General features: G+C 52.1%; 176 protein-coding genes, 1 rRNA gene, 30 pseudogenes, 1 riboswitch and 1 other annotated feature. Of the genes and pseudogenes, 121 read left to right on the top strand and 86 right to left on the bottom strand.

Features of this window, described 5'->3' with window-relative positions; all coding sequences use genetic code 11:
- A partial coding sequence (locus tag CRI63_RS06625; RefSeq protein ID WP_167852305.1) for an IS3 family transposase occupies positions 1 to 258 on the top strand: 258 nt, incomplete at its 5' end.
- Positions 259 to 462: 204 nt separating this feature from the next.
- Here CRI63_RS06625 and yjjX read toward each other — a convergent pair.
- Positions 463 to 984: an inosine/xanthosine triphosphatase gene (yjjX, locus tag CRI63_RS06620; protein ID WP_135385075.1), complete on the bottom strand. Its 522-nt coding sequence runs from the start codon at positions 982 to 984 to the stop codon at positions 463 to 465.
- A 50-nt stretch (positions 985 to 1,034) separates the two neighbouring features.
- Between yjjX and gpmB the strand changes: the two genes are divergently transcribed.
- Positions 1,035 to 1,682: a 2,3-diphosphoglycerate-dependent phosphoglycerate mutase GpmB gene (gpmB, locus tag CRI63_RS06615; protein ID WP_059216559.1), complete on the top strand. Its 648-nt coding sequence runs from the start codon at positions 1,035 to 1,037 to the stop codon at positions 1,680 to 1,682.
- On the opposite strand, the gene robA is transcribed toward gpmB, so the two are convergent.
- Positions 1,679 to 2,548 carry an MDR efflux pump AcrAB transcriptional activator RobA gene (robA, locus tag CRI63_RS06610; protein WP_130204798.1) on the bottom strand — a complete coding sequence of 290 codons (870 nt, stop codon included), beginning with the start codon at positions 2,546 to 2,548 and terminating at the stop codon, positions 1,679 to 1,681. The two genes, gpmB and robA, sit on opposite strands and share 4 nt — an antisense overlap.
- 211 nt (positions 2,549 to 2,759) lie before the next feature.
- Here robA and creA point away from each other — a divergent pair, with 211 nt between their 5' ends.
- The 4 genes and pseudogenes from creA to creD all read left to right on the top strand — a co-directional run bounded on the left by creA (position 2,760) and on the right by creD (position 6,770).
- On the top strand, positions 2,760 to 3,233 hold the full coding sequence (gene creA, locus CRI63_RS06605) for a protein CreA (protein ID WP_135518896.1): 474 nt from the start codon (positions 2,760 to 2,762) through the stop codon (positions 3,231 to 3,233).
- Positions 3,234 to 3,245: 12 nt separating this feature from the next.
- Positions 3,246 to 3,935 (top strand): two-component system response regulator CreB, encoded by a 690-nt coding sequence (creB, locus tag CRI63_RS06600; protein ID WP_135518894.1) that lies wholly within the window; start codon positions 3,246 to 3,248, stop codon positions 3,933 to 3,935.
- A pseudogene (creC, locus tag CRI63_RS06595) lies at positions 3,935 to 5,360 on the top strand (two-component system sensor histidine kinase CreC). Before creB ends, creC begins: the two are co-directional and overlap by 1 nt.
- A 57-nt stretch (positions 5,361 to 5,417) precedes the next feature.
- A complete protein-coding gene (gene creD / locus CRI63_RS06590) occupies positions 5,418 to 6,770 on the top strand; it encodes a cell envelope integrity protein CreD (protein WP_135518890.1) in 1,353 nt (450 codons plus the stop codon).
- 48 nt (positions 6,771 to 6,818) lie between these two features.
- On the opposite strand, the gene arcA is transcribed toward creD, so the two are convergent.
- Positions 6,819 to 7,535, bottom strand: coding sequence for a two-component system response regulator ArcA (gene arcA / locus CRI63_RS06585; RefSeq protein ID WP_001194358.1), 717 nt, complete (start codon positions 7,533 to 7,535; stop codon positions 6,819 to 6,821).
- Positions 7,536 to 7,630: 95 nt separating this feature from the next.
- On the opposite strand from arcA, the gene yjjY reads away from it, so the two are divergent.
- From yjjY to CRI63_RS06550, 7 genes and pseudogenes are all read left to right on the top strand, one after another.
- Positions 7,631 to 7,771, top strand: coding sequence for a protein YjjY (gene yjjY, locus CRI63_RS06580; RefSeq protein WP_001303782.1), 141 nt, complete (start codon positions 7,631 to 7,633; stop codon positions 7,769 to 7,771).
- A gap of 399 nt (positions 7,772 to 8,170) precedes the next feature.
- Positions 8,171 to 8,857 carry a tRNA/rRNA methyltransferase gene (locus tag CRI63_RS06575; RefSeq protein ID WP_130217510.1) on the top strand — a complete coding sequence of 229 codons (687 nt, stop codon included), beginning with the start codon at positions 8,171 to 8,173 and terminating at the stop codon, positions 8,855 to 8,857.
- A gap of 213 nt (positions 8,858 to 9,070) precedes the next feature.
- Positions 9,071 to 9,136, top strand: coding sequence for a thr operon leader peptide (gene thrL, locus CRI63_RS06570; RefSeq protein WP_001386572.1), 66 nt, complete (start codon positions 9,071 to 9,073; stop codon positions 9,134 to 9,136).
- Positions 9,072 to 9,191, top strand: a sequence feature (Thr leader region). (Overlaps the previous gene by 65 nt.)
- A 26-nt stretch (positions 9,192 to 9,217) precedes the next feature.
- Positions 9,218 to 11,681: pseudogene (thrA, locus tag CRI63_RS06565) on the top strand (bifunctional aspartate kinase/homoserine dehydrogenase I).
- Position 11,682: 1 nt separating this feature from the next.
- Positions 11,683 to 12,615 (top strand): homoserine kinase, encoded by a 933-nt coding sequence (gene thrB / locus CRI63_RS06560; protein WP_135491888.1) that lies wholly within the window; start codon positions 11,683 to 11,685, stop codon positions 12,613 to 12,615.
- A complete protein-coding gene (gene thrC, locus CRI63_RS06555; protein WP_135518888.1) occupies positions 12,616 to 13,902 on the top strand; it encodes a threonine synthase in 1,287 nt (428 codons plus the stop codon).
- Between the two features lie 205 nt (positions 13,903 to 14,107).
- A complete protein-coding gene (locus CRI63_RS06550; protein WP_130217502.1) occupies positions 14,108 to 14,422 on the top strand; it encodes a DUF2502 domain-containing protein in 315 nt (104 codons plus the stop codon).
- Between the two features lie 38 nt (positions 14,423 to 14,460).
- On the opposite strand, the gene yaaA is transcribed toward CRI63_RS06550, so the two are convergent.
- Both yaaA and CRI63_RS06540 read right to left on the bottom strand, forming a co-directional pair.
- Positions 14,461 to 15,237 (bottom strand): peroxide stress protein YaaA, encoded by a 777-nt coding sequence (gene yaaA, locus CRI63_RS06545; RefSeq protein ID WP_130204817.1) that lies wholly within the window; start codon positions 15,235 to 15,237, stop codon positions 14,461 to 14,463.
- Between the two features lie 70 nt (positions 15,238 to 15,307).
- Entirely contained in the window at positions 15,308 to 16,738 is a 1,431-nt protein-coding gene (locus CRI63_RS06540) for a sodium:alanine symporter family protein (RefSeq protein ID WP_135518886.1), read from the bottom strand.
- 279 nt (positions 16,739 to 17,017) lie between these two features.
- Here CRI63_RS06540 and tal point away from each other — a divergent pair.
- Together tal and mog are read left to right on the top strand one after the other, a co-directional pair.
- Positions 17,018 to 17,972 (top strand): annotated as a pseudogene (gene tal / locus CRI63_RS06535) (transaldolase).
- A gap of 114 nt (positions 17,973 to 18,086) precedes the next feature.
- Positions 18,087 to 18,674 (top strand): molybdopterin adenylyltransferase, encoded by a 588-nt coding sequence (mog, locus tag CRI63_RS06530; protein WP_130204821.1) that lies wholly within the window; start codon positions 18,087 to 18,089, stop codon positions 18,672 to 18,674.
- Between the two features lie 205 nt (positions 18,675 to 18,879).
- Here the strand turns inward: mog and satP are convergent, their stop codons facing one another.
- From satP to CRI63_RS06515, 3 genes are all read right to left on the bottom strand, one after another.
- Positions 18,880 to 19,446 (bottom strand): acetate uptake transporter, encoded by a 567-nt coding sequence (gene satP, locus CRI63_RS06525; protein WP_000528538.1) that lies wholly within the window; start codon positions 19,444 to 19,446, stop codon positions 18,880 to 18,882.
- A gap of 148 nt (positions 19,447 to 19,594) precedes the next feature.
- The gene (msyB, locus tag CRI63_RS06520) at positions 19,595 to 20,308 is read right to left on the bottom strand and encodes an acidic protein MsyB (protein ID WP_135518884.1); all 714 of its coding nucleotides are present in this window, start codon (positions 20,306 to 20,308) and stop codon (positions 19,595 to 19,597) included.
- A 25-nt stretch (positions 20,309 to 20,333) separates the two neighbouring features.
- On the bottom strand, positions 20,334 to 20,738 hold the full coding sequence (locus tag CRI63_RS06515; RefSeq protein ID WP_135518882.1) for a DUF2541 family protein: 405 nt from the start codon (positions 20,736 to 20,738) through the stop codon (positions 20,334 to 20,336).
- A 374-nt stretch (positions 20,739 to 21,112) separates the two neighbouring features.
- Between CRI63_RS06515 and dnaK the strand changes: the two genes are divergently transcribed.
- Both dnaK and dnaJ read left to right on the top strand, forming a co-directional pair.
- The gene (gene dnaK / locus CRI63_RS06510) at positions 21,113 to 23,029 is read left to right on the top strand and encodes a molecular chaperone DnaK (protein WP_000516135.1); all 1,917 of its coding nucleotides are present in this window, start codon (positions 21,113 to 21,115) and stop codon (positions 23,027 to 23,029) included.
- A gap of 88 nt (positions 23,030 to 23,117) precedes the next feature.
- The gene (gene dnaJ, locus CRI63_RS06505) at positions 23,118 to 24,248 is read left to right on the top strand and encodes a molecular chaperone DnaJ (protein ID WP_001118464.1); all 1,131 of its coding nucleotides are present in this window, start codon (positions 23,118 to 23,120) and stop codon (positions 24,246 to 24,248) included.
- A 104-nt stretch (positions 24,249 to 24,352) separates the two neighbouring features.
- Here dnaJ and mokC read toward each other — a convergent pair whose 3' ends face one another.
- A complete protein-coding gene (gene mokC / locus CRI63_RS06500) occupies positions 24,353 to 24,505 on the bottom strand; it encodes a type I toxin-antitoxin system toxin MokC (protein ID WP_000809168.1) in 153 nt (50 codons plus the stop codon).
- A gap of 584 nt (positions 24,506 to 25,089) precedes the next feature.
- Here mokC and nhaA point away from each other — a divergent pair.
- On the top strand, positions 25,090 to 26,256 hold the full coding sequence (gene nhaA, locus CRI63_RS06495) for a Na+/H+ antiporter NhaA (RefSeq protein ID WP_000681376.1): 1,167 nt from the start codon (positions 25,090 to 25,092) through the stop codon (positions 26,254 to 26,256).
- Between the two features lie 59 nt (positions 26,257 to 26,315).
- Positions 26,316 to 27,221: a transcriptional activator NhaR gene (gene nhaR / locus CRI63_RS06490; RefSeq protein WP_135486694.1), complete on the top strand. Its 906-nt coding sequence runs from the start codon at positions 26,316 to 26,318 to the stop codon at positions 27,219 to 27,221.
- 93 nt (positions 27,222 to 27,314) lie between these two features.
- Here nhaR and rpsT read toward each other — a convergent pair whose 3' ends face one another.
- Positions 27,315 to 27,578, bottom strand: a complete 264-nt coding sequence (gene rpsT, locus CRI63_RS06485; protein WP_001274019.1) for a 30S ribosomal protein S20 — start codon at positions 27,576 to 27,578, stop codon at positions 27,315 to 27,317.
- A gap of 102 nt (positions 27,579 to 27,680) precedes the next feature.
- On the opposite strand from rpsT, the gene CRI63_RS06480 reads away from it, so the two are divergent.
- From CRI63_RS06480 to caiF, 11 genes and pseudogenes are all read left to right on the top strand, one after another.
- Positions 27,681 to 27,899 (top strand): DUF2575 family protein, encoded by a 219-nt coding sequence (locus CRI63_RS06480; protein ID WP_064525381.1) that lies wholly within the window; start codon positions 27,681 to 27,683, stop codon positions 27,897 to 27,899.
- Between the two features lie 7 nt (positions 27,900 to 27,906).
- Positions 27,907 to 28,849, top strand: a pseudogene (gene ribF, locus CRI63_RS06475) (bifunctional riboflavin kinase/FAD synthetase).
- A 42-nt stretch (positions 28,850 to 28,891) separates the two neighbouring features.
- A complete protein-coding gene (gene ileS, locus CRI63_RS06470) occupies positions 28,892 to 31,708 on the top strand; it encodes an isoleucine--tRNA ligase (RefSeq protein WP_135518880.1) in 2,817 nt (938 codons plus the stop codon).
- Positions 31,708 to 32,202 carry a signal peptidase II gene (lspA, locus tag CRI63_RS06465; RefSeq protein WP_000083381.1) on the top strand — a complete coding sequence of 165 codons (495 nt, stop codon included), beginning with the start codon at positions 31,708 to 31,710 and terminating at the stop codon, positions 32,200 to 32,202. Before ileS ends, lspA begins: the two co-directional genes overlap by 1 nt.
- A gap of 107 nt (positions 32,203 to 32,309) precedes the next feature.
- Positions 32,310 to 32,759, top strand: a complete 450-nt coding sequence (gene fkpB, locus CRI63_RS06460) for an FKBP-type peptidyl-prolyl cis-trans isomerase (RefSeq protein ID WP_000004655.1) — start codon at positions 32,310 to 32,312, stop codon at positions 32,757 to 32,759.
- Position 32,760: 1 nt separating this feature from the next.
- Positions 32,761 to 33,711: a 4-hydroxy-3-methylbut-2-enyl diphosphate reductase gene (gene ispH, locus CRI63_RS06455; RefSeq protein WP_135518878.1), complete on the top strand. Its 951-nt coding sequence runs from the start codon at positions 32,761 to 32,763 to the stop codon at positions 33,709 to 33,711.
- A 65-nt stretch (positions 33,712 to 33,776) separates the two neighbouring features.
- Positions 33,777 to 34,691 (top strand): ribonucleoside hydrolase RihC, encoded by a 915-nt coding sequence (rihC, locus tag CRI63_RS06450; RefSeq protein ID WP_135518876.1) that lies wholly within the window; start codon positions 33,777 to 33,779, stop codon positions 34,689 to 34,691.
- A gap of 166 nt (positions 34,692 to 34,857) precedes the next feature.
- Positions 34,858 to 35,680 (top strand): annotated as a pseudogene (gene dapB, locus CRI63_RS06445) (4-hydroxy-tetrahydrodipicolinate reductase).
- 455 nt (positions 35,681 to 36,135) lie between these two features.
- A complete protein-coding gene (gene carA / locus CRI63_RS06440; protein WP_135518872.1) occupies positions 36,136 to 37,284 on the top strand; it encodes a glutamine-hydrolyzing carbamoyl-phosphate synthase small subunit in 1,149 nt (382 codons plus the stop codon).
- Positions 37,285 to 37,301: 17 nt separating this feature from the next.
- Positions 37,302 to 40,523 (top strand): carbamoyl-phosphate synthase large subunit, encoded by a 3,222-nt coding sequence (carB, locus tag CRI63_RS06435; protein WP_130259612.1) that lies wholly within the window; start codon positions 37,302 to 37,304, stop codon positions 40,521 to 40,523.
- A gap of 260 nt (positions 40,524 to 40,783) precedes the next feature.
- Complete coding sequence (gene caiF, locus CRI63_RS06430; protein ID WP_135518870.1) at positions 40,784 to 41,179, top strand: carnitine metabolism transcriptional regulator CaiF; 396 nt, start codon at positions 40,784 to 40,786, stop codon at positions 41,177 to 41,179.
- Between the two features lie 298 nt (positions 41,180 to 41,477).
- Here caiF and caiE read toward each other — a convergent pair whose 3' ends face one another.
- The 6 genes from caiE to caiT all read right to left on the bottom strand — a co-directional run bounded on the left by caiE (position 41,478) and on the right by caiT (position 48,628).
- The gene (caiE, locus tag CRI63_RS06425) at positions 41,478 to 42,068 is read right to left on the bottom strand and encodes a carnitine operon protein CaiE (RefSeq protein WP_135518868.1); all 591 of its coding nucleotides are present in this window, start codon (positions 42,066 to 42,068) and stop codon (positions 41,478 to 41,480) included.
- A gap of 5 nt (positions 42,069 to 42,073) precedes the next feature.
- Positions 42,074 to 42,859: a crotonobetainyl-CoA hydratase gene (caiD, locus tag CRI63_RS06420; protein WP_135518866.1), complete on the bottom strand. Its 786-nt coding sequence runs from the start codon at positions 42,857 to 42,859 to the stop codon at positions 42,074 to 42,076.
- A 109-nt stretch (positions 42,860 to 42,968) separates the two neighbouring features.
- Entirely contained in the window at positions 42,969 to 44,522 is a 1,554-nt protein-coding gene (gene caiC, locus CRI63_RS06415) for a crotonobetaine/carnitine-CoA ligase (RefSeq protein WP_130257867.1), read from the bottom strand.
- Positions 44,523 to 44,594: 72 nt separating this feature from the next.
- Positions 44,595 to 45,812: an L-carnitine CoA-transferase gene (caiB, locus tag CRI63_RS06410; RefSeq protein WP_130204851.1), complete on the bottom strand. Its 1,218-nt coding sequence runs from the start codon at positions 45,810 to 45,812 to the stop codon at positions 44,595 to 44,597.
- 128 nt (positions 45,813 to 45,940) lie between these two features.
- Positions 45,941 to 47,083, bottom strand: coding sequence for a crotonobetainyl-CoA dehydrogenase (gene caiA / locus CRI63_RS06405; protein WP_130217474.1), 1,143 nt, complete (start codon positions 47,081 to 47,083; stop codon positions 45,941 to 45,943).
- A 30-nt stretch (positions 47,084 to 47,113) separates the two neighbouring features.
- The gene (caiT, locus tag CRI63_RS06400; RefSeq protein ID WP_135518864.1) at positions 47,114 to 48,628 is read right to left on the bottom strand and encodes an L-carnitine/gamma-butyrobetaine antiporter; all 1,515 of its coding nucleotides are present in this window, start codon (positions 48,626 to 48,628) and stop codon (positions 47,114 to 47,116) included.
- A gap of 472 nt (positions 48,629 to 49,100) precedes the next feature.
- Here caiT and CRI63_RS06395 point away from each other — a divergent pair, with 472 nt between their 5' ends.
- From CRI63_RS06395 to folA, 8 genes and pseudogenes are all read left to right on the top strand, one after another.
- Positions 49,101 to 49,871, top strand: a complete 771-nt coding sequence (locus CRI63_RS06395; protein WP_135486687.1) for an electron transfer flavoprotein FixA — start codon at positions 49,101 to 49,103, stop codon at positions 49,869 to 49,871.
- 24 nt (positions 49,872 to 49,895) lie between these two features.
- Positions 49,896 to 50,828 (top strand): annotated as a pseudogene (locus CRI63_RS06390) (electron transfer flavoprotein subunit alpha/FixB family protein); the annotation flags it as partial.
- Positions 50,829 to 50,878: 50 nt separating this feature from the next.
- Positions 50,879 to 52,165, top strand: coding sequence for an FAD-dependent oxidoreductase (locus CRI63_RS06385; protein WP_135518860.1), 1,287 nt, complete (start codon positions 50,879 to 50,881; stop codon positions 52,163 to 52,165).
- Complete coding sequence (fixX, locus tag CRI63_RS06380) at positions 52,162 to 52,449, top strand: ferredoxin-like protein FixX (RefSeq protein ID WP_000203741.1); 288 nt, start codon at positions 52,162 to 52,164, stop codon at positions 52,447 to 52,449. Before CRI63_RS06385 ends, fixX begins: the two co-directional genes overlap by 4 nt.
- Before the next feature lie 58 nt (positions 52,450 to 52,507).
- Positions 52,508 to 53,841 (top strand): annotated as a pseudogene (locus CRI63_RS06375) (MFS transporter).
- A 107-nt stretch (positions 53,842 to 53,948) separates the two neighbouring features.
- Complete coding sequence (gene kefF / locus CRI63_RS06370) at positions 53,949 to 54,479, top strand: glutathione-regulated potassium-efflux system oxidoreductase KefF (RefSeq protein ID WP_000600725.1); 531 nt, start codon at positions 53,949 to 53,951, stop codon at positions 54,477 to 54,479.
- A complete protein-coding gene (kefC, locus tag CRI63_RS06365; RefSeq protein WP_135518858.1) occupies positions 54,472 to 56,334 on the top strand; it encodes a glutathione-regulated potassium-efflux system protein KefC in 1,863 nt (620 codons plus the stop codon). The genes kefF and kefC overlap by 8 nt, the downstream gene beginning before the upstream one ends.
- Positions 56,335 to 56,524: 190 nt before the next feature.
- A complete protein-coding gene (folA, locus tag CRI63_RS06360; protein ID WP_135409456.1) occupies positions 56,525 to 57,004 on the top strand; it encodes a type 3 dihydrofolate reductase in 480 nt (159 codons plus the stop codon).
- A 77-nt stretch (positions 57,005 to 57,081) separates the two neighbouring features.
- Here the strand turns inward: folA and apaH are convergent, their stop codons facing one another.
- From apaH to lptD, 8 genes and pseudogenes are all read right to left on the bottom strand, one after another.
- Positions 57,082 to 57,924, bottom strand: coding sequence for a bis(5'-nucleosyl)-tetraphosphatase (symmetrical) ApaH (apaH, locus tag CRI63_RS06355; protein ID WP_130204871.1), 843 nt, complete (start codon positions 57,922 to 57,924; stop codon positions 57,082 to 57,084).
- A 6-nt stretch (positions 57,925 to 57,930) separates the two neighbouring features.
- A pseudogene (gene apaG, locus CRI63_RS06350) lies at positions 57,931 to 58,309 on the bottom strand (Co2+/Mg2+ efflux protein ApaG).
- Positions 58,310 to 58,311: 2 nt separating this feature from the next.
- Entirely contained in the window at positions 58,312 to 59,133 is an 822-nt protein-coding gene (gene rsmA, locus CRI63_RS06345) for a 16S rRNA (adenine(1518)-N(6)/adenine(1519)-N(6))-dimethyltransferase RsmA (RefSeq protein ID WP_135518856.1), read from the bottom strand.
- Positions 59,130 to 59,714, bottom strand: a complete 585-nt coding sequence (pdxA, locus tag CRI63_RS06340; protein ID WP_346763491.1) for a 4-hydroxythreonine-4-phosphate dehydrogenase PdxA — start codon at positions 59,712 to 59,714, stop codon at positions 59,130 to 59,132. Before pdxA ends, rsmA begins: the two co-directional genes overlap by 4 nt.
- Before the next feature lie 70 nt (positions 59,715 to 59,784).
- Positions 59,785 to 59,829, bottom strand: a pseudogene (locus CRI63_RS24670) (hypothetical protein); the annotation flags it as partial.
- 23 nt (positions 59,830 to 59,852) lie between these two features.
- The gene (locus CRI63_RS24270) at positions 59,853 to 60,119 is read right to left on the bottom strand and encodes a hypothetical protein (RefSeq protein ID WP_240782726.1); all 267 of its coding nucleotides are present in this window, start codon (positions 60,117 to 60,119) and stop codon (positions 59,853 to 59,855) included.
- Positions 60,119 to 61,405, bottom strand: a complete 1,287-nt coding sequence (gene surA, locus CRI63_RS06335) for a peptidylprolyl isomerase SurA (protein WP_135518854.1) — start codon at positions 61,403 to 61,405, stop codon at positions 60,119 to 60,121. Before surA ends, CRI63_RS24270 begins: the two co-directional genes overlap by 1 nt.
- Positions 61,406 to 61,457: 52 nt before the next feature.
- On the bottom strand, positions 61,458 to 63,815 hold the full coding sequence (lptD, locus tag CRI63_RS06330; protein ID WP_135518852.1) for an LPS assembly protein LptD: 2,358 nt from the start codon (positions 63,813 to 63,815) through the stop codon (positions 61,458 to 61,460).
- A gap of 254 nt (positions 63,816 to 64,069) precedes the next feature.
- Between lptD and djlA the strand changes: the two genes are divergently transcribed.
- Positions 64,070 to 64,885, top strand: coding sequence for a co-chaperone DjlA (gene djlA / locus CRI63_RS06325; protein WP_130204881.1), 816 nt, complete (start codon positions 64,070 to 64,072; stop codon positions 64,883 to 64,885).
- A 117-nt stretch (positions 64,886 to 65,002) separates the two neighbouring features.
- On the opposite strand, the gene rluA is transcribed toward djlA, so the two are convergent.
- From rluA to araB, 6 genes are all read right to left on the bottom strand, one after another.
- Complete coding sequence (rluA, locus tag CRI63_RS06320; protein ID WP_000525176.1) at positions 65,003 to 65,662, bottom strand: bifunctional tRNA pseudouridine(32) synthase/23S rRNA pseudouridine(746) synthase RluA; 660 nt, start codon at positions 65,660 to 65,662, stop codon at positions 65,003 to 65,005.
- A gap of 11 nt (positions 65,663 to 65,673) precedes the next feature.
- Entirely contained in the window at positions 65,674 to 68,580 is a 2,907-nt protein-coding gene (rapA, locus tag CRI63_RS06315) for an RNA polymerase-associated protein RapA (RefSeq protein ID WP_130217450.1), read from the bottom strand.
- Positions 68,581 to 68,743: 163 nt separating this feature from the next.
- Positions 68,744 to 71,095 (bottom strand): DNA polymerase II, encoded by a 2,352-nt coding sequence (gene polB, locus CRI63_RS06310; RefSeq protein ID WP_135518850.1) that lies wholly within the window; start codon positions 71,093 to 71,095, stop codon positions 68,744 to 68,746.
- 74 nt (positions 71,096 to 71,169) lie between these two features.
- Positions 71,170 to 71,865 carry an L-ribulose-5-phosphate 4-epimerase gene (gene araD, locus CRI63_RS06305; RefSeq protein ID WP_135518848.1) on the bottom strand — a complete coding sequence of 232 codons (696 nt, stop codon included), beginning with the start codon at positions 71,863 to 71,865 and terminating at the stop codon, positions 71,170 to 71,172.
- 285 nt (positions 71,866 to 72,150) lie between these two features.
- On the bottom strand, positions 72,151 to 73,653 hold the full coding sequence (gene araA / locus CRI63_RS06300; protein ID WP_089579456.1) for an L-arabinose isomerase: 1,503 nt from the start codon (positions 73,651 to 73,653) through the stop codon (positions 72,151 to 72,153).
- A 10-nt stretch (positions 73,654 to 73,663) separates the two neighbouring features.
- Complete coding sequence (gene araB, locus CRI63_RS06295) at positions 73,664 to 75,364, bottom strand: ribulokinase (RefSeq protein WP_135518846.1); 1,701 nt, start codon at positions 75,362 to 75,364, stop codon at positions 73,664 to 73,666.
- Between the two features lie 338 nt (positions 75,365 to 75,702).
- On the opposite strand from araB, the gene araC reads away from it, so the two are divergent.
- Together araC and CRI63_RS06285 are read left to right on the top strand one after the other, a co-directional pair.
- Positions 75,703 to 76,581, top strand: coding sequence for an arabinose operon transcriptional regulator AraC (gene araC / locus CRI63_RS06290; protein ID WP_130217548.1), 879 nt, complete (start codon positions 75,703 to 75,705; stop codon positions 76,579 to 76,581).
- 85 nt (positions 76,582 to 76,666) lie between these two features.
- Positions 76,667 to 77,431, top strand: a complete 765-nt coding sequence (locus tag CRI63_RS06285; RefSeq protein WP_135518844.1) for a DedA family protein — start codon at positions 76,667 to 76,669, stop codon at positions 77,429 to 77,431.
- 86 nt (positions 77,432 to 77,517) lie between these two features.
- On the opposite strand, the gene thiQ is transcribed toward CRI63_RS06285, so the two are convergent.
- The 4 genes from thiQ to sgrR form a co-directional block, all read right to left on the bottom strand.
- Positions 77,518 to 78,216 carry a thiamine ABC transporter ATP-binding protein ThiQ gene (gene thiQ, locus CRI63_RS06280; RefSeq protein ID WP_135518842.1) on the bottom strand — a complete coding sequence of 233 codons (699 nt, stop codon included), beginning with the start codon at positions 78,214 to 78,216 and terminating at the stop codon, positions 77,518 to 77,520.
- Positions 78,200 to 79,810: a thiamine/thiamine pyrophosphate ABC transporter permease ThiP gene (thiP, locus tag CRI63_RS06275; protein ID WP_135518840.1), complete on the bottom strand. Its 1,611-nt coding sequence runs from the start codon at positions 79,808 to 79,810 to the stop codon at positions 78,200 to 78,202. Before thiP ends, thiQ begins: the two co-directional genes overlap by 17 nt.
- On the bottom strand, positions 79,786 to 80,769 hold the full coding sequence (thiB, locus tag CRI63_RS06270; RefSeq protein WP_135518838.1) for a thiamine ABC transporter substrate binding subunit: 984 nt from the start codon (positions 80,767 to 80,769) through the stop codon (positions 79,786 to 79,788). Before thiB ends, thiP begins: the two co-directional genes overlap by 25 nt.
- A gap of 31 nt (positions 80,770 to 80,800) precedes the next feature.
- Positions 80,801 to 80,900, bottom strand: a riboswitch (TPP riboswitch).
- Positions 80,901 to 80,933: 33 nt separating this feature from the next.
- Positions 80,934 to 82,589 (bottom strand): DNA-binding transcriptional regulator SgrR, encoded by a 1,656-nt coding sequence (gene sgrR, locus CRI63_RS06265; protein ID WP_135518836.1) that lies wholly within the window; start codon positions 82,587 to 82,589, stop codon positions 80,934 to 80,936.
- 88 nt (positions 82,590 to 82,677) lie between these two features.
- On the opposite strand from sgrR, the gene sgrT reads away from it, so the two are divergent.
- Positions 82,678 to 82,809 (top strand): glucose uptake inhibitor SgrT, encoded by a 132-nt coding sequence (sgrT, locus tag CRI63_RS06260; protein WP_130257853.1) that lies wholly within the window; start codon positions 82,678 to 82,680, stop codon positions 82,807 to 82,809.
- A gap of 107 nt (positions 82,810 to 82,916) precedes the next feature.
- Here sgrT and leuD read toward each other — a convergent pair whose 3' ends face one another.
- The 5 genes from leuD to leuL all read right to left on the bottom strand — a co-directional run bounded on the left by leuD (position 82,917) and on the right by leuL (position 87,775).
- Entirely contained in the window at positions 82,917 to 83,522 is a 606-nt protein-coding gene (gene leuD, locus CRI63_RS06255) for a 3-isopropylmalate dehydratase small subunit (protein ID WP_135518834.1), read from the bottom strand.
- 10 nt (positions 83,523 to 83,532) lie between these two features.
- Entirely contained in the window at positions 83,533 to 84,933 is a 1,401-nt protein-coding gene (leuC, locus tag CRI63_RS06250) for a 3-isopropylmalate dehydratase large subunit (RefSeq protein ID WP_001140645.1), read from the bottom strand.
- Between the two features lie 2 nt (positions 84,934 to 84,935).
- Positions 84,936 to 86,027 (bottom strand): 3-isopropylmalate dehydrogenase, encoded by a 1,092-nt coding sequence (leuB, locus tag CRI63_RS06245; RefSeq protein ID WP_130204904.1) that lies wholly within the window; start codon positions 86,025 to 86,027, stop codon positions 84,936 to 84,938.
- Positions 86,027 to 87,598, bottom strand: a complete 1,572-nt coding sequence (gene leuA, locus CRI63_RS06240; RefSeq protein WP_135518832.1) for a 2-isopropylmalate synthase — start codon at positions 87,596 to 87,598, stop codon at positions 86,027 to 86,029. The genes leuB and leuA overlap by 1 nt, the downstream gene beginning before the upstream one ends.
- 90 nt (positions 87,599 to 87,688) lie before the next feature.
- Positions 87,689 to 87,775: a leu operon leader peptide gene (gene leuL, locus CRI63_RS06235; protein ID WP_001300467.1), complete on the bottom strand. Its 87-nt coding sequence runs from the start codon at positions 87,773 to 87,775 to the stop codon at positions 87,689 to 87,691.
- Positions 87,776 to 88,435: 660 nt separating this feature from the next.
- Here leuL and leuO point away from each other — a divergent pair.
- The 24 genes and pseudogenes from leuO (at position 88,436) to mutT (ending at position 115,508) form a co-directional block, all read left to right on the top strand.
- A pseudogene (leuO, locus tag CRI63_RS06230) lies at positions 88,436 to 89,379 on the top strand (transcriptional regulator LeuO).
- 317 nt (positions 89,380 to 89,696) lie between these two features.
- A complete protein-coding gene (gene ilvI / locus CRI63_RS06225) occupies positions 89,697 to 91,421 on the top strand; it encodes an acetolactate synthase 3 large subunit (protein ID WP_130204910.1) in 1,725 nt (574 codons plus the stop codon).
- Between the two features lie 2 nt (positions 91,422 to 91,423).
- A complete protein-coding gene (ilvN, locus tag CRI63_RS06220) occupies positions 91,424 to 91,915 on the top strand; it encodes an acetolactate synthase small subunit (RefSeq protein ID WP_001252744.1) in 492 nt (163 codons plus the stop codon).
- Positions 91,916 to 91,926: 11 nt separating this feature from the next.
- Positions 91,927 to 92,013, top strand: a complete 87-nt coding sequence (locus tag CRI63_RS06215; RefSeq protein WP_032160836.1) for a hypothetical protein — start codon at positions 91,927 to 91,929, stop codon at positions 92,011 to 92,013.
- An 81-nt stretch (positions 92,014 to 92,094) separates the two neighbouring features.
- Positions 92,095 to 93,099, top strand: coding sequence for a catabolite repressor/activator (gene cra, locus CRI63_RS06210; RefSeq protein WP_064525210.1), 1,005 nt, complete (start codon positions 92,095 to 92,097; stop codon positions 93,097 to 93,099).
- Positions 93,100 to 93,698: 599 nt separating this feature from the next.
- A complete protein-coding gene (gene mraZ / locus CRI63_RS06205) occupies positions 93,699 to 94,157 on the top strand; it encodes a division/cell wall cluster transcriptional repressor MraZ (RefSeq protein ID WP_064525207.1) in 459 nt (152 codons plus the stop codon).
- 1 nt (position 94,158) lies between these two features.
- Positions 94,159 to 95,100: a 16S rRNA (cytosine(1402)-N(4))-methyltransferase RsmH gene (gene rsmH, locus CRI63_RS06200; RefSeq protein WP_064525204.1), complete on the top strand. Its 942-nt coding sequence runs from the start codon at positions 94,159 to 94,161 to the stop codon at positions 95,098 to 95,100.
- Complete coding sequence (gene ftsL / locus CRI63_RS06195; protein WP_000625658.1) at positions 95,097 to 95,462, top strand: cell division protein FtsL; 366 nt, start codon at positions 95,097 to 95,099, stop codon at positions 95,460 to 95,462. The genes rsmH and ftsL overlap by 4 nt, the downstream gene beginning before the upstream one ends.
- A gap of 15 nt (positions 95,463 to 95,477) precedes the next feature.
- A complete protein-coding gene (gene ftsI, locus CRI63_RS06190) occupies positions 95,478 to 97,244 on the top strand; it encodes a peptidoglycan glycosyltransferase FtsI (protein WP_000642222.1) in 1,767 nt (588 codons plus the stop codon).
- Positions 97,231 to 98,718 (top strand): UDP-N-acetylmuramoyl-L-alanyl-D-glutamate--2,6-diaminopimelate ligase, encoded by a 1,488-nt coding sequence (gene murE, locus CRI63_RS06185; protein WP_135518830.1) that lies wholly within the window; start codon positions 97,231 to 97,233, stop codon positions 98,716 to 98,718. Before ftsI ends, murE begins: the two co-directional genes overlap by 14 nt.
- Complete coding sequence (murF, locus tag CRI63_RS06180) at positions 98,715 to 100,073, top strand: UDP-N-acetylmuramoyl-tripeptide--D-alanyl-D-alanine ligase (protein ID WP_135518828.1); 1,359 nt, start codon at positions 98,715 to 98,717, stop codon at positions 100,071 to 100,073. Before murE ends, murF begins: the two co-directional genes overlap by 4 nt.
- Positions 100,067 to 101,149 carry a phospho-N-acetylmuramoyl-pentapeptide-transferase gene (mraY, locus tag CRI63_RS06175; RefSeq protein WP_135518826.1) on the top strand — a complete coding sequence of 361 codons (1,083 nt, stop codon included), beginning with the start codon at positions 100,067 to 100,069 and terminating at the stop codon, positions 101,147 to 101,149. The genes murF and mraY overlap by 7 nt, the downstream gene beginning before the upstream one ends.
- A 2-nt stretch (positions 101,150 to 101,151) precedes the next feature.
- The gene (gene murD, locus CRI63_RS06170) at positions 101,152 to 102,468 is read left to right on the top strand and encodes a UDP-N-acetylmuramoyl-L-alanine--D-glutamate ligase (RefSeq protein ID WP_130221632.1); all 1,317 of its coding nucleotides are present in this window, start codon (positions 101,152 to 101,154) and stop codon (positions 102,466 to 102,468) included.
- Positions 102,468 to 103,712, top strand: coding sequence for a cell division protein FtsW (gene ftsW / locus CRI63_RS06165; protein WP_130204918.1), 1,245 nt, complete (start codon positions 102,468 to 102,470; stop codon positions 103,710 to 103,712). The genes murD and ftsW overlap by 1 nt, the downstream gene beginning before the upstream one ends.
- On the top strand, positions 103,709 to 104,776 hold the full coding sequence (gene murG / locus CRI63_RS06160) for an undecaprenyldiphospho-muramoylpentapeptide beta-N-acetylglucosaminyltransferase (protein WP_130204920.1): 1,068 nt from the start codon (positions 103,709 to 103,711) through the stop codon (positions 104,774 to 104,776). The genes ftsW and murG overlap by 4 nt, the downstream gene beginning before the upstream one ends.
- A gap of 53 nt (positions 104,777 to 104,829) precedes the next feature.
- Positions 104,830 to 106,305, top strand: a complete 1,476-nt coding sequence (gene murC, locus CRI63_RS06155) for a UDP-N-acetylmuramate--L-alanine ligase (protein WP_135518824.1) — start codon at positions 104,830 to 104,832, stop codon at positions 106,303 to 106,305.
- The gene (ddlB, locus tag CRI63_RS06150; RefSeq protein ID WP_130204924.1) at positions 106,298 to 107,218 is read left to right on the top strand and encodes a D-alanine--D-alanine ligase; all 921 of its coding nucleotides are present in this window, start codon (positions 106,298 to 106,300) and stop codon (positions 107,216 to 107,218) included. Before murC ends, ddlB begins: the two co-directional genes overlap by 8 nt.
- Before the next feature lies 1 nt (position 107,219).
- Positions 107,220 to 108,050: a cell division protein FtsQ gene (gene ftsQ, locus CRI63_RS06145; protein WP_000075731.1), complete on the top strand. Its 831-nt coding sequence runs from the start codon at positions 107,220 to 107,222 to the stop codon at positions 108,048 to 108,050.
- Positions 108,047 to 109,309 (top strand): cell division protein FtsA, encoded by a 1,263-nt coding sequence (gene ftsA, locus CRI63_RS06140; RefSeq protein ID WP_000588474.1) that lies wholly within the window; start codon positions 108,047 to 108,049, stop codon positions 109,307 to 109,309. The genes ftsQ and ftsA overlap by 4 nt, the downstream gene beginning before the upstream one ends.
- Positions 109,310 to 109,369: 60 nt before the next feature.
- Positions 109,370 to 110,521: a cell division protein FtsZ gene (ftsZ, locus tag CRI63_RS06135; RefSeq protein WP_064525175.1), complete on the top strand. Its 1,152-nt coding sequence runs from the start codon at positions 109,370 to 109,372 to the stop codon at positions 110,519 to 110,521.
- 100 nt (positions 110,522 to 110,621) lie between these two features.
- Complete coding sequence (gene lpxC / locus CRI63_RS06130) at positions 110,622 to 111,539, top strand: UDP-3-O-acyl-N-acetylglucosamine deacetylase (protein WP_000595482.1); 918 nt, start codon at positions 110,622 to 110,624, stop codon at positions 111,537 to 111,539.
- Positions 111,540 to 111,769: 230 nt separating this feature from the next.
- The gene (gene secM, locus CRI63_RS06125; RefSeq protein ID WP_130204926.1) at positions 111,770 to 112,282 is read left to right on the top strand and encodes a secA translation cis-regulator SecM; all 513 of its coding nucleotides are present in this window, start codon (positions 111,770 to 111,772) and stop codon (positions 112,280 to 112,282) included.
- Positions 112,283 to 112,343: 61 nt separating this feature from the next.
- On the top strand, positions 112,344 to 115,049 hold the full coding sequence (secA, locus tag CRI63_RS06120; RefSeq protein ID WP_130204928.1) for a preprotein translocase subunit SecA: 2,706 nt from the start codon (positions 112,344 to 112,346) through the stop codon (positions 115,047 to 115,049).
- 59 nt (positions 115,050 to 115,108) lie between these two features.
- Positions 115,109 to 115,508: pseudogene (mutT, locus tag CRI63_RS06115) on the top strand (8-oxo-dGTP diphosphatase MutT).
- Positions 115,509 to 116,049: 541 nt separating this feature from the next.
- Here mutT and yacG read toward each other — a convergent pair.
- From yacG to coaE, 3 genes are read right to left on the bottom strand one after another with little or no spacing between them, the layout of a single operon-like run.
- Positions 116,050 to 116,259 (bottom strand): DNA gyrase inhibitor YacG, encoded by a 210-nt coding sequence (gene yacG / locus CRI63_RS06110; protein WP_135518822.1) that lies wholly within the window; start codon positions 116,257 to 116,259, stop codon positions 116,050 to 116,052.
- A 9-nt stretch (positions 116,260 to 116,268) separates the two neighbouring features.
- Complete coding sequence (zapD, locus tag CRI63_RS06105; RefSeq protein WP_130217398.1) at positions 116,269 to 117,012, bottom strand: cell division protein ZapD; 744 nt, start codon at positions 117,010 to 117,012, stop codon at positions 116,269 to 116,271.
- The gene (gene coaE, locus CRI63_RS06100) at positions 117,012 to 117,632 is read right to left on the bottom strand and encodes a dephospho-CoA kinase (protein WP_130221628.1); all 621 of its coding nucleotides are present in this window, start codon (positions 117,630 to 117,632) and stop codon (positions 117,012 to 117,014) included. The genes zapD and coaE overlap by 1 nt, the downstream gene beginning before the upstream one ends.
- 224 nt (positions 117,633 to 117,856) lie before the next feature.
- Here coaE and guaC point away from each other — a divergent pair, with 224 nt between their 5' ends.
- Entirely contained in the window at positions 117,857 to 118,900 is a 1,044-nt protein-coding gene (guaC, locus tag CRI63_RS06095) for a GMP reductase (protein WP_130204936.1), read from the top strand.
- A 34-nt stretch (positions 118,901 to 118,934) separates the two neighbouring features.
- Here the strand turns inward: guaC and hofC are convergent.
- The 4 genes and pseudogenes from hofC to nadC form a co-directional block, all read right to left on the bottom strand.
- Positions 118,935 to 120,138 (bottom strand): annotated as a pseudogene (gene hofC / locus CRI63_RS06090) (protein transport protein HofC).
- Positions 120,128 to 121,513 carry a type II secretion system protein GspE gene (gene gspE, locus CRI63_RS06085; protein ID WP_135518820.1) on the bottom strand — a complete coding sequence of 462 codons (1,386 nt, stop codon included), beginning with the start codon at positions 121,511 to 121,513 and terminating at the stop codon, positions 120,128 to 120,130. The pseudogene hofC and the gene gspE overlap by 11 nt, the downstream one beginning before the upstream one ends.
- 9 nt (positions 121,514 to 121,522) lie before the next feature.
- On the bottom strand, positions 121,523 to 121,963 hold the full coding sequence (ppdD, locus tag CRI63_RS06080; RefSeq protein WP_130204940.1) for a prepilin peptidase-dependent pilin: 441 nt from the start codon (positions 121,961 to 121,963) through the stop codon (positions 121,523 to 121,525).
- Positions 121,964 to 122,165: 202 nt separating this feature from the next.
- Positions 122,166 to 123,059, bottom strand: a complete 894-nt coding sequence (gene nadC / locus CRI63_RS06075) for a carboxylating nicotinate-nucleotide diphosphorylase (RefSeq protein WP_130204942.1) — start codon at positions 123,057 to 123,059, stop codon at positions 122,166 to 122,168.
- 87 nt (positions 123,060 to 123,146) lie between these two features.
- On the opposite strand from nadC, the gene ampD reads away from it, so the two are divergent.
- Both ampD and ampE read left to right on the top strand, forming a co-directional pair.
- Positions 123,147 to 123,698, top strand: a complete 552-nt coding sequence (ampD, locus tag CRI63_RS06070; RefSeq protein WP_135518818.1) for a 1,6-anhydro-N-acetylmuramyl-L-alanine amidase AmpD — start codon at positions 123,147 to 123,149, stop codon at positions 123,696 to 123,698.
- A pseudogene (gene ampE / locus CRI63_RS06065) lies at positions 123,695 to 124,550 on the top strand (beta-lactamase regulator AmpE). Before ampD ends, ampE begins: the two are co-directional and overlap by 4 nt.
- Positions 124,551 to 124,590: 40 nt before the next feature.
- Here the strand turns inward: ampE and aroP are convergent.
- Positions 124,591 to 125,964, bottom strand: a complete 1,374-nt coding sequence (aroP, locus tag CRI63_RS06060; RefSeq protein WP_165383443.1) for an aromatic amino acid transporter AroP — start codon at positions 125,962 to 125,964, stop codon at positions 124,591 to 124,593.
- 541 nt (positions 125,965 to 126,505) lie between these two features.
- Between aroP and pdhR the strand changes: the two genes are divergently transcribed.
- The 4 genes and pseudogenes from pdhR (at position 126,506) to lpdA (ending at position 133,635) form a co-directional block, all read left to right on the top strand.
- Positions 126,506 to 127,270: a pyruvate dehydrogenase complex transcriptional repressor PdhR gene (gene pdhR, locus CRI63_RS06055; RefSeq protein WP_000331776.1), complete on the top strand. Its 765-nt coding sequence runs from the start codon at positions 126,506 to 126,508 to the stop codon at positions 127,268 to 127,270.
- A 159-nt stretch (positions 127,271 to 127,429) separates the two neighbouring features.
- Positions 127,430 to 130,093, top strand: a complete 2,664-nt coding sequence (gene aceE / locus CRI63_RS06050; protein WP_000003821.1) for a pyruvate dehydrogenase (acetyl-transferring), homodimeric type — start codon at positions 127,430 to 127,432, stop codon at positions 130,091 to 130,093.
- A 14-nt stretch (positions 130,094 to 130,107) separates the two neighbouring features.
- Positions 130,108 to 132,001, top strand: a pseudogene (gene aceF / locus CRI63_RS06045) (pyruvate dehydrogenase complex dihydrolipoyllysine-residue acetyltransferase).
- 209 nt (positions 132,002 to 132,210) lie between these two features.
- Positions 132,211 to 133,635: a dihydrolipoyl dehydrogenase gene (gene lpdA / locus CRI63_RS06040; protein ID WP_130205068.1), complete on the top strand. Its 1,425-nt coding sequence runs from the start codon at positions 132,211 to 132,213 to the stop codon at positions 133,633 to 133,635.
- A gap of 69 nt (positions 133,636 to 133,704) precedes the next feature.
- Here lpdA and CRI63_RS06035 read toward each other — a convergent pair whose 3' ends face one another.
- Positions 133,705 to 135,558, bottom strand: coding sequence for a DUF3300 domain-containing protein (locus CRI63_RS06035; protein WP_135518816.1), 1,854 nt, complete (start codon positions 135,556 to 135,558; stop codon positions 133,705 to 133,707).
- Between the two features lie 354 nt (positions 135,559 to 135,912).
- On the opposite strand from CRI63_RS06035, the gene acnB reads away from it, so the two are divergent.
- Both acnB and yacL read left to right on the top strand, forming a co-directional pair.
- Positions 135,913 to 138,510, top strand: a complete 2,598-nt coding sequence (acnB, locus tag CRI63_RS06030; RefSeq protein ID WP_001303793.1) for a bifunctional aconitate hydratase 2/2-methylisocitrate dehydratase — start codon at positions 135,913 to 135,915, stop codon at positions 138,508 to 138,510.
- A gap of 174 nt (positions 138,511 to 138,684) precedes the next feature.
- Positions 138,685 to 139,047, top strand: coding sequence for a protein YacL (gene yacL / locus CRI63_RS06025; protein ID WP_000384306.1), 363 nt, complete (start codon positions 138,685 to 138,687; stop codon positions 139,045 to 139,047).
- Positions 139,048 to 139,084: 37 nt separating this feature from the next.
- Here yacL and speD read toward each other — a convergent pair whose 3' ends face one another.
- The 3 genes from speD to CRI63_RS06010 form a co-directional block, all read right to left on the bottom strand.
- Entirely contained in the window at positions 139,085 to 139,879 is a 795-nt protein-coding gene (gene speD / locus CRI63_RS06020; RefSeq protein ID WP_000734287.1) for an adenosylmethionine decarboxylase, read from the bottom strand.
- A gap of 15 nt (positions 139,880 to 139,894) precedes the next feature.
- Positions 139,895 to 140,761, bottom strand: coding sequence for a polyamine aminopropyltransferase (gene speE / locus CRI63_RS06015; protein ID WP_135518814.1), 867 nt, complete (start codon positions 140,759 to 140,761; stop codon positions 139,895 to 139,897).
- A gap of 105 nt (positions 140,762 to 140,866) precedes the next feature.
- Positions 140,867 to 141,214, bottom strand: coding sequence for a YacC family pilotin-like protein (locus CRI63_RS06010; RefSeq protein ID WP_001295568.1), 348 nt, complete (start codon positions 141,212 to 141,214; stop codon positions 140,867 to 140,869).
- Between the two features lie 164 nt (positions 141,215 to 141,378).
- On the opposite strand from CRI63_RS06010, the gene cueO reads away from it, so the two are divergent.
- Positions 141,379 to 142,929, top strand: coding sequence for a multicopper oxidase CueO (gene cueO, locus CRI63_RS06005; protein ID WP_135518812.1), 1,551 nt, complete (start codon positions 141,379 to 141,381; stop codon positions 142,927 to 142,929).
- Between the two features lie 201 nt (positions 142,930 to 143,130).
- On the opposite strand, the pseudogene gcd reads toward cueO, so the two are convergent.
- A pseudogene (gene gcd / locus CRI63_RS06000) lies at positions 143,131 to 145,522 on the bottom strand (quinoprotein glucose dehydrogenase).
- 205 nt (positions 145,523 to 145,727) lie between these two features.
- Between gcd and hpt the strand changes: the two are divergent.
- The gene (hpt, locus tag CRI63_RS05995; protein WP_000683335.1) at positions 145,728 to 146,264 is read left to right on the top strand and encodes a hypoxanthine phosphoribosyltransferase; all 537 of its coding nucleotides are present in this window, start codon (positions 145,728 to 145,730) and stop codon (positions 146,262 to 146,264) included.
- Between the two features lie 40 nt (positions 146,265 to 146,304).
- Here the strand turns inward: hpt and can are convergent, their stop codons facing one another.
- Positions 146,305 to 146,967, bottom strand: a complete 663-nt coding sequence (gene can, locus CRI63_RS05990; RefSeq protein ID WP_130204959.1) for a carbonate dehydratase — start codon at positions 146,965 to 146,967, stop codon at positions 146,305 to 146,307.
- 108 nt (positions 146,968 to 147,075) lie between these two features.
- Here can and CRI63_RS05985 point away from each other — a divergent pair, with 108 nt between their 5' ends.
- From CRI63_RS05985 to CRI63_RS05970, 4 genes and pseudogenes are all read left to right on the top strand, one after another.
- Positions 147,076 to 148,002 carry an ABC transporter ATP-binding protein gene (locus CRI63_RS05985; protein ID WP_000150637.1) on the top strand — a complete coding sequence of 309 codons (927 nt, stop codon included), beginning with the start codon at positions 147,076 to 147,078 and terminating at the stop codon, positions 148,000 to 148,002.
- Positions 147,999 to 148,769 (top strand): ABC transporter permease, encoded by a 771-nt coding sequence (locus CRI63_RS05980; protein ID WP_064525104.1) that lies wholly within the window; start codon positions 147,999 to 148,001, stop codon positions 148,767 to 148,769. Before CRI63_RS05985 ends, CRI63_RS05980 begins: the two co-directional genes overlap by 4 nt.
- Positions 148,770 to 148,873: 104 nt before the next feature.
- A pseudogene (locus CRI63_RS05975) lies at positions 148,874 to 149,315 on the top strand (PTS sugar transporter subunit IIA).
- A 56-nt stretch (positions 149,316 to 149,371) separates the two neighbouring features.
- A pseudogene (locus CRI63_RS05970) lies at positions 149,372 to 150,599 on the top strand (polysaccharide deacetylase family protein).
- Positions 150,600 to 150,602: 3 nt separating this feature from the next.
- Here CRI63_RS05970 and panD read toward each other — a convergent pair.
- Positions 150,603 to 150,983: an aspartate 1-decarboxylase gene (gene panD, locus CRI63_RS05965; RefSeq protein ID WP_000621508.1), complete on the bottom strand. Its 381-nt coding sequence runs from the start codon at positions 150,981 to 150,983 to the stop codon at positions 150,603 to 150,605.
- Between the two features lie 273 nt (positions 150,984 to 151,256).
- Here panD and rpnC point away from each other — a divergent pair, with 273 nt between their 5' ends.
- Positions 151,257 to 152,129, top strand: coding sequence for a recombination-promoting nuclease RpnC (gene rpnC / locus CRI63_RS05960; RefSeq protein ID WP_135518810.1), 873 nt, complete (start codon positions 151,257 to 151,259; stop codon positions 152,127 to 152,129).
- Positions 152,130 to 152,197: 68 nt separating this feature from the next.
- Complete coding sequence (locus CRI63_RS05955; RefSeq protein WP_135404091.1) at positions 152,198 to 152,395, top strand: transposase; 198 nt, start codon at positions 152,198 to 152,200, stop codon at positions 152,393 to 152,395.
- 81 nt (positions 152,396 to 152,476) lie between these two features.
- Here the strand turns inward: CRI63_RS05955 and panC are convergent, their stop codons facing one another.
- From panC to thpR, 15 genes and pseudogenes are all read right to left on the bottom strand, one after another.
- Positions 152,477 to 153,328, bottom strand: a complete 852-nt coding sequence (panC, locus tag CRI63_RS05950) for a pantoate--beta-alanine ligase (protein WP_000905368.1) — start codon at positions 153,326 to 153,328, stop codon at positions 152,477 to 152,479.
- Between the two features lie 11 nt (positions 153,329 to 153,339).
- Positions 153,340 to 154,135, bottom strand: a pseudogene (panB, locus tag CRI63_RS05945) (3-methyl-2-oxobutanoate hydroxymethyltransferase).
- A 133-nt stretch (positions 154,136 to 154,268) separates the two neighbouring features.
- On the bottom strand, positions 154,269 to 155,381 hold the full coding sequence (locus CRI63_RS05940) for a fimbrial protein (RefSeq protein WP_135518808.1): 1,113 nt from the start codon (positions 155,379 to 155,381) through the stop codon (positions 154,269 to 154,271).
- 11 nt (positions 155,382 to 155,392) lie between these two features.
- Positions 155,393 to 155,985 (bottom strand): annotated as a pseudogene (locus CRI63_RS05935) (fimbrial-like protein).
- Positions 155,986 to 156,005: 20 nt separating this feature from the next.
- Positions 156,006 to 156,617: a fimbrial protein gene (locus tag CRI63_RS05930; protein WP_135518806.1), complete on the bottom strand. Its 612-nt coding sequence runs from the start codon at positions 156,615 to 156,617 to the stop codon at positions 156,006 to 156,008.
- Positions 156,618 to 156,631: 14 nt separating this feature from the next.
- Entirely contained in the window at positions 156,632 to 157,180 is a 549-nt protein-coding gene (locus CRI63_RS05925; protein WP_135518804.1) for a fimbrial protein, read from the bottom strand.
- A 13-nt stretch (positions 157,181 to 157,193) separates the two neighbouring features.
- Entirely contained in the window at positions 157,194 to 159,794 is a 2,601-nt protein-coding gene (locus CRI63_RS05920; protein WP_135518801.1) for an outer membrane usher protein, read from the bottom strand.
- A gap of 40 nt (positions 159,795 to 159,834) precedes the next feature.
- The gene (locus CRI63_RS05915) at positions 159,835 to 160,560 is read right to left on the bottom strand and encodes a fimbrial chaperone (RefSeq protein ID WP_135518799.1); all 726 of its coding nucleotides are present in this window, start codon (positions 160,558 to 160,560) and stop codon (positions 159,835 to 159,837) included.
- A gap of 86 nt (positions 160,561 to 160,646) precedes the next feature.
- Positions 160,647 to 161,243 (bottom strand): fimbrial protein, encoded by a 597-nt coding sequence (locus CRI63_RS05910; protein ID WP_135518797.1) that lies wholly within the window; start codon positions 161,241 to 161,243, stop codon positions 160,647 to 160,649.
- Positions 161,244 to 161,593: 350 nt separating this feature from the next.
- Positions 161,594 to 162,073 carry a 2-amino-4-hydroxy-6-hydroxymethyldihydropteridine diphosphokinase gene (folK, locus tag CRI63_RS05905; protein WP_135518795.1) on the bottom strand — a complete coding sequence of 160 codons (480 nt, stop codon included), beginning with the start codon at positions 162,071 to 162,073 and terminating at the stop codon, positions 161,594 to 161,596.
- On the bottom strand, positions 162,070 to 163,467 hold the full coding sequence (gene pcnB, locus CRI63_RS05900) for a polynucleotide adenylyltransferase PcnB (protein WP_205712856.1): 1,398 nt from the start codon (positions 163,465 to 163,467) through the stop codon (positions 162,070 to 162,072). Before pcnB ends, folK begins: the two co-directional genes overlap by 4 nt.
- A gap of 59 nt (positions 163,468 to 163,526) precedes the next feature.
- Positions 163,527 to 164,423, bottom strand: coding sequence for a tRNA glutamyl-Q(34) synthetase GluQRS (gluQRS, locus tag CRI63_RS05895; RefSeq protein ID WP_167852304.1), 897 nt, complete (start codon positions 164,421 to 164,423; stop codon positions 163,527 to 163,529).
- A 66-nt stretch (positions 164,424 to 164,489) separates the two neighbouring features.
- Positions 164,490 to 164,945 (bottom strand): RNA polymerase-binding protein DksA, encoded by a 456-nt coding sequence (gene dksA, locus CRI63_RS05890; protein WP_001155227.1) that lies wholly within the window; start codon positions 164,943 to 164,945, stop codon positions 164,490 to 164,492.
- Positions 164,946 to 165,122: 177 nt separating this feature from the next.
- On the bottom strand, positions 165,123 to 165,827 hold the full coding sequence (gene sfsA / locus CRI63_RS05885; protein WP_130204989.1) for a DNA/RNA nuclease SfsA: 705 nt from the start codon (positions 165,825 to 165,827) through the stop codon (positions 165,123 to 165,125).
- Between the two features lie 14 nt (positions 165,828 to 165,841).
- Positions 165,842 to 166,372, bottom strand: coding sequence for an RNA 2',3'-cyclic phosphodiesterase (thpR, locus tag CRI63_RS05880; RefSeq protein ID WP_130204991.1), 531 nt, complete (start codon positions 166,370 to 166,372; stop codon positions 165,842 to 165,844).
- A 73-nt stretch (positions 166,373 to 166,445) separates the two neighbouring features.
- Here thpR and hrpB point away from each other — a divergent pair, with 73 nt between their 5' ends.
- From hrpB to fhuB, 6 genes and pseudogenes are all read left to right on the top strand, one after another.
- A complete protein-coding gene (gene hrpB, locus CRI63_RS05875) occupies positions 166,446 to 168,875 on the top strand; it encodes an ATP-dependent helicase HrpB (protein WP_135518791.1) in 2,430 nt (809 codons plus the stop codon).
- A 162-nt stretch (positions 168,876 to 169,037) separates the two neighbouring features.
- Positions 169,038 to 171,560, top strand: a pseudogene (gene mrcB, locus CRI63_RS05870) (bifunctional glycosyl transferase/transpeptidase).
- A 219-nt stretch (positions 171,561 to 171,779) separates the two neighbouring features.
- Positions 171,780 to 174,023 (top strand): ferrichrome porin FhuA, encoded by a 2,244-nt coding sequence (fhuA, locus tag CRI63_RS05865; protein WP_130221605.1) that lies wholly within the window; start codon positions 171,780 to 171,782, stop codon positions 174,021 to 174,023.
- Positions 174,024 to 174,073: 50 nt separating this feature from the next.
- On the top strand, positions 174,074 to 174,871 hold the full coding sequence (fhuC, locus tag CRI63_RS05860; protein WP_001158929.1) for a Fe3+-hydroxamate ABC transporter ATP-binding protein FhuC: 798 nt from the start codon (positions 174,074 to 174,076) through the stop codon (positions 174,869 to 174,871).
- Positions 174,871 to 175,761 (top strand): Fe(3+)-hydroxamate ABC transporter substrate-binding protein FhuD, encoded by an 891-nt coding sequence (fhuD, locus tag CRI63_RS05855; protein WP_135404103.1) that lies wholly within the window; start codon positions 174,871 to 174,873, stop codon positions 175,759 to 175,761. The genes fhuC and fhuD overlap by 1 nt, the downstream gene beginning before the upstream one ends.
- Positions 175,758 to 177,740 carry a Fe(3+)-hydroxamate ABC transporter permease FhuB gene (fhuB, locus tag CRI63_RS05850; protein WP_135518789.1) on the top strand — a complete coding sequence of 661 codons (1,983 nt, stop codon included), beginning with the start codon at positions 175,758 to 175,760 and terminating at the stop codon, positions 177,738 to 177,740. The genes fhuD and fhuB overlap by 4 nt, the downstream gene beginning before the upstream one ends.
- Before the next feature lie 439 nt (positions 177,741 to 178,179).
- Here the strand turns inward: fhuB and hemL are convergent, their stop codons facing one another.
- On the bottom strand, positions 178,180 to 179,460 hold the full coding sequence (hemL, locus tag CRI63_RS05845; RefSeq protein WP_130205003.1) for a glutamate-1-semialdehyde 2,1-aminomutase: 1,281 nt from the start codon (positions 179,458 to 179,460) through the stop codon (positions 178,180 to 178,182).
- A 162-nt stretch (positions 179,461 to 179,622) separates the two neighbouring features.
- On the opposite strand from hemL, the gene CRI63_RS24265 reads away from it, so the two are divergent.
- Genes CRI63_RS24265 through erpA form a run of 4 tightly spaced genes read left to right on the top strand, consistent with a single transcriptional unit; the run spans position 179,623 to position 181,529 of the window.
- Positions 179,623 to 179,685: a hypothetical protein gene (locus CRI63_RS24265; protein WP_214430084.1), complete on the top strand. Its 63-nt coding sequence runs from the start codon at positions 179,623 to 179,625 to the stop codon at positions 179,683 to 179,685.
- Complete coding sequence (gene clcA, locus CRI63_RS05840) at positions 179,682 to 181,103, top strand: H(+)/Cl(-) exchange transporter ClcA (RefSeq protein WP_130217336.1); 1,422 nt, start codon at positions 179,682 to 179,684, stop codon at positions 181,101 to 181,103. Before CRI63_RS24265 ends, clcA begins: the two co-directional genes overlap by 4 nt.
- Positions 181,104 to 181,126: 23 nt before the next feature.
- Positions 181,127 to 181,192: a small protein YadW gene (yadW, locus tag CRI63_RS05835; protein WP_120795373.1), complete on the top strand. Its 66-nt coding sequence runs from the start codon at positions 181,127 to 181,129 to the stop codon at positions 181,190 to 181,192.
- The gene (gene erpA / locus CRI63_RS05830) at positions 181,185 to 181,529 is read left to right on the top strand and encodes an iron-sulfur cluster insertion protein ErpA (RefSeq protein WP_001295564.1); all 345 of its coding nucleotides are present in this window, start codon (positions 181,185 to 181,187) and stop codon (positions 181,527 to 181,529) included. The genes yadW and erpA overlap by 8 nt, the downstream gene beginning before the upstream one ends.
- Positions 181,530 to 181,575: 46 nt before the next feature.
- Here erpA and CRI63_RS05825 read toward each other — a convergent pair whose 3' ends face one another.
- The 3 genes from CRI63_RS05825 to mtnN are packed head-to-tail and all read right to left on the bottom strand — an operon-like array spanning position 181,576 to position 183,728.
- Positions 181,576 to 182,199: a TRIC cation channel family protein gene (locus tag CRI63_RS05825; RefSeq protein ID WP_064525034.1), complete on the bottom strand. Its 624-nt coding sequence runs from the start codon at positions 182,197 to 182,199 to the stop codon at positions 181,576 to 181,578.
- 37 nt (positions 182,200 to 182,236) lie between these two features.
- Positions 182,237 to 183,037 carry a vitamin B12 ABC transporter substrate-binding protein BtuF gene (gene btuF, locus CRI63_RS05820; protein ID WP_130205008.1) on the bottom strand — a complete coding sequence of 267 codons (801 nt, stop codon included), beginning with the start codon at positions 183,035 to 183,037 and terminating at the stop codon, positions 182,237 to 182,239.
- Positions 183,030 to 183,728: a 5'-methylthioadenosine/S-adenosylhomocysteine nucleosidase gene (mtnN, locus tag CRI63_RS05815; protein WP_064525028.1), complete on the bottom strand. Its 699-nt coding sequence runs from the start codon at positions 183,726 to 183,728 to the stop codon at positions 183,030 to 183,032. Before mtnN ends, btuF begins: the two co-directional genes overlap by 8 nt.
- An 83-nt stretch (positions 183,729 to 183,811) precedes the next feature.
- On the opposite strand from mtnN, the pseudogene dgt reads away from it, so the two are divergent.
- From dgt to cdaR, 3 genes and pseudogenes are all read left to right on the top strand, one after another.
- A pseudogene (gene dgt / locus CRI63_RS05810) lies at positions 183,812 to 185,330 on the top strand (dGTPase).
- Between the two features lie 129 nt (positions 185,331 to 185,459).
- Positions 185,460 to 186,887: a serine endoprotease DegP gene (gene degP, locus CRI63_RS05805; RefSeq protein ID WP_130205012.1), complete on the top strand. Its 1,428-nt coding sequence runs from the start codon at positions 185,460 to 185,462 to the stop codon at positions 186,885 to 186,887.
- A gap of 154 nt (positions 186,888 to 187,041) precedes the next feature.
- Positions 187,042 to 188,199 carry a DNA-binding transcriptional regulator CdaR gene (cdaR, locus tag CRI63_RS05800; protein ID WP_130217332.1) on the top strand — a complete coding sequence of 386 codons (1,158 nt, stop codon included), beginning with the start codon at positions 187,042 to 187,044 and terminating at the stop codon, positions 188,197 to 188,199.
- Positions 188,200 to 188,287: 88 nt separating this feature from the next.
- On the opposite strand, the gene CRI63_RS05795 is transcribed toward cdaR, so the two are convergent.
- The 4 genes from CRI63_RS05795 to map all read right to left on the bottom strand — a co-directional run bounded on the left by CRI63_RS05795 (position 188,288) and on the right by map (position 193,485).
- Complete coding sequence (locus CRI63_RS05795) at positions 188,288 to 188,674, bottom strand: DUF3461 family protein (RefSeq protein ID WP_000272188.1); 387 nt, start codon at positions 188,672 to 188,674, stop codon at positions 188,288 to 188,290.
- Between the two features lie 309 nt (positions 188,675 to 188,983).
- Positions 188,984 to 189,808, bottom strand: a complete 825-nt coding sequence (gene dapD, locus CRI63_RS05790) for a 2,3,4,5-tetrahydropyridine-2,6-dicarboxylate N-succinyltransferase (protein ID WP_001186656.1) — start codon at positions 189,806 to 189,808, stop codon at positions 188,984 to 188,986.
- 30 nt (positions 189,809 to 189,838) lie between these two features.
- Entirely contained in the window at positions 189,839 to 192,511 is a 2,673-nt protein-coding gene (gene glnD, locus CRI63_RS05785) for a bifunctional uridylyltransferase/uridylyl-removing protein GlnD (RefSeq protein WP_135518787.1), read from the bottom strand.
- Positions 192,512 to 192,690: 179 nt separating this feature from the next.
- Entirely contained in the window at positions 192,691 to 193,485 is a 795-nt protein-coding gene (gene map, locus CRI63_RS05780) for a type I methionyl aminopeptidase (RefSeq protein ID WP_001018190.1), read from the bottom strand.
- Between the two features lie 367 nt (positions 193,486 to 193,852).
- Between map and rpsB the strand changes: the two genes are divergently transcribed.
- The 20 genes and pseudogenes from rpsB (at position 193,853) to tilS (ending at position 215,959) form a co-directional block, all read left to right on the top strand.
- Positions 193,853 to 194,578, top strand: a complete 726-nt coding sequence (gene rpsB, locus CRI63_RS05775; RefSeq protein ID WP_000246884.1) for a 30S ribosomal protein S2 — start codon at positions 193,853 to 193,855, stop codon at positions 194,576 to 194,578.
- A 258-nt stretch (positions 194,579 to 194,836) separates the two neighbouring features.
- Entirely contained in the window at positions 194,837 to 195,688 is an 852-nt protein-coding gene (tsf, locus tag CRI63_RS05770; protein WP_000818112.1) for a translation elongation factor Ts, read from the top strand.
- A 146-nt stretch (positions 195,689 to 195,834) separates the two neighbouring features.
- Positions 195,835 to 196,560 carry a UMP kinase gene (gene pyrH / locus CRI63_RS05765; protein ID WP_000224573.1) on the top strand — a complete coding sequence of 242 codons (726 nt, stop codon included), beginning with the start codon at positions 195,835 to 195,837 and terminating at the stop codon, positions 196,558 to 196,560.
- A gap of 291 nt (positions 196,561 to 196,851) precedes the next feature.
- Positions 196,852 to 197,409: a ribosome recycling factor gene (gene frr / locus CRI63_RS05760; protein ID WP_000622419.1), complete on the top strand. Its 558-nt coding sequence runs from the start codon at positions 196,852 to 196,854 to the stop codon at positions 197,407 to 197,409.
- A 92-nt stretch (positions 197,410 to 197,501) separates the two neighbouring features.
- Positions 197,502 to 198,698: a 1-deoxy-D-xylulose-5-phosphate reductoisomerase gene (ispC, locus tag CRI63_RS05755; protein WP_131161218.1), complete on the top strand. Its 1,197-nt coding sequence runs from the start codon at positions 197,502 to 197,504 to the stop codon at positions 198,696 to 198,698.
- A gap of 189 nt (positions 198,699 to 198,887) precedes the next feature.
- Positions 198,888 to 199,647, top strand: a pseudogene (gene ispU, locus CRI63_RS05750) ((2E,6E)-farnesyl-diphosphate-specific ditrans,polycis-undecaprenyl-diphosphate synthase).
- A 12-nt stretch (positions 199,648 to 199,659) separates the two neighbouring features.
- Positions 199,660 to 200,518: pseudogene (cdsA, locus tag CRI63_RS05745) on the top strand (phosphatidate cytidylyltransferase).
- 11 nt (positions 200,519 to 200,529) lie between these two features.
- Positions 200,530 to 201,882, top strand: a complete 1,353-nt coding sequence (gene rseP, locus CRI63_RS05740) for a sigma E protease regulator RseP (RefSeq protein WP_130221599.1) — start codon at positions 200,530 to 200,532, stop codon at positions 201,880 to 201,882.
- Positions 201,883 to 201,911: 29 nt separating this feature from the next.
- Positions 201,912 to 204,344: pseudogene (gene bamA, locus CRI63_RS05735) on the top strand (outer membrane protein assembly factor BamA).
- A gap of 121 nt (positions 204,345 to 204,465) precedes the next feature.
- Positions 204,466 to 204,951 carry a molecular chaperone Skp gene (skp, locus tag CRI63_RS05730; RefSeq protein WP_000758958.1) on the top strand — a complete coding sequence of 162 codons (486 nt, stop codon included), beginning with the start codon at positions 204,466 to 204,468 and terminating at the stop codon, positions 204,949 to 204,951.
- Positions 204,952 to 204,954: 3 nt separating this feature from the next.
- Positions 204,955 to 205,980 carry a UDP-3-O-(3-hydroxymyristoyl)glucosamine N-acyltransferase gene (gene lpxD, locus CRI63_RS05725; protein WP_064524990.1) on the top strand — a complete coding sequence of 342 codons (1,026 nt, stop codon included), beginning with the start codon at positions 204,955 to 204,957 and terminating at the stop codon, positions 205,978 to 205,980.
- A gap of 104 nt (positions 205,981 to 206,084) precedes the next feature.
- Positions 206,085 to 206,540: a 3-hydroxyacyl-ACP dehydratase FabZ gene (gene fabZ / locus CRI63_RS05720; RefSeq protein WP_000210739.1), complete on the top strand. Its 456-nt coding sequence runs from the start codon at positions 206,085 to 206,087 to the stop codon at positions 206,538 to 206,540.
- A 3-nt stretch (positions 206,541 to 206,543) separates the two neighbouring features.
- Positions 206,544 to 207,332: an acyl-ACP--UDP-N-acetylglucosamine O-acyltransferase gene (gene lpxA / locus CRI63_RS05715; RefSeq protein ID WP_135518785.1), complete on the top strand. Its 789-nt coding sequence runs from the start codon at positions 206,544 to 206,546 to the stop codon at positions 207,330 to 207,332.
- Positions 207,332 to 208,480, top strand: a pseudogene (lpxB, locus tag CRI63_RS05710) (lipid-A-disaccharide synthase). The gene lpxA and the pseudogene lpxB overlap by 1 nt, the downstream one beginning before the upstream one ends.
- Entirely contained in the window at positions 208,477 to 209,073 is a 597-nt protein-coding gene (gene rnhB, locus CRI63_RS05705) for a ribonuclease HII (RefSeq protein WP_135404112.1), read from the top strand. Before lpxB ends, rnhB begins: the two are co-directional and overlap by 4 nt.
- A 36-nt stretch (positions 209,074 to 209,109) precedes the next feature.
- Positions 209,110 to 212,591: pseudogene (gene dnaE / locus CRI63_RS05700) on the top strand (DNA polymerase III subunit alpha).
- A gap of 12 nt (positions 212,592 to 212,603) precedes the next feature.
- Positions 212,604 to 213,564: pseudogene (accA, locus tag CRI63_RS05695) on the top strand (acetyl-CoA carboxylase carboxyl transferase subunit alpha).
- 223 nt (positions 213,565 to 213,787) lie between these two features.
- Complete coding sequence (locus tag CRI63_RS05690) at positions 213,788 to 214,042, top strand: DUF4282 domain-containing protein (RefSeq protein ID WP_130205036.1); 255 nt, start codon at positions 213,788 to 213,790, stop codon at positions 214,040 to 214,042.
- A gap of 164 nt (positions 214,043 to 214,206) precedes the next feature.
- Positions 214,207 to 214,596 (top strand): VOC family protein, encoded by a 390-nt coding sequence (locus CRI63_RS05685; RefSeq protein ID WP_135518783.1) that lies wholly within the window; start codon positions 214,207 to 214,209, stop codon positions 214,594 to 214,596.
- Between the two features lie 64 nt (positions 214,597 to 214,660).
- A complete protein-coding gene (tilS, locus tag CRI63_RS05680; RefSeq protein WP_135518781.1) occupies positions 214,661 to 215,959 on the top strand; it encodes a tRNA lysidine(34) synthetase TilS in 1,299 nt (432 codons plus the stop codon).
- 48 nt (positions 215,960 to 216,007) lie between these two features.
- Here the strand turns inward: tilS and rof are convergent, their stop codons facing one another.
- Positions 216,008 to 216,268, bottom strand: a complete 261-nt coding sequence (gene rof / locus CRI63_RS05675) for a Rho-binding antiterminator (RefSeq protein WP_000062312.1) — start codon at positions 216,266 to 216,268, stop codon at positions 216,008 to 216,010.
- A complete protein-coding gene (locus CRI63_RS05670; protein ID WP_000417058.1) occupies positions 216,255 to 216,455 on the bottom strand; it encodes a YaeP family protein in 201 nt (66 codons plus the stop codon). Before CRI63_RS05670 ends, rof begins: the two co-directional genes overlap by 14 nt.
- A 165-nt stretch (positions 216,456 to 216,620) precedes the next feature.
- Between CRI63_RS05670 and CRI63_RS05665 the strand changes: the two genes are divergently transcribed.
- Genes CRI63_RS05665 through nlpE form a run of 3 tightly spaced genes read left to right on the top strand, consistent with a single transcriptional unit; the run spans position 216,621 to position 218,309 of the window.
- Positions 216,621 to 217,166, top strand: a complete 546-nt coding sequence (locus tag CRI63_RS05665; RefSeq protein ID WP_001185283.1) for a YaeQ family protein — start codon at positions 216,621 to 216,623, stop codon at positions 217,164 to 217,166.
- A complete protein-coding gene (gene arfB, locus CRI63_RS05660) occupies positions 217,163 to 217,585 on the top strand; it encodes an alternative ribosome rescue aminoacyl-tRNA hydrolase ArfB (RefSeq protein WP_135486638.1) in 423 nt (140 codons plus the stop codon). Before CRI63_RS05665 ends, arfB begins: the two co-directional genes overlap by 4 nt.
- A gap of 13 nt (positions 217,586 to 217,598) precedes the next feature.
- Positions 217,599 to 218,309: an envelope stress response activation lipoprotein NlpE gene (nlpE, locus tag CRI63_RS05655; RefSeq protein WP_135518779.1), complete on the top strand. Its 711-nt coding sequence runs from the start codon at positions 217,599 to 217,601 to the stop codon at positions 218,307 to 218,309.
- A gap of 155 nt (positions 218,310 to 218,464) precedes the next feature.
- Here the strand turns inward: nlpE and CRI63_RS05650 are convergent.
- The 7 genes and pseudogenes from CRI63_RS05650 to metN all read right to left on the bottom strand — a co-directional run bounded on the left by CRI63_RS05650 (position 218,465) and on the right by metN (position 224,930).
- Positions 218,465 to 219,291: pseudogene (locus CRI63_RS05650) on the bottom strand (YaeF family permuted papain-like enzyme).
- 52 nt (positions 219,292 to 219,343) lie between these two features.
- Positions 219,344 to 221,062, bottom strand: coding sequence for a proline--tRNA ligase (proS, locus tag CRI63_RS05645; protein WP_001260707.1), 1,719 nt, complete (start codon positions 221,060 to 221,062; stop codon positions 219,344 to 219,346).
- Between the two features lie 110 nt (positions 221,063 to 221,172).
- On the bottom strand, positions 221,173 to 221,880 hold the full coding sequence (gene tsaA / locus CRI63_RS05640; protein ID WP_135518777.1) for a tRNA (N6-threonylcarbamoyladenosine(37)-N6)-methyltransferase TrmO: 708 nt from the start codon (positions 221,878 to 221,880) through the stop codon (positions 221,173 to 221,175).
- Complete coding sequence (rcsF, locus tag CRI63_RS05635; RefSeq protein ID WP_135518775.1) at positions 221,877 to 222,281, bottom strand: Rcs stress response system protein RcsF; 405 nt, start codon at positions 222,279 to 222,281, stop codon at positions 221,877 to 221,879. The genes tsaA and rcsF overlap by 4 nt, the downstream gene beginning before the upstream one ends.
- A gap of 118 nt (positions 222,282 to 222,399) precedes the next feature.
- Entirely contained in the window at positions 222,400 to 223,215 is an 816-nt protein-coding gene (metQ, locus tag CRI63_RS05630) for a methionine ABC transporter substrate-binding lipoprotein MetQ (protein ID WP_000874226.1), read from the bottom strand.
- A 39-nt stretch (positions 223,216 to 223,254) separates the two neighbouring features.
- A pseudogene (locus tag CRI63_RS05625) lies at positions 223,255 to 223,906 on the bottom strand (methionine ABC transporter permease MetI).
- Entirely contained in the window at positions 223,899 to 224,930 is a 1,032-nt protein-coding gene (metN, locus tag CRI63_RS05620; protein ID WP_000593990.1) for a methionine ABC transporter ATP-binding protein MetN, read from the bottom strand. The pseudogene CRI63_RS05625 and the gene metN overlap by 8 nt, the downstream one beginning before the upstream one ends.
- Before the next feature lie 212 nt (positions 224,931 to 225,142).
- Here metN and gmhB point away from each other — a divergent pair.
- Together gmhB and CRI63_RS05610 are read left to right on the top strand one after the other, a co-directional pair.
- Positions 225,143 to 225,691 (top strand): annotated as a pseudogene (gmhB, locus tag CRI63_RS05615) (D-glycero-beta-D-manno-heptose 1,7-bisphosphate 7-phosphatase); the annotation flags it as partial.
- 365 nt (positions 225,692 to 226,056) lie between these two features.
- Positions 226,057 to 226,258 (top strand): 16S ribosomal RNA (locus CRI63_RS05610); the annotation flags it as partial.

The raw sequence follows: 226,258 nt of genomic DNA, 5'->3' as shown, positions 1-226,258 counted from the left end.
TATCAGTCTGCCCTGGCAGACAAAGGGTTAGTGCAGAGCATGTCGCGCAAGGGCAACTGCCTTGATAATGCGGTAATGGAGAACTTCTTTGGTCACCTGAAAGAAGAAATGTACTATCGCCGGAACTACAGGAGTGTGGAAGAACTGGAAAATGCCGTTAGCGAATACATAACTTACTGGAATCAAAAAAGAATAAAACTCAGTCTTGGGGGACTCAGCCCGGTAGAATACCGGACTGAGTATCAAAAAGCCGGTTAAATGAAACTGTCCAGGTTTTGGGGTTCAGTTCAGTCAGCGTCGCATCAGGCATTGTGCACCGAATGCCGGATGCGGCGTGAACGCCTTATCCGTCCTACAAATACCAGCAATTTCAATATGTTTGGTAGGTCTGATAAGACGCGGCAGCGTCGCATCAGGCACCGTGCACCGAATGCCGGATGCGGCGTGAACGCCTTATCCGGTTTACAATGACTGATACACGGCATTATGAAACGGACTCAGCGCCAGGATCACCGCCTGGTGATAGACGCTGGCGCGAGTGAGTTTCCCGGCGGTAAACACGCCGATGGCTCCTTCCTTACGACCAATCTCATCAATACCGGTATAACGCGACATCACGGGGCCAAGCGCCTCACCCTCACGCACTTTCTGCAGAATCACCGCAGGTAACGGCAAAGTAGCCGAACGTGCTTCGCCACGTTGGTTGGTGCTTTCAATGACCACCCAACTGAAGGTGCTGTCACCATCAATGCCCGCTTCAATCGCTACCCAAAAATCGGCCTCTGGATGTAAACGGCGGGCATTTTCTACCCGATTTCGTGCGCCAGCGCGCGTTTCCTCACTGCCAAAGGGTTGTTCCGGTACGCCGCTCTCGACGGCAACGGACTCAATGTGGCAGGATCCTTCGCCGAAGATCTCGTGAAATGCCTGCAGAATGGCCTGAATTTTAGCGGGATTGGTGGTCGCACAGACAACATGGTGCATAATCAGGATTACTCAAAAATTAACGTTACAGCAGTATACGGAAAAAAAGCATGTTACAGGTATACCTAGTCCGCCACGGTGAAACGCAGTGGAACGCCGAGCGACGTATTCAGGGTCAGTCTGATAGCCCACTGACTGCCAAAGGTGAGCAACAAGCAATGCAGGTGGCGGCACGTGCCAAAGAGCTTGGAATCACACATATCATCAGTAGCGATTTAGGTCGCACCCGGCGCACGGCGGAAATCATCGCTCAGGCTTGCGGCTGTGACATAATCTTTGATTCCCGCCTGCGTGAATTAAATATGGGCGTGCTGGAAAAAAGACATATCGACTCTCTGACCGAAGAAGAAGAGAACTGGCGTCGCCAACTGGTAAATGGCACTGTCGACGGGCGTATTCCTGAAGGCGAGTCAATGCAGGAACTGAGCGAGCGCGTCAATGCTGCACTGGAATCTTGTCGGGATTTGCCGCAGGGAAGTCGACCGCTACTGGTGAGCCACGGTATCGCGCTGGGATGCCTGGTGAGTACTATTCTGGGCCTACCTGCATGGGCAGAACGCCGCTTACGTCTGCGTAACTGTTCTATTTCGCGCGTGGATTATCAGGAAAGCCTGTGGCTGGCGTCTGGTTGGGTAGTTGAAACAGCAGGGGACATCTCGCATCTGGACGCCCCTGCATTAGACGAGCTGCAGCGTTAACGACGTACTGGAATCAGCAGTTCGCAGCGCAGATTAATTGGGCGATCTCCCGCTTTGGCATCTTCTGCCGGATAGTATCGCTCAATATCCTGACCTTTACGGCGCGTCAGGTTGAGCATCGGCATGCATGTTCCGTATACCGTCAGGATAAATTCTTGTACGCCGGTTCCCAGACCTTCATAGGTAAACATCACATATTCGCCGCCCTGCAACAGCACCGGATGCCCCGTCAGTACATAGCCGTCTGCTTGCTCCTGAGCCAATGCAGTCGTGTAGAACACCTCTTGCTCGTCGTCTTTATCCTGGCTTGGACGCGTTTCATTCAGGCCGTAAAGTACTGGCGGAATAGTCGGCGCATTACCGAGAAAATCGTGCCAGAACTGATAACGCATTTCATGGCGGAAATCAGAGATTTGCTCCAGTGAACAGGAGTAACTCTGAGTTACGCCAATCAGCGGCGTGTCTTCCAGCGTGACAAATTTGTGCTCTGGCATGGTGAATTCACCCAGACGCAGCGGCGGGCGAATACCAAAGGCGCTCCATTCAGGAGAACGGCGGTAAAGTGCGGGAGTCTGGGCAAACTGCTTCTTGAATGCACGAGTAAATGTCTGTTGAGAGTCGAAGCGGTATTGCAGCGCAATATCCAGAATTGGGCGCGCGGTCAGGCGTAGTGCAACCGCCGATTTCGACAAACGACGAGCACGAATATACGCGCCAATAGCATGGCCAGTGACATCTTTAAACATTCTCTGTAAGTGCCACTTGGAATAACCTGCTTTCGCCGCTACATTGTCGAGCGACAGTGGCTGATCCAGATGACCTTCCAACCAGATTAAAAGGTCGCGAATAATGCCGGCCTGATCCATAAAATATCCTCATCCTTTCACAACGAGCACCTGACATCAGGTAATTGGATAATAGCATTTTTTGCTGTTTTAGCATTCAGTGTTTTTTTCTTTAGTAGAGTATGTTTTAGGTCTTGACGGAAATAAAAGTGTTGAGATTTTGTTCTTAATCAATATGTTATTTACCGTGACGAACTAATTGCTCTGTGTAACTTATAAAAATGGTAACAATATGAAATACAAGCATTTGATCCTGTCTTTAAGCCTGATAATGCTGGGGCCATTGGCACATGCGGAAGAAATTGGTTCGGTCGATACCGTATTTAAAATGATCGGCCCGGATCACAAAATTGTCGTAGAAGCCTTTGACGATCCCGATGTGGAAAATGTCACCTGTTATGTGAGTCGGGCAAAAACCGGCGGTATTAAAGGGGGATTGGGCCTGGCGGAAGATACTTCCGATGCGGCTATTTCCTGCCAGCAAGTCGGGCCGATTGAACTGTCAGAGCGCATTAAAAACGGCAAAGCTCAGGGCGAAGTGGTATTCAAAAAACGTACGTCGCTGGTCTTTAAGTCGTTACAGGTCGTACGCTTCTATGACGCCAAACGCAACGCGCTCGCTTACCTGGCCTACTCCGACAAAGTTGTAGATGGGTCGCCGAAAAACGCGATTAGCGCGGTGCCTGTCATGCCGTGGCGGCAATAACAGAGGCGATATATGCAACGGGAAACGGTCTGGTTAGTGGAAGACGAGCAAGGGATAGCCGACACGCTGGTCTACATGTTGCAGCAGGACGGTTTTGCCGTCGAGGTCTTTGAGCGAGGCTTACCGGTGCTGGATAAAGCACGCCATCAGGTTCCCGACGTCATTATTCTCGATGTAGGTCTGCCGGATATCAGCGGCTTTGAATTGTGCCGTCAGTTGCTGGTGATCCATCCGGCGCTACCTGTACTGTTCCTGACAGCCCGTAGTGAAGAGGTGGATCGCCTGCTTGGACTGGAAATTGGCGCTGACGACTACGTGGCTAAACCGTTTTCACCCCGCGAAGTGTGCGCCAGAGTGCGCACCTTACTGCGTCGGGTGAAGAAGTTTTCTACGCCTTCTCCCGTCATCCGTATTGGTCATTTTGAACTGAATGAACCTGCGGCGCAGATCAGCTGGTTTGACACGCCGTTAACGCTAACACGGTATGAGTTTTTGTTGCTGAAAACGTTACTTAAGTCGCCGGGCCGCGTCTGGTCCCGTCAGCAACTGATGGATAGCGTCTGGGAAGATGCGCAGGACACCTACGATCGCACTGTCGATACTCACATTAAAACGCTGCGTGCCAAACTGCGCGCGATTAATCCCGAGCTTTCGCCGATCAATACCCATCGCGGCATGGGATACAGCCTGAGGAGCCTGTAATGCGTATCGGCATGCGGCTGTTGCTGGGGTATTTTTTACTGGTGGCGGTAGCCGCCTGGTTCGTACTGGCTATTTTTGTCAAAGAAGTTAAACCGGGCGTGCGAAGGGCGACGGAAGGGACGTTGATCGATACGGCAACGTTGCTGGCGGAGCTGGCGCGTGCCGATTTGCTCTCTGGTGACCCAACGCATGGGCAGTTGGCGCAGGCATTTAACCAGCTACAAAATCGCCCGTTTCGCGCCAATATCAGCGGCATCAACAAAGTGCGCAACGAATATCATGTCTATATGACTGATGCGCAGGGCAAAGTATTGTTTGATTCGGCCAATAAAGCCGTCGGGCAGGATTATTCCCGCTGGAATGATGTCTGGCTAACGTTGCGTGGTCAGTATGGTGCGCGCAGTACGTTGCAAAATCCTGCCGATCCCGAAAGTTCTGTGATGTATGTTGCCGCACCTATTATGGACGGCACGCGGCTGGTTGGCGTTTTGAGCGTAGGCAAACCGAACGCGGCGATGGCACCGGTGATTAAACGCAGCGAGCGGCGAATTTTATGGGCGAGCGCCATTTTGCTGGGAATTGCGCTGGTAATCGGCGCAGGAATGGTTTGGTGGATCAACCACTCCATTGCCCGACTCACTCGTTATGCTGATTCCGTTACCGACAATAAGCCCGTTCCGCTTCCTGAACTCGGCAGTAGCGAGCTGCGTAAGTTAGCGCAGGCGCTGGAAAGTATGCGCGTGAAACTGGAGGGGAAAAACTATATTGAGCAGTATGTCTACGCGTTAACTCATGAGTTGAAAAGTCCGCTGGCGGCAATTCGTGGCGCGGCGGAAATTTTACGCGAAGGTCCGCCACCGGAAGTGGTAGCCCGTTTTACCGACAATATTCTGACGCAAAACGCGCGAATGCAGGCGCTGGTGGAAACGCTACTACGCCAGGCAAGACTGGAGAATCGCCAGGAGGTCGTTCTTTCTGCGGTTGATGTGGCGGCATTATTTCGCCGCGTCAGTGAAGCGCGCACCGTGCAGTTGGCAGAAAAAAATATCACTCTTAATGTTATGCCCACCGAGGTTAACGTTGCTGCTGAACCGGCGTTACTGGAGCAGGCGCTGGGGAATTTGCTGGATAATGCTATTGATTTTACTCCCGAGAATGGCTGCATAACGCTAAGCGCCGAAGTGGATCAGGAACACGTCACGCTTAATGTGCTGGATACCGGTAGTGGTATTCCTGACTACGCGCTGTCACGTATTTTTGAGCGTTTCTACTCTTTGCCGCGAGCGAAATGGGCAAAAAAGCAGTGGGCTGGGGCTGGCGTTTGTCAGTGAAGTTGCCCGTTTGCTTAATGGCGAAGTCACGTTGCGCAACGTGCCGGAAGGCGGCGTATTGGCCTTGCTTCGACTTCACCGTCACTTCACATGACTTCAAATTCTTCCCACATAGCCTTCATATCCTGTCGCCATTGCAAAGGAGAAGACTATGTTGAAATCCCCCCTGTTCTGGAAAATGACCACCCTGTTTGGTGCAGTATTGCTGTTGTTGATTCCGATAATGCTGATTCGGCAGGTGATTGTCGAACGTGCCGATTACCGTAGCGATGTGGAAGATGCGATTCGCCAAAGTACCAGCGGGCCGCAAAAACTCGTTGGGCCGCTCATCGCTATTCCTGTGACCGAGCTTTATACGGTGCAGGAAGAGGATAAAACCGTGGAGCGGAAACGAAGTTTTATCCATTTTTGGTTACCTGAGTCGTTGATGGTTGATGGTAATCAGAATGTGGAAGAACGCAAGATTGGTATTTATACCGGTCAGGTCTGGCACAGTGATTTAACGCTACAAGCCGATTTCGATGTTTCGCGTCTTAACGAACTCGACGCGTCAAATATCACCTTAGGCAAGCCATTTATTGTGATTAGCGTCGGGGATGCGCGTGGTATTGGTGTGGTGAAAGCGCCTGAAGTTAACGGAACAGCGCTGACCATTGAACCCGGCACCGGGTTAGAGCAAGGCGGGCAGGGCGTGCATATCCCTTTACCCGAAGGGGACTGGCGGAAGCAGAACCTGAAGCTGAATATGGCACTGAATTTAAGCGGTACCGGCGATCTTTCTGTGGTGCCTGCTGGGCGTAATAGCGAAATGACCTTAACCAGCAACTGGCCGCATCCCAGTTTTTTAGGTGATTTTTTGCCTGCGAAACGAGAAATAAGTGCATCCGGTTTTCAGGCGCAATGGCAAAGTAGCTGGTTTGCCAATAATCTCGGTGAGCGTTTTGCTTCAGGCAATGATACCGGCTGGGAAAACTTCCCGGCGTTTAGCGTCGCAGTCACTACGCCTGCCGATCAGTATCAATTAACGGACAGGGCGACTAAGTACGCTATTTTGCTGATTGCGCTGACTTTTATGGCCTTCTTTGTTTTTGAAACGCTCACCGCGCAACGTTTGCACCCGATGCAATATTTGCTGGTGGGGCTGTCATTGGTGATGTTTTATTTGCTCTTGCTGGCGCTTTCTGAACATACCGGTTTTACCGTGGCATGGGTAATTGCCAGCTTGATAGGGGCATTAATGAACGGTATTTACTTGCAGGCGGTATTAAAAGGTTGGCGCAATAGCATGTTGTTTACCCTCGCGCTGTTGTTGCTGGATGGTGTGATGTGGGGACTACTCAACTCTGCCGATAGCGCACTGTTGTTGGGAACCAGTGTGCTGGTGGTGGCGCTGGCCGGCATGATGTTTGTGACGCGGAATATCGACTGGTATGCGTTTTCACTGCCGAAAATGAAAGCCAGTAAAGAAGTCACAACGGACGATGAGTTACGTATCTGGAAATAAAAAAACGGCGCTAAAAAGCGCCGTTTTTTTGGACGGTGGTAAAGCCGATTAATCTTCCAGATCACCGCAGAAGCGATAACCTTCACCGTGAATGGTGGCGATGATTTCCGGCGTATCCGGCGTAGATTCGAAGTGTTTACGAATACGACGGATCGTCACGTCTACAGTACGGTCGTGCGGTTTCAGCTCACGGCCGGTCATTTTCTTCAGCAGTTCAGCACGAGACTGAATTTTGCCTGGGTTTTCACAGAAGTGAAGCATGGCGCGGAACTCGCTGCGCGGCAGTTTGTACTGCTCGCCATCAGGACCGATCAATGAACGGCTGTTGATGTCCAGTTCCCAACCATTGAACTTATAGCTTTCAACGCTACGACGTTCTTCGCTGACTGTACCCAGGTTCATGGTACGGGACAGCAGGTTGCGTGCACGGATGGTCAGTTCACGCGGGTTGAACGGTTTGGTGATGTAGTCATCTGCGCCGATTTCGAGGCCGAGAATTTTATCGACTTCGTTGTCACGGCCAGTCAGAAACATCAACGCAACATTCGCCTGCTCGCGCAGTTCACGCGCTAACAGAAGACCGTTCTTACCCGGCAGATTGATATCCATGATCACCAGGTTGATGTCATATTCAGAGAGGATCTGATGCATTTCCGCGCCATCTGTCGCTTCGAAAACATCATAGCCTTCCGCTTCGAAAATACTTTTCAACGTGTTGCGTGTTACCAACTCGTCTTCAACGATAAGAATGTGCGGGGTCTGCATGTTTGCTACCTAAATTGCCAACTAAATCGAAACAGGAAGTACAAAAGTCCCTGACCTGCCTGATGCATGCTGCAAATTAACATGATCGGCGTAACATGACTAAAGTACGTAATTGCGTTCTTGATGCACTTTCCATCAACGTCAACAACATCATTAGCTTGGTCGTGGGTACTTTCCCTCAGGACCCGACAGTGTCAAAAACGGCTGTCATCCTAACCATTTTAACAGCAACATAACAGGCTAAGACGTGCCGGACACCCAATAAAACTACGCTTCGTTGACATATATCAAGTTCAATTGTAGCACGTTAACAGTTTGATGAAATCATCGTATCTAAATGCTAGCTTTCGTCACATTATTTTAATAATACAACTAGTTGCCTTATACAACTAATAAACGTGGTGAATCCAATTGTCGAGATTTATTTTTTATAAAATTATCCTAAGTAAACAGAAGGATATGTAGCAATTTTTAACAATTACACCGTTAGTATAGTCAAGAAATAGTTTAGCTTTTTTTAAGTTAACTGAAGGGCTTTTTCTGCGACTTACGTTACTAATTTGTAAATTCTCTCCGCGTAATAAGTTGACATTCATCACCCTGTTCGCGGTTATTTGATCAAGAAGAGTGGCAACATGCGTATAACGATCATTCTGGTAGCACCTGCCAGAGCTGAAAATATTGGTGCAGCGGCTCGGGCGATGAAAACAATGGGATTTAGCGAGCTGCGCATTGTCGATAGCCAGGCACACCTGGAACCAGCTACCCGCTGGGTGGCGCATGGTTCTGGTGATATTATTGATAATATTAAAGTTTTTCCAACGCTGGCTGAATCGCTACACGACGTTGATTTTACCGTTGCTACCACTGCGCGCAGTCGGGCGAAATACCATTACTACGCCACGCCAATAGAACTGGTGCCGCTACTGGAGGAAAAATCGACATGGATGAACCATGCGGCGCTGGTCTTTGGTCGCGAAGATTCCGGCTTGACTAACGAAGAGTTGGCGCTTGCTGATGTCCTCACCGGCGTGCCAATGGTGGCGGATTATCCATCACTGAATTTGGGGCAGGCGGTGATGGTCTATTGCTATCAATTAGCAACATTAATACAACAACCGGTGGAATCTGCCGCAACGGCGGACCCATTTCAACTGCAGGCTTTACGTGAACGAGCCATGTCATTGTTAACGACTCTGGCGGTGGCAGATGACACCAAACTGGTCGACTGGTTACAACAACGCATCGGGCTGTTGGAGCAACGAGATACGGCCATGTTGCATCGTTTATTGCATGATATTGAAAAAAATATCACCAAATAAAAAACGACAAGGAAGGGTGTTTTCAGATTTTTATTCTGACTGCAATGGGCAATATGTCTCTGTGTGGATTAAAAAAAGAGCATCTACCAGCACTCTATGAACTGGTAACCTGCCGTGAGCAAATTAAAATTTTATTGACTTAGGTCACTAAATACTTTAACCAATATAGGCATAGCGCACAGACAGATAAAAATTACAGAGTACACAACATCCATGAAACGCATCAGCACCACCATTACCACCACCATCACCATTACCACAGGTAACGGTGCGGGCTGACGCGTACAGGAAACACAGAAAAAAGCCCGCACCTGACAGTGCGGGCTTTTTTTTTCGACCAAAGGTAACGAGGTAACAACCATGCGAGTGTTGAAGTTCGGCGGTACATCAGTGGCAAATGCAGAACGTTTTCTGCGGGTTGCCGATATTCTGGAGAGCAATGCCAGGCAGGGGCAGGTGGCCACCGTCCTCTCTGCCCCCGCCAAAATTACCAACCATCTGGTCGCAATGATTGAAAAAACCATTAGCGGTCAGGATGCTTTACCCAATATCAGCGATGCCGAACGTATTTTTGCCGAACTTCTGACGGGACTCGCCGCCGCCCAACCGGGATTTCCACTGGCGCAATTGAAAGCGTTCGTTGATCAAGAATTTGCCCAAATCAAACATGTCCTGCATGGCATTAGCTTGTTGGGGCAATGCCCGGACAGCATCAACGCCGCGCTGATTTGCCGTGGTGAAAAAATGTCGATCGCCATTATGGCCGGGGTACTGGAAGCGCGTGGTCACAACGTTACCGTTATCGATCCGGTCGAAAAGCTGCTGGCAATCGGTCATTACCTCGAATCTACGGTCGATATTGCTGAGTCCACCCGCCGTATTGCGGCAAGCCGCATTCCGGCTGACCATATGGTGCTGATGGCTGGTTTTACCGCCGGTAATGAAAAAGGTGAGCTGGTGGTGCTGGGACGTAACGGTTCTGACTACTCCGCCGCGGTACTCGCCGCCTGTTTACGCGCCGATTGTTGCGAGATCTGGACGGATGTCGATGGTGTCTATACTTGCGACCCGCGTCAGGTGCCCGATGCGAGGCTGTTGAAGTCGATGTCGTACCAGGAAGCGATGGAGCTTTCCTACTTCGGCGCTAAAGTTCTTCACCCTCGCACCATTACCCCTATCGCTCAGTTCCAGATCCCTTGCCTGATTAAAAATACCGGAAATCCTCAAGCACCAGGTACGCTCATTGGCGCCAGCCGTGATGAAGATGAATTACCGGTCAAGGGCATTTCCAATCTGAATAACATGGCAATGTTCAGCGTTTCTGGTCCGGGGATGAAAGGAATGGTCGGCATGGCGGCGCGCGTCTTTGCGGCAATGTCACGCGCCCGCATTTCAGTGGTGCTGATTACGCAATCATCTTCCGAATACAGTATCAGTTTCTGCGTACCACAAAGCGACTGTGCGCGTGCTGAACGCGCGATGCAGGAAGAGTTCTACCTGGAACTGAAAGAAGGTTTGCTGGAGCCGCTGGCGGTCACTGAACGGCTGGCCATTATTTCGGTGGTGGGCGATGGTATGCGCACCTTGCGTGGGATCTCGGCGAAATTCTTTGCCGCACTGGCCCGCGCCAATATCAACATTGTCGCCATTGCTCAAGGGTCTTCTGAACGCTCAATCTCTGTCGTGGTAAATAACGATGATGCGACCACTGGCGTGCGCGTTACTCATCAGATGCTGTTCAATACCGATCAGGTTATCGAAGTGTTTGTGATTGGCGTCGGTGGCGTTGGCGGCGCGCTGCTGGAGCAACTGAAGCGTCAGCAAAGCTGGCTGAAGAACAAACACATCGATTTACGCGTTTGCGGCGTTGCTAACTCGAAGGCGCTGCTGACTAATGTGCATGGCCTTAACCTGGATAACTGGCAGGAAGAACTGGCGCAAGCCAAAGAGCCGTTCAACCTTGGGCGCTTAATTCGCCTGGTGAAAGAATATCATTTGCTGAATCCGGTGATTGTCGATTGCACTTCCAGCCAGGCGGTGGCGGATCAATATGCCGACTTCCTGCGCGAAGGTTTCCATGTGGTGACCCCGAACAAAAAGGCCAACACCTCGTCGATGGATTACTACCATCAGCTGCGTTACGCGGCGGAAAAATCACGGCGTAAATTCCTTTATGACACCAACGTCGGTGCGGGGTTGCCGGTCATTGAGAACTTGCAAAACCTGCTCAACGCGGGTGATGAATTGATGAAATTCTCTGGCATTCTTTCTGGTTCGCTTTCTTTCATCTTCGGTAAGTTAGACGAAGGGATGAGCTTCTCCGAGGCCACCACGCTGGCAAGAGAAATGGGCTATACCGAACCGGACCCGCGTGATGATCTTTCTGGTATGGATGTGGCGCGCAAGCTGTTGATTCTCGCCCGTGAAACAGGACGATCACTGGAACTGGCGGATATCGAAATCGAATCTGTGCTGCCCGCAGAGTTTAACGCGGAAGGCGATGTTGCGACTTTTTATGGCGAATCTGTCACAGCTCGACGATCTCTTTGCCGCGCGCGTGGCGAAGGCCCGTGATGAAGGAAAAGTTTTGCGCTATGTTGGCAATATTGATGAAGATGGCGTCTGCCGCGTGAAGATTGCTGAAGTGGATGGCAACGATCCGCTGTTCAAAGTGAAAAACGGCGAAAACGCATTGGCCTTCTATAGCCACTATTATCAGCCACTGCCGCTGGTCCTGCGCGGATACGGTGCGGGTAATGACGTTACAGCTGCCGGTGTCTTTGCCGATCTGCTACGCACCCTCTCATGGAAGTTAGGAGTCTAAAATGGTTAAGGTTTATGCTCCGGCTTCCAGTGCCAATATGAGCGTCGGGTTTGATGTGCTCGGGGCGGCGGTGGTGCCTGTTGATGGTTCCTTGCTGGGAGATGTAGTGACGGTTGAGTCAGCAGAGCGCTTCAGTCTCAACAATCTTGGACGGTTTGCAGGCAAGCTACCGTCAGAACCGCAGGAAAATATCGTTTATCAGTGCTGGGAGCGTTTTTGCCAGGAAGTGGGTAAGCAAATTCCAGTGGCGATGACCCTGGAAAAGAATATGCCGATCGGTTCTGGCTTAGGTTCCAGCGCCTGTTCGGTGGTCGCGGCGCTGGTGGCGATGAATGAACACTGCGGTAAGCCGCTCAATGATACCCGCCTGCTGGCCTTGATGGGCGAACTGGAAGGGCGTATCTCCGGCAGCATTCATTACGACAACGTGGCACCGTGCTTTCTTGGCGGCATGCAGTTGATGATCGAAGAAAACGGCATCATCAGCCAGCAGGTACCAGGATTTGATGAGTGGTTATGGGTGTTGGCGTATCCGGGGATTAAAGTCTCGACGGCAGAAGCACGGGCTATTTTACCGGCGCAGTATCGCCGCCAGGATTGCATTGCGCACGGGCGACACCTGGCGGGCTTCATTCACGCCTGCTATTCCCGCCAGCCTGAACTTGCCGCGAAGCTGATGAAAGATGTTATCGCTGAACCCTACCGTGAACGTTTATTGCCAGGCTTCAGGCAAGCACGTCAGGCGGTCGCGGAAATCGGTGCGGTAGCGAGCGGTATCTCCGGCTCGGGGCCGACCTTGTTCGCCCTGTGCGATAAACTGGATACCGCCCAGCGAGTTGCCGACTGGTTAGGTAAGAATTACCTGCAGAATCAGGAAGGTTTTGTTCATATTTGCCGGCTGGATACGGCGGGCGCACGAGTACTGGAAAACTAAATGAAACTCTACAATCTGAAAGATCACAATGAGCAGGTCAGTTTTGCGCAAGCCGTAACGCAGGGATTGGGCAAAAATCAGGGGTTGTTTTTCCCTCATGAGCTACCGGAATTCAGCCTGACCGAAATTGATGAGATGCTGAAACTGGATTTCGTCACTCGCAGCGCGAAGATCCTCTCGGCGTTTATTGGTGATGAGATCCCACAGGAAGTTCTGGAAGAGCGCGTGCGCGCGGCATTTGCTTTCCCGGCTCCGGTCGCCAAAGTTGAAAATGACGTCGGTTGTCTGGAGTTGTTCCACGGGCCAACGCTGGCATTTAAAGATTTCGGCGGTCGCTTTATGGCGCAAATGCTGACTCATATTGCGGGCGATAAGCCAGTGACCATTCTGACTGCGACTTCTGGCGACACCGGAGCGGCGGTGGCTCACGCTTTCTACGGTTTACCGAATGTTAAAGTGGTCATCCTTTACCCGCGCGGCAAAATCAGTCCACTGCAAGAAAAACTGTTCTGTACGCTGGGTGGCAATATTGAAACTGTTGCCATCGACGGCGATTTTGATGCCTGCCAGGCTCTTGTGAAACAGGCGTTCGATGATGAAGAACTGAAAGTGGCGCTGGGGCTGAACTCTGCTAACTCCATTAACATCAGTCGCTTGCTGGCGCAGATTTGCTATTACTTTGAAGCCGTGGCGCAGTTGCCGCAGGAAGCGCGCAACCAGCTGGTTGTTTCAGTTCCAAGCGGAAACTTCGGCGATTTGACGGCAGGATTGCTGGCGAAATCACTCGGTCTGCCGGTGAAGCGTTTTATCGCTGCGACCAACGTGAACGATACAGTGCCGCGGTTCTTGCATGAAGGCCAGTGGTCGCCTAAAGCTACCCAGGCGACATTATCCAATGCGATGGATGTCAGCCAGCCAAACAACTGGCCGCGAGTGGAGGAATTGTTCCGCCGTAAAATCTGGCAACTCAAGGAGCTGGGTTATGCGGCGGTGGATGATGAAACCACCCAGCAGACAATGCGTGAGTTAAAAGCACTGGGCTATACCTCGGAACCGCATGCTGCCGTGGCTTACCGCGCGCTGCGTGACCAGCTTCATCCTGGCGAATATGGCCTGTTCCTCGGCACTGCGCACCCGGCGAAGTTTAAAGAGAGCGTGGAAGTGATTCTTGGTGAAACGCTGGAACTGCCAAAAGAGCTGGCAGAACGTGCTGATTTACCCTTACTTTCACATAGTCTGCCTGCCGATTTTGCCGCGCTGCGCAAGCTGATGATGAATCATAATTAATATCCATTAAATTTCGAAAAAATAGCCGGGCTTGCGTTTATGCAGCTCGGCTTTTTTGTGGAGAAAATATGAGAAAAATCGACAGAAAAAAAGGAGAAATTTTCAATAAATGCGGTAACTTAGGTTGGATAATGACAACGAGGGTTCTTTTACCGTAAGCTCCTTTTATCGGCCCATAACTGGCAATGATAATAAGGAGTCACCTGTGAAAAAGATGCAATCTCTCTTACTCGCATTTTCCCTGATTCTGGTTGCTCCTATGGCAGCGCAGGCTGAGGAAATAATGCTGGTGCCATCAGTAAAGTTACAGATTGGCGATCGTGATTATCGCGGTTTCTACTGGGATGGCGGTTACTGGCGTGACCACGACTGGTGGCACAGAAATTATGAATGGCGAGGCAATCGCTGGCACCCATACGGACTGCAGCCGCACTATAATAATCATCGCGATCATCGTGACGATCATCGTCATGACCACCGGGATGATCATTATCCGGGGCCTGGCAGACATCACCGCTAAATATAAATGCCGGATGACCTCCGGCATTTACCGCAAACTTAACGCAGTTCGTAGCGTTTAAACACCAGTTCGCCATTGCTGGAAGAGGCTTCATCGAAGAAGTAACCTTCACTGTTAAAACCTGTCAGTTGCTCTGGCTTGGTCAGGCGATTTTTAATGATAAACCGACTCATCAGGCCACGCGCTTTTTTAGCATGGAAGCTGATGACCTTAAACTTGCCGTTCTTCTCATCGAGGAATACCGGCTTGATTATCTCGGCATTTAATTTCTTCGGTTTCACTGATTTAAAATACTCATCTGACGCCAGGTTAATCACCACTTGATCGCCTTGTGCTTCGAGCGCTTCGTTTAGCTTGTTGGTGATCACATCCCCCCAGAACTGGTACAGGTCTTTACCCCGCGCATTCTCAAGACGGATCCCCATCTCCAGACGGTATGGCTGCATTAAATCGAGCGGGCGCAGTACGCCGTACAAACCGGAAAGCATACGTAAATGCTGCTGGGCAAAAGCGAAATCTTCTTCACTAAAGGTTTCGGCTTGCAAGCCGGTATAGACATCGCCTTTAAATGCCAGAATTGCCTGCCGGGCATTCTCTGGCGTGAAATCTGGCTGCCAGTCATGAAAGCGGGTAGCGTTGAGATCGGCCAGCTTGTCACTGATTTTCATCAGTTTGCCAATCTGCGGTGCCGTTAGTTTTCGCGCTTCATGAATAAGCTGTTGGGAGTTGTCTAACAGCTCCGGCAGCGTGTAGCGTGTGGTGGCCAAAGGGCTTTGATAATCAAGTGTTTTAGCAGGTGAAATCAGAATCAACATATCCAGTCCTTGCAGGAAATTTACTGCGACTGTAGCAAAAAAAAGTGGATGAGTTGATCGATAGTTGTGATTACTCCTGTGACAAATCATCCCACGCATCAGGGGACAGTTGCTGACTGATATCCGGGTAGCGCAGCGGATCAAACACCGGACGTACGCCGAGTTTACGTTGGCGCAGATAATCGCTGGCAATGATATGCACCACGGGGGAAAGCAGCAAAATCGCTGTCAAATTGGTGATTGCCATGCAGGCCATAATAATATCGGCCAGTTGCCACATCAGAGGAAGGCTCAGTAGGGTACCGCCAATGACCGTAACAAAGATACAGATACGCAGACTCCAGATAGCTTTCCGGTTGTTCAGCCGTAAAAAGAAGAGATTATTTTCGGCATAAATGTAGTTGGCGACGATCGAGCTGAAGGCAAATAGAATCACCACTATCGTGACAAATTCTGCCCCCCAGGAACCCATTAATACACGCATCGCTTTCTGAATGAGTTGGATACCTTCCAGTGGCAAATAGGTGGTGCCGTTACCAGCCAGCAATATCAGCATGGCGCTTGCCGTACAAATCACCATCGTGTCGATAAAGATGCCGATCATCTGGACAATACCTTGCGCTGCCGGATGCGGTGGCCATGATGCCGCCGCCGCTGCTGCGTTCGGTGTTGATCCCATCCCCGCCTCATTGGAAAACATACTGCGCTGAAAACCGTTAGTAATCGCCTGACTCAGGGTATAACCCGCCGCGCCGCCTGCCGCTTCCTGCCAGCCAAAGGCGTTTTCAAAAATAGACCAAATAACGTGTGGAAGTTGCCCGATATTCATTGCGCAAATGACCAGGCTGGTGAGTACCCAGATTAACGCCATAATAGGGACAAACCATTGCATTAGCCGGGCGACGCCATGAATGCCGTGAGTGATCGCCAACAGAGTAAAAATGGCGAGAATGACACCCGTTACTAACGGAGGGAAATCAAATGCAAAACTCATCGCGCGCGCGACAGCATTTGCCTGAACACCGCTGAAAATCAGTCCGTAGGCGATGAGCAAAAAGACGGCGAACAGAACGCCCATCCAGCGCATCCCTAACCCACGCGCCATATACCATGCCGGTCCGCCACGAAACTGCCCATTGACGTCACGTTCTTTATAAAGCTGGGCAAGGGAACATTCGGCAAAAGAGGTCGCCATGCCAATAAATGCGGCAACCCACATCCAGAAAACGGCACCCGGCCCACCTGCGGTGATAGCCAGCGCAACGCCTGCCAGGTTGCCGCTGCCGACACGTGCGGCGAGACTGGTACACAATGATTGAAAAGAAGTTAAACCGCCTCGTTGCGGATGAATGCTATTTTTAAGACTTTTGCCAAACTGACGAATATAGCGAAATTGAACGAACCCAGAACGAAAAGTGAACCAACAGCCTGCGCCGAAGAGCAGGTAGATCATCACTGATCCCCATAGTACGTTGTTAATAAAAGAGAAAAAATCAGGCATTCGTATCCCTCTTGTCGCCGGCGCGCGGTTACATTCCTGTGTAAACGTTACCAATTGATTAAGAATTATATACGATGTGCATTGGTTGATAACGTCTGTGTAGCATACATGAGGTTTTGTTTAAAAATGGCGGGTGATATCAACGCCATGTCAGAAATCCGAAACAGTCTTGCCTGGTGATAACCCTTTTGTCTGCGGTTGCGCTGTCGTTACGTCGTGATATCATCAGGGCAGACCGGTTACATCCCCCTAACAAGCTGTTTAAAGAGAAATACTATCATGACGGACAAATTGACCTCCCTTCGTCAGTACACCACCGTAGTGGCCGACACTGGGGACATCGCGGCAATGAAGCTGTATCAACCGCAGGATGCCACAACCAACCCTTCTCTCATTCTTAACGCAGCGCAAATTCCGGAATACCGTAAGTTGATTGATGATGCTGTCGCCTGGGCGAAACAGCAGAGCAACGATCGCGCGCAGCAGATCGTGGACGCGACCGACAAACTGGCTGTCAATATTGGTCTGGAAATCCTGAAACTGGTTCCGGGCCGTATCTCAACTGAAGTTGATGCGCGTCTCTCCTATGACACCGAAGCGTCAATTGCGAAAGCAAAACGCCTGATTAAGCTCTACAACGATGCAGGTATTAGCAACGATCGTATTCTGATCAAACTGGCTTCTACCTGGCAGGGTATCCGTGCTGCAGAACAGCTGGAAAAAGAAGGTATCAACTGTAACCTGACTCTGCTGTTCTCCTTCGCTCAGGCACGTGCTTGTGCGGAAGCGGGCGTGTTCCTGATTTCTCCGTTTGTTGGCCGTATTCTTGACTGGTACAAAGCCAATACCGATAAGAAAGAGTACGCTCCGGCAGAAGATCCGGGTGTCGTTTCTGTATCTGAAATCTACCAGTACTACAAAGAACACGGTTATGAAACCGTGGTTATGGGCGCAAGCTTCCGTAACATCGGCGAAATTCTGGAACTGGCAGGCTGCGACCGTCTGACCATCGCACCGGCACTGCTGAAAGAGCTGGCTGAGAGCGAAGGGCGCTATCGAACGTAAACTGTCTTACACCGGCGAAGTGAAAGCGCGTCCGGCGCGTATCACTGAGTCCGAGTTCCTGTGGCAGCACAACCAGGATCCAATGGCAGTAGATAAACTGGCGGAAGGTATCCGTAAGTTTGCTGTTGACCAGGAAAAACTGGAAAAAATGATCGGCGACCTGCTGTAATCATTCTTAGCGTGACCGGGAAGTCGGTCACGCTACCTCTTCTGAAGCCTGTCTGTCACTCCCTTCGCAGTGTATCATTCTGTTTAACGAGACTGTTTAAACGGAAAAATCTTGATGAATACTTTACGTATTGGCTTAGTTTCCATCTCTGATCGCGCGTCCAGCGGCGTTTATCAGGATAAAGGCATCCCTGCGCTGGAAGAATGGCTGACATCGGCGCTAACCACGCCGTTTGAACTGGAAACTCGCTTAATCCCCGATGAGCAGGCGATCATTGAGCAAACGTTGTGTGAGCTGGTGGATGAAATGAGTTGCCATCTGGTGCTGACAACCGGCGGTACTGGCCCGGCGCGCCGTGACGTAACGCCCGATGCGACGCTGGCAGTAGCGGACCGCGAGATGCCTGGCTTTGGTGAACAGATGCGCCAGATCAGCCTGCATTTTGTGCCAACTGCGATCCTTTCGCGTCAGGTGGGTGTGATTCGTAAACAGGCACTGATTCTTAATTTACCCGGTCAACCGAAGTCTATTAAAGAGACGCTGGAAGGCGTGAAGGATGCCGAGGGTAAGGTCGTGGTGCACGGTATTTTTGCCAGCGTACCGTACTGCATTCAGTTGCTGGAAGGGCCATATGTTGAAACGGCACCGGAAGTGGTTGCAGCATTCAGACCGAAGAGCGCAAGACGAGAAGTTAGCGAATAAAAAAATCCCCCCAGGCGGGGGGATCAGACTGATGACAAACGCAAAACTGCCTGATGCGCTACGCTTATCAGGCCTACGATCTTCCTGCAATATATTGAATTTGCACGATTTTGTAGGCCTGATAAGGCGTTCACGTCGCTTCCGGCATGAATAAAGCGCACGTTGTCAACAATCTGATATCCCCCGAGCGGGGGATATCAAGCAATTAGTGGGATTCACCAATCGGCAGAACGGTGCGACCAAACTGCTCGTTCAGCACTTCACCCATCGCCAGATAGATTGCGCTGGCACCGCAGATCAGACCAATCCAGCCGGCAAAGTGGATGATCGCGGCGTTGCCGGCAATGTTACCGATCGCCAGCAGGGCAAACAGCACGGTCAGGCTAAAGAAAACGAATTGCAGAACGCGTGCGCCTTTCAGCGTGCCGAAGAACATAAACAGCGTAAACACGCCCCACAGACCCAGGTAGACACCAAGGAACTGCGCATTTGGCGCATCGGTCAGACCCAGTTTCGGCATCAGCAGAATCGCAACCAGCGTCAGCCAGAAAGAACCGTAAGAGGTGAAGGCGGTTAACCCGAAAGTGTTGCCTTTTTTATACTCCAGCAGACCAGCGAAAATTTGCGCGATGCCGCCGTAGAAGATGCCCATGGCAAGAATAATACCGTCCAGAGCGAAATAACCCACGTTGTGCAGGTTAAGTAGAATGGTGGTCATGCCGAAGCCCATCAGGCCCAGCGGTGCCGGATTAGCCAACTTAGTGTTGCCCATAATTCCTCAAAAATCATCATTGAATGAATGGTGAAATAATTTCCCTGAATAACTGTAGTGATTTCAGGGCGCGGCATAATAATCAGCCAATAGAGTAGTGTCCATGATCTTTTGAGGGGAAAATGAAAATTTTCCCCGATGTGAGGGATTAGGCCTGAGTGGCGCTGACAATTCGACGCAGGCAGGCAATTTGCAGGACCGCCGGAATAGTAACGCGATAGGCGCTACCGCTGACAGCTTTAACTCCGTTTAATGCCGCGCCCACCGGGCCTCCTAGCCCCGCGCCGCGCAGCAAACCATGCCCGAGAACGCTCATTGCTGCGTGGGTGCGTAAAATGCGGGTAAGTTGGCTGGAAAGCAGATGCGACACGCCTTTTGCCAATAATTTGTCTTTCATCAGCAGCGGTAATAACTCTTCCAGCTCGTTGACTCTGGCATCGACTGCCTTGAGAAATTCCTGCTTATGTTTCTCGTCCATTTTCTTCCAGGTATTGCGCAGAAATTGCTCCAGTAACTGTTGCTCAATTTCAAACGTAGACATCTCTTTGTCGGCTTTTAGCTTCAGCCGTTTTGAGACGTCGAGCAAAATGGCCCGGTACAGTTTGCCGTGTCCGCGAAGTTTGTTAGCGATACTATCGCCGCCAAAATGCTGTAATTCTCCGGCAATTAGCTGCCAGTTGCGGCGATGTTGCTCGGGATGCCCTTCCATCGATTTGAACAGTTCATTACGCATCAGAACGCTGGAGAGTCGAGTTTTGCCTTTTTCGTTATGGGTGAGCAAACGGGCGAAATTGGTCAGTTGCTCCTCACTACAATGTTGGAGAAAATCCAGATCTGAATCATTCAGGTAATTAACATTCATTTATTGTGGCTTCTCTGTTCAAGCGTTAATCGTCGCCGATAACTTTCAGCGTGGCCATATCGGACGAGTTCACGGTATGACCGGAAAAGGTGATTTTTGACACGCAACGTTTGTTGTCGTTATCGCTGTTAATGTTGATCCAGTTGGTGGTTTGCCCTTCTTTAATTTCGGCGGGAACATTCAGGCTTTGACTGGCGCTACGGGCGGCTTTGAAATAAACCGACGCGCCGCTCAACTGTAAATCGCCGTGGTCGGCGGTGAGTTGGATACGTTTTACGATGCGGCAAACGGGGAGTTTCAGCGCCAGATCGTTGGTTTCGTTACGCGGCATCGCAATGACGCCGAGGATTTTATGGTCGTTAGCTTGCGCCGTGCAGCACAACATAAGGCTAAGTACCAGGCTGGCGGAAATCGTAAAAACGGATTTCATAAAGATTCTCTTAGCGGGGAGCAGTAGGGGATGAATAGCCACTAGTTTACTGCTGACGAAAAGAAGATTCAGGTATGTAATCTTTTCTTTTTATTACAATTTTTTGGTGAATGTCTTGTGTTGAATTCATTCTTTATATGAATGAAAATGCCGTCTGTTTCATGTCTTCTTTGGGCATATCACGAAATTTCTGCGCAAAAGCACAAAAAAATTTTGCATCTCCCCCTTGATGACGTGGGTTACGACCCCATTTAGTAGTCAACCGCAGTGAGTGAGTCTGCAAAAAAATGAAATTGGGCAGTTGAAACCAGACGTTTCGCCCCTATTACAGACTCATACCACATGATGACCGAATATATAGTGGAGACGTTTAGATGGGTAAAATTATTGGTATCGACCTGGGTACTACCAACTCTTGTGTAGCGATTATGGATGGCACCACTCCTCGTGTGCTGGAGAACGCCGAAGGCGATCGCACCACGCCTTCTATCATTGCCTATACCCAGGATGGTGAAACTCTGGTTGGTCAGCCGGCTAAACGTCAGGCAGTGACGAACCCGCAAAACACCCTGTTTGCGATTAAACGCCTGATTGGCCGCCGCTTCCAGGACGAAGAAGTGCAGCGTGATGTTTCCATCATGCCGTTCAAAATTATTGCTGCTGATAACGGCGACGCATGGGTCGAAGTTAAAGGCCAGAAAATGGCACCGCCGCAGATCTCTGCTGAAGTGCTGAAAAAAATGAAGAAAACCGCTGAAGATTACCTGGGTGAACCGGTAACTGAAGCTGTTATCACCGTACCGGCATACTTTAACGATGCTCAGCGTCAGGCAACCAAAGACGCAGGCCGTATCGCTGGTCTGGAAGTAAAACGTATCATCAACGAACCGACCGCAGCTGCGCTGGCTTACGGTCTGGACAAAGGTACTGGTAACCGTACTATCGCGGTTTATGACCTGGGTGGTGGTACTTTCGATATTTCCATTATCGAAATCGACGAAGTTGACGGCGAAAAAACCTTCGAAGTTCTGGCTACCAACGGTGATACCCACCTGGGTGGTGAAGACTTTGACAGCCGCCTGATCAACTACCTGGTTGAAGAATTCAAGAAAGATCAGGGCATTGACCTGCGCAACGACCCGCTGGCAATGCAGCGCCTGAAAGAAGCGGCAGAAAAAGCGAAAATCGAGCTGTCTTCCGCTCAGCAGACCGATGTTAACCTGCCGTACATCACTGCAGATGCGACCGGTCCGAAACACATGAACATCAAAGTGACTCGTGCGAAACTGGAAAGCCTGGTTGAAGATCTGGTAAACCGTTCCATTGAGCCGCTGAAAGTTGCACTGCAGGACGCTGGCCTGTCCGTATCTGATATCGACGACGTTATCCTCGTTGGTGGTCAGACTCGTATGCCAATGGTTCAGAAGAAAGTTGCTGAGTTCTTTGGTAAAGAGCCGCGTAAAGACGTTAACCCGGACGAAGCTGTAGCAATCGGTGCTGCTGTTCAGGGTGGTGTTCTGACTGGTGACGTAAAAGACGTACTGTTGCTGGACGTTACCCCGCTGTCTCTGGGTATTGAAACCATGGGCGGTGTGATGACGACGCTGATCGCGAAAAACACCACTATCCCGACCAAGCACAGCCAGGTGTTCTCTACCGCTGAAGACAACCAGTCTGCGGTAACCATCCATGTGCTGCAGGGTGAACGTAAACGTGCGGCTGATAACAAATCTCTGGGTCAGTTCAACCTGGATGGTATCAACCCGGCACCGCGCGGTATGCCGCAGATCGAAGTTACCTTCGATATCGATGCTGACGGTATCCTGCACGTTTCCGCGAAAGATAAAAACAGCGGTAAAGAGCAGAAGATCACCATCAAGGCGTCTTCTGGTCTGAACGAAGATGAAATCCAGAAAATGGTACGCGACGCAGAAGCTAACGCCGAAGCTGACCGTAAGTTTGAAGAGCTGGTACAGACTCGCAACCAGGGCGACCATCTGCTGCACAGCACCCGTAAGCAGGTTGAAGAAGCAGGCGACAAACTGCCGGCTGACGACAAAACTGCTATCGAGTCTGCGCTGACTGCACTGGAAACTGCTCTGAAAGGTGAAGACAAAGCCGCTATCGAAGCGAAAATGCAGGAACTGGCACAGGTTTCCCAGAAACTGATGGAAATCGCCCAGCAGCAACATGCCCAGCAGCAGACTGCCGGTGCTGATGCTTCTGCAAACAACGCGAAAGATGACGATGTTGTCGACGCCGAGTTTGAAGAAGTCAAAGACAAAAAATAATCGCCCTATAAACGGGTAATTATACTGACACGGGCGAAGGGGAATTTCCTCTCCGCCCGTGCATTCATCTAGGGGCAATTAAAAAAAGATGGCTAAGCAAGATTATTACGAGATTTTAGGCGTTTCCAAAACAGCGGAAGAGCGTGAAATCAAAAAGGCCTACAAACGCCTGGCCATGAAATACCACCCGGACCGTAACCAGGGTGACAAAGAGGCCGAGGCGAAATTTAAAGAGATCAAGGAAGCTTATGAAGTTCTGACCGACTCGCAAAAACGTGCGGCATACGATCAGTATGGTCATGCGGCGTTTGAGCAAGGCGGCATGGGCGGCGGCGGTTTTGGCGGCGGCGCAGACTTCAGCGATATTTTTGGTGACGTTTTCGGCGATATTTTTGGCGGTGGGCGTGGTCGTCAACGTGCGGCGCGCGGTGCTGATTTACGCTATAACATGGAGCTCACCCTCGAAGAAGCTGTACGTGGCGTGACCAAAGAGATCCGCATTCCGACTCTGGAAGAGTGTGATGTTTGCCACGGTAGCGGTGCAAAACCAGGTACGCAGCCGCAGACCTGTCCGACCTGTCATGGTTCTGGTCAGGTGCAGATGCGCCAGGGCTTCTTTGCCGTGCAGCAGACCTGTCCACACTGTCAGGGCCGCGGTACGCTGATCAAAGATCCGTGCAACAAATGTCATGGTCATGGTCGTGTTGAGCGCAGCAAAACGCTGTCCGTTAAAATCCCGGCAGGGGTGGACACCGGGGACCGCATCCGTCTTGCGGGCGAAGGTGAAGCGGGCGAACACGGCGCACCGGCAGGCGATCTGTACGTTCAGGTACAGGTTAAACAGCACCCGATTTTCGAGCGTGAAGGCAACAACCTGTATTGCGAAGTCCCGATCAACTTCGCTATGGCTGCGCTGGGTGGCGAAATCGAAGTGCCGACCCTTGATGGTCGCGTCAAACTGAAAGTGCCTGGCGAAACCCAGACCGGTAAGTTGTTCCGTATGCGCGGTAAAGGCGTCAAGTCTGTCCGCGGCGGTGCGCAAGGTGACTTGCTGTGCCGCGTTGTTGTCGAAACACCGGTAGGCCTGAACGAGAAGCAGAAACAGCTGCTGCAAGAGCTGCAAGAAAGCTTCGGTGGCCCAACCGGCGAGCACAACAGCCCGCGCTCAAAGAGCTTCTTTGATGGCGTGAAGAAGTTTTTCGACGACCTGACTCGCTAACCTCCCCAAACGCCTGCCCGTGGGCAGGCCAGGGTAAAAAATAGGGTGCGTTGAAGATATGCGAGCACCTGTAAAGTGGCGGGGATCGCTCCCCGCCGTTGCTCTTACTCGGATTCGTAAGCCGTGAAAACAGCAACCTCCGTCTGGCCAGTTCGGATGTGAACCTCACAGAGGTCTTTTCTCGTTACCAGCGCCGCCACTACGGCGGTGATACAGATGACGATCAGGGCGACAATCATCGCCTTATGCTGCTTCATTGCTCTCTTCTCCTTGACCTTACGGTCAGTAAGAGGCACTCTACATGTGTTCTGCATATAGGGGGCCTCGGGTTGATGGTAAAATATCACTCGGGGCTTTTCTCTATCTGCCATCCAGCTAATGCCTGAGACAGACAGCCTCAAGCACCCGCCGCTATTATACCGCTCTCTTTAACCCACTCTGTTTTATCGATTCTAATCCTGAAGACGCCTCGCATTTTTATGGCGTAATTTTTTAGGGATTTAATTATTTAGCTTTAATTTATCTCTTTATTGCAATTATTGACGACAAGCTGGATTATTTTTGAAATATTGTCCTAACAAACAATGTCGACTGACAACAAATTAATTATTACTTTTCCGAATTAATCCCTCAGAAATCTTGACCTTAAGCTATGATTATCATGGTTTGAGGTCATCAGCCACCGCTTTCGAGCGCCAAAAACACTTCCTCTGCTGGTGACTTAATCTTCTTTATAGCTCGTAAAAAGCGAATTATTCCTACACTATAATCTGATTTTAACGATGATTCGTGCAGAGTAAAATAGTTAAAACGATCTATTCACCTGAAAGAGAAATAAAAAGTGAAACATCTGCATCGATTCTTTAGCAGTGATGCCTCGGGAGGCATTATTCTCATCATTGCCGCTGTTCTGGCGATGATTATGGCCAATAGCGGCGCAACCAGTGGATGGTATCACGACTTTCTTGAGACGCCGGTTCAGCTCCGGGTAGGTTCTCTTGAAATCAATAAAAACATGCTGTTATGGATAAATGACGCGCTAATGGCGATATTTTTCCTGTTAGTTGGTCTGGAAGTTAAACGCGAGCTGATGCAAGGATCGCTGGCCAGCTTGCGCCAGGCTGCGTTTCCGGTTATTGCCGCAATCGGCGGGATGATTGTCCCGGCATTGCTCTATTTGGCCTTTAACTACGCCGATCCTATCACACGTGAAGGGTGGGCAATCCCGGCTGCGACTGACATTGCCTTTGCCCTTGGTGTGCTGGCGTTATTGGGAAGTCGTGTACCGTTAGCACTGAAGATCTTTCTGATGGCGCTGGCTATTATCGACGATCTTGGAGCCATCATAATCATCGCCTTGTTTTACACTAATGACTTGTCGATGGCCTCTCTTGGCGTTGCAGCTGTAGCAATTGCGGTGCTCGCGGTGCTCAACATTTGTGGTGTTCGCCGTACGGGAGTTTATATTCTGGTCGGCGTGGTGCTGTGGACCGCAGTGTTGAAATCAGGTGTCCACGCAACGCTGGCAGGTGTCATTGTCGGTTTCTTTATTCCATTGAAAGAGAAGCATGGCCGTTCTCCGGCTAAGCGCCTGGAGCATGTATTGCATCCGTGGGTGGCTTATCTGATTTTGCCGCTGTTTGCTTTTGCCAATGCCGGCGTTTCTCTGCAAGGCGTGACGTTGGATGGCCTGACCTCCATCCTGCCATTAGGGATCATCGCCGGTTTGCTGATTGGCAAGCCGTTGGGTATTAGTTTGTTCTGCTGGTTGGCGCTGCGTTTGAAACTGGCCCATTTGCCAGAGGGAACCACTTATCAGCAAATTATGGCGGTTGGGATCTTGTGCGGTATCGGTTTTACTATGTCTATCTTTATCGCCAGCCTGGCTTTTGGTAGCGTAGATCCAGAACTGATTAACTGGGCTAAATTGGGCATTCTGGTTGGCTCAATCTCTTCGGCGGTAATTGGATATAGCTGGTTACGCATTCGTTTACGTCCATCAGTTTGACAGGACGATGTACCGGGGAGCCATAAATGGCTCCCTTTTCATTCTTATCAGGGAGAGAAATGAGCATGTCTCATATCAATTACAACCACTTGTATTACTTCTGGCATGTCTACAAAGAAGGTTCTGTGGTTGGCGCAGCGGAGGCGCTTTATTTAACACCACAAACCATTACCGGGCAGATCCGGGCGCTGGAAGAGCGTCTGCAAGGGAAACTATTTAAGCGTAAAGGACGTGGTCTGGAACCCAGCGAACTGGGGGAACTGGTCTATCGCTACGCCGATAAAATGTTCACATTAAGCCAGGAAATGCTGGATATCGTCAACTATCGCAAAGAGTCCAACTTATTGTTTGATGTTGGTGTGGCAGATGCACTTTCCAAACGCCTGGTCAGCAGTGTTCTGGATGCCGCAGTTGTGGAAGACGAGCAGATCCATCTACGCTGTTTCGAATCGACGCACGAGATGCTTTTAGAGCAGTTGAGTCAGCATAAACTGGATATGATCATCTCTGACTGTCCGATCGATTCCACTCAGCAGGAAGGGCTGTTTTCCATGAAAATTGGCGAGTGTGGTGTCAGTTTCTGGTGCACTAACCCGCTGCCAGAAAAGCCGTTTCCTGCCTGTCTGGAAGAGCGTCGCTTACTTATTCCGGGGCGTCGCTCAATGTTGGGACGCAAGCTATTAAACTGGTTTAACTCTCAGGGCTTAAACGTTGAAATTCTGGGGGAGTTTGATGATGCGGCGTTGATGAAAGCCTTTGGGGCAACGCATAACGCTATTTTCGTTGCACCTTCGCTGTACGCCAATGATTTTTATAATGATAACTCGGTTGTGGAGATAGGGCGAGTTGAGAACGTCATGGAAGAGTACCACGCCATTTTTGCCGAAAGGATGATTCAACACCCTGCGGTACAGCGTATTTGCAATGCCGATTACTCTGCGCTGTTTATGCCTGTCGCGAAATAACCATTTGTACTTTGCAGGCTGCAGTTTGGGCCTGCAGACATAAAAAAACCCGCTTGCGCGGGCTTTTTTTACAAAGCTGACAACAAAAGGCGATTAAGCCAGTTTGTTGATCTGTGCAGTCAGGTTAGCCTTATGACGTGCAGCTTTGTTTTTGTGGATCAGACCTTTAGCAGCCTGACGGTCCACGATCGGTTGCATTTCGTTAAATGCTTTCAGTGCAGCAGCTTTGTCGCCAGCTTCGATAGCTGCGTATACTTTCTTGATGAAAGTACGCATCATAGAGCGACGGCTTGCGTTGTGCTTACGAGCCTTTTCAGACTGAATGGCGCGCTTCTTAGCTGATTTGATATTAGCCAAGGTCCAACTCCCAAATGTGTTCTATATGGACAATTCAAAGGCCGAGGAATATGCCCTTTTAGCCTTCTTTTGTCAATGGATTTGTGCAAATAAGCGCCGTTAATGTGCCGGCGCTCGTTACGTAGTGATGGCGCAGGATTCTACCAGCTTGCGGGGTGTGAATACAGCTTTTCCGCGATAAAAATTGCATCAGGCCGTGAGTTTCTGCCCGTGATTTGCGCCATGGCAATGAAAAGCCACTTCTTTCTGATTTCGGTACTCAATCGCCGGTTAACCTTGACCGCTGTACAAGGTATACTCGGACGATTTTCACTGTTTTGAGCCAGACATGAAGCTGATACGCGGCATACATAATCTCAGCCAGGCCCCGCAAGAAGGGTGTGTGCTGACTATTGGTAATTTCGACGGCGTGCATCGCGGTCATCGCGCGTTGTTACAGGGCTTGCAGGAAGAAGGGCGCAGGCGAAACTTACCGGTGATGGTGATGCTTTTTGAACCTCAACCACTGGAACTGTTTGCTACCGATAAAGCCCCGGCAAGACTGACCCGACTGCGGGAAAAACTGCGCTACCTTGCAGAGTGTGGCGTAGATTACGTGCTGTGCGTGCGTTTCGACAGGCGCTTTGCGGCGCTGACTGCGCAAAACTTTATCAGCGATCTTCTGGTGAAGCATTTGCGGGTAAAATTTCTCGCCGTGGGTGACGATTTCCGCTTTGGCGCTGGTCGTGAAGGCGATTTCTTGTTATTACAGAAAGCTGGCGTGGAATACGGTTTTGACATTACCAGTACGCAAACTTTTTGCGAAGGTGGCGTGCGTATCAGCAGCACCGCTGTGCGTCAGGCACTGGCAGACGATAATCTGGCTCTGGCAGAAAGTTTACTGGGGCACCCGTTTGCCATCTCCGGGCGTGTGGTCCACGGTGATGAATTAGGGCGCACTATAGGTTTCCCGACGGCGAATGTACCGCTACGCCGTCAGGTTTCCCCGGTGAAAGGGGTTTATGCGGTAGAAGTGCTGGGTCTCGGTGAAAAGCCGTTACCCGGCGTGGCAAACATCGGAACACGCCCAACGGTTGCCGGTATTCGCCAGCAGCTGGAAGTGCATTTGTTAGATGTTGCAATGGACCTTTACGGTCGCCATATACAAGTAGTGCTGCGTAAAAAAATAACGCAATGAGCAGCGATTTGCGTCGCTGGACGAACTGAAAGCGCAGATTGCGCGTGATGAATTAACCGCCCGCGAATTTTTTGGGCTAACAAAACCGGCTTAAGCCTGTTATGTAATCAAACCGAAATACGGAACCGAGAATCTGATGAGTGACTATAAATCAACCCTGAATTTGCCGGAAACAGGGTTCCCGATGCGTGGCGATCTCGCCAAGCGCGAACCGGGAATGCTGGCGCGTTGGACTGATGATGATCTGTACGGCATCATCCGTGCGGCTAAAAAAGGCAAAAAAACCTTCATTCTGCATGATGGCCCTCCTTATGCGAATGGCAGCATTCATATTGGTCACTCGGTTAACAAGATTCTGAAAGACATTATCGTGAAGTCCAAAGGGCTTTCCGGTTATGACTCGCCGTATGTGCCTGGCTGGGACTGCCACGGTCTGCCGATCGAGCTGAAAGTAGAGCAAGAATACGGTAAGCCGGGTGAGAAATTCACCGCCGCCGAGTTCCGCGCCAAGTGCCGCGAATACGCGGCGACCCAGGTTGACGGTCAACGCAAAGACTTTATCCGTCTGGGCGTGCTGGGCGACTGGTCGCACCCGTACCTGACCATGGACTTCAAAACTGAAGCCAACATCATCCGCGCGCTGGGCAAAATCATCGGCAACGGTCACCTGCACAAAGGCGCGAAGCCGGTACACTGGTGCGTTGACTGCCGTTCTGCACTGGCAGAAGCGGAAGTTGAGTATTACGACAAAACTTCTCCGTCCATCGACGTCGCTTTCCAGGCGGTCGATCAGGATGCGCTGAAAGCAAAATTTGGTGTCAGCAACGTTAACGGCCCAATCTCGCTGGTGATCTGGACTACCACGCCGTGGACTCTGCCTGCAAACCGCGCAATCTCTATTGCACCGGATTTCGACTATGCGCTGGTGCAGATCGACGGTCAGGCCGTTATTCTGGCGAAAGATCTGGTTGAAAGCGTAATGCAGCGTATCGGCGTGACCGATTACACCATTCTCGGCACGGTAAAAGGTGCGGAGCTTGAACTGCTGCGCTTTACCCATCCGTTTATGGGCTTCGACGTTCCGGCAATCCTCGGCGATCACGTTACCCTGGATGCTGGTACCGGTGCCGTTCACACCGCGCCTGGCCACGGTCCGGACGACTATGTGATTGGCCAGAAATACGGTCTGGAAACCGCTAACCCGGTTGGCCCGGACGGCACTTATCTGCCGGGCACTTACCCGACGCTGGATGGCGTGAACGTCTTCAAAGCGAACGACATCGTCGTTGCGCTGCTGCAGGAAAAAGGCGCGCTGTTGCACGTTGAGAAAATGCAGCACAGCTATCCGTGCTGCTGGCGTCACAAAACGCCGATCATCTTCCGCGCGACGCCGCAGTGGTTCGTCAGCATGGATCAAAAAGGTCTGCGTGCGCAGTCACTGAAAGAGATCAAAGGCGTGCAGTGGATCCCGGACTGGGGCCAGGCACGTATCGAGTCGATGGTTGCTAACCGTCCTGATTGGTGTATCTCCCGTCAGCGCACCTGGGGCGTACCGATGTCACTGTTCGTGCACAAAGACACGGAAGAGCTGCATCCGTGTACCCTCGAACTGATGGAAGAAGTGGCTAAACGCGTTGAAGTTGACGGCATCCAGGCTTGGTGGGATCTCGATGCGAAAGAGATCCTCGGCGACGAAGCTGACCAGTACGTGAAAGTGCCGGATACTCTCGACGTATGGTTTGACTCCGGATCTACCCACTCTTCCGTTGTTGACGTGCGTCCTGAATTTGCCGGTCACGCAGCGGATATGTATCTGGAAGGTTCTGACCAGCACCGTGGTTGGTTCATGTCTTCCCTGATGATCTCCACCGCGATGAAGGGCAAAGCGCCGTATCGTCAGGTACTGACCCACGGCTTTACCGTGGATGGTCAGGGTCGCAAGATGTCTAAATCCATCGGCAACACCGTTTCGCCGCAGGATGTGATGAACAAACTGGGCGCGGATATTCTGCGTCTGTGGGTGGCATCAACTGACTACACCGGTGAAATGGCCGTTTCTGACGAGATCCTGAAACGTGCTGCCGACAGCTATCGTCGTATCCGTAACACCGCACGCTTCCTGCTGGCAAACCTCAATGGTTTCGATCCGGCAAAAGATATGGTGAAACCGGAAGAGATGGTGGTACTGGATCGCTGGGCCGTAGGTTGTGCGAAAGCGGCACAGGAAGACATCCTCAAGGCGTACGAAGCATACGATTTCCACGAAGTGGTACAGCGTCTGATGCGCTTCTGCTCCGTTGAGATGGGATCCTTCTACCTCGATATCATCAAAGACCGTCAGTACACCGCCAAAGCGGACAGCGTGGCGCGTCGTAGCTGCCAGACTGCGCTGTATCACATCGCTGAAGCGCTGGTGCGCTGGATGGCACCAATCCTCTCCTTCACCGCTGATGAAGTGTGGGGCTACCTGCCGGGCGAACGTGAAAAATACGTCTTCACCGGCGAGTGGTACGAAGGCCTGTTTGGTCTGGCAGACAGTGAAGCGATGAACGATGCGTTCTGGGACGAGCTGTTGAAAGTGCGTGGCGAAGTGAACAAAGTCATTGAGCAAGCGCGTGCCGACAAGAAAGTGGGCGGCTCGCTGGAAGCTGCAGTGACGCTGTATGCAGAACCGGAACTGGCGGCGAAACTGACCGCGCTGGGCGATGAATTACGATTTGTCCTGTTGACCTCCGGCGCTACCGTTGCAGACTATAACGACGCACCTGCTGATGCTCAGCAGAGCGAAGTACTCAAAGGGCTGAAAGTCGCGTTGAGTAAAGCCGAAGGTGAGAAGTGCCCACGCTGCTGGCACTACACCCAGGATGTCGGCAAGGTGGCGGAACACGCAGAAATCTGCGGCCGCTGTGTCAGCAACGTCGCCGGTGACGGTGAAAAACGTAAGTTTGCCTGATGAGTCAATCGATCTGTTCAACAGGGCTACGCTGGCTGTGGCTGGTGGTAGTCGTGCTGATTATCGATCTGGGCAGCAAATACCTGATCCTCCAGAACTTTGCTCTGGGGGATACGGTCCCGCTGTTCCCGTCGCTTAATCTGCATTATGCGCGTAACTATGGCGCGGCGTTTAGTTTCCTTGCCGATAGCGGCGGCTGGCAGCGTTGGTTCTTTGCCGGTATAGCGATTGGTATTAGCGTGATCCTGGTGGTGATGATGTATCGCTCGAAGGCCACGCAAAAGCTAAACAATATCGCTTACGCGCTGATTATTGGCGGCGCGCTGGGCAATCTGTTCGACCGCCTGTGGCACGGCTTCGTTGTCGATATGATCGACTTCTACGTCGGCGACTGGCACTTCGCCACCTTCAACCTTGCCGATACTGCCATTTGTGTCGGTGCGGCACTGATTGTGCTGGAAGGTTTTTTGCCTTCTAAAGCGAAAAAACAATAATAAACCCTGCCGGATGCGATGCTGACGCATCTTATCCGGCCTACAGATTGCTGCGAAATCGTAGGCCGCATCCGGCAAAAATCCTCAAAATATAAGAGCAAACCTGCATGTCTGAATCTGTACAGAGCAATAGCGCCGTCCTGGTGCACTTCACGCTAAAACTCGATGATGGCACCACCGCCGAGTCTACCCGCAACAACGGTAAACCGGCGCTGTTCCGCCTGGGCGATGCTTCTCTTTCCGAAGGGCTGGAGCAACACCTGCTGGGGCTGAAAGTGGGCGATAAAACCACCTTCTCGCTGGAGCCTGATGCGGCGTTTGGCGTGCCGTCACCGGACCTGATTCAGTACTTCTCCCGCCGTGAATTTATGGATGCAGGCGAGCCAGAAATTGGCGCAATCATGCTTTTTACCGCAATGGATGGCAGTGAGATGCCTGGTGTGATCCGCGAAATTAACGGCGACTCTATTACCGTTGATTTCAACCATCCGCTGGCCGGGCAGACCGTTCATTTTGATATTGAAGTGCTGGAAATCGATCCGGCACTGGAGGCGTAACATGCAGATCCTGTTGGCCAACCCGCGTGGTTTTTGTGCCGGGGTAGACCGCGCTATCAGCATTGTTGAAAACGCGCTGGCCATTTACGGCGCACCGATATATGTCCGTCACGAAGTGGTGCATAACCGCTACGTGGTCGATAGCCTGCGCGAGCGTGGGGCTATCTTTATTGAGCAGATTAGCGAAGTGCCAGACGGCGCGATCCTGATTTTCTCCGCACACGGTGTTTCTCAGGCGGTACGTAACGAAGCGAAAAGCCGTGATTTGACGGTATTTGACGCCACCTGTCCGCTGGTGACCAAAGTGCATATGGAAGTCGCGCGCGCCAGCCGTCGTGGCGAAGAATCTATTCTCATCGGTCACGCCGGGCACCCGGAAGTGGAAGGGACAATGGGTCAGTACAGCAACCCGGAAGGGGGAATGTATCTGGTCGAATCGCCAGACGATGTGTGGAAACTGACGGTCAAAAACGAAGAGAAACTCTCCTTTATGACCCAGACCACGCTATCGGTGGATGACACGTCTGATGTGATCGACGCGCTGCGTAAACGCTTCCCGAAAATTGTCGGTCCGCGCAAAGATGATATCTGCTATGCCACCACCAACCGTCAGGAAGCGGTACGCGCTCTGGCAGAACAGGCGGAAGTTGTGCTGGTGGTCGGTTCGAAAAACTCCTCCAACTCCAACCGTCTGGCGGAGCTGGCCCAGCGTATGGGCAAACGCGCGTTTTTGATTGACGATGCGAAAGATATCCAGGAAGAATGGGTCAAAGACGTGAAATGCGTCGGTGTGACAGCTGGTGCATCAGCTCCGGATATTCTGGTGCAGAATGTGGTGGCACGTTTGCAACAGCTGGGCGGTGGTGAAGCCATTCCGCTGGAAGGCCGTGAAGAAAACATTGTTTTCGAAGTGCCGAAAGAGCTGCGTGTCGATATTCGTGAAGTCGATTAAGTCATTAGCAGCCTAAGTTATGCGAAAATGCCGGTCTTGTTACCGGCATTTTTTATGGAGAAAACATGCGTTTACCTATCTTCCTCGATACTGACCCCGGCATTGACGATGCCGTCGCCATTGCCGCCGCGATTTTTGCCCCCGAGCTCGACCTGCAACTGATGACCACCGTCGCGGGTAATGTCTCGGTTGAGAAAACTACCCGCAACGCCCTGCAACTGCTGCATTTCTGGAATGCGGAGATTCCGCTCGCCCAGGGAGCCGCTGTGCCGCTGGTACGCGCACCGCGTAATGCAGCTTCTGTGCACGGTGAATCGGGAATGGCTGGCTACGACTTTGTCGAGCACAACAGAAGCCCACTGGACAAACCCGCATTTCTGGCGATTCGTGATGCCCTGCTGCGTGCGCCTGAGCCTGTTACTCTGGTAGCCATCGGCCCGTTAACCAACATTGCGCTGTTACTTTCACAATGCCCGGAATGCAAACCGCATATTCGCCGTCTGGTGATCATGGGTGGTTCTGCCGGTCGCGGCAACTGCACACCAAACGCCGAGTTTAATATCGCTGCCGATCCAGAAGCGGCAGCCTGTGTCTTCCGTAGCGGCATCGAAATCGTCATGTGCGGTCTGGATGTCACCAATCAGGCGGTGTTAACTCCTGATTATCTTGCTACATTGCCGGAGTTGAATCGCACCGGAAAAATGCTTCATGCACTGTTTAGCCACTACCGTAGCGGCAGTATGCAAAGCGGTCTGCGTATGCACGATCTCTGCGCCATTGCCTGGCTGGTGCGCCCGGACTTATTCACTCTCAAGCCGTGTTTTGTGGCGGTAGAAACGCAGGGCGAATTTACCTCAGGTACTACGGTTGTTGATATCGACGGTTGCCTGGGCAAACCAGCCAATGTACAGGTGGCATTGGATCTGAATGTAAAAGGCTTCCAGCAGTGGGTAGCTGAGGTGCTGGCTCTGGTGCCATAACCTGTCACATGTTATCGGCATGCAGTCATTCATCGACTCATGCCTTTCACTGATATCCCTCCCTGTTTATCATTAATTTCTAATTATCTGCGTTTTTGGCTGGCGGCGTAGCGATGCGCTGGTTACTCTGAAAACGGTCTATGCAAATTAACAAAAGAGAATAGCTATGCATGATGCAAACATCCGCGTTGCCATCGCGGGAGCCGGGGGGGCGTATGGGCCGCCAGTTGATTCAGGCGGCGCTGGCATTAGAAGGCGTGCAGCTGGGCGCGGCGCTGGAGCGCGAAGGATCTTCTTTACTGGGCAGCGACGCTGGTGAACTGGCCGGAGTCGGAAAAACAGGCGTTACCGTGCAAAGCAGCCTCGACGCGGTAAAAGATGATTTTGATGTGTTTATCGATTTTACCCGTCCGGAAGGTACGCTGAACCATCTCGCTTTTTGTCGCCAGCATGGCAAAGGGATGGTGATTGGTACAACGGGTTTTGATGACGCAGGCAAACAAGCGATTCGTGACGCTGCTACAGATATTGCGATTGTCTTTGCCGCCAATTTTAGCGTTGGCGTTAACGTCATGCTTAAGCTGTTGGAGAAAGCCGCTCAGGTAATGGGTGACTACACCGATATTGAAATTATCGAAGCACATCATAGACATAAAGTCGATGCGCCGTCAGGCACTGCGCTGGCAATGGGGGAGGCGATTGCCCACGCTCTTGATAAAGACCTGAAAGATTGCGCGGTCTACAGTCGTGAAGGCCATACTGGTGAACGTGTTCCTGGCACCATTGGTTTTGCCACTGTACGTGCGGGTGACATCGTGGGTGAACATACCGCCATGTTCGCCGATATCGGCGAACGTCTGGAGATTACCCATAAGGCGTCCAGCCGCATGACATTTGCTAACGGTGCGGTAAGATCGGCATTGTGGCTAAATGGCAAGGAAAATGGTCTTTTTGATATGCGAGATGTGCTTGATCTCAATAGATTATAACCACATAACATTTGTGTTGATGCAAAAATAACATATCCAATCTATTGATTATAAAGGGCTTTAATTTTTGGCCCTTTTATTTTTCTTGTTTCGTTTATTAATAATTAAAAAATGGCTAAAAATTAAAGTTTAGTTGCCTGTTTTTGTTGTTTTAATGTAAATTTTGACCATCTGGTCCACTTTTTTCTAAGGGTTTTGGTTTTATGCAATTTTCTTGCTGCGCAAGCGTTTTCCAGAACGGGTTAGATGATGTTTTTGCCGCTTAATGCCTGTAAAACATGCATGAGCCACAAAATAATATAAAAAATCCCGCCATTAAGTTGACTTTTAGCGCCCATATCTCCAGAATGCCGCCGTTTGCCAGAAATTCGTCGGTAAGCAGATTTGCATTGATTTACGTCATCATTGTGAATTAATATGCAAATAAAGTGAGTGAATATTCTCTGGAGGGTGTTTTGATTAAGTCAGCGCTATTGGTTCTGGAAGACGGAACCCAGTTTCACGGTCGGGCCATAGGGGCAACAGGTTCGGCGGTTGGGGAAGTCGTTTTCAATACTTCAATGACCGGTTATCAAGAAATCCTCACTGATCCTTCCTATTCTCGTCAAATCGTTACTCTTACTTATCCCCATATTGGCAATGTCGGCACTAATGACGCCGATGAAGAATCCTCTCAGGTACATGCACAAGGTCTGGTGATTCGCGACCTGCCGCTGATTGCCAGCAACTTCCGCAACACCGAAGACCTCTCTTCTTACCTGAAACGCCATAACATCGTGGCGATTGCCGATATCGATACCCGTAAGCTGACGCGTTTACTGCGCGAGAAAGGCGCACAGAATGGCTGCATTATCGCGGGCGATAACCCGGATGCGGCGCTGGCGTTAGAAAAAGCCCGCGCGTTCCCAGGTCTGAACGGCATGGATCTGGCAAAAGAAGTGACCACCGCAGAAGCCTATAGCTGGACACAAGGGAACTGGACGCTGACCGGAGGCCTGCCAGAAGCGAAAAAAGAAGACGAGCTGCCGTTCCACGTTGTGGCTTATGACTTTGGTGCCAAGCGCAACATCCTGCGGATGCTGGTGGACAGAGGCTGTCGCCTGACCATCGTTCCGGCGCAAACTTCTGCGGAAGATGTGCTGAAAATGAATCCAGACGGCATCTTCCTCTCCAACGGTCCTGGCGACCCTGCCCCGTGTGATTACGCCATTACCGCCATCCAGAAATTCCTCGAAACCGACATCCCGGTATTCGGCATCTGCCTCGGTCATCAGCTGCTGGCGCTGGCGAGCGGTGCGAAGACCATCAAAATGAAATTTGGTCACCACGGCGGCAACCATCCGGTTAAAGATGTGGAGAAAAACGTGGTGATGATCACCGCCCAGAACCACGGTTTTGCGGTGGACGAAGCAACATTACCTGCAAACCTGCGTGTCACGCATAAATCCCTGTTCGACGGTACGTTACAGGGGATTCATCGCACCGATAAACCGGCGTTCAGCTTCCAGGGGCACCCTGAAGCCAGCCCTGGTCCGCACGACGCAGCGCCGTTGTTCGACCACTTTATCGAGTTAATTGAGCAGTACCGTAAAACCGCTAAGTAATCAGGAGTAAAAGAGCCATGCCAAAACGTACAGATATAAAAAGTATCCTGATTCTGGGTGCGGGCCCGATTGTTATCGGTCAGGCGTGTGAGTTTGACTACTCTGGCGCGCAAGCATGTAAAGCCCTGCGCGAAGAAGGTTACCGCGTCATTCTGGTGAACTCCAACCCGGCGACCATCATGACCGACCCGGAAATGGCTGATGCGACCTACATCGAGCCGATTCACTGGGAAGTGGTACGTAAGATTATTGAAAAAGAGCGCCCGGATGCGGTGCTGCCAACGATGGGCGGCCAGACGGCGCTGAACTGTGCGCTGGAGCTGGAGCGTCAGGGGGTGCTGGAAGAGTTCGGCGTCACCATGATTGGTGCCACTGCCGATGCGATTGATAAAGCAGAAGACCGCCGTCGTTTCGACGTAGCGATGAAGAAAATCGGTCTGGAAACTGCGCGTTCCGGTATCGCGCACACGATGGAAGAAGCGCTGGCGGTTGCCGCTGACGTGGGCTTCCCGTGCATTATTCGCCCATCCTTCACAATGGGCGGTAGCGGTGGCGGTATCGCTTATAACCGCGAAGAGTTTGAAGAAATTTGCGCCCGCGGTCTGGATCTCTCCCCAACCAAAGAGCTGCTGATTGATGAGTCGCTGATCGGCTGGAAAGAGTACGAGATGGAAGTGGTGCGTGATAAAAACGACAACTGCATCATCGTCTGCTCTATCGAAAACTTTGATGCGATGGGCATCCACACCGGTGACTCCATCACTGTCGCGCCAGCCCAAACGCTGACCGACAAAGAATATCAAATCATGCGTAATGCCTCGATGGCGGTGCTGCGTGAAATCGGCGTTGAAACCGGTGGTTCCAACGTTCAGTTTGCGGTGAACCCGAAAAACGGTCGTCTGATTGTTATCGAAATGAACCCGCGCGTGTCGCGTTCTTCGGCGCTGGCGTCGAAAGCGACCGGCTTCCCGATTGCTAAAGTGGCGGCGAAACTGGCGGTGGGTTACACCCTCGACGAGCTGATGAACGACATCACTGGCGGGCGTACTCCGGCCTCCTTTGAGCCGTCCATCGACTACGTGGTCACCAAAATTCCTCGCTTCAACTTCGAGAAATTCGCTGGTGCGAACGACCGTCTGACCACTCAGATGAAATCGGTTGGCGAAGTGATGGCGATTGGCCGCACGCAGCAGGAATCCCTGCAAAAAGCGCTGCGCGGCCTGGAAGTCGGTGCGACTGGCTTTGACCCGAAAGTGAGCCTGGACGACCCGGAAGCGCTGACCAAAATCCGCCGCGAACTGAAAGATGCTGGCGCAGAGCGTATCTGGTACATCGCCGATGCCTTCCGCGCGGGCCTGTCTGTGGACGGCGTCTTCAACCTGACCAACATTGACCGTTGGTTCCTGGTACAGATTGAAGAACTGGTGCGTCTGGAAGAGAAAGTCGCAGAAGTGGGCATCACTGGCCTGAACGCTGACTTCCTGCGCCAGTTGAAACGTAAAGGCTTTGCCGATGCGCGTCTGGCAAAACTCGCGGGCGTACGCGAAGCGGAAATCCGTAAGCTGCGTGACCAGTATGACCTGCACCCGGTCTACAAGCGCGTGGATACCTGTGCGGCAGAGTTTGCCACCGACACCGCTTACATGTACTCCACTTATGAAGAAGAGTGCGAAGCGAATCCGTCTACCGACCGTGAAAAAATCATGGTGCTTGGCGGCGGCCCGAACCGTATCGGTCAGGGTATCGAATTCGACTACTGCTGCGTACACGCCTCGCTGGCGCTGCGTGAAGACGGTTACGAAACCATTATGGTTAACTGTAACCCGGAAACCGTCTCCACCGACTACGACACTTCCGACCGCCTCTACTTCGAGCCGGTAACTCTGGAAGATGTGCTGGAAATCGTGCGTATTGAGAAGCCAAAAGGCGTTATCGTTCAGTACGGCGGTCAGACCCCGCTGAAACTGGCGCGCGCGCTGGAAGCTGCTGGCGTACCGGTTATTGGTACCAGCCCGGATGCCATCGACCGTGCGGAAGACCGTGAACGCTTCCAGCACGCAGTTGACCGTCTGAAACTGAAGCAACCGGCGAACGCCACCGTTACCGCTATTGAAATGGCGGTTGAGAAGGCAAAAGAGATTGGCTACCCGCTGGTGGTGCGCCCGTCTTACGTTCTCGGCGGTCGGGCGATGGAAATCGTCTATGACGAAGCTGACCTGCGTCGCTACTTCCAGACGGCGGTCAGCGTGTCTAACGATGCGCCAGTGTTGCTGGATCACTTCCTCGATGACGCGGTAGAAGTGGATGTGGACGCCATCTGCGACGGCGAAATGGTGCTGATTGGCGGCATTATGGAGCACATCGAGCAGGCGGGCGTGCACTCCGGTGACTCCGCATGTTCTCTGCCAGCCTACACCTTAAGTCAGGAAATTCAGGATGTGATGCGCCAGCAGGTGCAGAAACTGGCCTTCGAATTGCAGGTGCGCGGCCTGATGAACGTGCAGTTTGCGGTGAAAAACAACGAAGTTTACCTGATTGAAGTTAACCCGCGTGCGGCGCGTACCGTTCCGTTCGTCTCCAAAGCCACCGGCGTGCCGCTGGCAAAAGTGGCGGCGCGCGTGATGGCAGGCAAATCGCTGGCTGAGCAGGGCGTGACTAAAGAAGTCATCCCGCCGTACTACTCGGTGAAAGAAGTGGTGCTGCCGTTCAACAAATTCCCGGGCGTTGACCCGCTGTTAGGGCCAGAAATGCGCTCCACCGGGGAAGTGATGGGCGTGGGTCGCACCTTCGCTGAAGCGTTCGCCAAAGCGCAGCTGGGCAGTAACTCCACCATGAAGAAACAGGGCCGTGCGCTGCTCTCCGTGCGTGAAGGCGACAAAGAACGAGTGGTGGATCTGGCGGCAAAACTGCTGAAACAGGGCTTCGAGCTGGATGCGACCCACGGCACGGCGATTGTGCTGGGCGAAGCAGGCATTAATCCGCGTCTGGTGAACAAGGTGCATGAAGGTCGTCCGCACATTCAGGACCGTATTAAGAATGGCGAATATACCTACATCATCAACACCACCTCAGGTCGTCGTGCGATTGAAGACTCCCGCGTGATCCGTCGCAGTGCGCTGCAATATAAAGTGCATTACGACACCACCCTGAACGGCGGCTTTGCCACCGCGATGGCGCTGAATGCCGATGCGACCGAAAAAGTTATTTCGGTGCAGGAAATGCACGCACAGATCAAATAATAGCGTGTGATGGCGGATATGTACTATTCGCCAATTTGATCGAATAACTAATACGGTTCTCGAAAGAGGACCGTTTTTTTTACCTGTAAGACAAAACTTTGTTGGAATTCATATTTTTGATGGCGTAAGCAGGATTTTGCTCACACTAATCCTTCGTTAGGTTGCATACTATCGATATATCCACAATTTTAATATGGCCTTGTTTAATTGCTGCAAAACGAGTCATAGCCAGTCTTTTAATTTGTGAAACTGGAGTTCGTATGTGTGAAGGATATGTTGAAAAACCACTCTACTTGTTAATCGCCGAATGGATGATGGCTGAAAACCGGTGGGTGATAGCAAGAGAGATCTCTATTCATTTCGATATTGAACACAGCAAGGCGGTTAATACCCTGACTTATATTCTGTCGGAAGTCGCAGAAATAAGCTGCGAAGTTAAGATGATCCCTAATAAGCTGGAAGGTCGGGGATGCCAGTGCCAGCGACTGGTAAAAGTGGTCGATATCGATGAGCAAATTTACGCGCGCCTGCGCAATAACAACCGGGATAAATTAGTCGGCGTAAGAAAGACGCCGCGTATTCCTGCCGTTCCGCTCACGGAACTTAACCGCGAGCAGAAGTGGCAGATGATGTTGTCAAAGAGTATGCGTCGTTAATGTCATTTCGTTGATACCGTGCGACCTGGTCGCCGGATGCGATGCTGGCGCATCTTATCCGGCCTACGGTTGCTTTCCAGCCAGGTCGGATAAGGCGTTTATGCCGCATCCGACAGCTATCGCCGGATGCGATGCTGGCGCATCTTATCCGGCCTACGGTTGCTTTCCAGCCAGGTTGGATAAGGCGTTTATGCCGCATCCGACAGCTATCGCCGGATGCGATGCTGGCGCATCTTATCCGGCCTACGGTTGCTCTCCAGCAGAGTTGGATAAGGCGTTTATGCCGCATCCGACGATGTTACCGTTTCGGCGCCACATCCGTCGTCCCCTGCAAACGGGGGCGATTTTCCTCCATTTGCCTCAACGGCTGCGTTTCATGTAACGATGCATGACAGCGCCCGACAAGATCCTGATATTCTTTGGTATTCAACCGCTTCCAGTGTAACTCGTCGTCACTCACACTGCGTACAGCGCGGGCTGGCGTACCCATCAACAACTGGCGTTTCTCGCCGCTAAAGCCTGCTTTGACAAAGCTCATGGCGGCAACAATGCTCTCTTCGCCAATGACCGCGCCATCCATAATCACGCTGTTCATCCCGACCAATGCATCGCGACCAATCATGCAGCCATGTAGGATCGCTCCGTGCCCGATATGGCCGTTTTCTCCAACGATGGTGTCAGTGTCGCAGTAGCCATGCATAATGCAGCCATCCTGAATATTGGCTCCCGCTTGCACGATCAACCGCCCGTAATCACCACGCAGTGAGGCGAGGGGGCCGATGTAGACTCCGGCCCCCACAATCACATCGCCAATCAAGACAGCACTGGGATGGACAAACGCCGTCGGGTGAACCACCGGAATTAACCTCTCAAAGGCGTAATAGCTCACGGTTGTTAACGTCCTTTCCACACCGGATCGCGCTTCTCGGCAAACGCCTGCGGCCCTTCAAGGGCATCTTCCGAATGCAGAACCGATGGATAGTGTTTCAACACGCCGCTGCGAATATAGCGATACGCTTCTTCCACCGGCATTTCGCTGGTGGTGCGGTAGATCTCTTTCAGCGCCGCGATCGCCAGCGGGGCGCTGTCAACCAGTTGCTGCGCCAGTTCGCGGGCGTTATCCATCAGTTCCGCCTGGCTAACCACGCGGTTGACTACCCCCCAACGCAGCGCCTCTTCTGCGCCCATTCTTCTGCCAGTCATCACCATTTCATTGACGATGGCAGGCGGCAGGATCTTCGGCAGACGCAGAACACCGCCGCTGTCAGGAACGATGCCCAGTTTGGCTTCCGGCAGGGCGAAGCTGGCGTTATCGGCACAAACAATAAAATCTGCCGCCAGCGCCAGTTCGAAACCGCCGCCAAAGGCGTAGCCGTTCACGGCTGCGATAACCGGTTTGTCGAGATTAAAAATTTCGGTTAAGCCCGCAAAACCACCCGGACCAAAGTCAGCATCCGGTGCTTCGCCTTCTGCTGCTGCTTTTAAATCCCAGCCTGCGGAAAAGAATTTCTCTCCGGCACCGGTAATAATGGCGACACGTAATTGCGGATCGTCACGGAAATTTAGAAATACTTCGCCCATTTCAAAGCTGGTTTTCGCATCAATAGCATTCGCTTTTGGTCGATCAAGGGTAATTTCCAGAATTGATCCATTGCGGGTCAGATGTAATGATTCACTCATTCCTTTTCTCCATTTTTGCTTTTTCAGGGACGACAACGGCCCTGCAAAAAAATGCATATTATTGTTGAACGTGATTATTACCAGGCAGAGTAGTACCCTGCTGTAGTGTTTATTTCAGCGCCTTTCTGATTATTTTCCCCGAGCAATTACGCGGCAGATCTTTTCTGATCTCCAGATAAGAGGGCACTTTAAATTTCGCCATATTCTGTTCGCAAAAGCAGAAGAATTCCTCTTCGCTCAATATTTCACCTTCATTCAGCACCACAAACGCTTTGATGGCTTCATCGCGAATCGAATCTTTAATACCAACAACCACGATGTCCTGAATTTTTGGATGGGTGGCGATGATATTTTCCAGCTCCACGCAGGAGACATTCTCGCCACCGCGTTTGATCATATTGCAGCGGCGATCGACGAAATAAAAAAAGCCCTCTTCGTCGCGGTATCCGGTATCGCCAGTATGCAGCCAGCCATCGGCTTCCAGCACTTTCGCAGTGGCTTGCGGGTTGAGAAAATACTCTTTGAAGATGGTTTTCCCAGGTACGCCTTTAATGCAGATTTCACCGATCTCACCTGCCGGGAGCGGACGATTGTGATCGTCGCGAATCTCCGCTTCGTAGCAAAACCCCGCCCGGCCAATCGACGGCCAGCGTCGTTTATCGCCAGGGCGATCGCCGATAATGCCCACAATGGTTTCCGTCATCCCATAAGACGTCAGCAAGCGAACGCCGAAGCGTTCACAAAACGCATCTTTTTCCTGCTCTGACAGGTTGAGATAAAACATCACTTCCCGCAGGCGGTGTTGCCGATCGTTCGCTGAAGGCGGCTGCACCATCAACGTACGAATCATCATCGGAATACATTCGGTAATGGTGGCGCGGTACTTCTGTACCTGTCCCCAGAAGGCGCGGGCGCTGTATTTCTCGACCAGCACAAAGGTGGCTCCGGCAGAAAACGCCGCCATCGCCGCAGTACACTGGCAATCGATATGAAACGCAGGCATTACCGTCAGGTAGACGTCATCGTCACGCAGTGCACACTGCCAGGCGGAGTAATATCCAGCGAAGCGCAGGTTGTAATGGGTAATCACCACACCTTTCGGTCGGGAAGTGGTACCGGAGGTAAAGAGAATTTCCGCCGTATCGTCGGTCGATAGCGGCGGTGCATAGCACAAGGTGGCAGGTTGTTGATTTTTCAGTTGAGTAAACGAACTCACGCCATCATCAGCGGGAAGCGCCACATCTGTCAGGCAAATGTGCCGCAACTGCGTGGCATCTTCCTGCTGAATCTGTTGATACATAGGATAGAATTGCGCACTGGTTACCAGCAGGCACGCCTGGCTATTTTGCAGGATCCACGTGCTTTCTTCGCGCAACAGGCGGGCGTTAATCGGCACCATAATCGCGCCAATTTTTGCCAACCCGAACCAGCAAAAGATAAATTCCGGGCAGTTGTCGAGATGTAGAGCAACCTTGTCGCCTTTGCGAATCCCCAGCGTATAAAACAGGTTTGCCGTGCGGTTAATCTCCTGATTTAACTCAAGATAACTATACCGGTTAACGACTCCGCCGCTGGATTCACAAATCAGCGCCGTTTTGTGACCGTAAACGTCCGCCAGATCGTCCCACATTTGACGTAGATGTTGTCCGCCAATGATATCCATTGCACCTCTATCCATTTTGTTCGTTTGTGATTGGGCGGGCGCTAGTCAGGCAAGCTGACTGGCGCCACGCGTTTAGTCCTCAACTTTGGCCAGACCTTTGCTGACCAACTCCTGAATGTCGTTTTCGCTGTAGCCGATAGTTTTCAAAATGGCAGCCGTGTCCATGCCATGTGATGGCATTCCGCGCCAGATTTGGCCTGGGTTATTTTTGAATTTCGGCATCACGTTCGGCCCTTTGCAGGTGCGACCATCCATCGTTTGCCACTGGGTGATGGATTCACGGGCCACATACTGTGGATTGCTTTCCAGTTCCGGTACGGTCAGCACTTTGGCGCAGGCGATATTCAGTTCAGCAAAGCGTTCTTTAACTTCTGCGATGGTATGTGCCGCCAGCCAGGCATCGAGTTTCTCTTCAACCAGCGGGCCGTAAGGGCATTCGATACGGTGGATAAGCTGGGTGCCTTCCGGGATTTCCGGCGTACCGAGCAGATGCGCGAGGCCAATATCTTTAAAGCATTCTGCAATCTGAGTAATGCCCACCAGTTCCATCACGATGTAGCCGTCGGCGCATTTGTATAGACCGCAACCGGCGTAGTAGGGATCTTTCCCTTTGGTCATGCGCGGGCACATTTCGCCGCCGTTGAAGTAATCCATCATGAAGTACTGGCCCATACGCAGCATCACTTCATACATGGCGATGTCGATGCTTTCGCCTTTACCGGTTTCACGCACTTTATGCAGTGCTGCCAGCGCTGCCGTGGTGGCGGTCAGGCCAGAGAAGTAATCGGCGGTATACGGGAAGGCAGGCATTGGCTGGTCAACATCACCGTTCTGAATCAGGTAACCACTGAAGGCCTGGGCGATGGTGTTATAGGCCGGAAGATTGGTGTACTCCTCGGTGCCGTACTGACCAAAACCGGACAGGTGAGCGATAACCAGTTTCGGGTTGTGCTGCCACAGAACTTCATCGGTAATGCCACGACGGGCAAAGGCCGGACCTTTACTGGCTTCGATGAAGATATCGGTGGTTTCCATTAATTTCAGAAACGCTTCGCGGCCTTCATCTTTGAAAATATTTAACGACAGCGCGTGCAAATTGCGGCGGGAGAGCTGCGGGTAGTTAGGTTGAACGCGAATGGTGTCGGCCCAGGCGACGTTCTCGATCCAGATAACTTCCGCCCCCCATTCTGCGAACATTTGCCCGGCAAACGGTCCGGCGATTTCGATACCGGAGAAGACAACGCGCAATCCGGCCAGCGGCCCGAATTTCGGCATGGGTAGATGATCCATTATTAGCTCCTGAAAAATTTGTGTAGCGCATGACTGCCGGATGCGGCGTAAACGCCTTATCCGGCCGACATTCGTGCTCCCGTAGGCCTGATAAGACGCGACAGCGTCGCATCAAGCAGCGCACGGACTTAGCGGTATTGCTTCAGCACCGCACGACCCAGCGTCAGGATCTGCATTTCGTCAGATCCGCCGGAGACGCGGTCTACACGCAGGTCACGCCAGAAGCGGCTGATGCGGTGGTTGCCCGCAATCCCGACACCGCCCAGCACCTGCATTGCGCTATCCACCACTTCAAATGCCGCATTGGCGCAGAAGTATTTGCACATTGCCGCATCACCAGAGGTGATGGTGCCGTTGTCTGCTTTCCACGCTGCTTCATACAGCATGTTTTTCATGGAGTTTAATTTGATCGCCATGTGGGCGAATTTTTCCTGAATCAACTGGAAACGACCAATCGCCTCGCCAAACTGCACGCGTTGGTTGGCGTAGCGCGCCGCATCTTCAAAGGCGCACATCGCCGTACCGTAGTTGGTCAGGGCTACCAGGAAACGTTCATGGTCGAACTCTTCTTTGACGCGGTTAAAGCCGTTACCTTCCCGACCGAACATGTCTTTCTCGTCCAGTTCCACATCGTCAAAGGTGATTTCACAGCAGCTATCCATACGCAGACCGAGCTTCTCAAGTTTGGTCACTTTGATGCCCGGTTTGCTCATATCGACAAACCATTCGGTGTAGACAGGTTTGTCCGGAGAAGCCCCGTCGCGCGCCATCACCACGATGTACGGGGTGTAGGCGCTGCTGGTAATAAAACACTTACTACCATTAAGATAAATCTTACCATCTCTACGGGTATAAGTCGTTTTCAGGCTACCCACGTCAGAGCCAGCCCCTGGTTCGGTAATCGCTGAGTTCCACATCTGCTTACCGGTACCACGAAACGCCATAATCTTGTCGATCTGCTCTTGTGTGCCTTCACGCAGGATGGTGTTAAACCCGCCTGGCAACTGATACAACACGTAGGTTGGCGCCCCCAAACGACCCAGTTCCATCCACACGGCGGCGAGGGTAACAAACCCCGCATCCAGACCACCGTGCTCTTCCGGGATCAGCAGGCTGTCGATATCCATATCCGCCAGTGCTTTGACAAAACGTTCCGGGTAGACGCTGTCACGGTCGCACTCGGCAAAATAGGCCTCCCAGTTTTCGCTGGCCATCAGTTCGCGGATACCGGCGACAAACAGTTCCTGCTCATCATTTAAATTAAAATCCATCTTTCAACCTCTTGATATTTTGGGGGTTAATTAATCTTTCCAGTTCTGTTTCGCGTCTTTAATAAAGGAGAGCGTCACCATAATGTTGACGAAGAACAGCGGGCATCCTCCGGCGATAATGGCGGTTTGAATCGGTTTCAGGCCGCCGAGCGCCAGCAGAACAATGCCGATAACACCAACCAACACTGACCAGCCGATACGCACCAGCAGTGGCGGTTCTTCACCGTCGCGCACTTCGCGGCAGGTGGACATCGCCAGGGTGTAAGAGCAGGCGTTAATCAGGGTAACGGTGGCAATAAAGCAGAGAATGAAGAAGCCCCACATGGTGGCAGTGCTGAGCGGCAGAGCGGCCCAGGTTTCGATGATGGCGCGCGCCACACCGTACTGTTCGATCAGGTTTGGAATGTTGATGATGTTTTTATCCATCAACAGCAGAGTGTTACTGCCGAGTACGGTCCACAGGATCCAGGTGGATGCTGTCAGCCCCATCACCATACCGAAGCACAGTTCACGCACGGTACGACCACGGGAAATACGCGCCAGGAAGATACTCATCTGGATGGCATAAATTACCCACCATGCCCAGTAGAACACGGTCCAGCCCTGCGGGAAGCCGCCTTTGCCAACGGCATCGGTATAGAACAACATGCGCGGCAGATACATCAGCAACATCCCCACCGAGTCGGTGAAGTAGTTCATGATGAAGCTGGCGCCGCTGACGATGAATACCCAGCCAAGCATCAGGAAACTCAGATAGCTGCGCACATCGCTGGCGATTTTTACCCCTTTTTGCAGACCACAGGCGACGCAGATAGCGTTGAGGATGATCCAGCAGGTAATGATAATAGCGTCCAGTTGCAGGGTATGCGGAATACCAAACAGATACTGCATACACTCGGTCACCAGCGGCGTGGCAAGACCCAGACTGGTGCCCATTGCGAAGATCAACGCCACCAGATAGAAGTTATCGACGATAGTGCCAAACAAGCCTTTGGCATGTTTTTCACCTACCAGCGGCACCAGAGTGGAGCTGGGGCGAATCACATCCATTTTGCGGACAAAGAAGAAGTACGCGAAGGCGACGGAAAGGAAGCTGTAAGTGGCCCACGGTAGCGGTCCCCAGTGGAACAAACTGTAGGCCAGCCCCAGTTCTTTCGCGCCAGTGGAGTTTGGCGCTAAAGCAAATGGCGGCGTGGAGATGTAGTAGTAGATCTCAATCGACCCCCAGAACAGTACGGCGGCAGACGTACAGGAGGCGAACATCATAAAGATCCAACTGGCGGTACTAAATTCTGGTGGTTCGTTACCTAAACGCTTTTTGGCATACGGGCCAAATACCAGCCAGAACCAACCGAAAAGCATCACCACCATATACCATTCAAATGCCCATCCCCATACATTGGTGATGTAACTGAATACAGCATTAATAACGACATTCGCCGCATCCAGATCTCTGACTGTAAGCCAACAAAGTATGCCAACGATTATTAATGGCGGAAAGAACACCTTCGGTTCTATTCCCGTTTTTCTCTTTTCTTTTGTCATGAGTTAATTCCACTGTAAAAATAAATATTTATTTGGCGTTCCCGTTTGTTTTATTTTTGTTAACATTTAATATAATTATTATTAACCTCGTGGACGCGTTAATGGCTAACTCATAATGGGTATTCAATTGGCTGCATTCTGTGATGTAAGCCACAGTTTTTCATCGGGTAAAAACAGAGTGTCTTTGTGTGAATATCCAATATTAATCAATATGATGGGCTTGATTGTGAGTAAAAAAATAGCATCTGACTTTCAATATTGGTGATCCATAAAACAATATTGAAAATTTCTTTTTGCTACGCCATGTTTTCAATATTGGTGAGGGACTTAACAATATTGAAAGTTGGATTTATCTGCGTGTGACATTTTCAATATTGGTGATTAAAGTTTTATTCCCGAATTAAAGGACGTGATATCTGTAATTAACACCACCGATATGAACGACGTTTCCTTCATGATTTCTGGAGATGCAATGAAGATTATTACTTGCTATAAGTGCGTGCCTGATGAACAGGATATTGCGATCAATAATGCTGATGGTTCATTAGATCTCAGCAAAGCCGATGCCAAAATAAGCCAATACGATCTCAACGCTATTGAAGCGGCTTGCCAGCTAAAACAGCAGGCGGCAGAGGCGCAGGTGACGGCCTTAAGTGTGGGCGGTAAAGCCCTGACCAACGCCAAAGGGCGTAAAGATGTGCTATCGCGCGGCCCGGATGAACTGATTGTGGTGATTGATGACCAGTTCGAGCAGGCACTGCCGCAACAAACGGCGAGCGCACTGGCTGCCGCGGCACAGAAAGCTGGCTTTGATTTGATCCTCTGTGGCGATGGTTCTTCCGACCTTTATGCCCAGCAGGTTGGTTTGCTGGTGGGCGAAATCCTCAATATTCCGGCAGTTAACGGTGTCAGCAAAATTATCTCCCTGACGGCAGATACCCTCACCGTTGAGCGCGAACTGGAAGATGAAACAGAAACCTTAAGCATTCCGCTGCCTGCGGTTGTTGCTGTTTCCACTGATATCAACTCCCCACAAATTCCTTCGATGAAAGCCATTCTCGGCGCGGCGAAAAAGCCAGTCCAGGTATGGTCGGCGGCGGATATCGGTTTTAACGCAGAGTCAGCCTGGTCTGAACAACAGGTTGCCGCACCGAAACAGCGCGAGCGTCAGCGCATCGTGATTGAAGGCGACGGCGAAGAACAGATCGCCGCATTTGCTGAAAATCTTCGCAAAGTCATTTAATTACAGGGGATGCTATGAACACGTTTTTCTCAAGTCTGGGTATTCAGCGATACCCCTTCTCGTCTGCCGGAACTGATGAACGGTGCGCAGGCTTTAGCTAATCAAATCAATGCCTTTGTCCTCAATGATGCCGATGGCGTACAGGCAATCCAGCTCGGCGCTAATCATGTCTGGAAATTAAGCGGCAAACCGGACGATCGGATGATCGAAGATTACGCCAGTGTCATGGCTGACACTATTCGCCAGCACGGCGCAGACGGCCTGGTACTGCTGCCAAACACCCGTCGCGGCAAATTACTGGCGGCAAAACTGGGTTATCGCCTTAAAGCGGCGGTGTCTAACGATGCCAGCACCGTCAGCGTACAGGACGGTAAAGCGACAGTGAAACACATGGTTTACGGCGGTCTGGCGATTGGCGAAGAACGCATTGCCACGCCGTATGCGGTGCTGACCATCAGCAGCGGCACGTTCGATGCGGCTCAGTCAGACGCGTCACGCACTGGCGAAACGCACACCGTGGAGTGGCAGGCTCCGGCTGTGGCGATTACCCGCATGGCAACGCAGGCGCGCCAGAGCAACAGCGTCGATCTCGACAAAGCCCGTCTGGTGGTCAGCGTCGGTCGCGGCATTGGCAGCAAAGATAACATTGCGCTGGCAGAACAGCTTTGTAAGGCGATAGGTGCGGAGTTGGCCTGTTCTCGTCCGGTGGCGGAAAACGAAAAATGGATGGAGCACGAACGCTATGTCGGTATCTCCAACCTGATGCTGAAACCTGAATTGTATCTGGCGGTGGGCATCTCCGGGCAGATCCAGCACATGGTTGGCGCTAACGCGTCGCAAACCATTTTCGCCATCAACAAAGATAAAAATGCGCCGATCTTCCAGTACGCGGATTACGGCATTGTTGGCGACGCCGTGAAGATCCTTCCGGCGCTGACCGCAGCTTTAGCGCGTTGATCCACTCTGGCAGGGCTGCATTTCGGCCCTGCCGCTGACAGGGAGCTCTTATGTCCGAAGATATCTTTGACGCCATCATCGTCGGTGCAGGGCTTGCCGGTTCGATTGCCGCACTGGTGCTCGCCTGCGAAGGGGCGCAAGTGTTAGTTATCGAGCGTGGCAATTCCGCAGGTGCCAAGAACGTCACCGGCGGGCGTCTCTATGCCCACAGTCTGGAACACATTATTCCAGGTTTCGCCGAATCCGCCCCCGTAGAACGCCTGATTACCCATGAAAAACTCGCGTTTATGACGGAAAAGTCAGCGATGACCATGGACTACTGCAATGGCGACGAAACCTCGCCATCCCAGCGTTCTTACTCCGTTTTGCGCAGTAAATTTGATGCCTGGCTGATGGAGCAGGCCGAAGACGCGGGCGCGCAGTTAATTACCGGGATCCGCGTCGATAACCTCGTACAGCGCGATGGCAAAGTTGTCGGCGTAGAAGCCGATGGCGATGTGATTGAAGCGAAAACGGTGATCCTTGCTGACGGGGTGAACTCCATCCTTGCCGAAAAGCTGGGGATGGCTAAACGCGTTAAACCGACGGATGTGGCGGTTGGCGTGAAGGAACTGATCGAGTTACCGAAGTCGGTTATCGAAGACCGTTTTCAGTTGCAGGGTAATCAGGGCGCGGCTTGCCTGTTTGCGGGATCACCCACCGATGGCCTGATGGGCGGCGGCTTCCTTTATACCAATGAAAACACTCTGTCGCTGGGGCTGGTTTGTGGTCTGCATCATCTGCATGACGCAAAAAAATCGGTGCCGCAAATGCTGGAAGATTTCAAACAACATCCGGCAGTTGCACCGCTGATCGCGGGCGGCAAGCTGGTGGAATATTCCGCTCACGTAGTGCCGGAAGCAGGTATCAACATGCTGCCGGAGCTGGTCGGTGACGGCGTATTGATTGCCGGTGATGCCGCCGGAATGTGTATGAACCTCGGTTTTACCATTCGCGGTATGGATCTGGCGATTGCCGCCGGGGAAGCCGCAGCAAAAACCGTGCTTTCAGCGATGAAAAGCGACGATTTTAGTAAGCAAAAACTCGCGGAATATCGTCAGCATCTGGAGAGTGGCCCGCTGCGCGATATGCGTATGTACCAGAAACTACCGGCGTTCCTTGATAACCCACGCATGTTTAGCGGCTACCCGGAACTGGCGGTGGGCGTGGCGCGTGACCTGTTCACCATTGACGGCAGCGCGCCGGAACTGATGCGCAAGAAAATCCTCCGCCACGGCAAGAAAGTGGGCTTCATCAATCTAATCAAGGATGGCATGAAAGGAGTGACTGTTTTATGACTTCTCCCGTCAATGTGGACGTCAAACTGGGCGTCAATAAATTCAATGTCGATGAAGAGCATCCGCACATTGTTGTGAAGGCCGATGCCGATAAACAGGCGCTGGAGCTGCTGGTGAAAGCGTGCCCCGCAGGTCTGTACAAGAAGCAGGATGACGGCAGTGTGCGCTTCGATTACGCCGGATGTCTGGAGTGCGGCACCTGTCGCATTCTGGGGCTGGGGTCGGCGCTGGAACAGTGGGAATACCCGCGCGGCACCTTTGGTGTGGAGTTCCGTTACGGTTGATGTCGGTTTGATACGTAACGCCGTACTGACTCTCATTGCAAAAAAACAGGAATAACCCATGCAACCGTCCAGAAACTTTGACGATCTTAAATTTTCCTCTATTCACCGCCGCATTTTGCTGTGGGGAAGCGGTGGTCCGTTTCTGGATGGTTATGTACTGGTAATGATTGGCGTGGCACTGGAGCAACTGACTCCGGCGCTGAAACTGGACGCTGACTGGATTGGCTTGCTGGGCGCGGGAACGCTCGCCGGGCTGTTCGTTGGCACATCGCTGTTTGGCTATATCTCCGATAAAGTCGGACGGCGCAAAATGTTCCTCATTGATATCATCGCCATCGGCGTAATATCGGTGGCGACGATGTTTGTTTCATCCCCCGTCGAACTGTTGGTGATGCGGGTACTCATCGGCATTGTCATCGGTGCAGATTATCCCATCGCCACTTCGATGATCACCGAGTTCTCCAGTACACGTCAGCGGGCGTTTTCCATCAGCTTTATCGCCGCGATGTGGTATGTCGGCGCGACCTGTGCCGATCTGGTCGGCTACTGGCTTTATGATGTGGAAGGTGGTTGGCGCTGGATGCTGGGTAGCGCGGCGATCCCTTGTTTGTTGATTTTGATTGGTCGATTCGAACTGCCTGAATCTCCCCGCTGGTTGTTACGCAAAGGGCGAGTAAAAGAGTGCGAAGAGATGATGATAAAACTGTTTGGCGAACCGGTGGCTTTCGAGGAAGAGCAGCCGCAGCAAACCCGTTTTCGCGATCTGTTTAATCGCCGCCATTTTCCTTTTGTTCTGTTTGTTGCCGCCATCTGGACCTGCCAGGTGATCCCCATGTTCGCTATTTACACCTTTGGCCCGCAAATCGTTGGTTTGTTGGGATTGGGTGTTGGCAAAAAACGCGGCGCTGGGGAATGTGGTGATTAGCCTGTTCTTTATGCTCGGCTGTATTCCGCCGATGCTGTGGCTAAACACTGCTGGACGGCGTCCATTGTTGATTGGCAGCTTTGCCATGATGACGCTGGCGCTGGCGGTTTTGGGGCTGATCCCGGATATGGGGCTCTGGCTGGTGGTCATGGCCTTTGCGGTATATGCCTTTTTCTCTGGTGGGCCGGGTAATTTGCAGTGGCTTTATCCTAATGAACTCTTCCCGACGGATATCCGCGCCTCTGCCGTGGGCGTGATTATGTCCTTAAGCCGTATTGGCACTATTGTATCGACCTGGGCACTGCCGATCTTTATCAATAATTACGGTATCAGTAACACGATGCTAATGGGGGGCGGGTATCTCGCTGTTTGGCTTGTTGATTTCCGTAGCGTTTGCTCCCGAGACGCGTGGAATGTCACTGGCGCAGACCAGCAATATGACGATCCGCAGGCAGCGAGCGGGGTAATTTATTCAGATTTCTCTCTTTTCTGAATCAATATTATTGACTATAAGCCGCGTGAATATATGACTACACTTTGTGGGAAAACAAAGGCGTAAACACGCGGGCTACCTATGATTCTTATAATTTATGCGCATCCGTATCCGCATCATTCCCATGCGAATAAACGGATGCTTGAACAGGCAAGGACGCTGGAAGGCGTCGAAATTCGCTCTCTTTATCAACTCTATCCTGACTTCAATATCGACATTGCCGCCGAGCAGGAGGCGCTGTCTCGCGCCGATCTGATCGTCTGGCAGCACCCGATGCAGTGGTACAGCATTCCACCGCTCCTTAAACTTTGGATCGATAAAGTTTTCTCCCACGGCTGGGCTTACGGTCACGGCGGCACGGCGCTGCATGGCAAACATTTGCTGTGGGCTGTGACGACCGGCGGCGGGGAAAGCCATTTTGAAATTGGTGCGCATCCGGGCTTTGATGTGTTGTCGCAGCCGCTACAGGCGACGGCAATCTACTGCGGGCTGAACTGGCTGCCACCGTTTGCCATGCACTGCACCTTTATTTGTGACGACGAAACCCTCGAAGGGCAGGCGCGTCACTATAAGCAACGTCTGCTGGAATGGCAGGAGGCACATCATGGATAGTCATACGCTGATTCAGGCGCTGATTTATCTCGGTTCGGCGGCGCTGATTGTACCCATTGCGGTACGCCTCGGTCTGGGATCGGTACTTGGCTACCTGATCGCGGGCTGCATTATTGGTCCGTGGGGGCTGCGACTGGTGACCGATGCCGAATCTATCCTGCACTTTGCTGAGATTGGCGTCGTGCTGATGCTGTTTATTATCGGCCTCGAACTCGATCCACAAAGGCTGTGGAAGCTGCGTGCGGCAGTGTTCGGCGGTGGCGCATTGCAGATGGTGATTTGCGGCGGCCTGCTGGGGCTGTTCTGCATGTTACTTGGACTGCGCTGGCAGGTAGCGGAACTGATCGGCATGACGCTGGCGCTCTCCTCTACGGCAATTGCCATGCAGGCGATGAATGAGCGCAATCTGATGATGACGCAGATGGGCCGCAGTGCCTTTGCGGTTCTGCTGTTCCAGGATATCGCGGCGATCCCGCTGGTGGCGATGATCCCGCTACTGGCGGCGAGCAGTGCCTCGACGACGATGGGCGCATTTGCCCTGTCGGCGTTAAAAGTGGCGGGCGCGCTGGTGCTGGTGGTACTGCTGGGGCGCTATGTCACACGTCCGGCGCTGCGTTTTGTTGCTCGCTCTGGCTTGCGGGAAGTGTTTAGTGCCGTGGCTTTATTCCTCGTGTTTGGCTTTGGTTTGCTGCTGGAAGAGGTCGGCTTGTCGATGGCGATGGGCGCGTTTCTGGCGGGCGTACTGCTGGCAAGCTCGGAATATCGTCATGCGCTGGAAAGCGATATCGAACCGTTTAAAGGTTTGCTGCTGGGGCTGTTTTTCATCGGCGTTGGCATGTCGATAGACTTTGGCACGCTGCTTGAAAATCCGTTGCGCATTGTTATTTTGCTGCTCGGTTTCCTCATCATCAAAATCGCCATGCTGTGGCTGATTGCCCGACCGTTGCAGGTGCCAAATAAACAGCGTCGCTGGTTTGCGGTGTTATTAGGGCAGGGCAGTGAGTTTGCCTTTGTGGTATTTGGTGCGGCGCAGATGGCGAATGTGCTGGAGCCAGAGTGGGCGAAATCGCTGACCCTGGCGGTGGCGCTGTCGATGGCGGCAACGCCGATTCTGCTGGTGATCCTCAATCGCCTTGAGCAATCTTCTACTGAAGAAGCGCGTGAAGCCGATGAGATCGACGAAGAACAGCCACGGGTAATCATTGCTGGATTCGGTCGTTTTGGGCAGATAACCGGGCGTTTACTGCTCTCCAGCGGGGTGAAAATGGTGGTGCTCGATCACGACCCGGACCATATCGAAACGCTGCGTAAATTCGGCATGAAAGTGTTTTACGGCGATGCCACGCGGATGGATTTACTGGAATCTGCCGGAGCGGCGAAAGCGGAAGTGCTGATTAACGCCATCGACGATCCGCAAACCAACCTGCAACTGACGGAGATGGTGAAAGAACATTTCCCGCATTTGCAGATTATTGCCCGCGCCCGCGATGTCGACCACTACATTCGTTTGCGCCAGGCAGGCGTTGAAAAGCCGGAGCGTGAAACCTTCGAAGGTGCGCTGAAAACCGGGCGTCTGGCGCTGGAAAGTTTAGGTCTGGGGCCGTATGAAGCGCGAGAACGCGCCGATGTGTTCCGCCGCTTTAATATTGAAATGGTGGAAGAGATGGCAATGGTTGAGAACGATACCAAAGCCCGCGCGGCGGTCTATAAACGCACCAGTGCGATGTTAAGCGAGATCATCACCGAGGACCGGGAACATCTGTCACTCATCCAACGGCATGGCTGGCAGGGAACCGAAGAAGGTAAACATACCGGTAATATGGCGGATGAACCGGAAACGAAACCCTTATCCTAATAAAGAGTGACGTAAATCACGCTTTACAGCTAACTATTTGTTTTTATTTCATTGTAATGCGGCGAGTCCACGAACAGATTATGGACTCGCCAGCAAAATAAAAATTTTCCTCAACATCATCCTCTCGCCAGTCGACGAAGGTTTACGCTTTACGTATAGTGACGACAATTTTTTTTATCGGGAAATTTCAATGATCAGTTTGATTGCGGCGCTAGCGGTAGATCGCGTTATTGGCATGGAAAACGCCATGCCGTGGAATCTGCCTGCCGATCTCGCCTGGTTTAAACGCAACACCTTAAATAAACCTGTGATTATGGGCCGCCATACCTGGGAATCCATCGGTCGCCCGCTACCTGGACGCAAAAATATTGTCATCAGCAGCCAGCCGGGTACGGACGAGCGCGTAACGTGGGTGAAATCGGTGGATGAAGCCATTGCGGCGTGTGGTGACGTACCAGAAATTATGGTGATTGGCGGCGGTCGCGTTTATGAGCAGTTCCTGCCAAAAGCGCAAAAACTGTATCTGACGCATATTGACGCGGAAGTGGAAGGCGACACCCATTTCCCGGATTACGAGCCGGATGACTGGGAATCGGTATTCAGCGAATTCCACGACGCTGATGCGCAGAACTCTCATAGTTATTGCTTTGAGATTCTGGAGCGGCGGTAAGTTTGTATAGAATTTACGGCTAGTGCCGGATGTGACGCCGGTCGCGTCTTATCCGGCCTTCCTGTATCAGGCTGTGTTTAAGACGCCGCCGCTTCGCCCAGATCCTTATGCCGGTTCGACGGCTGGACAAAATACTGCTTATCTTCCCAGCGCAGGCAGGTTAATGTACCACCCCAGCAGCAGCCGGTATCCAGCGCGTAAATACCTTCCGGCGTACCTTTGCCTTCCAGCGATGCCCAGTGACCAAAAGCGATGCTGTACTCTTCAGCGACGGGGCCAGGAATCGCAAACCACGGTTTCAGAGGGGCAGGGGCTTCTTCCGGCGATTCTTTGCTGTACATATCCAGTTGACCGTTTGGAAAGCAAAAGCGCATACGGGTAAAGGCGTTGGTGATAAAACGTAATCGCGCCAGACCACGCAAATCTGGTGACCAGTTGTTCGGCATATCGCCGTACATGGCATCGAGGAAGAAAGGGTAAGAGTCGCTTGACAGTACCGCTTCTACGTCACGTGCGCACTCTTTCGCGGTCGGTAAGTCCCACTGCGGCGTGATCCCCGCGTGGGCCATCACCAGCTTTTTCTCTTCATCGATTTGCAACAAAGGCTGACGACGTAGCCAGTTAAGCAGTTCGTCGGCATCAGGCGCTTCCAGTAGCGGCGTGAGACGATCTTTGGGTTTGTTGCGGCTTATGCCTGAAAATACTGCCAGCAGATGCAGATCGTGATTGCCCAGCACCAGACGTACGCTGTCGCCTAAGGATTTCACATAGCGCAGAACATCAAGCGAACCAGGACCGCGCGCAACCAGATCGCCCGTCAGCCAGAGGGTATCTTTCCCAGGGGTAAATTCCACTTTATGCAGCAATGCGATCAGTTCATCGTAACAGCCATGAACATCGCCAATAAGGTATGTCGCCATAATTTTTTAATGAATGAATATTGGAACGGCGAGTCGGAATACGGGAATGTCGATGATAAAGGGAACGCCGTTCTCATCAATCATTTCGTAGTGACCCTGCATGGTGCCCAGCGGGGTTTCGATAATCGCGCCGCTGGTATACTGGTACTCTTCGCCAGGCGCGATATGCGGTTGGACGCCCACCACACCTTCGCCCTGGACTTCTGTTTCACGGCCATTGCCGTTAGTGATCAGCCAGTAACGCCCCAACAACTGCACTGGCGCTCGCCCCAGGTTGCGTATGGTTACGGTATAAGAAAAAAACGTAACGTTCATTATCAGGTGAAGATTGTGCCTCAATGTAGACGCTTTGAACCTGAATACACACTCGGGGCGAATTGATCATTGTTAACTCTCCTGCAAAGGCGCGTTCTCCGCCAGATAGTTCGCCATCTGGCAATATTGCGCGACAGAGATATTTTCCGCTCGCATCGCCGGGTCGATCCCCATTCCCGTTAACACCTCGACGCTAAACAGGTTGCCGAGGCTGTTACGAATGGTTTTACGACGCTGGTTAAAGGCTTCAGTGGTGATACGACTCAGCACGCGAACATCTTTAACCGGGTGAGGCATCGTCGTGTGCGGAACCAGGCGCACGACGGCGGAATCCACTTTGGGTGGTGGTGTAAAGGCTGATGGCGGCACTTCCAGCACCGGGATCACGTTACAATAGTATTGCGCCATGACGCTTAATCGACCATACGCCTTGCTGTTCGGTCCTGCAACCAGACGATTCACTACCTCTTTTTGCAACATAAAGTGCATGTCGGCAATGGCATCAGTATAGCTAAACAGATGGAACATCAACGGTGTGGAGATGTTATACGGCAGGTTGCCGAAAACACGCAGCGGCTGGCCCATTTTCTCTGCCAGTTCACCGAAGTTGAAGGTCATCGCATCCTGCTGATAAATCGTCAGTTTCGGGCCTAAGAATGGATGCGTTTGCAGGCGCGCTGCCAGATCACGGTCAAGTTCGATGACTGTCAGCTGGTCCAGTCGTTCGCCAACCGGTTCGGTTAAAGCTGCCAGACCGGGGCCGATTTCGACCATTGCCTGGCCCTTTTGCGGGTTAATGGCAGAAACAATACTGTCGATCACGAACTGATCGTTGAGAAAGTTTTGCCCGAAGCGTTTACGGGCTAAATGGCCCTGGTGGACTCGATTATTCATTGGGTATTAACAATCATTTTGATGGCGAGATTAAGCGCCGTAATAAAACTGCCGACATCGGCTTTGCCACGTCCCGCCAGTTCAAGCGCGGTGCCGTGGTCCACTGATGTGCGAATAAAGGGCAGGCCCAGCGTAATGTTCACACCGCGCCCGAAGCCCTGGTATTTTAGCACGGGAAGACCCTGATCGTGGTACATCGCCAGCACGGCGTCGGCGTTGTCGAGATATTTCGGCTGAAACAGGGTATCGGCAGGCAACGGCCCGTTGAGTTTCATTCCCTGCGCCCGCAGTTCGTCGAGAACGGGAATGATGGTGTCTATCTCTTCCGTGCCCATATGACCGCCTTCGCCCGCGTGCGGATTCAGGCCACAGACCAGAATGCGCGGTTCGGCAATACCAAATTTGGTTCGCAAATCGTGATGCAAAATAGCAATCACTTCGTGCAGAAGCGCAGGGGTGATGGCGTCTGCAATATCGCGCAGCGGTAAATGCGTTGTTGCCAGCGCCACGCGAAGTTCTTCGGTTGCCAGCATCATCACCACTTTTTTTCGCCTGCGAGCGTTCTTCAAAAAACTCGGTATGACCGGTAAACGGAATGCCTGCGTCGTTGATAACGCCTTTATGCACCGGACCTGTGATCAGCGCAGCAAATTCACCTTTCAGGCAACCGTCGCACGCGCGTGCCAGCGTCTCCACCACATAATGCCCATTCTCAACTGCTAATTGTCCCGCAGTGCAGGTACACGTAGTGCAATGGGAAGTAGCGTCAGCGTTCCCGCAGATTGCGGTTGCGCAGGGGAGTCGGGGGAATAAGGGCGGAGGTTAAGCGGTAAACCGAGCATCGCTGCCCGGTCGGTAAGGAGAGTGGCATCGGCACAAACAACCAGTTCGACCGGCCACTCTCGTTGTGCAAGCTGGACAACTAAGTCCGGGCCAATCCCGGCGGGTTCGCCGGGAGTGATCACAACACGTTGGGGTTTAACCATTAGTTGCTCAAAATTTTCACATAAGCGCTGGCGCGTTGTTCCTGCATCCAGCTTGCTGCTTCTTCCGAGAACTTACGGTTCATCAGCATGCGGTATGCACGATCTTTCTGCGCCGCATCGGTTTTATCGACATTACGGGTGTCCAGCAGTTCGATTAAATGCCAGCCGAATGAAGAGTGAACCGGTGCACTCATTTGACCTTTGTTCAGGCGGGTCAACGCATCACGGAAGGCTGGATCGAAAATATCTGGCGTAGCCCAACCGAGATCGCCGCCCTGATTTGCAGAGCCAGGATCCTGAGAGAACTCTTTTGCTGCGGCAGCAAATGTGGTTTTACCGCTCTTGATATCCGCAGCAATTTGTTCCAGTTTCACGCGGGCCTGTTCGTCAGTCATGATAGGCGACGGTTTCAGCAGAATATGGCGAGCATGAACTTCGGTCACCGAGATATTTTTGCTTTCGCCGCGCAGGTCGTTAACTTTCAGAATGTGGAAGCCAACGCCGGAACGAATTGGGCCAACAATGTCGCCTTTCTTCGCGGTGCTTAATGCCTGGGCGAAGATCCCCGGCAGCTCCTGAATGCGACCCCAGCCCATTTGGCCGCCGTTCAGCGCTTGCTGATCGGCAGAGTGAGCGATAGCCAGTTTGCCGAAGTCTGCACCGTTACGTGCCTGCTCGACAATGGCTCGCGCCTGAGTTTCCGCCTCATTCACCTGTTCAGAAGACGGGTTTTCCGGCAGCGGGATCAGGATGTGGCTTAAGTTCAGTTCAGTGCTGGCATCATTTTGATTACCGACTTGCTGCGCCAGAGCTTCAACTTCCTGTGGCAGGATAGTGATGCGACGACGCACTTCGTTGTTGCGCACTTCCGAGATAATCATCTCTTTGCGGATCTGATTACGATAGGTGTTGTAGTTCAGACCATCGTAAGCCAGACGGCTGCGCATCTGATCCAGCGTCATGTTGTTCTGTTTGGCAATGTTGGCAATCGCCTGATCAAGCTGCTCATCGGAGATTTTAACCCCCATTTTCTGCCCCATCTGCAGGAGGATTTGATCCATGATCAAACGTTCCATGATTTGGTGGCGCAGCGTAGCGTCATCAGGAAGTTGCTGCCTTGCCTGGGCAGCGTTCATTTTTACCGACTGCATTAATCCATCAACGTCGCTTTCCAGCACGACGCCGTTATTGACGACGGCTGCGACTTTATCGACTACCTGGGGGGCAGCGAAACTGGTATTCGCAATCATGGCGATACCGAGAAGCAGCGTTTTCCAGTTCTTCATACTTTTTCCATTTCAATTAACCGCACTGCGGATTACGTGGTAAATCAACAAATCACAAAGAGTTTTGATACGGCAGAATGTTCGAACGCAGCATCTCTTGCGTACCCAGACCGTAGTTGGAACTCAGGCCACGAAGTTCGATGTTAAAGCCGATTGCGTTGTCATATATCGCATGTTGTTTATCGTTATCCCAACCGTTCAGCTTACGCTCATAACCGACGCGAATCGCATAGCAGCAGGAGCTGTATTGCACACCTAACATTGAGTCGGCTTGTTTGTTCGCATTGGTGTCGTAGTAGTACGCCCCGACAATCGACCAACGATCGGCGATTGGCCAGCTAGCGACTGCACCCACCTGCGAAATGCCATTCTTATACTGCTCGGCAGTGGAATAGTATTTAGGCAGTGTAGCCTGAATATATTCCGGGCTGGCGTAGCGATAGTTCAGCTGTACCAGACGGTCTTCATCCCGACGGTATTCAATGCTGGTGTTACTGGTGGCTACGTTATCCAGACGAGTATCGTACTGAATACCGCCACGCAATCCCCAGCGCTCGGCGATGCGCCAGTAGGTATCGCCTGCCCATACCAGTGAGCCCGTTTTGTCGTCATTCTCCCATGTTATGTTGTCATCGCCGGTGCGAGACTCCGTGAAATAGTAGATTTGACCAACGGAAATATTAAAACGTTCAACGGCTGCATCATCATATACGCGAGTTGTGATACCGGTCGTGACCTGGTTCGCGGAAGCAATACGGTCAAGACCGCCATAAGTCCGGTCCCGGAACAGGCCCGAGTAGTCGGATTGCAGCAATGATGAGTCATAGTTATAGATGTCGCTCTGATCGCGATACGGCACATACAGGTATTGTGCGCGCGGCTCCAGCGTCTGGGTGTAACCCGGCGCCAGCATTTCCATATCACGTTCGAAGACCATTTTGCCGTCAACTTTAAATTGCGGCATTACGCGGTTAACAGAATCTGCCAACTTATTGTTTTGTGGGTTGCTGTTATACCAGTCGAGATTGGTCTGCTGATAATGGGTAGCCAGCAACTTCGCTTCGGTATTGATACTGCCCCAGGTGTTGGATAACGGCAGGTTGATCGTCGGCTCCAGATGAACGCGAGTAGCCTCCGGCATGTTACTGTTTGTATTAACAAAATGCACTGCCTGACCATAAACTCGGGTATCAAACGGGCCGAGATCGTTATGGTAGTAGTTGACGTCTAACTGTGGTTCAGCGGCATAGCTGTTGCCACTGGTATCATCAAAAACCTGGAATTGTTTAGTCGAAAGCGTGGCGTCAAAGTTCTGCACCGCATAGCCCACGCTGAATTTTTGCGTGGCATAACCATCGGTACTGGAACCATATTTATTATCAAAATCATTGAAATAGGTCGGGTCGCTGACTTTGGTGTAGTCGATGTTAAAGCGCCAAACCTGGTCCATCACTCCAGAGTGTTGCCAGTAGAACAACCAACGGCGTGAATTGCTATCTTCTGGATGTTCATCTTCATAGACTTTATCCGAAGGCAGATAGTCCAGTTCCATCAAGCCTGCGCCGGCCTGGGTGAGATAACGGAATTCGTTTTCCCACATAATGTTGCCACGACGATGCATATAATGCGGCGTGATGGTGGCATCCATATTTGGCGCGATGTTCCAGTAATACGGCAGGTAGAACTCAAAGTAGTTGGTGGTGGTGTACTTGGCGTTCGGGATCAAGAAACCAGAACGGCGTTTGTCACCCACCGGCAACTGTAAATAGGGGCTGTAAAAGATCGGAACCGGACCCACTTTAAAACGGGCGTTCCAGATCTCCGCGACTTGTTCTTCGCGGTCATGAATAATTTCGCTACCCACCACGCTCCAGGTATCAGAACCTGGCAGACAGGAGGTAAAAGAACCGTTATCCAGAATGGTGTAGCGGTTTTCGCCACGCTGTTTCATCAGGTCTGCTTTACCGCGCCCCTGACGCCCCACCATCTGATAATCACCTTCCCAGACGTTGGTGTCTTTGGTGTTCAGATTCGTCCAGCCTTTTGGCCCTTTGAGGATCACCTGGTTATCGTCGTAATGGACATTACCGAGCGCATCGACGGTACGTATCGGCTCCGGTTGTCCTGGCGCCTCTTTTTGATGAAGCTGTACTTCATCGGCCTGCAGACGGCTGTTACCCTGCATGATATCCACGCTGCCGCTAAACACGGCGTCATCGGGGTAGTTCCCCTTTGCATGGTCAGCATTAATCGTCACGGGTAGGTCATTGGTATCGCCCTGTACCAGAGGACGGTCATAGCTTGGCACACCCAACATGCACTGTGAGGCGAGGTCGGCTGCCAGTCCCTGTTGACTATAAAGGGCGGTGGCAATCATGGTGGCCAGGAGAGTGGGGATACGTTTTTTCATACGTTGATTTTATTGTTCCATCATCGGTAACGTTGCGCGTGACAAACGGTCAGAGACTAACGTACTCGTCATCTCTACGCTAGTGTTAATCCTGTCCGAATAGCGTCTGTGGTGTTAGGCACGGCATTGAATGACAGGTATGATAATGCAAATTATAGGCGATGTCCCACAATTGACCGTAGCCGGAAAACGGTAAAAGCACCTTTATATTGTGGGAGATAGCGCTGGTTTCCGTAAGTCCATTTGGGGAATATATGCAGTATTGGGGAAAAATCATTGGCGTGGCCGTGGCCTTACTGATGGGCGGCGGCTTTTGGGGCGTAGTGTTAGGCCTGTTAATTGGCCATATGTTTGATAAAGCCCGTAGCCGCAAGATGGCGTGGTTCGCCAACCAGCGCGAGCGTCAGGCGCTGTTTTTTGCCACCACTTTTGAAGTGATGGGGCATTTAACCAAATCCAAAGGTCGCGTTACCGAGGCTGATATTCATATCGCCAGCCAGCTGATGGAGCGAATGAATCTTCATGGTGCTTCCCGTACTGCGGCGCAAAATGCGTTCCGGGTGGGAAAATCAGACAATTACCCACTGCGCGAAAAGATGCGTCAGTTCCGCAGTGTCTGCTTCGGGCGTTTTGATTTAATTCGCATGTTTCTGGAGATCCAGATTCAGGCGGCATTTGCTGATGGTTCGCTGCACCCGAATGAGCGAGCGGTGCTGTATGTCATTGCTGAAGAATTAGGCATCTCCCGCGCCCAGTTTGATCAGTTTCTGCGCATGATGCAGGGCGGTGCACAGTTTGGCGGCGGTTATCAGCAGCAGTCCGGCGGTGGTAACTGGCAGCAAGCGCAGCGTGGCCCGACGCTGGAAGATGCCTGTAATGTGCTGGGCGTGAAGCCAACGGATGAGGCGACCACCATTAAACGCGCCTACCGTAAGCTGATGAGTGAACACCATCCGGATAAGCTGGTGGCGAAAGGTTTGCCGCCTGAGATGATGGAGATGGCGAAGCAAAAAGCGCAGGAAATTCAGCAGGCGTATGAGCTGATTAAGCAGCAGAAAGGATTTAAATAAGTTTCAAAGTGTAGGCCTGATAAGACGCGGCCCGCGTCGCATCAGGCAATCGGCGCAAAATTGCCGGATGCGGCGTGAACGCCTTCTCCGGCCTACCGAACTTCGCCAGCGTGACGATTAAAAATCCGCTGGCGCTTTAAACGTCATACTATTGCCATACGCCGGATGGGTAATCGTCAACATCTCTGCATGTAGCAACAAACGCGGTGCCATTGCTCTCGCTTCTGGTGATGCATAAAAACGATCGCCGAGAATCGGATGACCCAGCGCCAGCATATGCACACGCAACTGATGCGAACGCCCGGTAATCGGTTTTAACACCACTCTTGCCGTGTTATCCGCCGCATACTCCACCACTTCATATTCCGTCTGCGCAGGCTTGCCCGTTTCGTAACAGACTTTCTGTTTCGGGCGGTTTGGCCAGTCGCAAATCAGCGGTAGATCCACCAGACCTTCTGCGGGGGATGGATGCCCCCAGACGCGGGCCACATACTGTTTTTTCGGCTCGCGCTCGCGGAACTGGCGTTTTAACTCCCGCTCCGCGGCTTTGGTCAGCGCCACTACAATCACCCCGCTGGTAGCCATATCCAGACGATGCACCGATTCTGCCTGCGGATAATCACGCTGAATGCGCGTCATCACGCTGTCTTTGTGCTCTTCCAGACGACCCGGCACAGACAACAAACCGCTCGGCTTGTTGACCACCATAATGTGGTCATCCTGATACAGGATAACCAACCAGGGTTCCTGCGGTGGATTGTAGTTTTCCATCCCCATTTTCGGCTCCGTTACTGATGCGTTACAACGATCAAACGCAGGGCATCCAGACGCCAGCCTGCCTGATCCAGGCTTTCCATTACCTGCTGACGGTTGCTCTCAATGGCGGTCAGTTCGTCGTCACGAATGTTCGGGTTCACTGCGCGCAGCGCTTCCAGACGAGACAGCTCGGCAGACAGTTTTTCGTCGGCTTCGTTACGCGCTGCATCAATCAATGCACGGGCAGATTTCTCGATCTGCGCTTCACCCAACTGGAGGATAGCGTGAACATCCTGCTGCACGGCGTTAACCAGTTTGCTGCCGGTGTGACGGTTCACCGCGTTAAGCTGACGGTTAAAGGTTTCAAACTCCACCTGCGCCGCCAGGTTGTTGCCGTTTTTATCCAGCAGCATACGTACCGGTGTCGGCGGCAGGAAGCGGTTAAGCTGCAACTGCTTCGGCGCCTGGGCTTCAACCACGTAAATCAGCTCTACCAATAGTGTACCTACCGGCAATGCTTTGTTTTTCAACAGTGAAATCGTGCTGCTACCAGTATCGCCAGAGAGGATCAGATCCAGACCGTTGCGGATGAGCGGATGCTCCCAGGTAATAAACTGTGCATCTTCACGCGCCAGCGCCACTTCACGGTCGAAGGTGATGGTAATACCGTCTTCCGACAGGCCAGGGAAGTCCGGCACCAGCATATGATCGGACGGCGTCAGCACGATCATGTTGTCGCCGCGATCGTCCTGATTGATACCGATGATATCGAACAGGTTCATGGCGAAGGCGATCAGGTTGGTATCGTCATCCTGCTCTTCAATGCTTTCTGCCAGTGCCTGGGCTTTTTCGCCACCGTTGGAATGGATTTCCAGCAGGCGGTCACGACCCTGTTCCAGCTGTGCTTTCAGCGCTTCATGTTGCTCGCGGCAGTTTTTGATCAGATCGTCAAAGCCTTCGGTTTGATCCGGTGAAGCCAGATAGTTAATCAGATCGTTGTATACGCTATCGTAAATAGTGCGTCCGGTCGGGCAGGTGTGCTCGAATGCATCCAGACCTTCGTGATACCAGCGCACCAGTACTGACTGAGCGGTTTTTTCCAGATATGGCACATGGATCTGAATATCGTGCGCCTGACCGATACGATCCAGACGACCAATACGCTGCTCCAGCAGATCCGGGTTGAACGGCAGATCGAACATTACCATGTGGCTGGCGAACTGGAAGTTACGTCCTTCAGAACCGATTTCCGAGCACAGCAGTACCTGCGCGCCGGTGTCTTCTTCGGCGAACCAGGCGGCAGCGCGGTCACGTTCGATAATCGACATGCCTTCGTGGAACACCGCGGCGCGAATACCTTCACGTTCGCGCAGTACTTGCTCCAGTTGCAGCGCAGTGGCAGCTTTGGCGCAGATCACCAGCACTTTCTGAGAACGATGGCTGGTCAGGTAGCCCATCAGCCATTCAACGCGCGGATCGAAGTTCCACCAGGTGGCGTTATCGCCTTCAAATTCCTGATAAATACGCTCCGGGTAGAGCATATCGCGAGCGCGATCTTCAGCACTTTTGCGTGCGCCCATAATGCCGGAGACTTTAATAGCGGTCTGATACTGCGTCGGCAGCGGCAGCTTAATAGTGTGCAGCTCGCGTTTCGGGAAGCCTTTCACACCGTTACGCGTGTTACGGAACAGCACGCGGCTGGTGCCGTGGCGATCCATCAGCATCGAAACCAGTTCCTGACGGGCGCTCTGGGCATCTTCGCTGTCGCTGTTTGCTGCTTGCAACAGCGGCTCAATATCCTGCTCGCCGATCATCTCGCCAAGCATGTTCAGTTCGTCATTGCTCAGTTTGTTACCTGCCAGCAGCATGGCAACGGCGTCCGCAACCGGACGATAATTTTTCTGCTCTTCAACGAACTGCGCGAAATCGTGGAAACGGTTCGGGTCCAGCAGACGCAGACGGGCGAAGTGGCTTTCCATTCCCAGTTGTTCCGGGGTTGCGGTCAGCAGCAGAACGCCCGGCACGTGCTCTGCCAGTTGTTCAATAGCCTGATATTCACGGCTCGGCGCGTCTTCGCTCCACACCAGGTGATGCGCTTCATCGACCACCAGCAGATCCCACTCGGCTTCACAGAGGTGTTCCAGACGCTGTTTGCTACGACGGGCAAAATCCAGCGAGCAAATCACCAGCTGTTCGGTGTCGAACGGGTTGTAAGCATCGTGCTGAGCTTCGGCATAACGCTCATCATCAAACAGCGCAAAGCGCAGGTTGAAACGGCGCAGCATTTCCACCAGCCACTGATGCTGTAAAGTTTCCGGTACGATAATCAGCACACGTTCAGCAGCGCCAGAGAGCAACTGCTGATGCAGGATCATCCCAGCTTCAATGGTTTTCCCTAAACCCACTTCGTCAGCCAGCAGAACGCGCGGCGCGTGGCGGCGACCAACATCATGAGCGATGTTGAGCTGGTGCGGGATCAGACTGGTACGCTGACCGCGCAGGCCGCTGTACGGCATACGGAACTGTTCGCTGGAATACTTACGCGCGCGATAACGCAGCGCAAAGCGGTCCATACGGTCAATCTGTCCGGCAAACAGACGGTCCTGCGGTTTGCTGAACACCAGTTTGCTATCAAGGAAAACTTCACGCAGGGCCACGCCGGACTCTTCATTATCCAGGCGAGTACCGATATAGGTCAGCAAGCCATTTTCTTCTTTTACTTCTTCGACTTGCATCTGCCAGCCGTCATGGCTGGTAATGGTATCACCAGGGTTGAACATCACGCGGGTCACGGGGGAATCACTGCGTGCGTACAGACGGTTTTCACCAGTAGATGGGAAAAGTAATGTGACAGTTCGCGCATCCACCGCGACAACGGTTCCAAGTCCTAATTCGCTTTCTGTATCGCTGATCCAGCGTTGACCAAGTGTAAAAGGCATATGTGTTTGGCTCTATATCTTTAATTGCAGGCAATAACTACCCGCTACCAGGCTAATGTGGTAGTGGTGTTATTCAGGTCCAGGAATGGAAAGGGCGCTATGGTACTGGATGGCAAGGCATTCGTCACGCATCAAAATGGTATCTGACGAACTCTTTTTTTGCTCAAAATAGCCCAAGTTGCCCGGTCATAAGTGTAGCAAAATTATCCTCAATAAAGGGGAGTATTCCTTCCGCCACTGGCTGAAGCTGGCGGGTCAGATAGTGTTCGTAATCCAGCGGTGAACGTTGATAGTCCAGCGGCTCCGGGCCGTTGGTGGTCCATACGTACTTAATGGTGCCACGGTTCTGGTATTGCAAGGGGCGACCGCGTGTTTGGTTTTCTTCATCGGCAAGGCGTGCAGCGCGTACATGTGGCGGTACATTACGCTGATATTCGCTCAGCGGACGGCGCAGCCGTTTACGGTAAACCAGTTGGGCATCCAGTTCGCCCGCCATCAGTTTGTCGATGGTTTCGCGTACGTATTCCTGATATGGCTCGTTGCGGAAGATGCGCAGGTAAAGTTCCTGCTGAAACTGCTGGGCCAGCGGCGTCCAGTCGGTGCGCACGGTTTCCAGCCCTTTAAACACCATCCGCTGTTTGTCACCCTCCTGAATCAGCCCGGCATAACGCTTTTTACTGCCGGTATCGGCTCCGCGAATGGTTGGCATCAGAAAACGGCAGAAATGGGTTTCATACTCCAGTTCTAATGCGCTGGTCAGCCGTTGTTTTTGCAGCGTTTCCGCCCACCAGGCGTTAACGTGCTGCACCAGTGCACGACCGATTTTCGCCGCCTCTTCTTCCGAATGTGCGCCTTTCAGCCAAACAAACGTTGAGTCGGTATCGCCGTAGATCACGTCGTAGCCCTGCGCTTCAATCAATGCTTTGGTTTGCCGCATGATCTGATGACCACGCATGGTGATCGACGAGGCCAGGCGCGGATCGAAAAAGCGGCAGGCGGTGGTGCCGAGCACGCCATAAAAGGCATTCATAATGATCTTCAGAGCCTGCGACAGCGGCTTGTTGCCCTGACGTTTGGCTTCATCACGCCCGTGCCAGATGTTAGTCACAATCTCTGGCAGGCAATGTTTTTCCCGCGAGAACCAGGCATCGAGAAAACCTTCGGTGCTGTGCTGTGGATCAGGCTGCGCCATGCCTTCCACCAGCCCGACGGGATCAATCAGAAAGGTGCGGATGATCGACGGGTACAGGCTTTTGTAGTCTAGCACCAATACTGAATCATAAAGCCCTGGCCGCGAATCCATCACGTAGCCGCCAGGGCTGGCGTGCGGCGGCACTTCGCCGAGATTAGGCGCGACATAACCAGCGCGGTGCATTCGCGGAAAATAGAGATGACCAAACGCTGCCACCGAACCCCCGTGCCGATCCACCGGCAGGCCGTTCACCGTTGCTCGTTCGAGTAAAAATGGCATGATTTCAGTTTTGTGGAAAATCTGCGTTACCAGTTCGCAATCTTTCAGGTTATAAGTCGCCAGTGCGGGCTTATCTTCGGCGAAACGGCGGTCAATTTCGTCCATCCGATCCCACGGGTTATCGATAGATTTTCCTTCGCCTAATAGCTCCTGAGCGACAGTTTCCAGTGAGAATGAAGAGAAATTCCAGAACGCGGATTTCAGCGCCTCGATACCGTCGATAATTAGCCGACCTTTGGCCTGGGCGAAAAAGACGCCGTCTTTAAAGCCGTGCTCGCGCCACTCCAGCTCGCTGTTATCGCGCCCCAGACGCAGTGGAATACGGTAACGCTCGGCGTGTTTTTGCAGCATTCGCAGATCGAACTGCACCACGTTCCAGCCGATGATCACATCGGGATCGTGATTTGCAAACCAGGCGTTAAGTTTTTCCAGCAGCTGCGGGCGGCTGGCAACGTACTCCAGTTCGAAATCGAGCGTGGAGGCGTCGCCATTCTCTGGCCCCAGCATATAAACGATGCGCTGCCCGCAGCCTTCCAGGCCGATGCAGTACAGCTCACCGTGGCGGGTGGTTTCAATATCAATAGAAACCCACTTGAGCGGCGGACGATAGTCGGGATGCGGTTTCAGGCGAGCATTAACGATAGCGCCATTGCGCATATCTCCCTCGACCCACACTGGAGCGGTGATAAAACGCTCCATCAGATAGCGTTCTGGCGGGCGCACATCAGCCTCGTAGACGGTAACGCCACCTTCACGCAGGCGCTTTTCGTAATTCATCAACTGGCGATGGGCGCGACAGTAAAGGCCATACACCGGCTGACGGTGAAAATCCTTTAACGCCAGCGGTGTCAGACGAAAGCCTTGTTCACCCTGCAAAATATGCTGAGCGCGGAGAACCTGATCGGCGGGAATAAACGCCACGGACTCTTGCGGCGCAAGCGTAACGTGCAACGGCCCGTTGTCCGTTGCCAGCCAGAAAGAAACTTCGGTCCCTTGAGGGGTATCCCGCCAGTGTCGGGTTAAGATAAAACCTGCCTGCGCCACGCTGAAAATCCAATAAAAAACCAGGCTTGAGTATAGCCTGGTTTCGTTTGACTGGCTGTGGTTTTATACAGTCATTACTGCCCGTAATACGCCTTTGCACCATGCTTACGCAGATAGTGCTTATCCAGCAAGGTTTGCTGCATATCAGGGAGCTGCGGGGCCAGCTGGCGGCAGAAAATCCCCATATAAGCGACCTCTTCCAGCACGATAGCGTTATGCACCGCATCTTCGGCGTTTTTACCCCACGCAAACGGACCGTGAGAATGGACCAGAACGCCAGGCATTTGCGCTGCGTCGATACCCTGTTTTTCGAAGGTTTCAACGATCACTTTGCCCGTTTCCCACTCATATTCGCCATTGATTTCGGCGTCGGTCATTTTGCGGGTGCAGGGAATGGTGCCGTAGAAATAGTCGGCGTGGGTGGTGCCGGTAGCCGGAATTGACTGACCCGCCTGCGCCCAGATGGTGGCATGGCGGGAGTGGGTGTGAACAATGCCGCCAATGGACGGAAATGCCTGATAGAGCAGTCGGTGAGTTGGCGTGTCGGAGGAGGGCTTTTTCGTACCTTCAACCACTTCACCGGTTTCGATGCTGACCACGACCATATCGTCGGCGGTCATGATGCTGTAATCGACGCCGGAAGGTTTGATCACAAAGACGCCGCGCTCGCGATCAACGGCGCTGACGTTGCCCCAGGTCAGAGTGACCAGGTTGTGTTTTGGGAGCGCCAGGTTGGCTTCTAAAACCTGGCGTTTGAGATCTTCTAACATGTTGACTCCTTCGTGCCGGATGCGCTGTTGCTTATCCGGTCTACAAAATCGCAGCGCGTAGGTCAGATAAGACGCGCCAGCGTCGCATCAGGCGCTGAATGCCGGATGCGCTTTGCTTATCCGGCCTACAAAATCGCAGCGTGTAGGTCTGGTAAGACGCGTCAGCGTCGCATCAGGCGCTGAATGCCGGATGCGCTTTGCTTATCCGGTCTACAAAATCGCAGCGTGTAGGCCTGATAAGACGCGTCAGCGTCGCATCAGGCGTTACATACCTGATGCGGCTACTTAGCGACGAAATCCGTAATACACTTCGTTCCAGCGCAGCGCGTCTTTAAACGCTGGCAGGCGGGTATCGTTATCAATCACCGTGATTTCAATGTCGTGCATCTCGGCGAACTGGCGCATATCGTTGAGGGTCAGCGCATGGCTGAAGACGGTATGGTGCGCGCCACCGGCAAGGATCCACGCTTCGGAAGCGGTCGGCAGATCCGGTTGCGCTTTCCACAGCGCGTTCGCCACCGGCAGTTTCGGCAGGGAGTGCGGTGTTTTCACCGTGTCGATGCAGTTAACCAACAGACGATAACGATCGCCGAGATCAATCAGGCTGGCGACAATCGCCGGACCGGTTTGGGTATTGAAGATCAGGCGGGCAGGATCGTCCTTACCACCAATACCGAGATGCTGAACGTCGAGGATCGGTTTCTCTTCCACAGCGATCGACGGACAGACTTCCAGCATATGGGAGCCGAGCACCAGGTCATTACCTTTCTCGAAGTGATAGGTGTAGTCCTCCATAAAGGAGGTGCCGCCCTGCAGACCGGTTGACATCACCTTCATGATGCGAAGCAGGGCGGCAGTTTTCCAGTCGCCTTCGCCCGCAAAGCCGTAACCCTGCTGCATCAGACGCTGTACGGCCAGACCAGGAAGCTGTTTCAGACCGTGCAAATCTTCAAAGGTGGTGGTGAACGCGTGGAAGCCACCTTGTTCCAGGAAACGCTTCATCCCCAGCTCAATACGCGCCGCTTCCAGCACGTTCTGTCGTTTTTCGCCGTGGATTTGAGTGGCAGGCGTCATGGTGTAGCAGCTTTCGTACTCATCGACCAGCGCGTTAACATCGCCGTCGCTGATGGAGTTTACTACCTGCACCAGATCGCCAACCGCCCAGGTATTGACGGAGAAACCGAACTTGATCTGTGCGGCAACTTTATCGCCGTCAGTGACCGCCACTTCACGCATGTTATCGCCAAAACGGCAGACTTTCAGATGACGGGTATCCTGTTTAGATACCGCCTGACGCATCCAGGAGCCGATACGCTCATGTGCTTGTTTATCCTGCCAGTGACCGGTAACGACGGCATGTTGCTGACGCATACGCGCGCCGATGAAACCGAACTCGCGACCGCCGTGTGCAGTCTGGTTCAGGTTCATAAAGTCCATGTCGATGCTGTCCCACGGCAGCGCCGCGTTGAACTGGGTGTGGAATTGCAGCAACGGTTTGTTGAGCATGGTCAGGCCGTTGATCCACATTTTGGCCGGGGAGAAGGTGTGCAGCCACACCACCAGACCCGCGCAACGATCGTCGTAATTGGCATCGCGGCAAATTGCGGTGATTTCGTCCGGCGTGGTACCCAGCGGTTTCAGCACCAGTTTGCAGGGCAGTTTCGCTTCCGTATTCAGCGCATTAACGACGTGCTCGGCATGTTGGGTGACCTGACGCAGGGTTTCCGGGCCATACAAATGCTGGCTGCCAATTACAAACCACACTTCATAATTATCAAAAATCGTCATTGTCGTGTCCTTATAGAGTCGGAACGGCCTGGGCAGCCTGTGCCAGGGCGGAAGTTGGAAGATAGTGTTGTTCGGCGCTTACCGCCCACTGCTGATAGCGGCGATAAAGCTGTTCAAAGCGTTGTGCCTGTTCGCTGCACGGTTGCAGGGTTTTCTCTACCGCACTGGCCATTTTTTGTTGTGCTGTTGGGATGTCGGCATGCACTTTCGCGGCGACGGCAGCAAAAATCGCCGCACCGAGCGCACAGCATTGGTCAGAGGCAACAATTTGCAGCGGGCGATTCAGTACGTCGCAGCAGGCTTGCATAATCACCTGGTTTTTCCGCGCGATGCCGCCCAGCGCCATCACGTTGTTTACGGCGATCCCCTGGTTGGTGAAGCACTCCTGAATTGCGCGCGCGCCAAAAGCGGTAGCGGCAATTAAACCGCCGAACAGTAGTGGAGCGTCGGTAGCGAGGTTCAGGTCGGTAATCACCCCTTTCAGACGTTGGTTAGCGTTTGGCGTGCGACGACCGTTAAACCAGTCGAGTACTACTGGCAGGTGATCCAGAGACGGGTTTTGAGCCCATGCTTCGGTCAGCGCCGGAAGCAGTTGTTTCTGGCTGGCTTTGATTTGCTCTTTCAGTTCCGGATGCTGGGCGGCAAGCTGTTCCAGCGGCCAGCCGAGTACGCGACCAAACCAGGCGTAGATATCACCAAACGCCGACTGACCTGCTTCCAGACCGATAAATCCAGGAACAACGCTGCCATCAACCTGACCGCAAATGCCTTTAACTGCCCGCTCGCCAACGCTCTGTTTGTCGGCAATCAGAATGTCGCAGGTGGAAGTACCGATAACTTTTACCAGTGCGTTAGGCTGTGCGCCTGCGCCGACTGCGCCCATATGGCAGTCAAACGCGCCGCCGGAAATCACCACGCTTTCAGGCAGGCCGAGACGCTGCGCCCATTCCGGGCATAAGGTGCCCACCGGAATATCGGCAGTCCAGGTGTCAGTGAACAGCGGGGAAGGTAAATGACGGTTGAGGATCGGGTCCAGCTCATCAAAGAAACTGGCTGGCGGTAAACCGCCCCAGCTTTCGTGCCACAGAGATTTATGCCCGGCGCTACAGCGTCCGCGGCGAATATCCTGCGGGCGTGTGGTGCCGGAGAGCAGGGCGGGTACCCAGTCGCACAGTTCAATCCACGATGCGGCAGATTGCGCCACGGCGCTATCCTGGCGAGTCACATGCAGGATTTTTGCCCAGAACCATTCGCTGGAATAAATACCGCCAATATAGCGAGAGTAGTCAGTTTTGCCCGGTGTATGACACAAGCGGGTGATCTCTTCCGCTTCTTCAACCGCCGTGTGGTCTTTCCACAAAACGAACATCGCGTTCGGGTTTTCGGCAAACTCCGGGCGTAGCGCCAGCACGTTGCCGTCGGCGTCGATTGGCGCAGGTGTGGAGCCGGTACTGTCAACGCCAATGCCGACCACGTCAGCGCGTTGTTCGGCGCTAAGCGCGGCCAGCACGGTTTTCAGCACCACTTCCATTGACTCAATGTAGTCACGCGGATGATGACGGAACTGGTTATTTGGGGCGTCACAAAATTGCCCTTCCTGCCAACGGGGATACCACTCTACGCTGGTGGCGATCTCTTCACCGGTGGCGCATTCCACCGCCAAAGCTCGCACAGAATCACTGCCAAAATCGAGGCCAATTGCAATCGCCATCGTTTCACTCCATCCAAAAAAACGGGTATGGAGAAACAGTAGAGAGTTGCGAAAAAAAGCGTCAGGCAGGATCCGCTAATCTTATGGATAAAAATGCTATGGCATAGCAAAGTGTGACGCCGTGCAAATAATCAATGTGGACTTTTCTGCCGTGATTATAGACACTTTTGTTACGCGTTTTTGTCATGGCTTTTGCCCCCCTTTGTTACAAAATGCTTTTCACAAGCGGGGTTGCCGGTTGGATTAGCGAGAAGAGCCAGTAAAAGACGCAGTGACGACAATGTCTGATGCAATATGGACAATTGGTTTCTTCTCTGAATGGCGGGAGTATGAAAAGTATGGCTGAAGCGCAAAATGATCCCTTGCTGCCGGGTTACTCGTTCAACGCCCATCTGGTGGCGGGTTTAACGCCGATTGAGGCCAACGGTTATCTCGATTTTTTTATCGACCGACCGCTGGGAATGAAAGGCTATATTCTCAATCTCACCATTCGCGGACAGGGCATAGTGAAAAACCAGGGGCGAGAATTTGTCTGCCGGCCAGGCGATATTTTGCTATTCCCGCCGGGAGAAATTCATCACTACGGTCGTCATCCGGAGGCCCGCGAATGGTATCACCAGTGGGTTTACTTTCGCCCCCGCGCTTACTGGCACGAATGGCTTAACTGGCCGTCGATATTTGCCAATACCGGTTTCTTTCGCCCGAACGAAGCGCATCAGCCGCATTTCAGCGATTTGTTCGGGCAAATTATCAATGCCGGACAAGGGGAAGGGCGCTATTCGGAGTTGCTGGCGATAAATCTTCTTGAGCAATTGTTACTGCGGCGCATGGAAGTCATTAATGAGTCGCTACATCCGCCAATGGATAATCGGGTACGCGAGGCTTGTCAGTACATCAGCGATCACCTTGCGGACAGCAATTTTGATATTGCCAGTGTCGCACAGCATGTTTGTCTGTCTCCGTCGCGTCTGTCGCATCTGTTCCGCCAGCAATTAGGGATTAGCGTCTTAAGCTGGCGCGAGGATCAACGCATCAGTCAGGCGAAGCTGCTATTGAGCACGACTCGTATGCCTATCGCCACCGTCGGACGCAATGTTGGCTTTGACGATCAGCTCTATTTCTCGCGGGTATTTAAAAAATGTACAGGCGCCAGCCCGAGCGAGTTCCGTGCCGGTTGTGAAGAAAAAGTGAATGATGTAGCTCTCAGGTTGTCATAATTGGTAACGAATCAGACGATTGACGGCTTGACGGAGTAGCATTGGGTTTGCAGAATCCCTGCTTCGTCCATTTGACAGGCACATTATGCAAGCATTGCTGGAACACTTTATTACCCAATCCACTGTGTATTCATTGATGGCGGTGGTGTTGGTGGCCTTTCTGGAGTCACTGGCGCTGGTCGGTTTGATTCTGCCCGGTACGGTGCTGATGGCGGGGCTGGGGGCGCTGATAGGTAGCGGCGAGTTAAGTTTCTGGCACGCCTGGCTGGCGGGGATTGTTGGCTGCCTGATGGGCGACTGGATCTCCTTCTGGCTGGGCTGGCGGTTTAAAAAGCCGTTGCATCGCTGGTCATTTCTGAAGAAAAACAAAGCGCTACTCGATAAAACCGAGCATGCGCTGCATCAGCACAGCATGTTTACCATTCTGGTCGGGCGCTTTGTCGGGCCGACGCGCCCGCTAGTGCCAATGGTGGCGGGGATGCTGGATCTCCCGGTGGCAAAATTTATCACGCCAAATATTATCGGCTGCCTGTTATGGCCACCGTTTTACTTCCTGCCGGGGATTCTGGCGGGCGCGGCGATCGATATTCCTGCCGGAATGCAGAGTGGCGAGTTTAAATGGTTGCTGCTGGCGACGGCGGTGTTTTTGTGGGGTGGCGGTTGGTTGTGCTGGCGATTATGGCGCAGCGGCAAGGTAACCGATCGTTTAAGTCATTATTTGTCGCGTGGTCATTTGCTGTGGCTGGCACCGTTGATTTCTGCCATTGGCGTGGTGGCTCTGGTGGTGTTAATTCGCCATCCGTTGATGCCGATGTATATCGATATATTGCGTAAAGTGGTTGGGGTTTAGGGCATAGTCTTGTGCGGGGCGACTGATGCGGACAAAACGCACCCGTAGGTCGGATAAGGCGTTCACGCCGCATCCGACAGTGCATACTAACCCGTAATCCCCAATAGTGCCGAAGCACTCGCCTTACCGCTCAACAATTCATCGGTCTTACCCTGCCAGGCGATACGCCCGTCGGCGACCACCACCGAGCGCGTGGCGATCCGCGCCGCATCTTCCACACTGTGCGACACCATCAATAACGTCATTTTTTGCTGCTGGCAGCTCGTACTCACCAGCGTCAGCATCTCCTGGCGTAGCGCCGGGTCGAGCGCGGAGAACGGCTCATCGAGCAATAAAATCGGTTGTTCGCGCACCAGGCAACGCGCTAATGCCACGCGTTGTCGCTGACCGCCAGAAAGCTCGCCCGGTAACCGCGCCATTAAATTATCAATTCCCATCTGACGGGCAATAGCGTGCATTTTCTCCTGCTGTGCCACATTTAGTTTCAAGCCCGGATTAAGCCCCAGCCCGATGTTCTGCGCGACCGTCAGGTGACTGAACAGGTTGTTCTCCTGAAACAGCATCGATACCGGACGGCGTGACGGCGGCGTCGTGGTGTGATCAACGCCGTCGATAGTCAGCGAACCGCTGGCTGGCGTCAGAAAACCGGCGATCAAATTCAGTAGGGTACTTTTACCCGCGCCGCTTGGCCCGAGGATCGCCACCTGCTCGCCGCGCTCCACCGTTAAGCTAAAACGCATCGGCAAATGGTGGTAAAGCCAGGTGATATCAGTCAGTTTTAACATTTCGCCCCGGTAGTTTTTCAATCACGGTAAACAGCAGAAAACAGAGCAGCAGCAGAATTAACGCGGTGACCGCGCCGTCCTGGCTGCGATAGGAGCCAATTTGCTGGTAGAGATAAAACGGCAGGGTGCGGAAATCATCGTTACCGAACAACGCCACCACGCCAAAATCACCAATCGACAACACGCAGGCAAAGGCCAGCGCCTGCGCCAGCGGACGTTTCAGAGCGCGCAGCTCCACCACTTTTAAGCGCGACCAGCCTTCAATGCCCAGCGACTGACACAACATGCTGTAGCGGGCGGTGATATCGCGCATTGGGTTTTCCAGCACCTTCAGCGCGTAAGGGATCGCCATTAACGCATTGGTGAAAATCACAATGCCGTCAGCAGATTGTGGCAGGCCAATGGTGTTGTTAAGCAGCAAAAAGAAGCCGGTAGCCAGCACAATCCCCGGCATGGCGAGGATCAACATGCCGCTCATCTCCAGCGCCTGACCCGCCGGCATTTTTTGTCGCGCCCGCAGTTCGCGACTGCTCCATAGCAGCATCATGGTCAGCACTACGCACAATACGCCTGCCGCCAGTGCAATATGCAACGAGGTCCACAGCGCCTGCCACAGCACCGGTTGTGCCAGCACTTCCGGCAACTGGCGATTTACTCCATCGACGATCACCGCCAGTAACGGTGGCAGCAACAGCAGCAGCGCCAGCACGATCAACACAGTGTCGCAAATGCGGCTATGCAGACGCTCGTCCGGGTCGCGCCAGCCTTGCAGCAGCGTGGTGCCAGGCGCAATGGCCTTACTTAATCGCTGACTCAGCAGCACCAGACCGAGACAGCACACCATCTGGATCAGCGCCAGCATCGCCGCGCGGGCAGGATCGTAGTCGTAACTCAGCGCCTGATAGATTGCCAGCTCGATAGTCGTCGCTTGCGGACCGCCCCCCAGCGATAGCACGGTGGCGAAGCTGGCGAAACAGAGCATAAAGATAAGCGCAGCAACCGGCGGGATTTGTCGCCGTAACCACGGCCATTCGACGAAGCGGAAAAAATGCCAGCCGCGCATCCCAAGCTGGGCGGCAAGTTGACGTTGTTCGCCGGGAATGTTTTCCAGCGCCTGGAGTAATAAGCGGCTCGCCATCGGCAGATTAAAAAATACATGCGCCAGCAAAATGCCTTGCAGGCCGTAGGGCGAAAATGTCCACTCCAGACCAAGCGATTGCCAGAGCGATGCCAGCCAGCCCTGGCGACCATAGACGCTAAGAATGCCGAAAACGGCGACCAGCACCGGGAGGATCAAGGTCATTGCGCACAGACGCAACAGCGCCAACCGCCCCGGAAAGCGCCTGCGATAAAGCGCGCGGGCAAGGAATATTGCGGGTACGACAGAGAGCAGCGCCGAGAGAAACGCCTGCCAGAAGGAGAAGCGCACCACATGCCACAGGTAGCTGTCCTGCCAGATTGCCGCCCAGCTACCCTGCGGCGCGTTCCACCACAGGGCGAGAAACGCCGCCAGTGCAACCGCCACCACAAGCGTAGCGGCGCTTACACCTGGAATTAACCAGCCAGGAATTAACGGCTGACGGCGCGTTGCCATTCGCTAATCCATGCCTGACGTTGTGCTGCCACTTCGACTGGCGTGAACTCCAGCGTGGTGGCCGGTTTGGTCAATTGTTCAAACCCGGCAGGCAGCGTGACATTTGCCACCGGATACATCCAGTTGCCGGTTGGAATCGCATTCTGGAAAGCCGGAGAAACCATAAACTGGAGGAATTTTTGCGCCAGCTCCGGCTGCTTGCTGGCAGCGGTGCGGGCGGCAACTTCCACTTGCAGATAGTGACCTTCGCTGAAGTTCGCAGCGGCGTAGTTATCTTTTTTCTCTTCAAGAATGTGATAAGCCGGAGAGGTGGTGTAGCTCAGTACCAGATCGCTTTCGCCTTTTAAAAACAGGCCGTAGGCTTCGCTCCAGCCTTTGGTGACTGTGACGGTTTTCTTCGCCAGCTTCTGCCAGGCTTGCAGGGCGTCATCGCCATAGACTTTTTGCATCCACAACAGCAGACCCAGCCCCGGCGTACTGGTGCGCGGATCCTGATAAATTACCCGCCAGTTTTGATCGCTCTCAACCAGCTCCTTCAGGCTTTGCGGCGGATTTTTCAGTTTGTTCTTGTCATAAACGAAGGCGAAGTAGCCGTAATCAAACGGTACGAAAGTGTCATTATTCCAGCCGCCGGGAACGTTAACGGCATCCGCTGCCACACCGCTTTTGGCAAACAATCCGGTTTTGCTGGCGGCGTCTAACAAGTTGTTATCCAGCCCCAGCACCACATCGGCTTTGCTGTTTTTGCCTTCCATCCGTAGACGGTTGAGAAGCGAAACGCCATCTTCCAGCGCCACCAGTTTCAGTTCGCAATTACAGTCGGCTTCAAAGGCTTTTTTAACCACCGGACCTGGTCCCCAGTCGGCGGCGAAGGAATCGTAGGTATAAACAGTCAGAACGGGTTTAGCGAAAACAGGCGCTGTGCACAGCAACAGCAGGGGAAGACATTTTTTTAACACTTTGCACCTCAAAAAAAGAGTGGCAAAGGACTTGAGAAGGAGCCTCAAATCCCTTCGCCGGCGTTATCCGGATCAGGTTCGACGGGTATTTTCTCAGCGCACGCGTCTGCGTGGCACCCCGTTGAGAACGGCGTTAGTGTAGTGATTTTGTTATCAACCAGCAATCATGGATCCGGTGGCGCAAACCACGCTGATTTAAAATCGAACCAGCCGAGGGTGTTCATGCGCAGGCCGCGCATACTGCGTTGTCCCTGAATAATCAGCCAGTGGTGGATCAGCGGCACCATTGCTTTACTGGCGACCAGTTGCTGGCACCAGTTCGCCAGATTCATCTCGCCATTACGCCAGCGGGCGGCGTCGGCTTGCCAGTCGAGAGGAATACAGTGTTGTAGCAGCGGTACTTCGCACAAGTGCGCGAACAGCGAAAAATCCAGCGGCAGCGTAAAGTTGGCGCTGTTAAGCCAGATGTCGCTTTCGATCTCACCTTCGTGCCACTGATCGTAGCTGATCTCTTTGATTTCCAGCGTGACCTGGTGACTTGCCAGAATCTGCTGCATGATCCTGGCAATCACCCGATGTTCAATATGATCCTGATAAAAGGTCAGGGTGAGATGTTCCAGCCCGGCAGGTTTTTCGCAATGTGTTGGGCGGGCATGGTGCCAGCGGGGGAGCAACCCATAGGCCGGAAACCACAGTTGCTGGTACTGTTCCTCGGCGAAATAAACCAGATTGGTCGGCGAAAGTACATAGCTTATCCAGTCTCTGACTTGCTGATTCGCCCCGCGATGGGTGCGGCTGTCGAACAGTAGATAGTAGCAACCTTCTTCAAGGCGACTTTCAATCTCTTTTTCCTCGCCCTGCGGCCCTTTCAGCATCAGGCCTCCTGCGGGGTCATCGGCAATTTCCGGCAAGACCCAGACGTTAACTTCGTCGATTAATGCCCGATAACCGAAGAAATCATCGAATGCCTGAATTTTCAGTTGGTTAGTGCTGTTACGCATTACCGCATACGGACCGGTACCGATAGGGTGGCTGGCAAAATTGCTGAGGGTTTCCCATTCACGCGGCAGGATCATCGCCGGAACTTGCGCCAGCAGTAACGGCAACCAGTGGTCTGGCTGTGTGAGATGGATGTCCAGTGTCCAGGGCGTCGGCGACACAATGTCAGCAATATGCGAATAGAGCGGCAGCGTATTGATTCGTTTTAAAGAGGCGATGATGTCGTCCATTTCCAGTTCACGACCATGATGAAAATGGATCCCCGGACGTAAAAAGAAGCGCCAGTGAAGTGGGGAAATTTGCTGCCAGTGGTGGGCGATGTCCGCCTCCAGTTCCCCATTTTCCTCATTTATTCGGGTTAACGCACTGAAGATTTGCCGGGCGATATGGGTTTCGGAACGGCGCAATGCGCTGCCGGGCAGCAGGTTGCGCAACGGGCGATAGTAGAGCACGCGCAGGATATGCCGCCCCTGGCGGAAGCTGCGGCCCAGATGAGAAACCAGCATTTGCCGCACGGCAGTTTTATCACCGACTAACTGCACCAACTGGTCGATGCGATCCTGTTCCAGCAGGTCTTCCGCCCGCTGTTGCTGAAGCGCCAGCCCGGTGTAGAGGAATGTCAGACGCGAGCGTTTACCGCGCCCAACTTCAGCTTCCCATGTTAACCAGCCGCGATCTTGCATGGTGTTGAGCAGGGTGCGCATATGACGACGGGAGCAGCTCAATAACTCCGCCAGTTCGTTGAGCGTCGTGTCCTGCGATTTACCCTCGCAGCATTGCCACAGGCGGATGAACTGTTGTTGCAGACGAGCAGATGGCATAAAAGGGGAACTCCTGCGCAAAAGTCAGCAATTTTATTTTCCCTATATTAAGTCAATAATTCCTAACGATGAAGCAAGGAGGTGCCCCATGCGTCAGTTTTATCAGCACTATTTTACCGCGATAGCGACGTTGTGCTGGCTGCGTTGGTTAAGCGTTCCACAGCGTTTAGCCATGCTTGAAGAACTGATGCAGTGGGAGGGGAGTGATTCTGAATACTGATTTGCGGACATCATGTGTGACTGAGTATTGGTGTTAATCGCCACGCCAGCAGTGAATACCTGCTGGCTTTTTTCTTTTTGGCGATTGAGTGCCGGACGGTGTACAAATTAACGCATAAACGCCGGTTGCTTCTCTTCATAAGTGGCAATAGCGTCGTCGTGCTGCAGGGTCAGACCGATGCTGTCCAGACCATTCATCATGCAGTGGCGGCGGAAGGCATCGATAGAAAAACGATACGTTTTATCACCCGCTTTCACCTCTTGCGCTTCCAGATCCACGGCGAAATGAATCCCTGGATTGGTTTGCACCAGTGCAAACAACTCATCCACTTCTGCATCACTTAATTTCACCGGCAGCAGTTGGTTGTTAAAGCTGTTGCCATAGAAGATGTCAGCGAAACTCGGCGCAATCACCACTTTAAAACCGTAGTCGGTCAATGCCCACGGTGCGTGCTCACGCGAGGAGCCGCAGCCGAAGTTCTCTCGTGCCAGCAAAATCGATGCGCCCTGATATTGCGGGAAGTTCAGCACGAAGTCCGGGTTTGGCTGTTGGCCTTTTTCATCCAGAAAACGCCAGTCGTTAAACAGATGCGCGCCAAAACCAGTACGCGTCACTTTCTGCAGAAACTGTTTCGGGATAATCGCATCGGTATCGACATTGGCGGCATCCAGCGGAACCACCAGGCCTGTATGTTTGATAAATTTCTCTGCCATGGTGTGCTCCTTATTTAATGTTGCGAATGTCGGCGAAATGTCCGGTCACAGCCGCGGCGGCAGCCATTGCCGGGCTGACCAGATGCGTGCGCCCGCCGCGCCCCTGGCGGCCTTCAAAGTTACGGTTGCTGGTGGAGGCGCAACGTTCGCCCGGATTCAGACGGTCGTTGTTCATCGCCAGACACATTGAGCAGCCAGGCAAACGCCATTCAAAACCGGCTTCAATAAAGATTTTGTCCAGACCTTCCGCTTCCGCCTGAGCTTTTACCGGGCCAGAGCCGGGAACCACCAGTGCCTGTACGCCTGGCGCGACTTTTCGCCCTTTGGCGATTTCCGCTGCCGCGCGTAAATCTTCAATGCGCGAGTTGGTGCAAGAACCGATAAACACTTTGTCGATAGCCACTTCTGTCAGTGGAATGCCCGGTTTCAGTCCCATATAGGCCAGCGCTTTTTCTGCCGACGCGCGTTCAACAGGATCAGCAAACGAAGCCGGGTCGGGAATATTGTCGTTCACGGAGATCACCTGACCGGGGTTCGTTCCCCAGGTGACCTGCGGGGCGATCTCTTCTGCTTGCAGAGTCACAACAGTATCGAAAGTTGCGCCTTCGTCGGTTTGCAGGGTTTTCCAGTAGGCGACGGCATCGTCAAAATCTTTGCCTTTCGGCGCATGCAGACGGCCTTTGACATAGTTAAAGGTGGTTTCGTCAGGTGCAACCAGACCGGCTTTCGCGCCCATTTCGATTGCCATATTGCACAGGGTCATACGACCTTCCATGCTTAAATCACGAATTGCTTCGCCGCAAAACTCCACCACATGCCCGGTGCCGCCAGCGCTGCCGGTTTTACCAATGATCGCCAGCACGATATCTTTCGCGGTAATGCCCGGTGCGGCTTTGCCCTGGACTTCAATTTTCATGGTCTTCGCACGACCCTGTTTCAGGGTTTGCGTTGCCAGTACGTGTTCAACTTCGGAAGTGCCGATACCAAAGGCCAGTGCGCCAAATGCGCCGTGGGTGGCGGTGTGCGAGTCGCCACAGACAATGGTCATCCCCGGCAAGGTGACGCCCTGTTCTGGCCCCATTACGTGGACGATCCCCTGATACGGGTGATTCAGGTCATACAGCTCGACGCCAAATTCTTTGCAGTTTTTGATCAGCTCCTGCATCTGGATCCGCGCCATTTCACCGCAGGCATTAATGTCTTTAGTCTGAGTTGAGACGTTGTGATCCATAGTGGCGAAGGTTTTCCCCGGCTGACGCACCGGGCGACCGTGGGCGCGCAGGCCATCGAACGCCTGCGGTGAGGTCACTTCATGCACCAGGTGGCGGTCGATATATAACAGCGGGGTTTCGTTTTCGGCTTCGTACACTACGTGAGCGTCGAACAATTTTTCGTATAACGTCTTAGCCATGATTACACCCCTTCTGCCACATAGCGGGCAATGATATCGCCCATTTCATCGGTACTAACGGCGGCAGCGCCACGGGCTAAATCCCCGGTACGAATGCCTTCTTCTAATGCGCGGTTAATGGCGCGTTCAATGGCGCAAGCCGCATCATCGGCATCCAGGCTGTAACGCAGCAGCAGCGCCAGCGACAGAATTTGCGCAATCGGGTTAGCGATGTTTTTGCCAGCGATATCTGGAGCCGAGCCGCCTGCCGGTTCATACAGACCAAAACCTTGCTCGTTCAGGCTGGCGGAAGGCAACATCCCCATCGAGCCAGTGATCATTGCGCACTCGTCAGACAGAATGTCGCCAAACAGGTTGGAGCACAGCAGAACGTCAAACTGTGATGGATCTTTAATCAGCTGCATGGTGGCGTTGTCGATGTACATATGCGCCAGTTCGACATCCGGATATTCAATGGCGATCTCATTAACAATTTCCCGCCATAAAATAGAGGATTGCAGCACATTGGCTTTGTCGATCGAGGTGACTTTGCGACGACGCTTGCGGGCAGATTCAAACGCGATACGGGCGATGCGTTCGATCTCAAAACGGTGATACACCTCGGTATCAAACGCTTTTTCATATTGTCCGCTACCTTCGCGGCCTTTTGGCTGACCAAAATAGATGCCGCCGGTCAGTTCGCGCACACACAGGATGTCGAAGCCGTTAGCGGCAATGTCAGCACGTAGTGGACAGAATGCTTCCAGCCCCTGATACAGTTTTGCCGGACGCAGATTGCTGAATAATTTGAAGTGCTTACGCAAAGGCAGCAGCGCGCCGCGTTCTGGTTGCTGGTCTGGTGGTAAATGTTCCCACTTCGGGCCGCCTACCGAGCCAAACAGCACGGCATCGGCTTGCTCGCAACCTTCAACCGTCGCAGGCGGCAGCGGCTGTCCGTGGTTATCAATGGCTGCGCCGCCTACATCGTAATGGCTGGTGGTGATGCGCATCGCAAAGCGGTTGCGCACGGCATCCAGCACTTTCAGCGCCTGGGTCATCACTTCCGGCCCGATCCCATCTCCGGGCAAAACGGCAATATGGTAATTCTTCGACATCACACGGTTTCCTTGTTGTTTTCGTTGTGTTGAGCTTTGCGTTGCAACTCTTTTTCGACTTCTGCGGCGCGCCAGATATTGTTCAGTACGTGCACCATGGCTTTGGCGGAGGACTCGACAATATCGGTGGCCAGGCCGACGCCGTGGAAGCGGCGACCGTTGTAGTTGGCGACGATATCCACCTGACCCAGCGCATCTTTACCGTGACCTTTGGCGGTCAGGCTGTATTTCACCAGTTCGACGTTATAGTCAGTGATACGGTTAATGGCCTGATAGACGGCATCGACCGGACCGTTACCGTTAGCGGCTTCTGCTTTGACTTCTTCGCCACAGGCCAGTTTGACGGCGGCAGTGGCAATATCGTTAGAGCCAGACTGCACGCTGAAGTAATCCAGACGGAAATGCTCTGGCTCTTCTTGCTGCTTACCGATGAAGGCCAGCGCCTCCAGATCGTAATCAAACACCTGACCTTTTTTGTCCGCCAGCTTCAGGAAAGCGTCGTACAAATTGTCTAAATTATATTCACTTTCTTTATAACCCATCTCATCCATGCGGTGTTTCACTGCCGCACGGCCTGAACGAGAAGTCAGATTCAGCTGGATTTGGTTCAGACCAATAGATTCTGGTGTCATGATTTCGTAGTTTTCGCGGTTTTTCAGCACGCCATCCTGGTGGATACCGGAGGAGTGTGCGAATGCGCCGCTGCCAACAATGGCTTTGTTTGCCGGGATCGGCATATTACAAATCTGGCTAACTAACTGGCTGGTGCGCCATATCTCCTGGTGATTAATGGCGGTGTGGACGTTGAGGATATCCTTACGAACTTTGATCGCCATGATCACTTCTTCCAGCGAACAGTTTCCGGCGCGTTCGCCGATCCCGTTCATTGCGCCTTCTACCTGCCGTGCTCCGGCATGTACCGCCGCCAGTGAGTTACCGACTGCCAGGCCTAAATCGTCGTGGGTGTGTACAGAAATAATGGCTTTGTCGATGTTAGGCACGCGTTCATACAGGCCGCTGATGATTCCGGCGAACTCAAACGGCATGGTGTAGCCCACGGTGTCCGGAATGTTGATGGTGGTGGCACCGGCGTTAATCGCCGCTTCGACCACTCGCGCCAGATCGGTAATCGGGGTACGCCCGGCATCTTCGCAAGAAAATTCAACGTCATCGGTGTAATTACGGGCGCGTTTCACCATATAGATAGCGCGTTCGATCACTTCATCCAGCGTGCTGCGCAGCTTGGTGGCGATGTGCATTGGGGAGGTCGCAATAAAGGTATGAATACGGAAGGCTTCGGCGACTTTCAGAGATTCAGCCGCCACATCGATATCTTTTTCCACGCAGCGAGCTAACGCACATACGCGGCTATTTTTGACCTGGCGGGCGATGGTTTGCACCGATTCAAAATCGCCCGGCGAAGAGACGGGGAAACCAACTTCCATTACGTCAACACCCATACGCTCAAGGGCCAGCGCAATTTGCAGTTTTTCTTTCGCACTCAGACTTGCCTGTAACGCCTGTTCACCGTCGCGTAATGTGGTATCGAAAATAATAACTTGCTGGCTCATGGTTTAGGTCCTTGTCTCTTTTAGAGCGCCTCGCTTCGGGCATAAAAAAACCCGCGCAATGGCGCGGGTTTTTTTTGACTGCGTGCTGGCTTAATGCTGGATGCCGCTCACTCGTCTACCGCGCAAAGAAGATGCGTTTAGTAGTAGTAGACCGATAAAGCGAACGATGTGAGTCATTAAATCAGCTCCAGATGAATGCGATATGCTTTTAGAGTTACTGGATACAAAAACGGATGTCAACCCTGTAGTAAGAAAAGCGGCTTTTCAGCGGTAATTTTGCATGTATCAAATTAGCTAATTGTGCTGTGTATACATAAACCAACAATATTAATTTCTGTCAGCCAGATCACACTTTTCATTAATTGACATACTTCAGCATAATTTATTGCATTTAATCAATAAGTGATATACGTATAGATAGTATCAATTACCTAACCCATCCTGATGATTTTTCTGTAATTATTTATTCGATGAATGTTTAATTATTGATGAGGCTTATATTATTGATAAGTTAATAAGGAAGATATGGGTGATTAATATATAAATTTTTAATTAAAGTGGCGATTTTATACATATCACGGATGATTGAGCATTCATGGTGATTATGATTATATTGTTTGTGTGACAAAAACATTATAGATAATCATGCTGTGGTGGGAGACTCTCTGCGCGGCGGTGGGTTTTGTTTTAAACAGAACTCTTATCTTTATGTTTTCCTAATTTTACTCATTTTCCTTTTTCTTATTTTATATGTATGGTAAATCATATTTTTCAGGATTATTTTTTTTCTGCATTCCGGTAAGGAAAAGGGAGTTAAGTGTGACAGTGGAGTTAAGTATGCCAGAGGTAAAAACAGATCATCCAGAACCAGCAGATTTTAGTAAGCCACAGCTGCGCATGGTCGATCTAAACTTATTAACTGTTTTCGATGCCGTGATGCAGGAGCAGAATATTACTCGTGCCGCTCATGTTCTGGGAATGTCGCAACCTGCGGTCAGTAACGCTGTTGCACGCCTGAAAGTGATGTTTAATGACGAGTTGTTTGTTCGTTATGGTCGTGGCATTCAGCCGACCGCTCGCGCATTTCAACTTTTTGGTTCTGTGCGCCAGGCGCTGCAATTAGTGCAAAACGAATTACCAGGTTCAGGTTTTGAGCCAGCCAGTAGCGAGCGGGTATTCCATCTCTGTGTTTGCAGCCCGTTAGACAGCATTCTGACCTCGCAGATTTATAATCACATTGAGCAGATTGCGCCAAATATACATGTTATGTTCAAGTCTTCATTAAATCAGAACACTGAACATCAGTTGCGCTATCAGGAAACGGAGTTCGTTATAAGTTATGAAGATTTCCACCGCCCTGAATTTACCAGTGTGCCGTTATTTAAAGATGAAATGGTGTTGGTAGCCAGTAAGAACCATCCGCATATTAAAGGTCCATTACTGAAACATGATGTTTATAACGAACAACATGCGGCGGTTTCGCTCGATCGTTTCGCCTCATTTAGTCAACCGTGGTACGACACAGTAGATAAGCAAGCCAGTATTGCTTATCAGGCATGGCAATGATGAGCGTCCTTAGCGTGGTGTCGCAAACTCACCTGGTCGCTATTGCGCCTCGTTGGCTGGCTGAAGAGTTCGCCGAATCTTTAGAATTACAGATATTGCCGCTGCCATTAAAACAGAATAGCAGAACCTGTTATCTCTCCTGGCATGAAGCTGCCGGGCGCGATAAAGGCCATCAGTGGATGGAAGAGCAATTAATTTCTATATGTAAACGCTAAACAAAAGCAGAATAAATCAGGCATTCCTTTCTGGTTTATTCTGCTTTTTTTATTAAATGCAGAATTTTGTTCTAAATGCATGTGTGCCAGATTTCATGAATAATTAAAAAAATAGAGAAATTGCTGTAAGTAGCCGAATCTAGCCAATTTATTATCAATTTACGCCTTCATTCTGGAGTATTTTATCGTTTCTTTTCTCCTTTCCTCCTGTTTATTCTTATTTCTTCACGTTTGTGACTCTGTCTGCCAATTGCTTAAGCAAGATCGGACGGTTAATGTGTTTTACACATTTTTTCCGCCAAACAGTGAGGCAGGCCATGGAGATGTTGTCTGGAGCCGAGATGGTCGTCCGATCGCTTATCGATCAGGGCGTTAAACAAGTATTCGGTTATCCCGGAGGCGCGGTCCTTGATATTTACGATGCATTGCATACCGTGGGGGGTATCGATCACGTATTAGTTCGTCATGAGCAAGCGGCTGTGCATATGGCCGATGGCCTGGCACGTGCAACCGGGGAAGTGGGGGTTGTGCTGGTGACGTCGGGTCCTGGGGCGACTAACGCGATTACTGGTATCGCTACTGCTTATATGGACTCCATTCCCTTGGTTGTCCTTTCTGGTCAGGTAGCGACCTCGCTGATAGGCTACGATGCCTTTCAGGAGTGCGACATGGTGGGAATTTCCCGCCCGGTGGTCAAACACAGTTTCCTGGTTAAGCAAACGGAAGACATTCCTCAGGTGCTGAAAAAGGCATTCTGGCTGGCGGCAAGTGGTCGTCCTGGGCCAGTGGTGGTTGATTTACCGAAAGATATTCTTAATCCGGCGAACAAATTACCCTACGTCTGGCCGGAGTCGGTCAGTATGCGTTCTTATAACCCGACAACACTGGGTCATAAGGGGCAGATTAAACGCGCATTGCAGACACTGGCGGCAGCGAAAAAACCGGTAGTTTACGTTGGCGGCGGCGCCGTGACTGCGAGTTGCCATCAACAACTCAAACAGATTATTGAGCAGCTTAATCTTCCCGTCGTCTCTTCATTAATGGGGCTGGGGGCGTTTCCGGCAACGCATCGTCAGGCGCTGGGGATGCTGGGAATGCACGGCACCTACGAAGCCAATATGACCATGCATAATGCCGATGTTATTTTTGCGGTCGGCGTGCGCTTTGACGATCGCACCACTAACAATCTGGCCAAGTACTGCCCGAATGCAACGGTTTTACATATTGATATCGATCCAACGTCGATCTCAAAAACCGTTACCGCCGACATTCCGATCGTTGGTGACGCGCGGTTGGTGCTGGATCAAATGCTGGAGTTGCTGGCACAAGAAACGGCTCACCAACCGTTGGATGAAATTCGTGACTGGTGGCAACAGATTGAACAGTGGCGCGCTCGCCAGTGCCTTAAATACGATACTCAGAGCGAAAAGATTAAACCGCAAGCGGTGATCGAGACACTCTGGCGGCTGACGAAAGGCGATGCATATGTCACGTCCGACGTCGGGCAGCACCAGATGTTCGCCGCGCTTTATTATCCTTTCGACAAACCGCGCCGCTGGATCAACTCCGGTGGTCTTGGCACTATGGGCTTTGGTTTGCCTGCGGCGCTGGGTGTCAAAATGGCATTGCCAGAAGAAACCGTGGTCTGCGTCACTGGCGACGGTAGCATTCAGATGAACATTCAGGAACTGTCTACCGCTTTGCAATATGAACTGCCGGTGCTGGTGGTGAATCTCAATAACCGCTATCTGGGGATGGTGAAGCAGTGGCAGGACATGATCTATTCCGGCCGCCATTCACAATCTTATATGCAGTCGCTACCGGATTTCGTTCGTCTGGCGGAAGCCTATGGCCATGTTGGGATCCAGATCTCTCATCCGCAAGAGCTGGAAAACAAACTTAGCGAGGCACTGGAACAGGTCCGCAATAATCGCCTGGTGTTTGTTGATGTCACTGTTGATGGCAGCGAGCACGTCTACCCGATGCAGATTCGTGGCGGCGGAATGGATGAAATGTGGTTAAGCAAAACGGAGAGAACCTGATTATGCGCCGGATATTATCCGTATTACTCGAAAATGAATCAGGCGCGTTATCCCGCGTGATCGGCCTCTTTTCCCAACGGGGCTATAACATTGAAAGCCTGACCGTTGCGCCAACCGACGATCCGACATTATCGCGTATGACTATCCAGACCGTGGGCGATGAAAAAGTGTTGGAGCAGATTGAAAAGCAATTACACAAGCTGGTCGATGTGCTGCGTGTTAGCGAACTGGGGCAGGGGGCGCATGTTGAGCGGGAAATCATGCTGGTGAAAATTCAGGCCAGTGGCTACGGACGTGACGAAGTGAAGCGAAATACGGAAATATTCCGTGGGCAAATCATTGATGTCACGCCATCGCTTTATACCGTTCAATTGGCGGGAACCAGCGATAAGCTTGATGCATTTTTAGCATCGATTCGCGATGTGGCGAAAATTGTGGAGGTCGCTCGTTCCGGCGTAGTAGGACTTTCGCGCGGCGATAAAATAATGCGTTGAGAATGATCTCAATGCGCAATTTACAGCCCAACATGTCACGTTGGGCTTTTTTTGCGAATTCAGTGGGAACCTGGAATAAAAGCAGTTGCCGCAGTTAATTTTCTGCGCTTAGATGTTAATGAATTTAACCCATGCCAGTACAATGGGTATGGTTTTTACATTTTACTCAAGGGGCAATTGTGAAACTGGATGAAATCGCTCGGCTGGCGGGAGTGTCGCGGACCACTGCAAGCTATGTTATTAACGGCAAAGCGAAGCAATACCGTGTGAGCGACAAAACCGTTGAAAAAGTCATGGCAGTGGTGCGTGAGCACAATTACCACCCAAATGCCGTGGCTGCTGGGCTTCGTGCTGGACGCACACGTTCGATTGGTCTTGTGATCCCCGATCTGGAGAACACAAGTTACACCCGTATCGCTAATTATCTTGAACGTCAGGCGCGGCAACGGGGTTATCAACTACTGATTGCTTGTTCCGAAGATCAGCCAGACAACGAAATGCGCTGTATTGAGCATCTTTTGCAGCGTCAGGTCGATGCCATCATTGTTTCGACGTCGCTGCCGCCGGAGCATCCTTTTTATCAACGCTGGGCTAACGACCCGTTCCCGATTGTCGCGCTGGACCGCGCCCTCGATCGTGAACACTTCACCAGCGTGGTTGGTGCCGACCAGGATGATGCAGAAATGCTGGCCGAAGAGTTACGTAAGTTTCCTGCTGAGACGGTGCTTTATCTTGGCGCGTTGCCGGAGCTTTCTGTCAGCTTCCTGCGCGAGCAGGGTTTCCGTACCGCCTGGAAAGATGATCCACGCGAAGTGCATTTCCTTTATGCCAACAGTTATGAGCGAGAAACCGCTGCCCAGTTGTTCGAAAAATGGCTGGAAACGCATCCGATGCCGCAGGCGCTGTTCACCACCTCATTTGCGTTGTTGCAAGGCGTTATGGATGTCACGCTGCGCCGCGATGGCAAACTGCCTTCTGATTTGGCAATTGCGACCTTTGGTGACAACGAATTGCTCGACTTCTTACAGTGTCCGGTATTGGCGGTAGCCCAGCGTCATCGCGACGTTGCGGAACGCGTACTGGAGATTGTGCTCGCCAGTCTGGACGAGCCGCGCAAACCAAAACCAGGCTTAACACGCATTAAACGTAATCTTTATCGTCGTGGTGTACTAAGCCGTAGATAAACATTACGAAAAGATGCGCCAGTGGATTTTACCTCTGGCGCATTGAGTACGTAATTGGACATCGATATCCATAATGTAAATAAGACTATTCTGGACAATTATCCATAAGCCCTCCTGAATATCCTGCCAATTAACTCCATTCGCTGCGCTGAATGATAATTAACTCGTAACGGTAGATTGCAATTGCATTATTTTGTTACAAGCAAATCGGCAATTGCCGATTAAACAAACACTTTTCTAAACTTTTGTCCAAAGTCGCTGGCATCAGGCATGGCGCACGTGCAACAGGGACTGTTATCCGGGGGAGATATGTCCTAAAATGCCGCTCGCGTCGCAAACTGACACTTTATATTTCCATTAAGGAAAATTGAGTCGTTTTTAAAACGGTAATGATGAATGGGATTTTTTCTTACAACTATTCATGACGTTAATTTGCTTCGTTTGTTGGGCGATTTTTAAACAATGCAGATATTAGCCGTAAACATTGGGTTTTTTGCTTCGGTAAGGAATGTTCCTGGCTTGACAAGCTTTTCCTCCGCTCCGTAAACTCCTTTTAGTGGGAATTTGTGGGATAAAGTGGTAATCGGGGGGAGACTGGCATGTTCCGGGGAGCAACGTTAGTCAATCTCGACAGTAAAGGGCGCTTATCGGTGCCTACCCGTTATCGGGAAGAACTGCTCGGGAGCGCTGCCGGTCAAATGGTGTGTACCATTGACATTCATCACCCGTGCCTGCTGCTTTACCCCCTTCCTGAATGGGAAATTATCGAGCACAAATTATCGCGTCTTTCGAGCATGAACCCTGTTGAACGTCGTGTTCAACGCCTTCTGTTAGGGCATGCCAGTGAGTGTCAGCTGGATAGCGCAGGTCGATTATTAATCGCGCCTGTGTTGCGGCAGCATGCCGGGCTGACGAAAGAAGTGATGCTGGTCGGGCAGTTCAATAAGTTCGAACTGTGGGATGAAACGACCTGGCATCAACAGGTCAGGGAAGATATCGACGCTGAACAGTCTGTTACCGAAAACTTGTCGGAGCGACTGCAGGACTTGTCTCTATAAAATGATGGAAAACTATAAACATACCACGGTACTGCTGGACGAAGCCGTAAATGGCCTCAATATCCGTCCTGACGGTATCTACATTGATGGAACTTTTGGTCGCGGTGGTCACTCACGTCTGATTCTTTCGCAACTTGGCGAAACGGGACGCTTGTTGGCAATCGATCGCGACCCGCAGGCTATTGCCGTCGCGAAGACTATTGATGATCCGCGCTTCTCCATCATTCATGGACCTTTCTCTGCGCTGGGCGAATATGTCGCCGAGCGCGATCTTATCGGCAAGATCGACGGCATTCTGCTCGATCTTGGCGTCTCTTCACCGCAACTCGATGATGCTGAACGCGGTTTTTCCTTTATGCGCGATGGCCCGTTGGACATGCGTATGGACCCGACGCGCGGTCAGTCTGCCGCCGAATGGCTACAAACCGCAGAAGAATCCGATATTGCCTGGGTATTAAAAACCTATGGCGAAGAGCGTTTTGCTAAACGTATTGCACGCGCCATTGTCGAGCGTAACCGCGAACAGCCGATGACCCGCACTAAAGAACTGGCAGAAGTCGTTGCTGCCGCAACGCCGGTGAAAGACAAATTCAAACATCCCGCGACCCGTACCTTCCAGGCGGTGCGCATTTGGGTGAACAGTGAACTGGAGGAGATAGAGCAGGCGCTAAAAAGCTCGCTTAACGTGCTGGCCCCAGGCGGGCGGCTTTCGATCATCAGTTTTCATTCGCTGGAAGATCGTATTGTGAAACGCTTTATGCGTGAAAACAGTCGCGGTCCACAAGTTCCGGCAGGGTTACCGATGACTGAAGAGCAGCTCAAAAAACTGGGTGGCCGTCAGTTGCGAGCACTAGGTAAGTTGATGCCGGGCGAAGAAGAGGTGGCAGAGAACCCTCGTGCCCGTAGTTCAGTTCTGCGTATTGCAGAGAGGACGAACGCATGATCAGCAGAGTGACAGAAGCCCTCAGCAAAGTTAAAGGATCGATGGGAAGCCACGAGCGCCATGCCTTGCCTGGCGTTATCGGTGACGATCTTTTGCGGTTTGGGAAGCTGCCGCTCTGCCTGTTCATTTGCATTATTTTGACGGCGGTGACTGTGGTGACCACGGCGCACCATACCCGTTTGCTCACCGCTCAGCGCGAACAACTGGTGCTGGAGCGAGACGCTTTAGACATTGAATGGCGTAACCTCATTCTTGAAGAGAATGCGCTCGGCGACCATAGCCGGGTGGAACGAATCGCCACGGAGAAGCTGCAAATGCAGCATGTTGATCCATCACAAGAAAATATCGTAGTGCAAAAATAAGGATAAACGCGACGCATGAAAGCAGCGGCGAAAACGCAGAAACCAAAACGTCAGGAAGAACATGCCAACTTTATCAGTTGGCGTTTTGCGTTGTTATGCGGCTGTATTTTATTGGCACTGGCTTTCCTGCTGGGGCGCGTTGCCTGGTTGCAGGTAATCTCCCCGGATATGCTGGTGAAAGAGGGCGACATGCGCTCTCTTCGCGTTCAGCAAGTCTCCACCTCCCGCGGCATGATTACCGACCGTTCTGGTCGTCCGTTAGCAGTGAGTGTGCCAGTAAAAGCGATCTGGGCCGACCCGAAAGAAGTGCATGAAGCCGGTGGCATCAGCGTCGGCGACCGCTGGAAGGCGCTGGCTAACGCGCTCAATATTCCGCTGGATCAACTTTCTGCCCGCATTAATGCCAACCCGAAAGGGCGCTTTATCTATCTGGCGCGTCAGGTTAACCCTGACATGGCTGAATACATCAAAAAACTGAAGCTGCCGGGGATTCATCTGCGCGAAGAATCTCGCCGTTACTACCCGTCTGGCGAAGTGACCGCTCACCTCATTGGCTTTACCAACGTCGATAGCCAGGGGATTGAGGGCGTCGAGAAAAGTTTTGATAAATGGCTTACCGGGCAACCGGGCGAACGTATTGTGCGTAAAGACCGCTATGGCCGTGTAATCGAAGATATTTCTTCTACCGACAGCCAGGCGGCGCACAACCTGGCGTTGAGTATTGATGAACGCCTGCAGGCGCTGGTTTATCGCGAACTGAACAACGCCGTGGCCTTTAACAAGGCGGAATCCGGTAGTGCCGTGCTGGTGGATGTCAACACTGGCGAAGTGCTGGCGATGGCTAACAGCCCGTCTTATAACCCAAACAATCTGAGTGGCACGCCGAAAGAGGCGATGCGTAACCGTACCATTACCGACGTGTTTGAACCGGGCTCTACTGTCAAACCGATGGTGGTGATGACTGCGTTGCAGCGCGGCGTGGTGCGGGAAAACTCGGTACTGAATACCGTTCCTTATCGAATTAACGGCCACGAAATTAAAGACGTGGCGCGCTACAGCGAATTAACCCTGACCGGGGTATTACAGAAGTCGAGTAACGTCGGTGTTTCCAAGCTGGCGTTAGCGATGCCGTCCTCAGCGTTAGTAGATACTTACTCACGTTTTGGGTTGGGAAAAGCGACCAATTTGGGGTTGGTCGGAGAACGCAGTGGCTTATATCCTCAAAAACAACGGTGGTCTGACATAGAGAGGGCCACCTTCTCTTTCGGCTACGGGCTAATGGTAACACCGTTACAGTTAGCGCGAGTCTACGCAACCATCGGCAGCTATGGTATCTATCGCCCGCTGTCGATTACCAAGGTTGACCCCCCGGTTCCTGGTGAACGTGTCTTCCCGGAATCCATTGTCCGCACTGTGGTGCATATGATGGAAAGCGTGGCACTACCGGGCGGCGGTGGCGTGAAGGCGGCGATTAAAGGCTATCGTATCGCCATTAAAACCGGTACCGCGAAAAAGGTCGGGCCGGATGGTCGCTACATCAATAAATATATTGCTTATACCGCAGGCGTTGCGCCTGCGAGTCAGCCGCGCTTCGCGCTGGTTGTTGTTATCAACGATCCGCAGGCGGGTAAATACTACGGCGGCGCCGTTTCCGCGCCGGTCTTTGGTGCCATCATGGGCGGCGTATTGCGCACCATGAACATCGAACCGGATGCGCTGACAACGGGTGATAAAAACGAATTTGTGATTAATCAAGGCGAGGGGACAGGTGGCAGATCGTAATTTGCGCGACCTTCTTGCTCCGTGGGTGCCAAACGCACCTTCGCGAGCACTGCGAGAGATGACACTCGACAGCCGTGTGGCTGCGTCGGGCGATCTTTTTGTAGCTGTAGTAGGTCATCAGGCGGACGGGCGTCGATATATCCCGCAGGCGATAGCGCAAGGTGTGGCTGCCATTATTGCTGAGGCAAAAGATGAGGCGACCGATGGTGAAATCCGTGAAATGCACGGCGTACCGGTCATCTATCTCAGCCAGCTCAATGAGCGTTTATCAGCGCTGGCGGGCCGCTTTTACCATGAACCCTCTGACAATTTACGTCTCGTGGGCGTTACGGGCACTAACGGCAAAACCACGACTACCCAGCTTCTGGCGCAGTGGAGTCAGTTGCTTGGTGAAACCAGCGCGGTGATGGGTACCGTAGGTAACGGCCTGCTGGGTAAAGTTATTCCGACGGAAAACACGACCGGTTCGGCAGTCGACGTTCAGCATGAGCTGGCGGGGCTGGTGGATCAGGGCGCGACTTTTTGCGCAATGGAAGTTTCCTCCCATGGGCTGGTACAACACCGTGTGGCAGCATTGAAATTTGCGGCGTCGGTTTTTACCAACTTAAGCCGCGATCACCTTGATTATCACGGTGATATGGAACATTACGAAGCCGCAAAATGGCTGCTTTATTCTGAACACCATTGCGGTCAGGCGATAGTCAACGCCGATGACGAAGTAGGCCGTCGCTGGCTGGCAAAACTACCAGACGCGGTTGCGGTGTCGATGGAAGACCATATCAATCTGAACTGTCATGGCCGCTGGCTGAAAGTGACCGATGTGAACTATCACGACAGCGGCGCGACTATCCGCTTTAGCTCAAGTTGGGGCGATGGGGAAATAGAAAGCCGCCTGATGGGCGCTTTTAACGTCAGCAACCTGATGTTGGCGCTGGCGACACTGCTGGCGCTGGGTTATCCGCTGGCGGATCTGCTAAAAACTGCCGCACGTCTGCAACCGGTTTGCGGACGTATGGAAGTGTTCACTGCGCCAGGCAAACCGACGGTGGTTGTGGATTACGCTCACACCCCGGATGCACTGGAAAAAGCTTTGCAGGCTGCACGTCTTCATTGTGCAGGCAAGCTGTGGTGCGTCTTCGGCTGTGGCGGCGATCGTGATAAAGGCAAGCGTCCACTGATGGGGGCGATTGCTGAAGAGTTTGCCGACGTGGCGGTGGTGACGGACGATAACCCGCGTACCGAAGAACCGCGCGCCATCATCAACGATATTCTGGCGGGAATGTTAGATGCCGGACGTGCCAAAGTGATGGAAGGCCGTGCCGAAGCGGTGACTTGCGCCGTTATGCAGGCTAAAGAGAATGATGTGGTGCTGGTCGCGGGCAAAGGCCATGAAGATTACCAGATTGTTGGCAATCAGCGCCTGGACTACTCCGATCGCGTCACGGTAGCGCGTCTGCTGGGGGTGATCGCATGATTAGCGTAACCCTTAGCCAACTTACCGATATTCTCAACGGTGAACTAAAAGGGGAAGATGTCACCCTGGATGCCGTAACGACTGACACGCGGAAACTGACGCCAGGCTGTCTGTTTGTCGCCCTGAAAGGCGAACGTTTCGATGCCCACGATTTTGCCGACCAGGCGAAAGCTGGCGGCGCAGGTGCATTACTGGTCAGCCGTCCGCTGGATATCGACCTGCCGCAGTTAATCGTTAAAGACACGCGTCTGGCATTCGGTGAACTGGCTGCATGGGTACGCCAGCAAGTTCCGGCTCGTGTGGTTGCTCTGACCGGTTCCTCTGGTAAAACCTCCGTTAAAGAGATGACTGCGGCGATTTTAAGCCAGTGCGGTAATACGCTTTATACCGCGGGCAATCTCAACAACGACATCGGCGTGCCAATGACGCTGCTGCGCTTAACGCCGGAATACGATTACGCAGTTATCGAACTTGGCGCGAACCATCAGGGCGAAATTGCCTGGACTGTTAGCCTGACCCGCCCGGAAGCGGCGCTGGTCAACAACCTGGCGGCGGCGCATCTGGAAGGTTTCGGTTCTTTGGCTGGCGTGGCAAAAGCGAAAGGCGAAATCTTTACCGGCTTGCCGGAAAACGGTATCGCCATTATGAACGCCGACAACAACGACTGGCTGAACTGGCAGAGCGTAATTGGCTCTCGCAAAGTGTGGCGTTTCTCACCCAATGCCGCCAACAGCGATTTCACCGCCACCAATATCCATGTGACTTCGCACGGCACTGAATTTACGCTGCAAACCCCAACAGGTAGTGTCGATGTTCTGCTGCCGTTGCCCGGGCGTCACAATATTGCGAATGCGCTGGCAGCCGCCGCGCTCTCCATGTCCGTGGGCGCAACGCTTGATGCTATCAAAGCGGGGCTGGCAAATCTGAAAGCCGTTCCCGGGCGTCTGTTCCCCATTCAACTGGCGGAAAACCAGTTGCTGCTCGACGACTCCTACAACGCCAATGTCGGTTCAATGACCGCAGCAGTCCAGGTACTGGCTGAAATGCCTGGCTACCGCGTGCTGGTGGTGGGCGATATGGCGGAACTGGGCGCTGAAAGCGAAGCCTGCCATGTACAGGTGGGCGAAGCGGCGAAGGCGGCTGGTATTGACCGCGTGTTAAGCGTGGGTAAACAAAGCCATGCTATCAGCACCGCCAGCGGTGTTGGCGAACATTTTGCGGATAAATCCGCGTTAATTGCGCGTCTTAAATCACTGATTGCAGAGCAACAGGTGATTACGATTTTAGTTAAGGGTTCACGTAGTGCCGCCATGGAAGAGGTGGTACGCGCTTTACAGGAGAATGGGACATGCTAGTTTGGCTGGCCGAACATTTGGTCAAATATTATTCCGGCTTTAACGTCTTTTCCTATCTGACGTTTCGCGCCATCGTCAGCCTGCTGACCGCGCTGTTCATCTCATTGTGGATGGGCCCGCGTATGATTGCCCAATTTGCAAAACTCTCCTTTGGTCAGGTCGTTCGTAACGATGGCCCGGAATCGCACTTTAGTAAGCGCGGTACGCCGACCATGGGCGGGATTATGATCCTGACGGCGATTGTGATCTCCGTACTGCTGTGGGCTTACCCGTCTAACCCGTATGTCTGGTGCGTACTGGTAGTGCTGATCGGTTACGGCATCATTGGCTTCGTTGATGACTATCGCAAAGTTGTACGCAAAGACACCAAAGGGTTGATCGCACGTTGGAAGTATTTCTGGATGTCGGTCATTGCGCTGGGTGTTGCTTTCGCTTTGTACCTTGCCGGGAAAGACACGCCAGCAACGCAGCTGGTGGTTCCGTTCTTTAAAGATGTGATGCCGCAACTGGGGCTGTTCTACATTCTGCTGGCTTACTTCGTCATTGTGGGGACTGGCAACGCGGTAAACCTGACCGATGGTCTCGACGGTCTGGCAATTATGCCGACCGTATTTGTCGCCGGTGGTTTTGCGCTGGTGGCGTGGGCAACCGGCAACATGAACTTTGCCAGCTATTTACACATACCGTATCTGCGACACGCCGGGGAACTGGTTATTGTCTGCACCGCGATAGTCGGGGCGGGGCTGGGCTTTCTGTGGTTTAACACCTATCCGGCACAGGTATTTATGGGTGACGTAGGTTCGCTGGCGTTAGGCGGCGCGCTGGGCATTATCGCCGTACTGCTGCGTCAGGAATTCCTGCTGGTGATTATGGGCGGTGTGTTTGTGGTTGAAACCCTGTCGGTTATTTTGCAGGTCGGCTCCTTTAAACTGCGCGGGCAACGTATTTTCCGCATGGCGCCGATTCATCACCACTATGAACTGAAAGGCTGGCCGGAACCGCGCGTCATTGTGCGCTTCTGGATTATTTCGCTGATGCTGGTCCTGATTGGTCTGGCAACGCTGAAGGTACGTTAATCATGGCTGATTACCAGGGTAAAAATGTCGTTATTATCGGCCTGGGCCTCACCGGGCTTTCCTGCGTGGACTTTTTCCTTGCTCGCGGCGTGACGCCGCGTGTTATGGATACACGTATGACACCTCCAGGCCTGGATAAATTACCCGAAGCGGTGGAACGTCACACTGGCGGTCTTAATGACGAGTGGTTGATGGCAGCCGATCTGATCGTCGCCAGCCCCGGCATTGCGCTGGCGCATCCGTCCCTAAGCGCCGCTGCCGATGCCGGAATTGAAATTGTTGGCGATATCGAACTGTTCTGCCGCGAAGCGCAGGCACCGATTGTGGCGATCACCGGTTCTAACGGCAAAAGCACTGTCACCACCTTAGTGGGCGAAATGGCGAAAGCAGCAGGTGTTAACGTCGGCGTGGGTGGCAACATTGGCCTGCCTGCGTTGATGTTGCTGGATGCCGAGTGCGAACTGTACGTGCTGGAACTGTCAAGCTTCCAACTGGAAACGACATCCAGCTTACAGGCGGTGGCGGCGACCATTTTGAACGTGACTGAAGATCATATGGATCGCTATCCGTTTGGATTGCAGCAATATCGTGCGGCAAAACTGCGCATTTACGAAAATGCGAAAGTGTGTGTCGTCAATGCCGATGATGCCTTAACGATGCCGATTCGCGGTGCGGATGAACGTTGCGTCAGCTTTGGCGTCAACATGGGTGACTATCACCTGAATCATCAGCAGGGCGAAACCTGGCTGCGAGTGAAAGGCGAGAAAGTATTGAACGTGAAAGAGATGAAACTTTCCGGGCAACACAACTATACCAATGCGCTGGCAGCGCTGGCGCTGGCTGATGCCGCAGGGTTACCGCGCGCCAGCAGCCTGAAAGCGTTAACCACGTTCACTGGTCTGCCGCATCGTTTTGAAGTGGTGCTGGAGCATAACGGCGTGCGCTGGATTAACGATTCGAAAGCCACCAACGTCGGGAGTACAGAGGCGGCGCTGAACGGCTTGCAGGTAGACGGTACGCTGCATTTATTGCTGGGCGGTGATGGTAAATCGGCGGATTTCAGTCCACTGGCGCGCTATCTGAATGGCGACAACGTGCGTTTGTACTGTTTTGGTCGTGATGGCGCCCAGTTAGCGGCACTGCGCCCGGAAGTGGCAGAGCAAACCGAAACCATGGAGCAGGCGATGCTCTTGCTGGCGCCACGCGTGCAGCCAGGGGATATGGTGCTGTTGTCACCAGCCTGTGCCAGCCTCGATCAGTTCAAGAACTTTGAACAACGGGGCAATGAGTTCGCCCGTCTGGCGAAGGAGTTAGGTTGATGCGTTTATCTCTCCCTCGCCTGAAAATGCCGCGCCTGCCAGGACTCAGTATCCTGGTCTGGATCTCCACGGCGCTTAAAGGCTGGGTGATGGGCTCGCGGGAAAAAGATACCGACAGCCTGATCATGTACGATCGCACCTTGCTGTGGCTGACCTTCGGCCTCGCGGCGATCGGCTTTATCATGGTGACTTCGGCGTCAATGCCCATTGGGCAGCGCTTAACCAACGATCCGTTTTTCTTCGCGAAGCGTGATGGCGTCTATCTGATCCTGGCGTTCATTCTGGCGATCATTACGCTGCGTCTGCCGATGGAGTTCTGGCAACGTTACAGCGCCACGATGCTGCTTGGATCAATCATCCTGCTGATGATCGTACTGGTGGTGGGTAGCTCGGTTAAAGGGGCATCGCGTTGGATCGATCTTGGCTTGCTGCGTATCCAGCCTGCGGAGCTGACCAAGCTGTCGCTGTTTTGCTATATCGCCAACTATCTGGTGCGCAAAGGCGATGAAGTGCGTAACAACCTGCGCGGCTTCCTGAAACCGATGGGCGTGATTCTGGTGCTGGCAGTGTTGCTGCTGGCGCAGCCTGACCTTGGTACAGTAGTCGTATTGTTCGTCACCACACTGGCGATGCTGTTCCTGGCGGGGGCTAAATTGTGGCAATTCATTGCCATTATCGGCATGGGGATTTCAGCTGTTGTGTTGCTGATCCTCGCCGAACCGTACCGTATCCGCCGTGTTACTGCGTTCTGGAACCCGTGGGAAGATCCCTTCGGCAGTGGCTATCAGCTGACGCAATCCCTGATGGCGTTTGGTCGTGGCGAACTGTGGGGGCAAGGTTTAGGCAATTCGGTACAAAAACTGGAGTATCTGCCAGAAGCGCACACTGACTTCATTTTCGCCATTATCGGCGAAGAACTGGGGTATATCGGTGTGGTGCTGGCGCTTTTAATGGTATTCTTCGTCGCTTTTCGTGCGATGTCGATTGGCCGTAAAGCGTTAGAAATTGACCACCGTTTTTCCGGTTTTCTCGCCTGTTCAATTGGTATCTGGTTTAGCTTCCAGGCGCTGGTTAACGTAGGCGCGGCAGCGGGGATGTTGCCAACCAAAGGTCTGACATTACCGCTGATCAGTTACGGTGGTTCGAGCTTACTGATTATGTCGACAGCCATCATGATGCTGTTACGTATTGATTATGAAACACGTCTGGAGAAAGCGCAGGCGTTTGTACGAGGTTCTCGATGAGTGGTAAAGGGAAGCGATTAATGGTGATGGCAGGCGGTACTGGCGGGCATGTGTTCCCGGGACTGGCTGTTGCACACCATTTAATGGCCCAGGGGTGGCAAGTTCGCTGGCTGGGTACTGCCGATCGTATGGAAGCGGACTTAGTGCCGAAGCACGGTATCGAGATCGACTTTATTCGTATTTCTGGTCTGCGCGGCAAGGGTATTAAAGCGTTGCTCGCGGCTCCGCTGCGGATCTTTAACGCCTGGCGTCAGGCGCGGGCGATTATGAAAGCTTACAAGCCCGATGTGGTGCTCGGTATGGGCGGCTATGTTTCCGGGCCTGGTGGTCTGGCAGCATGGTCGTTAGGCATTCCGGTCGTACTTCACGAACAAAACGGCATTGCTGGCTTGACCAATAAATGGCTGGCGAAAATTGCTACCAAAGTCATGCAGGCGTTTCCTGGGGCTTTCCCTGATGCCGAAGTTGTTGGTAACCCGGTGCGTACTGATGTGCTGGCGCTGCCGTTGCCACAGCAGCGTATGGCTGGTCGTGAAGGTCCGGTTCGTGTTCTGGTTGTGGGTGGTTCCCAGGGAGCGCGCATCCTTAACCAGACAATGCCGCAGGTTGCAGCAAAGCTGGGTGATTCAGTCACTATCTGGCATCAGAGCGGCAAAGGTTCGCAACAAACCGTTGAACAGGCTTATGCCGAAGCGGGGCAACCGCAGCATAAAGTGACGGAATTTATTGATGATATGGCGGCGGCCTATGCGTGGGCGGATGTCGTCGTTTGCCGCTCTGGCGCGTTGACGGTGAGTGAAATCGCTGCGGCAGGGCTACCGGCGTTGTTTGTGCCGTTTCAACATAAAGACCGCCAACAGTACTGGAATGCGCTGCCGCTGGAAAAAGCGGGCGCGGCCAAAATTATCGAGCAGCCACAGCTTACTGTGGATGCCGTCGCCAACACCCTGGCCGGGTGGTCGCGAGAAACCTTATTAACCATGGCAGAACGCGCCCGAGCTGCATCCATTCCGGATGCCACCGAGCGAGTGGCAAATGAAGTGAGTCGGGCTGCCCGGGCGTAATCGTAGCGATGCCTTTTGCATCGTATGAATTTGAGAAGTTAATGGCGTAAAGAATGAATACACAACAATTGGCAAAACTGCGTTACATCGTGCCTGAAATGCGTCGCGTTCGGCACATACACTTTGTCGGCATCGGTGGTGCCGGTATGGGCGGTATTGCCGAAGTTCTGGCCAATGAAGGGTATCAGATCAGTGGTTCCGATTTAGCGCCAAACCCAGTCACGCAACAGTTAACGAATCTGGGAGCGACGATTTACTTCAACCATCGCCCGGAAAACGTGCGTGATGCCAGTGTGGTCGTAGTTTCCAGCGCGATTTCCGCCGATAACCCGGAAATTGTTGCCGCTCATGAGGCACGTATTCCGGTTATTCGTCGTGCTGAAATGCTGGCTGAGTTAATGCGTTTTCGTCATGGCATCGCCATTGCCGGGACGCATGGCAAAACCACAACCACCGCGATGGTTTCCAGCATCTACGCAGAAGCGGGCCTCGACCCGACCTTCGTGAACGGTGGGCTGGTAAAAGCGGCGGGAGTTCATGCACGTTTAGGGCACGGTCGTTACCTGATTGCTGAAGCGGATGAAAGCGATGCGTCGTTCCTGCATCTGCAACCGATGGTAGCGATTGTCACTAATATCGAAGCCGACCATATGGATACCTACCAGGGCGACTTTGAGAATTTAAAACAGACCTTTATTAATTTTCTGCACAACCTGCCGTTTTACGGTCGTGCGGTGATGTGTGTTGACGATCCGGTAATTCGCGAATTGTTACCGCGTGTAGGCCGTCAGACCACCACTTATGGCTTCAGCGAAGATGCTGACGTGCGTGTGGAAGATTATCAGCAGATTGGCCCGCAGGGACACTTTACGCTGCTGCGTCAGGACAAAGAGCCAATGCGCGTTACACTGAATGCGCCAGGTCGTCACAATGCCCTGAATGCTGCCGCTGCCGTTGCGGTCGCCACGGAAGAGGGGATTGAAGACGAGGCTATTTTGCGTGCGCTGGAGAGTTTCCAGGGGACCGGACGCCGCTTTGATTTCCTTGGTGAATTTCCATTGGAACCCGTGAATGGTAAAAGCGGTACGGCAATGCTGGTTGATGACTATGGTCACCACCCGACCGAAGTGGACGCGACTATTAAAGCGGCGCGTGCAGGTTGGCCGGATAAAAACCTGGTGATGCTGTTTCAGCCGCACCGTTTCACCCGTACGCGCGACCTGTATGACGATTTGTCCAATGTGCTGACTCAGGTGGATACCCTGCTGATGCTGGAAGTGTATCCGGCAGGCGAAGCACCTATTCCGGGAGCGGACAGTCGTTCGTTGTGTCGTACAATCCGTGGCCGTGGGAAAATTGATCCGATTCTGGTGCCGGACCCGGCGCAGGTGGCCGAGATGTTAGCACCAGTATTAACTGGTAACGACCTGATCCTCGTTCAGGGGGCAGGAAATATCGGAAAAATTGCCCGATCTTTAGCTGAAATCAAACTGAAGCCGCAAACTACGGAGGAAGAGCAACATGACTGATAAAATCGCGGTCCTGTTGGGCGGGACCTCCGCAGAGCGGGAAGTTTCTCTGAATTCTGGCGCGGCAGTGTTAGCTGGGCTGCGTGAAGGCGGTATTGACGCGTATCCTGTCGACCCGAAAGAAATCGACGTAACGCAACTGAAGTCGATGGGCTTTCAGAAAGTGTTTATCGCTCTGCACGGTCGCGGTGGTGAAGATGGCACGCTGCAGGGTATGCTCGAGCTGATGGGCTTGCCTTATACCGGCAGTGGAGTGATGGCATCTGCGCTTTCAATGGATAAACTACGCAGCAAACTGCTTTGGCAGGGCGCTGGTTTACCGGTAGCGCCGTGGGTAGCATTAACCCGCGCAGAGTTTGAAAAAGGCATTAGTGATAAGCAGTTAGCAGAAATTTCTGCCTTAGGTTTGCCGCTTATCGTCAAGCCGAGCCGCGAAGGTTCCAGTGTGGGAATGTCAAAAGTAGTAGCAGAAAATGCTCTGCAAGATGCATTAAGATTGGCATTTCAGCACGATGAAGAAGTATTGATTGAAAAATGGCTAAGTGGGCCGGAGTTCACGGTTGCGATACTCGGTGAAGAAATTTTACCGTCAATACGTATTCAACCCGCTGGAACCTTCTATGATTATGAGGCGAAGTATCTCTCTGATGAGACACAGTATTTCTGCCCGGCAGGTTTAGAAGTGGCTCAAGAGGCAAATTTGCAGGCATTAGTGCTGAAAGCATGGACGACTTTAGGATGCAAAGGATGGGGGCGTATAGACGTCATGCTGGACAGTGATGGACAGTTTTATCTGCTGGAAGCTAATACCTCACCGGGTATGACCAGTCACAGTCTGGTGCCGATGGCGGCACGTCAGGCGGGTATGAGCTTCTCGCAGTTGGTAGTACGAATTCTGGAACTGGCGGACTAATATGTCGCAGGCTGCTCTGAACACGCGAAACAGTGAAGAAGAGATTTCTTCTCACCGCAATAATGGAACGCGTCTGGCGGGGATCCTTTTCCTGCTGACCGTTTTAACGACAGTGTTGGTGAGCGGCTGGGTCGTGTTGGGCTGGATGGAAGATGCGCAACGCCTGCCGCTCTCAAAGCTGGTGTTGACCGGTGAACGCCATTACACGCGTAATGACGATATCCGGCAGTCGATCCTGGCATTGGGTGAGCCAGGTACCTTTATGACCCAGGATGTAAACATCATCCAGACGCAAATTGAACAACGCCTGCCGTGGATTAAGCAGGTGAGCGTCAGAAAGCAGTGGCCTGATGAATTGAAGATTCATCTGGTTGAATATGTGCCGATTGCGCGTTGGAATGATCAGCATATGGTTGACGCCGAAGGAAACACCTTCAGCGTTCCGCCAGATCGCACCAGCAAGCAGGTGCTCCCAATGTTGTATGGTCCGGAAGGCAGCGCAAATGAAGTGTTGCAGGGTTATCGCGAAATGGGGCAGATGCTGGCAAAGGACAGATTTACTCTGAAGGAAGCGGCGATGACCGCGCGGCGTTCCTGGCAGTTGACGCTGAATAACGATATTAAGCTCAATCTTGGCCGGGGCGATACGATGAAACGTTTGGCTCGCTTTGTAGAACTTTATCCGGTTTTACAGCAGCAGGCGCAAACCGATGGCAAACGGATTAGCTACGTTGATTTGCGTTATGACTCTGGTGCGGCAGTCGGCTGGGCGCCCTTGCCGCCAGAGGAATCTACTCAGCAACAAAATCAGGCACAGGCAGAACAACAATGATCAAGGCGACGGACAGAAAACTGGTAGTAGGACTGGAGATTGGTACCGCGAAGGTTGCCGCTTTAGTAGGGGAAGTTCTGCCCGACGGTATGGTCAATATCATTGGTGTGGGCAGCTGCCCGTCACGTGGTATGGATAAAGGCGGGGTGAACGACCTCGAATCCGTGGTCAAGTGCGTACAGCGCGCCATTGACCAGGCAGAATTGATGGCAGATTGTCAGATCTCTTCGGTATATCTGGCGCTTTCTGGTAAGCACATCAGCTGCCAGAATGAAATTGGTATGGTGCCTATTTCTGAAGAAGAAGTGACACAAGAAGATGTAGAAAATGTCGTCCATACCGCGAAATCGGTGCGCGTGCGTGATGAACATCGTGTGCTGCATGTGATCCCGCAAGAGTATGCGATTGACTATCAGGAAGGGATCAAAAATCCGGTAGGACTTTCTGGCGTGCGTATGCAGGCAAAAGTGCACCTGATCACATGTCACAACGATATGGCAAAAAACATTGTGAAAGCCGTTGAACGTTGTGGCCTGAAAGTTGACCAACTGATATTTGCCGGACTGGCATCAAGTTATTCGGTATTGACGGAAGACGAACGAGAACTGGGCGTCTGCGTCGTCGATATCGGTGGTGGTACAATGGATATCGCCGTTTATACTGGCGGGGCATTGCGTCACACCAAGGTAATTCCTTATGCTGGCAATGTCGTGACCAGTGATATCGCTTATGCCTTTGGCACACCGCCAAGCGACGCCGAAGCGATTAAAGTTCGTCATGGCTGCGCGCTGGGTTCCATCGTCGGTAAAGACGAGAGCGTGGAAGTGCCGAGTGTAGGTGGTCGTCCGCCGCGTAGTCTGCAACGTCAGACGCTGGCGGAGGTGATTGAGCCGCGCTATACCGAGCTGCTCAACCTGGTCAACGAAGAGATATTGCAGCTGCAGGAAAAGCTTCGCCAACAAGGCGTAAAGCATCACCTGGCTGCGGGTATTGTATTAACCGGTGGCGCGGCGCAGATCGAAGGTCTTGCCGCCTGCGCTCAACGCGTGTTTCATACGCAGGTGCGTATCGGCGCGCCGCTGAATATCACCGGTTTAACGGATTACGCTCAGGAGCCGTATTATTCAACGGCAGTGGGATTGCTTCATTACGGGAAAGAGTCACATCTTAACGGTGAAGCGGAAGTTGAAAAACGTGTTACAGCATCTGTTGGCTCGTGGATCAAGCGACTCAATAGTTGGCTGCGAAAAGAATTTTAATTTTTATGAGGCCGGCGGTGATTACGGCCTCAGGCGACAGGCACATATCGGAGAGAAACTATGTTTGAACCAATGGAACTTACCAACGACGCGGTGATTAAAGTCATCGGCGTCGGCGGCGGCGGCGGTAATGCTGTTGAACACATGGTGCGTGAGCGCATTGAAGGTGTTGAATTTTTCGCGGTAAATACCGATGCACAGGCGCTGCGTAAAACAGCGGTTGGGCAGACGATTCAGATCGGTAGTGGTATCACCAAAGGACTGGGAGCTGGCGCTAATCCAGAAGTTGGCCGTAATGCGGCTGATGAGGATCGTGATGCACTGCGTGCGGCGCTGGAAGGTGCAGACATGGTCTTTATTGCAGCGGGCATGGGCGGTGGTACCGGTACAGGTGCAGCGCCGGTTGTTGCTGAAGTGGCTAAAGATTTAGGTATTCTGACCGTTGCTGTCGTGACCAAGCCTTTCAACTTTGAAGGCAAGAAGCGTATGGCATTTGCGGAGCAGGGGATCACTGAATTATCCAAACATGTGGACTCACTGATCACAATCCCGAACGACAAACTGCTGAAAGTTCTGGGCCGCGGTATCTCCCTGCTGGACGCGTTTGGCGCAGCTAACGATGTGCTGAAAGGCGCGGTTCAGGGTATCGCCGAACTGATTACTCGTCCGGGTCTGATGAACGTGGACTTTGCAGACGTACGTACCGTGATGTCTGAAATGGGCTACGCAATGATGGGTTCTGGCGTGGCGAGCGGTGAAGACCGTGCGGAAGAAGCGGCCGAAATGGCAATTTCTTCTCCGCTGCTGGAAGATATCGACCTGTCTGGCGCGCGCGGTGTGCTGGTTAACATCACTGCGGGCTTCGACCTGCGTCTGGATGAATTCGAAACCGTAGGTAACACCATCCGTGCATTTGCTTCGGACAACGCGACCGTGGTTATCGGTACTTCTCTTGACCCGGATATGAACGATGAACTGCGTGTAACCGTGGTTGCTACAGGTATCGGTATGGACAAACGTCCTGAAATCACCCTCGTGACCAATAAGCAAGTTCAACAGCCAGTGATGGATCGCTACCAGCAGCATGGTATGGCGCCGCTGACGCAAGAGCAGAAGCCCGTGGCTAAAGTGGTGAACGACAATACGCCACAAACCGTGAAAGAGCCGGATTATCTGGATATCCCGGCATTCCTGCGTAAGCAAGCTGACTAAGAATTAGCTGGAATTTGGGTTGCGAGGCTCTTTGTGCTAAACTGGCCTGCCGAATGTATAGTACACTTCGGTTGGATAGATAATTTGGCGAGATAATACGATGATCAAACAAAGGACACTTAAACGTATCGTTCAGGCGACGGGTGTCGGTTTACATACCGGCAAGAAAGTCACCCTGACCTTACGCCCTGCGCCGGCCAACACCGGGGTCATCTATCGTCGCACCGACTTGAATCCACCGGTAGATTTCCCGGCCGATGCCAAATCTGTGCGTGATACCATGCTCTGTACGTGTCTGGTCAACGAGCATGATGTACGGATTTCAACTGTTGAGCACCTGAACGCAGCGCTCGCGGGCTTAGGCATCGATAACATTGTTATCGAAGTTAACGCGCCGGAAATCCCAATCATGGACGGCAGTGCCGCTCCGTTTGTTTACCTGCTGCTTGATGCTGGTATCGACGAGCTGAACTGCGCCAAGAAATTTGTTCGCATCAAAGAGACTGTTCGCGTCGAAGATGGCGATAAGTGGGCTGAATTTAAGCCGTACAATGGTTTTTCGCTGGACTTCACCATCGATTTCAACCATCCGGCAATCGATTCCAGCAATCAACGCTATGCGATGAACTTCTCTGCTGATGCGTTTATGCGCCAGATCAGCCGTGCGCGTACGTTTGGTTTCATGCGTGATATCGAATATCTGCAGTCCCGTGGCCTGTGCCTGGGCGGCAGCTTCGATTGTGCCATCGTTGTTGACGATTATCGCGTACTGAACGAAGACGGCCTGCGTTTTGAAGACGAGTTTGTGCGTCACAAAATGCTCGACGCGATCGGTGATTTGTTCATGTGTGGTCACAACATTATCGGCGCATTTACCGCTTATAAATCCGGTCATGCACTGAATAACAAACTGTTGCAGGCTGTCCTGGCAAAACAGGAAGCCTGGGAATATGTGACCTTCCAGGACGACGCAGAACTGCCGTTGGCCTTCAAAGCGCCTTCAGCCGTACTGGCATAACGACATCTATACTGTCGTATAAAATTCGACTGGCAAATCTGGCACTCTCTCCGGCCAGGTGACCCAGTCGTTTTTTTTTGAGTTTTTACAGCGTCGTAAGAAATCGGTGCGAACGCTGTTTTCTTAAGCACTTTTACGTGTTACTTATCTTGAATACTGCTGTGGACTTCTGGCTTTAATGATAAGATTTGTGCGCTAAAAACGTTGAATACGATCGGGATGGCAATAACGTGAGTGGAATACTGACGCGCTGGCGACAGTTAGGTAGACGCTACTTCTGGCCGCATCTCTTATTAGGGATGGTCGCGGCGAGTTTAGGTTTGCCTGCGCTCAGCAACGCCGCCGAGCCAAACGCGCCCGCAAAAGCGACAACGCGCAATCACGAGCCTTCAGCCAAAGTTAACTTTAGTCAGTTGGCCTTGCTGGAAGCAAACACGCGCCGCCCGAACTCTAACTATTCCGTTGATTACTGGCATCAACATGCTATTCGCACGGTAATACGCCATCTCTCCTTTGCAATGGCGCCGCAAACGCTGCCCGTTGCCGAGGAATCTTTACCGCTTCAGGCGCAACATCTTGCTTTACTGGATACGCTCAGCGCGCTGCTGACCCAGGAAGGCACGCGGTCTGAAAATGGTTATCGCATTGATTATGCGCATTTTACCCCGCAAGCAAACTTCAGCACGCCCGTCTGGATAAGCCAGGCGCAGGGCATCCGTGCTGGCCCTCAACGCCTCAGCTAACAACGAAAAACCTTTACTTCATTTTATTTACTCCGCAATGCGGGGTGTTTGAGATTTTATTATGCTAATCAAATTATTAACTAAAGTTTTCGGTAGTCGTAACGATCGTACCCTGCGCCGGATGCGCAAAGTCGTCAACATTATCAATGCCATGGAACCGGAGATTGAAAAACTCTCCGACGAAGAACTGAAAGGAAAAACGGCAGAGTTCCGCGCGCGTCTGGAAAAAGGCGAAGTGCTGGAAAACTTGATTCCGGAAGCCTTCGCTGTCGTGCGTGAAGCCAGTAAGCGTGTTTTTGGCATGCGCCACTTCGACGTACAGCTGCTCGGCGGTATGGTTCTTAATGAACGTTGCATCGCGGAAATGCGTACAGGTGAAGGTAAAACCCTGACCGCAACGCTGCCTGCTTACCTGAACGCATTAACCGGTAAAGGCGTGCACGTTGTTACCGTCAACGATTATCTGGCGCAACGTGACGCAGAAAACAACCGTCCGCTGTTTGAATTCCTCGGCTTGACCGTCGGCATCAACCTGCCGGGCATGCCAGCACCGGCAAAGCGTGAAGCTTACGCGGCTGACATTACTTACGGTACTAACAACGAATACGGCTTTGACTACCTGCGCGACAACATGGCGTTCAGCCCTGAAGAACGTGTACAGCGTAAACTGCACTATGCGCTGGTGGACGAAGTGGACTCCATCCTGATCGATGAAGCGCGTACACCGCTGATCATTTCCGGCCCGGCGGAAGACAGTTCGGAAATGTATAAGCGCGTAAACAAAATCATTCCGTACCTGATCCGTCAGGAAAAAGAAGACTCCGAAACCTTCCAGGGTGAAGGCCACTTCTCGGTGGATGAAAAATCTCGCCAGGTGAACCTGACCGAACGTGGTCTGGTGCTTATTGAAGAGCTGCTGGTGAAAGAAGGCATTATGGATGAAGGTGAGTCGCTGTACTCTCCGGCTAATATTATGCTGATGCACCACGTAACGGCGGCGCTGCGTGCTCACGCGCTGTTTACTCGCGATGTCGATTACATCGTTAAAGATGGTGAAGTTATCATCGTTGACGAACATACCGGTCGTACCATGCAGGGCCGTCGCTGGTCTGATGGTCTGCACCAGGCTGTGGAAGCGAAAGAAGGTGTACAGATCCAGAACGAAAACCAGACACTGGCTTCGATCACCTTCCAGAACTACTTCCGTCTGTATGAAAAACTGGCGGGGATGACCGGTACGGCTGATACCGAAGCCTTCGAATTCAGTTCCATCTACAAGCTGGATACTGTAGTCGTTCCGACCAACCGCCCGATGATTCGTAAAGATCTGCCGGATCTGGTCTACATGACCGAAGCGGAAAAAATTCAGGCGATCATTGAAGATATCAAAGAACGTACTGCGAAAGGCCAGCCAGTGCTGGTGGGTACTATTTCAATCGAGAAATCGGAACTGGTATCAAACGAGCTGACCAAAGCCGGTATCAAACATAACGTTCTGAACGCTAAATTCCACGCCAACGAAGCGGCAATCGTTGCTCAGGCGGGCTATCCGGCTGCAGTGACCATCGCGACCAACATGGCGGGTCGTGGTACTGACATCGTGCTTGGTGGTAGCTGGCAGGCAGAAGTTGCCGCGCTGGAAAACCCGACCGCAGAGCAAATTGAAAAAATTAAAGCCGACTGGCAAGTGCGTCACGACGCGGTACTGGAAGCAGGTGGCCTGCATATCATCGGCACTGAGCGTCACGAATCTCGTCGTATCGATAACCAGCTGCGTGGCCGTTCTGGTCGTCAGGGTGATGCCGGTTCTTCCCGTTTCTACCTGTCGATGGAAGATGCGCTGATGCGTATTTTTGCCTCTGACCGCGTATCAGGCATGATGCGTAAACTGGGTATGAAACCCGGCGAAGCCATTGAGCATCCGTGGGTAACTAAAGCAATTGCCAATGCTCAGCGTAAAGTTGAAAGCCGTAACTTCGACATTCGTAAACAGCTGCTGGAATACGATGACGTAGCTAACGATCAGCGTCGTGCCATTTACTCCCAGCGTAACGAGCTGCTGGATGTCAGCGACGTGAGCGAAACCATCAACAGCATTCGTGAAGATGTGTTCAAAGCAACCATCGATGCCTACATTCCACCACAGTCACTGGAAGAAATGTGGGACATTCCAGGTTTGCAAGAACGTCTGAAAAACGACTTCGACCTTGATTTGCCGATTGCCGAGTGGCTGGACAAAGAGCCAGAACTGCATGAAGAGACGCTGCGTGAGCGTATCCTGGAGCAGTCCATCGAAGTGTATCACCGTAAAGAAGAAGTGGTTGGCGCTGAGATGATGCGTCACTTCGAGAAAGGGGTGATGCTGCAAACGCTGGACTCCCTGTGGAAAGAGCACCTGGCAGCGATGGACTATCTGCGTCAGGGTATCCACCTGCGTGGCTATGCACAGAAAGATCCGAAGCAGGAATACAAACGTGAATCGTTCTCTATGTTTGCGGCGATGCTGGAATCGTTGAAATATGAAGTCATCAGCACGTTAAGCAAAGTACAAGTACGCATGCCGGAAGAAGTTGAAGAACTGGAGCAGCAGCGTCGTATGGAAGCTGAGCGTTTAGCGCAAATGCAGCAGCTTAGCCATCAGGATGACGACTCTGCAGCTGCGGCTGCGCTGGCAGCGCAAACCGGCGATCGTAAAGTTGGACGTAACGATCCTTGCCCATGCGGTTCTGGTAAAAAATACAAGCAGTGCCATGGTCGCCTGCAATAAAAGCTAAGTGTTGAAATAAAAGGCGCAGGATTCTGCGCCTTTTTTATAGGCTTAAGACAATGAAAAAACTGCAAATCGCGGTAGGTATTATTCGCAACGAAAACAACGAAATCTTTATAACCCGTCGCGCCGCAGATGCGCACATGGCAAATAAGCTGGAGTTTCCGGGCGGTAAAATAGAAACGGGAGAAACGGCAGAACAAGCGATGGTACGGGAGCTTCAGGAAGAAGTCGGGGTTACCCCGCAACGTTTTTTCGCTGTTTGAAAAGCTGGAATATCAGTTCTCTGACAGGCATATCACACTGTGGTTCTGGTTGGTCGAAAGCTGGGAAGGGGAACCGTGGGGGAAAGAGGGACAGCCCGGTGAGTGGATGGCGCTGGCCAGCCTCAATGCAGAAGATTTTCCGCCAGCCAATGAACCGGTAATTTCGAAGCTTAAGTGTCTGGAGGTCGGATAAGGCGTTTATGCCGCATCCGACATTTGCACAAGATGCCTGATGCGACGCTGGCGCGTCTTATCAGGCCTACGTGGTTTATTAACTCGTTGATAAATCAGGTTTTGTAGGTCGGATAAGATGTTTACGCCGCATCCGACATTTGCACACGATGCCTGATGCGACGCTGGCGCGTCTTATCAGGCCTGCGAGGTTTATTAACTCGTTGATAAATCAGGTTTCGTAGGTGGGATAAGGCGTTTACGCCGCATCCGACATTTATACGAGATGCCTGATGCGACGCTGGCGCGTCTTATCAGGCCTGCGTGGTTTGTTAACTCGTTGATAAATTAGATTTTGTAGGTCGGATAAGGCGTTTGCGCCGCATCCGACATTTACACACGATGCCTGATGCGACGCTGGCGCGTCTTATCAGGCCTACGTGTTTTATTAACTCGTTGATAAATCAGGTTTGTAGGTCGGATAAGGCGTTTACGCCGCATCCGACATTTGCACAAGATGCCTGATGCGACGCTGGCGCGTCTTATCAGGCCTACGTGCGGCATCAGACAAATGTCACGGCTTTGGCTTCTTCGCTCCAGTCATCGCTCTCAGAAAGATCGCCACTGCTGGGGATTCGTTTTTCTTCCGCAGCCCATTCTCCGAGGTCGATCAACTGGCAGCGTTTGGAACAAAATGGCCGAAATGGGCTGACTTCACCCCACACCACCGTTTTCCCGCAGGTGGGGCAATTCACCGTAATAGTTTCTGACATTTTTACTCCTTAGCAACAAGCCAATTCGAAATCCAGACGTTCCGGTACTTGTCCATTTTCACTGTCCAGCGGCATAAAGCGAATGGCAAAACGGCTCTTATGACCGGATATTTGCGGATAAAGCTGTGAATCGAGTGCCAGATTCAGGCGTAACAAATCGGCGTCTTCGCCGTTATCCTGATAAAAACCGTTCAGACTGGTCAGTTTGCGGAACGGTGCCGACTGACGAATCAAATCCAACACCATTGTAAGTGCCTGTGTCAGCGGGCTCAGGCTGGCAATCCAGGTTTCTACCTGACTGTCGCGCTGCGACTGGGGTAAATGCAACCAGATATGCAACGTAGGTAAATCAAAGCTGCAACAACCACCGGGAATGCTCAGACGCTGGCGCACCAGGGCAATCATCCTGTCTTCACGCAGAAATTGCCCGATACGCGGCGCGGAAATCAGCACGCTACCTGCGGCCTTCAACTGCTGAATTAATGCTTCAATACGGGTCTGGTCCACGCCAGGCACACCAATCCAGGTCTGGAGTTTACGCTGTTGACGTTCCAGCTCTTTCAGTAGTTCGGTACGAACTTCTCCACGCTCGAACACATCCAGCAATTCACTAACATTACGGAAGAAATGCAGAGCACCAGCGTAGTCAGCAATAGGCAAATTTACGGTGAGTTGTTGAATTAAAAACTCAATGCGCAGCCATGTACGCATTTTTTCATTTAGTGGATGTTCAAAAAGGACCTGGGTCTGCATTAAGTTTTTTCCTGTGAGACAAACTGCGACGCGAGCTGCAAATAGTGTGCGTGCAGGCGGGCAACATCTGATGCAATAGCATCCGGTGTGCCGTTATTATCAATGACGTCATCTGCCACCGCAAGACGGGCTTCGCGCGTAGCCTGGGCAGCAAGAATTTGTTCGACATGCTCGCGAGTAACATCATCGCGCTGCATGGTGCGCTTAAGCTGCGTTTCTGGGCTGACATCCACCACCAGCACTCGATTCGCTTTTTTATACAGTGAGTTTTCTACCAGCAATGGCACAACCCATAACACATAAGGTGAAGTTGCTTGCTGGATCTGGCGTTGCGTCTCCTGCTGAATCAGAGGATGCAGCAGGGCATTAAGCCAGTTTTTCTCTTCCGGATAGGCAAAGATCCGCTCGCGCAAGGCGCGACGTTGCAATGTTCCATCAGCAGCAATCATATCCGCGCCAAAGTGTTCAGCAATGGCACGCAGTGCAGGTGTACCCGGTTCAACCACCTGACGCGCAATAATATCGGCATCAATGACATTAATTCCGAGGTCAGCAAATGCATTTGCAACGGTACTCTTGCCACTGCCAATGCCGCCTGTTAAGGCAACTGTATACCTCATAATCTATATTCCTGGGAATTCATCATGATTATCAAAATGTTAATAAAGAGCGCGCGAAAGCGAAATTGATGAAACGTTCGCCCACTATTTACCAGGTAAATTTATGGGATTGTAGCGTAAAAAAAGACAATTTCGCAGTCTTGCGCCATATCGATTAGTGCGTATGATAGCGTCACTGGAGTTGCGCTCTTACCCTTATAGCCATTAACCCCAGGAATCTGCACATGCGTATCGAAGAAGATCTGAAGTTAGGTTTTAAAGACGTCCTCATCCGCCCTAAACGCTCTACTCTTAAAAGCCGTTCCGATGTTGAACTGGAACGTCAATTCACCTTCAAACATTCAGGTCAAAGCTGGTCCGGCGTGCCGATTATCGCCGCAAATATGGACACCGTAGGCACTTTTAGTATGGCTACGGCACTGGCTTCTTTCGATATTTTGACCGCTGTACATAAACATTACTCTGTTGAAGAGTGGCAAGCGTTTATCAACAATTCTTCTGCTGATGTGCTGAAACATGTGATGGTTTCTACCGGCACGTCGGATGCCGATTTCGAAAAAACCAAACAAATTCTCGACCTGAACCCGGCATTAAACTTCGTTTGTATTGATGTTGCGAATGGATATTCTGAGCACTTCGTGCAGTTTGTTGCGAAGGCGCGTGAAGCGTGGCCGACAAAAACTATTTGTGCAGGCAATGTGGTAACTGGCGAAATGTGTGAGGAGCTTATCCTCTCCGGTGCTGATATCGTTAAAGTTGGTATTGGTCCTGGCTCTGTTTGTACAACTCGCGTGAAAACGGGCGTCGGTTATCCGCAGCTTTCTGCGGTGATCGAATGCGCCGATGCCGCGCACGGTCTGGGCGGGATGATCGTCAGCGATGGCGGCTGTACCACACCGGGCGATGTCGCGAAAGCTTTTGGTGGCGGTGCCGATTTCGTAATGCTTGGCGGAATGCTGGCGGGTCACGAAGAGAGCGGCGGCCGTATTGTTGAAGAGAACGGCGAGAAATTTATGCTGTTCTACGGTATGAGCTCCGAGTCTGCGATGAAACGTCACGTTGGCGGCGTTGCGGAATATCGCGCTGCAGAAGGTAAAACCGTTAAGCTTCCTCTGCGCGGTCCGGTTGAAAATACCGCGCGTGATATTTTAGGCGGTCTGCGTTCAGCCTGCACTTACGTTGGGGCTTCACGCCTGAAAGAGCTGACCAAACGCACCACGTTTATCCGCGTACTGGAACAAGAAAACCGCATCTTCAATAATCTGTAATCTCCCAATGCTGGCGTGGAGCAACACGCCAGCATTATCCCACCCCACTCATCGCATCGCCCAGATGGAAAATTGGCAGATACATTGCCACCACCAACGTACCGATAATTCCTCCAGTAATGACCAGCAACGCCGGTTCCAGTAAGGCGGCAAGGTTATCTGCCAGCGCCAGCGTGTTATCCCGATGATGATGGGCAAGATTCTCCAGCATGATATCCAGCGACCCGGATGTCTCTCCTGTCCTCACTAACTGCAAACAGAGCGGGCTAAACTCCCCCGCATTTTTTTAGCGCCAGCCAGATGGGATGACCGTTACTGATATCATGCTGAATTTGTGTCAGAAGTTGCGCCCAGTACGGGCAGCGCATCGTCTCCCTGACGCTCTCCACTCCCTGCAAAAAAGTAATCCCTGCGCTTTGTGTCAGCGCCAGAATCGTAAAGATCTGCGTGAGTTTTTGTCCCCGCATCAGGGCTCCCATTATCGGGATGCGTAATAACCATTTCTGCCGCGCAATAAGCCAGGTAGGGCGACGCATCAGCAGTTTGTTGGCTATCGCCAGCAGAAAGCCGAGCACTATCAGCAGCCAGCCCCATTTGCCACTAAAGTCTGCCAGCGTCATGATCCCCTGCGTTAGCGCCGGTAGTGGGGTGTTGAAGGTCTTATAGATAGCGGCAAACTCCGGCAGCACAAAATGCAGCATTGCCACAACTACCATGATTGCCATCGCTAAAATGATGATGGGATAACGCAACGCTGATTTCACTTTGTCGGCCAACTGGCGCTGGGCTTTTTGCTGACGCGCCAGTTCAAAGCAGCATTCATCCAGCTTACCGGTCACTTCCCCCGTGCGGATCATCGACTGGTAAAGCGGCGGAAAAACCTCTGACCAGGGCGATAAGGCACTAGAAAAGGCCACGCCCTGTTCGAGATCGTGCGCCAGCGATTGCAACAATGCCTGCCATTGCTTACTTGGATGCTGTTCAGCCAGCAGTGCCAGCCCTTCAGAAAGCGTTAACCCGGCTTTAAGTAGCGTCGCCAGTTGATGAATGACTTCCGCGCTTTTATCTCCGCGCCACTGTGCAGAACTGATCTTGATTCGCTTCAGGTGCAGTGGGGTAACCCTTTGCTGCTGTAGAGCCAAAAGTAGCAAAGCACGGCTCTCTGACCATTGCATCCCATCTTGCGCATTGCCGTCGCCGGTTATGCCATGCCATCGCCAGAGTTGCTTATTCGCCATGCGGCATCCCCAACACGCGGATTAACTCTTCAAATGTGGTTAAGCCCTGTTCCACGGCCAGGCAGCCGTTTTCAAAAAGTGTGCGCATACCTGTCCGCCTGGCGTGTGTTTCCAGCGATTCAACTTCAGTATTAGAGGAAATAAGCTGGCGTATGGCTGGTGTAATGGGCAGGACTTCAAACAAGGCGGTACGACCATAAAAACCGTGGTAGCAATGTTCACAACCCGGTGCCTGCCAGCGGGACAGCGGAGATGACCATACATTGTCCGGAAGGCGGATCGGTTCCCCTTGCCGCTGGCGGCAATGCGGACAAAGTTTACGTACCAGGCGCTGGGCTATTACCAGAGTGAGGGCCGACGAGAGCATCCAGCGAGCAACGCCCATTTGCTGTAAACGCACCAGCGTTTCGCAGGTGGAGTTGGTGTGTAGCGTGGACAATACCAGATGACCCGTTTGTGCGGCTTTAATGGCAATTTCTGCCGTTTCGCCATCGCGGATCTCTCCGATCATGATGACGTCAGGATCCTGGCGCAATAACGCACGCAAAACGCCCTGAAAGGTGAGTCCGGCACGTGGATGGATTTGTGTCTGGTTTAGCCCGGCGATGGGGATTTCAACCGGATCTTCCACGCTGCAAATATTAATATCGGCGGTATTCAGCGTTTGCAGTGCGCTATACAGCGTGACTGTTTTGCCGCTGCCGGTAGGGCCAGTTACCAGCACCAGTCCTTGTGGTTGCTGCAAGGCGTGGGTAAAGTCCGTCAGTTGTGATGGTTGCATTCCCAGCGTGTTGACATCCAGCGCCTGGTCCACCTGCTGTAACAACCGTAATACCACCTTTTCACCGCCGCGACATGGCAAGGTAGCAATACGAAATGAGACGTCGTTCCCTGCCAGTTCGACAGTGAATTGCCCGTCCTGCGGCAGGCGATGTTCCGCAATATCCAGGCTTCCCAGCACTTTTAACCTGGCGGTTAAAGCGACTCCGGCATCCAGTGAAACATCAGGTAAAGGATGCAGCACGCCGTCGATACGCAAGCGGATGTGATAGCTATTGTCCGCTGGTTCGATATGAATATCTGATGCGCGTTGTTCCAGTGCAGATTGCAACGTATGAGCCAGCAATTCTGCTTTAGGCTGATGTTTCTCCTGAACGGCTACGGGCAATGTCTGTTGTTTGCGACTGGCGTGACCTTCCATCTGTTGGCGCGTCCAGCAGGTGATCTCAATACGTTTGGTGGTAGCGAAATGCAATGCGTCCAGCAACTCATGTGAGGGGGCATCGACCACCGCAACATGAACCACTTTTTCGCTGGCATCCAGTAAGACCCCCTGGTAACGCAAACACAGGGCGGTGAGCTGTGAAATATTCATCGCCGCTCCTTAGTTGGCGTCATCAAAGCGGAAGACATCTTCGCAGGCTTGCTGCAATGCGCTGTCACTTTGAATATTGCAGTTGCGCGTCCAGCCGGTGACACCGTTAGCGTTATCCCAACCGGGTGTCATAACGATGCTTAGCCCATTGAGACTCTCTTGCCCGGTCAGTGACACCACGCCCTTTGCCACACTCATGGCTGAAACATAGCGGGTGGTGGTAGGTGAGGGGATGCCATTGCTGCCGCCGTCGCAAGTGTCCAGTCCGCCATGTTCCAGCGCGCACAATTCTACGGCGGTACGGTAAGGCACAAAGGTTTGTAGCATGTCGGTAAGCGCGGCTTTGCGCAGGTAGTTTTGATAAGCGGGAATACCAATGGCGCTTAAAATGGCAATGATGCCAATAACCACCATCAGTTCGATAAGTGTAAAACCGCGTTGCTTGTCCATCTGTTTCGCTCCTTGATTTGGTTGGCGCTACTTTGGCAAACGCCATCAGCACAGGCGAGGGGCAAAAAACGAAACGGGAAGGAGGCTTCAGAGGTTTTTTATTACGTTGCAGCAAAAGACAGAAAATTTGCGAGGCGTTACGAAGAAAGTTGGGGAAGGGGAGATTATCCGCCCGCGATGGAGCGGATAAATCTGTCAGCAATTAGCGAAAACGCATTGAAAGGTCGAGTGCCTGTACGTGTTTAGTTAGCGCACCGACGGAGATAAAGTCCACGCCCGTTTCAGCAAACTCGCGCAGCGTTTTGTCGGTGACGTTGCCAGACACTTCCAGCAGCGCCTTGCCGTTGGTGCGTTTAACGGCTTTGCGCATCTGTTCTGTGTCGAAGTTATCCAGCATGATGATATCGGCACCTGCTTTCAGTGCTTCATCAAGTTCTTCCAGATTCTCGACTTCAACTTCTACTGGCGCATCCGGGTGCAGCCAGGACGCTTTTTCGACCGCCTGGCGCACTGAGCCGGAGGCAATAATATGGTTTTCTTTGATCAGGAAGGCGTCAGAAAGCCCCAGACGATGGTTAGCCCCGCCGCCGCAAAGTACCGCGTATTTCAGGGCAGAACGCAGGCCGGGTAAGGTTTTTCGCGTATCCAGCAACTGCGTATCGGTGCCTTCCAGCAACTCAACATAGTGGCGAACCTTACTGGCTACGCCAGAAAGAGTTTGTACAAAATTAAGCGCAGTACGTTCGCCGGTTAACAGCACGCGAGATGGGCCTTCGAGTTCGAAAAGGAGTTGATTGGCGTTAATGACATCACCGTCATCCACATGCCAGGTAATGGTGACATCGTCGCCTGCCAGTTGAATAAACACTTCTTCAACCCAGCGTTTACCACAAAATACGCCCTCTTCGCGGGTGATCACCGTGGCATGAGAGCGTGAATTTTCCGGTAAAAGTTTTGCCGTAATGTCGTTGTTGGCATCGACTGTTCCGCCTAAATCTTCTCGCAGCGCCTGGGCCACCGCGCCGGGGATATCGAGATTAATGCGTTCCAGCAGCTCGTCACGTCGGGTGTCAGGGTTATAGCGGCGAGGCGGCATGTTAAAACTCCAGATAGCTAACGAATCATAAGGTAGAAACATGCTACTCTGAACCGGGTATTAGCACCACATATAAGGAGATCCTGCATGTTGTTAGAACAGGGGTGGCTGGTCGGCGCGCGCCGCGTTCCCTCACCACATTACGATTGTCGCCCGGATGACGAAACTCCCACCTTGCTGGTGGTGCACAATATTAGCCTGCCGCCAGGCGAGTTTGGCGGTCCGTGGATTGATGCATTATTCACCGGAACTATTGATCCGCAGGCACATCCCTTCTTTGCAGAGATTGCCCATTTGCGCGTCTCCGCTCACTGTTTGATTCGCCGTGATGGTGAAATTGTCCAGTATGTTCCTTTCGATAAACGCGCCTGGCATGCGGGTGTTTCCATGTATCAGGGGCGCGAACGCTGTAATGATTTCTCCATTGGGATTGAGTTGGAAGGCACTGATACGCTGGCGTATACCGATGCGCAGTATCAACAGCTTGCGGCGGTTACGCGGGCATTGATTCATCGCTATCCAGCCATTGCCAGTAATATGACGGGACATTGTGATATTGCGCCGGATCGGAAAACCGATCCCGGCTCTGCCTTTGATTGGGCACGGTTTCGCGCCCTGGTCAGCAAGGAGACAACATGACGCTGTTTACAACCTTACTGGTGTTAATTTTCGAGCGCCTGTTTAAGTTGGGCGAGCACTGGCAGCTTGATCACCGCCTCGAGGCGTTTTTTCCGTCGGGTGAAACATTTCTCGCTGGGGCGCACATTAGGAATGACCATTATCGCGATGGGGGCGACCTTTTTACTGTTGCGCGCGTTGCATGGGCTATTGTTCAACGTCCCGACGCTGGTGGTGTGGCTGTTGATTGGTTTGTTGTGTATTGGCGCAGGAAAAGTTCGTCTCCATTATCATGCTTATCTGACCGCAGCTTCTCGTAACGACAGCCATGCCCGTTCCACGATGGCTGGCGAGTTAACCATGATTCATGGCGTCCCCGCAGGCTGCGATGAGCGTGAGTTTTTGCGTGAACTGCAAAATGCCCTGCTGTGGATTAACTTTCGTTTTTACCTTGCGCCACTGTTCTGGCTAATTGTAGGCGGTATCTGGGGACCCGTTACCCTGATGGGCTATGCATTCTTGCGTGCATGGCAATACTGGCTGGCGCGCTACCAGACGCCGCATCATCGTTTACAGTCGGGGGTTGATGCCGTGCTTCATGTACTGGATTGGGTGCCAGTTCGCCTTGCGGGCGTAGTTTATGCCTTGATTGGTCACGGTGAGAAAGCGTTACCAGCCTGGTTTGCTTCACTGACCGATTTCCATACATCGCAATACCAGGTGTTAACGCGTCTGGCACAGTTCTCACTGGCGCGTGAACCGCATGTCGATAAGGTTGAGACACCGAAAGCAGCGGTTTCAATGGCGAAGAAAACCTCGTTCGTGGTTGTGGTGGTGATTGCGCTACTGACGATTTACGGGACATTGGTGTAAATATTGCCGCCCTCACCCAGAACGGGTGAGCGTAGAGAGATTAATGTGCTTTTACGGCTTTTGCGGTTTTCTCTTTGAACAGATAACCGATACCTAACACAACCAGCCATACCGGGATCAGGTAAACCGAGATCGCCATTCCCGGCGTCATCAGCATTATCACCAGTACCGCCGCCATAAACAGCAGACAGATCCAGTTACCCAGCGGATAAAGCAGAGCAGGGAAACGAGTTGCCACACCTTGTTCTTGCTTAGCGCGACGGAACTTCATATGTGCCAGGCTAATCATCGCCCAGTTAATAACCAGTGCAGAAACCACCAGCGCCATTAACAGTCCGAAAGCGGACTCTGGGGCAAGGTAGTTAATCAGTACGCACAATGCCGTAACCAGCGCAGATACCAGAATGGTATTTACTGGTACGCCGCGTTTATCGACGGAAGCGAGCATTTTCGGTGCGTTACCCTGTTGTGCCAGACCGAACAGCATACGGCTGTTGCAATATACACAGCTGTTGTACACGGAGAGCGCAGCCGTCAGTACCACGATGTTCAGCGCATTTGCCACAAAGGTATCGCCTAACTCGTGGAAGATCAGCACAAACGGGCTGGTGTCAGCGGTAACGCGTGTCCACGGCATCAGTGAGAGCAGAACGGCTAACGAACCAATGTAGAAAATCAGGATGCGGTAGATAACCTGATTAGTTGCTTTCGGGATGCTTTGCTCCGGGTTATCAGCTTCTGCAGCGGTGATCCCCACCAGTTCCAGACCACCGAACGAGAACATGATAATCGCCATCATCATCACCAGCCCGGTGAAGCCGTGCGGCAGGAAGCCACCCTGATCCCACAGGTTACTAACACTTGCCTGCGGGCCGCCGTTGCCGCTGAACAGCAGCCAGCCGCCGAAGATGATCATCGCTACCACCGCGATAACTTTGATAATGGCAAACCAGAACTCCATCTCACCAAACACTTTAACGTTAGTCAGGTTGATGGCGTTAATCACCACAAAGAATACGGCGGCAGAAGCCCAGGTTGGGATTTCCGGATACCAGAACTGAATGTATTTGCCGACAGCCGTAAGTTCTGCCATGGCAACTAAAACGTACAGTACCCAATAGTTCCAGCCAGAAGCGAATCCGGCAAAGCTGCCCCAGTATTTATAAGCAAAGTGGCTGAAGGAGCCTGCGACAGGTTCTTCGACCACCATTTCACCTAGCTGACGCATGATCAGAAAGGCGATAAAACCAGCAATGGCATAACCCAGGATAATCCCTGGTCCTGCGGACTGAATTACGGAGGCGCTACCCAGGAATAGTCCTGTCCCTATCGCGCCACCCAGCGCGATAAGCTGAATATGGCGGTTTTTAAGGCCGCGCTTTAGCTGCTCGCCGTGCTGTTGACCTTCCATCATGAAACCTCGTGCGGTGATTGTTTTTTTGATCTACGCAATGATGCGTGTGTAAGTTTGCAATTCCGTTTGTTGTATTAATTTGTTTACATCAAAGACGTTTGAATTGTTACAAAAAAGACTTCCGTCAGATCAAGAATAATGGTATGCGGCAGCGAATGCACCCGCTTTATGCATGGTTGAAGATGAGTTGCTTAAAAAGGAATCGTTTGTAAAGATCAGCCTCAAATCCGCTCAATATATAAAATGAATATAAATTCATTATTTTTGAATTAAAAACCGATAAATTGGTAAGTGAATCGGTTCAACTCGGATTTTTATAGTTTAATAATCGTTAAAAAATCCCTTTCTTACGTAAAGTCTACATTTGTGCATAGTTACAACTTTGAAACGTTATATATGTCAAGTTGTTAAAATGTGCACAGTTTCATGATTTCAATCAAAACCTGTATGGACATAAGGTGAATACTTTGTTACTTTAGCGTCACAGACATGAAATTGGTAAGACCAATTGACTTCGGCAAGTGGCTTAAGACAGGAACTCATGGCCTACAGCAAAATCCGCCAACCAAAACTCTCCGATGTGATTGAGCAGCAACTGGAGTTTTTGATCCTCGAAGGCACTCTCCGCCCGGGTGAAAAACTCCCACCGGAACGCGAACTGGCAAAACAGTTCGATGTATCCCGTCCCTCATTGCGTGAGGCGATTCAACGTCTCGAAGCGAAGGGCTTGTTGCTTCGTCGCCAGGGTGGCGGCACGTTTGTTCAGAGCAGCCTCTGGCAAAGCTTCAGCGATCCGCTGGTGGAGCTGCTCTCCGACCATCCTGAATCACAGTATGACTTGCTCGAAACACGACACGCCCTGGAAGGTATCGCCGCTTATTACGCCGCGCTGCGTAGTACCGATGAAGACAAGGAACGCATCCGTGAACTCCACCACGCCATAGAACTGGCGCAGCAGTCTGGCGATCTGGACGCGGAATCAAACGCCGTACTCCAGTATCAGATTGCCGTCACCGAAGCGGCCCACAATGTGGTTTTGCTTCATCTGCTAAGGTGTATGGAGCCGATGTTGGCCCAGAATGTCCGTCAGAACTTCGAATTGCTCTATTCGCGTCGCGAGATGCTGCCGCTGGTGAGTAGTCACCGCACCCGCATATTCGAAGCGATTATGGCCGGTAAGCCGGAAGAAGCGCGCGAAGCATCGCATCGTCATCTGGCCTTTATCGAAGAAATTTTGCTCGACAGAAGCCGTGAAGAGAGTCGCCGTGAGCGTTCTCTGCGCCGTCTGGAGCAACGAAAGAATTAGTGATTTTTCTGGTAAAAATTATCCAGAAGATGTTGTAAATCAAGCGCATATAAAAGCGCGGCAACTAAACGTAGAACCTGTCTTATTGAGCTTTCCGGCGAGAGTTCAATGGGACAGGTTCCAGAAACTCAACGTTATTAGATAGATAAGGAATAACCCATGTCAGAACGTTTCCCAAATGACGTGGATCCGATCGAAACTCGCGACTGGCTCCAGGCGATCGAATCGGTCATCCGTGAAGAAGGTGTTGAGCGTGCTCAGTATCTGATCGACCAACTGCTTGCTGAAGCCCGCAAAGGCGGTGTCAACGTAGCCGCAGGCACCGGTATCAGCAACTACATCAACACCATCCCCGTTGAAGAACAACCGGAGTATCCGGGTAATCTGGAACTGGAACGCCGTATTCGTTCAGCTATCCGCTGGAACGCCATCATGACGGTTCTGCGTGCGTCGAAAAAAGACCTCGAACTGGGCGGCCACATGGCGTCCTTCCAGTCTTCCGCAACCATTTATGATGTGTGCTTTAACCACTTCTTCCGTGCACGTAACGAGCAGGATGGCGGCGACCTGGTTTACTTCCAGGGCCACATCTCCCCGGGCGTGTACGCACGTGCTTTCCTGGAAGGTCGTCTGACTCAGGAGCAGCTGGATAACTTCCGTCAGGAAGTTCACGGCAATGGCCTCTCTTCCTATCCGCACCCGAAACTGATGCCGGAATTCTGGCAGTTCCCGACCGTATCTATGGGTCTGGGTCCGATTGGTGCTATTTACCAGGCTAAATTCCTGAAATATCTGGAACACCGTGGCCTGAAAGATACCTCTAAACAGACCGTTTACGCGTTCCTCGGCGACGGTGAAATGGACGAACCGGAATCCAAAGGTGCGATCACCATCGCTACCCGTGAAAAACTGGATAACCTGGTCTTCGTTATCAACTGTAACCTGCAGCGTCTTGACGGCCCGGTCACCGGTAACGGCAAGATCATCAACGAACTGGAAGGCATCTTCGAAGGTGCTGGCTGGAACGTGATTAAAGTCATGTGGGGTAGCCGTTGGGATGAACTGCTGCGTAAAGATACCAGCGGTAAACTGATCCAGCTGATGAACGAAACCGTTGACGGCGACTACCAGACCTTCAAATCGAAAGATGGTGCGTACGTTCGTGAACACTTCTTCGGTAAATATCCTGAAACCGCAGCACTGGTTGCAGACTGGACTGACGAGCAGATCTGGGCGCTGAACCGTGGTGGTCACGATCCGAAGAAAATCTACGCTGCATTCAAGAAAGCGCAGGAAACCAAAGGCAAAGCGACAGTAATCCTTGCTCATACCATTAAAGGTTACGGCATGGGCGACGCGGCTGAAGGTAAAAACATCGCGCACCAGGTTAAGAAAATGAACATGGACGGCGTGCGTCACATCCGCGACCGTTTCAATGTGCCGGTGTCTGATGCAGATATCGAAAAACTGCCGTACATCACCTTCCCGGAAGGTTCTGAAGAGCATACCTATCTGCACGCTCAGCGTCAGAAACTGCACGGTTATCTGCCAAGCCGTCAGCCGAACTTCACCGAGAAGCTGGAGCTGCCGAGCCTGCAAGACTTCGGCGCGCTGCTGGAAGAGCAGAGCAAAGAGATCTCTACCACTATCGCTTTCGTTCGTGCCCTGAACGTGATGCTGAAGAACAAGTCGATCAAAGATCGTCTGGTACCGATCATCGCCGACGAAGCGCGTACTTTCGGTATGGAAGGTCTGTTCCGTCAGATTGGTATTTACAGCCCGAACGGTCAGCAGTACACCCCGCAGGACCGCGAGCAGGTTGCTTACTATAAAGAAGACGAGAAAGGTCAGATTCTGCAGGAAGGGATCAACGAGCTGGGCGCAGGGTGTTCCTGGCTGGCAGCGGCGACCTCTTACAGCACCAACAATCTGCCGATGATTCCGTTCTACATCTATTACTCGATGTTCGGCTTCCAGCGTATCGGCGATCTGTGCTGGGCGGCTGGCGACCAGCAAGCGCGTGGCTTCCTGATCGGCGGTACTTCCGGTCGTACCACCCTGAACGGCGAAGGTCTGCAGCACGAAGATGGTCACAGCCACATTCAGTCGCTGACTATCCCGAACTGTATCTCTTACGACCCGGCTTACGCTTACGAAGTTGCTGTCATCATGCATGACGGTCTGGAGCGTATGTACGGTGAAAAACAAGAGAACGTTTACTACTACATCACTACGCTGAACGAAAACTACCACATGCCGGCAATGCCGGAAGGTGCTGAGGAAGGTATCCGTAAAGGTATCTACAAACTCGAAACCATTGAAGGCAGCAAAGGTAAAGTTCAGCTGCTGGGCTCCGGTTCTATCCTGCGTCACGTCCGTGAAGCGGCAGAGATCCTGGCGAAAGATTACGGCGTAGGTTCTGACGTTTATAGCGTGACCTCCTTCACCGAGCTGGCGCGTGATGGTCAGGATTGTGAACGCTGGAACATGCTGCACCCGCTGGAAACTCCGCGCGTTCCGTACATCGCACAGGTGATGAACGACGCTCCGGCAGTGGCATCTACCGACTATATGAAACTGTTCGCTGAGCAGGTCCGTACTTACGTACCGGCTGACGACTACCGCGTCCTGGGTACTGATGGCTTCGGTCGTTCCGACAGCCGTGAGAACCTGCGTCACCACTTCGAAGTTGATGCTTCCTACGTGGTTGTAGCGGCGCTGGGCGAACTGGCTAAACGTGGCGAAATCGATAAGAAAGTGGTTGCTGACGCAATCGCCAAATTCAACATCGATGCAGAAAAAGTTAACCCGCGTCTGGCGTAAGAGGTAAAAGAATAATGGCTATCGAAATCAAAGTACCGGACATCGGGGCTGATGAAGTTGAAATCACCGAGATCCTGGTCAAAGTGGGCGACAAAGTTGAAGCCGAACAGTCGCTGATCACCGTAGAAGGCGACAAAGCCTCTATGGAAGTTCCGTCTCCGCAGGCGGGTATCGTTAAAGAGATCAAAGTCTCTGTTGGCGATAAAACCCAGACCGGCGCACTGATTATGATTTTCGATTCCGCCGACGGTGCAGCAGACGCTGCACCTGCTCAGGCAGAAGAGAAGAAAGAAGCAGCTCCGGCAGCAGCACCAGCGGCTGCAGCGGCAAAAGACGTTAACGTTCCGGATATCGGCAGCGACGAAGTTGAAGTGACCGAAATCCTGGTGAAAGTGGGCGACAAAGTTGAAGCTGAGCAGTCGCTGATCACCGTAGAAGGCGATAAAGCTTCTATGGAAGTTCCTGCTCCGTTTGCAGGCACCGTGAAAGAGATCAAAGTGAACGTGGGTGACAAAGTGTCTACCGGCTCGCTGATTATGGTCTTCGAAGTCGCGGGTGAAGCAGGCGCGGCAGCTCCAGCAGCTAAACAGGAAGCGGCTCCGGCAGCGGCCCCTGCACCAGCCGCTGGCGTGAAAGAAGTTAACGTTCCGGATATCGGCGGTGACGAAGTTGAAGTGACCGAAGTGATGGTGAAAGTGGGCGACAAAGTTGCCGCAGAACAGTCACTGATCACCGTAGAAGGCGATAAAGCTTCTATGGAAGTTCCGGCTCCGTTTGCTGGTGTCGTGAAGGAACTGAAAGTCAACGTTGGCGATAAAGTGAAAACTGGCTCGCTGATTATGATCTTCGAAGTTGAAGGCGCAGCGCCTGCGGCAGCTCCTGCGAAACAGGAAGCGGCAGCCCCGGCTCCGGCAAGCAAAAGCTGAAGCCCCGGCAGCAGCTCCGGCTGCGAAAGCTGAAGGCAAATCTGAATTTGCTGAAAACGACGCTTACGTTCACGCGACTCCGCTGATCCGCCGTCTGGCACGCGAATTTGGCGTTAACCTGGCGAAAGTGAAGGGCACTGGCCGTAAAGGTCGTATCCTGCGCGAAGACGTTCAGGCTTACGTGAAAGAAGCTATCAAACGTGCAGAAGCGGCTCCGGCGGCGACTGGCGGCGGTATCCCAGGCATGCTGCCGTGGCCGAAGGTGGACTTCAGCAAGTTTGGTGAAATCGAAGAAGTGGAACTGGGTCGCATTCAGAAAATCTCTGGTGCTAACCTGAGCCGTAACTGGGTGATGATCCCGCACGTTACCCACTTCGACAAAACTGATATCACCGAGCTGGAAGCGTTCCGTAAACAGCAGAACGAAGAAGCAGCGAAACGTAAGCTGGATGTGAAGATAACCCCAGTTGTCTTCATCATGAAAGCCGTTGCTGCAGCTCTTGAGCAGATGCCTCGCTTCAACAGTTCGCTGTCGGAAGACGGTCAGCGTCTGACTCTGAAGAAGTACATCAACATCGGTGTGGCGGTGGATACCCCGAACGGTCTGGTTGTTCCGGTATTCAAAGACGTCAACAAGAAAGGCATCATCGAGCTGTCTCGCGAGCTGATGACTATTTCTAAGAAAGCGCGTGACGGTAAGCTGACTGCGGGCGAAATGCAGGGCGGTTGCTTCACCATCTCCAGCATCGGCGGCCTGGGTACTACCCACTTCGCGCCGATTGTGAACGCGCCGGAAGTGGCTATCCTCGGCGTTTCCAAGTCCGCGATGGAGCCGGTGTGGAATGGTAAAGAGTTCGTGCCGCGTCTGATGCTGCCGATTTCTCTCTCCTTCGACCACCGTGTGATCGACGGTGCTGATGGTGCCCGTTTCATTACCATCATTAACAACACGCTGTCTGATATTCGCCGTCTGGTGATGTAAATAAAAGAGCCGGCCCAACGGCCGGCTTTTTTCTGGTAATCTCATGAATGTATTGAGATTATTAGCGAATAGACAAATCGGTTGCCGTTTGTTGTTTAAAAATTGTTAACAATTTTGTAAAATACCGACGGATAGAACGACCCGGTGGATAATGGGCGTCATAAAAAAAAAACGTCAGACCCGCCGGAGATAAATATATAGAGGTCATGATGAGTACTGAAATCAAAACTCAGGTCGTGGTACTTGGGGCAGGCCCCGCAGGTTACTCCGCTGCCTTCCGTTGCGCTGATTTAGGTCTGGAAACCGTAATCGTAGAACGTTACAACACCCTTGGCGGTGTTTGCCTGAACGTCGGCTGTATCCCTTCTAAAGCACTGCTGCACGTAGCAAAAGTTATCGAAGAAGCCAAAGCGCTGGCTGAACACGGTATCGTCTTCGGCGAACCGAAAACCGATATCGACAAGATTCGTACCTGGAAAGAGAAAGTGATCAATCAGCTGACCGGTGGTCTGGCTGGTATGGCGAAAGGCCGCAAAGTCAAAGTGGTCAACGGTCTGGGTAAATTCACCGGGGCTAACACCCTGGAAGTTGAAGGTGAGAACGGTAAAACCGTGATCAACTTCGACAACGCGATCATCGCGGCGGGTTCTCGCCCGATCCAACTGCCGTTTATTCCGCATGAAGATCCGCGTATCTGGGACTCCACTGACGCACTGGAACTGAAAGAAGTACCAGAACGCCTGCTGGTAATGGGTGGCGGTATCATCGGTCTGGAAATGGGTACCGTATACCACGCGCTGGGTTCACAGATTGACGTGGTTGAAATGTTCGACCAGGTTATCCCGGCAGCGGACAAAGACATCGTTAAAGTCTTTACCAAGCGTATCAGCAAGAAATTCAACCTGATGCTGGAAACCAAAGTTACCGCCGTTGAAGCGAAAGAAGACGGTATTTATGTGACGATGGAAGGCAAAAAAGCACCCGCTGAACCGCAGCGTTACGACGCCGTGCTGGTAGCGATTGGTCGTGTGCCGAACGGTAAAAACCTCGACGCAGGCAAAGCTGGCGTGGAAGTGGACGACCGTGGTTTCATCCGCGTTGACAAACAGTTGCGTACCAACGTACCGCACATCTTTGCTATCGGCGATATTGTCGGTCAGCCGATGCTGGCACACAAAGGTGTTCACGAAGGTCACGTTGCCGCTGAAGTTATCGCAGGTCAAAAACACTACTTCGATCCGAAAGTTATCCCGTCCATCGCCTATACCGAACCAGAAGTTGCATGGGTAGGTCTGACTGAGAAAGAAGCGAAAGAGAAAGGCATCAGCTACGAAACCGCCACCTTCCCGTGGGCTGCTTCTGGTCGTGCTATCGCTTCCGACTGCGCAGACGGTATGACCAAGCTGATTTTCGACAAAGAATCTCACCGTGTGATCGGTGGTGCGATTGTCGGTACTAACGGCGGCGAGCTGCTGGGTGAAATCGGCCTGGCAATCGAAATGGGTTGTGATGCTGAAGACATCGCGCTGACTATCCACGCGCACCCGACTCTGCACGAGTCTGTGGGCCTGGCAGCAGAAGTGTTCGAAGGTAGCATCACCGACCTGCCGAACCCGAAAGCGAAGAAGAAGTAATTTTCGTTTGCCGGAACATCCGGCAATTAAAAAAGCGGCTAACCACGCCGCTTTTTTTACGTCTGCAATTTACCTTTCCAGTCGTCTTGCTCCACGCTCAGACAACCGTTCGCGTACCGCTGACCGTTGCTCATTATTCAATCGGGCAGTATGGTTATTGTCGTTCAGACGTTGCGGGCGGCTCTCCTGAATTTTCTCCCGCGCAACCTGACGCTGCTCAGGCGAGGCAGACTGGATACGCTGACGTGCTGCATCTCTTTGCTGTTGATTCTGCGGGCTAGTCTGCATTTTCTCACGGGCCGCCTGGCGCTGCTCAGGAGAGGCAGACTGGATACGCTGACGCGCTGCCTCTCTTCGCTGCTGGTTCTGCGGGTTAGTCTGCATTTTCTCGCGAGCCGCCTGGCGCTGTTCAGGCGAGGCAGATTGATAACGCTGACGCGCCGCCTCTCTTCGCTGCTGGTTGTGTGAGTTAGTCTGCATTTTCTCGCGGGCCGCCTGGCGCTGCTCAGGTGAGGCAGACTGATAACGCTGACGAGCGGCGTCCTTTTGCTGCTGGGTCAGTGGTTGGTGGCGGCTGAACTCGCGGAAGTCGTCATAATTGCCATAGTGTTCCGCTTCATTAAACCGCTGTGCCGCAGCCTGACGCTGGGTATCTCGCGTAGTGACTGGTGCTGCGTGTGTTCGTTGCTGAAACTGGCTTGCTGCCGCCTGGCGCTGGCTGTCGCGCGTTGGGGCAGGTAACTGTGTGGCACTCATGCCACCTTTAACATCGGTTTGGTGAAACCGTTTTGCCATATCCTGATCATGATAAGGCACACCATCGCGGTAATTCGGATTGTGCCGCCATGCCATATTCTTGTCAGTAAGATGCTCACCAGTAATGCGGTTGAAATTGTTGACGTCGATATTGATGTTGTCGCCGTTGTGTTGCCAGCCATTACCGTCACGATGACCGCCATCGTGGTGATTATAATCATCATCGTCATGATGATGATGGTCATGATCGTCGTCATCCCAGTCTATGCTGCTGAATAGTGCGTACGTGGTAGCAACGCCCATGCTGTAGCCAAATCCGCGCACGAAGCTGTCAACAAACGGTTCCCCGGCTGGCGGCGGCAGGTAAACCGGCGGGTAAGCGGTATTGGCCCAACTGCCGTAAACCACGGTTGGGTTGTAGTTGGGAATATAAACTACATCCGGATTGGCGGGCTCAATGGTTATTACGGTCGGCGCAGGTTCTGCGACGACGGGGCTGGACGTAGAAACGGTATTTGATTGTGTGACAGGAGCGCTGGCGGGCTGATTTGCCGGTACGACTTTTTTCGTTGTCGTGATGACCTTTTGTTCTGTTGATGACTTCAGTGACCCGGTTTGTTGCGCCAGTTGCCGCAAACGTTGTACCGAGTCCATCACATCCTGCGGCTGCGCCAGAAATGCGTCGCCCAGGTTTTGCACCCATTGCGGGTTTTCCCCCATCAACGCCATCAATTGCGGAAAAGCCACCAGCGATTTGACGCTGGCATCCCACGGCTGGTCGGATACTGCCTGAATAGCGGCATCACCTTGCTTGAGCGGGTTGTCGTGCGACCACTGCACGGCCTGGGCGACATTTGCCGGATAGGTCGATGCCATCAGCACCTGCGAAAGCAGAGCGTCGGGATATAGCGCGACGGGCGCGACCCATTGATCGATTTGTGCAGTGCTGAATGTAGATTTGACGACGGCAGGCGTTACGGGGGGCGCGGAAACCGTTGCAGGAAGCGTAACTGCGGTGATGTCAGGCGCAGTCTGTTGTGTCGATTGCGCTTCCACAGGCGCTTCCACTGTGCGGCTTTTTATATATAGCCCGGCAGAGGCGGCACAAAGCCCGGCACTGCAAATTAGCGCCAGCACATGGGGTTTAAACGGCAAAGTCATTTTCATAATTCGGATCTCAAGGAAATCGCAATGGTCGGCGAACTGCCACCCGCAGGTGCTGTGAATCCGAGTATAAAGAGGCGGTAGTTTAAATTTTGACTAATCTTGGGATTCGTTGAGAAAGGTGATTATCATCATGTGAATTAACGAAGTTTTTACGGAGGGAAACAATCTCTAGACCATCCTTAACGATTCAGCCACTTTTTTATGTTGCTTTTTTGTAAACAGATTAACACATCGTCAAAATCCTGCTATTCTGCCCGTTGCGGTACTGGGCATTTACCCTACAAACTGCTGTCTCACAGGAGCGTGAAGAGAATCGCCTGCCGCACTATGACAATGAGAGCGAGGAGAACCGTCGTGCTAGAAGAATACCGTAAGCACGTAGCTGAGCGTGCCGCTGAGGGGATTGCGCCCAAACCCCTGGATGCAAACCAAATGGCCGCGCTTGTAGAGCTGCTGAAAAACCCGCCCGCGGGCGAAGAAGAATTCCTGTTAGATCTGTTAACCAACCGTGTTCCCCCTGGCGTCGATGAAGCCGCCTATGTCAAAGCAGGCTTCCTGGCTGCTGTCGCCAAAGGCGAAGCCAAATCCCCACTGCTGACTCCGGAAAAAGCCATCGAACTGCTGGGTACCATGCAGGGTGGTTACAACATTCATCCGCTGATCGATGCGCTGGACGATGCCAAACTGGCTCCGATCGCTGCCAAAGCACTGTCCCACACGCTGCTGATGTTCGATAACTTCTATGACGTAGAAGAGAAAGCCAAAGCAGGCAACGAATATGCGAAGCAGGTAATGCAGTCCTGGGCGGATGCCGAATGGTTCCTGAATCGTCCGGCGCTGGCTGAAAAACTGACCGTTACCGTCTTCAAAGTCACTGGCGAAACCAACACCGATGACCTTTCTCCGGCACCGGATGCGTGGTCGCGCCCGGATATCCCATTGCACGCGCTGGCGATGCTGAAAAACGCCCGTGAAGGTATTGAGCCTGATCAGCCAGGCGTTGTTGGTCCAATCAAGCAAATCGAAGCTCTGCAACAGAAAGGTTTCCCGCTGGCGTACGTCGGTGACGTTGTGGGTACGGGTTCTTCGCGTAAATCCGCCACGAACTCCGTTCTGTGGTTTATGGGTGATGATATTCCACATGTGCCGAACAAACGCGGCGGTGGTTTGTGCCTCGGCGGTAAAATTGCACCAATCTTCTTTAACACGATGGAAGATGCGGGTGCACTGCCAATTGAAGTGGACGTCTCTAACCTGAACATGGGCGACGTAATTGACGTTTATCCGTACAAAGGCGAAGTGCGTAACCACGAAACAGGCGAGCTGCTGGCAACCTTCGAACTGAAAACCGACGTGCTGATTGATGAAGTGCGTGCTGGCGGCCGTATTCCGCTGATTATCGGGCGTGGCCTGACCACCAAAGCGCGTGAAGCACTTGGCCTGCCGCACAGCGATGTGTTCCGTCAGGCGAAAGATGTCGCTGAGAGCGATCGCGGCTTCTCGCTGGCGCAGAAAATGGTAGGTCGTGCCTGTGGCGTGAAAGGCATTCGTCCGGGCGCGTACTGCGAACCGAAAATGACTTCTGTAGGTTCCCAGGACACCACTGGCCCGATGACCCGTGATGAACTGAAAGACCTGGCGTGCCTGGGCTTCTCGGCTGACCTGGTGATGCAGTCTTTCTGCCACACCGCGGCGTATCCGAAGCCAGTTGACGTGAACACGCACCACACGCTGCCGGACTTCATTATGAACCGTGGCGGCGTGTCGCTGCGTCCGGGGGACGGCGTCATTCACTCCTGGCTGAACCGTATGCTGCTGCCGGATACCGTCGGTACGGGTGGTGACTCCCATACCCGTTTCCCGATCGGCATTTCTTTCCCTGCGGGTTCTGGTCTGGTGGCGTTTGCTGCTGCAACTGGCGTAATGCCGCTGGATATGCCGGAATCCGTTCTGGTGCGCTTCAAAGGCAAGATGCAGCCGGGTATCACCCTGCGCGATCTGGTACACGCCATTCCGCTGTATGCGATCAAACAAGGTCTGCTGACCGTTGAGAAGAAAGGCAAGAAAAACATCTTCTCTGGCCGCATTCTGGAAATTGAAGGTCTGCCGGATCTGAAAGTTGAGCAGGCCTTTGAGCTTACCGATGCGTCCGCCGAGCGTTCTGCCGCTGGTTGTACCATCAAGCTGAACAAAGAGCCGATCATCGAATACCTGAACTCCAACATCGTCCTGCTGAAGTGGATGATCGCGGAAGGTTATGGCGATCGTCGTACTCTCGAACGTCGTATTCAGGGCATGGAAAAATGGCTGGCGAATCCTGAGCTGCTGGAAGCCGATGCAGATGCGGAATACGCGGCAGTGATCGACATCGATCTGGCTGATATCAAAGAGCCGATCCTCTGCGCACCGAACGACCCGGATGACGCACGTCCGCTGTCTGCGGTACAGGGTGAGAAGATCGACGAAGTGTTTATCGGTTCCTGCATGACCAACATCGGTCACTTCCGTGCCGCCGGTAAACTGCTGGATGCGCACAAAGGTCAGTTGCCGACCCGCCTGTGGGTGGCACCGCCAACCCGTATGGACGCCGCGCAGTTGACCGAAGAAGGCTACTACAGCGTCTTCGGTAAGAGTGGCGCGCGTATCGAGATCCCTGGCTGTTCCCTGTGTATGGGTAACCAGGCGCGTGTGGCAGACGGTGCGACGGTGGTTTCCACCTCTACCCGTAACTTCCCGAACCGTCTGGGTACTGGTGCGAACGTCTTCCTGGCTTCTGCGGAACTGGCCGCTGTTGCGGCGCTGATTGGCAAACTACCGACGCCGGAAGAGTACCAGACCTACGTGGCGCAGGTGGATAAAACTGCCGTTGATACTTACCGTTATCTGAACTTCAACCAGCTTTCTCAGTACACCGAAAAAGCCGATGGGGTGATTTTCCAGACTGCGGTTTAATAAGTAAGCGCACGCGCTGCGCATAAACGACACAATGCCCGGTGAATGAGATTCCCGGGCATTTTTTATTTCTAAACCATCGCCGTTCCGCTGTTTTTCTCCGGTAAGGCTGCGATAATTACATCAATGGCGCAATGCGATTTCGGCGCATTGCCGGGAGCAGAGGAACACACTATGGATTACGAATTTCTGCGCGATATTACCGGAGTGGTAAAGGTGCGCATGTCCATGGGGCATGAAGTGGTCGGGCACTGGTTTAATGAAGAGGTGAAAGAAAACCTGGCCTTGCTTGATGAAGTGGAACAAGCAGCGCACGCACTGAAAGGTAGCGAACGGTCCTGGCAACGGGCAGGGCATGAATACACCCTGTGGATGGACGGTGAAGAGGTGATGGTTCGCGCCAATCAACTGGAATTCGCTGGCGATGAAATGGAAGAGGGGATGAACTACTACGACGAAGAAAGCCTGTCGCTATGCGGCGTTGAGGATTTTCTGCAGGTCGTGGCGGCTTACCGCAATTTCGTGCAGCAGAAGTAAATAAATCTGGCGGAGCCTGGGAGCTCCGCCAGAGCCGTTAAACAGCTGGCATATTGCGCCCGTAATAAATCTCGCGCATTTCTTTCCACAGCGCAGCGGTAATTTCCTGGCGCTCGCTGTCGGTTAAATCTTCCGGTTTGGTGTGGAACATGTAGTGCTTAAGGTCGAACTCTTTAAGCAACATCTTGGTATGGAAGATATTTTCCTGATAGACGTTTACATCCACCATGTCATACAGCGCCTTCATATCGTCAGACATAAAGTTTTGAATCGAATTAATCTCATGGTCGATAAAGTGCTTCATACCGTTGATGTCACGCGTAAAGCCACGCACGCGATAATCAATGGTTACGATATCGGACTCAAGCTGGTGGATCAGGTAATTCAGCGCCTTCAGCGGAGAAATCACGCCGCAGGTAGAGACTTCAATATCGGCGCGGAAGGTACATAAACCGCCTTCAGGATGACTTTCCGGGTAGGTATGTACGCAAATATGACTTTTATCGAGATGGGCAACGACCGTTTCTGGCAGTGGGCCGGGGTGTTCTGTTTTGTCGATAAGTTTCGGGTCGACCGGTTCTTCACTCACCAGGATAGTGACGCTGGCACCCTGTGGTTCGTAATCCTGGCGGGCGATGTTAAGAATATTGGCCCCGATAATGGAACAGGTTTCTGACAGGATTTCGGTCAGACGGTTGGCATTATAGAGTTCATCGATATAAGCAATATAACCGTCGCGCTCTTCGGCAGTTTTGGCGTAGCAGATATCGTAAATACAAAAACTCAGACTTTTGGTCAGATTATTAAAGCCATGCAGTTTCAGTTTTTTCAATTTCTTATCTTCTCCTTAGGACGGCTGTGAAGCCAGAGCGTCTTGCAGATACTGAGGTAAGGCAAAAGCTGCCGTATGGACTGCCGGATTGTAATAACGGCATTTCAGGCCAGAGGCGAGAAAACGCGCCTGAATAATTTCGGTTGAGAGATGGCGTAAGGCATCGTTATTTGTCGCCCATGCAAAGGTCATGATGCCGCCGTAATAGGTCGGGATCGCCGCCTGATAAAAGCCAACGTCGCTGAAGTAATGGCTGAGTTTGCGATGACTGTTGATAGCCTCTTCCTGCTGTAAAAAGCAGACGCCGTTTTGTGCGACGAAGATACCGCCAGGATTCAGGCAACGTTTGCAGCCTTCATAAAATGCTGAGGTGAACAGGCTTTCGCCGGGACCGATAGGATCGGTGCAGTCGGAGATAATAACATCAAAGGTCTGACTGGTTTGATTCACGAAATTGACGCCATCGTCGATCACCAGCTTAAAGCGCGGATCGTCGTAGCTACCGGCGTTATGGTTGGGTAGATACTGACGGCAGAACGACACGACACCCGCGTCGATTTCCACCATCGTGATTGACTCAACGTTTTTGTGCCGGGTCACTTCACGCAGCATGGCACCGTCGCCGCCGCCGATAATCAGCACATGTTTCGCGTGACCGTGGGCCAGTAGCGGAACATGGGTCATCATCTCATGATAGATAAACTCGTCGCGCTCGGTGGTTTGTACTACGCCATCCAGCGCCATTACGCGACCAAATGCAGCGTTCTCAAAAATGATCAGATCCTGGTGATCGGTCTTTTCATGATACAGAACGTTATCTACAGCAAAGTACTGCCCAAACTGGTCGTGTAGCGTTTCATGCCACAGTTTATTTTCGGCCATGGGTTGATACCTCCTTTGTTAACACCCGTAAAAAAAGGGCGCAACATAATAGCTAACATTGACCGCGGATGCACGGTCAATATTTCTACAAAAAGGTATCAGGGATTATTTGACGTAGGCAAGCAGGCTTAAGGAATCGCGGGCCAGGGCTTTGCATTTTTTAGCGACGGGAATGCCAATGCCGCTGAGATCGCGGTAGCTGTCTTCACCGAGAGCTTTCATGTCGAAGGTGTCGTAATTACTGAGATCCCACTGGTTTTGCTGGGCGAAAAAGACCAGTGCGCGACGAATTTGCCCATTAGGTAAGTTCTGGTAACCACAATCGTTCTTCAGAAAAACAAAAACTGCCGTTAAATCGGCCATATCTTCGGCTTCAGACTCGCTGAGCGCGTAACTGTTTGCGCAAACGGCCATCAGGCTGCCGAATAACACTGTTCTGAAAAACGTCTTCATTGCTTCTACCAGGACTTAAAGAAGATAAACGTTAGCACACTGTGAGCGAGGCGACGACCATTATTGTCGATTAAATTGTGTCTGCGGCTTGACCTTCCCGTAAGGGTAAGGACTATGCTCAACGTTTGATTTTGTTTCGCCTGCTTGAGAATAAGGAAATAACTATGCAACGCCGTGATTTCTTAAAATATTCCGTCGCGCTGGGCGTGGCTTCGGCTTTGCCGCTGTGGAGTCGAACAGTTTTTGCCGCCGAACGTCCAACACTGCCGATCCCCGAACTCCTCACTTCTGATGTTCGTGGCCGCATAAAATTATCGATAATGCCAGGTCAGTCCACCTTTGCCGGGAAAACGGCGACCACCTGGGGCTATAACGGTAATCTGTTAGGGCCTGCGGTGAAGTTACAGCGTGGCAAAGCGGTCACGGTTGATATCTATAACCAACTGACGGAAGAGACGACGTTGCACTGGCACGGGCTGGAAGTACCGGGTGAAGTGGACGGCGGCCCGCAGGGGATTATTCCGCCTGGCGGTCAACGCACGGTGACGCTGAACGTCGATCAACCTGCCGCTACCTGCTGGTTCCATCCGCATCAGCACGGCAAAACCGGGTGTCAGGTGGCGATGGGGCTGGCAGGTCTGGTGGTGATTGAAGATGACGAGATCCTGAAATTAATGCTGCCAAAACAGTGGGGTATCGATGATGTTCCGGTGATCGTTCAGGATAAAAAATTTAACGCCGACGGACAGATTGATTATCAACTGGATGTGATGACCGCCGCCGTGGGCTGGTTTGGCGATACGCTGCTGACCAACGGTGCAATCTACCCGCAACACGCCGCACCGCGCGGCTGGCTGCGCCTGCGTTTACTCAATGGCTGTAACGCCCGATCGCTCAATTTCGCCACCAGCGACAATCGCCCGCTGTATGTGATTGCCAGCGACGGTGGTCTGCTGCCTGAACCGGTGAAGGTGAGCGAGCTTCCCGTGCTGATGGGCGAGCGTTTTGAAGTGCTGGTGGAGGTTAACGACAACAAACCGTTTGACCTGGTGACGCTGCCAGTCAGCCAGATGGGGATGGCGATCGCGCCGTTTGATAAGCCGCATCCGGTAATGCGGATTCAGCCGATTGCTATTAGTGCCTCCGGTGCTTTGCCAGACACATTAAGTAGCCTGCCGGCGTTACCTTCGCTGGAGGGGCTGACGGTACGCAAGCTGCAACTTTCCATGGACCCGATGCTCGATATGATGGGTATGCAGATGCTAATGGAGAAATATGGCGATCAGGCGATGGCCGGGATGGATCACAGCCAGATGATGGGCCATATGGGGCATGGCAATATGAATCATATGAACCACGGCGGGAAGTTCGATTTCCACCATGCTAATAAAATCAACGGTCAGGCGTTTGATATGAATAAGCCGATGTTTGCGGCGGCGAAAGGGCAGTACGAACGTTGGGTTATCTCTGGCGTGGGCGACATGATGCTGCATCCGTTCCATATTCACGGCACACAGTTCCGTATCTTGTCAGAAAATGGCAAACCGCCAGCGACGCATCGCGCAGGATGGAAAGATACCGTTAAGGTAGAAGGTAATGTCAGCGAAGTACTGGTGAAGTTTAATCACGACGCACCGAAAGAACATGCTTATATGGCGCACTGCCATCTGCTGGAGCATGAAGATACGGGGATGATGTTAGGGTTTACGGTATAAAAAGACCGTATTCGGAAATATGCCCGGATCTCTCCGGGCATTAAACTGATGACAAACGCAAATCTGCCTGATGCGCTACGCTTATCGGGTCTACGTGAACTCCGCAATCTACTGAATTTGCAGTGTTTTGTAGGCCGGATAAGGCGTTCACGCCGCATCCGGCATGAACAACGCGCACGTTGTCAGCAATCTGAGCAAGTCTTACTTCACATCATCCGGCAACGCATAAGCCACAATATAGTCGCCCATCTTCGTACCAAATGAACCGTGACCGCCTGCGGAGATCACCACATACTGCTTGCCATTCACTTCATAGGTCATCGGTGTTGCCTGACCACCCGCCGGTAAACGGCCCTGCCACAATTTTTCACCGTTGCTCATGTTGTAAGCGCGCAGGTAGTTATCTGCCGTAGCGGCGATAAACAGCACGTTACCCGCTGTGGAGATTGGCCCGCCCAGCATCGGCATACCCATATTGAACGGCACCGGAACGGGCATCGGGAACGGCATACTGTCCTGCGGCGTACCAATACGTTTCTTCCACACCACTTCGTTGGTTTTCAGATCCAGCGCCGAGATATAGCCCCATGCTGGCTGTTTACACGGCAGACCAAACGGTGAGAGGAACGGGTTGAGCGTGACGCCATACGGTACACCGTACTGCGGCTGAATGCCGGATTCCGTACCCGTGCCTTTGGCATCTTTCGGCTGCTCCATCGGGTTGCCAGGACCGCGTGGGATCAGTTTCGAAACAAACGGCAGTGCCATTGGGTTGGCAATCGCCACTTCACGATTCGGATCAACGGAAATTCCGCCCCATTCGAACATCCCCAGGTTACCCGGGAAGACCAGCGTACCCTGTTCAGATGGCGGGGTGAAAATGCCTTCATAGCGCATCTGGTGGAACATCACGCGGCACACCAGCTGGTCAAACATGGTGGCGCCCCACATATCCGCACCGCTCAAATCTTTCGTCGGACGGAAGCTCAGTTCAGAGAACGGTTGAGTAGGGGTAACGTAATCGCCTTTCGCTGCACCTTGGGGAACCGGTTTTTCCGGGGCCGGAACCACCAGTTCACCATTACGACGATCGAGCACAAAAAATGTTGCCAGTTTTCGCCGGAGCGTAAATAACCGGCACTTTCTGACCATTAACGGTGATATCCGCCAGCGTCGGCTGTGCCGGAAGATCCATATCCCACAGGTCGTGGTGAACGGTCTGGTAGCTCCACGCCAGTTTCCCGGTAGTGGCATTCAGCGCCAGAATCGAGCTGGCATAACGTTCCTGTTCCGGTGTGCGGTTACCACCCCAGATATCCGGCGTGGTCACGCCCATCGGCAGATAGACCAGATCCAGCTTCGCGTCATAGGCCGCAGGTGCCCACGAGTTTGGCGAGTTAAAGGTAAAGGTGTGTTCGTCAGACGGGATCGCGTTCGGATCTTTTGCGCCCGGATCAAAAGCCCACAGCAGCTCACCAGTGTTGACATCAAAACCACGGATCACGCCAGACGTTTCGCGGGTTGAGAAGTTGTCGGTAACTGAACCGGCCATCACGATGGTTTTATCGGTGATAATCGGCGGCGAAGTCGGCTCATACAGACCCGGTTTGGTGTCCGGCATATTGCTTTGCAGATTGAGCACGCCTTTATTAGCGAAGGTTTCGCACAGCTTGCCGTTTTCAGCGTTAATCGCAATCAGGCGACCATCATTCACCGGAAGAATGATACGACGCGGGCAATCCGCCATCACTTCCGGCGAAGCAGTTTCTGCTTTGGCTTCATGATAAGAGACGCCACGGCAGGTGACGTGCTGGAAAGACTCGTTGGTTTTCAGCTCAGGATCGTAATGCCATTTCTCTTTGCCGCTGGCGGCATCAAGCGCAAACAGGCGCTGGTGAGCGGTACACAGGTAAAGGGTGTCGCCCACTTTAATCGGCGTCACTTCATTGGTGATTTCACCCGGATCGTTCGGCTGCTTCACATCGCCAGTACGGAACACCCAGGCTTCTTTCAGCTTGTGAACGTTATCGGCGTTAATTTGTTTCAGAGGTGAAAAGCGTTGACCTTCCTGATTACGACCATAGGCAGGCCAGTCCTGATCGGCAACGGGGGAGATTGCTTCGGCAGGTGTGGCATCGGCGCTTAAGGTGCCGTTGATTTCCTGCGGATCGTTAAATCCGGCCCAGGTCAGGATACCACCGCTAATCAGCAGTGCGACCAACAGTGCGGCAACTGCGCCGCTGGCAGGAATGACCAGGCGACGCCAGACAAACGGCAGGATCAGCCAGAAGCCGAAGAAGACCAGAATGTCGCTGCGCGGAGTCAGCGCCCAGAAGTCGAAACCAACTTCCCAGACGCCCCAAATCATGGTGCCGAGCAGCAGGGCGGCGTACAGCCAAAGCGCGGCACGTTTACTGCGCCACAGCATCCAGGCGACGCCGAGCATCACAAGGCCAGCGATAGGGTAATACCAGGAGCCGCCAATCGCGACCAGCCAGCCTCCGCCAATGAGTAGATACAGCCCGCAAAGCGCTGCAAATAGGGCTGTTAGCGTGACGAGTAATCGTCGCGAGCCTGTATTGTTAATTGCCATAAAGAAACACCATTTCAATTCATTAATATTTTAGTAGCAATTAATTATAGGTTTTAACATGTGTGATCGTCATCACAATTTGAGCTTTATTAACAGATTCCGCGAATGAATAGTTTTACTGGTATACTGCATGTCTTGCGCTTTGTTGCGGTGCTGAATCCCGCCCGTGCGAAGTGATTTGTTTTTAAATCATATGGTTAGAGATATGAAACATACTGTAGAAGTAATGATCCCCGAAGCGGAGATTAAAGCGCGTATCGCCGAACTGGGTCGTCAGATTACTGAGCGTTACAAAGACAGCGGCAGCGATATGGTGCTGGTAGGTCTGCTGCGTGGCTCATTTATGTTTATGGCGGACCTGTGCCGTGAAGTTCAGGTATCTCATGAAGTCGACTTTATGACCGCCTCCAGCTACGGTAGCGGCATGTCCACCACCCGTGATGTGAAAATCCTCAAAGATCTGGATGAAGATATCCGTGGCAAGGACGTGCTGATTGTTGAAGATATCATCGACTCGGGGAATACACTGTCGAAAGTGCGTGAGATCTTAAGCCTGCGTGAACCGAAGTCGTTGGCGATTTGTACGCTGCTGGATAAACCGTCCCGTCGTGAAGTGAACGTCCCGGTAGAATTTATCGGTTTCTCGATCCCGGATGAGTTTGTGGTGGGTTACGGCATTGATTACGCACAGCGTTACCGTCATCTGCCATATATCGGCAAAGTGATTCTGCTGGACGAGTAAGTGTGAAGTTGCCGGATGTGTTGCATCCGGCATGGCATATTTATTTGTGGTTGGCGTGTTTCAGCTTGAGGTTGGAAATCCCGTGACGGTAACGTTGCTCAAGGGTTTCGCGGTTGGTGGCAGTAACATCCAGATCACGCAGCAAGCCGTCGTGAATGCCGTAGGCCCAGCCGTGAATGGTTACTTTCTGCCCGCGTTTCCACGCTGATTGCATAATGGTGGAGTGGCCCAGGTTATATACCTGTTCCATGACGTTCAGTTCACACAAGGTATCCAGACGGCGCTCTGGCGGCATTTCGCCGAGCAATGAGCTATGTTTGAACCAGATATCGCGGATGTGCAGCAGCCAGTTGTTGATAAGCCCCAGTTCCGGGTTTTCAACTGCGGCTTGTACGCCGCCACAACCGTAGTGGCCACAGATAATAATGTGTTCAACTTCGAGAACATCCACTGCATACTGAACCACGGAAAGGCAGTTCAGGTCGGTGTGAATGACCAGGTTAGCAACATTACGGTGAACAAAGAGTTCGCCCGGCTCAAGACCGGTTAAACGTTCTGCAGGAACGCGACTGTCGGAACATCCAATCCATAGAAAGCGCGGTTTTTGCGCTTGTGCCAGTTTCTCAAAAAACCCGGGATCCTCTTCCACCAGCATTTTTGACCATAGTGCATTATTGCTGATGAGTGTATCTATGTCTTTCATGGAGGTTAACGACCTGTAACCAAATAATTACGTTTGGCTAATATAGGGCAACTCCGGGACGATTTAAACCACAGATAAAGTGTAAGAACGTAAGGTAAGTAAAAATTTATGACCATTGCACTGGAACTTCAACAGCTTAAAAAAACCTATCCAGGCGGCGTTCAGGCGCTTCGTGGAATAGATTTGCAAGTCGAAGCGGGTGATTTTTATGCGCTTCTCGGGCCGAACGGGGCCGGAAAATCAACCACCATCGGTATTATTAGCTCTCTGGTAAATAAAACCTCCGGGCGGGTCAGCGTATTTGGTTACGATCTTGAAAAAGATGTCGTCAACGCTAAACGTCAGTTGGGACTGGTGCCACAGGAATTTAACTTCAACCCGTTTGAAACCGTACAGCAAATTGTGGTGAATCAGGCGGGGTACTACGGTGTAGAGCGCAAAGAAGCGTACATCCGCAGCGAAAAGTATCTTAAGCAACTCGATTTGTGGGGAAAGCGCAACGAACGTGCGCGCATGTTATCGGGCGGGATGAAACGTCGTTTAATGATCGCCCGTGCGTTAATGCATGAACCTAAACTACTGATTCTGGACGAACCGACCGCAGGCGTAGATATTGAACTTCGCCGCTCAATGTGGGGCTTTTTGAAGGATTTAAACGACAAAGGCACCACCATTATTCTTACCACGCATTACCTGGAAGAAGCAGAAATGCTGTGCCGCAATATCGGCATTATTCAACACGGTGAGCTGGTGGAAAATACCTCGATGAAGGCACTGCTGGCGAAGCTGAAATCAGAAACCTTTATTCTCGATCTCGCACCGAAAAGCCCGTTACCGAAGCTCGATGGCTATCAGTATCGACTGGTGGATACCGCCACGCTGGAAGTTGAAGTGCTGCGTGAGCAGGGGATCAACAGCGTATTTACGCAGCTAAGTGAGCAGGGCATTCAGGTATTAAGTATGCGTAACAAAGCTAACCGTCTGGAAGAGTTGTTTGTTTCACTGGTTAATGAAAAACAAGGAGATCGCGCATGATGCATCTTTACTGGGTGGCGTTAAAAAGCATCTGGGCGAAAGAGATCCATCGCTTTATGCGTATCTGGATACAGACGCTGGTGCCACCGGTCATCACCATGACCCTTTACTTTATCATCTTCGGTAACCTGATTGGTTCGCGTATTGGTGATATGCATGGCTTCAGCTATATGCAGTTCATTGTTCCGGGGCTGATCATGATGTCGGTGATCACCAATGCCTACGCCAACGTCGCTTCATCATTTTTTGGCGCCAAGTTCCAGCGTAATATTGAAGAACTGCTGGTCGCTCCGGTTCCGACTCACGTCATTATTGCCGGATATGTCGGCGGTGGCGTAGCGCGCGGACTGCTTGTTGGTATGCTGGTGACAGCAATTTCGCTGTTCTTTGTACCGTTTCAGGTGCATTCGTGGGTATTTGTCGCTTTAACGCTGGTGCTCACGGCGGTGTTGTTCTCTCTTGCCGGATTGCTTAATGGTGTGTTTGCCAAAACGTTTGATGACATCAGCCTGGTGCCAACCTTTGTGTTAACGCCACTCACGTATTTGGGCGGGGTGTTTTACTCACTGACCTTGCTGCCACCGTTCTGGCAGGGGCTGTCGCATCTCAACCCAATCGTTTATATGATCAGTGGATTCCGCTACGGCTTCCTTGGCATTAATGATGTGCCGCTGGTTACTACTTTTGGTGTGCTGGTTATTTTTATTATTGCGTTTTATCTGATCTGCTGGTCGCTGATCCAGCGTGGGCGCGGTCTGCGCAGCTAAGGCTATTTCCTCTCCTCTGGATTCGGGGGAGAGGAGTTTTGACGACTATCACCCTTTATCAACAATGGTCAGGGTAGACTGATTTTCAGCTAAGGAGGAAGGTGATGTTAGGTTGGGTAATTACCTGTCACGACGACCGGGCGCAAGAGATGTTGGATGCGCTGGAAAAAAAACATAGGCGCACTTATCCAGTGCCGGGCGGTGAATTTCTGGCGCGGATTAAGTTCCAATATGCTCAGCCGCATGATGTGCGATGCTCTGCATGAAACAGATTCTGGCGATGGGGTTATCTTTTTAACCGATATTGCAGGTGCTGCGCCTTATCGTGTTGCATCGTTATTAAGCCACAAACATTCCCGTTGTGAAGTGATTTCTGGTGTCACGTTACCGTTAATTGAGCAGATGATGGCCTACCGTGAAACGTTATCCAGCGCGGAGTTTCGCGAGCGAATTGTCGAACTGGGTGGGCCTGAAGTCAGTAGTCTCTGGCACCAACAACAAAAAAATCCCCCCTTTGTCCTCAAGCATAATTGGTTCGAGTATTAAATCGCATTCCGATTTTGCTACACTAACGGCGCTGTTTCTCGCCTGGTAGTTTTCTCATGATTAAAAAGATTATTTTTTTACTGCTGCTGGTTTCATTTGGTGTCGGCGCAGCGCTTCCCGCGCGTTATATGCAAACCACTCAGGATGCAGCTATCTGGGGAAAAATTGGCGACAAAACGGTAACCGTCGGCAACATTCGCGCCGGGCAGATTATTTCGGTCATCCCAACCGCTGCCGATTATTATGAATTCAATTTTGGTTTTGCTACGGGGTATATTGATAAAGGGCATCTGGAACCTGTACAAGGGCGGCAAAAAGTTGAAGATGGTCTGGGGGATCTGAATAAGCCACTGAGTAACCAAAATCTTATTACATGGAAAGATACTCCGATATACAACGCGCCTGATGCGGGTAGTGCGCCATTTGGCGTGCTGGCCGATAATTTACGTTATCCCATTATTAATAAATTAAAAGATCGCCTGAATCAAACCTGGTATCAAATTCGTATTGGCGAACGACTGGCCTATATCAGTGCACTGGATGCGCAGCAGGATAACGGTATTCCTGTATTGACCTACCATCATATTTTACGCGATGAAGAGAACACCCGTTTTCGTCATACTTCGACCACGACGTCGGTGCGAGCTTTCAATAACCAGATGACCTGGTTGCGCGATCGTGGATATACCACGTTAACCTTGTATCAACTGGAAGGGTATCTGCGTAATTCGATGAATCTTCCGGCTCGCGCGGTGGTGCTGACATTTGATGATGGCTTGAAATCAGTGAGTCGTTATGCATATCCCATTCTGAAAGAATACGGTATGAAGGCGACGGCATTTATTATTACCTCTCGCATCAAACGTCATCCACAGAAATGGAATCCGCAGTCATTACAGTTTATGAGTGTTTCTGAACTGCTTGATGTCAGCGATGTTTTTGATTTCCAGTCACATACTCATTTTTTTGCATCGGGTAGATGGATATCGCCGACCCATATTACTCAGCCGCAGTGAGCATAATATTCTGTTTGATTTCGAACGCTCTCGCCGGGCGCTAAATCAATTTAATCCTCGAGTCTTGTATCTTTCGTATCCATTTGGTGGATTTAATGACAAAGCGGTAAAGGCGGCAAATGATGCCGGATTTCATCTGGCGGTGACGACCATGAAAGGTAAAGTAAAACCGGGGGATAATCCGTATTTATTAAAGCGGCTGTATATTTTAAGAACAGATTCGCTGGAGACGATGTCGCGGCTGGTGAGTAACCAGCCGCAGGGGTGATTATCAGGCAACCTGTACCGGAATCGCTTTCGCGGTACGTTTCATTTCATTGTCGCCTTCAAAGTAGGCAACGTTGGGGCGCCAGGTACGGGCTTCTGCATCTGGCATAGTGACGAAGCTGGCGATTATGACAATATCGCCGACGCTGGCACAGTGGGCCGCCGCACCGTTGACAGAAATGATTCTCGAACCGCGTTCTGCCGCGATGGCATAGGTGGAGAAACGCTTGCCGTTGGTAACATTCCAGATATCAATGGCTTCGTTTTCGAGAATACCGGCTGCGTCAAGAAAATCCTGGTCAATGGCGCAAGAACCTTCATAGTGCAGGTCCGCATGAGTCACTTTCACGCGGTGGAGTTTGCCCTGCAGCATCGTGCGAATCATAACTTCTACCTTTCTACCCTGTCGTTAACGAAGCAGGCGGTGCCTGCTTTGAGGAAATTCTCACGCAGTATTGCCCGATTTTTGATAAGTGTCTACTGATCTGATGGCATTTGCAGCAGCAGTTTGCGTACCGCGCCGAAGCTTGCCATGTAACGCCTGTAACCAATTGAAATTTCTCTGAACGCTGCTCGGTAAACAACAAAGAGGTGGCTGACGACGGCACGCCTTGAGTGGATACTTCCTTCACATAGGGCCACACGGAAGGCAGGGAAGATGGACGCACCGAGTACCACAGCGCATGACGCGGTATTTAAACAATTTTTAATGCATGCGGAGACGGCTCGCGACTTCCTGGATATCCATTTGCCAGTGGAATTACGCGAACTTTGTGACCTCAACACGCTTCATTTAGAGTCGGGGAGTTTCATTGAAGAGAGCCTGAAAGGACACAGCACGGACGTGCTCTATTCCGTGCAAATGCAGGGCAATCCCGGTTATCTGCATGTTGTGATTGAACACCAAAGCAAGCCGGATAAGAAAATGGCCTTTCGCATGATGCGTTATTCTATTGCTGCCATGCACCGGCATCTGGAGGCGGATCACGATAAGCTGCCGCTGGTGGTGCCGATTCTGTTTTATCAGGGCGAGGCCACACCTTATCCGCTCTCAATGTGCTGGTTTGATATGTTTTACTCGCCGGAGCTGGCGCGACGCGTCTATAACAGTCCATTCCCGCTGGTGGATATCACTATCACGCCGGATGACGAAATCATGCAACATCGGCGGATTGCGATTCTCGAACTACTGCAAAAACATATTCGCCAGCGCGACTTAATGTTATTGCTGGAGCAACTGGTCACGCTGATTGACGAAGGGTACACTAGCGGAAGTCAGTTAGTTGCCATGCAAAACTATATGCTGCAACGCGGTCATACTGAACAAGCGGATTTGTTTTACGGTGTGTTGAGGGACAGGGAAACGGGAGGGGAGTCTATGATGACGCTGGCGCAGTGGTTTGAAGAGAGGGGAAGACAGGAGGAAAGGCAGGAATTCGCCCTGCGTCTTCTGAATAAAGGAATGTCTCGAGAAGACGTTGCAGAGATGGCAAATTTACCCCTTGCCGAGATTGATAAGCTGATTAATTAAGTTGTCTGCATTATCAGTTATAGCCAGATAATTGTTATTGTTAACTGACCAGATAATTAAGAGAACCTATGGACATAAAGACACGGAGAGAAACCAGGCAGACGCTGGCGCAGTGGTTTGAAGAGAAGGGGATTGAGAAGGGAAGACAGGAAGTAAGTCAGGAATGCGCCCAACGTCTTCTGAGGAAAGGAATACTTCGTGAGGATGTTGCAGAGGTGACAGCTTTATCTCTTGCAGAGCTTGATAAGCTAATTAACTCTAACTAAGTTGTCTGCGTTATGAATAATTGCTTACAGATGACGTGGCAATTAATAACTGGCGCCATCAGCCGTAGCGCCAGTTAAGTATTACGCCAGCTCGACGATTTTGTTGTCGATCAGGCGAGCATCGCCAAGCCAGGCGGCTACCAGAATCACGGCCCGTTTGCTGTTTTCAGAGACTTCCAGCAATGTGTCGGCATCACGAATCTGAATATCATCGGCGCGGAAGCCTTTTTCATTCAGTTCTTGCCCTGCAATGGCAATAATCTCATCGAGATCCCGCTCTCCAGCCTGCAATTTGTCGGCAATCGAACTTAAAACTTTGTACAGACCTGGCGCAATTTTGCGTTGTTCCGCCGTCAGATAACCGTTACGGGAACTCAGCGCCAGACCGTCTTTCGCGCGCATAATCGGTACGCCGACAATCTCAATATCGAAGCCCATATCAGCAACCATTTTGCGGATCAGCGCCAGTTGCTGAAAGTCCTTTTCGCCGAAGCAGGCGATGTCCGGCTGGACCAGGTTAAACAGCTTGCTGACAATAGTCGAAACGCCGCGAAAATGTCCCGGACGGCTGGCACCTTCCAGCATGGTCGAAAGGCCAGGAACATCAACATAGGTGTGGGTTTCGGTACCGTTCGGGTAGATCTCTTTTACCGAGGGTGCGAAAACTAAATCCACTTTACGTTTGTTTAGCTTTTCGCAGTCTTCTTGCAAAGTGCGTGGATAGCGAGCCAGATCTTCCGGGCGGTCGAACTGCATCGGGTTAACGAAAATACTGACGACGACCACATCGGCGCGGGCTTTGGCTTCGTCGACCAGTTTCATATGGCCATCGTGCAGGTTACCCATGGTTGGCACCAGCGCCACGCGCTTACCTTCCATACGCAGGCGGCGAATTTGCTGACGCAGCAGCGGCAGGGTTTCGATAATTAACACAACGTGACTCCTTAATGGAAACTGTGTTCTTCGCCCGGATAAACACCGGACTCCACTTCAGCCATATACTGCCGTACAGCCGCGCGGATGTCGCCCGTTTCGGCGAGGAAATTTTTAGCGAATTTAGGAATGTGACCGCCGGTAATACCAAAGGCGTCGTGCATCACCAGGATCTGCCCATCGGTGACGTTACCCGCACCAATACCGATAACCGGGATCGCCAGCGCTTCGGTAATGCGTTTTGCCAGCTCAACCGGTACGCATTCCAGCACCAGCAGTTGTGCACCAGCGGCTTCTAAGGCTAATGCATCGCTGAGCAGTCGATCTCCCGCTTCATCGCCGCGCCCCTGTACTTTGTAGCCGCCGAAAATATTCACTGACTGTGGGGTTAAACCTAAGTGACCACATACAGGAACCGCGCGCTCAGTAAGCATTTGTACCGTTTCAACCAGCCACTCACCGCCTTCAATTTTGACCATATTGGCGCCAGCACGCATAACCGTTGCGGCGTTTTCAAAGGCTTGTTCCGGTGTGGCATACGCCATAAACGGCAGGTCAGCCAACAGCAGGCAGTTTGGCGCACCGCGACGTACCGCAGCGGTGTGGTAGGCGATATCAGCAACGGTAACTGGCAGGGTGGAGTCATGGCCCTGAACCGTCATGCCCAGTGAGTCGCCTACCAGCATGACGTTAAGCCCTTCATCAGCAAACAGTTTCGCGAAGCTGTAGTCGTAAGCGGTGATAGTCGCGAAACGTTTTTTTTTCTTGTTTGCACTTCTGCAATGAAGCAATGGTGGTTGGTTTCATAACGTATCCTGATGGCTAAAGTTAGATCAATTCGCATTCTAGCAGTCGATATCAGGCGGGCAATGGTTTTTAGTGTGGGGAAAAATTTGCACCAGAGCAGAACTCTGGTGCGATGGGGGGAATGACGTTTTACTTATTCATAGGTAAAGGAGAAGGTCGCGTTACCTGAAAATGTTCCAACACCGACAGCAGTACCACTGCCATCCGGCACCAGCTGTGCCGTAAAAGGTAAAAGCAGCAGGTTGTTTAACCAGATTGCGAAGTTATAGTCAACCGCGTTGCTACCATCTGCTTTTAGCAATTTTTTGCTGTTGTCGTAAGTTGAATGAACTTTTACAGCCACGCCTGAAGCAGAGCCAGTTGTTTTTCCTACCAGAGTAGTGTCGCTGGGCTTATTTGCCGCTTTCAGCTTAACCGTAATCTTACTGGCATAACAGTATTCAGCACGGATAGAAAAAGGAATTTCCCGCGTAAGCCCATTTTTCACTTCCGAAACATAGCTGTTCCCAAGCGTTACCTGGTTGCCACTGACGTTGCCCTGATCTTGTGCCAGAGCTATTGTTGCACAGGTCGGTTCGTCAACGTAAAAATGAACGGAGTTTTTATCAACGAAAAAATTTATCCATGGTTGATGATTATTGCCTATATACCAAGAGGCTATTTGGCCTGGCATCGCAAAACCTTCTGAAACCCCATTTTGAGGTTTAAATTCCGGGGTCCAGAAAAAACGAAACCGTAAATACCAACTATCGTCACTATACTCATAGGCCCACCTTACGCTGGAGTTATCTGTATGATTATCTCCATTACTTTGTGCAGGAAGATACAAATCAAGCTCCTCCGCGGCTCCACAACTCATACATATTAATTCTACTGAATAAACAATACCGGGAACGGTTGTTTTCAATAAAGCACCGCCACGGTTGTTAGTATAGGTTGATAAGAGGTCGGCATCAGCAGTATTAATAAAATGCACTGAGCTTGTGTCACTACCTAAGGATTTACAACCAATCTTATCGCCCCGAAGATCAATATGAGAATCACTGGTCGCGAAGGATATTTCCTCTGGTGCAGTAACCATTTGTGTCTGTATATTGAAGTCCGTTGGGTTTATCACCATATCATAACGGCCTTTAGCACTGTCCTCTATATAACATTCATTCGCCAATGCATACCAGGATGTGGTAAAAAATAACAGTATTGCACTGCATAACTGAATTAAAAGTTGGTTGCCTTTCCTTTGCATAATTATCCTTATTATTCGTAAGATACGTTAACAATAACCTGGCTTCTCACCATTCCCGATTCAGGAGGGAGGGCATTATTCACCCGCTGCATACGGGAATAAAAGGTCCAGGTTGACGAAACAGCATTGTCAGGCGCGACCGAATAAATTGCTGTTGAGGAACCATCCGTTCCGCGCACGTTAAATGTCTGCTGATTCGGTTGTGCCGAAAATATCACAATACCGACGTTTTTTCGCCCCGGTAGCCTGCTGTTCATATTCATTACTAAAAATTTGATTATTCACCTGCGCGAGCGAACCCGACTGCGGCTGAAAATCCAATTTCATTTGTGACTGTGTCGTTTGAATGTTATCGCAAGAAACCACATTAACATTAAACGTTTTTGCCGCCAGCATAATCCGTCGTTGGGGTCACGTTGTCAGCTAAATAGTCCAGCGTCACTGTGCCGAGATCTACCACGCCATTATTACTGATTTCCACCTGACAGGTGCTGGCCACAATCTGCGCTGTGAGATCAACATCCTGGCCGGCATAGCCAAAAGGTGTAATAAGGGCTGCTGCCAGCCCCAAAAAGCGTACCAATTTATGATGCCTGCATAGCATTCTAATATCCTTATCCGCTATTACTGATAAGTGATTGTAAAAGTCGTAGGAGAGAGGAAACTACCCGGTAATGCATTATTAACCGTTCTCCCTTCAGCGAGAATCATCCGCGCGCTTAACTCGAAATCATAAGGCCGTGTTGTGCTGGCAGTAGAAAGATCGACATTGACGACGTTTCGCTGAACACAACTGAATTGCTCACTGCCACTTCCCTCGGGGGTCTTGGTCGTCCATACTTCGACAGCGGCTCCGCTTGAACCACCTTCGCTGGTGGAGTTAAGTTTATTTGCAAAGCCGGCAGTGTTAGCCATGGCGCCAGCGCAACCGATACCCTTGGGTGCCAATACGAGTTGAGCACTTTTTCCTGGAAGACCGGCGCAATCGCTGAAGCGGATTTTAAATGGTTGTACCTTTCTTTTGGCTGCCAGTTCAGAAATATAAACATTGTTAAAAGCAACGGTGTCGATCACGGTATTACTAGTATCAAGTACCTTCGCACTACAGGTACCCATAGTCAGATTACTGTTTACGGTTAAAGAGGCGGATGTCGTACTCGCATAAGTGAGATTGTTGCTAACGCTGGCACCCACGGCAACAGTAGCAATCAGTGTAACGATGACTTTTATTTTCATGGTGGCTGTCTCTGTTATTCGTAGGTGAAGTTAAAGGTGGCTTTTGCCCGAAACGCACCGGTGCGTCCTGCTCCCGCTGTTGTTTCGCGCAGAGCTACGGTCAGAGGCACACCGTTAGCTTTCTCATCGGTGGTCCATTCAAATTTGTCAGTATTATTTGGCGTAAAGAAAGTCGAGTCTACGGTATTTCTACGTTTAATCCCCATACCCACACCCGTAGCGCCAGAGCTTGCTTCATTAACAATTAACTTACCGGAAATCGTTGTTCCTGTAAGTGTGGTAAAAATCTTTGAGTAACCATTGCTGCAATCTTTGGCCTTTAATTTAAAGTTGGCTTGAGCTGCAGAATCTCCAGTAACAACCTTATCAAGGCCAACATCAGGAATTGTCAGGCTGTATTCATCGTTACTACCGGTCACGGCAGGACCACCATCTTCCACTATAGTTATCGTACAGGTGGTGGCTAATACCGTGGCCGTAAAATCGACATTAATATCTGTTGCAGAACCAACTGCCGGTAAACCCAGACCTATTAACGCGGATGTTAGTAGTATCCTTTTCATAGAATTTTCCATATTAGTGATTTGCTACCTGACAGGTAAGATTGTTAAGTAATAAGGTGTTGGTACTTCCCAGCGTTTTTGGCTGGGCCGGGAACTGGTAGTGCAACTTACAGTCAACGGTTTGGTTGTTTTCATACCAGCGCACTGTTAATTCCCCGCTGTCGTTAATACCGCGCACAAATGCCTGACCACCCTGACCCATACTGCCGATCATAACGTCACCCTGGTAAACTTCAGCAGCAAACGGAATCGTTTTACCATTGGTAGCGGTAATATTCAGCACGGCAGAACGGCCCTGGTCCGTTTCGAAACGGGTCAAAACAACGGAGCCGCTACGTGGTACGGTGGTAGCACTGGTACTTTTCAGTTCAACATCGTTTTCCAGTGTTTCAATGTTCAGACCTACCCGGTTTTCACGGTATGGACTGACAGAGGACGTCACGGCATATCCCCAGCGATCGATTTCGTTATTACTGTTATTGATTCGTGCACCTTTCGCGCCAGGGGCGTTGATTAACACCAGCGTGTCATTACTGCTGAAACTGTTGTTAGTGAACGTTAAACCACCACTGTGTAATACAAAGCCGCCATCGGTAGAGATGGAGTACTGCTGGCTGTTATCCGAAGTGGCCGAGGCCGAAGCGGAAATACCACCTAACCCAGATTCATAGTTGAGATAACCGCCAATAGAGGCTAAATCGCCGGAGTTTTTATCGAGGCTATATCCTGTGTTGACACTGTAGTTCACCAGATTATTTTCAGTGTTGCCGGAACTGTTAACATTCAGCTGATGCGAACCATCGAAATCGGTATTGAGCTGAGTATTTAAATTACGGAAGCCGGAAGATTTGCGTTTGCCACCGAAAATATTTTCGATAGGCACGCTAATGCTGACGTACATCGCGTCATCTTTAGCACCATCTTCATTCCAGCTACGTTGCAGGTTGACGCTGAAGCTGCCCCACGAAACGCTTTTACTGTAACCAACGTTATATTCAGTCCGGCTATTGTTAGCCGCCCAGTAGTCTGTCCAGCTACCGGAAATAAACAGCGAACCGTAATCTTCATAGGCGATATTCAACGGTTGGTTAATACTCACGGTAAACTGGTTCTTCATACGTGAGTACGTCTGCATGGTGTTTTTGTCTTCATCGGCAGACAAATGTTTGGCGTCGTCAATCAGAACTAACGCATCATGCAGACCCAGATAATCTTGGGTGGAATAGCGGTAAGCCGCGAGATTAAATGATGTTCCTGTATCCTGGAAAAGTTTGTTCCAGGTTACGCGATAACTTTGTCCCTGATAGGTTTTATCATCCGGAATTTCAGCGCGGGAGTGGGTAACGTCTACCGCAAAGGCACCGATGCTGGTGTTGATACCAACACCTAACAGTCCGGCGAGATAGTTGTTATCGGTGAACTGTACACCGGTATAGCCCGTGAAGAAGTTGTTCAGGCCATAGTAATAAGAGGCTTGCCCCATATTGGGTTCGGAACGCAGGCTGTCATCAATGACTTTACCGGCACTGAAATCCCAACGGCCCACACCAGGGCGTTGCATTTGTACAACAGAGGAGAAGGGTTGCGTAAAGGTGCGTTTGGAACCATCCGCTTCTTCAATAGTCACGACCAGTTCGCTACCAAAGCCGGAGGGGCTAATATCGTCTATAACAAATTCACCGGGTGGTACGGTGGTTTCATAGATTTTATAACCGCTTTGCGTCACCGTGACTTTGGCGTTGGAGTTTGCTATACCGCGGATGGTCGGGGCGTAACTGGCCAGTGCCGAAGGCAGCATACGGCTGTCACTGTACAGGCGAACACCACGGACGTTGACAGAGTCAAACGTTTCACCGGTGGTGTAGGCGTCACCCATAATTATCTGTGAACGGATTGCCGGAATATCACGCTGTAAGTAACGATCCTGGAAATCGAAGTCGCTGCCGTTAGCTTCTGTCCAGTTATAGTTACCGCGCGCACGGAAGTGCCACGCACCCAAATTGATACCTGAGTTAAACGCGGCGTAGACGCTGTCATTGCTGTCGTTATCTGAACTTGTATGATACGCGTTCAGTGTATACGCCAGCGTGGCAGCATTAATTCCCGATTCCCATAAAGAAGGATCGACGTAGCCACCATAGCTTTTCAGGACATAGGCTTGAGGGAGCGTCAGGTCGAGAAACTGGTCACTGCCATCAAAGCGCACATCAGCCTGATCGTATGACTTTGCCAGATCCAGACAATCCTCTTCTTCACCTTCTCTTGCGAGTAAGGTCACAGCCTGTTCGGGTTGCTTAATGTGGAGTTGCGCCAGGTTTTTGCGGGTAATACAGGCCGCTGCGCTGATTTCGCCAATATCCACAAACGGAATTTCCAGGCTGGACGTAGGCTGGCCGTTTACAAACATGCGGACATTATAGAGGCCCGGCGGTGTCGGGTTGCCTTGAGCATAACGTTTAACATCAATAGTTGATGCGCCAGTTCCCATTAAAAAGGAACTGTCATATTCCACGGTGTCCGCTGCAGAACCGTTGCTGCTATAAAATAGGGCACAATAGGCCGCAAGTAGCGTTTTTTTCGGGATACGGCTTTTTCGATGAGTAAACTGGTACAAGGTTGCATTCCTGGCGATGTAAAAAAGATCCGTTTGGTTATTAGAGCGATGCTGAACCATCAATATTGCCGCCATAGTCATTGATGGCTTTGTAGACAATTTTTCCTGATGACACGCTACCCGCCAGCCCGGTAACGGCGAAATTAGCCTGACCAAAAGGCGCGATCATGCTGGAGTCCACGGTGTAGGTTTTGCCGCCGCTTTCCAGAGTGATATCGTTGAATGAAACGTAGTAAGGCGTTGGGTTATTTACCTGTACCTGTGCGTTGCTTAACTTCCACGTCAGTTTTGCTGGCGCTTCGGCTGGTTCACCCTGTAAGCCACTGGGGCGATAAAAGAGTTTGATGCGGGTACGGAAAGCCAGTTGTAATAAGTTTTTGTCAGACTCCGCATCTTTTGGCTTAGGCGGTACTTCCAGTACGTTAAACCAGAAAACACTTTCTCTGTCCGCAGGAAGCGCGGTAGCCCCGGTAAACATCACTTTTACCGTTTGCCCGCGTTTGGGTTCGATTCGTGAAACTGGCGGCGTGGCTGTAAATGGAACTTTAATCTGGCCAGGATCGGCATTGTCATCGCCTGTATCCAGCCAGTTTTGAATTAATAAAGGGCGATTTCCTTTGTTTTCCAGGCGAACGTTAACATCTTTTTTATCAGCGTTATAAATGATACGCGTACCAGAAATAATAATATCGGCAAATGCAGGAGTACTGGCTAAGAGAGTACTCATAAATAATGCACTAACGGTTTTTTTTACGAAGGGAAACATAAGCACTCCTTGCCTCGGTGTAGGTATATACAGAAGAGAAAATAAGGTTTGCCACCAGGCAAACCTTATACTCAGATAACGTACTATTACTGATAAGTAATGGTGTACAGGGCGTTAGTGGTAACGTGACCTGCAGTAACGCCCTGGCTGTTCGGCGCTTTTACATAGGAAGCATTGAACTTGTACTGACCATCACCTTCTGAATCTAAATTCAGCAGGTGTTTTTCAGCGGAGTTGTTCATGTTAACCAGTTTGGTGTCTGCGCTACCATCCTGTTTTTGCATATTATGCACAGCAATATTGACGTTCTGGGCCGGTTGGATACCGTTAACCGTCACGTTCATATTGTTATTAAGCGTACCGCTGGTATTTGCGTAGCTGGCAGAGCCCATGGTTAAAGCTGCGACATTGACAGTACCCGGTGCACAATCAACAGAAATCATAAATGCTTTAGGCAGCAAACCAACGCTGTTTGCGCTTACTTCTGTAAACGTATCGCTGACGTTAGCAGTATCCAGCGTAACTACGCCATCGGTAGTGATGCTGTGTTTGCCTTCATCAACAACACCGACTTTACAGGTTCCGGACTGTACCAGACCGTTAAAGTCGATATGACCACCATCGACAGCCAGTGCAGAGCCTGAAGTGAAAACCAGAGTGGCCGCGAGAAGTGCTTTTTTCATTACATGTATCCTTACAAAAAATAATGGGAAATTAATATTGCGAGCGGATACTACTCAAAAACATTGGAGGATGTAATAGTAGATAAATTATCATTAATATGAATATATTTTTATAGATTATTGAATTGTCGCTTTTGTATGCTTATTTAAACCAAAAAGTCCTAAATTATTTACGAAAGCCATTGTTTGTTGTATGTATTTAAAATATCTAAAATGTAAATTAAGAATATTTAATGCGTAAGCAACGATGTGAGGAGTAAGATTAGGAAATAATTTAATTGTAGATAATAGTATATCCGTATCATTTTGATTTACTTTCGTCAAGAAAACAAAATAATACAGTGCAGCAATTACCAGATGGCAGGTTGTGGGGCTGCTAGTTTGGTGAGTATGTCGTGTAATGTTTCGCCATCTGGAAACGTTAATTCCGGCGCAATCTCAAACAGCGGCCACAGCATAAATCCACGATTTTTCATATCATAGTGCGGAACGGTGAGTCGTTCGGTATTAATTGTTTCATTACCAAATAACATAATGTCGAGGTCCAGCGTGCGTGGTCCCCAGCGTTCAGCTTTGCGGACGCGACCTTGCTGCAATTCAATACGCTGTGTGTGATTGAGGAGCTCTTCAGGTGCAAGAGCGGTTTCCAGCGCCACGGCTGCGTTTAAGTAATCGGGTTGATCTTGCGGTCCTAGCGGTGGGGTGCGGTAAAACGAGGAGACGGTGAGGATATGGCTTGCGGGGATGTTGCTTAAAGCGTTCACGGCAGCATTGACCTGCTCCAGCGGAGAGGCCAGATTGCTGCCTATGGCAATATACGCCACCGTCATGCGGTACCCTCGCGACGCGGCGCGCGTTTGCGCGGACGGCGAGTACGGCGGCGCGGTGTTGGATCTTCATCCAGCTCGTTGAGCATCCCTTTTTGGTCTGGTGGCGCAGAAACCTGGAACTCACCCCACCATTTCGCCAGACGTTGCAGCTCGGCGTTGCGTTCCACTTCAGCACGCAGAGCCAGCAGGTCGTAGGCGGCGCGGAATTTCGGATGCTCCAGCAGTTTCCATGCACGTTTGCCCTGACGACGGGACATACGCAGCTGCAACTGCCAGATATCGCGAGTTAGCGTAGTCAGACGTTTCGGGATCGCCAGTGAACGGCAGGCTTCGTCCAGCACATCGTTCATCGCCAGCGCGAAAGCGTCGTGATAGGTCAGGCCGCTTTCCTGAGCAATTTTCTGCGCTGTTTCCAGCAGTGGATACCAGAACATGGCGGCAAACAAAAACGCCGGGTTAACGCGCATATCGTTATGAATGCGCGTATCGGTATTCTTCAGTACCTGCTCAATGATCCGCTCCATTGGGCTGTCGCCATTTTCCGTGAAGTAACGGGTAATGGTCGGGAACAGCGGCTGGAACAGATTATATTCACACAACAGTTTATAGGTTTCGTAACCGTAGCCCGCTTGCAACAGTTTAAGAGACTCTTCAAACAGGCGTGCTGGCGGAATATCGTTGAGCAGAGTAGCAAGGCGTGGGATCGGCTCGGCAGTTTCTGGGCTGATGCGCATCCCCAGTTTCGCGGCAAAACGTACTGCGCGCAGCATACGTACCGGATCTTCACGGTAGCGCGTTTCCGGGTTCCCAATCAGGCGGATAACACCGTCTTTCAGATCCTGCATGCCACCAACGTAATCACGGACGGTAAAATCCGCGACGCTGTAATACAGACTATTAATAGTGAAATCGCGGCGCTGGGCGTCTTCTTCGATGGAACCGAAAATGTTGTCGCGTAGCAACATGCCGTTTTGCCCGCGCTGAGAAGTCGTGCGGTCGCTGACGTTGCCTTCGTGGTGACCACGGAAGGTGGCGACTTCGATAATTTCCGGGCCAAACATCACATGAGCCAGACGGAAACGGCGACCTACCAGGCGGCAATTACGGAACAGTTTGCGCACTTGCTCAGGCGTGGCGTTGGTGGTCACGTCAAAATCTTTCGGCTTTTTGCCAAGTAACAGGTCGCGTACGCCGCCGCCAACCAGCCAGGCTTCGTATCCCGCTTTATTGAGCCTGTACATTACCTTCAGGGCATTTTCACTGATATCTTTGCGGGAAATAGCATGCTGCTCGCGCGGGATCACCGTCACCTGTGGACGGGCGACTGCCTGTTCAGCTTCGCTCTCCTCGCGGCTCAACACCTTGCGGCAAAAATTAGCGACTCGGGTAAAAATAATACACCTCGGTAGTGTCAAACATCATTCAGGACAAAAAAATAGCGGCTAATCATAGCTCAGCATGACGCATTTGAGAATGTTGAATTTACAATTGCCGACTCTGGCACGGCGGTCAGCGTCCAGTTTTTGACGGCTGACTGAAGGATTTGTTCTACGCTGTAATCCTGCCAGTGCGCTTCTGCCTGCTGACCCAGAAAATGAAGTGCCGCGATTAACACCGGGCGCGGATCGCCTTTCGGTAACGCAGGCGCATGATTCTGCTTGGAAAGTTTAGCGCCTTGTTCGTTTAGCGCCAGCGGTAAATGAATGTAATCTGGCACCTGCCAGCCAAAAAGCTGGTACAGCGAGATTTGCCGCACTGTCGGTTCAATTAAATCTGCCCCACGAACAATTTCTGTGACGCCCTGGAAGTGATCATCGACCACCACCGCCAGGTTATAGGCAAACAAACCATCACGACGATGAATAATAAAATCTTCTCGTGCCAGTTTTTCGTCGGCGTGAATAATTCCGCGTAGTTGATCAGTAAACTGCGTGACCGGATACAACTGCCGAATACGCACAGCCGCGTTGTCTGGTCCATGATGCAATGCTCGGCAATGACCGTCGTAAATACCGCCAATGCTTTGAATACGCGCACGCGTGCAGGTGCAGTAATAACTTAGCTCTTGCTCATGTAACCAGGCGAGTGCTTCGCGATAGGCGTCGTGACGTTGGGATTGCCAAAGAACATCGCCGTCCCAATGCAGGCCGTAATGTTCCAGCTGGCGCAGGATAGTTTCTGCGGCACCGGGAACTTCACGAGGCGGGTCGATATCTTCAATGCGTACCAGCCAGCGACCTTGCCGGGCGCGAGCCTGCAAATAGCTGCCAAGCGCGGCAATCAGAGAACCAAAATGAAGCTCGCCGGAAGGAGAGGGGGCGAAGCGACCAATATACTGTGTGTCTGTCATCTCTTTGAACAAAAAATAAGGCGGGAGTATTTCCCGCCTGTGGTAAACGTGATGGAACGGCTGTAATTAGCCAGCCATCTGTTTTTCGCGAATTTCAGCCAGCGTTTTGCAGTCGATGCACAGATCGGCTGTCGGGCGCGCTTCCAGACGACGAATACCAATTTCAACACCGCAAGATTCGCAGTAGCCGAAATCTTCGTCTTCCACTTTTTTCAGCGTCTTCTCGATCTTTTTGATCAGCTTACGCTCGCGATCGCGGTTACGCAGTTCGAGGCTGAACTCTTCTTCCTGGGCTGCACGGTCTACCGGGTCCGGGAAGTTGGCTGCTTCATCCTGCATATGTGTAACGGTGCGATCGACTTCATCCCTGAGTTGATTACGCCATGCTTCCAGAATACGACGGAAGTGCGCCAGCTGGGCTTCGTTCATATACTCTTCGCCCGGCTTCTCCTGATATGGCTCCACCCCAGCGATGGCGAGAATACTCAGGGACGATGTTTTACGGTTTTGCCCTTCTTGCATGTTGCTTCTCCTTAACACGCACTATCGATCCCCATGTTCGGGGGAAAAATGAGGCCGCTATAAATAGCAGATGCTTTTCCGGATAGCAATTATCTAAACGTAACACTTGACAACTGTGTGAGGAAAAGCGTATTTGCGCACGCGACCAGAATGTAAATTAACCAGTTACTTACACTACTACAATGTAACAGGCAGTGATTTTTTAAGAGCCATACCTTCAGCAGAAAGTTCCGCTTTATAAGCCAGAATTTCTACTCCCCTCTGTTGTGCTTCTGACAATAGTTGCGCGTATTTCTCATCGATGTGGCGCGCGGGTGAAAACCGTGTAATGGCTGAATGCAGTACAGCGAAAAAAATCACCGCACGTTGGCCTTCAGCCGCTACGCTCATCAACTCCCGAAGATGTTTCTGCCCACGTTGGGTAACGGCATCGGGAAAGTAACCTTGCTCATTTTCCGCTAACGTAACCGATTTCACTTCAATATAGCAGTCAGGTCGAAACCTCGCCTGTAACATGAGGTCAATACGACTGCGCTCGGCACCGTATTTTACTTCGCTTTTCAGCGAGCTATAGCCTGATAGCTCCGAAATTTCCCCATTAAGGATAGCCTCTTTCGTCAATCTATTCGCCCAAAGCGTATTAACGCAAATAAATGCGCCGCTTTGGCTTTGGGTTAATTCCCAGGTGTGCGGGTATTTCCGTTTTGTATTGTCGGAAGTCGAATACCAGACGGTATCGCCAGGCGTTGCACAACCGGTCATCGCGCCAGTGTTGGGGCAGTGTAGCGTCAATTCACGACCATCAGGTGTGATCACATCGGCTAAAAAGCGTTTATAACGCTGAATTAGCGTGGCGCGCTGTAAAGGAGGAGAAAATTCCATTATGACAATCCTTGTTATTGCGTCAGCGTCCAGCGTTTGAGCGGTGTGTAACGTGTACGCCCACGGGCAAACGAGGAAGCATAAAGAGTGAACTCCTTCACCTCATATGACCAATTAAAACCAGGCGGTGGGATTGTTACCGCCTCGCTGGCGTCGCGCAATAAGGTGATATGTGGATGAAATGGTCGATTGCTTTGAAAACAACCACTGCGTGCTGCCTGAGAACGAAGCATATTCGCCAGTTGGATTAAGCCGCGCGGCGGCTGGCGCATACCCAACCATACCACGCGTGAACGCAGCCACTGACCTGCGTCATCAAGCGTGAGTGTAAAACCGGGTTGACGAATTCGCCCGGCCAGCAGTGAGAGCGCCTTCTCTTTGTCTGCGCTTACTTCGCCTAAAAACGCCAACGTCAGATGCAAATTCTCAGCAGCAACCGGGCGGCCCGCTTCAGGTGGAAACTGTGCGGCGCGCCAGTGAATAATCTGTTCGCGGATTTCAGCAGGTAGGTCAATGGCAAAGAACAGCCGTTGCGGTTCAGACATGTCAGGCACTCGGTTATGAATTACCGCGATGCTACAATGAGGCGCGAAGAATGTTAACCCTCTGGAGCGTTTTGTGTCGTCGTTACCCGTTGCAGCCGTCTTACCTGAATTATTTGCCGCCCTCGATTATGCGCCTCAGGTGTTATTAAGTGCGCCGACCGGAGCCGGAAAATCGACCTGGCTACCGCTGCAACTTCTGGCGCATTCAGGGATTCACGGGAAAATCATCCTGCTGGAGCCACGTCGACTGGCGGCGCGTAACGTTGCGCAACGCCTGGCGGAGCTGCTGAACGAAAAGCCTGGCGACACAGTTGGCTACCGGATGCGTGCGCAAAACTGCGTCGGGCCGAATACTCGTCTGGAAGTGGTCACCGAAGGCGTGTTGACGCGCATGATCCAGCGCGACCCGGAACTGAACGGCGTGGGGCTGGTGATCCTCGATGAATTTCATGAACGCAGTTTGCAGGCGGATTTGGCGCTGGCGTTGTTACTCGATGTGCAACAAGGTCTGCGCGATGACTTAAAGCTGCTGATTATGTCGGCTACGCTGGATAACGATCGCTTGCAGCAGATGCTGCCAGAAGCGCCCGTTGTTGTTTCTGAAGGGCGCTCGTATCCGGTGGAACGCCGCTATTTGCCGTTGCCTGCACACCAACGCTTTGACGAAGCAGTAGCTGCCGCTACCGCCGAATTGCTGCGCCAGGAAACTGGGTCATTACTGTTATTTTTACCTGGCGTCGGAGAAATTCAGCGCGTGCAGGAACAACTGGCGTCACGCATCGGCAGTGATGTGTTGCTCTGCCCACTGTATGGGGCGTTGCCGCTGAACGATCAGCGAAAAGCTATCCTCCCTGCGCCGCAAGGAATGCGCAAAGTGGTGCTGGCGACCAACATCGCTGAAACCAGTCTAACCATCGAAGGTATCCGTCTGGTGGTGGATTGCGCCCAGGAAAGGGTTGCGCGCTTTGATCCGCGTACGGGTCTTACTCGGTTGATCACTCAGCGCGTTAGTCAGGCGTCGATGACGCAACGTGCCGGGCGCGCCGGGCGTCTGGAGCCAGGTATTTGCCTGCATTTAATCGCTAAAGAGCAGGCGGAACGCGCCGCAGCGCAAAGTGAACCGGAGATCTTACAAAGCGATCTCTCCGGTTTGTTGATGGAATTACTGCAATGGGGATGTAGCGATCCGGCACAGATGAACTGGCTGGATCACCCGCCAGCGGTGAATCTACTGGCGGCGAAACGCCTGTTACAAATGCTGGGGGCGCTGGACGGTGAACGGCTTAGTGCGCAAGGGCAAAAAATGGCGGCGCTGGGTAACGATCCGCGTTTAGCGGCAATGCTGGTGAGTGCGAAGAGCGACGATGAAGCGGCTACCGCCGCAAAAATTGCCGCCATACTCGAAGAACCGCCACGGATGGGTAATGGCGATCTTGGCGTGGCGTTCTCGCGTAATCAACCAGCCTGGCAGCAACGTAGTCAGCAACTGTTGAAACGCTTAAACGTCCGCGGCGGTGAGGAGGACAGTTCGCTTATTGCGCCGCTACTTGCCGGGGCGTTTGCCGATCGTATTGCTCGTCGGCGTGGGCAAGATGGTCGCTATCAACTGGCGAACGGCATGGGGGCGATGCTGGATGCCGACGACGCGTTAAACCGCCACGAATGGCTGATCGCACCGTTATTATTGCAGGGCAGCGCCTCGCCGGATGCGCGGATTTTGCTGGCGCTGCCGGTCGATATTGATACGTTAGTAGAACGTTGCCCGCAACTGGTGCAGCAGTCTGACACTGTGGAGTGGGACGACGCTCAAGGCACGCTGAAAGCCTGGCGTCGGCTGCAAATTGGCCAGCTCACGGTAAAAGTGCAGCCACTAGCGAAACCTTCGGAAGAAGAATTACATCAGGCGATGCTTAACGGTATACGCGATAAAGGATTAAACGTCCTCAACTGGACGCCAGAAGCGGAACAGCTACGCCTGCGTTTACTGTGCGCTGCGAAGTGGTTACCAGAGTATGACTGGCCAGCGGTCGATGACGCGAGTTTATTGGCGACGCTTGAAACGTGGTTGTTGCCGCATATGAGCGGCGTACATTCGCTACGTGGCCTGAAATCAGTCGATATTTACCAGGCGCTGCATGGATTACTCGATTGGGGAATGCAGCAACGTCTGGTGAGTTCCCTGCCTGCGCATTACACTGTGCCGACGGGAAGTCGGATCGCCATTCGTTATCATGAAGATAACCCGCCTGCGCTGGCAGTAAGAATGCAGGAGATGTTTGGCGAAGCCACCAATCCGACAATCGCCCAGGGACGTGTGCCGCTGGTGCTGGAGTTACTTTCACCCGCCCAAAGGCCGCTGCAAATCACCCGTGATTTGGGGGCCTTCTGGAAAGGGGCGTATCGTGAGGTGCAAAAGGAGATGAAAGGGCGTTATCCCAAACACGTCTGGCCGGACGACCCGGCGAATACCGCACCAACGCGGCGGACGAAAAAGTATTCGTAAGGTTGGTAAACGGGCATAGGGGCAATGTGCGCGCTGATGCCCTCACCCCGGCCCTCTCCCACAGGGAGAGGGAGAAAAGCATTTTGAGAGATATCTTCTTCTGTATTGCAACAGATGAACAGAAAATCGGGCTTTTGCGCCTGAATATTGCGGAGAAAAAGCATGGCCGGGAATGACCGCGAGCCAATTGGACGCAAAGGGAAACCGACGCGTCCAGTCAAACAAAAGGTAAGCCGTCGTCGTTACGAAGACGACGATGATTACGACGATTATGATGACTATGAGGACGAAGAACCGATGCCGCGCAAAGGAAAGGGCAAAGGAAAAGGGCGTAAGCCTCGTGGCAAACGCGGCTGGTTATGGTTGCTGCTAAAACTGGCTATCGTTTTTGCCGTGCTGATCGCCATTTACGGCGTTTATCTCGATCAAAAAATTCGTAGCCGTATTGATGGCAAGGTCTGGCAGTTGCCAGCAGCGGTCTATGGCCGAATGGTTAACCTTGAACCAGATATGACCATCAGCAAGAACGAGATGGTGAAACTGCTGGAGGCGACCCAGTATCGTCAGGTGTCGAAGATGACCCGTCCTGGCGAATTTACCGTGCAGGCCAACAGCATTGAAATGATCCGCCGTCCGTTTGATTTCCCGGACAGTAAAGAAGGGCAGGTGCGTGCGCGTCTGACTTTTGATGGTGATCATCTGGCGACCATCGTCAATATGGAGAACAACCGGCAGTTCGGTTTCTTCCGTCTTGATCCGCGCCTGATCACCATGATCTCCTCGCCAAACGGCGAGCAGCGTCTGTTTGTGCCGCGCAGTGGTTTCCCGGACTTGCTGGTAGATACCTTGCTGGCGACAGAAGACCGTCATTTCTACGAGCATGATGGCATCAGCCTCTACTCCATTGGACGTGCGGTGCTGGCGAACCTGACAGCCGGGCGCACGGTGCAGGGGGCGGAGTACACTGACGCAACAGTTAGTGAAAAACCTGTTCCTCTCCAGCGAACGTTCTTACTGGCGTAAAGCGAACGAAGCTACATGGCGCTGATCATGGACGCGCGTTACAGCAAAGATCGCATTCTTGAGCTGTATATGAACGAGGTGTATCTCGGTCAGAGCGGCGACAACGAAATTCGTGGTTTCCCGCTGGCGAGCCTGTACTACTTTGGTCGCCCGGTAGAAGAGTTGAGCCTTGACCAGCAGGCGCTGTTAGTTGGCATGGTGAAAGGCGCGTCGATCTACAACCCGTGGCGTAATCCGAAACTGGCGCTGGAGCGACGTAACCTGGTGCTGCGTTTGCTGCAACAACAGCAGATTATCGACGGCGAACTGTATGAAATGCTGAGTGCGCGACCGCTGGGCGTACAGCCACGCGGCGGAGTCATCTCTCCTCAGCCAGCCTTTATGCAGCTGGTGCGTCAGGAGTTGCAGGCGAAACTGGGCGATAAGGTGAAAGATCTCTCTGGTGTGAAGATCTTCACTACTTTTGACTCAGTGGCCCAGGATGCGGCAGAAAAAGCTGCCGTAGAAGGCATTCCTGCACTGAAGAAACAGCGTAAGTTGAGCGATCTGGAAACGGCGATTGTCGTCGTTGATCGCTTTAGTGGCGAAGTCCGTGCGATGGTCGGGGGGGCTGAACCGCAGTTTGCGGGCTACAACCGTGCGATGCAGGCACGTCGTTCGATTGGTTCACTGGCAAAACCAGCGACTTATCTTACGGCGTTAAGCCAGCCGAAAATCTATCGTCTGAACACGTGGATTGCCGATGCGCCAATCGCGCTGCGTCAGCCGAACGGTCAGGTCTGGTCACCGCAGAACGATGATCGTCGCTATAGTGAAAGCGGCAGAGTGATGCTGGTGGATGCGTTGACCCGTTCGATGAACGTGCCGACGGTGAATCTGGGGATGGCGCTGGGGCTGCCTGCGGTTACGGATACCTGGATCAAACTGGGTGTGCCGAAAGATCAACTGAATCCAGTTCCAGCAATGTTGTTGGGGGCGTTGAACTTAACGCCAATCGAAGTGGCGCAGGCGTTCCAGACTATCGCCAGCGGCGGTAACCGCGCGCCGCTTTCTGCACTGCGTTCGGTAATCGCGGAAGATGGTAAGGTGTTGTATCAGAGCTTCCCGCAGGCGGAACGCGCAGTTCCGGCGCAGGCGGCGTATCTGACGCTGTGGACCATGCAGCAGGTTGTACAACGTGGTACAGGGCGTCAGCTTGGGGCGAAATACCCGAACCTGCATCTGGCAGGGAAAACGGGGACGACCAACAATAACGTTGATACCTGGTTTGCGGGCATTGACGGCAGCACGGTGACCATCACCTGGGTAGGCCGCGATAACAACCAGCCGACTAAGCTGTACGGTGCCAGCGGGGCGATGTCGATTTACCAGCGTTATCTGGCTAATCAGACACCAACGCCGCTGAATCTTGTACCGCCGGAAGATATCGTGGATATGGGCGTGGATTACGACGGTAACTTTGTTTGCAGCGGTGGTATGCGTACTTTGCCGGTATGGACCAGCGATCCGCAATCGCTGTGCCAGCAGAGTGAGGTACGGCAGCAGCCGTCAGGCAATCCGTTTGATCAGTCTTCTCAGCCGCAACAGCCACCTGCTCAACAGCAGCAGAAAGACAGCGACGGCGTGGCAGGCTGGATCAAGGATATGTTTGGTAGTAATTAACGTCTAAGCGTGACATACCGGATGGCGAGTTGCCATCCGGTAAAATAACATCCCACCCAAAGTATTAACCCTTTCTTTTCATCTGGTTGTTTATTAACCCTTCAGGAACGCTCAGATTGCGTACCGCTTGCGAACCCGCTAGCGTTTCGAATATTATCTTATCTTTATAATAATCATTCTCGTTTACGTTATCATTCACTTTACATCAGAGATATACCAATGGCGCGTTCCAAAACTGCTCAGCCAAAACACTCACTGCGTAAAATCGCAGTTGTAGTAGCCACAGCGGTTAGCGGCATGTCTGTTTATGCACAGGCAGCGGTTGAACCGAAAGAAGACACTATCACCGTTACCGCTGCACCTGCGCCGCAAGAAAGCGCATGGGGTCCGGCTGCCACTATCGCGGCGCGACAGTCAGCTACCGGCACCAAAACAGATACGCCGATTCAAAAAGTGCCACAGTCTATTTCTGTTGTGACTGCTGAAGAGATGGCGCTGCACCAGCCGAAGTCAGTAAAAGAGGCGCTCAGCTACACGCCGGGTGTCTCAGTGGGTACGCGTGGTGCATCCAACACCTATGACCACCTGATCATTCGTGGTTTTGCTGCGGAAGGCCAAAGTCAGAACAACTATCTGAATGGCCTGAAGATGCAGGGCAACTTCTATAACGATGCGGTTATCGACCCGTATATGCTGGAGCGCGCTGAAATCATGCGTGGCCCGGTATCTGTGCTTTATGGGAAAAGCAGCCCAGGCGGCCTGTTGAACATGGTCAGCAAGCGCCCGACCACCGAACCGTTGAAAGAAGTGCAGTTTAAAGCCGGGACTGACAGCCTGTTCCAGACCGGTTTTGATTTCAGCGATGCGCTGGATGATGACGGCGTTTACTCTTATCGTCTGACCGGTCTTGCGCGCTCTGCCAATGCCCAGCAAAAGGGCGCGGAAGAGCAGCGTTATGCCATTGCTCCAGCGTTTACCTGGCGTCCGGACGATAAAACCAATTTCACCTTCCTTTCTTACTTCCAGAATGAGCCGGAAACCGGTTATTACGGCTGGTTGCCGAAAGAAGGGACCGTTGAGCCGCTGCCAAACGGTAAACGTCTGCCGACTGACTTTAATGAAGGGGCGAAGAACAACACCTATTCTCGTAATGAGAAGATGATTGGCTACAGCTTCGACCACGAATTTAATGACACCTTTACTGTGCGTCAGAACCTGCGCTTTGCTGAAAACAAAACCTCGCAAAACAGCGTTTATGGTTACGGCGTCTGCTCCGATCCGGCGAATGCTTACAGCCAACAGTGTGCAGCTTTAGCGCCAGCGGATAAAGGCCATTATCTGGCGCGCAAATACGTCGTTGATGATGAGAAGCTGCAAAACTTCTCTGTTGATACCCAGTTGCAAAGCAAATTCGCCACTGGCGATATCGACCATACCCTGCTGACCGGTGTCGACTTTATGCGTATGCGTAATGACATCAACGCCTGGTTTGGTTACGACGACTCCGTACCGCTGCTCGATCTGTACAATCCGGTGAATACCGATTTCGATTTCAATGCGAAAGATCCGGCAAACTCCGGCCCGTACCGTATTCTGAATAAGCAGAAGCAAACGGGTATTTACGTTCAGGATCAGGCGCAGTGGGATAAAGTGCTGGTCACTCTGGGCGGTCGTTACGACTGGGCAGATCAAGAATCTCTTAACCGCGTAGCGGGAACGACAGACAAGCGTGATGACAAACAGTTCACCTGGCGTGGTGGCGTTAACTACCTGTTTGATAACGGCGTAACACCGTACTTCAGCTATAGCGAATCGTTTGAACCTTCTTCACAGGTCGGGAAGGATGGTAATATTTTCGCACCGTCTAAAGGTAAGCAGTACGAAGTCGGCGTGAAATACGTACCGGAAGATCGCCCAATTGTGGTGACTGGCGCGCTGTATAATCTCACCAAAACCAACAACCTGATGGCGGATCCTGAGGGTTCCTTCTTCTCGGTTGAAGGTGGCGAGATCCGTGCGCGTGGCGTAGAGATCGAAGCAAAAGCGGCGCTGTCGGCGAGTGTTAACGTGGTCGGTTCTTATACCTATACCGACGCGGAATACACCACCGATACCACCTACAAAGGCAATACACCTGCGCAGGTGCCAAAACACATGGCTTCTCTGTGGGCTGATTACACCTTCTTTGACGGTCCACTTTCAGGTCTGACGCTGGGTACTGGCGGTCGTTATACTGGCTCCAGCTACGGCGATCCGGCGAACTCCTTTAAAGTGGGAAGTTATACGGTCGTGGATGCGTTAGTGCGTTATGATCTGGCGCGAGTCGGTATGGCGGGCTCCAACGTAGCGCTGCATGTTAACAACCTGTTCGATCGTGAATACGTCGCCAGCTGCTTTAACACTTATGGCTGCTTCTGGGGCGCAGAACGTCAGGTCGTTGCAACCGCAACCTTCCGTTTCTAATTTTCTCTTTGGGGCACGGATTTCCGTGCCCGTTTCACAAGTTGGCTGTTATGCAGGAATACACGAATCATTCCGATACCACTTTTGCACTGCGTAATATCTCCTTTCGTGTGCCCGGGCGCACGCTTTTGCATCCGCTGTCGTTAACCTTTCCTGCCGGGAAAGTGACCGGTCTGATTGGTCACAACGGTTCTGGTAAATCCACTCTGCTCAAAATGCTTGGTCGTCATCAGCCGCCGTCGGAAGGCGAAATTCTTCTTGATGCCCAGCCGCTGGAAAGCTGGAGTAGCAAAGCGTTCGCCCGCAAAGTGGCTTATTTGCCGCAGCAGCTTCCTCCGGCAGAAGGGATGACCGTGCGTGAACTGGTGGCGATTGGTCGTTACCCGTGGCATGGCGCGCTGGGGCGCTTTGGCGCGGCAGATCGCGAAAAGGTCGAAGAGGCGATTTCGCTGGTTGGCTTAAAACCGCTGGCGCATCGGCTGGTCGATAGTCTCTCTGGCGGCGAACGTCAGCGGGCGTGGATCGCCATGCTGGTGGCGCAGGATAGCCGCTGCCTGCTGCTCGACGAACCGACCTCGGCGCTGGATATCGCCCACCAGGTTGATGTGCTGGCGCTGGTGCATCGTTTAAGTCAGGAGCGTGGCCTGACGGTCATTGCCGTGCTGCACGATATTAATATGGCTGCGCGCTACTGTGATTATCTGGTCGCCCTGCGCGGCGGTGAAATGATTGCTCAGGGAACGCCCGCGGAAATTATGCGCGGCGAAACCCTCGAAATGATTTATGGCATCCCGATGGGGATTTTGCCGCATCCGGCGGGTGCTGCACCTGTGAGTTTTGTTTATTGATGAGCGGTTTACCTCTTATTTCGCGCCGCCGACTGTTAACGGCGATGGCGCTTTCTCCGTTGCTATGGCAGATGAATACCGCCCGTGCGGCGGCTATTGATCCACATCGCGTTGTGGCGCTGGAGTGGTTGCCGGTGGAATTACTGCTGGCGCTCGGCATCGTACCTTACGGCGTGGCGGACACCATCAACTATCGCCTGTGGGTCAGCGAACCACCATTACCTGAATCGGTGATTGACGTTGGTTTGCGCACAGAACCTAACCTTGAACTGCTGACCGAAATGAAACCATCGTTTATGGTCTGGTCGGCGGGATATGGCCCTTCGCCAGAAATGCTGGCACGCATTGCGCCGGGACGCGGATTTAACTTCAGCGACGGAAAACAGCCGCTGGTGATGGCGCGTAAATCGCTGACGGAAATGGCGGATTTACTTAATCTGCAAAGCGCAGCAGAAACGCATTTAGCGCAATATGAAGATTTTATCCGCAGCATGAAACCCCGCTTTGTGAAGCGTGGAGCGCGCCCGTTATTGCTGACGTCGCTTCTCGATCCGCGCCATATGCTGGTCTTCGGTCCAAACAGCCTGTTCCAGGAAATTCTCGATGAGTACGGCATCCCAAATGCCTGGCAAGGGGAAACCAACTTCTGGGGCAGTACCGCCGTCAGTATCGATCGTCTGGCGGCGTATAAAGATGTTGATGTGCTCTGTTTTGATCACGACAACAGTAAAGACATGGACGCGCTAATGGCAACGCCGCTGTGGCAGGCCATGCCGTTTGTCCGCGCCGGACGCTTTCAGCGCGTACCTGCAGTCTGGTTTTATGGTGCGACGCTCTCGGCAATGCACTTTGTGCGCGTTCTGGATAACGCCATCGGAGGTAAAGCGTGAGTAAACGAATTGCGCTTTTCCCGGCGTTATTGCTGGCGCTGCTGGTGATTGTCGCTACGGCGCTGACCTGGATGAACTTTTCGCAGGCGCTGCCGCGTAGCCAGTGGGCGCAGGCTGCCTGGTCGCCGGATATCGATGTCATCGAGCAGATGATTTTTCACTACAGCTTGTTGCCGCGTCTGGCGATTTCGCTGCTGGTGGGCGCGGGCCTGGGGCTGGTGGGCGTGCTGTTTCAGCAAGTGCTGCGTAACCCGCTGGCGGAACCGACAACGTTGGGCGTTGCTACAGGCGCGCAACTGGGGATTACCGTCACGACGCTCTGGGCGATCCCCGGCGCGATGGCGAGCCAGTTTGCTGCGCTGGCGGGCGCTTGTGTCGTTGGCTTAATCGTTTTTGGCGTCGCGTGGGGGAAACGGCTTTCGCCGGTAACGCTGATCCTCGCGGGGCTGGTGGTGAGCCTTTATTGCGGGGCGATCAATCAGTTACTGGTCATCTTCCATCACGACCAGTTGCAAAGCATGTTCCTGTGGAGCACCGGAACGCTGACGCAAACCGACTGGGGCGGCGTTGAGCGTTTATGGCCGCAGCTGCTGGGCGGCGTGATGCTGACGTTACTGCTACTTCGCCCGTTAACCCTGATGGGGCTTGATGATGGCGTGGCGCGCAATCTCGGGCTGGCCTTGTCGCTGGCGCGTCTGGCTGCGCTGTCGCTGGCGATAGTCATCAGTGCGCTGCTGGTGAACGCGGTGGGGATTATCGGCTTTATCGGCTTGTTCGCGCCGCTGCTGGCAAAAATGCTGGGCGCGCGGCGTCTGCTGCCGCGACTGATGCTGGCGTCGCTGATTGGGGCGTTAATTCTGTGGCTTTCTGATCAAATCATCCTCTGGCTGACTCGCGTGTGGATGGAAGTTTCCACCGGTTCAGTCACTGCGTTGATTGGTGCGCCGCTGCTGTTGTGGCTACTGCCGCGTTTACGTAGCATCAGTGCGCCAGATATGAAGGTTAACGATCGTGTCGCGACTGAACGCCAACACGTGCTGGCGTTTGCCCTCGCGGGCGGCGTGCTGCTGTTGATGGCTGTGGTGGTGGCGCTGTCGTTTGGTCGTGATGCGCACGGCTGGACGTGGGCGAGCGGGGCGTTGCTCGAGGATTTGATGCCCTGGCGCTGGCCGCGAATTATGGCGGCGTTGTTTGCGGGCGTTATGCTGGCGGTGGCGGGCTGTATTATTCAGCGGCTGACCGGAAACCCGATGGCAAGCCCGGAAGTGCTGGGGATTAGCTCCGGCGCGGCGTTTGGCGTGGTGTTAATGCTGTTTCTGGTGCCGGGTAATGCCTTTGGCTGGCTGTTACCCGCGGGAAGTCTCGGGGCTGCGGTGACGCTGTTGATCATTATGATCGCCGCCGGACGCGGTGGATTTTCCCCACACCGTATGTTACTGGCGGGGATGGCGTTAAGTACCGCGTTCACCATGCTTTTGATGATGTTGCAGGCGAGCGGTGACCCGCGAATGGCGCAAGTGTTGACCTGGATTTCCGGTTCGACCTACAACGCGACCGATGCGCAGGTCTGGCGCACGGGGATTGTGATGGTGATTTTGCTGGCGATTACCCCGCTGTGTCGCCGCTGGCTGACCATTTTACCGCTGGGCGGTGATACCGCGCGAGCCGTGGGGATGGCGCTGGCGCCGACGCGAATTGCGCTGCTGCTGTTAGCGGCTTGCCTGACGGCGACCGCGACAATGACCATCGGGCCGTTGAGTTTTGTTGGTCTGATGGCACCGCATATCGCGCGGATGATGGGCTTTCGACGGACGATGCCGCACATCGTGATTTCAGCGCTGGTGGGGGGATTACTGCTGGTGTTCGCTGACTGGTGTGGACGGATGGTGCTGTTTCCGTTCCAGATCCCGGCGGGGCTGCTGTCGACCTTTATCGGCGCACCGTATTTTATTTATTTGCTGAGAAAGCAGAGCCGTTAATTTTTCCATATAACGGCGCTGAACTCCAGGTCAGATAAGGTGTCCATGCCGCATCCGACAAACAATGCCCGATGCGACGCTGGCGCGTCTTATCGGGCCTACAAACGGTCCTGATCTGTAGGTCGGATAAGCGTTCACGCCGCATCCGACAAACAATACCCGATGCGACGCTGAAGCGTCTTATCGGGCCTACAAACGGCCCTGCACTCCAGGCTGGATAAGGCGTTTACTCCGCATCCGGCAAACAATGCCCGATGCGACGCTGGTGCGCCTTATCGGGCCTACAAACGGCCCCGAACCGTAGGTCGGATAAGGCGTTCACGCCGCATCCGACAAACAATGCCCGATGCAACGCTGGCGCGTCTTATCGGGCCTACAAACGGTCCTGATCTGTAGGTCAGATAAGGTGTTCACGCCGCATCCGGCAAACAATGTTGGATCACAACTTCGCAAACACCCGACGTGCAGCATCGATGGTGTTATTGATATCTTCCATGCTGTGCGCCACAGACATAAAGCCCGCTTCAAACGCTGACGGTGCCAGGTAAACACCTTCGTCCAGCATCATATGGAAGAAACGCTTAAAGCGTTCCACGTCACAGGACATCACATCCTGGTAGCATGTCACGGACTCGGCGTCGGTAAAGAAAATACCGAACATGCCGCCAACGTGGTTAACGACCAGCGGAATTCCCGCTTCTTCCGCCGCTTCCAGCAGACCTTCTGCCAGACGTGTTGTCAGCTCATCCAGTGTCTCGTGAACGCCCGGCTGCGCGACTTCATTCAGACAGGCGAAACCGGCTGCCATCGCAATCGGGTTACCGGAAAGCGTACCCGCCTGATACACCGGACCCGTCGGAGCCAGCGCATCCATCACATCACGACGACCGCCGAAGGCACCTACCGGCATTCCGCCGCCGATGATTTTGCCCAGACAGGTGAGATCTGGCACCACGCCGTAATAATCCTGTGCGCCAGCTAGCGCCACGCGGAAGCCGGTCATTACTTCATCGATGATCAGCAACGCGCCAAATTCGTCGCACAGCGCGCGCAGACCTGGCAGGAACTCTGGCAGCGGTGGAACACAGTTCATATTGCCTGCCACCGGCTCGACGATAATACAGGCAATCTCTTGCGGGTACTGTTCGAACGCGGCGCGTACAGAGGCCAGATCGTTATAAGTACAAGTTAAGGTATGTTTGGCGAAATCCGCCGGAACGCCCGGTGAGTTTGGCTGCCCTAAAGTGAGCGCGCCAGAACCGGCTTTCACCAGCAGGCAGTCAGCGTGACCGTGGTAGCAACCTTCGAATTTAATGATCTTGTCACGGCCAGTAAAACCACGGGCCAGGCGGATGGCGCTCATTGTCGCTTCGGTGCCGGAGTTCACCATGCGCACCATATCCATCGTCGGCACCAGTTCGGTCACCAGTTGCGCCATTTTCACTTCCATTTCGGTCGGCGCACCAAAGCTCAGACCGCGCTCGGCGGCTTCAATCACTGCGTTACGGATCGCCGGATGATTATGGCCCAGCACCATCGGCCCCCAGGAACCGACATAATCGATATACGCTTTGCCATCAACATCATACAGATAAGCGCCGTCCGCTTTTTCGATAAACAGTGGAGTGCCGCCCACGCCAGTAAAGGCGCGAACAGGAGAGTTCACACCGCCAGGGATCAGCTCACGCGCTGCGCTGTAAAGATTTTCAGACTTACTCATGGAGGGGTTCCTGATTCGTAGAAAAAGTGAATGGCTGCTATTCTAGGTTATTCATAACAAGTTAAATACTCGTCAACAAGTTGCTTTTACTGCTGCAACTTTGACTTCGTAGAGTATAAAAGTTTTGTGCATTTGAAACATTACGCTTTGCAAAGGATTTTCATTGAATGTACGAGTAAAATGCCGTCATCTTATTTGTATGACCAATATGTGATCATTGGATGAAAACTGATACTCCCTCTTATGAAATACCGCAGGCTGCGCGTCTGCGACGCAGACAACTCATTCGCCAGCTTCTTGAGCGTGATAAAACGCCATTAGCTATTTTGTTTATGGCGGCGGTCGTCGGTACCCTTGTCGGGCTGGCAGCGGTTGCTTTTGACAAAGGTGTCGCCTGGTTGCAGAACCAACGAATGGGCGCGCTGGTACATACTGCCGATAATTATCCACTTCTGTTAACCGTTGCTTTTCTCTGTTCGGCAGTGCTGGCGATGTTCGGTTATTTCTTAGTGCGCAAATACGCGCCGGAAGCGGGTGGTTCGGGTATCCCGGAAATTGAAGGGGCGCTGGAAGATCAACGTCCCGTTCGCTGGTGGCGTGTATTGCCAGTGAAATTCTTTGGTGGCCTGGGGACGCTGGGCGGCGGTATGGTACTGGGGCGCGAAGGGCCAACCGTGCAGATTGGCGGTAATATTGGCCGGATGGTGCTTGATATTTTCCGCATGAAAGGTGACGAAGCTCGCCATACGTTACTGGCAACCGGTGCAGCGGCGGGGCTGGCGGCGGCTTTTAACGCGCCGCTGGCGGGTATTCTTTTTATTATTGAAGAGATGCGTCCGCAGTTTCGCTATACGCTAATTTCGATTAAAGCGGTATTTATTGGCGTCATTATGTCGACCATTATGTACCGGGTATTTAACCACGAAGTTGCACTTATTGACGTCGGTAAACTTTCTGACGCCCCGCTCAATACGCTGTGGCTTTATCTGATCCTCGGTATTATTTTTGGCATCTTCGGCCCTATTTTTAATAAATGGGTGCTGGGAATGCAGGATTTGCTGCACCGTGTGCACGGCGGCAATATTACCAAATGGGTACTGATGGGCGGTGCAATTGGTGGTTTGTGTGGGCTGCTGGGTTTTGTCGCTCCTGAAACCTCAGGCGGTGGATTTAACCTGATTCCTATCGCCACGGCGGGGAACTTCAGCATGGGAATGCTGGTATTTATCTTTGTCGCGCGGGTCATCACCACCTTACTCTGTTTCTCTTCCGGCGCGCCGGGCGGTATTTTTGCCCCGATGCTGGCGCTGGGTACCGTGCTGGGAACCGCGTTCGGGATGGTTGCCGTTGAACTGTTTCCGCAATATCACCTTGAAGCAGGCACCTTTGCTATTGCCGGAATGGGCGCGTTACTGGCGGCGTCCATTCGCGCGCCGTTAACGGGGATCATTCTGGTATTAGAGATGACAGATAACTATCAGCTCATTTTGCCAATGATTATTACCGGTCTTGGCGCAACACTATTAGCACAATTTACCGGCGGAAAACCGCTATACTCGGCGATTCTTGCGCGCACGCTGGCAAAACAGGAAGCGGAGCAACTGGCGCGAAGCAAGGCCGCTGTCGCCAGCGAGAATACTTGAACGAAATACCAGGGTATTAGATAATGGCGATTATTATTGGGTTAGAATTTGCCCAATTGCCGATGTCGTTTGGAGCAAAATATGAGTGATGACGTAGCACTGCCGCTGGAGTTTACCGACGCAGCAGCCAACAAAGTTAAAAGCCTGATCGCTGACGAAGATAACCCGAATCTGAAATTACGCGTGTATATCACCGGTGGCGGTTGCAGCGGCTTCCAGTATGGTTTCACCTTTGATGATCAGGTGAACGAAGGCGATATGACCATTGAAAAACAGGGCGTTGGCCTGGTGGTTGACCCAATGAGCCTGCAATATCTGGTTGGTGGTTCTGTTGATTATACTGAAGGTCTGGAAGGTTCGCGTTTCATCGTGACCAACCCGAACGCGAAAAGCACCTGCGGTTGCGGTTCTTCCTTCAGCATTTAATCTGCTGTTAATGTGCCGGATAAACTATCCGGCACATCTACTCTCTTTAACGCCCATTCTCATCCAGCGCAAACGTCGGCAGTTTAAGATGCCAACGGATAGCTGCCAGTCGAATCAATAGCGTTACCACCATCCCCATCATACTGGCCGTTTCTAACGGGACGGAAAACGTATAATAAGCCGTAGCGTGGACAATACCGCCGATAATACAGGCTGTTGCGTAGATTTCTGTACGTAAAATCATGGGGATTTCGCGCGCCAGCACATCGCGAATGATCCCGCCGCCAACGCCCGTAATAACACCCATACATACCGCAATCAATGGACCCGCATCCGCATTAAAGGCTTTGTTGACGCCAATGCCAACAAATACTGCCAACCCAACAGCATCCAGCACCGGCAGCATCCATTTCGGCAAGCGTCTTGGCTGGCGTACCAGGACGATCGTCAGCATGCTGGTTACCATTGCAACGACCAGATCGGTAGGGTCTTTCACCCAAAATACCGGACCGTGATCCAGCGCCATGTCGCGAATGGTTCCACCGCCTACCGCGGTAACCACGCCTAATACCAGGACGCCAAAAGGGTCCATACGCAATTTTCCGGCAAGTAAAACGCCGGAGATGGCAAATACCGCTGTGCCGACTATATCCAGCCAATAGACGAGCATTGTTCAATCCCCACTGAGCACCTGAAAAGGTCAGGCGCTAATCCACTTGTGAAAGCGCATTACAGAGTTGTTGTGCAGCGAGGATAATACGTGGGCTTGCACGTTCAAACCAGTCACTTGTGAGAGGAATAATGGGAATTTTGAGCTGTTCACCCCAGTATTGCTCGATTTTAGGAGTTTGGTCCGATCCGCCAGTGATGACAATTGCCTGTGGCGCGCGTGCTAATACCTGTTCACGGCTCACCTGCGGCCAGGGAACATGGCTGTTTTTAAAGATGTTTTCTCCACCGCAAACTTCCAGTACCTGGTTCTGAATCGACTCTTTTCCGCTGGTGAAGGGCGGATTAATGCCGAATTGTAAGAAAACACGTTTTTTAGGTTTGTCGGCGAATTTAGCTTTGAGTTGCGCATACTGTTCCAGCAAGGTTTGCGCGGCTTTCTCGGCCTTGTCAGGTTGCGGACTCCACGGGGCCAGTTGACGTAACGCATCGGCAATTTGTTCAATGCTTGTCGCATCGACCCACATCACTTTTATTCCCAGCGAAGCAAGCTGGTCAACTTGTCGCTCGGCGTTACCCCCGCGCCAGGCTACGACCAGATCGGGTTTTAGCGCCACAATACGTTCCAGATTCATCCCTTGCCAGGTGGAAACCTGCTCTATTTTCTGTGCTTCTGGCGGATAGTCGGAATAACTGCTGACCGCTACCGGCGTGATCCCGGCGGCAAATGCGAGTTCGGTGTTAGCGGGGGAAAGTGTGATGACACGCGGCGCGGCGTTGAGCCACAGTGGCGCAAGAAAAGACAGGGCGACCAGCGCCCTGAATAGTGACTTAGCCATGAGCCAGTTTCTGCACCAGTGACTCAACCATCAGGCTGGACTGTTTGGCAGCAACGGCCAGGAACTCGTCGAAGCTAAGGTGAGACTGTTGATCGGCGACGTCAGAGATGGCGCGCACCACCACAAACGGAACGTTAAAATTGTGGCAAACGTGAGCGATAGCCGTCGCTTCCATTTCTACTGCAATGGCCTGCGGGAAATTGTGGCGGATTTTCGCCAGACCAACAGAGCCGTTGATGAAAGCGTCGCCGCTAACAATCAGGCCACGTACAGCGTTAAGATTCAGTTCGGCAATGCAGGATTCGGCGGCAGCGATCAGTTTATCGTCAGCTTTGAAGCCCGCAGGGCAGCCAGGCAGTTGACCGTATTCATAGCCAAACGCCGTGACATCCGCGTCGTGATAACGTGCTTCGTCCGAGACAACGATATCGCCCACTTTCAGCGTTGGCGCCAGGCCACCCGCGGAACCGGTGTTAATAATCACATCAGGCTTGCAGTGTTCCAGCAGCAGAGTTGCACCCAGCGCTGCTGCGACTTTACCAATGCCTGATTTCAGAAGCGCAACCTCGGTTCCGTTCAGTTGGCCGGTATAGATTTCGCAACCGCCCAGGCTGATAGTTTGACGGTTTTCGATTTTGTCACGCAGCAGCGTAACTTCTTCTTCCATTGCACCAATGATGCCGATTTTCATAGATTTACTCGCGATAAGCTCGATTTGAAGGCATAGTTTATCATGCGCTTGAGGGGAAGCGTATTTCTCACGCGGGAGAGGACATGGCACAGATTGATTTCCGAAATAAAATAAACTGGCATCGTCGTTATCGTTCACCGCAGGGCGTTAAAACTGAACATGAGATCCTGCGGATCTTCGAGAGCGATCGCGGGCGTATTATCAACTCCCCGGCGATTCGCCGTCTGCAACAAAAAGACCCAGGTCTTCCCACTTGAGCGCAATGCTGCCGTGCGCACGCGTCTTACCCATTCTATGGAAGTTCAGCAGGTGGGGCGTTATATCGCTAAAGAAATTTTAAGCCGCCTGAAAGAGCTTAAATTGCTGGAGGCTTACGGTCTGGACGAGTTGACCGGGCCGTTTGAAAGCATTGTCGAAATGTCGTGCCTGATGCATGACATAGGAAATCCGCCGTTTGGTCATTTCGGCGAGGCAGCCATTAATGACTGGTTCCGTCAGCGCTTGTACCCGGCGGATGCCGAAAGTCAGCCATTAACCGACGATCGCTGTAGCGTGGCAGCGTTGCGATTGAGGGAAGGGGAGGAGCCGCTCAACGAGTTGCGGCGAAAAATTCGTCAGGACTTATGTCATTTTGAAGGTAACGCACAGGGTATTCGTCTGGTGCATACATTGATGCGGATGAATCTTACCTGGGCCCAGGTAGGCGGTATTTTAAAATATACCCGTCCGGCGTGGTGGCGTGGCGAAACGCCCGAGACTCACGATTATTTAATGAAAAAGCCGGGCTATTACCTTTCTGAAGAATTCTATATTGCGCGTTTGCGTAAAGAACTTAATTTAGCGCTTTACAGTCGCTTCCCATTAACGTGGATTATGGAAGCTGCCGACGATATATCTTATTGTGTGGCTGATCTTGAAGATGCGGTAGAAAAAAGAATATTTACCGTTGAACAGCTTTATCATCATCTGCATGAAGCATGGGGCCAGCATGAGAACGGCTCGCTGTTTGCGCAGGTGGTAGAAAATGCCTGGGAAAAATCGCGCTCAAATAGCTTAAGTCGTAGCACGGAAGATCAGTTTTTTATGTATTTACGCGTAAATACCTTAAATAAACTGGTGCCGTATGCGGCCCAACGATTTATTGATAACTTACCTGAAATTTTTGCCGGAACCTTTAATCATGCACTGTTAGAAGATGCCAGCGAATGTAGCCAGTTGCTGAAGTTATATAAAAATGTCGCTGTAAAACATGTGTTTAGCCATCCAGATGTCGAGCAGCTTGAATTGCAGGGCTACCGGGTGATTAGCGGTTTATTAGAGATATATCGACCGTTGTTAAACATGTCGTTATCAGACTTTACCGAACTTGTTGAAAAAGAGCGTGTGAAACGTTTCCCCATTGAAACGCGTTTATTCCATAAGCTCTCAACGCGCCATCGGTTGGCCTATGTTGAGGCTGTCAGTAAATTATCGTCAGATTCACCTGAGCTTCCGCTATGGGAATATTATTACCGCTGCCGACTGTTACAGGATTATATCAGCGGTATGACAGACCTTTATGCGTGGGATGAATACCGACGTCTGATGGCCGTAGAACAATAACCAGGCTTTTGTAAAGACGGACAATAAATTTTTACTTTTTGCAGAAACTTTAGTTCGGAACTTCGCGCTATAAAACGAATCTGAAGAACACAGCAATTTTGCGTTATCTGTTAATCGAGACTGAAATACATGAAAAAAACCACATTAGCACTGAGTGCACTGGCTCTGAGTTTAGGTTTGGCGTTATCTCCGCTCTCTGCAACGGCGGCTGAGACTTCTTCAGCAACGACAGCCCAGCAGATGCCAAGCCTTGCACCGATGCTCGAAAAGGTGATGCCTTCAGTGGTCAGCATTAACGTAGAAGGTAGCACAACCGTTAATACGCCGCGTATGCCGCGTAATTTCCAGCAGTTCTTCGGTGATGATTCCCCGTTCTGCCAGGAAGGTTCTCCGTTCCAGAGCTCCCCGTTCTGTCAGGGCGGTGGACAAGGTGGTAACGGCGGTGGCCAGCAACAAAAATTCATGGCGCTGGGTTCTGGCGTCATCATTGATGCCGATAAAGGCTATGTCGTGACTAACAACCACGTTGTCGATAACGCGACGGTCATTAAAGTTCAACTGAGCGATGGCCGTAAGTTCGACGCGAAGATGGTCGGCAAAGATCCGCGCTCTGATATCGCGCTGATCCAGATCCAGAACCCGAAAAACCTGACCGCGATTAAGATGGCGGATTCCGATGCGCTGCGCGTGGGTGATTACACCGTCGCTATCGGTAACCCGTTTGGTCTGGGCGAGACGGTAACTTCCGGTATCGTCTCTGCACTGGGGCGTAGCGGTCTGAACGCCGAAAACTACGAAAACTTCATCCAGACGGACGCAGCAATCAACCGTGGTAACTCCGGTGGTGCGCTGGTTAACCTGAACGGTGAACTGATCGGTATTAACACCGCGATCCTTGCACCAGACGGCGGTAACATCGGTATCGGTTTTGCTATCCCGAGCAACATGGTGAAAAACCTGACCTCACAGATGGTGGAATACGGTCAGGTGAAACGCGGTGAGTTGGGCATTATGGGGACTGAGCTGAACTCTGAACTGGCGAAAGCGATGAAAGTTGACGCCCAGCGTGGCGCTTTCGTAAGTCAGGTTCTGCCGAATTCCTCCGCTGCAAAAGCGGGTATTAAAGCGGGTGATGTGATCACCTCACTGAACGGTAAGCCGATCAGCAGCTTTGCCGCACTGCGTGCTCAGGTGGGTACTATGCCGGTGGGCAGCAAACTGACCCTGGGCTTGCTGCGCGATGGTAAGCAGGTCAACGTGAATCTGGAACTGCAGCAGAGCAGCCAGAATCAAGTTGATTCCAGCTCTATCTTCAACGGCATTGAAGGCGCTGAAATGAGCAACAAAGGCAAAGATCAGGGCGTGGTCGTGAACAACGTGAAAACCGGTACTCCGGCTGCGCAGATTGGCCTGAAAAAAGGTGATGTGATTATTGGCGCGAACCAGCAGACAGTGAAAAACATCGCTGAACTGCGTAAAGTTCTCGACAGCAAGCCGTCAGTGCTGGCGCTGAACATTCAGCGCGGCGATAGCACCATCTACCTGTTAATGCAGTAATCTCCCTCAACCCCTTCCTGCAAACGGGAAGGGGTTCTCTTTTCAATTTGTGACCCCCTCCACAACTCCATATTTCTCCGTCGTCCTTTGTGCATTTGCACAATGCTGTGCGTTGCGTACTTCCTTATGCTAAACCGTGCACAACGGAGGGCTTATGGCTGGCTGGCATCTTGATACCAAAATGGCGCAGGATATCGTGGCGCGTACCATGCGCATCATCGATACCAATATCAACGTAATGGATGCTCGCGGGCGAATTATCGGCAGCGGCGATCGTGAGCGTATTGGTGAATTGCACGAAGGTGCATTACTGGTACTGTCGCAAGGGCGGGTGGTCGATATCGATGATGCGGTAGCGCGCCATCTGCACGGTGTACGTCAGGGGATTAACCTGCCGTTACGGCTGGAAGGCGAGATTGTCGGCGTTATCGGCCTGACCGGTGAACCGGAGCATTTGCGCAAATATGGTGAACTGGTCTGTATGACGGCGGAGATGATGCTGGAACAGTCGCGGTTGATGCACCTGCTGGCGCAGGATAGCCGACTGCGTGAAGAGTTAGTCATGCACCTGATTCAGGCTGAAGAAAATACGCCAGCGTTAACTGAATGGGCGCAACGACTGGGTATCGATCTCAATCAACCCCGCGTGGTAGCCATTGTCGAGGTCGACAGCGGTCAACTTGGCGTGGACAGTGCGATGGCGGAACTACAGCAACTGCAAAATGCACTCACCACGCCGGAACGCAATAATCTGGTGGCGATAGTCTCGCTAACCGAAATGGTAGTGCTGAAACCGGCGTTGAATACGTTTGGGCGCTGGGATGCGGAAGACCATCGTAAGCGAGTAGAGCAACTTATTACTCGTATGAAGGAGTACGGTCAGCTGCGTTTTCGCGTGTCACTGGGCAATTATTTTACCGGCGCTGGCAGTATTGCGCGTTCTTATCGCACGGCGAAAACAACGATGGTAGTGGGTAAACAGCGTATGCCAGAAAGTCGCTGCTATTTTTATCAGGATCTGATGCTGCCAGTATTACTCGACAGTTTACGTGGCGACTGGCAAGCCAACGAACTGGCGCGTCCTCTGGCACGGCTAAAAGCGATGGATAATAATGGCTTGCTGCGGCGGACGCTGGCAGCGTGGTTTCGCCATAATGTGCAGCCGCTGGCAACGTCAAAGGCGCTGTTTATCCATCGCAATACCCTGGAGTATAGGCTTAATCGTATATCGGAACTGACCGGGCTGGATTTGGGCAATTTTGATGACAGGTTGCTGCTGTATGTTGCGTTGCAACTGGATGAAGAACGGTAGGTTATGCGTTAAGGTCGAGGCGGCGCTGGCTTGTTCCCCTCACCCCGAAGGGAAGAGGGGATTGCCCGAGCTAACCGTCAGTTCGGGATTATTTACGCGTCAGTTTTTCCAGATCGGCTTCAATCTCGCTGATCTTATTGGTTACTACTGACTCCAGATGACGTAAGTCGTCGAGGATCTTACGCTTAAGATCAACTTCGCTACGATCACGCTGGCAGATTTGATCAAGTTCATCAATGATATAACGCAGATTCGGGCTGATCTCCTGCACTTCTTTATAACCCTGACCCACACCATCGGCGACCACTGTTTTGCGCTGACGCGGATATTTAAACTTCACGCTTTTAGCGAAAAACTCGCCTTTGTCTTTCTGAAAATAGATTTTCAGAATATCGTTGTTGGCTTCCTGCCGGAGGCTGTAACGATCAATTTCTTCAGGATTGGTAATACCCAGACTTTTCAGATTGTCGTACATAGCGTTACCTCAAAATGAGTCAGTAAATTGTGCTTATCTTAGCATTTGGCCTGGCCCGCTCGGCTCGACTGTGATCGCAGAAAGCCTTTTTCTTCCAGACTTCTATCATGGCGTAAAATTAAAAAAATTACCTGCTTTATTCTGGTGATATTCCAGGGGATGGATTAGCACATTTATCTTCGTTTTGCGAATTACACGACAGTCCGAAACAAGATGAAAAAGTATTTAAAAAAGGGGAAGAATGAGTAGGACGAATTAATCTGAGCCAGAAAGCAAACGGGCAGCGTCGTGCTGCCCGTGTGCATACTTTTAGTCGATGGTACGCAGCAGTTCGTTAATGCCGACTTTGCCGCGAGTTTTCGCGTCAACTTTCTTAACGATAACCGCACAGTAGAGGCTGTATTTGCCATCTTTCGACGGCAGATTACCTGAAACAACCACAGACCCCGCCGGAACGCGACCGTAGTGGATTTCGCCGGTTTCACGGTCGTAAATACGGGTGCTTTGACCGATGTATACGCCCATAGAGATGACGGAACCTTCTTCGACAATCACCCCTTCAACCACTTCAGAGCGTGCGCCGATGAAGCAGTTATCTTCAATAATGGTCGGGTTAGCCTGCAGCGGCTCCAGCACGCCACCAATGCCTACGCCACCAGACAGATGCACGTTTTTACCAATCTGCGCACAGGAACCGACGGTGGCCCAGGTATCAACCATCGTACCTTCATCAACGTATGCGCCGATGTTGACATAAGATGGCATCAGCACGGTATTGCGGGCGATAAATGCGCCCTGACGCACTGCCGCTGGTGGCACGACGCGGAAGCCTTCTTTCTGGAAACGTGCTTCATCGTAGTTAGCGAATTTCATCGGCACTTTATCGAAGTAGCGGCTTTCTGCCCCTTCGATCACCTGATTATCATTAATACGGAAAGAGAGCAGCACCGCTTTTTTCAACCACTGATGCGTCACCCACTGACCGTCAATTTTTTCCGCTACACGCAGTGCGCCGGAATCCAGCAGGGCGATCACCTGATTTACCGCCTCGCGGGTAACGGTGTCTGCATTGGCTGGCGTGATCTCGGCACGGCGTTCAAAAGCGGTTTCAATAATGTTCTGTAACTGCTGCATTGTTAAACTCTTTTCATATCAGTAAACACATCACCCTTTATCGTTTGGATTGAGGGCCTCTGTCAACCGCTGATGCACTTCCTGCTGCAACTCGTTATTAAGTGCGCGCCGATCAGCGGTGGCGATTATGAATAAATCTTCTACTCGCTCGCCAATGGTTGTAATTCGAGCGCCATGAAGCGAAATTCCCAGATCGGCAAAAATTTTCCCAACTCGGGCCAGCAGACCAGGTTGGTCGAGAGCGATAAGCTCAAGGAATGATTTTCGGTCGGTATGGGTAGGCAAAAACGTCACTTCGGTTTCAACAGTAAAGTGACGTAGTTTGGCCGGTTGACGACGCGGCTGTGGTGGCTGCCAGCTACTTTGCGTCAGCACCTGCTCAAGTCCAAAACGAATGACTTCATGGCGATCTGCGGACAGCGGGCTGCCATCTGGTTCCAGCACGATGAAGGTATCCATTGCCATTCCGTCGCGGGTAGTGAAAATTTGTGCGTCGTGAACACTTAAATTGCGGCGGTCTAATTCGGCACAGACGGCGGCAAACAGATAGGGGCGGTCCGGGCTCCAGATAAAAATCTCGGTGCCTCCACGCGTAGCCTGCGGGCTAAGCAATACCAGCGGTTTGCTTAAATCATGCTGTAATAAATGGCGCGCATGCCAGGCCAGTTGATTTGGGCTATGGCGGACAAAATAGTTAGCGCGACAGCGCGACCAAATCTGGTGCAGCGCCTCTTCGTCGATGTTATCCATACGCAGCAGCGCCAGCGCCTGAAGCTGATGATGGCGAACTCGTTCGCGCATATCCGGCGTGTTTTGCATCCCGCGTCGTAGCTGTTTTTCGGTGGCGAAATAGAGTTCGCGCAACAGGCTTTGCTTCCAGCTATTCCATAGTGTTTCGTTGGTGGCGCAAATATCGGCCACTGTCAGGCATACCAGATAGCGCAGCCGGGTTTCCGTTTGCACTTCTTCGGCAAACTGCTTGATGACTTCCGGATCCTGAATATCGCGGCGTTGGGCGGTGACCGACATCAGCAAGTGCTGGCGAACCAGCCAGGCTACCAGTTGCGTTTCGCGCGAGTTCAGCCCGTGGAGCTCGGCAAAATGCACTACGTCTTGTGCGCCGAGTATCGAGTGGTCGCCGCCACGCCCTTTGGCGATATCGTGAAACAGTGCGGCGATAAAGATAAGCTCAGGTGACGGCAATCGCGGCCAGACATCCACACACAACGGATGGCGCTGGCGCGTTTCTTCACTGGCAAAACTCTCCAGTTTCAACATCACGCGAATAGTATGTTCATCCACCGTGTAGGCGTGGAACAGGTCAAACTGCATCTGCCCGACGATATGCGACCATTGCGGCATATAGGCACCGAGCACGCTATGGCGATGCATCGGTAACAGTCCACGACGCACCGAACCAGGGTGACGCAGAATGCTCAAAAATAGCTTTCGCGCTTCAGGAATATTGCACAGCGGTTGTTGCAGATGGCGACGGGCATGACGTAACTGGCGCAGCGTGGTGGAGTAAATGCCGGTGATCGCACTGTTGCGCACCATCGTATAGAACATGCGTAATATCGCTTCTGGTTGGCGCATAAACAGCGTTTCATCGCGCAGATCGATAAGCGTGCCGCGTAGCTGAAATTCATCATCTATTGGTCGCGGTTTTTCGTCGGCAGGGAGGGCGAGGATAGCCTCGTCGAACAGTTGCAATAGCATATGGTTAAGTTCGCTAACGCGGCGCGTAACGCGAAAATAATCCTTCATCATCTGTTCGACTGGCTCGTTACCTTCACCACCGTAATTCAGACGCTGGGCAACGCTAAGCTGGCGATCAAATAACAGGCGATTATCGTAACGGTTGACCACCAAATGCAGGGCGAAGCGAATTCGCCAGAGAATATGCAAACACTCATTTAGCTCTGCACGTTCCGCAGACGTTAAGAAGCCAAATCCGACCATTTCATCGAGTGATGTTGCGCCAAAATGGCGGCGGGCCACCCATTGCAGAGTGTGGATATCGCGCAAGCCGCCGGGGCTGCTTTTGATGTCTGGTTCAAGATTGTAGCTGGTGCCGTGATAACGCTGATGGCGCTGGTTTTGTTCTTCAACTTTCGCCGCGTAAAACTTATCGGACGGCCAGAATCCTTCGCTGAAAATATGCTTTTGCAGTTCGAGAAATAGCGCTACATCGCCAATTAACAAGCGGGATTCGATCAGGTTGGTGGCGACGGTTAAATCTGATAATCCTTCCAGCATGCACTCTTCAAGCGTGCGCACGCTATGACCGACTTCCAGCTTCACATCCCAGAGCAGCGTTAACAGCTCGCCCACTTTTTGCGCCTGATCGTCCGGAAGTTTTTTACGGCTTAAGATCAGTAAATCGACGTCTGAAAGCGGATGCAGCTCGCCACGACCATAACCACCGACGGCAACCAGCGCCAGATCGGCGATCTGGCTGAATCCTGAATCAATCCATAACCGTTGCAGGAGCTGGTCGATAAATTCAGTGCGGGCTTCAATCAATTGTTCAGCGGAGATCCCACTATCAAAGGCATCACCCAGCCAACGCTGGAAAGTATCAATATGGGCTTTTATCCCACAGACAGTTAATTCATCACGGGGCCAGGCGCATGGATTTTGCGGTTGACCGGGCAGGGTGGGGAGAGCGGTGTTTGCGTACTGTTCTGGAAGGGTATTCATCGTGCGCCACCCATAAGATTACATTATCACATTAAAAAAGCCGGCATTCGCCGGCTTCAGATTGTTGACAAAGTGCGCTTTGTTCATGCCGGATGCGGCGTGAACGCCTTATCCAGCCTACAACTCCTTGCAAATGGAGAAGGTAGGACGCATCAGGCATTTTTGCGTTTGTCTTCCTCTTATTCGTCGTGCGAGATTATCGCCGGGATGGTGTCATCCTTGCGTAACGTCAGAATTTCGCAGCCGTTATCAGTCACCACAATAGTATGCTCGTATTGTGCAGACAAGCTGCGATCTTTGGTTTTTACCGTCCAGCCATCTTTCATGGTGCGGATCTCTTTTTTACCCGCGTTGACCATTGGCTCGATAGTAAATGTCATCCCTGGTTTCAGCACGACGTTGGTTTCAGGGGAGTCATAGTGCAGCACCTGCGGTTCTTCATGGAAGCCGCGACCAATACCATGCCCGCAATATTCACGAACGACAGAGAAGCCTTCTGCTTCGACAAATTTCTGAATCGCAGCACCGATTTCGCGCAGATTGATGCCTGGTTTCACCATACGCAGCGCCAGGTACAGGCTCTCTTGCGTGATGCGGCACAGGCGTTCGCCCATGATGGTCGGCTTACCGACGATAAACATTTTCGAGGTGTCGCCGTGGAAACCATCCTTAATAACGGTGACATCGATGTTAACGATGTCGCCATCTTTCAGCAGCTTGGCATCGTCCGGAATACCGTGGCACACCACTTCATTAATAGAGATGCAAACAGATTTCGGATAACCATGATAGCCGAGGCAGGCAGAAACCGCGTGTTGTTCATTAACAATGTAATCATTACAGATGCGATCCAGCTCGCCGGTGCTGACGCCCGGTTTAACATAGGGTTCGATCATCTCCAGCACTTCGGCAGCCAGGCGGCCAGCGACGCGCATTTTTTCGATATCTTCAGGGGTCTTGATTGAGATAGCCATTAATTCTGTCCATCAGCGTCGGTGATACCGACAATATATATGTAAGTGCTGTCAATGGTATCACACCCGGGCAAATTGAGAATCATTCTGAATTTCGCCAAACGTGCCACTGAACGTTTTCTATAATAGAAAATTCATCGTCTGGTGCTGTATACAGCGCCAACAATTATTGGTGTCCGCGACGTATTTGTGGTATAAAGCGCGCCGGACTTCCGATCCATTTCGTATACACAGACTGGACGGAAGCGACAATCTCACTTTGTGTAACAACACACACGTATCGGCACATATTCCGGGGTGCCCTTTGGGGTCGGTAATATGGGATACGTGGAGGCATAACCCCAACTTTTATTTAGAGGTTTTAATCATGGCAACTGTTTCCATGCGCGACATGCTCAAGGCTGGTGTTCACTTCGGTCACCAGACCCGTTACTGGAACCCGAAAATGAAGCCGTTCATCTTCGGTGCGCGTAACAAAGTTCACATCATCAACCTTGAGAAAACTGTACCGATGTTCAACGAAGCTCTGGCTGAACTGAACAAGATTGCTTCTCGCAAAGGTAAAATCCTTTTCGTTGGTACTAAACGCGCTGCAAGCGAAGCGGTGAAAGACGCTGCTCTGAGCTGCGACCAGTTCTTCGTGAACCATCGCTGGCTGGGCGGTATGCTGACTAACTGGAAAACCGTTCGTCAGTCCATCAAACGTCTGAAAGACCTGGAAACTCAGTCTCAGGACGGTACTTTCGAAAAGCTGACCAAGAAAGAAGCGCTGATGCGCACTCGTGAGCTGGAGAAACTGGAAAACAGCCTGGGCGGTATCAAAGACATGGGCGGTCTGCCGGACGCTCTGTTTGTAATCGATGCTGACCACGAACACATTGCTATCAAAGAAGCAAACAACCTGGGTATTCCGGTATTTGCTATCGTTGATACCAACTCTGATCCGGACGGTGTTGACTTCGTTATCCCGGGTAACGACGACGCAATCCGTGCTGTGACCCTGTACCTGGGCGCTGTTGCTGCAACCGTACGTGAAGGCCGTTCTCAGGATCTGGCTTCCCAGGCGGAAGAAAGCTTCGTAGAAGCTGAGTAATAAGGCTTGATAACTCCCCCAAAATAGTTCGAGTTGCAGAAAGGCGGCAAGCTCGAGAATTCCCGGGAGCTTACATCAGTAAGTGACCGGGATGAGCGAGCGAAGACAACGCATCTGCGGCGCGAAATATGGAAGGGGGAGAGCCCTTATAGACCAGGTAGTACACGTTTGGTTAGGGGGCCTGCATATGGCCCCCTTTTTCACTTTTATATCTGTGCGGTTTAACGCCGGGCAGATCACATCTCCGAGGATTTTAGAATGGCTGAAATTACCGCATCCCTGGTAAAAGAGCTGCGTGAGCGTACTGGCGCAGGCATGATGGATTGCAAAAAAGCACTGACTGAAGCTAACGGCGACATCGAGCTGGCAATCGAAAACATGCGTAAGTCCGGTGCTATTAAAGCAGCGAAAAAAGCAGGCAACGTTGCTGCTGACGGCGTGATCAAAACCAAAATCGACGGCAACTACGGCATCATTCTGGAAGTTAACTGCCAGACTGACTTCGTAGCGAAAGACGCTGGTTTCCAGGCGTTCGCAGACAAAGTTCTGGACGCAGCTGTAGCTGGCAAAATCACTGACGTTGAAGTTCTGAAAGCACAGTTCGAAGAAGAACGTGTTGCGCTGGTAGCGAAAATTGGTGAAAACATCAACATTCGCCGCGTTGCTGCACTGGAAGGCGACGTTCTGGGTTCTTATCAGCACGGTGCGCGTATCGGCGTTCTGGTTGCTGCTAAAGGCGCTGACGAAGAGCTGGTTAAACACATCGCTATGCACGTTGCTGCAAGCAAACCAGAATTCATCAAACCAGAAGACGTATCCGCTGAAGTGGTAGAGAAAGAATACCAGGTACAGCTGGACATCGCGATGCAGTCTGGTAAGCCGAAAGAAATCGCAGAGAAAATGGTTGAAGGCCGCATGAAGAAATTCACCGGCGAAGTTTCTCTGACCGGTCAGCCGTTCGTTATGGAACCGGCAAAAACTGTTGGTCAGCTGCTGAAAGAGCATAACGCTGAAGTGACTGGCTTCATCCGCTTCGAAGTAGGTGAAGGCATCGAGAAAGTTGAGACTGACTTTGCAGCAGAAGTTGCTGCGATGTCCAAGCAGTCTTAATTATCGAAAAGGAGCCGCCTGAGGGCGGCTTCTTTTTGCGCCCATCTTGTAAATTCAGCTAACCCTTATGGGGCTGCGCTGAAAAGCGACGTACAATGTCGCTAGTATTAATTCATTTCAATCGTTGACAGTCTCAGGAAAGAAACATGGCTACCAATGCAAAACCCGTCTATAAACGCATTCTGCTTAAGTTGAGTGGCGAAGCTCTGCAGGGCACGGAAGGCTTCGGTATTGATGCAAGCATACTGGATCGCATGGCTCAGGAAATTAAAGAGCTGGTTGAACTAGGTATTCAGGTTGGTGTGGTGATTGGTGGGGGTAACCTGTTCCGTGGCGCTGGTCTGGCGAAAGCGGGTATGAACCGCGTTGTGGGCGACCACATGGGGATGCTGGCTACCGTAATGAACGGTCTGGCAATGCGTGATGCACTGCACCGCGCCTATGTGAACGCTCGTCTGATGTCCGCTATTCCGTTGAATGGCGTGTGCGACAGTTACAGCTGGGCAGAAGCAATCAGCCTGTTGCGTAACAACCGTGTGGTGATCCTTTCCGCCGGTACGGGTAATCCATTCTTCACCACTGACTCCGCAGCTTGCCTGCGTGGTATCGAAATTGAAGCCGATGTGGTGCTGAAAGCGACCAAAGTTGATGGTGTGTTTACCGCTGATCCAGCGAAAGATCCAACTGCAACTATGTATGAGCAGCTGACTTACAGCGAAGTGCTGGAAAAAGAGCTGAAAGTCATGGACCTGGCGGCCTTTACGCTGGCTCGTGACCACAAATTACCGATTCGTGTTTTCAACATGAACAAACCGGGTGCACTGCGCCGTGTGGTAATGGGTGAAAAAGAAGGAACATTAATCACGGAATAATTCCCGTGATGGATAAATAAGGGTAAGATTCCGCATAAGTATCGCGGGGGCGTAAGTCTGGTTATAAGGCGTTATTGTTGCAGGCAGTCTGGTCACGGCCAGCGCGCAGCAACCGGAGCGTACATAAGTACGTGAAGATGGCGAGCACTGCCCGGGGCCAAAATGGCAAATAAAATAGCCTAATAATCCAGACAATTACCCGTAATATGTTTAATCAGGGCTATACTTAGCACACTTCCACTGTGTGTGACTGTCTGGTCTGACTGAGACAAGTTTTCAAGGATTCGTAACGTGATTAGCGATATCAGAAAAGATGCTGAAGTACGCATGGACAAATGCGTTGAAGCGTTCAAAACCCAAATCAGCAAAATACGCACGGGTCGTGCTTCTCCCAGCCTGCTGGATGGCATTGTCGTGGAATATTACGGCACGCCAACGCCGCTGCGTCAGCTGGCAAGCGTAACGGTAGAAGATTCCCGTACTCTGAAAATCAACGTGTTTGACCGTTCAATGTCTCCGGCCGTTGAAAAAGCGATTATGGCGTCCGATCTCGGCCTGAACCCGAACTCTGCGGGTAGCGACATTCGTGTTCCACTACCGCCGCTGACGGAAGAGCGTCGTAAAGATCTGACCAAAATCGTTCGTGGTGAAGCTGAACAGGCGCGTGTTGCAGTACGTAACGTGCGTCGTGATGCGAACGACAAAGTGAAAGCACTGTTGAAAGAAAAAGAGATCAGCGAAGACGACGATCGCCGTTCTCAGGACGATGTACAGAAACTGACTGATGCTGCAATCAAGAAAATTGAAGCGGCGCTGGCAGACAAAGAAGCAGAACTGATGCAGTTCTGATTTCTTGAACGACAAAAAACGCCGCTCAGTAGATCCTTGCGGATCGGCTGGCGGCGTTTTGCTTTTTATTCTGTCTCAACTCTGGATGTTTCATGAAGCAACTCACCATTCTGGGCTCGACCGGCTCGATTGGTTGCAGCACGCTGGACGTGGTGCGCCATAATCCCGAACACTTCCGCGTAGTTGCGCTGGTGGCAGGCAAAAATGTCACTCGCATGGTAGAACAGTGCCTGGAGTTCTCTCCCCGCTATGCTGTTATGGACGATGAAGCGAGTGCGAAACTTCTTAAAACGATGCTACAGCAACAGGGTAGCCGCACCGAAGTCTTAAGCGGGCAACAAGCTGCCTGCGATATGGCGGCGCTTGAAGATGTTGATCAGGTGATGGCGGCGATTGTGGGCGCTGCTGGCCTGTTACCTACCCTTGCAGCGATCCGTGCTGGTAAAACCATCCTGCTGGCAAACAAAGAATCACTGGTCACCTGCGGACGTCTGTTTATGGACGCAGTAAAGCAGAGTAAAGCACAGTTATTACCGGTCGATAGCGAACACAACGCCATTTTTCAGAGTTTACCGCAACCTATTCAGCATAATCTGGGATACGCTGACCTTGAGCAAAATGGCGTGGTGTCCATTTTACTTACCGGGTCTGGTGGCCCTTTCCGTGAGACGCCATTGCGCGATTTGGCAACAATGACGCCCGATCAAGCATGCCGTCATCCGAACTGGTCGATGGGACGTAAAATTTCTGTCGATTCGGCTACCATGATGAACAAAGGTCTGGAATACATTGAAGCTCGCTGGTTGTTTAACGCCAGCGCCAGCCAGATGGAAGTGCTAATTCACCCGCAGTCAGTGATTCACTCGATGGTGCGTTATCAGGACGGCAGCGTTCTGGCGCAACTGGGCGAACCCGACATGCGTACGCCAATTGCCCACACCATGGCATGGCCGAATCGCGTGAACTCTGGCGTGAAGCCGCTCGATTTTTGCAAACTAAGTGCGTTGACATTTGCCGCACCGGATTATGAGCGTTATCCATGCCTGAAACTGGCGATGAAGGCGTTCGAACAGGGCCAGGCAGCGACGACCGCATTGAATGCCGCAAACGAAATCACTGTTGCAGCCTTTCTTGCGCAACAAATCCGCTTTACGGATATCGCCGCGTTGAATTTATCCGTGCTGGAAAAAATGGATATGCGCGAACCACAATGTGTGGACGATGTGTTGTCTGTTGATGCCAATGCGCGTGAGGTCGCCAGAAAAGAGGTGATGCGTCTCGCAAGCTGAGGATAATCCGGCTACAGAGAGTCGTGCTATTTGTTAGCGTAGGGCTTCAGTGATATAGTCTGCGCCATCTGATCGTCAGTAGTTGGCTTTGTAAGGTCAGATATGCCGTGGTTTTACACGGCTTTTTTTTGTATAGGCTTCAGTATTCCTGAGTACCGTAAACCCTATCAGGGAATAAAAAAACGCGTGATGTTGTCTGCTACTCAACCACTTAGCGAAAAAATTGCCAGCGCATGGCTGTCGCCATGTTGCGATCATTATGGACGGCAATGGTCGCTGGGCAAAAAAGCAAGGGAAGATTCGTGCCTTTGGGCATAAAGCCGGGGCAAAATCCGTCCGCCGGGCTGTCTCTTTTGCGGCCAACAACGGTATTGAGGCGTTAACGCTGTATGCCTTTAGTAGTGAAAACTGGAACCGACCAGCGCAGGAAGTCAGTGCGTTAATGGAACTGTTTGTGTGGGCGCTTGATAGCGAAGTAAAAAGCCTGCACCGACATAACGTGCGTCTGCGTATTATTGGCGATACCAGTCGCTTTAACTCGCGTTTGCAAGAACGTATTCGTAAATCTGAAGCGTTAACTGCCGGGAATACCGGTCTGACGCTAAATATTGCGGCGAACTACGGTGGACGTTGGGATATTGCCCAGGGAGTCAGGCAACTGGCTGAAAAGGTGCAGCAAGGAAACCTGCAACCGGATCAGATAGATGAAGAGATGCTTAACCAGCATGTCTGTATGCATGAACTGGCCCCTGTAGATTTAGTAATTAGGACTGGGGGGGAGCATCGCATTAGTAACTTTTTGCTTTGGCAAATTGCCTATGCCGAACTTTACTTTACAGATGTTCTTTGGCCCGATTTCGATGAACAAGACTTTGAAGGGGCGTTAAATGCCTTTGCTAATCGTGAGCGTCGTTTCGGCGGCACCGAGCCCGGTGATGAAACAGCCTGATGGGGGTCGCTTTTGCTGAAGTATCGCCTGATATCTGCTTTTGTTTTAATACCCGTCGTCATCGCGGCGCTGTTTTTGTTGCCGCCGGTGGGGTTCGCCATTGTTACGCTGGTAGTTTGTATGCTGGCGGCGTGGGAATGGGGACAGCTTAGCGGTTTTACCACTCGCTCGCAGCGGGTATGGCTGGCGGTGCTGTGCGGGTTATTGCTGGCGCTGATGCTTTTTCTATTGCCGGAATATCATCGGAATATTCATCAACCACTGGTTGAAGTCTCACTTTGGGCTTCGCTTGGTTGGTGGGGTGTTGCGTTATTATTGGTGCTATTTTACCCCGGTTCGGCGGCAATCTGGCGCAACTCTAAAACGTTACGCATTATTTTCGGTGTATTAACCATTGTGCCTTTCTTTTGGGGCATGCTGACGTTACGTGCCTGGCACTATGACGAGAATCATTACAGTGGCGCGATATGGCTGCTCTATGTCATGATCCTGGTCTGGGGAGCTGACTCAGGGGGATATATGTTTGGTCAAATTATTTGGCAAACATAAGCTGGCGCCGAAGGTTTCTCCGGGTAAAACCTGGCAAGGTTTTATTGGCGGACTCGCGACCGCAGCAGTAATCTCATGGGGTTATGGTATGTGGGCGAATCTCGACGTCGCACCCGTCACCTTACTCATTTGCTCCATTGTCGCAGCGTTAGCTTCTGTGCTCGGCGACTTAACTGAGAGCATGTTTAAGCGCGAAGCAGGAATTAAGGACAGCGGTCATTTAATTCCAGGACACGGTGGTATTTTAGATCGTATTGATAGCCTGACGGCTGCGGTGCCGGTCTTTGCTTGCCTGTTGTTGCTGGTATTCAGGACGCTTTAACGGAAGGTATTATGCTGAGTTTTCTCTGGGATTTGGCTTCGTTCATTGTTGCACTGGGTGTGCTTATCACCGTGCATGAATTTGGTCATTTCTGGGTTGCCCGGCGCTGTGGTGTTCGCGTTGAGCGTTTCTCGATAGGTTTTGGTAAGGCGCTCTGGCGCCGCACTGACAAACTCGGCACCGAATATGTCATCGCCCTGATCCCCCTGGGCGGTTATGTCAAAATGCTGGATGAGCGCGCAGAACCGGTTGTTCCGGAACTTCGCCACCATGCCTTCAACAATAAAACTGTTGGCCAGCGTGCAGCGATAATCGCCGCAGGTCCGGTTGCAAACTTCATTTTTGCTATCTTTGCTTACTGGCTGGTTTTTATCATTGGTGTTCCCGGCGTTCGCCCGGTTGTTGGTGAAATATCAGCCAACTCGATTGCCGCACAAGCACAAATTGTACCTGGCACGGAACTAAAAGCTGTAGATGGTATCGAAACGCCTGATTGGGATGCCGTGCGCTTACAACTGGTTGACAAAATCGGCGACGAAAGCACCACCCTTACGGTGGCACCTTTTGGCAGCGATCAACGACGAGATGTAAAGCTTGATTTGCGAAACTGGGCGTTTGAGCCTGATAAGGAAGATCCGGTATCTTCTTTGGGGATTCGCCCTCGTGGTCCGCAAATTGAACCTGTACTGGAAAATGTGTCACCAAACTCAGCGGCAAGTAAGGCGGGTTTGCAAGCAGGCGACAGGATCGTTAAAGTCGATGGTCATCCATTAACGCAATGGCTGACGTTTGTGATGCTTGTCCGGGATAACCCGGATAAACCGTTAGCGTTAGATATCGAAAGGCAGGGGAGTCCCTTGTCTTTGACATTAATCCCGGAGAGCAAACCGGGTAAGGGTAAAGCGATTGGTTTTGCCGGCATTGAGCCGAAAGTCATTCCTTTGCCAGATGAGTATAAAGTTGTACGCCAGTATGGACCGTTCAACGCCATCGTTGAAGCCACGGACAAAACGTGGCAATTGATGAAGCTGACGGTCAGTATGCTGGGAAAATTGATCACCGGTGATGTGAAACTGAACAACCTCAGTGGGCCGATCTCTATCGCCAAGGGGGCTGGGATGACAGCGGAACTCGGGGTTGTTTATTACCTGCCGTTCCTTGCGCTTATTAGCGTGAACTTAGGGATAATTAACCTGTTTCCGTTGCCCGTACTTGACGGGGGGCATCTGCTGTTCCTTGCGATCGAAAAGATCAAGGGCGGACCGGTATCCGAGCGGGTTCAAGACTTTTGTTATCGCATTGGCTCGATTCTGCTGGTGCTGTTAATGGGGCTTGCACTTTTCAATGATTTCTCTCGGTTATGAGAGTTAGTTAGGAAGAACGCATAATAACGATGGCGATGAAAAAGTTGCTCATAGCGTCGCTGCTGTTTAGCAGCGCCACCGTATACGGTGCTGAAGGGTTCGTAGTGAAAGACATTCATTTCGAAGGCCTTCAGCGTGTCGCCGTTGGTGCGGCCCTCCTCAGTATGCCGGTGCGCACAGGCGACACGGTTAATGATGAAGATATCAGTAATACCATTCGCGCTCTGTTTGCTACCGGCAACTTTGAGGATGTTCGCGTCCTTCGTGATGGTGATACCCTTCTGGTTCAGGTAAAAGAACGTCCGACCATTGCCAGCATCACTTTCTCCGGTAACAAATCGGTGAAAGATGACATGCTGAAGCAAAACCTCGAGCTTCTGGCGTGCGAGTGGGGGAATCCCTCGATCGCACCACCATTGCCGATATCGAGAAAGGTCTGGAAGACTTCTACTACAGCGTCGGTAAATACAGCGCCAGCGTAAAAGCTGTCGTGACCCCACTGCCGCGTAACCGTGTTGACCTAAAACTAGTGTTCCAGGAAGGTGTATCAGCTGAAATCCAGCAAATCAACATTGTTGGTAATCATGCTTTCACCACCGACGAACTGATCTCTCATTTCCAGCTGCGTGATGAAGTGCCGTGGTGGAACGTGGTAGGCGATCGTAAATATCAGAAACAGAAACTGGCGGGCGACCTTGAAACCCTGCGCAGCTACTATCTGGATCGCGGTTATGCCCGTTTCAACATCGACTCTACCCAGGTCAGTCTGACTCCAGATAAAAAAGGTATCTACGTCACGGTAAACATCACCGAAGGCGATCAGTACAAACTCTCTGGCGTTGAAGTGAGCGGTAACCTTGCCGGGCACTCTGCGGAAATCGAACAGTTGACTAAGATCGAGCCGGGTGAGCTGTATAACGGCACCAAAGTGACCAAAATGGAAGATGACATTAAAAAAACTTCTCGGTCGCTACGGTTATGCCTATCCGCGCGTGCAGTCGATGCCTGAAATCAACGACGCCGACAAAACCGTTAAATTACGTGTGAACGTTGATGCGGGTAACCGTTTCTACGTACGTAAGATCCGTTTTGAAGGTAACGACACCTCGAAAGATGCCGTCCTGCGCCGAGAAATGCGCCAGATGGAAGGTGCCTGGTTAGGCAGCGACCTGGTCGATCAGGGTAAAGAACGTCTGAATCGTCTGGGCTTCTTTGAAACGGTTGATACCGATACCCAACGTGTTCCGGGTAGCCCGGACCAGGTTGACGTGGTCTACAAGGTAAAAGAGCGCAACACCGGTAGCTTCAACTTTGGTATTGGTTACGGTACTGAAAGTGGTGTGAGCTTCCAGGCTGGCGTGCAGCAGGATAACTGGTTAGGTACCGGTTATGCTGTTGGTATCAACGGTACCAAAAACGATTACCAGACCTATGCTGAATTGTCGGTAACCAACCCGTACTTCACTGTAGATGGTGTAAGCCTCGGCGGTCGTGTCTTCTATAATGACTTCCAGGCAGATGACGCTGACCTGTCCGACTATACCAACAAGAGTTATGGTACAGACGTAACATTGGGCTTCCCGATCAACGAATATAACTCGCTGCGTGCAGGTCTGGGTTATGTCCATAACTCCCTGTCCAACATGCAGCCGCAGGTTGCGATGTGGCGTTATCTCTACTCTATGGGTGAACATCCAAACACCTCTGATCAGGATAACAGCTTCAAAACGGACGACTTCACGTTTAACTATGGTTGGACCTATAACAAGCTCGACCGTGGTTATTTCCCGACGGATGGTTCCCGTGTCAACCTGACCGGTAAAGTGACCATTCCGGGATCGGATAACGAATACTATAAAGTGACGTTAGACACGGCGACCTATGTGCCGATCGACGACGATCACAAATGGGTTGTTCTGGGGCGTACTCGTTGGGGCTACGGTGATGGTTTAGGCGGCAAAGAAATGCCGTTCTATGAAAACTTCTATGCCGGTGGTTCCAGCACTGTGCGTGGCTTCCAGTCCAATACCATCGGTCCGAAAGCGGTTTACTTCCCGCATCAGGCCAGTGATTATGATCCGGACTACGATTATGAATGTGCAACTCAGGACGGTGCAACCGACCTGTGTAAATCGGATGATGCAATTGGGGGGAACGCTATGGCGGTTGCCAGCCTGGAACTCATCACTCCGACGCCGTTCATTAGCGACAAGTATGCCAACTCGGTCCGTACCTCCTTCTTCTGGGATATGGGTACCGTTTGGGATACTAACTGGGATTCTAGTCAGTACTCTGGATATCCGGACTATAGTGATCCAAGCAATATCCGTATGTCTGCGGGTATCGCATTACAATGGATGTCCCCATTGGGGCCGTTGGTGTTCTCCTACGCCCAGCCGTTCAAAAAGTACGATGGAGACAAGGCTGAACAGTTCCAGTTTAACATTGGTAAAACCTGGTAAGTGTTCTCCACAAAGGAATGTAGTGGTAGTGTAGCGATGACTTTAGGCGATCTCGATAAGATCGCCGGGCCACGCAAAGAACTGCACCTTCCGGTGCAAATGGGATGGTAAGGAGTTTATTGTGAAAAAGTGGTTATTAGCGGCAGGTCTCGGTTTAGCACTGGCAACTTCTGCTCAGGCGGCTGACAAAATTGCAATCGTCAATATGGGCAGCCTGTTTCAGCAGGTAGCACAGAAAACCGGTGTTTCTAACACGCTGGAAAATGAGTTCAAAGGCCGTGCCAGCGAACTGCAGCGTATGGAAACTGATCTGCAAGCTAAAATGAAAAAGCTGCAGTCCATGAAAGCCGGCAGCGATCGCACTAAGCTGGAAAAAGACGTGATGGCTCAGCGCCAGACTTTTGCTCAGAAAGCGCAGGCTTTTGAGCAGGATCGCGCACGTCGTTCCAACGAAGAACGCGGTAAACTGGTTACTCGTATCCAGACTGCTGTGAAATCCGTTGCCAGCAGCCAGAGCATCGATCTGGTTGTTGACGCAAACGCCGTTGCTTACAACAGCAGCGATGTAAAAGACATCACTGCTGACGTACTGAAACAGGTTAAATAAGTAATGCCTTCAATTCGACTGGCTGATTTAGCGCAGCAGTTGGATGCAGAACTACACGGTGATGGCGATATCGTCATCACCGGCGTTGCGTCCATGCAATCTGCACAAACAGGTCACATCACGTTCATGGTTAATCCTAAATACCGTGAACATTTAGGCTTGTGCCAGGCGTCTGCGGTTGTCATGACCCAGGACGATCTCCCTTTCGCGAAAAGTGCCGCGCTGGTAGTGAAGAATCCCTACCTGACTTACGCGCGCATGGCGCAAATTTTAGATACCACGCCACAGCCCGCGCAAAACATTGCACCGAGTGCAGTGATCGACGCGACGGCGAAGCTGGGTAACAACGTATCAATTGGCGCTAACGCGGTGATTGAGTCCGGCGTTGAACTGGGCGATAACGTGGTTATCGGCGCCGGTTGCTTCGTTGGTAAAAACAGCAAAATCGGTGCAGGTTCGCGTCTTTGGGCGAACGTGACGATTTACCATGAGATCCAGATTGGTCAAAATTGCCTGATCCAATCCGGAACTGTGGTAGGCGCAGACGGCTTTGGCTATGCCAACGATCGTGGTAATTGGGTGAAGATCCCGCAGATTGGTCGCGTAATTATTGGCGATCGCGTGGAGATCGGCGCATGTACCACCATCGATCGCGGTGCGCTGGACGACACCGTTATTGGCAATGGCGTGATCATTGATAACCAGTGCCAGATTGCACATAACGTCGTGATTGGCGACAATACGGCGGTTGCCGGTGGCGTCATTATGGCGGGCAGCCTGAAAATTGGTCGTTACTGCATGATCGGCGGTGCCAGCGTAATCAACGGGCATATGGAAATATGCGATAAAGTGACGGTTACGGGCATGGGTATGGTGATGCGTCCCATCACTGAACCAGGCGTCTATTCCTCAGGCATTCCGCTGCAACCCAACAAAGTCTGGCGCAAAACCGCTGCACTGGTGATGAACATTGATGACATGAGCAAGCGTCTGAAGTCGCTTGAGCGCAAGGTTAATCAACAAGACTAACGTTCCATCTTTTGTTCGCCAAACTTTACGGCCTGTCTCATTCTTACGATTGCGGCAGGCCGTGTTATTATTGTCGTTTCTTATATTTTGACAGGAAGAGTATCTTGACTACTAACACTCATACTCTGCAGATTGAAGAGATTTTAGAACTTCTGCCGCACCGTTTCCCGTTCTTACTGGTGGATCGCGTGCTGGATTTTGAAGAAGGTCGTTTTCTGCGCGCAGTAAAAAATGTCTCTGTCAATGAGCCATTCTTCCAGGGCCATTTCCCTGGAAAACCGATTTTCCCGGGTGTGCTGATTCTGGAAGCAATGGCACAGGCAACAGGTATTCTGGCGTTTAAAAGCGTAGGAAAACTGGAACCGGGTGAGCTGTACTACTTCGCCGGTATTGACGAAGCGCGCTTCAAGCGCCCGGTCGTGCCAGGCGATCAAATGATCATGGAAGTCACTTTCGAAAAAACGCGCCGCGGCCTGACCCGTTTTAAAGGGGTTGCTCTGGTCGACGGTAAAGTAGTTTGCGAAGCAACGATGATGTGTGCTCGTAGCCGGGAGGCCTGATACGTGATTGATAAATCCGCCTTTGTGCATCCAACCGCCATTGTGGAAGAGGGCGCGTCGATTGGCGCCAACGCCCACATTGGTCCTTTTTGTATCGTTGGACCCCATGTCGAAATTGGTGAGGGTACCGTACTGAAATCTCACGTTGTCGTGAATGGCCATACTAAAATTGGCCGCGATAATGAGATTTATCAGTTCGCCTCCATCGGTGAAGTTAACCAGGATCTGAAATATGCTGGCGAACCGACCCGCGTGGAAATCGGCGATCGTAACCGCATTCGCGAAAGCGTCACCATTCATCGTGGCACAGTCCAGGGCGGTGGATTGACGAAGGTGGGCAGCGACAACTTACTGATGATCAACGCGCACATTGCGCACGATTGTACGGTAGGTAACCGCTGCATTCTCGCCAACAACGCAACGCTGGCGGGGCACGTATCGGTAGACGACTTCGCGATCATCGGCGGCATGACCGCAGTCCATCAGTTCTGCATCATTGGTGCGCACGTGATGGTAGGCGGTTGCTCTGGTGTGGCGCAGGACGTCCCTCCTTATGTCATTGCGCAGGGTAACCACGCAACGCCGTTCGGTGTCAATATCGAAGGGCTGAAGCGCCGCGGATTCAGCCGCGAGGTGATTACCGCTATCCGCAATGCGTATAAGCTGATTTATCGCAGCGGTAAAACGCTCGATGAAGTGAAACCGGAAATTGCCGAACTTGCGGAAACGTATCCGGAAGTAAAAGCCTTTACCGATTTCTTTGCACGCTCAACGCGCGGTCTGATTCGTTAATGACTGAACAGCGTCCATTAACGATTGCCCTGGTCGCCGGAGAAACCTCCGGCGATATCCTGGGGGCCGGTTTAATCCGTGCTCTGAAAGAACGTGTGCCCAACGCCCGCTTTGTTGGTGTTGCCGGGCCACGAATGCAAGCCGAAGGTGCGAAGCCTGGTACGAAATGGAAGAGCTGGCGGTGATGGGCATTGTTGAAGTGCTCGGGCGTCTGCGTCGCTTACTGCATATTCGTGCCGATCTGACAAAGCGTTTTGGCGAACTGAAGCCAGATGTTTTTGTCGGTATTGATGCGCCTGACTTCAATATTACCCTTGAAGGTAACCTTAAAAAGCAGGGTATCAAAACCATTCATTATGTCAGTCCGTCCGTCTGGGCGTGGCGACAGAAACGCGTTTTCAAAATAGGCAGAGCCACCGATCTGGTGCTCGCATTTCTGCCTTTCGAAAAAGCGTTTTATGACAAATATAACGTGCCGTGCCGTTTTATCGGTCACACCATGGCTGATGCCATGCCGTTAGATCCAGATAAAAACGCCGCGCGTGATGTGCTGGGGATCCCTCACGATGCCCACTGTCTGGCATTGTTGCCGGGAAGCCGTGGCGCGGAAGTGGAGATGCTTAGCGCCGATTTCCTGAAAACTGCCCAGCTTTTGCGCCAGACTTACCCTGATCTGGAGATCGTGGTGCCGCTGGTAAATGCCAAACGCCGTGAGCAGTTTGAACGCATCAAAGCTGAAGTCGCGCCAGACCTTTCGGTTCATATGCTGGATGGAATGGGCCGTGAGGCGATGGTCGCCAGCGATGCGGCGCTATTGGCGTCGGGTACGGCTGCACTGGAGTGCATGCTGGCGAAATGCCCGATGGTGGTGGGGTGATCGCATGAAGCCTTTCACCTTCTGGCTGGCGAAGCGGCTGGTGAAAACCGATTATGTCTCGCTGCCAAACCTGCTGGCGGGCAGAGAGTTAGTTAAAGAATTATTGCAGGAAGAGTGTGAGCCGCAAAAACTGGCTGAGTCGCTGTTACCGCTGTTGGCGAACGGGAAAACCAGCCACGCGATGCACGACACCTTCCGCGAACTGCATCAGCAGATCCGCTGCAATGCCGATGAGCAGGCGGCACAAGCCGTTCTGGAGTTAGCACAATGATCGAATTTGTCTATCCGCACACGAATCTGGTTGCAGGTGTGGATGAAGTTGGGCGCGGGCCGTTGGTTGGCGCGGTCGTTACCGCTGCCGTGATCCTCGATCCGGCGCGCCCGATTGTCGGGTTGAATGATTCCAAAAAGCTAAGTGAAAAACGTCGTCTTGCGCTCTGTGAAGAGATCAAAGAGAAAGCGTTAAGCTGGAGCCTGGGCCGCGCGGAACCTCATGAAATCGACGAACTGAATATTTTACACGCGACCATGCTGGCGATGCAGCGTGCCGTCGCTGGGCTGCATATTGCGCCGGAATATGTGTTGATTGATGGTAACCGCTGCCCGAAATTACCGATGCCGTCGATGGCAGTGGTGAAAGGCGATAGCCGCGTACCGGAAATCAGTGCTGCGTCTATCCTGGCGAAAGTGACGCGCGACGCCGAAATGGCGGCGCTGGATATTGTTTTCCCGCAATATGGTTTTGCCCAACACAAAGGGTATCCAACCGCTTTTCATCTGGAAAAACTGGCTGAATATGGCGCGACTGAACATCATCGTCGCAGCTTTGGGCCTGTCAAACGCGCACTGGGACTTGCGTCCTGATTCTTGTGTCGAGATTAAGTAAACCGGAATCTGAAGATGTCTGAACCACGTTTCGTACACCTGCGGGTGCACAGCGACTACTCGATGATCGATGGCCTGGCCAAAACCGCACCGCTGGTAAAAAAGGCGGCGGCGTTGGGTATGCCAGCACTGGCGATCACCGATTTCACCAACCTTTGCGGTCTGGTGAAGTTCTACGGAGCGGGACATGGCGCAGGGATTAAGCCTATCGTCGGGGCAGATTTTAACGTCCAGTGCGACCTGCTGGGTGATGAGTTAACCCACCTGACGGTGCTGGCGGCGAACAATACCGGCTATCAGAATCTGACGTTACTGATCTCAAAAGCGTATCAGCGCGGTTACGGTGCCGCCGGACCGATCATCGATCGCGACTGGCTTATCGAATTAAACGAAGGGTTGATCCTTCTTTCCGGCGGGCGCATGGGCGACGTCGGACGCAGTCTTTTGCGTGGTAACAGCGCGCTGGTAGATGAGTGTGTCGCGTTTTATGAAGAACACTTCCCGGATCGCTATTTTCTCGAGCTGATCCGCACCGGCAGGCCGGACGAAGAAAGCTATCTGCACGCGGCGGTGGAACTGGCGGAAGCGCGCGGTTTGCCCGTCGTGGCGACCAACGACGTGCGCTTTATCGACAGCAGCGACTTTGACGCACACGAAATCCGCGTCGCGATCCACGACGGCTTTACCCTCGACGATCCTAACGCCCGCGTAACTATTCGCCGCAGCAATATATGCGTAGCGAAGAGGAGATGTGCGAGCTGTTTGCCGACATCCCAGAAGCCCTTGCCAACACCGTTGAGATCGCCAAACGCTGTAACGTAACTGTGCGTCTTGGTGAATACTTCCTGCCGCAGTTCCCGACCGGGGACATGAGCACCGAAGATTATCTGGTCAAGCGTGCAAAAGAGGGCCTGGAAGAGCGTCTGGCATTTTTATTCCCTGACGAAGAAGAACGTGTTAAGCGCCGCCCGGAATATGACGAGCGTCTGGAGACTGAACTTCAGGTTATCAACCAGATGGGCTTCCCGGGCTACTTCCTCATCGTTATGGAATTTATCCAGTGGTCGAAAGATAACGGCGTACCGGTAGGGCCGGGCCGTGGTTCCGGTGCAGGGTCACTGGTGGCCTACGCGCTGAAAATCACCGACCTCGATCCGCTGGAATTTGACCTGCTGTTCGAACGTTTCCTTAACCCGGAACGTGTCTCCATGCCTGACTTCGACGTTGACTTCTGTATGGAGAAACGCGACCAGGTTATCGAACACGTAGCGGACATGTACGGTCGTGATGCGGTATCGCAGATTATCACCTTCGGTACGATGGCGGCGAAAGCGGTGATCCGCGACGTAGGCCGCGTGCTGGGGCATCCGTACGGCTTTGTCGACCGTATCTCGAAACTGATCCCGCCCGATCCGGGGATGACGCTGGCGAAAGCGTTTGAAGCCGAGCCGCAGCTGCCGGAAATCTACGAAGCAGATGAAGAAGTTAAGGCGCTGATCGACATGGCGCGCAAACTGGAAGGGGTCACCCGTAACGCCGGTAAGCACGCCGGTGGGGTGGTTATCGCGCCGACCAAAATTACAGATTTTGCGCCACTTTATTGCGATGAAGAGGGCAAACATCCGGTCACCCAGTTTGATAAAAGCGACGTTGAATACGCCGGACTGGTGAAGTTCGACTTCCTCGGCTTGCGTACGCTCACCATCATCAACTGGGCGCTGGAGATGATCAACAAGCGGCGGGCGAAGAATGGCGAGCCGCCGCTGGATATCGCCGCGATCCCGCTGGATGACAAGAAAAGCTTCGACATGCTGCAACGCTCGGAAACCACGGCGGTATTCCAGCTTGAATCGCGCGGCATGAAGGACCTGATCAAGCGTCTGCAACCTGACTGCTTCGAAGATATGATCGCACTGGTGGCACTGTTCCGCCCCGGCCCGTTGCAATCAGGGATGGTGGATAACTTTATCGACCGTAAACATGGTCGCGAAGAGATTTCCTACCCGGATGTGCAGTGGCAGCATGAAAGCCTGAAACCGGTACTGGAGCCAACCTACGGCATCATCCTGTATCAGGAACAGGTCATGCAGATTGCGCAGGTGCTTTCTGGTTATACCCTCGGTGGCGCGGATATGCTGCGTCGTGCGATGGGTAAGAAAAAGCCGGAAGAGATGGCTAAGCAGCGTTCTGTATTTGCTGAAGGTGCAGAAAAGAACGGGATCAACGCTGAACTGGCGATGAAAATCTTCGATCTGGTGGAGAAATTCGCCGGTTACGGATTTAACAAATCGCACTCTGCGGCCTATGCTTTGGTGTCATATCAAACGTTATGGCTGAAAGCGCACTATCCGGCAGAGTTTATGGCGGCGGTAATGACTGCCGATATGGATAATACCGAGAAGGTGGTGGGCCTGGTGGATGAGTGCTGGCGGATGGGGCTGAAAATCCTGCCACCAGATATAAACTCCGGTCTTTACCATTTCCACGTCAACGACGACGGCGAAATCGTGTATGGTATTGGCGCGATCAAAGGGGTAGGTGAAGGTCCGATTGAGGCCATCATCGAAGCCCGTAATAAAGGCGGCTACTTCCGCGAACTGTTTGATCTCTGCGCCCGAACCGACACCAAAAAGTTAAACCGGCGAGTGCTGGAAAAACTGATCATGTCTGGGGCGTTTGACCGCTTGGGTCCACACCGCGCGGCGCTGATGAACTCGCTGGGCGATGCGTTAAAAGCGGCAGATCAACACGCGAAAGCGGAAGCTATCGGTCAGGCCGATATGTTCGGCGTGCTGGCCGAAGAGCCGGAACAAATAGAACAATCCTACGCCAGCTGCCAGCCGTGGCCGGAGCAGGTGGTGTTAGATGGGGAACGTGAAACGTTAGGTCTGTACCTGACGGGACACCCTATCAACCAGTATTTAAAAGAGATTGAGCGTTATGTCGGAGGCGTAAGGCTGAAAGACATGCACCCGACAGAACGTGGTAAAGTCACCACGGCTGCGGGGCTCGTTGTTGCCGCGCGGGTTATGGTCACCAAGCGCGGCAATCGTATCGGTATCTGCACGCTGGATGACCGTTCCGGGCGCCTGGAAGTGATGTTGTTTACAGACGCCCTGGATAAATACCAGCAATTGCTGGAAAAAGACCGCATACTTATCGTCAGCGGACAGGTCAGCTTTGATGACTTCAGCGGTGGGCTTAAAATGACCGCTCGCGAAGTGATGGATATTGACGAAGCCCGGGAAAAATATGCTCGCGGGCTTGCTATCTCGCTGACGGACAGGCAAATTGATGACCAGCTTTTAAACCGACTCCGTCAGTCTCTGGAACCCCACCGCTCTGGGACAATTCCAGTACATCTCTACTATCAGAGGGCGGATGCACGAGCGCGGTTGCGTTTTGGCGCGACGTGGCGTGTCTCTCCGAGCGATCGTTTATTAAACGATCTCCGTGGCCTCATTGGTTCGGAGCAGGTGGAACTGGAGTTTGACTAATACAGGAATACTATGAGTCTGAATTTCCTTGATTTTGAACAGCCGATTGCAGAGCTGGAAGCGAAAATCGATTCTCTGACTGCGGTTAGCCGTCAGGATGAGAAACTGGATATTAACATCGATGAAGAAGTGCATCGTCTGCGTGAAAAAAGCGTAGAACTGACACGTAAAATCTTCGCCGATCTCGGTGCATGGCAGATTGCGCAACTGGCACGCCATCCACAGCGTCCTTATACCCTGGATTACGTTCGCCTGGCATTTGATGAATTTGACGAACTGGCTGGCGACCGCGCGTATGCAGACGATAAAGCTATCGTCGGTGGTATCGCCCGTCTCGATGGTCGTCCGGTGATGATCATTGGTCATCAAAAAGGTCGTGAAACCAAAGAAAAAATTCGCCGTAACTTTGGTATGCCAGCGCCAGAAGGTTACCGCAAAGCACTGCGTCTGATGACAAATGGCTGAACGCTTTAAGATGCCTATCATCACCTTTATCGACACCCCGGGGGCATATCCGGGCGTGGGCGCAGAAGAGCGTGGTCAGTCTGAAGCCATCGCGCGCAACCTGCGTGAAATGTCTCGCCTTAGCGTACCGACTATTTGTACTGTTATCGGTGAAGGTGGTTCTGGCGGCGCGCTGGCGATTGGCGTGGGCGATAAAGTGAATATGCTGCAATACAGCACCTATTCCGTTATCTCGCCGGAAGGTTGCGCGTCCATTCTGTGGAAGAGCGCCGACAAAGCGCCGCTGGCGGCTGAAGCGATGGGTATCATCGCTCCGCGTTTGAAAGAACTGAAACTGATCGACTCCATCATCCCGGAACCGCTGGGCGGCGCTCACCGTAACCCGGAAGCGATGGCGGCATCGTTGAAAGCGCAGCTGCTGGCGGATCTAGCCGATCTCGACGTGTTAAGCACTGAAGATTTAAAAAATCGTCGTTATCAGCGCCTGATGAGCTACGGCTACGCGTAATCAGCAAATATTCTGAAAAGGGTCACTTCGGTGGCCTTTTTTTTCTATGTGGTTTATTTAGTCATATTATAAATACATTTAGATAATCTTACTTTCGTTTTCTCCTGCCATAAAATTCTTGAACTCATGTTGATAACTCCGATTTCGGAGGCATATACCAATATACACAGTGGTCAAAAATAATATAAATTTATCAATCTCATAGAATTTTTAAGGATAAAATATGAAAGCAATTTTAGGATTTGATCATCTTCTTATGCCGCGTGTTCTGGTGTTTTTTTACTGGCTGGCTATGGTGCTAACACTGATAGGCGGTGTCTTCTCCATATTTAGTGGAAACATTATCTTAGGGTTAGCTTATACCGTCATTGGTCTTATAAGCTGTCGTATGACTTTCGAATTAATTATGATAGCGTTTAAGAATAACGAATATTTGCGCCGCATTGCCGAGAGTGTTAGCAAGAATAGCGCAGAGTAATCTCCCGCAAAGCGCTTCACCAAACCGCATCTCAACCGCTATTACAGGCGTTTGAGATGTTGTTTTAAAGTCAGTGTAAATGTCTGATTCATCTTTCCTGTAATTTGTGCGTATTATCAATATATAGCGATGCACGTGCGTATCATATCAATGCAGGAGATTCTATGTTGGGTTTAAAACAGGTTCACCATATTGCGATTATTGCGACGGATTATGCGGTGAGCAAAGCTTTTTACTGCGACATTCTCGGCTTCACGCTGCAAAGCGAAGTCTATCGTGAAGCGCGAGATTCGTGGAAAGGGGATTTGGCACTTAATGGGCAGTACGTGATTGAGCTTTTCTCATTTCCGTTTCCGCCGCAACGACCCAGTCGACCGGAAGCCTGCGGCCTGCGCCATCTGGCTTTAAGCGTTGATGATATCGATACGGCAGTGGCGCACCTGGAAAGCAATAACGTGAAATGTGAAGCGATACGTATCGATCCATACACGCAAAAACGCTTCACGTTCTTTAACGACCCTGACGGACTGCCGCTGGAACTGTATGAGCAGTAAGGCTTGTCATTACTGCATTTGCCCGGTAACGTGCCGGGCATCGCTACTGTAAAATCGCGCTACCATGACACTCACACTGAATACACAACTTCTCACCTCACGCCAGATTCTGGCGGCCTTTAGCGGCGGGCTTGACTCCACCGTTCTGCTGCATCAGCTGGTGCAGTGGCGGGCGGAAAATCCGGGCGTCGTTTTGCGCGCTATCCATGTGCATCACGGTTTAAGTGCCAATGCTGATGCCTGGGTGCAACATTGTGAAAATATCTGCCAGCAGTGGCAGGTGCCGCTGGTGGTCGAGCGCGTACAACTTGCGCAAGAGGGGTTAGGCATTGAGGCCCAGGCGCGGCAGGCGCGTTATCAGGCATTTGCCCGCACCCTGTTGCCTGGTGAAGTACTGGTCACAGCACAACATCTTGACGATCAATGTGAAACCTTTCTGCTGGCGCTTAAACGCGGTAGCGGCCCTGCCGGGCTTTCGGCTATGGGGGAAGTCTCGGAGTTTGCCGGAACGCGGCTTATCCGCCCGTTCCTCGCCCGCACGCGGGGGGAACTGGCGCAGTGGGCGTTGGCGCATGGTTTACGCTGGATTGAAGACGAAAGTAATCAGGATGATAGCTACGATCGTAACTTCCTGCGCCTGCGCGTCGTGCCGTTATTGCAGCAGCGTTGGCCTCATTTTGCCGAAGCGACGGCCCGTAGTGCCGCACTTTGCGCCGAACAAGAGAGCCTGCTGGATGAACTGCTGGCGGATGATTTAGCGCATTGCCAAACGCCGCAAAGGACGCTGCAGATTACGCCAATGCTGGCGATGAGTGATGCCCGTCGCGCGGCGATTATCCGCCGCTGGCTGGCAGGGCTGAATGCACCAATGCCTTCCCGCGACGCGTTGGTGAGGATCTGGCAGGAAGTGGCGCTGGCGCGGGAAGATGCTTCCCCCTGTTTACGTTTGGGCGCGTTTGAAATCCGCCGCTATCAGTCGCAACTGTGGTGGATTAAATCCGTCGCCGGGCAAAGCGAAACCATTGTGCCGTGGCAGGCGTGGCAACAGCCGCTGGAATTACCGGCGGGGCTGGGAAGTGTACAGCTTACTGCGGGAGACGATATTCGCCCTCCGCGTGCAGACGAAGCAGTCAGCGTGCGTTTCAAAGCGCCAGGATTGCTGCATATTGTCGGGCGCAACGGCGGACGTAAGCTGAAGAAAATCTGGCAAGAGCTGGGCGTGCCGCCGTGGCTACGTGACACCACGCCACTGCTGTTTTATGGCGAAACGCTGATTGCGGCGGCAGGGGTATTTGTGACGCAAGAAGGTGTGGCTGAAGGTGAGAAGGGCGTAAGTTTTGTCTGGCAAAAAACGCTTAGTTAAGTGAAAGCCGGATAAGACGCTTCAAACGTCGCATCCGGCGAAAGTCAATCAGGACTCGCTCACTACCACCGTACCGATTTCCGGGTGGCTAAAGCTGGTAATTTTATCCAGACGTAGCTCGCGGGTTTCGCCAGCGGCCTCGACGACCAGATACTCCACATTTTTGCGGGAGACCAAATCGCTGGCCTTCGCCTGCAATTTTTCGCCATCTTTCAGCTCAAGTGTCAGCATTAAATGATGCTGGCAGGCGAGCTCAAGATTATCGTAATCATCACAATTGATTGGTTGATACGTATCATTCATTGACATAATCGCTCACCAGTAAGTTTGCCGCAGCGTATGCTGCTTTTTCCCTGACAGCCTCAGAAAGGGCGTCGTCGGCAGCCATTTCATTCAGCACTTTCAAAACGCAGCCCAGCGCGTCCGGAACGTATCCTAAGTCTCCGCTGGCGATTTCCGCGTACCGCTTGCGTATTAACTCACAATATTTTTCCACATGCCCTCCTGTCAGCACTCTGACTTAACCGTGGATGCAAGTCTAAGCCTACGAAGATAAACTCTGTTTCGCAAGGTGACTATACCACACTCATTTCTGCAATATCAGCGCCGCAACTGCACGTATTCCGTTACAATGGCCTCCTGATTCGAAAGGAGTTTTCTTATGGCGCTTAAAGCGACAATTTATAAAGCGACGGTTAATGTGGCCGATCTCGACCGCAACCAGTTTCTCGATGCCTCTCTGACGCTGGCGCGCCATCCTTCAGAAACCCAGGAGCGCATGATGCTGCGCCTGCTGGCGTGGCTAAAATATGCCGATGAACGTTTGCAATTTACCCGTGGTTTGTGTGCTGATGATGAGCCGGAAGCGTGGCTGCGTAACGATCACCTGGGCATTGATTTGTGGATTGAACTGGGGCTGCCGGATGAGCGGCGGATTAAGAAAGCCTGCACCCAGGCCGCAGAAGTGGCGCTGTTTGCCTATAATAGTCGGGCGGCGCAAATCTGGTGGCAGCAAAATCAGAGCAAATGTGCGCAGTTTGCCAATCTTTCCGTCTGGTATCTGGACGATGAACAACTGGCGAAAGTAAGCGCCTTTGCCGATCGTACCATGACGCTGCAGGCAACGATTCAGGATGGCGTGATCTGGTTATCGGATGATAAGAATAATCTGGAAGTGAACTTAACCGTCTGGCAACAACCTTCATGATTGTGATTTCCCGACATGTTGCTATCCCCGATGGTGAGCTTGAGATCACCGCCATTCGTGCGCAGGGCGCGGGCGGGCAGCATGTTAATAAGACCTCAACGGCTATTCATCTGCGTTTTGACATTCGGGCGTCCAGCCTGCCAGAGTATTACAAAGAGCGTCTGCTCGCCGCCAGCCATCATTTAATCAGCAGCGATGGCGTGATTGTCATTAAGGCGCAGGAATACCGTAGTCAGGAGCTCAACCGCGAAGCGGCGCTGGCCCGATTGGTGGCAGTGATTAAAGAATTAACAACAGAACAAAAAACCCGACGACCCACGCGGCCAACCCGCGCATCAAAAGAGCGCAGGCTGGCATCGAAGGCACAAAAATCAAGCGTGAAGGCGATGCGCGGCAAAGTGCGCAGCGGTCGGGAGTAAAAAGAAGGAATGGATGGTGAGAAAAGCGATAGTGACAGCGATGGCTGTAATCAGCCTCTTTACTCTGATGGGATGTAACAATCGGGCCGAAGTCGATACGCTTTCTCCGGCGCAGGCTGCCGAACTGAAACCGATGCCGCAAAGTTGGCGCGGCGTGCTGCCGTGTGCCGATTGCGAAGGGATCGAAACCTCTCTGTTCCTCGAAAAAGATGGAACCTGGGTGATGAACGAACGCTATCTTGGCGCTCGTGAAGAGCCTTCATCCTTTGCCTCCTACGGTACATGGGCGCGAACTGCCGACAAGCTGGTATTAACCGACAGCAAAGGTGAAAAGTCATATTATCGCGCGAAAGGGGATGCACTGGAGATGCTCGATCGTGAAGGTAATCCCATTGAATCGCAGTTCAACTACACGCTGGAACCGGCAAAATCGAGCATGCCAATGACGCCGATGACCCTGCGTGGCATGTATTTCTATATGGCTGATGCGGCGACCTTTACAGATTGCGCGACCGGAAAACGTTTTATGGTGGCGAATAACGCAGAGCTGGAGCGTGGCTACCTGGCTGCGCGGGGTAACAGTGAAAAACCGGTGTTACTGTCAGTTGAAGGTCACTTTACGCTGGAGGCTAATCCGGATACCGGTGCGCCGACCAAAGTATTCGCGCCCGATACGGCGGGTAAATTTTACCCGAACAAGGATTGCAGTAGTTTGGGGCTGTAACCCGTCTTGAGACAGAAACAAACGAAATATTGCCTCATGCGCTGCGCTTACCAGGCCTACAGCATACAATGCAATATTTTGAATTAGCACGATTTTGCAGGCCGGATAAGGCGTTCACGCCGCATCCGGCATTTTGCGCACGAGGCTGGCTTTTATCACTGAGTCAGTCCAACAAAGCGACTTGCTTTAATATAAATCCCTGGCTTCAGGTGCCCAACATACTGTAACTGCGTTTCTGGTTTAAATGCAGAGACATCACCACTACGCATATGCATCAGATCGGCAGGGCTAATCCAGCCCGATTGCGCCAGCGTAAGCGGATGCCCGGATTTGGCAAATGCATCCGTGACAAATTCCGAACAAAACCACGACTTTTTTGTCTCCTTCGCCCACACTGCTTAACTGCGCTTTCGCCAGGCCGCTGACGCACTGTTGGCGAAAATCTGCGGAAAAAGGATTCAGTGAGCACATCTGGCGGGTCACCATAAATGGAATGAACTCGACAATGCCGCGATAGTTATACCCGCTATCTTTGATTTTGTTGGCGAACGCGGTGATTTCTGTGGCTTGTTGCGGGGTAAGGTCCGGGACTCGTAGGACGAAAAGCTTATCACTGTGCTTCATGGCTTTTTTCAGGGAAACAATCTGGACGCCAGCGCCTGTCGCTTCTGCAACGTTATTATCACCCAGATAGATTGCAACGTGACTCACAGAGGAAGTGCTGAAGACGCGGATACCAAATGAGGTAACCCCAAGGCTTGAGGAGAACAGCAAATCGCCGGATTTGAGATCAGGTTCCGTTATTTCTTTTATTACTTGTTCGGTGAAAGAGCTTTGATGTTGGAATTTGATTGCCCATGTTTTTGCCTCGGCATCTACCGCTGTGGCTGATGAGTCTGGCTGGCTGATATCAACGGTACAGGCCGAAAAGTAAAAGAAAGCAGGGGACAAGCAGGCGGCAGTACGCCTTTGGTTTATCCATTTTATACAATCCATGTAAAAAAGGGTCCTGAAATTCAGGACCCTTTCTGGCATCAGCCTTTAATCTGTTTCACCAGATAATCGACGATGTCACCAGTTTTAATTAACTGTTTCTCGCCGTTACGACGATATTTATATTCGATATCGTCGTTGTCGAGGTTACGGTCGCCCAGCACAATAGTGTGCGGAATACCGATCAGTTCCATATCAGCAAACATCACACCTGGACGCTCTTTGCGGTCATCCAGCAGCACTTCGATACCTTGCGCGCGCAGCTCGCTGTACAGTTTCTCGGCCAGTTCCTGTACGCGGAAGGATTTGTGCATGTTCATCGGCAGAATCGCCACCTGGAACGGCGCGATAGCGTCAGGCCATACGATGCCGCGTTCGTCGTAGTTCTGCTCAATCGCCGCAGCTACCACACGCGTTACCCCGATACCGTAGCAACCCATCGTCAGGATTTGGTTACGACCATCTTCACCCTGTACGGAGGCTTTCAGTGCTTCGGAGTACTTGGTACCCAGCTGGAAGATGTGACCGACTTCGATACCACGTTTGATCAGCAGCGTACCCTGACCATCCGGGCTTGGATCGCCAGCCACCACGTTACGGATATCCGCAATTTCTGGGGTAGCGACATCGCGATCCCAGTTGATGCCGAAGTAGTGTTTACCATCGATGTTAGCACCAGCAGCGAAATCACTCATCGCCGCAACGGTACGGTCAATCACCACCGGAATCGGCATGTTTACCGGACCCAGTGAACCCGGACCAGCTTTAACCACGGCACGAATTTCTTCTTCGGTCGCGAAAGTCAGCGGGCTTGCAACCTGCGGCAGTTTTTCTGCTTTAACTTCGTTCAGCTCGTGATCACCGCGCACCAGCAGCGCAACCAGCGGGAAGCTACTGCCTTCAACCGCTTTAACCAGCAGAGTCTTAACCGTTTTCTCAATCGGCAGATTGAACTGTTCAACCAGTTCCGCGATGGTTTTCGCGTTCGGCGTATCAACCAGCGTCATCTCCTGGGTAGCTGCAGCGCGCGGTTCTTTCGGCGCGATAGCTTCTGCCAGTTCAATGTTCGCTGCATAGTCAGAGGTGTCGGAGAAGACCACATCGTCTTCACCGCTCTGCGCCAGCACCTGGAATTCGTGAGAGGCGCTGCCGCCGATAGAACCGGTGTCGGCCTGTACGGCGCGGAAATCCAGCCCCATGCGGCTGAAGATTTTGCTGTAGGCCGCATACATTGCATCGTAGGTTTCCTGCAGGGATTCCTGAGAAGTATGGAAAGAGTAAGCATCTTTCATCAGGAATTCGCGGGAACGCATGACGCCGAAACGCGGACGCACTTCGTCGCGGAACTTGGTCTGGATCTGATAGAAGTTCAGCGGCAGCTGTTTGTAAGAGCTAAGCTCGTTACGAATCAGGTCAGTGATAACTTCTTCATGAGTTGGGCCGAGTACGAACGGACGCTCGCCACGGTCAACAAAACGCAGCAGTTCCGGACCGTACTGTTCCCAACGACCACTCTCTTGCCACAAATCGGCTGGCTGAACCACCGGCATCGACACCTCGATCGCACCGGCGTTGTTCATCTCTTCACGCACGATGTTTTCGACTTTTTTCAGAACGCGCACGCCGGTCGGCAGCCAGGTATATAACCCGGAGGCCAGCTTGCGGATCATCCCGGCGCGCAGCATCAGCTGATGGCTGATCACCTCGGCGTCGGCAGGTGTCTCCTTGAGAGTGGAGAGCAGGTATTGGCTAGTACGCATGTTGTTACGGTTCCAGTTGGAAGGTAGAACAGGCTCAAGGCGAGCCTGGGACAAAAAAAGTGATTTAGTTTACCAGTGCAAAAGAAATGTCAAAAGAGAAGGGCGTGAATTTAACGCGGTTCCAGCGCAAAGACTTCAAAACCTGCGTCGGTGACGCGCCAGCGAACGTTAAAATCATGCAGCCAGACGGCATAGGTTTTACCCGTTTCCTCACCTTTACGATAGGCCGGGCGCGGGTCCTGCGCCAGTACTTCGCGGATAAACAGCGTTAACTGCGGATAACGCTTCTCCAGTGTCAAAAGCTGCTTTTCGACCTCTGCGGTAAAGCTCACCGCCATTTCTGCCGCTGGCGCATTTTGCGCATAGCTGGCGCTGGCATCGGGAAGCGATTCGGCAAAGGGGAGATACGGTTTGATATCCACCACCGGCGTACCATCGACGAGATCCAGACTGCCGAGCTTCAGAATCACGCTATCTTTATGGCAAACAATCTCTTTCAGCTCTACCAGCGACATACCAATCGGGTTAGGGCGGAAAGTGGAACGCGTAGCGAAAACACCCATTCTGGCATTGCCGCCAAGACGAGGCGGACGCACAGTCGGACGCCAGCCGCCTTCCATCGTTTGATGAAAGACGAACAGGATCCATAAATGGCTGAATGCTTCCAGGCCGCGAACGGCGTCGGCCTGGTTGTAGGGAGCAATGAGATGCAGTTCGCCGTTGGCGCTTTTTACCAGACCTGGCTGGCGCGGAACGGCGAATTTTTCTTTATAGGGCGAGCGAATAACGCCTATTTGCTCGAACTGGAAACTGCTCATTTCGCCGTAATGTTAAGCGCAGAACCGATACATACAGCCTGACGATAGCAGCCTGGCGTACCGCTGGTGACTTCGCAGCTATGCAGTAATACCGCATTGGCTTTCATTTTAGAGGCATTGATTTGCATCCGCTTACGCGCGGTTGGAATGCTCGGCGGAGAGTCCTGATTAGAGGCCTGGCATGAGTCGCCACTGACTTCACCGAGATCGCGGAACGGTTTGCCGACTAATTCTTCTGCATTGGTATAAATTCGGACCGGCGCGGCGCGCGGCGCTTTCGGTTTTGCTGGCTCCGTTTTTGCCTGGGAAGCAGTGCTTTGAACGGGTTCGACAGGGGATCTGCTTGACATGGAACAGCCGCTTAGCATGAGTGCTAATAAACAGATCGGTAAAGCACGCATAGTATTTCCTCAATGTATGATCAAAAACGTCAATATTGAATCAGGCGCTTGTAAAAATGACAAGACGGGCAAGCGCCCGTCCTGAATGATATTACAAATTGTGGAAACAGCCTAAATATTACCAGCCTTTAACAGCGCCGCCGTTAAACACTTTGTTTGCTGCTTCGTAAACTTCGTCAGACTGATAAGCCTGGACGAATTTCTTCACGTTCTCTGCGTCTTTGTTGTCTTCACGCGTCACGATCAGGTTTACGTACGGGGACTCTTTATCTTCGACAAAGATACCGTCTTTCGCCGGAGTCAGGCCAATCTGGCTGGCGTAGGTGGTGTTGATAACTGCCAGAGCGATTTGCGCGTCGTCCAGAGAGCGAGGCAGTTGCGGTGCTTCCAGCTCAACAATTTTCAGATTTTTTGGGTTCTCAACAACATCAAGAACGGTCGGCAGCAGGCCAACGCCATCTTTCAGTTTGATCAAGCCCACTTTTTGCAGCAGCAGCAGTGAACGACCAAGGTTAGTTGGGTCGTTTGGCACGGCAACCTGCGAACCATCCTGCAGTTCATCCAGTGATTTGATTTTCTTGGAGTAACCAGCAATTGGATAAACAAAAGTGTTGCCTACTGCGACCAGTTTGTAGCCACGATCTTTCAGTTGCTGATCAAGGTACGGTTTATGCTGGAAGGCGTTGGCGTCGATATCGCCTTTGCTTAATGCTTCGTTTGGCAGAACATAGTCGTTGAAGGTTACCAGCTCAACGTCCAGGCCATATTTGTCTTTCGCAACTTTCTGCGCGACTTCTGCAACCTGCTGTTCGGCACCAACAATCACGCCGACTTTAATGTGGTTTGGATCTTTTTCATCCTGGCCGCAGCCTACCAGTGCCAGTGATCCAATCAGGGCTCCCACTGCCGCAAAGGTTTTGAATTTGAACGCCATACCTTATTCCTTCTTCAATTATTTATGTTGTGTTGAACGTTACTTGCGAGTGACAGCCCGGACGATGCGGTCGCCTGCGAACTGAATTAAATAAACCAGAATAACCAGCAATACCAGTACCGTATTCATCACCGTCGCGTTGTAGCCGATGTAGCCATACTGATAGCCAATCTGACCTAAACCACCGGCACCGACTGCACCACCCATCGCGGAATAACCGACCAGGGTAATCAGGGTGATAGTTGCCGCATTCACCAGACCCGGCAGCGCTTCCGGTAACAGCACTTTACGGACGATCTGCATTGGCGTGGCACCCATTGCGCGGGAAGCTTCAATTAACCCGGTTGGGATCTCCAGCAGAGCGTTCTCGACCATACGGGCAATAAACGGCGCTGCGCCAACGGTTAACGGAACAATCGCTGCCTGCAAACCAATCGATGTACCGACAATAACGCGGGTAAACGGAATCATCCATACCAGCAATATAATGAACGGGATTGAACGGAAAATGTTCACAATCGCAGAAACGGTACGATACAGCTTCGCGTTAGCAATAATTTGCCCCGGACGCGTGACATAAAGCAGAACACCAACCGGCAGACCAATCACAAACCCAAAAACCGGATACGAAGGTCATTGCCAGCGTTTCCCATACGCCACGAACCAGCAGCCACATCATCGGCTCAGACATAACCCAGTACCTCTACTTTTACATGGTGTTCCTGCAGCCAGGCAATGGCGGCTTGCGTATCTTGTTGTGTGCCGTGCATTTCAGTCAGCATGATGCCGAACTTAACGCCACCGGCGTAATCCATCTGCGCGCTAATAATGTTGTTGTTGACGTTGAAACGACGCGCGGTTTCAGAAAGCAGTGGGGCATCGACCGACTGACCGGTAAACTCCAGACGCAGCATCGGCACGCAGTCAGTGAACGGCTCCGCTTGCAGACGTTCCTGATAATCTTCCGGGATATCCAGATGCAGGGTCGACTGAATAAATTTCTGCGCCAGCGGCGTTTTCGGATGCGAGAACACTTCACTTACCTTGTCCTGCTCGATCAGTTCGCCATTGCTGATGACCGCCACGCAATCACAAATGCGCTTCACAACGTCCATTTCGTGAGTGATCAACAGAATCGTCAAACCCAGACGGCGGTTGATGTCTTTCAGCAGTTCGAGAATAGAACGTGTCGTTGCCGGGTCCAGCGCGCTGGTGGCTTCATCACACAGCAATACTTTGGGATTGCTGGCTAACGCACGGGCAATTGCCACGCGCTGTTTCTGCCCACCGGAAAGGTTCGACGGATAGCTATCATGCTTATCGCCAAGACCAACCAATGACAGCAATTCCGTCACGCGACGTTTGATCTCGTCTTTCGGTGTGTTGTCCAGCTCCAGCGGCAGAGCCACGTTGCCAAAAACAGTACGCGAAGAGAGCAGGTTAAAATGCTGGAAAATCATACCAATCTGGCGGCGAGCTTTAGTCAACTCAGATTCTGACAGCGTGGTCAGCTCCTGGCCATCGACCAGCACGCTACCCTCGGTTGGGCGCTCCAGCAGGTTTACACAACGTATAAGCGTACTCTTACCCGCGCCTGAGGCACCGATAACGCCATAAATTTGTCCAGCTGGCACATGCAGGCTGACGTTGTTCAACGCCTGGATGGTACGGGTGCCCTGGTGGAACACTTTGGTGATATTCGAAAGTTTTATCATTGATTATTTATTATCGTCATTAAGTTAGTCGTGGCATTTCGAATGCCTGAAACGGGCAACGCCGTCAATGAAATGGATGTTAAGGCATCCAGACGTCTAAATCAATCAGGTTTATGCGAAGAGCACTTTCTTGCAGGTCGAAACATGCGATACTAGCGTCACATGCCTTATTAAGGAGCTATAAAAGGTGGCGAAGAGCGTACCCGCAATTTTTTCTTGACCGTGATGGCACCATTAATGTCGATCACGGCTATGTCCATGAGATCGACAACTTTGAATTTATCGACGGTGTTATTGACGCCATGCGCGAGCTAAAAAAAATGGGCTTTGCGCTGGTGGTAGTAACCAACCAGTCTGGCATTGCTCGCGGTAAATTTACTGAAGCACAGTTTGAAACGCTGACCGAGTGGATGGACTGGTCGCTGGCGGACCGAGATGTCGATCTGGATGGTATCTATTATTGCCCGCATCATCCGCAGGGTAGTGTCGAAGAGTTTCGCCAGGTCTGCGATTGCCGCAAACCACATCCGGGGATGCTTTTGTCAGCACGCGATTATTTGCATATTGATATGGCCGCTTCTTATATGGTGGGCGATAAATTAGAAGATATGCAGGCAGCGGCTGCGGCGAACGTGGGAACAAAAGTGCTGGTGCGTACGGGTAAACCTATTACGCCTGAAGCAGAAAACGCGGCGGATTGGGTGTTAAATAGCCTGGCAGACCTGCCGCAAGCGATAAAAAAGCAGCAAAAATCGGCGTAATGACTAAAAGATGAGCGGTTGAAATAAAAATGCATTTTTCCGCTTGTCTTCCTGAGCCGACTCCCTATAATGCGCCTCCATCGACACGGCGGATGTGAATCACTTCACACAAACAGCCGGTTCGGTTGAAGAGAAAAATCCTGAAATTCAGGGTTGACTCTGAAAGAGGAAAGCGTAATATACGCCACCTCGCGACAGTGAGCTGAAAGCCGCGTTGCAACTGCTCTTTAACAATTTATCAGACAATCTGTGTGGGCACTCGAAGATACGGATTCTTAACGTCGCAAGACGAAAAATGAATACCAAGTCTCAAGAGTGAACACGTAATTCATTACGAAGTTTAATTCTTTGAGCATCAAACTTTTAAATTGAAGAGTTTGATCATGGCTCAGATTGAACGCTGGCGGCAGGCCTAACACATGCAAGTCGAACGGTAACAGGAAGAAGCTTGCTTCTTTGCTGACGAGTGGCGGACGGGTGAGTAATGTCTGGGAAACTGCCTGATGGAGGGGATAACTACTGGAAACGGTAGCTAATACCGCATAACGTCGCAAGACCAAAGAGGGG

This window comes from Escherichia sp. E2661 (assembly GCF_004745185.1).
In the GTDB taxonomy this organism is placed as follows: domain Bacteria; phylum Pseudomonadota; class Gammaproteobacteria; order Enterobacterales; family Enterobacteriaceae; genus Escherichia.
The sequence above is the reverse complement of the archived record's forward strand: the minus strand, read 5'-3'. Positions and strand labels throughout refer to the sequence as shown.

What these genes read in the sequence shown, in the direction of transcription:
- thrB (WP_135491888.1), top strand. Translation starts at nt 11,683, where the DNA reads ATGGTTAAGGTTTATGCTCCGGCTTCCAGTGCCAATATGAGCGTCGGG.
- can (WP_130204959.1), bottom strand. Translation starts at nt 146,967, where the DNA reads ATGAAAGACATAGATACACTCATCAGCAATAATGCACTATGGTCAAAA.
- CRI63_RS05955 (WP_135404091.1), top strand. Translation starts at nt 152,198, where the DNA reads ATGGACATAAAGACACGGAGAGAAACCAGGCAGACGCTGGCGCAGTGG.
- djlA (WP_130204881.1), top strand. Translation starts at nt 64,070, where the DNA reads ATGCAGTATTGGGGAAAAATCATTGGCGTGGCCGTGGCCTTACTGATG.
- aroP (WP_165383443.1), bottom strand. Translation starts at nt 125,964, where the DNA reads ATGATGGAAGGTCAACAGCACGGCGAGCAGCTAAAGCGCGGCCTTAAA.
- aceE (WP_000003821.1), top strand. Translation starts at nt 127,430, where the DNA reads ATGTCAGAACGTTTCCCAAATGACGTGGATCCGATCGAAACTCGCGAC.
- tilS (WP_135518781.1), top strand. Translation starts at nt 214,661, where the DNA reads ATGACACTCACACTGAATACACAACTTCTCACCTCACGCCAGATTCTG.
- lpdA (WP_130205068.1), top strand. Translation starts at nt 132,211, where the DNA reads ATGAGTACTGAAATCAAAACTCAGGTCGTGGTACTTGGGGCAGGCCCC.
- CRI63_RS06215 (WP_032160836.1), top strand. Translation starts at nt 91,927, where the DNA reads ATGCGCAATTTACAGCCCAACATGTCACGTTGGGCTTTTTTTGCGAAT.
- lspA (WP_000083381.1), top strand. Translation starts at nt 31,708, where the DNA reads ATGAGTCAATCGATCTGTTCAACAGGGCTACGCTGGCTGTGGCTGGTG.
- CRI63_RS06540 (WP_135518886.1), bottom strand. Translation starts at nt 16,738, where the DNA reads ATGCCTGATTTTTTCTCTTTTATTAACAACGTACTATGGGGATCAGTG.
- yjjY (WP_001303782.1), top strand. Translation starts at nt 7,631, where the DNA reads ATGACTAAAGTACGTAATTGCGTTCTTGATGCACTTTCCATCAACGTC.
- CRI63_RS06385 (WP_135518860.1), top strand. Translation starts at nt 50,879, where the DNA reads ATGTCCGAAGATATCTTTGACGCCATCATCGTCGGTGCAGGGCTTGCC.
- cdaR (WP_130217332.1), top strand. Translation starts at nt 187,042, where the DNA reads ATGGCTGGCTGGCATCTTGATACCAAAATGGCGCAGGATATCGTGGCG.
- rcsF (WP_135518775.1), bottom strand. Translation starts at nt 222,281, where the DNA reads ATGCGTGCTTTACCGATCTGTTTATTAGCACTCATGCTAAGCGGCTGT.
- satP (WP_000528538.1), bottom strand. Translation starts at nt 19,446, where the DNA reads ATGGGCAACACTAAGTTGGCTAATCCGGCACCGCTGGGCCTGATGGGC.
- caiD (WP_135518866.1), bottom strand. Translation starts at nt 42,859, where the DNA reads ATGAGTGAATCATTACATCTGACCCGCAATGGATCAATTCTGGAAATT.
- caiC (WP_130257867.1), bottom strand. Translation starts at nt 44,522, where the DNA reads ATGGATATCATTGGCGGACAACATCTACGTCAAATGTGGGACGATCTG.
- CRI63_RS05925 (WP_135518804.1), bottom strand. Translation starts at nt 157,180, where the DNA reads ATGAAAAGGATACTACTAACATCCGCGTTAATAGGTCTGGGTTTACCG.
- yacG (WP_135518822.1), bottom strand. Translation starts at nt 116,259, where the DNA reads ATGTCAGAAACTATTACGGTGAATTGCCCCACCTGCGGGAAAACGGTG.
- CRI63_RS05985 (WP_000150637.1), top strand. Translation starts at nt 147,076, where the DNA reads ATGACCATTGCACTGGAACTTCAACAGCTTAAAAAAACCTATCCAGGC.
- CRI63_RS05685 (WP_135518783.1), top strand. Translation starts at nt 214,207, where the DNA reads ATGTTGGGTTTAAAACAGGTTCACCATATTGCGATTATTGCGACGGAT.
- murG (WP_130204920.1), top strand. Translation starts at nt 103,709, where the DNA reads ATGAGTGGTAAAGGGAAGCGATTAATGGTGATGGCAGGCGGTACTGGC.
- leuC (WP_001140645.1), bottom strand. Translation starts at nt 84,933, where the DNA reads ATGGCTAAGACGTTATACGAAAAATTGTTCGACGCTCACGTAGTGTAC.
- dapD (WP_001186656.1), bottom strand. Translation starts at nt 189,808, where the DNA reads ATGCAGCAGTTACAGAACATTATTGAAACCGCTTTTGAACGCCGTGCC.
- rluA (WP_000525176.1), bottom strand. Translation starts at nt 65,662, where the DNA reads ATGGGGATGGAAAACTACAATCCACCGCAGGAACCCTGGTTGGTTATC.
- nlpE (WP_135518779.1), top strand. Translation starts at nt 217,599, where the DNA reads ATGGTGAGAAAAGCGATAGTGACAGCGATGGCTGTAATCAGCCTCTTT.
- ftsI (WP_000642222.1), top strand. Translation starts at nt 95,478, where the DNA reads ATGAAAGCAGCGGCGAAAACGCAGAAACCAAAACGTCAGGAAGAACAT.
- CRI63_RS05910 (WP_135518797.1), bottom strand. Translation starts at nt 161,243, where the DNA reads ATGAAAAAAGCACTTCTCGCGGCCACTCTGGTTTTCACTTCAGGCTCT.
- yacL (WP_000384306.1), top strand. Translation starts at nt 138,685, where the DNA reads ATGGATTACGAATTTCTGCGCGATATTACCGGAGTGGTAAAGGTGCGC.
- sgrR (WP_135518836.1), bottom strand. Translation starts at nt 82,589, where the DNA reads ATGCCATCTGCTCGTCTGCAACAACAGTTCATCCGCCTGTGGCAATGC.
- sgrT (WP_130257853.1), top strand. Translation starts at nt 82,678, where the DNA reads ATGCGTCAGTTTTATCAGCACTATTTTACCGCGATAGCGACGTTGTGC.
- hemL (WP_130205003.1), bottom strand. Translation starts at nt 179,460, where the DNA reads ATGAGTAAGTCTGAAAATCTTTACAGCGCAGCGCGTGAGCTGATCCCT.
- kefC (WP_135518858.1), top strand. Translation starts at nt 54,472, where the DNA reads ATGGATAGTCATACGCTGATTCAGGCGCTGATTTATCTCGGTTCGGCG.
- ampD (WP_135518818.1), top strand. Translation starts at nt 123,147, where the DNA reads ATGTTGTTAGAACAGGGGTGGCTGGTCGGCGCGCGCCGCGTTCCCTCA.
- sfsA (WP_130204989.1), bottom strand. Translation starts at nt 165,827, where the DNA reads ATGGAATTTTCTCCTCCTTTACAGCGCGCCACGCTAATTCAGCGTTAT.
- araC (WP_130217548.1), top strand. Translation starts at nt 75,703, where the DNA reads ATGGCTGAAGCGCAAAATGATCCCTTGCTGCCGGGTTACTCGTTCAAC.
- dksA (WP_001155227.1), bottom strand. Translation starts at nt 164,945, where the DNA reads ATGCAAGAAGGGCAAAACCGTAAAACATCGTCCCTGAGTATTCTCGCC.
- caiF (WP_135518870.1), top strand. Translation starts at nt 40,784, where the DNA reads ATGTGTGAAGGATATGTTGAAAAACCACTCTACTTGTTAATCGCCGAA.
- lptD (WP_135518852.1), bottom strand. Translation starts at nt 63,815, where the DNA reads ATGAAAAAACGTATCCCCACTCTCCTGGCCACCATGATTGCCACCGCC.
- CRI63_RS06575 (WP_130217510.1), top strand. Translation starts at nt 8,171, where the DNA reads ATGCGTATAACGATCATTCTGGTAGCACCTGCCAGAGCTGAAAATATT.
- rihC (WP_135518876.1), top strand. Translation starts at nt 33,777, where the DNA reads ATGCGTTTACCTATCTTCCTCGATACTGACCCCGGCATTGACGATGCC.
- thiP (WP_135518840.1), bottom strand. Translation starts at nt 79,810, where the DNA reads ATGGCAACGCGCCGTCAGCCGTTAATTCCTGGCTGGTTAATTCCAGGT.
- folA (WP_135409456.1), top strand. Translation starts at nt 56,525, where the DNA reads ATGATCAGTTTGATTGCGGCGCTAGCGGTAGATCGCGTTATTGGCATG.
- ftsW (WP_130204918.1), top strand. Translation starts at nt 102,468, where the DNA reads ATGCGTTTATCTCTCCCTCGCCTGAAAATGCCGCGCCTGCCAGGACTC.
- mokC (WP_000809168.1), bottom strand. Translation starts at nt 24,505, where the DNA reads ATGAAGCAGCATAAGGCGATGATTGTCGCCCTGATCGTCATCTGTATC.
- kefF (WP_000600725.1), top strand. Translation starts at nt 53,949, where the DNA reads ATGATTCTTATAATTTATGCGCATCCGTATCCGCATCATTCCCATGCG.
- thrC (WP_135518888.1), top strand. Translation starts at nt 12,616, where the DNA reads ATGAAACTCTACAATCTGAAAGATCACAATGAGCAGGTCAGTTTTGCG.
- thpR (WP_130204991.1), bottom strand. Translation starts at nt 166,372, where the DNA reads ATGTCTGAACCGCAACGGCTGTTCTTTGCCATTGACCTACCTGCTGAA.
- degP (WP_130205012.1), top strand. Translation starts at nt 185,460, where the DNA reads ATGAAAAAAACCACATTAGCACTGAGTGCACTGGCTCTGAGTTTAGGT.
- hpt (WP_000683335.1), top strand. Translation starts at nt 145,728, where the DNA reads ATGAAACATACTGTAGAAGTAATGATCCCCGAAGCGGAGATTAAAGCG.
- pdhR (WP_000331776.1), top strand. Translation starts at nt 126,506, where the DNA reads ATGGCCTACAGCAAAATCCGCCAACCAAAACTCTCCGATGTGATTGAG.
- araA (WP_089579456.1), bottom strand. Translation starts at nt 73,653, where the DNA reads ATGACGATTTTTGATAATTATGAAGTGTGGTTTGTAATTGGCAGCCAG.
- ftsA (WP_000588474.1), top strand. Translation starts at nt 108,047, where the DNA reads ATGATCAAGGCGACGGACAGAAAACTGGTAGTAGGACTGGAGATTGGT.
- dnaJ (WP_001118464.1), top strand. Translation starts at nt 23,118, where the DNA reads ATGGCTAAGCAAGATTATTACGAGATTTTAGGCGTTTCCAAAACAGCG.
- robA (WP_130204798.1), bottom strand. Translation starts at nt 2,548, where the DNA reads ATGGATCAGGCCGGCATTATTCGCGACCTTTTAATCTGGTTGGAAGGT.
- araD (WP_135518848.1), bottom strand. Translation starts at nt 71,865, where the DNA reads ATGTTAGAAGATCTCAAACGCCAGGTTTTAGAAGCCAACCTGGCGCTC.
- rpsB (WP_000246884.1), top strand. Translation starts at nt 193,853, where the DNA reads ATGGCAACTGTTTCCATGCGCGACATGCTCAAGGCTGGTGTTCACTTC.
- rsmA (WP_135518856.1), bottom strand. Translation starts at nt 59,133, where the DNA reads ATGAATAATCGAGTCCACCAGGGCCATTTAGCCCGTAAACGCTTCGGG.
- leuA (WP_135518832.1), bottom strand. Translation starts at nt 87,598, where the DNA reads ATGAGCCAGCAAGTTATTATTTTCGATACCACATTACGCGACGGTGAA.
- ftsL (WP_000625658.1), top strand. Translation starts at nt 95,097, where the DNA reads ATGATCAGCAGAGTGACAGAAGCCCTCAGCAAAGTTAAAGGATCGATG.
- ppdD (WP_130204940.1), bottom strand. Translation starts at nt 121,963, where the DNA reads ATGGACAAGCAACGCGGTTTTACACTTATCGAACTGATGGTGGTTATT.
- ftsZ (WP_064525175.1), top strand. Translation starts at nt 109,370, where the DNA reads ATGTTTGAACCAATGGAACTTACCAACGACGCGGTGATTAAAGTCATC.
- fixX (WP_000203741.1), top strand. Translation starts at nt 52,162, where the DNA reads ATGACTTCTCCCGTCAATGTGGACGTCAAACTGGGCGTCAATAAATTC.
- panD (WP_000621508.1), bottom strand. Translation starts at nt 150,983, where the DNA reads ATGATTCGCACGATGCTGCAGGGCAAACTCCACCGCGTGAAAGTGACT.
- CRI63_RS05690 (WP_130205036.1), top strand. Translation starts at nt 213,788, where the DNA reads ATGAAAGCAATTTTAGGATTTGATCATCTTCTTATGCCGCGTGTTCTG.
- carB (WP_130259612.1), top strand. Translation starts at nt 37,302, where the DNA reads ATGCCAAAACGTACAGATATAAAAAGTATCCTGATTCTGGGTGCGGGC.
- rpnC (WP_135518810.1), top strand. Translation starts at nt 151,257, where the DNA reads ATGGACGCACCGAGTACCACAGCGCATGACGCGGTATTTAAACAATTT.
- gluQRS (WP_167852304.1), bottom strand. Translation starts at nt 164,423, where the DNA reads ATGACAGACACACAGTATATTGGTCGCTTCGCCCCCTCTCCTTCCGGC.
- caiA (WP_130217474.1), bottom strand. Translation starts at nt 47,083, where the DNA reads ATGGATTTTAATTTAAATGATGAGCAGGAACTGTTTGTCGCCGGTATC.
- msyB (WP_135518884.1), bottom strand. Translation starts at nt 20,308, where the DNA reads ATGAATGTTAATTACCTGAATGATTCAGATCTGGATTTTCTCCAACAT.
- guaC (WP_130204936.1), top strand. Translation starts at nt 117,857, where the DNA reads ATGCGTATCGAAGAAGATCTGAAGTTAGGTTTTAAAGACGTCCTCATC.
- arcA (WP_001194358.1), bottom strand. Translation starts at nt 7,535, where the DNA reads ATGCAGACCCCGCACATTCTTATCGTTGAAGACGAGTTGGTAACACGC.
- arfB (WP_135486638.1), top strand. Translation starts at nt 217,163, where the DNA reads ATGATTGTGATTTCCCGACATGTTGCTATCCCCGATGGTGAGCTTGAG.
- CRI63_RS06515 (WP_135518882.1), bottom strand. Translation starts at nt 20,738, where the DNA reads ATGAAATCCGTTTTTACGATTTCCGCCAGCCTGGTACTTAGCCTTATG.
- coaE (WP_130221628.1), bottom strand. Translation starts at nt 117,632, where the DNA reads ATGAGGTATACAGTTGCCTTAACAGGCGGCATTGGCAGTGGCAAGAGT.
- CRI63_RS05825 (WP_064525034.1), bottom strand. Translation starts at nt 182,199, where the DNA reads ATGCTCGTCTATTGGCTGGATATAGTCGGCACAGCGGTATTTGCCATC.
- yjjX (WP_135385075.1), bottom strand. Translation starts at nt 984, where the DNA reads ATGCACCATGTTGTCTGTGCGACCACCAATCCCGCTAAAATTCAGGCC.
- lpxC (WP_000595482.1), top strand. Translation starts at nt 110,622, where the DNA reads ATGATCAAACAAAGGACACTTAAACGTATCGTTCAGGCGACGGGTGTC.
- creD (WP_135518890.1), top strand. Translation starts at nt 5,418, where the DNA reads ATGTTGAAATCCCCCCTGTTCTGGAAAATGACCACCCTGTTTGGTGCA.
- mraY (WP_135518826.1), top strand. Translation starts at nt 100,067, where the DNA reads ATGCTAGTTTGGCTGGCCGAACATTTGGTCAAATATTATTCCGGCTTT.
- CRI63_RS05665 (WP_001185283.1), top strand. Translation starts at nt 216,621, where the DNA reads ATGGCGCTTAAAGCGACAATTTATAAAGCGACGGTTAATGTGGCCGAT.
- creA (WP_135518896.1), top strand. Translation starts at nt 2,760, where the DNA reads ATGAAATACAAGCATTTGATCCTGTCTTTAAGCCTGATAATGCTGGGG.
- apaH (WP_130204871.1), bottom strand. Translation starts at nt 57,924, where the DNA reads ATGGCGACATACCTTATTGGCGATGTTCATGGCTGTTACGATGAACTG.
- CRI63_RS06035 (WP_135518816.1), bottom strand. Translation starts at nt 135,558, where the DNA reads ATGAAAATGACTTTGCCGTTTAAACCCCATGTGCTGGCGCTAATTTGC.
- ftsQ (WP_000075731.1), top strand. Translation starts at nt 107,220, where the DNA reads ATGTCGCAGGCTGCTCTGAACACGCGAAACAGTGAAGAAGAGATTTCT.
- tsaA (WP_135518777.1), bottom strand. Translation starts at nt 221,880, where the DNA reads ATGAGCAGTTTCCAGTTCGAGCAAATAGGCGTTATTCGCTCGCCCTAT.
- rapA (WP_130217450.1), bottom strand. Translation starts at nt 68,580, where the DNA reads ATGCCTTTTACACTTGGTCAACGCTGGATCAGCGATACAGAAAGCGAA.
- CRI63_RS24270 (WP_240782726.1), bottom strand. Translation starts at nt 60,119, where the DNA reads ATGGTTAAACCCCAACGTGTTGTGATCACTCCCGGCGAACCCGCCGGG.
- rnhB (WP_135404112.1), top strand. Translation starts at nt 208,477, where the DNA reads ATGATCGAATTTGTCTATCCGCACACGAATCTGGTTGCAGGTGTGGAT.
- rseP (WP_130221599.1), top strand. Translation starts at nt 200,530, where the DNA reads ATGCTGAGTTTTCTCTGGGATTTGGCTTCGTTCATTGTTGCACTGGGT.
- speE (WP_135518814.1), bottom strand. Translation starts at nt 140,761, where the DNA reads ATGGCCGAAAATAAACTGTGGCATGAAACGCTACACGACCAGTTTGGG.
- rof (WP_000062312.1), bottom strand. Translation starts at nt 216,268, where the DNA reads ATGTCAATGAATGATACGTATCAACCAATCAATTGTGATGATTACGAT.
- fhuD (WP_135404103.1), top strand. Translation starts at nt 174,871, where the DNA reads ATGAGCGGTTTACCTCTTATTTCGCGCCGCCGACTGTTAACGGCGATG.
- map (WP_001018190.1), bottom strand. Translation starts at nt 193,485, where the DNA reads ATGGCTATCTCAATCAAGACCCCTGAAGATATCGAAAAAATGCGCGTC.
- CRI63_RS06285 (WP_135518844.1), top strand. Translation starts at nt 76,667, where the DNA reads ATGCAAGCATTGCTGGAACACTTTATTACCCAATCCACTGTGTATTCA.
- murD (WP_130221632.1), top strand. Translation starts at nt 101,152, where the DNA reads ATGGCTGATTACCAGGGTAAAAATGTCGTTATTATCGGCCTGGGCCTC.
- clcA (WP_130217336.1), top strand. Translation starts at nt 179,682, where the DNA reads ATGAAAACTGATACTCCCTCTTATGAAATACCGCAGGCTGCGCGTCTG.
- thiQ (WP_135518842.1), bottom strand. Translation starts at nt 78,216, where the DNA reads ATGTTAAAACTGACTGATATCACCTGGCTTTACCACCATTTGCCGATG.
- nhaR (WP_135486694.1), top strand. Translation starts at nt 26,316, where the DNA reads ATGAGCATGTCTCATATCAATTACAACCACTTGTATTACTTCTGGCAT.
- caiB (WP_130204851.1), bottom strand. Translation starts at nt 45,812, where the DNA reads ATGGATCATCTACCCATGCCGAAATTCGGGCCGCTGGCCGGATTGCGC.
- tsf (WP_000818112.1), top strand. Translation starts at nt 194,837, where the DNA reads ATGGCTGAAATTACCGCATCCCTGGTAAAAGAGCTGCGTGAGCGTACT.
- ispH (WP_135518878.1), top strand. Translation starts at nt 32,761, where the DNA reads ATGCAGATCCTGTTGGCCAACCCGCGTGGTTTTTGTGCCGGGGTAGAC.
- ileS (WP_135518880.1), top strand. Translation starts at nt 28,892, where the DNA reads ATGAGTGACTATAAATCAACCCTGAATTTGCCGGAAACAGGGTTCCCG.
- CRI63_RS06010 (WP_001295568.1), bottom strand. Translation starts at nt 141,214, where the DNA reads ATGAAGACGTTTTTCAGAACAGTGTTATTCGGCAGCCTGATGGCCGTT.
- cueO (WP_135518812.1), top strand. Translation starts at nt 141,379, where the DNA reads ATGCAACGCCGTGATTTCTTAAAATATTCCGTCGCGCTGGGCGTGGCT.
- proS (WP_001260707.1), bottom strand. Translation starts at nt 221,062, where the DNA reads ATGCGTACTAGCCAATACCTGCTCTCCACTCTCAAGGAGACACCTGCC.
- secA (WP_130204928.1), top strand. Translation starts at nt 112,344, where the DNA reads ATGCTAATCAAATTATTAACTAAAGTTTTCGGTAGTCGTAACGATCGT.
- nadC (WP_130204942.1), bottom strand. Translation starts at nt 123,059, where the DNA reads ATGCCGCCTCGCCGCTATAACCCTGACACCCGACGTGACGAGCTGCTG.
- CRI63_RS06395 (WP_135486687.1), top strand. Translation starts at nt 49,101, where the DNA reads ATGAAGATTATTACTTGCTATAAGTGCGTGCCTGATGAACAGGATATT.
- btuF (WP_130205008.1), bottom strand. Translation starts at nt 183,037, where the DNA reads ATGGCTAAGTCACTATTCAGGGCGCTGGTCGCCCTGTCTTTTCTTGCG.
- caiT (WP_135518864.1), bottom strand. Translation starts at nt 48,628, where the DNA reads ATGACAAAAGAAAAGAGAAAAACGGGAATAGAACCGAAGGTGTTCTTT.
- araB (WP_135518846.1), bottom strand. Translation starts at nt 75,364, where the DNA reads ATGGCGATTGCAATTGGCCTCGATTTTGGCAGTGATTCTGTGCGAGCT.
- CRI63_RS05930 (WP_135518806.1), bottom strand. Translation starts at nt 156,617, where the DNA reads ATGAAAATAAAAGTCATCGTTACACTGATTGCTACTGTTGCCGTGGGT.
- murC (WP_135518824.1), top strand. Translation starts at nt 104,830, where the DNA reads ATGAATACACAACAATTGGCAAAACTGCGTTACATCGTGCCTGAAATG.
- ilvI (WP_130204910.1), top strand. Translation starts at nt 89,697, where the DNA reads ATGGAGATGTTGTCTGGAGCCGAGATGGTCGTCCGATCGCTTATCGAT.
- metN (WP_000593990.1), bottom strand. Translation starts at nt 224,930, where the DNA reads ATGATAAAACTTTCGAATATCACCAAAGTGTTCCACCAGGGCACCCGT.
- lpxD (WP_064524990.1), top strand. Translation starts at nt 204,955, where the DNA reads ATGCCTTCAATTCGACTGGCTGATTTAGCGCAGCAGTTGGATGCAGAA.
- mog (WP_130204821.1), top strand. Translation starts at nt 18,087, where the DNA reads ATGAATACTTTACGTATTGGCTTAGTTTCCATCTCTGATCGCGCGTCC.
- zapD (WP_130217398.1), bottom strand. Translation starts at nt 117,012, where the DNA reads ATGCAGACCCAGGTCCTTTTTGAACATCCACTAAATGAAAAAATGCGT.
- CRI63_RS06480 (WP_064525381.1), top strand. Translation starts at nt 27,681, where the DNA reads ATGTGCCGGCGCTCGTTACGTAGTGATGGCGCAGGATTCTACCAGCTT.
- CRI63_RS05980 (WP_064525104.1), top strand. Translation starts at nt 147,999, where the DNA reads ATGATGCATCTTTACTGGGTGGCGTTAAAAAGCATCTGGGCGAAAGAG.
- gspE (WP_135518820.1), bottom strand. Translation starts at nt 121,513, where the DNA reads ATGAATATTTCACAGCTCACCGCCCTGTGTTTGCGTTACCAGGGGGTC.
- surA (WP_135518854.1), bottom strand. Translation starts at nt 61,405, where the DNA reads ATGAAGAACTGGAAAACGCTGCTTCTCGGTATCGCCATGATTGCGAAT.
- CRI63_RS05940 (WP_135518808.1), bottom strand. Translation starts at nt 155,381, where the DNA reads ATGCAAAGGAAAGGCAACCAACTTTTAATTCAGTTATGCAGTGCAATA.
- murF (WP_135518828.1), top strand. Translation starts at nt 98,715, where the DNA reads ATGATTAGCGTAACCCTTAGCCAACTTACCGATATTCTCAACGGTGAA.
- leuL (WP_001300467.1), bottom strand. Translation starts at nt 87,775, where the DNA reads ATGACTCACATCGTTCGCTTTATCGGTCTACTACTACTAAACGCATCT.
- fkpB (WP_000004655.1), top strand. Translation starts at nt 32,310, where the DNA reads ATGTCTGAATCTGTACAGAGCAATAGCGCCGTCCTGGTGCACTTCACG.
- erpA (WP_001295564.1), top strand. Translation starts at nt 181,185, where the DNA reads ATGAGTGATGACGTAGCACTGCCGCTGGAGTTTACCGACGCAGCAGCC.
- yaaA (WP_130204817.1), bottom strand. Translation starts at nt 15,237, where the DNA reads ATGTTGATTCTGATTTCACCTGCTAAAACACTTGATTATCAAAGCCCT.
- ilvN (WP_001252744.1), top strand. Translation starts at nt 91,424, where the DNA reads ATGCGCCGGATATTATCCGTATTACTCGAAAATGAATCAGGCGCGTTA.
- fhuA (WP_130221605.1), top strand. Translation starts at nt 171,780, where the DNA reads ATGGCGCGTTCCAAAACTGCTCAGCCAAAACACTCACTGCGTAAAATC.
- dnaK (WP_000516135.1), top strand. Translation starts at nt 21,113, where the DNA reads ATGGGTAAAATTATTGGTATCGACCTGGGTACTACCAACTCTTGTGTA.
- leuB (WP_130204904.1), bottom strand. Translation starts at nt 86,027, where the DNA reads ATGTCGAAGAATTACCATATTGCCGTTTTGCCCGGAGATGGGATCGGG.
- metQ (WP_000874226.1), bottom strand. Translation starts at nt 223,215, where the DNA reads ATGGCGTTCAAATTCAAAACCTTTGCGGCAGTGGGAGCCCTGATTGGA.
- rsmH (WP_064525204.1), top strand. Translation starts at nt 94,159, where the DNA reads ATGATGGAAAACTATAAACATACCACGGTACTGCTGGACGAAGCCGTA.
- pyrH (WP_000224573.1), top strand. Translation starts at nt 195,835, where the DNA reads ATGGCTACCAATGCAAAACCCGTCTATAAACGCATTCTGCTTAAGTTG.
- creB (WP_135518894.1), top strand. Translation starts at nt 3,246, where the DNA reads ATGCAACGGGAAACGGTCTGGTTAGTGGAAGACGAGCAAGGGATAGCC.
- folK (WP_135518795.1), bottom strand. Translation starts at nt 162,073, where the DNA reads ATGACGGTGGCGTATATTGCCATAGGCAGCAATCTGGCCTCTCCGCTG.
- ispC (WP_131161218.1), top strand. Translation starts at nt 197,502, where the DNA reads ATGAAGCAACTCACCATTCTGGGCTCGACCGGCTCGATTGGTTGCAGC.
- leuD (WP_135518834.1), bottom strand. Translation starts at nt 83,522, where the DNA reads ATGGCAGAGAAATTTATCAAACATACAGGCCTGGTGGTTCCGCTGGAT.
- CRI63_RS05795 (WP_000272188.1), bottom strand. Translation starts at nt 188,674, where the DNA reads ATGTACGACAATCTGAAAAGTCTGGGTATTACCAATCCTGAAGAAATT.
- gpmB (WP_059216559.1), top strand. Translation starts at nt 1,035, where the DNA reads ATGTTACAGGTATACCTAGTCCGCCACGGTGAAACGCAGTGGAACGCC.
- mtnN (WP_064525028.1), bottom strand. Translation starts at nt 183,728, where the DNA reads ATGAAAATCGGCATCATTGGTGCAATGGAAGAAGAAGTTACGCTGCTG.
- CRI63_RS05915 (WP_135518799.1), bottom strand. Translation starts at nt 160,560, where the DNA reads ATGTTTCCCTTCGTAAAAAAAACCGTTAGTGCATTATTTATGAGTACT.
- mraZ (WP_064525207.1), top strand. Translation starts at nt 93,699, where the DNA reads ATGTTCCGGGGAGCAACGTTAGTCAATCTCGACAGTAAAGGGCGCTTA.
- glnD (WP_135518787.1), bottom strand. Translation starts at nt 192,511, where the DNA reads ATGAATACCCTTCCAGAACAGTACGCAAACACCGCTCTCCCCACCCTG.
- ddlB (WP_130204924.1), top strand. Translation starts at nt 106,298, where the DNA reads ATGACTGATAAAATCGCGGTCCTGTTGGGCGGGACCTCCGCAGAGCGG.
- fhuC (WP_001158929.1), top strand. Translation starts at nt 174,074, where the DNA reads ATGCAGGAATACACGAATCATTCCGATACCACTTTTGCACTGCGTAAT.